Raw genomic sequence first — 230,686 nt, 5'->3', positions numbered from 1 at the left:
TCACATCCACCACATCCTGAACATTTTTCACCGTATAATAATTGAAGAAATTTTCAATTTTCGGGTCGATTTCCAGATTAATCAGTTCGGCATAATACATGAAAAGAAAATCAGCATTCACCGAGTATTGATTAAGGATTTTATTCACCGTATATTCATGACTTCCCGTGATTTTAATATCATCGATAAAAATGCAGAGTTTACCTCTTAAAAAATCTTTATCCAGATAATAGGTATCATTAGCAATCAGACTTTTACGATCTTCAAAACTTAAAGTTCCGTAATCCGTCGTGTACGTGTGATTTCTGTTGATTTTTGAAATAATGCTCGATTTTTTTCCTTTCTGAAAAAGATAGAAATCGAGATGTTTTTTGAAATAAAAACACAGGAAATTGGAAGCGGTCGGGATTGCCATGTACGGACTTGGCAACACCACAATTTCTTTGTCTGTCTCTAATATTTCATGATGATTCGCAATGAAACCATCAAAAAGTTCTTTTGCAAACTTTTCTGCATAAAACTTATCGCCATATTTGAAATAGCTGTATTCTGCAGGCGAGAAAGTAAACTGATCTGCAGAATCTATTTTATGTAAACTATAACGTTTGTTCATAATTATATTTTGTGTTTGAGTAGGTGTGCACTGAATCCGAAATCTTTTGCGCCTTTGTAGTCGGCAATCGGATTATCACCGATATGCAAAATCTTTTCCAATTCCAAATCCTTGTTTTTCACCAAGTTTCTTACTTCCTGAAAGATCATCGGATTGGGTTTTGAGCAGTTGATTTCATCCGAATAAATATGGAAATCAATATACTGATCAAGATTTTCATTCATCAGAAATTTGCGCATCGTGATTCCTTTGATGAAACCTGTGTTGCTGAGAATATTAATTGTTTTTCCCTGATTTTTAATTTCATCAAAAAACTGATGAATATTTTCAAAAATCACAACAGGTTTATATTCTAAGAATAAGTCTTCACTTTTCTGATAAAATTCCTTTAAAATTTCTTTGTTTATTTGTTTTAAATCAACGTTCAACGAAGCTAAGATCAATAAATAAATCTCAAAAGTATCAACGTTACCGCCAATTACTTCATTAATCGAATTACAAAGATCATCATAATATTTTACCGTTTTCGCAACTTCATCTATCGGTTTTTTCACGTCAAAAAATGAAGAAAAAAGCTCAACTCTTTTTGCTTTGAATTCGGGATGAGATTTGATGAGAGTAAGCCAAAGATCAAAAGAAAAATGATCATGGTTCTGAATGTCGATATCTGTTTTCAAAATAATTTAAGTTAATAGATTTAGCTTTTATTGAAAAAGATTTTGTTTAAATGTTACACTGTTTTTAGTCATCGTTTTGTGTTTTAAATTCAATTAAATTCAAAGATAAAATTTTTCATTCAATCTTGATTTTTTTTAAGATTTTTTAAGATTTTTATTAAAGACGATTAAGACCTTATTTTTACTTTTGAAAATATTTTTTTAAAAATTCTTTGCCTTTTAATTTTTTTTTCTAATTTCGCAACCGATTAACAATCAACAATGTCAACAAAAATGATAAATATTATAACTTTAAGCAATCCTATCAGAGCTGTGTACTTTGGTAGCACTGAATATTTATCTGAATAACGATCGTCCTTATAAAAACAAAAATATAACGAAGGCCTATCTGTTCAGATAGGTCTTTTTTTGCTACCCTATTTCAGCTTTTACATTCGAAAAACTTCTGTTGTTCGGTGATAAAGTTTTGAAAATTTTCTTTTAAACTCAAGGTTTTATTAGAACTAAATCTTTGCGTCAAAAAATTCAAAAAAAACATCAATCAACATTATTTTAGAAGTTTAAAAAATCAAAAATTTAAATTTAACAAAATGAAATACAATACACGAAATATAGGGATTATAGCACACGTCGACGCCGGCAAAACGACATTAACTGAAAGATTACTTTATTATACCGGAATGATCCACAAAATAGGAAACGTAGATGAAGGAAATACTACAATGGATAAAGACATTCAGGAGAAAAACCGAGGAATTACCATTTCATCGGCTGCAATTTCTACTCAATGGAAAAAAGATCAGAATGTTTTCAATATCAACATTATTGACACTCCGGGTCACATTGATTTTGCGGTAGAAGTTGAGCGTTCTTTAAGAGTTTTGGACAGCGTTGTTGCGGTTTTCTGCGCTTCTTCGGGAGTTCAGCCACAAACGGAAAACGTCTGGTTCCAAGCGGAAAAACATGGAATTTCCAAGATTTGTTTCATTAATAAAATGGACAGAATCGGAGCTGATTTTTTTGCTGTTTTAAATGAAATAAAAACTAAATTGAATGCAGTTCCTTTGGCTTTACAAATTCCAATCGGTGCAGAAGACCAATTTGAAGGCGTCATCGATTTAATAAAACAAAAAGCGTTGTATTGGATCGATGAAAACGGAGAAACCATTATTGAGAAGGAAATTCCTGAAAATCATAAAGCGGAAGCTGATGAATTCAGACTCAAATTAATGGAAATTTTAGCCGAATTTGATGAAAATTTCTTTGAAAATTTCATAGATTCTGAAACGATAATTTCTGAAGAAATGATTTTTGAAGCGATCCAAAGAGCGTGTCAATCCAGAGCGATTGTTCCTGTTTTATGCGGTTCTGCCTTCAAAAATAAAGGAGTTCAGCCTTTGCTTGATGCGATCGTAAGTTATCTTCCTGCTCCGAATCAATTACCTTCTATCAAAGGAAAAGATGCGAAAACGGAAGAAACAATCGAGCTTGAAAGAAATGAAGAAGAAACTTTTTCAGGATTGGTTTTCAAAGTCGTGATTGATAAACACATGGGCAAATTGGCGATGCTGAAAATTTATTCAGGAAGTATAAAATCGGGTGATACAGTTCAGAATGTGAGAACGGATGAACATTTCAGGATTTCAAGGATTTTGCAGATGCAGTCGGACAAAACCACAACGATTGAAGAAGGAAAAGCAGGTGACATCGTGGCTTTAACCGGAATAAAAGATGCGAAAACCGGAGATTCTTTATCAGGTCTTGAAAAACCTATCTTGCTTGAATCCATTACGATTCCCACTCCAGTAATTCGGGTTTCGATTGAACCTAAAACAAATGCTGATGAGAAATCTTTCGGCTTGGTTTTATCGAAAATTCAGGAAGAAGATCCGTCGTTGGTTGTTGAAAGAGACAAACAAACGGGAGAAACTTTGTTGAGCGGTTTGGGTGAATTACATCTTGAGGTTACTTTAGAAAAGATACGGTTGAATCACGGCATTGAAATTAACCAAGGAAAACCTAAAGTTTCGTACAAGGAAATTTTAACTGAGACCAAAAAACACAGGGAAAAATTGGTTAAACAAACTGGTGGAAGCGGACAATTTGCAGACATTACATTTGAAATCGGACCTAGAGATGATAATGAAACCGGTTTGGAATTTATTAATCAGATAAAAGGCGGTGTTATTCCGAGTGAATATATTCCGTCGATTGAAAAAGGGTTCAGAGAAGCGATGGAACATGGTACTTTAAGCGGAAACCCTTTGGAAAGCATGAAAATTACGCTTCTGGACGGGTCGACTCACTCTGAAGATTCCAAAGCTCTTGATTTTGAGCTTGCTGCCAGAGATGGCTTCAAAGGGGTTGCAAAAAGTTGCAAGCCTAAACTTTTAGAACCCATTATGCAGGTTGAAATTCAAAGTATTGAAGAATATACCGGAGTCGTGACCGCCGACATCAATAAACGAAGAGGAATGATCACTTCGATTGACGAAAAATCAGGAAGAAAAATTTTCACTGCAGAAGTTCCTTTGGCTTCTACTTTTGGATATATTTCTGATCTGAGAACGTTGACGAGCGGTAGAGCTTCGATCAGCATGAAGTTGTCGCACTATGCTTTGGTGCCCGATTTCATTGCGAATACATTAGTAACCTAAAAAACGAGGGCTGTAAATTTATTTTGCAGTCCTTGTTTGGTTTATAATGTTATCTTTTCTCTCTCGGATTTTGCAGAGTGCGCAGATATTTTTTGTTTCCCACAGATTGCTCGGATTTTAACAGATGTTTGCGTGGTAATTTTAAACTTTTATCATTCAGCTTCCAACATCCAGCAAAATTATTTGCCACGAATTTCACTAATTTTCACGAATATTTTTGCAATACTCTTCTAAGTTTACTTAATCCAACACCAAACCCAAATAAACTCTCAAATACTCCCACTCTACAATAAGCCTACTTCTCAGGCATTACTTTATACGTCGGGTCTTCCTGAATGTTTACCTCGATTACAGCTTCAGCGTTTTTTAGCATTTTGATTGAATCTTCGCTTAAGTGTTTCAAATGTAATTTCTTTCCCTGTTCTGCATATTTTTTTGAAAGCTTATTCACTGCATCAATTGCGCTCATATCGACTATTCGGCTTTCTTTGAAATCGATAACGACTTGTTCGGGATCGTTTGTGGGTTCAAATTTATCTGTAAAAGTAGTGACAGAACCGAAAAATAGAGGTCCGAAAATTTCGTAGTACTTAATTCCATTTTCGTCAATATACTTTCTGGCACGAATTCTTTTTGCGTTATCCCATGCAAAAACCAGGGCTGAAATAATGACACCAACCAAAACTGCCAAAGCTAAATTATGAAGAATAATGGTAATTAAGGCAACCGTCATTCCGACAAAAATATCTGATTTAGGCATTTTATTGACAATACGAATCGAAACCCATTGAAAAGTACTGATCGCAACCATCATCATTACTCCAACCAAAGCCGCCATCGGAATTTTTTCGATAAACGGAGCTCCGACTAAAATGATAATTAGAATAGTAATTGATGCAATAATTCCGGAAAGTCTGGCTCTTGAGCCGGCATTTAAGTTCACCAAAGTCTGTGCAACCATTGCACAACCACCCATTCCGCCGAAAAAACCGTTGGTAATATTGGCTAAACCCTGAGCAACTGATTCCTTATTTGCACTTCCTTTTGAATTGGTGATTTCGTCGACCATTGATAAGGTTAATAATGATTCTATTAAACCAACTCCTGCCATAATTAAGGCATAAGGAAAAATAATTTGTAAAGTTTTTAATGAAAATGGAATGCTTGGAATATGAAAATTGGGTAAGCTACCACTAATGTGAGCGATGTCTGCAACGGTTTTCGTATTGATTCCAAAACCTAAAACGACTCCGAAAACAACTAAAATAGCAACTAAAGAAGCCGGAATAACTTTGGTTATTTTTGGAAAAAAATAGACAATCGCAATCGTTAATACAACCAATCCCGACATTATAAATAAGGAAGAACCCTGAAGCCAGCTTACCGCTCCGTTTGTATCGATAATTTTAAATTGTTCGACCTGCGCCATAAAAATAATAACCGCCAAACCGTTTAAAAAGCCATACATAACTGGCTGCGGAATTAATCTTACAAATTTTCCCAGCTTGAAAATTCCAACCAACATTTGGAAAATACCCGCAAGAATGACTGTTGCGAAGAGATATTCTATTCCGTGAGTTTTAATTAAAGCAATCAGAACGACAATGGTTGCTCCTGCTCCACCAGAAACCATTCCTGGTCGTCCGCCTAAGATTGCGGTGACCAATCCCATCATGAAGGCGGCGTACAAACCTGTCAATGGAGAAAGACCAGCTAAAATTGCAAATGAAAGCGACTCTGGGATCATCGTCATTGCGACGGTAAGACCGGCAAGAAGTTCATTTTTATAATTAATTTTCTTCGAAAAGTCGAATAAAGACAATACACCCATTTTTAATATTATAATATTGACAAGAAAAATAGAAATTACTTATTAAAATAAAATAAAGTACATTTATAAACCATCATTCATTTTTCAGAGAGTATAATTTAATCCTAAATTTTCTATTCGACAAAAATACTGCTTACGATTTACTTATCAATTCATGAAGTACAATTTTCATCAAAGAATGAATTGTATGTCATTGGAAATCTACAAGAAAGACAATATATGGATTACTATTTTCTTTCATTCAGGGCATTTTAACAGACTCTTTTCAAAATAAATTAAATATTATTAATATTAATAAAAAACTTTAATAGTGATTTATTGATTATTTTTTCTTAATTTTGAAACACAAACAAGGCAAATATTAATGCATATTTGAATTTTGAGTAAAAATATTATGTTAAATAATTGATTATTACGCTAAAGTAGTATTTTAATATTGTAAATCTTGGATAAGTATGTATTAAATCACTATTTTGAGTATTAATACAACTTTAAAAACATTATTTGAGACAATAACTAAATATACAGACTTGTTTCACCCACCAATCACAAAAACACAAATTGCTGAAAATCATATTTTTACAGTTAATAAATAATTTAACATTGTAAAGTAGTGAGACAGCCTGAACTTTGAGCATTTTCAAAACAAAAAAGAAATAATTCCCAAATATTTCTTATCCGGCTCTGCAAACTATCTATTACTCTTTAAATACGATTAATTTAAAAATAAGTTATTATTAGTAAATGTTATATAAAAATATACATATAGGAAAGTACATTAAGGAAATGGTAGATCACAAAAATATACCGATCGAAAGAATCTGCAATTTTCTTGGTAAAGATGAAGAGTTTGTTGAAAATGTATATGAAAGTCAGTCTATAGGAACTGACATTTTACTGCGATGGAGCAAACTGCTCGAATATGATTTTTTCAGATTATACAGTTCGCATCTCATTTTATATGCTCCACCGGCTGCAGCAAATAAAAGCACCACCCCCAAGAGTGATACCACCCCACAATTCAGAAAAAACATCTACACCCAGGAAATCAAAGATTTTATCCTGAACAGAATTGAATCCGGAGAAATGACTCAGGCTGAAGTGATCAAAGAATATTCGTTCCCAAAAAGCACTCTGCATCGCTGGATTCAAAAGAAAAGATAACCACCAAAACATTATATTTTATGAGACCTAATTACAACAGAATTTATCAGGATCTCCTGAAAATGAATCATCCCGAAAAGCTGGAATGCCCGAAAGTGCGCGAACAGCTACAGAAACTTGATTCTACAGAAGAGGTTTTAAAGCTGAACGAACGTCTTTTCAAGCAATGTAAAGAGACAGCAAAAACTAATCAGCAACTTAAAACTTATGACAAGAAAACCATGCTGAAACTTCTGAATTATCAGAAAAAACACAATCTTTCTACAAGTTTTATGTCTAGAAAATACAACATTAGCCGCACGACATTTTCTAAATGGAAAAAAATTCTTGAAAAAGAATTGGCTAATTAAAATAAAAAAACACTGCATTTTTGCAGTGTTTTTTTTGATTAATTCCGGCGGAGAACGTCTTTTATACCGTCAAGACCTTCACTGAACTGAGCCAATAAAGCAATCACTTGCGTCATTCTGTCGTTATCACCGAGACCTTTTATCATTTTATTTTTGGCAAAAGTTTTTTTAATTTCTTCCCATCTTTGCTTTTCATCTTCGGAAATCAGATTCATCAATTCTTTTAGTTTCAGCATATTCGATTCGGCTCCGGTTGTTAAAGTCTGAGACTCATTCTGATAATGATTTAAAACAATCTGAGTCACTTCTTCATCTTTTAAAATGGGCTGTATCTGCGTGATCAGCTTATTCATATTTCGGTATGATCCCTGCAGTTTGAAAGACGGTTCATTTCTGTATTCATCAGACATTGCAGCGGAAGCGATGTACTGTTTATTCACTTTTAAAACAACATCTCTCACCTTCAACGTGTTTTCTAAAACCTTTCTGAAATCTGAAATTTCATTTGAACTGAAGTTTCCTACTAAATCTACATTCGGCGAATTGGATTGAATACTGTCGTAAAGATTGTAAAGATTCTCCATACCGAACTGAGTCAGGCGAGTAAGATAATCGTTAGACATTAAAGCGTTTTCAATTAAACTTAAATCAAACAATTCAGTTTTACTGCCCGAAATTTCTCCCAAATTATACGTATCGGAACGGTTTGCCAACATATCCGGAATTTTGAATTTTTCACCGCTTTCCGTATATGGATTTCCGGCCATCACCAAACAGAAACGTTTTGACCTTAAATCATAAGTTTTGCTTTCACCATTATAAATTCCTTCAATTTTTCGTTGTCCGTCGGCTAAAGAAATGAATTTCTGCAAAAACTCAGGATTACAATGCTGAATATCATCAAGATACAACATGACATTATCCCCCATTTCCAAAGCCAAATTCAGTTTTTCGAGCTCCTGTTTTGCTCCTGCATTTTTGGCTTCATTCGGATCTGTAGAGACAATATCGTGACCGATTGACGGACCGTTTATTTTCATAAACACCAATCCCATGCGGTCTGCCATGTATTCCATCAAGGTAGTTTTTCCATAACCCGGAGGTGAAACGAGAAGTAACATTCCCATTCTGTCGGTACGCTTGTCGGTACCGACGGTTCCTAATTGTTTTGCCAAATTTGCTCCGATTAAAGGAAAATACACCTCGTTGATTAACCTGTTTCTTACAAACGAACTTAAAACCTGAGATTTGAAAGTATCGATTTTCAGGGCTTTCTTCTTGTCATTGACCCATTTTGCTTTTAATTCCTGAAGCTGTTTGTATTTTGGAACCACCACTTCATTGAAATTGGATAAACGGAAACTGAATTCATAATAATTCAAAGCATAATCTACATCTTTTTCTAATGATTTTAAACCCTTTAAAACAGTTTCATAAGCGATATGAAGAATATTTTTAGCATCAAAATTCTGCGTTACGAAAAATACGGCTGTTTCTTTTTTAACATCATCTTCAAATTTTGATTCTGAATTAAATAAAAATGCATTCAAAGCACTTTCCGCAATGGAAAAACAAGCTGCAGGATATTGTTTTAAAGCATTCAGCTGGTCTACAAACTCTAAATCTTTTCCTTTTTCCTTTAAATCTTTTAAAAATGATTCATACAGTAAACCTGCTTTTTCAGAAACCAGAAACGCTGATTTATTTTCTCTTTTAAGATAAATGGCAACATTCAAATAATTTACGTCAGCAAAAAGATGATTGTTTTGAGCAAACAATTTTATTTCACCCGATAATTCTTCATTGAGAAACTGAAAACCTTTATCTGTTGTAAATGATTTTGAAATTAAATTCGCTGCTTCAAACTGCTTTTGATAATATTCTTTTTTTTCTTGATTCAGAAAATACCAAAACAACTGCGCCAAAGCTCTTTCGGATGACGTAAACTGCATCAATCCCAACTCATTGTGCATCTGCTGAAGTTTCGAAACAATCGTCAACGCATCCTCGTCATGAATTCCTTTCACCAGACCTTCTCCAAAATGCTCAGTCATAAACTGCTGAATTGCATTTCGGTTTTGCTCTTCGGTATTGATATTTTTATTTTGCGAAAAAACATTCCAAGCCAAATATTCAAACCTTTTTACATGTTGATTTTCGGAAACATATTCCTGATTCCAGACTTCTTTGTACTCTGAAATGGCTTCAAAATTTAACGGCTCATAAAATCCAGTTCCTGTTAAATGATAATAATACCGGGCATTTCTCATCACCAAAGTCAGGTCTAATTTTTGACGGTTGACCGCAAATTTATAATCACCCAAAGCAATCACACTGTCTCCGTCTGCATAGATTTCCTTTTTATCTTTAAGCTTTCTGACCGATTCCTGCTGCGAAGTTTTCAGCAAAGTCTGAATTTCTTCCGCTTTTGCAGAATCCTCCATTTCCATCAACTGTCTCGAAATATCTCGAACTTTTTCTACCATTAAATCGGTTGCAAAATATCCGTTGATTTCGTTTTCTGAATCAAAAGATTCAGATTTTGTCTGAATAGATTTTAAAATTCGTTGTGCAGAATCGTATAAACTTTGAGTACGCTTATTTCTGGATTCCGTTAACTGAACTCTTTTATTTTGAAAATGACCATAAACTTCTTCTCGCTTTTCGCCAATATTCTGGATAAACTCATCAAAATCAACGAACTTGGTTTCCATTTCTTCCAGTTGAATGGAAAGTTTAGTCAAATATTCATCACATTTTTCTGGAGTTTGAGAAAGCTCCAGAAAATTGATAACAGACTGATCAAACAAGGTCATCTGCGCCTGAAAATCAGCAGACAATTCTTTACCGGAAATCTCTCTTTTCCTTTTTGATAATTCTAAACGCTCCTGATTTAATCTCGCAAAAATCACCGAGATATTTTCAATAATCTGCGTAGATTGCGAAGTGTCTTCAATTTTTAAATTATTGACAATATCTACTAAAAGCTCGAGCTGTGAAGACAAATTGGTAATTTCTTCTTCAATGGTTTTAGCATCAATCGCTTTCTGCAAATTGATGATATTTTCAGAAATCTGCTGTGCTCTGTTTTGATAAGGAAGCAGCGCATCATCCTGAAGCAGAAAGTTTACACAGGCATTCGAAAGTTCTTCAGATCTTTCAGCCAATGATTTTTCCAAAGAATCGAGAACGACTACATCTACATATTTTAAACCCCTTGCTCCGGTAATTTCACCACGCAAAGCCCTGATTTGGGAGAGCATGTCGATATATTCCGTTAATTGAGAATAGTTGATTCTTTTGGTATCCTCTAAAATTTTCTCACAGGCTGTTTTGATTTTTTCAACGGCTTCCCCTGTATTTTTCTTCTGTTCAACAACTTTTTCATATTCATTGATTGCTGAATGAGCAATATTTCGGATTTCTTTTAAAGGCTGATCGAGATTTTCAACCTCATCATCTCCAAGAAAATAATATGCATCTAAAATGGTCGTGGAAAGTTTAACGACATCATCGTACAGTCCGCTGTAAGAATCTTTTTTATTTAAAAGCGTAATCAGTTCCTGACTCTCCGCCATGACTCTCACAATATCTTTATTCCCGATTTTGTAAAGAAGCGTGTCTGATTTTTCCGTATTCGGAAGCAACTCTTTAGAATAGGGAGTCTGCCAGACTTGGGTTAAATGATGCTTCGTCGTTTCTACACTTTCTCTTAAATAGACCAATTTTCCGTTATTTAAAACGGAATATCCGCTACAACGAATCGGTGTTTCAATCGTTTGGGTAATAATATTATACGAAATCAGCTGATAATTATTTGTTTTATCATCGTAGAAAACATACATGAAATTTTCACCATTCGGCTCCTGAATCGTTTTCAGATAATGTAGTCGGTTGACGTCCTGAGAAATCACTTTTAAACCTCCCGTCTGCAAAGCATAACCGTTTGAGAACAAGACGCCTTGATTTTCCGGAAGCAATACTGCTGAATGTTTTAAAGTATCAACTCTTGAAACCGCTTTCTCTTTGTGATTGTAAATAAAATATCTTTCGGTTTCCTGATAAGGTTTGATTTTAAATAAAACCAAATTATCAAGGTCACAAAAATGAATTTCCGCATCATCGAGATTCTGATCTTTATGAATGACATCTTCAGAATAAATTCCTTTTCCGGTGTCGGTATTGTCTTCGATTTTTATCGTGATGTCGCCACCGATCGATTCTACAAAAACTTTATCAGCCAAAGAAACGTGAGGAAATTTTCCGCTTCGCTGCATATCTCTGGTTGCTTTTGTCCATGCAAAACCATGTTGCGGCGGATACGTTACTTCCGAAGCACTTCTCGAATCAACATAAGTCAGCCGATTGTCTTTAATCAGCCATTTGAATGCTTTAATATCCGATGGACTTTCAGACAACTGGAAAACCATGTACAAATAGTTTTCGGTAAAATGAAAGCGTGCAAAAAAGGTGTTTCTGTAATATTTATACAGGTTTTTGAATTCCTCAATAAAAATTCCATCTCCGATTAAGGAAGAATCCTGTGGTTCAAAACGGTCGCTATTGATTTTATAGATTGAAAAAACATCAGTGATATTAATCTCTGTCTGCAAACCCAAATGCGCATTAGATCCAAAAATCAAAATATCTTTCAGTGAAAAAATATCTTTAGCAACGCAGTTGTGCTCCGTAGAGATTCTTTCGTTGGCGATGAGTGAAAAATCTACTCCGCCGAAAATCTCTTTACGGTTTTCATTCAGCTTCTGAAGCCTTTGAATGAGGTCGTTTTTCTGCTCATTCAGACGGTTCTGTATGATTTCGTATGTCCCTGAATTTAATTGTTCTGACATATTTTTTTGTTTGATGTTATTCTTTGAGATGATTTATTTTTAACGCAAAGTTCGCAAAGATTTTTTTTAAAATATTGTGTGTAATTTTTCGTTCGCAAAGGCGTTTGACACGTCGAATCTTCGATTTCACTCAGCAAAGGCTTTGATTAAGTTGTTGAAAATAAGTTTTGGCTAAAGCCAAATGAATTAATCTTTTTTGTGAACGGGCTAAAGCCCGTTCCTATTGAATTTACTGTAAATCTAAATTACGTTTAGATTAAAAAACTCTCAAAGCATCATTGAAAATCACACAATGAGAGTTTTACAATATAATTTAATAAAATTTGATTTCTTATTCTATTTTAATAGGATTTTATATTCTTTAAAAGGCTGTTCCTTCGGGACTTCGTACAACTTTCAATTATCTGATTGGCTTTTGGTCGATGCCTAAATTTCTTGCCATATCCATTGCTCTATCGAGAAGACCTCTTTCCTGCTGATTGGCAACTCCGTTTAATTTGAAAATAAGACTTGCTATGCTCATGTTTTTGATATCTTCGGAAGAAACGTTGTATTTTTCAACCATATTCATTACTTTTTCAATAATGTTTTCGCCGTTACCTAAAAGATTTTCTTTGACCAATGTTGCGTTTTCACTGTGACTGATAAATTTATCTAAACCTTTTCCGGCAGAAACCTGACGAATCACATTATCAAAGAATGTGTTATCTCCACCAACAATATCAATTTTTGCAGATTTGAATGCTTCCGCTAAAACTCCGGCCTGAGCCTGTGCAATATCTTTCTGAATTGAGATTTGAGCCAACTCCACTTCTTTCTCTTTTGCTAAAGTCAATCTGAACTCTTCGTGATCTTTTCCAGCATCGTTTAGTTTTTTCATCGCTTCTGCTTTTTCGGTAATTCCCGCCGCTTCTGCCAAAGCTTTCTCTTTGATGACTTCTGCCTGAGCAATTCCTTCTTTCTTTACTGCATCTGCTTTTTTCTCGATAACAACCGCTTCCACAATTCCCTGTCTTTCTGCTGCGTCAGCTTTTGCATGAAGAACCTGAGCTTCGGATAAGCCAACCGTTGCTTCTTCTTTTGCTTTTGCGTCAGCAATAATTTTTCTTGCTTCAGCTTCTTTTTCAGCAGCATCTCTTTTCGCCTGAGCTTCGATAACATATTTCTGAGCATCTTTTTCAGCAGCTAATTTTCTTGCTTCTGCAGCTTTGGTTTCCTGAATCAATTTTTTTTCAGCTTCCTGAGTTGCCAAAGTGATTTCCACCTGCTTTGTTCTGTCGGCAGTTTTGAAAGCTTCCAAGTCTTTAATCACTTGTTGCTCCTCAACCACTGTTTTTTCCATGGTCAAACGCTCACGGATCGCATCCTGAATATTTTTCTTTTCTAATTCTATTGCTTTTTCTTTTTCAATCTGAGCCAGAGAAACTATTCTTTCTCTTTCGGTCGCTTCCAACATTTTGTCTTTCTGCACTCTTTCCGTTTCCACCAAATCGGCACGTTCTTTATTTTTAGCAGCAATAACAACCTGTCTTTGCTTATTTTCTTCTGCAATCTGAAGTTTTTCTTCGGTTGCAATTCGAACAGTTTCGTATTTCAAACGTTCTTCTTCATCAACTTTCAGAATTTCAGCATTTTCACGAGCTCTGATATTAGCAACTTCTCTTTTTTGAGATTCTTCTTTTTCGGCCAACTGTTTTTCCAGTTCTAAAATCGCTTCACGGGCTTCAACATTCTGCTTTGTGATTGTTTTTTCTTCATCTCTGCGAACCTGATTGGCTTTAATATTTTGAGTCGCCGTTAATTCAGTAATTTTTTTAATCCCTTCAGAATCAAGGATATTATCTTTATCTAAATTCTCGATTTTCGTCTGCTCTAAATAATCGATCGCACAGTCATCCAAAACATATCCGTTCAAATCTGTTCCGATGATATCTAAAATTTCCTGACGGAATTCGCTTCTCGCTTCGTACAGTTCTATAAATTCAAATTTTTTACCGACTGTTTTCAATGCTTCCGAAAATTTAGCCTCAAATAATTCTCTCAGAGTATTGATATCCGAAGCTCTCTGACAACCAATCGTCTGGCCAACATTCACAATATCATCCACCGATTTATTAACCCTGATAAAAAAAGCTACCTGAATGTCGGCTCTCATATTATCTTTACAAATCAATCCCGCTCTACCTTCTCTGGCAATTTCAAGTTTTTTAACGGAGATATCCATTGATTCCATTCTGTGAATAACCGGAATCACAATTCCCGCATTGAAGAACACTTTCGTACCTCCATAACCTGTTCTCAAAACAACAATTCCCTGAACGGTTTTTTTATACATTGATAAAATCCAGAAAATTAACCCTATGGTTGCCACCACAATGACAACGATTCCTACAATTAAAGGTGTATTCATATTTTTATAGTTTATTTATTTTTAATTTTAATTTTTTAACGCAGAGGCCGCAAAGTTTTTTTTATTATTACTCTGCATATTTTCGTTTGCAAAGGCGTTTGAATGCGTCAAATCTTCGATTTCACTCAGAAAAAGGACTACTTTCTTACAACTTGCTTTGTCATTCTGTAGAAATCCAAATAATAACTTTCGATATGCTGAGATTCCTGCGGAATGACAAACACTCTGTTACAGAATAATAGTAGAAATCTTATTTGTGATTTTATTTTTAAAATTTAATTTCCTTTGCTACATAATAATATTTTCTTCCAGCCGCTTCGTCAACGATATATACTGTTGTTCCGTGTTCGATTCTTTCGCCGCCTTTACTTTTTACCATTAAAGTCATTGGATCGCTTCCGATAAAAACTTCGAGAATTCCTATTTTACTTCCATGAATTGTTGATTTCATTCTGCCCTGTCTTCCTAAAAAGTCATGCGAAACCTCACCTTTATGATTGATTTCTCTGAAAAAGGGATTAAGTGGTTTTAAAATCCATTTCGTTAACAGCATACTTATTACAAACATCGGAATAACCAAGAGTGCTGAAACCCAGATTTCAAAAGAAGCAAAAACTTCGAGATAAATTGAACCCAACCAGGTAAGAAAAAGTGATATGGTGAGAAAATATGTAATCGGAACAATATCGAGGTTCAGGAATTTCAAGAACTGAATCCATGCAGAAGGATCATCAGGAATATGAACATGACCATCAGGCGCGCTTGTGTCAATATCTAAATCAGCATCAAGTCCGATATCAATATCCAAACCTGTAACAATCGTAAAAAGCCAATAAATAACCGCCAAAATAAGCAGCACACTTAAAACGGTGTTGACCGGCGAAAAAGCTGTTGTTAAAAATTCCTGAAGGGTCATACGTGATGTGTTTTTAAAGTTTTAATTATTAGTAATGAATATCCATTTTAGATTAAATATCTATTACAAATCAATCTAAATAATAAATTTTTATAGCTAATCATTTTCGATTGTACACAAATATAATAAAATTATTTATAATTGCAAATATTATTAGCAATTTAATTAAAATTTATCTTACATTTGCAAAAAAGATTAGAACCCATGAGTTTTTTTGGAGCTAATATTAAAACAATAAGACAGGCAAAAGGTTTAAGCCAACAAGCTTTCGCAGATTTATTTGAGTTGAACAGAGGAGTTATCGGAGCCTATGAAGAAGGGCGTTCCGAACCTAAAATATCAACACTACTCACTGTAGTTCATTACTTTAATCTTGATTTAGATAAATTCTTAACCGTTCCTTTAACTGTTGATGATTTAAACAAGCCTGAAAACTTTGAAAAATTTCAATTGTCTTTTAACACAGAATTACCTTATCAGGAAAATAATATTGAAAACAACACTAAATATAATTCACTGCAAAAAGCATTAGCAAATATCGATTTAATCTATGAATTCACCGAAAACACATTGCTTTTATCGAATTACAACATTGGCGACTATCTATTTTTGGTGAAAGCGAATATTAGAGAAGAAAATTCTGAGACCTTACTCATCAAAGAAAATGGAAATTTAAAGTATTTTTCGGCAATTCAGGAAGAATTTAGTTCAGAAAAAGAGATTTATAAAATAGCAGGATATCTCTCATTTGACCAAAAAAATATCCTCTCCAATATTTTGGAAAGGATTGAAGTTCTTGAGCGAAGAGTTAAATAAATACAAAACTATCTACTTTCTTTTTTCGAAGTATTTCTAATCAGAAAAAAGATTGAGAATAAGAAAGTAATAAGATAAACAATCCCTAATCCTACATTTTCAAAAGTCATTGTTTTGAAATCAAATTGCTTCCACAGAGCAATTCCTACAATAATAGCGATAATGGCAAAGAAGAAGGTGCCACTTTTTTTATTTTCCATAATGTTATTATTTTATTTTTTTATCTCACAAACTTATGACTAAAAAAACACAAAACATCATTTCTTTTTATAAAAAAATCCTTTCCAAATTTTAGAAAGGATAAGATTAATAAAAGGTAAAAAACGAGAAAAGAGCGGGGTATGTCATACCGGAATCGAACCGGATAGCTTTGCCGGAATAACCGACTTCGCTATTCCTCCCCTATGTGGACGAAGGAACTTTTCTCTACGACACTTATATTTTAAAACAAGGCAACAACCAAAAAGCGTAATGTCGTGCTCTAACCATCTGAGCTACTCTTCCTATATAATTTTGTGTTTTGAAAATGTGGAAGAGGCGGGATTCGAACCCGCGACCCCGTCGTGATGAGCGAAGTAACACTATTCTACGGCACTTGTTTTTATTTAAAAATAAAAAAAGAGGTAAAGGGCAAGAAAACTACATAAACCGTTTTCAGGTTTATTTTGGAGTTGAACCAAGATCATAAGATTTACCGAAGTAAGTTTTCTCTACGACACTCTTTATTTTCACCAAGGTAAATTTCGTACAGACACTTATGGCTTACATCCTACCGTTAGACGACTGTTCTCACAGGCGGGACTTGAACCTGCATCTTAAGCGTGACGAAGTATTTCTGTACTACGACACTTGATATTATAATTTATTAAAAAAGGCGAAAGGCGAAAAGACAGACATGCACCCATTCCTTACTATTATTCGGGAAATTGCACTTTTGTATAGATTTTGAGGTCTAAATTTTAATCGAAGTAAGACTTTTCTACGGCACTCTTTATATTTAAATCAAGGTAAAAATTATAGAATCTTCCGTGCATTTGCTCTACCTTCTGAGCTACTTCTCCTTTTCGAGAGAAAAGGCAGGACTCGAACCTGCGACCCAATGTTTACTCAATCTCGAAGTATGATTCTAAAACGACACTTGATTTTTATTTTTATAGTTTCAATGTTATGATATTTAAAATCGAGCAAAAATTTAAAAGAGGCTTTTTCAATTTGGACTCGAAGGAACTCTTTCTTACGGCATCGATTATTTTTTAAAGTAAGGTAAAAAATTCAAATAGATACTTACTGACAGAGTGATACCATTACACCATTTCGAATTTCGGAAACAGGATTTGAACCTGTATTGCTGTCCCTTAAACGAAGAAATTCTATTTTACGACACTCACTTTTTTAAATTTTTATGGTTATTATTTTTTGATGGAGCAAAATTATTGCATTAGTGCGCATTCTTTTTACGCAGTTAATATTTTATTTTTTAATTTGTTCGTTTTGCCTTGAAGCAAAAGAATCAAAAATTCAAGACTTCTAAATTGATTTTACTCCTATTCTTTTTGTCATTGCGAGGAATGAAATGACGAAGCAATCTCTTTAATCACAAAGATTCCACGCTCCACTTCGTTCCGCTCTGAATGACAAACTAACTGTTAATTAAAACATTGCACTTTCCTAGCCCCGATTGCAACGACATCCTTTTTCTGAATTGGCTTTGAAAAAAAGCGTTGGCGAAAAAGATATAGTGAAAAGCGGGAAATAGCTCCTAAATTATTTAAGCTTGAAAATCATTCATCATTCATCATTCATCATTTATAATTAAAGCAGTGCCTTTTACAGCACTACTTTTTTAATCATTTCTACCGCTGATTTTCGGTCTTCCAAAGCATTCAGTACATCGAAAATCTTGTCGGACCAACCCGCGATAAGGTATACATCATTTTTTCTGACATCCAACGGCTGTTTTCCGTAACCTGCCAAATCAAAAATATACAATTTTGCATTTGGGTTGAAACTTTTGTATTGATTCCATGAGTTTTCAAAAGAATTTCTACCTCCGTTGCTATCCCAAAGCTGAGCATCGGTGAACAACATTACTTTATCCACTTTTTCACGTCTGTTTAGCAAATCTTCGATCACCAAATAACCGTTTGTGGAGTAACCAACCTCACCTTCTCGCTTGTAGAAGGCATCTACATTTCTCAGAATACCGTTTTTAGGCATCGGAACTCTTTTCCAAGTGTCACCAAACATACCTGAAATCACGTTTTTGCATTGTGACTGCAACATCATCGACATCAACAAACCAATATCGTACAACAAGACTTTAGATTTCGGAGAAACAGGCTGTTGCATCGAACCGGAAACGTCTGCTGCGATCACCACCGAAGTATCGAAACCAAAACCTTTGATATTTTTTGCACTTACCATCACCGCATCTTCCAATGCTTCCAAGATTGATGACAAGTAAGGTGAATCGATCGTTTTCAATTCTCTATACCCCGCCAAAAATCTGAATGGCAATTGTTTAGAGTTTCTCACCGCTTTTTCATCCGACAAATAATTGCACACTTTGTACATCGCATCTGATGAAACGTTGGCTTCTAAGATATTTCGTAAGTTTCTCAAAGTTGCCATATAACCCAGTTTATTGCTGAAAATCAGTTCTTCCCATTTGTTTTTGAAAGCTAACTTTTTTTCTGCTTCATCAGCAAATTTTGTCTGACCCAACACTGAAAGTTCAACTTCCCAAGTGTATGGAGTTTCCAACGAGTCGTTCACGATTTTGTTGAAAATAGCCTGTTGATTTTCGTCTTTTGCTTTTGGGTGAACTAAGAATAAAGCGTCTTTCAAAGTAACCTCAGCTTTTCTGTTGTATTTTGCGAATTGGTATTCATCAAATTTATTGAAGGATTTTACCAAACCTTTCTGGATTTGTTTTGAAAGTTTGTTTAGTTTTTTCAGATCAGTTCTTTCGTTTGCCAATTGGTAATACGCCAACAATTCTGTGATTTCATCCGCTCTTTGGATCACTCCGTCAACGGTTCTACTTACCAAGTCTGTACCCGAAGTTTGTTTTGCCAATTCGGTTGTCAAAACCAATGGAACTGAACGTAAGTACATATCTTTTCTTGCATAAACCGCCAATTTTGCAACGAATTCAGGATCGTTTTTCTGAATCAGAGACTGGATTCTCCCCAATCTGTCATTACCTTTTTCATAGGTTGTGTTTGATAATCCTGTTGTAACAACAGCACTGTATAGTTCTTCTGCAGGCGTCATTGTGTACGCTTTTGCACCTTCGTAGTTGGTCACTACTCTATTTTCTTTTCTTAAAAAATTAAATTTCATGGTTACTGTTTTTATTGTTAAACATTTGGAAGATTATCACTTCCTCTCTGATTTCTTATGCAAAGTAAGGATGGTATTGCGCAGTGTTTTTGCGTAGTAAATATTTTTGTGAAAAAGTTTTAATTTTTTTGATTAATTAATCGCTGAATAGTTTTCAAACATCACAATACCATAAAGTTTGTCATTCCGTAGGAATCTCGGTTTCATTATTAAAAGTATTGTTGAGATTCCTACGGAATGACAAAGATGCTGTTGAGTATGTAATGAATAAAATCTATCTATCATTCATTTTACATAAAGGAATTGCTAATTTGAAGTTTTTGGAAATCCGTTGTCTAGCTTTGTTTTATTAAAATTTTAAACAATGATTAAAGGATTATATGAAACTCATATACAAGTAAGCAACTTAGAAAATGCAATAGAATTTTATACAAAAGTATTAGGATTGGAATTGGCTCACAGAGATGAAACCCGCCCCATTGCTTTTTTGTGGATCGGAAAAAATAAAGAATCGATGTTGGGATTGTGGGAACAGAAGGAAAATTTACAAACCAGACATTTAGCTTTTACTGCAGATAAAGAAGATATTCTGAATTATTCTGTTGAGTTTCTGAAAAATAAAAATTTAAAGCCTTATAATTTTCTGAAAGACGGAATTGATGAGCCAATGGTTTTTGCGTGGATGCCGGCTTTAGCAATTTATTTTAATGATCCTGATGGAAATCAACTGGAATTTATTTCTATTTTGGAAGGTGACGGAAATCCGGAATTGGGTGTGGTTTCTTATGAGGAATGGCTGGAGAAAAAATAATTTTTATTTTCCCACAGATTCCTCAGATTTCCACAGATCAGATACAAATTCATTTCATTAAAATCGGCGTAATCTGCAAAATCGGCGAGATAAAAAAAAATTTAAGTCTTCTTATAAAAAAACAAGACAGGCTTTGCTTTTACAAAACCCGTCTCTATCATAAAAAGTTATTAGTTTCTATTTTGCAAAAATCTCTTTCAGCTGAGAAACGATGTTGCTGTTTCCGGAAACGGTGATATCTCCAATTTTGTCGGCGATTTTCTCCATATATTCCATTTCTTTCAGTTTCCACAGGACTTCGTTTTCTTCCATCAGTTTTGCGGTGTTCAGCAAACTTCTTGTGGAAGCAGTTTCTTCACGACGCATGATACTGTTGGCCTGAGCTTTTTTTTCGGCGATCAGAACCTGATTCATGATTTCTTTCATTTCTCCGGTTAGGATCACATCACGGATTCCGGCGTCAGAAGCTTTCAGACCAAGATCTTCGGCTTTGTTACCCAAATTTTCAAGGATTTCTTTTCCTACAGAATCCTTTTTCACCAGCAATTCATCCAGCGTCAAAGCTCCAACGAACTCACGCAAAGCCAATTGCATCAGAATATATAATTGCTTATCATATTCTTTATTTTCCATCAACGCTTTTTCGATGTTTTCCACCTGAAAACGTACGTAAAAATTGATACGAAGCATCGCTTTATCTTTCGTTAAAAGTTCCTGACCTGCAATTTCCATTTGTTGCATACGGGTATCGATGGCTTTTACCTCAACGGAAATTTCATTGTTCCAGAAGTAATAAGTTCCGGCTTCTAAGACTTTGGTTAATTTTCCGTCAATCAACAATAATCCTTTATATTGATTCGTCACAACAAACTTTCTTGTGAAATTTTTCAATTTCGTATTTTCAAGAATTGTCTTAGAGATTTTCTCTGTGATCTCAACTTTTGTTAAGTCAACTTTTTGAAACTCTCTGTTCAAAACACCTTTCCAGAAAGCATATTGACCAACATTCAAAACTTCTTTGAAGATTCCGTTTTCCTGTACCAAAACGATTTCGCCATCTTTCACCTCAACAACTTCCAACATTGAATTCAAACCTTCATTTTTTAATAAAAGATTCAAGTTTTCAGTTGTTGTGAACTGGTTTTTCATTTCATGAACTTCCACAGATTTATTCCCGAAAATCCAATGATTACCTTCTTTTAAGATCTCAATTAAGTTTCGGTTTTTGAAAACCAAACCAACCTGATATGCTTTAATTTGTACATTTTTAAACATCATATTTTATTTTAAGTGTTATTAATTTTAATTAAAAAAGAAAAATTCGAGATTCTCTCTTCCAAAAATGGCGGAAGGAAAGCTTTTCATAAAATTCCATTCATTTCAGAATAGTATTCTTAAACTTATTTTCTAATGAATCAGATCTTGGGCGTGTCCTTTGCCATCGCTGAAAGCAACAACTCGGGTCGCTACGTTCACTTCTACTCCTCGTTCATCGCCTTTCTACTCCTCGTTCATCGCCTTTCGGCTCTTCACTGCGGGGTATCCGTTACCATCGCTCACGCGGAAAATCGTCCTCCTTAGAAAATTCAGTCCAATTATCGACTATACATCAACTGAATTTCATTTCAAGAAAAATTCTTTTCTTACAAGCTTTTTCAAAATGTTGATTCAACAACTGAAAAAAACTCAAATTTTCCCATGGTGAATATTTTTAACGAGATATTCAAACTCTAATAAAAAATAGATTTTTAGTCTACTTTCAACCTACAGTGACAGTGTAGTGCTCTAACCAACTGAGCTACCTCATCCGAAGTGAGGGAGGGAGTCGAACCCTCGCATCCAAAAAAAAAGCCATTACTCTAACCTAACTGAGTTATATTCCCCGAAGGAAATAGAAGGATTCGAACCTTCGACCCATAGCGCATGGTAGAAGTTTTTTGGCAAACTTCTGAAACCTTCAAATCAAGTTGAACAGAAAAAATTAATGTTTCTCAACAAATTCTTCTGCAATGGTGCTATACAGAAACACTCAACAAGACTTGCCTGATATTTTGACTAAAATCTGTTTTCAAATTTTAGTATTGTTTTATTTTGATGATGCAAAGTAAAGGGTGTATTGCGCAGTGTTTTTGCGTAGAAAATTTTAATATGTTTTTTTTATAATTTTCTTTTGTCTTAAAACAAAAGAAACAAAAAATTCAAGACTTGGAAAATTTCTATAAAAATTAAAATTTAATCCTAAAATCCCCAAAACTTGCGCGAATTGAATATTATTTCTTCGGTTCAAAATTGATGTCGCGCTTCAAACAGTGGGAATTTTTTAACGGATTAAATTTTAATTTTCTTAACGCTCCATTTTCCTATGTCAATAAAAAAGCTCCTTATAAAAGGAAGCCATTTCTACATTGCTAAATTTTTACATTACTATGGTTGTAAACACCAATACAAAATCTTTGCAATATTTTTCGCATCATCCACACCTCTGTCATGAGTGCCTTCAAGCTTGAAATTCAGTTCGCCTAAAGCTCTTGCCATTCCGACACTTTTCCTGACGGTCGGATGTAATTCTCCGAATAATGTTTTCACATTGATATGATCATCACTCAAAGGATAATCGACATTGAATCTTCTTGCCTGATTCTGAAGCATATTCAGATCATAGTTTCCATAGCTTGCCCAAGTCAAGTCTTCGGAATCGTATTCTGCTCGTAGAATATCTAATGCATCTTCCAACAAAATGCCTTCTTCATCAAGCATTTTCTGAGTAATGGAAGTCAGTTCCGTACAAAACGGACTTACTTTTGAGTATTGAGGTTTCACTAAGATTCCTTCATTTTGTGAAATCTTACCGGTTTTTGCATCCATGATACAAACACCGATTTCTATGATTTCACTTTCCTGACCTCTCGGTGGTCGATCATCCCAACACGTGGCTTCGAGGTCTATAATTAATATATTGTCTGTTGTTTTCATAGTTTTTGGTTTAAAGGATGGAAGCAGGAAGTTAGAGGATGGAAGTTTTCTACCGCACGAAAATACTTCCAGCTTATTAATTTCTTGGAGCAAACGGTGGCGTCCATTTTTTTGTTTTCATCAATTCCTTGACTTCTTCGTAAGAAATCGGATAAAAATTATGACAATCGACTCCTACGTCAATGCTTAAAGCATTTTTATCATCAGATAAAGTTCCGTGGGAATGACCGTAGAGTTGCCAAACTCCGTGATGAGACGCATTCCAGGTACGCATCGCGTAATGAAAAAGAATAATTTTCTGTTTGCCTTGAGTTGCTTCTTCATCTTCTATGGAAAGTTCGTGATAATCTTTAATCCATTCGAATCTATCCGAAACCCTAAGTGCAGAATATTCGTGATTGCCTTTTATCAAATGGATTTTACCATTCAATCGATCTAAAATATCCTTTGTAACATCCGGTTTTCCTAAACTCACATCGCCTAAATGGTAGACAATATCATTCTCTCCGATTTTCTCATTCCATCTTTTGATGAGTTCTTCGTTCATGTGTTCCAAAGACTCAAAAGGTCTTTCGGAAAATTTTATAATGTTTTCATGACCAAAATGATGGTCTGCTGTGAAAAATATATTAGGTTTCATTTTTTGATTTTGTTTTTAACCACAAAAGTTTTACATCATGTTTGTCATTCTGAAAGAATCTAAGCTCGTATTTTTTTTCATCATTATTTCTACAAGCTTTGCTTAGATCCCTACGGGAAGACAAAGTGAACGTTTAATAAATAAACTTTTTGCGATCTTTGTTGTTCAATTAAACTTATAAAAAAGTTTCGATAATAAATTACCGAAACTATACTTTTAGAGTCATCAACTCTTCTTTTACAACGTCAATGACTAAAGAATTCAACTTTTTGTTGATCCTTTTCTGTTCTTCTTTTTCTATGGTTGTGAAAACTTTCGGGAAATCTTTTTCAAAATCTTCCAAAATATCCTGAGAGAAAAGACCAATGGCTTTTCCAATCATTTTGGGCTCAAATTCACCAATCTTGCTCACAACGTTGTTCAACCTGTTTGCAGTTGCATACTTTTGGATTTCTTCCCAAATATTTTTGGCATTTTCACTGAAACGAACTTCTTTTTTAGCAGGTCTGTCTTTTCTAACCATTTTAGATTTCTCAGTCCACTTTTCATTTTTATTTTTCAAAATGATTCTTGAACCGTTTCCAAAATATTTGGTTTTCAAAGTTTTAACGATCGTTCCCTCACACATATTATTTTCAATTTCCGGTAATCCCAACCAAGCCGGAATTTTAGAATCGAAAACATTCGGGAATTTCAAAGCCTCTTCCAAAGTCCCTTGAAATAAGATTTTTGCATAGAAAAATCCGGTTTCCTTGAAAATTTGATTGACCAAATCTGTATCTAAATAAGTAGTGCCGTTCAACTTGATGTCGAATCCATAAAATTCGTTCTGAGGTGCATATTCAACACCTTTTTGAACTTTTATTGCATCTTTTACGGGCTCTACTTCTTTATGTTTGTAACCTCCACCGAATAATTCACCATAGATCACTACAGTTTCCAAATCCGAATGGATCGTTTTCACTTTTTCGAACAAATCAATTACGTTTTTTCTATAACGTTCCAACATTTGATGAGCGTTATAGAATTTTTCATCCTTCTCGATGAAAGCGGTTCTTTTTGCGATTTTAATCTTCTTTCCATCGGTAAAGAAAGAGAAATTAGCACCGTGAACCTTTTCCTGCACGATGAAAACCTCATCCCCAAAACCCTGCAACCTGATCTGATCGATCACGCGGGTTTGGTAAGCATTTTCTATAGAGTTATATGTTTTGAAAATCATTTTTTTTAGTTTTTAATTTATTGAAACCACAAAAGAGACAAAAGATTTAACACTTTAGAACACTGAAGTTTTTAAGCGTAACGCGTTGAAAATATCAAGTACACCTAAGAGAAAATCTAAGATTTTCATTTGTAGTTTAAATTGTTTCTAATTCGTTATTCTTCATCTGAGTAACGTGTCTTTGGGCGTGAAGTGAAAGAAAATAAATGTATTCATATACATTGATTTTTCTCAATTCATTCACTGTCATGGTTGTTTTGCAGAGGAGACCTTCTCCGTTTTTCATCAAGTCTAAATAGTTTAAACATTGATGATATTGCTGAGAAATTAAACTTCTGATTTCATTTAAATTTAATTCTCCTTTCGGCTCCATATGTTTTGGTCTCATCCATTCAAAAGCACCATACTCGCCTACTTTATCAAACTTTTCTTTATTGAAACTGTAATTTTTTATTTCAAGATTTAAATCAAGATTTTGATAATTACGCATTGCTTTTTTTGAACCTTTTTCAATAAGAATCAACAAATAAAAGTTAGTAAGATAAATGTGTTCTAAAATCTGTTGAATCGTCCAACCTCCGTTTGAAGGCTGATAATTCAATGTTACTTTATCCTTTTCAAACCATCTGTCAACCTCATCAAAACTGAGTTTCAAATGCGTTTTTATATCCTGAATTAATCTAAAAATATCCATTATAATTTTTTTAATTGGAAAAGTAAATATTCAATGCTTTGATAATACTTTTCACGTTGGTGTTTGGATAAAATCCGGAACTGTTGATGCAGTTTATTTCAACGATTTTCCAGTCTTCATCTGTTAAACAAATATCCATTACAAAGGCCTCCTCAAGGTTGAAAATCCGGATCATTTCATTAGCGAAACTCAACCCACCTTCTGAAACTTTTTCTTCGAAAGGCGCATTATCATTAAATTTATAATATCCTGCATCGATAATCTGTCCGCCAACAATCCAAAGTCTTGCTTCTTTAATCGTACGTTTTGCTTCCGAAATCTGAACCAGAGAATCTTCTGTAATTCTGTTGGATTTATTTGCCTGTGATTCAAAAACGAAGTCTTTCCATTCTGTTTCGTTAAAAACTTTTCCTGTAAAAATTTTCGCTTCATTGTAAGGTTTAATGAATTTGAGCTCATCTTTATTCCAACTCAATTCTTCTGAAATTTTGTGAACGGAAACTTTATGATTCAAAAGATTTTCACCGTAATATTTAGAATACACTTCATACAGGTGATTTCCTCCGTAAAAAGAACCGGGAAACCAGTTGGTATTTTGTTTTGCCAATCTTGCAATCGTCACTGAACCATATACGAAAACATCTTTTCTGTCTGTTTCGAAGTCTATTTTTTCTGCAGCTGGAGGAATATTAATTACATGATAATCAATACTTAACTCTTCCAAAGCATCAAAAATTTTGTAATGATCGGGATCTAAATACACATTAGCCTGAACTAAAAAATACATGGTTATTAGTTTTTAAAGGTTCTTTTATTTACTTTTTACAATACTTGATAATTCCAATTTTGCATCTTCAGGAAATCCTGAAAGACCAGGAATATCGTTATATTCTAAAATCACTTTTTCTCCGTTTTCTGTTTCCAGAACATCAATCGCAAGGATATCTGCTTTGATATTTTCCTGTAATAGTTTCACTTTCTCTATCCATTCCTTTTCCGGTTCGATAATTTGATATTCTTGAGTTGATGAATTTGCTTTCCAATATTTTCCTCTTCTTTTCATCGCCCAAACTTTGTCATTTATAGCCAAATAACGAATGTCATATTTATAATTAATAAATTTCTCTGTCGTCACATAATCCTGATGGATAAATAGTAAGTCTTTTAATTCTTCCCACTGTTCTTCGGTTGAAACCAGGCTTTTTCCATATCCTCCGTGATGATTTCCAACTTTAACCACAAAAGGAAACTGCATTTCCAGATTTTTCAATTGGGTTGTATTTGTTGCGGCATTAAAATCAATAACAGGTAATCCAAGTTTTTTCAATCGATTTAACATTGATAATCTTTCATAACCCATTAATAATGTTGAAGCTGAATTCACACAAGGAACTCCGGAATATTCAATTAATTCCAAAATATTTCTGTGTTTTGCTTCGGGATTTACTGCTCCTAATCTCCAAAAAATCACATCCGGTTTGCAGACTCCATCTATATCAATGACATACAATTCAGCATCTTTTACAATAAATTCTGAGGTCTGAACTTTCTTCTGAACTACATTAAATCCTGCAAAATAATTGCTCCAGTACGTTTCTCCGTTTATGATTAAAATTGTTTTCATTTTTTATTTTTTTAAGATTACACCATCATATCAGCACAATTGGAACTTGCAAATGCGTAAGGTTTTGCTTTAAACACATATCCCATTCCCAGAATATATCCCATTGCATCTTTTAAAGCGACATTAGATTTAAAATCCGGATCGGTGTTAATGTCTGCATGTACCTCCATTTCCACATCATAAGTTTCCAGAATAGAGCAAATTGCATAGGCGATTTCTACAGATTTGTTGACCTCGTTCAACATTCGTTCTTTGATACTGATATTCTGTATTTCTCTTTCTTTTCTGATAAAGGTAAACGCTCCTTTTCCCTCACGAATAAAGACAACTGCCGTAGCATAATTAATGGCGTCACCGTAAACGTGGGAGTCTGAACCCACACACACTTTCAGTCGGTGTCCATTTGCCTGTTCGCGGATGATGGCTTCTTCTACCAGCTGTGTGATAGAGTGTTGGAAAATTTTTCCGGTCATGTTCTGCCATGTTTGTTGTTGCGTTTCCATTTTTTCTACATGTTTGTTTAAATACTTATTTGTTAATAATGTCAATTATGAATAGTCAATTCGCTTTGCTTGTCAATTTTTTTAAATTCACTTGTGAAACAAAATTCACGATTGACTATTCACCGTTTTGCGCTCCGAACTGGACTCGAACCAATACCATCAGTTTTGGAGACTGAGATGCTGCCATTACACTATCGAAGCAATTTTTGTTGATTCATCAGGACTCGAACCTGAACAACAAGAGTCAAAGTCTTGTGTGCTGACCAATTACACTATGAATCAATTTTATGGAACAGACAGGAATCGAACCTGTACCTTTAGTTTTTCAGACTAACGTGCAGACCTTCTACACCACTCTTCCATGTTATCAATAATGAGCAATTGGTAATTAGTAATAATTAAAATCACGTTTAAAATTTACATTCGCTTTAATTACTCATTGCACATTACCCCATTATTTATGTTTTGTACGGAAAGAGGGATTCGAACCCCCAAAACCTTGAGCCTAAATCAAGTGTGTCTACCATTTCCACCATTCCCGCAAGTTTTTATAAATGATAATTGATCAACTATCATTTATAAAATTAGGTCTGAGAAAAGCTTATCTATATTTATAAACTATGCCTGTTATATTTGTAAAGATCTTCTGCGCTCGACAAACTTTTCTCTTTTCCATTTAACCTAGTACTCTATAAGGGAATCGAACCCTTGTTTTCTGCTCGAAAGGCAGGCGTCCTGAACCGTTAGACGAATAGAGCGTTTTTCTTATGAATTGTCAATAGTCAATTTACTTCGTAGTCAATCTTTAAATTCACTTGCGCAGCAAAATTCACCATTCACTTATTCACTTTCTTTGACCATCTGACTAGGAATCGAACCTAAACAACAAGAGTACATTTCCTGCATGCTGCCATTACATTATCAGCGGTGTTGGTGGAAGTAGTAGGATTCGAACCTACTCAGCAATGAAGCAACAGATTTACAGTCTGCCCCGACTCTCCAACTTCGGCGTACTTCCCTTTTTTATGGATAATAAGTAATTGGTAATGAGTAATTTTTCCAATTAACTTTTAACTCTAAATTTTGTGAAGAAAAACAAAGCCTGTCATTATTTTTTTAGTTTGATATAAGAACTTCTACGCTCGACAAACTTTTACTTTTTCTTCGGAACTAATCTCATTTTAGTTATTTGAGATGGTTATGGGATTCAAACCCACTCAGTTTTCACAACGGTTTTGCAGACCGCCCCGACTCTTCCACTTCGGCGAACCATCGTTTTTATGTGTAATCAGCAATTAGTAATCAGTAATTTTTAAACTAACTTCTAATTTCTAACCTCTAACTTCTATTAAAATAAAGCCTGTCTTAATTTTTTGTTTGATATAAGAACTTCTGCGCTTGGACAAACTTTATTTTACCTAAAAATTTATATTATGTTTAAAACTCCCCCTCATCCATCTTCAATCTTCCAGCCTCAAGTGAGTTAAGAAAAAGCCTGTCTATATTGTGTTTTTGGCGTAAAGATCTTCTGCTCTCGGCAAACCTTTTCTTTCTCTTTGAAACAGTTAACATTTAGTTTTTTTGCGATTCCGGAAAGACTCGAACTTTCAACTTCTGGTTTAACAGACCAGCGCTCTACCATTGAGCTACAGAATCATTTTTTTTTGTAATTTCGGAAGGGCTCGAACCTTCAACCTTCGGCTTATGAAACCGATACTCTAACCTATTGAGCTACGAAATCTTTTATGTGAACTGCCAATTATCAATTCCCTTTGCTATCAATTTTCAAATTCACTTACGAAGTGAAATTCACTATTGACCATTCACATTATTGCACTCCATAAGAGAATCGAACCCTTATTTGCTGCTCGAAAGGCAGCCGTCCTAACCATTAGACGAATGGAGCAAAATTGTCTGGAAAATAGGATTCGAACCTATGACCTCCCGCGTCCAAGGCGGGTAAACAACCACCGTTATCTTTCCAGTTTTGCAGATTCACTTCAAAATTCTTCTCCGAGAGACAGTCGGATCGGAAATTTTTCCGTGAACCTTTGCGGTCTATGCGAGAATCGAACTCGCAGTGCCTGAGCGACAGTCAGGCAGGTTGCCATTACCTCAATAGACCTTTTTTGCGGAGAGCAAAGGAATTGAACCTTCACTACTGTCGTAGAACTCATTAGCAGTAAGCCGCAACAAACCAATATTTGCCTACTCTCCTTTTCGTGACCTCGACAGGAATCGAACCTGTAACCCTGGGTTTAGAAAACCCATGCTCTATCCAATTGAGCTACGAGATCTTTGTAACCCCAGAAAGATTTGAACTTTCAACCCCCGGTTTAAAAGACCGGTGCTCTAACCATTTGAGCTATGAGATTGTTTCTGTGAATAGTCAATTGTCAATTCGCTTTGCTTGTCAATTTTTAAAATTCACTTGCGAAGCAAAATTCACTATTCACCCATTCACACTTTTGGGTATCTCCGGGGATCGAACCCTGTTCTCCGGTTCCACAGACCGGCACTTTACCAAATAAGCTAAAGAAACCATAAAAAAAGCGCCTCTTTTCGGGAGGCGCTTTATATATTTTGACGTGTCGCTACATTAGCTGACCCATTTATATAAGCACCTTTCATCCACAAATTCACTATCAAGAATACATGCAAGTCCCATCGGCTCTTGTCCGTGTTGTCTTGAATACTGATTAGATATGTTATTAAATTGTTTCATTATATTTTTCTTGTTTTAAAAAAGTTTTTTTGAAATGATTAAAACATGTTGCTTTTAATTTTCGGTTGCAAAGTAAGTATGAAATTTTTTAACTCACAAATTTATTTTTTAATCAACTATTTGAAAATCAATTAATTATATTTGATTTTTAGAGTAGAGAATTTCTGTCCGTAATATTTTACAGATATCTTAATTACCTAAATGACTGTCTCTCATCGGGTTATTGATCACGTTTTATTTTCTTATTAATTGTTCATTGTTGATTAAATAATTTTCACTTTTATGGTTATTTTTTTTCATTCTAAATAATTTCTGCCCTAAAAACACAAAAAACGCCCCGATCATCGAGGCGTTTCTGCAGTATTTTGATTAAATTTTTACGAGTTTACAGTAAATAATTTTCAAAGCAAGCACATTTCGCCTCATCCAATATCATCCATTCATATCCAAACGATCCCTTTACTACAGGACGATCGCATAGATTTAAACTGATATGTGCTCTTTGTATTGTCATAATTTTATTGGTGCAAAGATAAATGTTTTTCTTAATAGTTGTTAATTTTGTCATTGCGAGAAGTAAAGCTAGGAAGCAATCTTGAGCATAAAATGGGTTTATTTAATTTAGATTGCTTCACCTTCGGTTCGCAATGACAGAAGCGTATTTTTTTACTTCTAATTCCTAAACATTCTATTCCGTCCTGTTTTATACCTCGAAATATCTTTCAAAATCACCTCATCATCGGGATTGAAATGTTTCAATTCGTTAACAATCTCCGAACGGGTGGCAACTTTTTCTGCGATGATTTCGTAGGCGATATTTCTTGTTGTATTTTGAAGTTTCGGATCTTTTTTAAACTCATATTTTATCGCTTCAAGGTAGGTAACCTTTTTATCCGAAGGTGTTTTCTTGTACAATTCCTGAATTTGCTGATCGAGTTTTTTAACATCAAAAATATTGGCAAAATAATTATTCAGACAATTGAATGCATCGCGATCTTCTTCCCAGCCTTTTAATAAAATTTTCTGTGCTTCGTCCGGCATTTCCATTTTTTTACGATAAATCAAAGAACCTTTTACCATCTGATTATTGTCTACATAATCGTCTACAACCATTTGATAATAAGTATTTGCATTTTTTATGTCATTGATTTGTCTGTACAGATCTCCTACTTTTTCTTTTTGTTCGAGCTCTTTATACAAATCAATTGCTTTTCTGTATTGTTTTGCTTTTTCATAACAGTTTGCCGCTTCAGACTTATTTTTCAATTTCTTAAGATAAATCACAGCGGCTTCATTATAAAAACCTCCTTCTTCCAGAGTTTTTGCACCACGATAATTATCACGAAGAAGATTCATATATACTTTTGCTGCCTTTTTATAATCATTTTCATCGAGATATTTTTGGGCAAGATCTTCGTATTTATTTCTGATCCTATCGAAAAGTGAGGTCTCAACATAAGAACTTCCGCCACCGCCTTTTCTTCCAAGCGGATTACCGGTTTTCTCTTTGTCTTCCAAACGAAGAAGCACTATAAAAATGATGAAAGCAACGATAGCAAAAATCGCCAAAGTACCTAAAACACTCCAAAAACTCTGATGAAACAGTTGCGCAAAAATCCCAATAATCTTGATAATTACCAGAATAAAAAACGCCGCCATAAATTTGTCTGTAAATTTCTGCCTATTCATCTTTATCTGTTTTTAAAATGGTTTTGTCTTCACTAAAAAGACGGTAAAGAAGCAGTACGACACAAATAATAAGAATCCATACAAACCAATTGTAGCCGAACATTTCAATCAAAGGATAGAAAATATACGCCAACATGGCAACAAGTACAATGACGAGAAAAATTTTAATCCCACTTGGAACATTATTCCCTCCGATATTCAAAGATTTTCTTTTTACGATGAAATTATACAGTCCGACAACGCCCGTCATGAAAATGATTAACCAAATAATTTCCGAAAAAGAGATGTTATGTTTTGAGTAAGGCTTTTCCTTTTCAAGTGTTTCTACTTTTTTTGCTTTATTCGGATCAATTGGCGGTTCGATATATTCTTTTGTTCCGTAAAGACGTCCCAGTGAATCTTCAATCAACACTTGCTTCTTTTTCAGGATCGTTTTGACAATTCCCTGATCGGCTGATTTTCCTGAACTTACTTTTTTAAGAGAATCTGTAATTATTTTCTTGTATTTTTCTTCGCTTTGAGCTAAATATTTTACAATTTTTTTGTTGTACACTGTTTTTAGAGAATCTTTTGCAAAATCAACCTTTTTATTAATATTTAAAATTTCTTTCTGAACTTCATGCAAAGGTCTTCCTCCTTTTTTCAGATAATCTTTATAATTTTCTCCCTTAGAACTCATCATAAATGTAGATGCTACAATATGCTCATCAAAAAGCTCTCTCCTTTTTTTTCCATACATCGAATCGATCTTTATATCAATATCTGTAACACCTGATTGATAACCCATAACAGGAGCTATTTCATTTTTATCTATTTCGGAAACCTTTTCTGATGAAGCTATTGGAGCATTTTGTACAGGTTCTTCTTTATTAAAAAACATGAATAATCTCACCAATCCGATAGCAATTAAAAACACCCAAAATACCCAACGGTATTTTTGAGAATAGGCAGAACTTGTGCCATCTTCAGAATCTCCACCGAATAATTTTCCCAACCAGGTATTTTCAAATTTAAATTTTCCGAAACCATCACCTCTTGAAGTTCCCATCACATCAAGTGGAACTCCAAGATCTACTGCTCTGTCAGGATATTTTTCAATATAACTTAAGTATTTTTCAATCTCTTTTTTGTTTCCAGCCATCACCTTTTTCATATCGAAAGGAAGATTTTTCATCCATTCTTCTTCAGTTTGTGGCTTTTGAAGTGCTTCCAAAACTTTTTCATCATCCATTTCCACCGTGTAACTCTCAATTTTCTGAGGGATTTTTACACCGTTAGATGGCTTTCGGATTTTATCCTGAGATTGTTTTGGATTTTGAATTAATGAGATCCAGTCGATTTCTTCATTTAATTTTACCAATCCGAACTCAGGATGCATGATCAGAAACTCAGCATCAACATTTTGCCAGTCTTCAGGATTGATTTTTGGATAAAAAATGGTGTTTTCAGGAATAAAAAATTGATGATCAATGCATTGAAAATAAGAATTTCTCCCGACTTCATTGGGAGCATTATTTTGAAAAATTAAAAAGCACCCATACAAAACATTGGGTTCATGAGAAGGAATCGGAAAAGATCGAACCTGACCTAAATCTATCCCTAAAACTTCCATCTCGTAAAGCCACGTCAAAGGTGAAGAACCTTTTATTAAAAGTCCTTTTTTAGGAAAATTATTTTTCGGAAAAGGTTTTATTCTAAGCTCCATATTCCCAAATTTGATCGATAAACCTTTTTAAACATTCAGCATACATATCTTCCATTTTTTTCATTTTTAATAATGTACCTTGCGGCAGATAATATTCTGAACCTCCGAATTCCGTCTGCGTTGCCAATGCTAAAAAACCATATTCTGTTGATGGAATATAAAATTCCGGGATATTTTTGTTGCTGCTTTTGAAAGTCAACATTCCCCGAGAATCTGTGATAATTTCGCTTCCATCGGAAAATGTGAATCTGTTTTTATTCTGATTGGCAAAAATCTTTATCTGATGCTTATTTCTGTATAACGTTAATGAATTATCGTATAGCTTGTTTAATTCATTGTTCGAGATCACCAGATTTTTTTCTGAATTGATTCCTATATTGCTGAAATTGTTTAAAATCTTAATGCCATTATTCTCGAGCTTATGGAGTTCAGCTTCAACTTTTGGTGTATTTTTATCTATATTACCATCACCATCAAAAGCCTTTTCTAAAGAAATATTACCATCAATATTTATTCTATAATTATGAGAAATGTATTTGTGATGCAAATAAAATTCCTTGTCAAAATATATTAATTTATAATGATATGAAATCTCGTATCCTGCTAAGTACAGTTCAGAATATTCCTTTGTATTCAAATTCAACTTCGAGATCACTCTTTTATCTGGATGATACTGACACAGAATAAATTGCTGTTGTCTGTTTTTCGCCAAAGCAAACTGACCTTTTGGCTTTACAGAAATATCTTCAAATAAAACTTCGCAGCCACGATGGATTTTATAATGATCATAATAATTTTTATTGTAATAATTATCAGACAGATATGTTCTCAATAATTGTTTTTTATTGCTTAAAATATAAAACTCTCCTTCATATAAAAAAGTCGCTATTTTATTAACTGGGGTTGGAAATAGAATCGGATAATTCATTGGAACGTCCGTCTTTTTCCAGTTTTTTGATGAATTATTTTCTCCTTTTTGTCTTCTTTGCGGCGGATTTGCCCATAATTCATGTAACGGAAGCACAATTTTCTGAATATGTTTTCTTGTTCCTTTATGATGCTTATAAAAATTCAGTTCGCCATCCGAAGAAGTTGTCACCAAAAATTTCAGTCGGTCTCTGTTTTCATGAATAACTTTTTGAAGATTTGGATTGACCAAATTTTCCTGATGAGTTATAAAAAAAACTTCAAGATCCTTTTCTGTATATTCTTCATTAAAAAACTTTTCGAGCGCATAAGAAACTTCCAGAACCGGACTCACCTGATTCAGATTTTCAACGACCTCATCTACTTTATCCAAAGAAATCTGAATATTCGTTTGTCCCAACGCAAAAACTTTACATTCAGTGTGCGCTTTTGGATGTTTTATAACCGCAATCGCCGATGCAAACGCCAAAACTTTCGGAGTTCCCCAATTTTTCAGGGAAGTATCAATGAGAATAATTCTTTCAAAAATATTTTCTTCAGGCGGAATTTCCCGTTGAATATATAATGCTTCGTTATTCGCAACACGATTCATGAAAACCTCATCTTCATTGGCAAATTCCGACAAAAGCATTCTGTTGAAATCGCCTTTGTTGGTCATATCAGAAATTCCTCCGATCGGCTGTTCACCAGGAGAAAGGTGACGCATCGGGATTTTCAGACCGCTCCAGATTCTTTTAATTAAACTTCCTATGTGGAAAGTTTTCGGTTCTTCAATTAATTCCTGAATAAAATCTTTATCGGTTTCTACGGTGGTTTCTTCTTTTACAACTTCATCTTCCAGTTCGGGAATATCAATGAAGCCTTTCATTGCGTTAATGATAGATTCTCTCGTTGGGAATTTATGTTGAAGTAAAGCTAAAGTTTTAATATCCCTGCTAATAGCAACCGGAGTTAAATCTTTTTTATTTGCAGCTTCAGCAATTATATGAGGCTTTGTATCAAATATTTTTAAAATTAACCCTGAATTTATCGCGGAAACCTTATTATGACAATCTCCAAAAATAGTCCGCAGAAGGATAATTTTATTCTGTCCTTTTTTAAATGAACTTCCCAGCTGACTTAAATTTTCTAAAAATTTAATCGTATGCTCAATATCCAAAGCTATTTCCGGTGATGCATTTTTTTGTCTATTCAAATAAAAAAAAACTCCATCAAGGTTTAAATATCCATCCTGAATTGCATACAAAACAAGAAGTAATGAACCAAAAGGCGGAAATCCCTGATCTTTCAATTCTTTTAAAATTTCCATCACATAAGGTCTGTAAGCAATCGCCCCTACATTCGGAATTGAAATAAGGTTATTTTCATTATATCTGGAAACATCAGGAATATCTTCATCAGTTGTCCACTCCCAGAAATAATTTATATATGATTGGAAATAAGCAATTACATCCATTCTTGTGATTTTTCAGTGAGACGAAATGAGCTTACAGACAATTTCCGGAAATCATCTTTATTAAGATTTAAAACACTTCCGTTTTCGTTCCATAAAAGCCATTGATCCTGCCCTGCATTATATTTTCTTTGTAATAAAGAACTTAAATTTTTAAACTCGAAATCAAAACCTGTAGGTAAAAGATGCCCGCCTTTCGTCCAATACGTTTTTCCCGGAAAACTCAATAAAGGATTTCCTATAAATAATGCTTTATCATTAATGACAATCCAATTCAGTTTTTCCAGTTTGAATTTTGGTAAAGCAATAATTGTGTCTCTAATTTCAGTTATTGAACTTAATAAAGCTGCTGCAGGCTGCTCTTCTTCACTTGGTTTTAAATGAACTTCAATCTTTTCATCAATTCCAAAAAAATTATGGTTCGATGGAGGAAAAGTTAATCGCAGTGCTTTATCAATCGGTGTCCAAAGCAAAGCCGTTCTCACTTTTTTACTTGGAACCAAAGCATCTTTTCGAAATAAAAGTCCCTCTCTTAATTCATACAGCAAAAAATTGGGTAACTGTTGAATTTCCGAAGAAACAGCTTGTTCATCAGTAAAACCTTTCAGCCAGATTATCTCCTCTTCCAAAGCGATCTGAACATTTTTCCAGTCACGAATCGAACCTAAAAAATCTTCGTCAACTCGAGGGATTTCTGCCCAAAAGTCTTTTATACCGTTTGAAGAATCTTTTGCCATAGACTTTCGATTTCTTGTTGAATGTACTGTTTTTGTTCAGGGTTTCTGATCCAGTCGCAACGCGTTTGAAGGTATCTTAATTTATCTTTGATTACATTTTGCTCTTCAAAACTCAAGGCTTCATTATCCCATTTTTCAACCAGAATTTTTATGTCTTTCATTACTTCTTCCGGATTCGGAGTTTTGTTTTGCAACGCTTGTGGATGCGATTTCGGATTGTCGTCTTTTTCAATCGTTCTGTTGATAATTCCTTCTAAAATTTCGATCTGTTCTTCTGTATCCCAAATATGTTTCAATACCCATAAATCTGAAAGAATCGCTTCGTTTCTACCGCAAATTAAAGCACTTGCAGCGATAAGATTTTGAAGTTTAACGGCTCGACGGTCGGAAATAGCAATTCCGGTGTTTCGAAGATTGATAATGGTGTTTAAATATATTTCATAAATCGGTTTTAAGTCAATTGTTTTACACAAATTCTGAAGTTCTCTGATTTCGTTTGAAAGGATTTCGGGAGTTTCTGTTTCGATATTATTTTCCAACTTTCTTCCGGCTAAAAGCACCTGTTGAAGAAGATCGGGATGCACATAATCAACATTAATTCTAATCAGAAAACGGTCGAACAGCGCGTTTAACGCTTCGTCTTCGGGAAGAACGTTACTCGCTCCCACGAACATCAACGCAGGAAGATTTTTTGTTTCTTTTCCTCTTTTGAAAATCTTTTCATTTAAAGCCATCAAAAAGGAATTCAAAATTGCTGAATTGGCATTGAAAATCTCATCCAGAAAAACCATTGACGCTTCCGGCATCATTCCTTCAGTGTTGGTCAACAATTCACCTTCTTTCAGTTTTCTGATATCGAAAGGTCCAAAAATTTCGTTCGGTTCTGTGAAACGTGTCAACAAATATTCGAAATTTTTTCCGTCTTTTACGGTTTTTGCCAACGTTCTTACGATGGCAGATTTTGCGGTTCCCGGAGGTCCGTACAAAAAGGCGTTTTCTCTTGCTAAAAGGCAGATTCCCAATAAATCTACCACATCATTTTTTCCGACAAAAGTGTCTTTAACGTAGGTAAGAACCGTGTTTAATTTTTCTATATGTTGAGTCATTAATTATTGTTTTTTACTTGTGGCTTCTTATTTTTTAACGGCTAACTGTTTTTTAAGGTCGCAAAGGCGTTTGACTTTGTCAAATCTTCGATTTCACTCAGCTAAGAAATAAAAAAACTTAATTGCTTATTATTTTTAGTTCTTTCCAAAAAATTTCTTTATACATTCCAAATTCTGCAATCAGCAGTTGGTTGATGTATGGAATTTCTGCAAGCTTGTAGGCTTTGTTTTCCACAATTCTTTCAAGATATAATTTTCGGTAGGTTTTGTCTTTCAGCTCTTCTTCCCAATTGATATTTTCCAAATCCAGATCAAAACCAATTCCTGAATAATGAAACTGTCTTAAAATATTTTCAAGCATTTTTATCAAAGTATCTTCGGGATCTGCATTTTGCAAAACAGAAATAATCTGCGGTAAAAATCTTAATGATAAATCAGCAGACAATATCGTAGAAACATCCCTTTTTCCTTTAAATGATAGAATTAATTTGTTTAAATCTTTCGCCGTATTTTCTCTTATCAAATATAATTGCGCACTATGATACAGAACTTTTGCCGCCCAAACCGCCGTTTTGTGGTCACAGTTGATCTGATCGGATAAAAATTCCAAACGTTCCTTCTCGAATTCGGATTCAAAATAATCGGCAGCATCCTGTTCTTCCTTTTGTGAGATTTCCTGAATGTCTGTGAAAATCGTAATGCACTCTTCCTTTCTAAGCAAAAATAAAGTATCTAAAAGTGGGGAGTTGGTTTTCATCATCTAACAAAAATAAAATTATTTTCTTTATGTATTTATGAATTTAAATGTGATTTCTCAAAATATTCTGAAGAAAAAACATTTTTTCTAAGACTAATAGTAAATGACCAGACCTATTGTTCATAGCCCTGATCGAAGTATTTGTCTGAGCTCATTTTCTAGAATTGGCGGCGGCTTTGCCGCCGCCAATTCTAGAAAATAGCGAGTACGGAGAGCAGGAAACAGCTCCTAAAAACAAAGAAAATAAGGTATAATCATTTGGTTGATTCTATCTCGACAAACTGAATGCAGATTCTAATGTTTCTTTCTGTGACGGTCAAAATTTTTATCTTTGCTAAAATTTAAATCAAAAATATGAGTGTACACATCAGTGCCAAAAAAGGAGAGATCGCAAAAGTCGTTTTGCAGCCCGGAGATCCGCTTCGTGCAAAATATATCGCTGAAAACTTTCTTGAAAATGCAAGATTAGTGAGCCAGACCAGAGGTATTTTTTACTACACCGGAACTTACAAAGGCAAAGAAATCTCTGTGGGAGCAAGCGGAATGGGATTTCCAAGCATCGGAATTTATTCTTTTGAACTGTACACAGAGTATGAAGTTGATACAATCATCAGAATCGGAACCTGCGGCGGATATTCCAGCGATGTAAAACTTTTTGACATTCTGAATGTGGAAAATGCAGCCAGCGAAAGTACCTATGCAAAATATGCTTGGGGATTTGAAGAAGAAATATTTTCGCATCAGGGAAATATTTTTGACATTATTAATGAAACAGCGAAAGAATTATCTTTAAATGTTAAGGCAACCAACATTCACAGCAGCGATATTTTTTATAGAAAAGATCCTGCAATTCCTGCAATTGCTACGAAATACAATTGTCCGGCTGTAGAAATGGAAGCGTTCGGATTATTTGCCAATGCAAAACATTTAGGTAAAAATGCAGCGACTATTCTTACCGTTTCTGATATCATTCCGACCAAAGAATTTATATCGGCAGACGAAAGAGAAAAAGCGTTGAAGCCAATGATTGAACTGGCTTTGGAAGCTGCTTTGAAAGCGATTTAATAAGAATCCATTTATATAATTAAAAAGAGCTTTACTTGATCAGTAGAGCTCTTTTTATATCCTGAAAAAATTTCTTGCGACTTCTGTAGTTTCATCTGCAACCTCAGAAATACTTATTTTTTTGAGATGGGCAATGGTCTGGGCAACATAAGGCAAAAATTTCGGTTCGTTTCGGCGGTTTTGCATTCTCGGCATATTTTTCGGAAGCATAAAAGGAGCATCTGTTTCAATCATCATTCTTTCTAGCGGAGCATATTTGATGACTTCTTCCAAATGTTTAAATCTGTTGGTGTCGCTTATTGCTCCGGTGAATCCTAAGTAAAATCCCTTATCTAAATAAATTTTTGCTTCATCTAAAGTTCCGGTAAAACAATGAACCACTGCTTTCGGAAGTTTGGATAAATATTCGTCGGTGATTTCGTTAAATCTTTTGAAAGCTGATCTTTCGTGAAGAAAAAGTGGTTTACTAATTTCGATTGCTAATTCCAGTTGGGCACGATAACATTTTTCCTGAATGAGTCTTGGTGAAAAATCTCTGTCAAAATCCAATCCACATTCTCCAACGGAAATTACGTGTTCTTGTTTCAATAATTTTCTTAATTCATTAATGCTTTCGTTATTAAAAGATTTTGCATCGTGTGGATGAATTCCTGCCGTTGAGAAGAGAACATCGTGATAATGTTCTGCGATTTCCGCTGATTCTTTGCTTCCACTAATGTTTGTCCCGGTAATAATCATCCAGTGTACCCCGTTAGCAAGAGCAGAATTGATAATTTCATCGTGTTCGTTATAAAATTGTTTATTGGTTAAGTTGATACCAATATCGATAAATGTGTTCATTTTTTGTTTGTTTTATGTATTAAAAAATATCTTGTTACACTCGCTCTTTTTATTGAATCTTTAAAAGATTTTTCAGAATAAAAACTTTTGTATTCTGAATGTGTTTTGCCATAGATTTCCTTTGTGATTTTAGCCCAAATTAATTTCCGCCTTTTCTTTCTTTGCTTAAAAAATTTAAAGTTTTCACTAAGCTGATTTTCGATTTCAGATTTTTCAGTTCTCCTCCATTTTTTATTTCCATGTTTTTTTAAATAAGGTCCGATTTTACCGTATTCGAAGCTTCTGAAAGTTCCTTTGTTGTAAATGTTTTTCATGTTAGCAAATATTTAAGATGATTAGCTGAAATTTGGGTTCAAAATTACCAACATGGTACGCAATCTTTTTACGTAGTAAATTACTCATTAATAAAACCCTCCAAAAAACCAATCAAGTTTTTTCCGCCATGACTCCAACGAATCCCATGACCTTCTTTTTCTCGGACTTCAAAAACTAACTCGTGTTTATAGTGAAAGAAAATATTCCACCATGTTTTGTTTTCGAGAATGTCATTAATTTTTTCCATAACAGCATGCTGTTTCTGCTGATTATTTCCTTTTACTTCACCCCAAAACTGATCGTCTAATCTTCCGACATGCTTTTCCCAGGCTCTTTGGGCAATAGTTATCTCGTTGTTAAAAGGTTTTTCACAAGCTTCAATCAGTAAACTTTTCAATGGTGGAATCCCATTTTCATCACGCAGACTTGCCGAAGTTAATCGTTGCCCTAAAATATTCAGCCAATGTTCAAAAGGAATTTCTTCCAATTGTTTTGCTTTCACCTCATCCGAATTTTTAGATTCTAAAATATTAATAAATAAATTGAAACTTTCATCACGATTAATTTTAATCTCTTCATTAAAAAAAGGCAAATCCAAATCTAAAGTCTGCGCTTTAAACTTTTTAATATTTTCATTTAAACTTTTTAAATGTTCCTCAGCTAAAATCGCCTGATATTTTTCTCGCCATTGTTCTGAAAATAATGGAAGGAATTTTTGAAATAATTTCATGATTTTTATTTTAAAACACTAATGACACCAATCTCTCTCATGATTTTTTTATTTAATGAAATTACTATTCTAAAAAAATATAATCATATCTTATTTGTATTATTGGTGAAATCATTTGTGCCGTTTGTGTTTAAATTTATAAGATTAACAGAAAGATTTTCTTCCTTAATTAAATACCCGACAAGATTAAACCAATTCTTGCAATGATTTAAAATCCATGCATCGGAAGAAACTACAATTTCTGTATTTTCTGCTAAAAATTTATCGGGATTGAATTGAAGTTCTACTTCCCAACTCAGATTCTTTTCCCCAGCAAAACCTAAAATAATTTGTTTAATTCTACCGCTGTTGGAAACTGGCTTATCAAAAACCCAGATCAGTTTTTCTACCTGAGATTTATGAAAAAATATGGCAATCAATTCAATTGCTTTTTGAGTCTGATTGACTCTTTTATATGTTCCATGCACACCTGAAAGATCCCGAAAACAACCGTCTGATCCTTTAAAAATATAAGCTTCGGAAAGCAAACTTTCCAGTAAAATCAAAACATTAAAGCCATCAAGATAAATAGTTCTATCTATCAAATCTAAAATTTTAAGTTCTTTAGATTTTCTGTTCTGCATTTGAATTTCCGAAGCGGAAGCGCCACGTAAAGCCTGAATTTGTCGGTTTTTCAAACGATAATGATTTCCTACCAATTCTGAAGAAGCTTTTTCCGCATAATTTCGACTCAGTAAATACTGAATATCCTGAAGAGCATATTTCAATTTCTCAATCTGTTTCTCAGATTCGAATAAAGTATCGTCACCTGTATTTTTGCCGCGATTCCTGTTGTTCATACTCAAAAATAATATTTTCCATTTTATCTGATAGAATTTATTTTTAATATCATTTTGAGCAATCGATTAACCTAATCTATCGTTTACCCATCCTTTTCGGGAAGATTCTTAACGTAAAAATTATGAAAAGTAAATTAGCTTATCATAAATAATAAGATAACACCACTTATCTGAAACACCTTTAAAACAAATATTTACGCATTATAATTATCATAAAAAATTACGAATTTTAAAATAAAGTATCATTTATATTATAAAATTATTACATTTAGCAACGAACAAATATTAAATCAAAAAAATGTTTATAGGATACGATGTTGGAAGTTCTTCTCTAAAAGCTTCGATTGTTGATGAGCAGGGTAAAGTAATTGCTCACGCCAAATATCCGGAAACAGAAATGCCGATCGATTCACCAAAAATCGGTTGGGCAGAACAAGATCCGGAAGCTTGGTGGCAAAATCTGAGAATTCTGACTCAAAAGATTATTGCAGAAAGCCACATCGACAAAAATCAAATCAAAGGAATCGGTATTTCTTACCAGATGCACGGTTTGGTTTTGGTAGGGAAAGATAAAGAAGTTTTGCGCCCATCGATTATCTGGTGCGACAGTCGTGCTGTAGAAACCGGAGATAATGCTTTTAACGATTTGGGCGAAGAAGTTTGTATGAATAAACTTCTTAATTCCCCAGGAAATTTTACCGCTTCAAAGTTGAAATGGGTAAAGGAAAATGAACCTGAAGTTTACGAAAAGGTTTGGAAATTTATGCTTCCCGGAGATTTTATCGCTTTAAAATTAAGCGGAGAAGCAACAACGACTGTTACAGGATTATCTGAAGGAGTGCTTTGGGATTTTCAAAAACATCAGCCTTCAAAAACTCTTTTGAATCATTGGGGAATTGACGAATCTTTGGTTTCAAAGGTTGTTGATAATTTCAGTGTGCAATGCGTTGTTTCAAAACAGGGTGCGGAAGAAAGCGGATTGCCAAAAGGAATTCCTATTTTATACAGAGCGGGAGACCAACCGAATAATGCACTATCTTTAAACGTAATGAATCCGGGAGAAATCGCTGCAACAGGAGGAACTTCAGGAGTTGTTTATGGGGTGACCAATAATATTCATTCGAAAGAATCGGTGAGAGTCAACAATTTTGCGCACATCAATCACACAAAAGAACAACCCAGAATCGGAAAAATGCTTTGCTTAAACGGTGCAGGAATTCAATACAGCTGGCTGCGTCATCAGGTGGATCAGAAGAGACATTCTTATCAGGAACTGAATGATTTGGCTTCACAAGTTCCAATCGGATCGGATGGTATTATCGTTTTACCATTCGGAAATGGTGCTGAAAGAGTTTTAAGGAATAAAGACATTGGTTCTTCAACCTATAATGTGAATTTCAACCGTCATAAAAGTGTTCATTTGTTCAGAGCTGGTTTGGAAGGTATCGCCTATTCTTTCGTTTACGGAACTGAAATTTTAATGAACGACGGATTGCAAAAAGGAATCATCAAAGCCGGAGGAGACAATTTATTCCGTTCATCATTGTTTGCGCAATCGATTGCAACGCTACTGGACACCGAAATTAGAATTTTCGATACAACAGGTTCTACCGGAGCAGCAAGAGCAGCGGCAATTGGTGCGGGAGCATTTGATACATTGACCGATATTTTAACGGAAAAAGATATTACCACAACGTACATTCCTGATTTTAAAAACATGGATCAGTATAGAGAAAGCTATGGAAAATGGAAAAATAAATTGGAGCAAGTAATCTATAGCTATTAGCGAATGGCAATTGGCTTTTAGCTTTAGATTCAATTATTAGTGATTCATTTTAACGATCACAAATCGCAGCCCGACTTGAACGGAGCTCTTTTTCTGAAAAAAAGGATGGTGAATGCGCTGGTTTTTTAAGAAAAAAGCGGGAGTGGAAGGCGGAAAAGCTGCCATAAAAAATAAAATTGCTTTCGGCGTAGTCAAAAGCTGCCTAAATAAAACACAAGGATAAATTCAAAAAAAATCAAGAAAAATTAAAATATATCAATATGTCAGTTACATTAGGAAACAAAGAATATTTCAAAGGAATTGAAAAAATAAAGTTTGAAGGAAGAGAATCAGATAATCCTTTAGCATTCAAATTTTATGATGAAAACAGAGTGGTTCGTGGAAAAACAATGAAAGAATATTTCAAGTTTGCAACGGCTTACTGGCACACCTTCTGCGCAACAGGTGGCGATCCATTCGGAGTTGGAACACAGCAATTTGATTGGCTAACTGCTTCCGATGCAAAACAAAGAGCAACTGAAAAAATGGATGCTGCTTTCGAATTTTTCACAAAATTAGGCGTTCCTTATTACTGTTTCCATGACTATGATTTGATTGATGAAGCAGATAATTTCACAGAATCAACGAAAAGACTGGAATTCATCACCGATTATGCTAAAGAAAAGCAGGCGGCTTCTGGTGTAAAATTATTGTGGGGAACTTCAAACTGCTTCTCAAATGCAAGATTTATGAATGGGGCGGCAACGAATCCTTCTTTTGATGTTTTGGCATATGCAGGAGGTCAGGTAAAAAATGCTTTGGATGCGACGATTAAATTAGGTGGAGAAAATTATGTATTCTGGGGTGGCCGTGAAGGTTATATGTCTTTATTAAATACCGACATGAAACGTGAGCAGGAGCACATGGCAAAATTCTTACACCTAGCAAAAGATTACGCGCGTTCTCAAGGCTTCAAGGGAACTTTCTTCATCGAGCCAAAACCAATGGAGCCTACAAAACATCAGTATGATTTTGATGCTGCAACTTGTTTAAATTTCCTTCGTCAGTATGATCTTCTAAACGATTTTAAATTAAATCTTGAAGTCAACCACGCTACTTTAGCACAACACACTTTCGAGCACGAACTTCAGGTTGCGGCTGATAACAACGTCTTAGGAAGTATTGACGCCAACAGAGGAGATTACCAAAACGGTTGGGATACCGACCAATTCCCGGTTGATCTGTATGAAATGACTCAGGCGATGCTGGTTATTATTCAGGCTGGAGGTTTCCAAGGTGGAGGTGTGAATTTCGATGCCAAAATCAGAAGAAATTCAACCGATCTGGAAGATATTTTCATTGCTCACATCAGCGGAATGGACAATTTTGCAAGAGCATTTTTAGCTGCAGATGCTATTTTAGAAAAATCTAAATATACAGAAATCAGAGCCAACAGATATTCTTCATTCGATTCCGGAAAAGGAAAAGATTTCGAGGACGGAAAACTTTCTTTAACCGATTTGGCATCTCACGCAAACGGGCTTGGAGAAGTAGGTAGAGAAAGCGGTAAGCAGGAATATCTTGAAAGCTTAATCAATCAGTATTTATAATATTGGTTAATCGCAAAGGCGCAAGTTTTTTTACTTTGAAAATATTTAAAGCGCAAGAAAATCATAGATTTTCAGCAAGGAAATATCTTAAATTTTATCGAAGATAAAACCTTTGCGCCCTAAAGCATAAAGCTTGTAAAATTTCTTTGCGCCTTTGCGTAAAACCCAAAATAACAACAAGTAAAAACTAAATCAAACTATGCAAATAATAGATTCCGGTCCGCAGTATTCTTCGAATACAAAAGCCAAAATCAACATGATGTATGTGACCGTACTGACTTTGGTTGCCACTTTGGGCGGACTTTTGTTTGGATATGACACCGCAGTAATTTCGGGAGCAGAAAAATCGATTCAGGAATATTTAATTATTCCTTTAGGATTGAGCTCTTTAGCACATGGAGCAACGATTTCCAGTGCTTTGATCGGCTGTATCATCGGTGGCGCAATATCCGGATTTATCTCAACAAAACTGGGAAGAAAAAAATCGCTGATGCTTTCTGCATTCTTATTTTTCATTAGTGCTTTAGGAGCAGCGTATCCAGAATTTTTATTTTTCAAACACGGCGAACACTCAATGGGTGTTTTGCTGGCATTTAATTTTTATAGGATCATTGGTGGGATCGGTGTAGGACTTGCTTCTGCGGTCTGCCCGATGTACATTGGCGAGATTGCACCTGCCGAAATACGTGGTAAACTGGTTTCTCTTAATCAGTTTGCCATAATTTTCGGGATGCTCGTGGTGTATTTTGTAAACTGGGGAATCGCAAGCGGACAAACGGTAGAATGGATCAATGAAATCGGGTGGAGATATATGTTTTTATCTTTAACCATTCCTTCTGCTTTATTTGGAATTTTGCTGTTCTTGGTTCCTGAAACTCCACGTTATTTAACTTTAATCAATAAAGATGAAGAAGCCCTTAAAATTTTAAGTAAAATCAATGGAGAAGCTCGTGGAAAAGAAATTTTTAACGAAATTAAAAGCACTGTTGCCGAACATAAAAGTGAGATTTTCGCTTTCGGAAAAACGGTGATCGTTATCGGAATTTTACTTTCTGTTTTCCAGCAATTCGTGGGAATTAACGTAGCATTATATTATGCCCCAAGAATTTTTGAAAGTATGGGCGTTCATAAAGATGCTTCGATGCTACAGACCGTCGTGATGGGATTGGTGAATGTAATTTTTACGGTCATCGCTATTTTCACGGTCGATAAATGGGGAAGAAAACCTTTATTAATTGTAGGTTCTGTAGGGATGGCGATCGGAATGTTTGCGATTGCCATTTTCTCATATCTTGAAATTATAAGCTTTGCAACTCTAGTTTTCATCATCATCTACACGGCATCTTTTATGATGTCTTGGGGACCGATTTGTTGGGTTTTGATCTCTGAAATTTTCCCTAACAAAATCAGAGGAAGTGCGATTGCTGTTGCTGTTGCCGCACAATGGGCAGCAAATTATTTTATTTCATCAACCTATCCTTTTATGATGGAATTCAGCGGAGCATTCACGTACGGTTTTTATGGTGTCATGAGTGTTCTTTCACTAATTTTCGTTTGGAAATGGGTTCCTGAAACCAAAGGTAAATCTCTCGAAGAAATCGAGAAGGTTTGGGAAAAATAAATATACTCTAGTCTTATAATTAATTTGTTCAGGGCATCGATTTTTCGGTGCCCTTTTATTTTAATAATGAGATGGGCAGAAAAAATTATTTCAAAAAATTCCGAATTAATTTGTTGTAGGAATATCTGTTTAAATACCGACCTTTGCTCAGAATTTAAGAAGATAGAAACGAAAATTAATGGAACATCAATTTGAATTACCGGTAACATATAAGGGTCAAGAATACCTTTTCAACGGAAGACTTGCTACTTTTACCTACGGCTACAGATTTTATGTAGATATCAATGGTCATGAAATCATTTTCGAACGGGACGATGAAGGTGAATTACGGGCGATCCTTCCGGATTTCTCTTCAGATTCTGTTGTAGAAAAAGGACTTATTGAGGCTGTTTTTAATGTGTTTAAGGATCTTCAGGTTTTATAATTTTTCTAGATCAGAAAAACTCAGGTCCTGTATTTTTGGCAAAGCTTTGATTGGTTTTAATTTAGTGTTTCTTATATTTTTTTTGTTTGGGCTAAAATCTCTATCATATTCAATTTTAGTTCCTTTTATTAAATCTATTTCTGTTTCGGAGGTGGTCTCTTTTCCATCCCATAATACCCGTGATATTTTAACCAGCTCAAAATTATTTTGCTTCAGTCTGAATTCATAACTGCTTTTTCTATCATTAATATCAGTAAGCATTTTTAAGACACCCTCTTCAATAAAAAAATCCGGAATCGTATTACCATTGTGCTCCCCTTTTTTATCAACCGGATATTGACTCTCAATGATTTTTGTAGAAGAAACCACACGTTTAAGTTTCTTATCCGGTTGGGACAAAAATATCTGTAATCTCAACGGTCTGGTTTCGTCCTCCAGATCCATTTCCAGCACAATTCTATCATCGATTTTATCGTTATTGAGATCGCCTTCTTCTTTTTGTACCTGAAACGTAAAATTGTCTTTACTGACCGTTTTTTGAGAATATAAATAAGATCCTGTAAAGAGGAGTAATAAGATAAGGTAGAGTGTTAATTTTTTCATATTGCATATTGTTATTTGATAAACTTTGTTATTAGAATACTTTAAAATTTGTTGCCATGATCCGTAAATTTTAATTCGTTAATATTTTGTTCTGATTTTTAAAATCTCAAAGATAGAACCTCTTCAAATAGATTTTACAGTTTTATACGAAAATCTAAAAATTTTCAGTAATTCTACGAATTCACCTCACAATTCTACAGTTTTATCAAAAGCCTATCGGCTTTTATTGATAAATTCATAAAAAATTCATAAAAAATAGTTTTAAAGTTTCCGGTTTGCTGAATTTGATTAAATTTACAAGCATTCTGCAAAGGATTATCAAAGGGAATTTTAACGTTATTCCAGAATACCTATGACAAAAAAAAACGCCACCATTTATGATATTTCGAAGAAGCTGAACGTAAGTGTGGCTACTGTTTCAAGAGCGCTGAACAATCACCCGAGAATCAGCCAGGCAACCAAAGAACTTGTAGTGAAAACCGCCAAGGAAATGAACTACAAACAGAATAATCTTGCTAAAGCCCTTAAAAGCGGTGAAACAAAAAACGTAGGAATCATCGTACCATTTATAAATACCAATTTCTTTTCGTCCGTTATTCGGGGAATTGAAGAAGAACTTTCTCCATTTGGGTACCATGTGATCATCTGTCAGAGCCATGAAGATGTGAATATTGAAAAAAAACATTTGAATACTTTACTAAATGCTCAGGTGGATGGAATTTTCATGTCAGTTTCGAGAACAACTGTAGATACAGAACATATTGAGCATATTCTGAATACTTCAAGAACGCCTATTATATTTTTTGACCGTAAAAAAGATATTCCGGGAATCAGTACCGTAACAATCGACGATTACCGCGGTGGCTATGAAGCTACGGAACATCTGATTTCTGAAGGCTACAAAAACATCTGTCATTTTGCAGGAGATCTTAATCTTGAGATCTATCAGAACCGTCTGAATGGTTACAAACAGGCACTTATTGACCATAACTTAGCTGTAAAAGAAGAAAATATTATTTCTACAGGAAGCTCCATCGATGCAGGAATTGAAGCCATCAAAACATTATGGAAAAGAAAATCGATTCCTGATGCTATATTTTCTGCGAGTGATTTTGCAGCACTCGGCGCTTGTCAGGAATTGAAGAAACGCAAAATAAAAATTCCGCAGGAAGTGGCTGTTATAGGTTTTTCAAATGAGCCCTTCACCCAGTTTATGGAGCTTCCGATGAGCTCGATGGATCAGACTCCGCTTATCATGGGTAATAAAGCAGGGCAGGTTTTTATTGATCATATTAAAGATAATTCTACCGGAGTTTCGGTTGAAAAGAAGGTAGTTCTTTCGCCAAAAATTCATATCAGGAAATCTTCGAAGAGAAATTAGTACTGTTTCATATCTGCTATGCGACGACAGAATGAGCGAGCGGAACAGAGTTACCGTGACAGCAACTTTCATCTAAAAATCTTAAATTTCATTTATAGAGGAGTGGTGAAAATCTGGAGAATTTTTGACTGGCGGTTTTGCGCATCTAGGGAAGCGCACCACAGAATTACATCCATGACCAACCTTTAAATTCTGAAAAGCTACTCGGGATATTATTACTAAAAAGTGTTCAACTAACAATCCGTCATCATTCTTCACTGCGAAGCAGCTCGCTTTCTGCGTTCAGACGCTTTAAAATAACGGTGCGTAAATGCGTTTCATTTTGATCACCCCAAATTCCTAACTGCAAAATTACCGGAATAACGCTTTTACCCAATTCAGTAAGGCTATACTCCACTTTGGGAGGCACTACAGGGTATATTTTCTTGGTAATCAATTCATGATCTTCAAGTTCTTTTAACTGAATATTTAAAACCCGCCGTGTAGCATCGGGAATTTTGCGCTGCAGTTCACTCGGTCGCTGATGTCCCTGATCAATAAACCAGAGCAGACGTATTTTCCATTTACCGTAAAGAACTTCACCGATCAGGTCAAGTCCGCAATTTAAGCTGGGTATTATTTTTCGCTCGTACATAATAAAGCAAATGTAAACCTATGTTCCGATTTGTACAATAGGGGAATAATTTATCCCTATCTGAATCGTAAATCCGTACTTGTACAAACTGTTTTTATGGCCCAATTTTGTCCTATAAATAATTTTAAAAAATGGAACAGTTTAATTTCAACAATGAGTTATCCGGCAAAATTGCCCTGGTAACAGGAGGTACAAAAGGAGCAGGTAAAGCTATTGCAGAAAGACTTCTGCAGGCAGGTGCCACAGTAATCATCACCGCCAGAAATGCGCCTGAAGAAGAAAACAAAGGTCTGCATTTTATCGCAGCTGATTTAAGCACAGCAGATGGATCACAGAAAGTAATCAGCGAAGTGTTGTCCAAATACGGCAGACTGGATATCCTGATCAATAACCTGGGTTCTTCTGCAACTCCTGCCGGTGGGTTTAATGCTTTATCAGATGAAGACTGGGAATCAACACTAAGAGCTAATTTACTTGCGCCCGTGCGGTTAGACAGGGGATTTCTACCTCAAATGATTGAAAGAAAAAGTGGCGTGATCATCCACATTGCTTCTATTCAGGGTAAACTTCCTTTGTATGATTCTACTTTGCCATACGCCGCTTCCAAAGCAGCCTTGAGAAATTATAGCAAGAGTCTTTCAAACGAAGTAACTCCAAAAGGCATTCGGGTATTGACGGTTTCACCGGGATGGATCAATACTTCGGCATCAGAAGCCTGGTTGGGCGAAATTGCAAGAAATGCCAACAGTACCCTAGAAGAAGCGCAACAAGGCGTAATGGATGCGCTGGGCGGAATCCCTTTCGGCAGACCTTCCGAACCAAAAGAGGTCGCTGAATTTGTAGGATTTCTTGTGTCACCAAGAGCAAACTATTTAACCGGAACCGAATACGTGATCGACGGCGGGACCGTACCAACTATTTAATAACCTTAAAAATATAATACGATGAACTTACCTAAAGTAATAGAAGAATTAGTAAAGACCCAAAACGAATTTGACAGTTCAGCTTATGCCAACTGTTTCGCTGAAGATGCGCAAGTGTTTGATGAAGGCAAAACCCATATCGGAAAAGCAGAAATCGAAAAGTGGATCGATAAATCCAACAGAGACTATAAAGCAACGATGGAGCCGGTAGCTTACGATGAAAAAGAAGATATTTTGTCGGCAAAAATAGCAGGAACATTTCCGGGCAGTCCGCTTGTATTAAAATTCCACTTTACAATTGCTGACGGAAAAATCCAGAGCTTAAAAGTAACAGAATAATGCTCATACCTCAAAAACCAATTTTTTTTGATGTGGGACTGAAGTTGAAATATCAGTCCCTTTTTTTGAATTGATCATGTTTTATAATGATATATCAAATTGAAATTTCACCATATTGTCCAAACCGTGGCATATCCTGATGTACCGGATTTGCAATACGTGACAACACAAAATATGAATACTATATCAGCTGCTATTATCTTCCATTAATTATAAAACATATTGCAAAAAAGCAGGGATTACAAATCCGCGCTATAGGATTCTACCGGAGTTTCGGTTGAAAAAAGATAGTTCTTTCACCAAATTCATATCAGGAAATCCTCGAAGAGGAAATCATCACTCTATAACAACAGAAATCACAGGACATCGATATGTTATTTCTTTGATGGAATTTAATTCTGGGAAATTATTGTAACACTTATTGTGACCGATTTTTTCTACCTTTTTTTGTTTTACAACATGATAATCAAGAGCAATATATCCTATGTATAGATTTTTAAAGCTTTCATCAATGAAAATATGATGATGACTAAGATTGATCTCAAGATATTTGCTGTTTTCAGTAAAGCCAACTTCCATTTCGGGGATTAACAGCCTTTTATCTTTACAGCTAACTGACAAACAAGTATATAAAATTGGAATAATACGGGTATCCATCTTATCGGTTTTAACATTATAAAGCGTATTATTTCCACCTGTAAAATAATACCTTATTTTCTTAATTTTCTTGCCTTCATAATAATTGCCTACTTCAGGAATTTCTACAATTTTACTGGAGTTTGGTAAGCTGAATAATTTCATCAATCCTCCTTTCGCATCAATCCCAATAACGGTCTCATTTTTCTTACCTGAAACTACAACCTCCTCAATCTGCTTTCCTGATGAAAAATGCAATTCGTTTTCCTTAATTTTCAGTTCTTCAGAATATAAATCGTATACAGCATCTTTATCAAGATCAACAATCCTTATCTTGGAGATCTCCTTAATTTCACCAAAAGGCAATTCTACCAAACCATTATTAGAAATAAACATGTAATTCTTTTTAGCAGTAATCTCTATCTGATAATTTTCAATAAAAGATGCGTCTCTTTTCAGCTTAAATATTTGGGCATTACCCCAACTAAACATCATAAGAAATGTCAGTATATAAAAAAGGTTTTTCAATTTTCTGGTTTTTAATTTTTAAAAATAAGAATATATCATGAAAATAAATAACCCTATCTGCAGTAAAGGTTACATACAATACTCCTCATAACACAAAACCGATGTCGCGGATTTGCAATCCGTGACAATACAAAATATGCTGTCAGCTGCTATTATAATTATAAAAACATACTGCAAAAAAGCACGGATTTGCAATCCGTGACTTTTCAATTATAAAATTTTGTACTTTTAAATAAAAACACAGATGTCTACAAAATATAAAGCTTTAGATATCGATCAAGCTTACTTTATTACCATTACAACTGTAGGATGGGTTGATATATTTACAAGATTATCGCAAAAAATGGTCATTATAGATTCTTTGAAATACTGTCAAACCCACAAAGGCCTTTCTATTTTTGCCTACTGTTTAATGTCAAACCATCTTCATTTATTTTGTCGTGCAGACGGTACATACACAATATCTGAAATCATGAGAGATTTTAAAAAATTTACTTCGAAAAAAATAATCGAAACCATACAGTCTGAACCTGAAAGTAGAAAAGAATGGATGCTACAATATTTTCAAAAATCTTGTGAGCATTTATCCAGAGAGCAAAAGTTTAAAGTTTGGCAAGATCGCTATCATGCTGAAGAAGTTTTTTCAAATAAATGGATTAAGGAAAAGATAAATTATATTCATCAAAATCCTGTAAAACAGAAAATAGTGGCAGAGCCCGAGCATTACTATTTCAGCAGTGCCAGAAATTATGCAGAGTTAGATAATGCTTTAGATGTTTTTGTGGTTTTTATGGGGTGATTTGTTGTGTGTTGTTGTCACGGATTGCAAATCCGCGACATCGAGGTTTTTGTTTTTTATTGTGAATTTAAAATTTGTTATTATTTTTTATTTCATTAGTTTTAGAAAAATTATAGTTTGGATTGACGCTCTGCGTGATGATCAATTTTAGCTAAAAGCATTATAATAACTTTGCGAAAATGAATGAAATCAATATTGAATTTAATTCTACATACATAAGTTCAAATTTAATAGATGAACTAGATTATATAATTGGAGAATATGCTAAACCCAATGCCACATTTATATATTCTTTAAATACATTTATTGAAGCTTTTGTTTTAAATACAAATTTTTATCTAACAGATAAAGAATTTAAACACATGAACTTATTATCAAAATCCATTTTCCCGAATGGTCGTCCAATTTTAGAGTTATTGATTAAAAATAAAAAAGTTAGTATTATTTCAGGTATAGGGAATAATATTGGACAAGTGACCGGTATAATAAAAACAGATTTTGATAATCCTATTTCTTACCAAGAGAAAATTGATAAGTTCATTAGCGAAGGCTTAGATACAGAAGTTGCACGTGAAAAATATCTCAAAATTTCAAGTCTTGATAATGATAACATTAATTTAAAATATTTATCAATAGGCAAGGTTGAAGACGGATTAATAGCTCTTGAATCTTCTGACACTCCAGAACAATTTTACAAGAGCTTCTTAGCAGCAACATCTAATTCAAATTTATAAGCATCACTTCCATTCTATTCATATGATTTTCAAATTACAAATTTAAAAGGCAAAGGAATTTCAAAAGAAATTATAGGCAGAATTTCAAATGCGTTTAACAATAAACAAGAAGAATTATATAACTACTTTGGTCTATCGAATCAAAAAATACCACCATTAGTAAATATATTATTGAGTCAATGCAAATCTATATGTGATATACCTTCAAAACTCCTACAGTTAGATAAAGATTTTACAGAACTAAGGAATTCTATTATTAATTACGAAATGAGACTTAATCAATCAAAAACAATTAAAGAACAAATTGAAGCTGTAGATGAATACAATAGGTTTTGGGACGTATTTAATAAGAAATATAGTACAACTAGTAGATTATTGTTTAATTTTTGGGAAGTTTCCGATAATACTGAAATGGAAAAAGCTGTAGATAAAGCAATTGACAATAATGATATAACAAATATTGTAGAAGATTTAAACTTAGGAAAATTAATAGGTAAATCATCAAAAAAACTAATCGACTATTATAAAGAGAAAAAAATTCTAAAAAGATTCAGTGGTGTAACAGATATATGGAACTTGTATAATTCATCTCCGAATATCAAGGATAATATTAAAAATTTTGAAAAACTATTTGCTGTAAAGCTTGATACAAATGATTTAAAATCAATTCAACAAACATTAAAATAAATATCGTCAGGTATCATCAGCTAGGTGAAATACCAGATGTTGCGTATCTGCAATCCTTGACTTCCATCATACTATCCTAGCACGGATTACAAATCCGCGCTATCGAAATTTAAAAAACTTCAAACAAACCAAAAAGAAAATGCTCCTCACCGAAGTAAGAAGCATTTTCAACCCTAATATTTAATATAATTAACCACTACAAAGAGACACCTCGTCTCCATGGAATGAAATCATTCTGATTCAAAACGTCTGCTTTGGTTTTCACTTCGCCGCTGGCTACGTTGATGATGAGTTCCAGAAGTTCGTCTGCCGCTTCGGGAATTGTTTTTTCTCCGCTGATTACGGTACCTGCATTGAAATCAATAATGTCTGACATTTTTTCTGCCAAAACCGTGTTGGAAGAAATCTTCACAACTGGCGAAATAGGATTTCCCATCGGAGTTCCAAGACCGGTAGTGAAAAGTACAACTGTTGCACCTGAACCGACTAAAGCCGTTGTACATTCGGCATCATTTCCGGGAGTACACAAAAGATTAAGACCCGGTTTTGTAGCATATTCTGTAAAATCAAGAACTTCTACAATCGGTGCTGCACCGCCTTTCTTAGCTGCTCCTGCAGATTTCATGGCATCGGTAATTAAACCGTCTTTGATATTTCCGGGAGACGGATTCATATCAAATCCTGAACCTGCTGCAACCACAGAGGCTTCAAAATCTTTCATCAGTTTCAGGAATTTCACACCGTCTTCATCGTTGATGCAACGGTTCACCAACTCCTGCTCTACTCCACACAATTCAGGAAACTCGGCTAACATGGTTGTTCCACCTACTGCTGCCATAATATCAGAAACTTCCCCCAAAACTGGGTTGGCAGAAATTCCTGAGAAACCGTCTGAGCCGCCACATTCCAAACCGATGTTCAGTTTGGTGATCGATGCCGGTTTTCTCTCTATTTCGTTGGCTTTTTTAATGCCTTCGTATGAATCTTTAATAACGCCGGTCAGCATTTCATCGATGGTACCTGATTTTTGCTGTTCGTAAACGACAATTGGTTTTTTGTTATTTGGAGCCAATGCGTGCAATGAATCCATGAAAATCTGTACCTGAAGATTCTGACACCCTAAGCTGAGAACCGTAGCTCCCGCAACATTCGGGTTGTTGACGTATCCTGCGAACAGTCTTCCCAACGCTTCAGCATCCTGACGGATTCCGCCACAACCACCTTGGTGCGTGATGAATCTTACGTCGATATTTTTAAATACTCTTGTATCCGGTTCTTCCTCTTCCACCGCAACATCAGCAGTTGCACCGCCATTCAGTAACGAACGCAGTAACAATTGGTGTTTGCTGGCTTTATCGTGAAGCAGTTCTTTTTCAAAAATATCCTTCAGCGTTTCGATATTCTTGTTTTCGCAGAATACCAACGGGAAAAACAGCCAGACATTTTCTGTTCCTACTTGTCCATCTTCACGATGGTAGCCCATAAAAGTACGGTCTTTCCACTTGTCTACATTGGGTGGATTCCAGCCCAAGGTTTCGGTTTTCCCGACAACTTTTGCACTTTGGTGTTTTACGTTTTCGGTGGTAATTACTTCGCCTTGCTTGATGGATTGGTTGGCTTTTCCAACGATCACGCCATACATTAAAATATGGTCGCCATCCTCAAAATCTACGGCAGCGAATTTATGTTTTGCTTTAATATCTTTAAGAATCGTATAATCTGTACCGTCAAGATGCACCGATTCTCCGGCAGGCAAATCCATCAACGCTACAATGACGTTGTCTTTCGGATTTACTTTCAGTACTTTCTTTTGCATGATTTTTTTAAGAATAAAATTGAATAAAATTTTTGTAGGCAGTTTCCATGTCATTGTGGTCGATTTCGTACAATGCTTTTGCTACTGCAGCTTTCAGGCCTTCTATCTGTGTAAGGTCGGTATCCCAGAACAGTTTTTCGCTTAACGCCAGTTCTGAAACGACTTCATAATCTTCGTTTTTCCAGATGTCTTTGAATCTGTTTACGATGGCTTCTTCGTCATTCAGAGGAAGAGATTTTTCGCCAAAACTTCCCTGATAGAATCTGATTAAACTTGCCAGAGAGAACGTTAAGTTCAGTGGCAGTTTGTTATTTCTTTCAACATAAGTCAATAAGCTCGGAACGACTCTTACTTTAAATTTAGAAACAAAATATAAAGCGATGCTCGCCAAATGGTGTTTGATGAAAGGATTTCTGAATCTGTCAAACACTTCTTCCGCAAATTCCTTCAGTTCAGTTTCATCTAAACCTAAAGTCTGATTGACTTCATTAAATATAGATTCGCTTAAAAAAGTTCCGATAAACTGGTCATCGATGGCTTCTTTTACGATTTCTTTTCCTGCTAAAATGGCCGGAGCCAACATCAATGTATGTCCGCCATTCAGGATTCTAACTTTTCTCAAACGGTATGGCTGAATATCATCCACCACCAAGATCTGTTCGTTGATTTGATCGAAAGGGACTCTCTGCTTTAAATCTTCACCTCCCTGAATCACCCATAAAAGGAATGTTTCAGAAATCACCATCATCGGATCTTCATAATCCAACTGATCTTCATACGTCGCAGCGTCATCTTTCGGATAGCCAGGAACGATTCTGTCGACCAAAGTATTGTGGAAGTGATTGTTTTGTTCAATCCATTGCACAAAATCTTCTTCTAAATTCCAAAGTTTTGCATATTTTAAAATAATACCTTTTAAAACAAAAGCATTATCTTCAATCAGTTCACAAGGAATAATTCTTAACCCTTTATCTGCTGCTCCGTTGAAATGCTTGTATCTTTCATGAAGTAAAACCGCAACTTTCGCTGGGAAATTTTTGTGCGGACCTTCGTAGGTATTTTCAGTTTCGTCGTAAGCAATTCCCGTTTCGGTTGTATTTGAAAAAACAAATTCAAGCTCTTCTTCTTTTGCCAATTCAAGGAAACTGTTGTAATCTGCGTAAGGATTAATCGACTTCTGAATTGCCGAAATCACGCATTTCTCATCGATGATTTCTCCTTTTTTGATTCCTCTTGAAAATAAAGTGTACAAATTCCCCTGTTCCTCAAGCTTGTGAACCGAACCGTTCGGTGTAGGCTGAATGTTTACAATTCCTGCGTTGAAATCTGTTTCTTTATTTAATTGATCGATCACATAATCTGTAAATCCGCGCATGAAGTTTCCTCCTCCGAACTGTACGATTTTGATTGGTAATTTTGTATCTATTCCGCTGTTTTGACGGTTTAATTGTTGTTTTGTCTGATTTTCCATTTTTCTGATTTGAATTAAATTGTGTTTTTAATTCTGTTAAATCTTGGACTTTTTTTAGCACAAAGTCCGCAAAGATTTTTTTAAAGCTTGATGTATATTTTTAAGTTCGCAAAGGCGTTTCACTCAGCTAAGAACTCAAAGTTTTATATTTGAACCATTAAGATTTATTAAGAGGTTAAGGTTAATTAAGAGAAATAAATTTCTTAAGCTCGTACTTCAAATTCTTAATCATTCTTAACTGCTTAATTCTCCTTAATGGTTTAATTTTTATTTACTGATCACTTTATATTTAGGAACCAACATTTTCATTACTGTCCATGCGATCAGGTAAGCGACAGCACAGATAGAGAAAATAATCATGTACCCTTTATCGATTCCGTCTACAACTACAGCTCCTGATTTTTCCAATTGTTCGAAGAATCCGTCCGGTAATCTTTCATTGATGTATTGAGGATATTTTTCCAACAAAGGAACTCCGTCAACTGTTGACCAAGCTTTGTGAGCATGATCGAATAAAACTCCTGAAGATTTATTAATGATAAACGATCCGATTCCTCCTGCCATTCCGCCAATTCCGGTGATGGTTGCGATGGCTTTTTTCGGGAACATATCGCCTACGGTTGAGAATATATTTGCCGACCAAGCTTGGTGTGCTGCCCCTGCAATTCCGATGATTAAAACCGGAATCCAATAAGTTGCTGAACCTAAAGGTTGTGCCAATAAAGCCAGTAATGGAAAAAATGCGAAAATCAACATAGCTTTCATTCTTCCTGAATACGCGTTCATTCCTTTCTTTTCTACAAAATATTTTGGAAGCCAGCCTCCAATAATCGAAAGTAGAGTTATCATGTACAATACGAATAACGGCAATGCGCTTTGTGTGGAATCCATTCCGTAAACGGAGCTTAAATAAGCCGGAGTCCAGAATAAAAAGAACCACCAAACACCGTCGGTCATGAATTTTCCAAAAGCAAATGCCCAAGTCTGTCTGTAACTGAAACATTCTTTGAACGTGAATTTTCTTTCCTCCGTCTGAACAGCATTTTCTTCGACAACCGCATCCTCCTGATCCTGATTAATATAAGTCAGCTCATGTTCGTTTACTTTATGATGCTCGTGGGGTTTTTTGTAATAGAAAACCCAAAGTCCCATCCAAACAAATCCTAACGCACCGATGATAATGAACGCCCATTCCCAACCCATTGATTTTGCAATGAATGGAATTGTAATTGGTGCTGCCAAAGCTCCAACCGTAGCTCCTGCATTCCAGATACTTGTGGATAAAGCTCTGTCTTTTTTAGGAAAATATTCAGCGGTGGTTTTAATCGCTGCCGGGAAATTTCCAGCCTCCCCAATTGCCAACACAAAACGTGCAAAAATGAATAATGTTACACTCGTACTGATAATTGCCCCCGTATTAGAAACTGTTCCAATTAATTCTTTAGAACCGTGGAAACCTGCAAACCAGTCTCCGGTAAGGATTCCAGCGGTTGCAATTCCGCAAAATGCATGTAAAACAGCACCTACAGACCAAACTCCGATTGCCCAAAGGAAACCTTTTTTGGTATCCATCCAGTCTACGAATTTTCCTGCGAAAAGCATTCCTACTGCATAGAAAATGGAAAATAATGCGGTAATATTTCCGTAATCATTATTGTTCCAGTGAAATTCCGGAGCAATAAAATCTTTCCACGTTAATGATAAAACCTGACGATCCAAATAATTGATGGTCGTGGCAATGAACAGTAACGAACATATCGTCCATCTGAATGTACTTGGTTTAAGAGACTTAACCGAACTCATACTTGTTTAGAATTTAGTTATTTGTTTAAAAATATTTTTAACGCAAAGTTTGCAAAGATTTTTTGACTACTAACTGTTTTTAAGTTCGCAAAGGCGTTTCACTCAGCTAAGCTCTCAAAGTCTTTTTATTTGCGTTATAACTTCTTCATTATTATTTTAAAGCTTGGATAATTTCCAGAACTTTCTTCGTTTCATTTTCAATGGTTGTGTAATCTTTGGCAGCCATTAGATCTTTACTTACCAATTTGCTTCCCATTCCAACTGCAGAAACTCCTGCTTTGAACCAGCTTTCGATGCTTTCTTTCGTTGTATCTACTCCGCCAGTTGGCATAAATTTCAGATTTGGGAAAACATCTTTAATCGCACTCATAAATCCTGCACCCAAAGCATTTCCAGGGAATAATTTGATAAACGTTACTCCTGCAGCTTCAGCGGTGATAATTTCAGTCGGAGTCATGCAACCCGGACTGTACAATACATCTTTTGGAATTAAAAATTCTGCAACTTCCGCCACAAAACCCGGACTGATAAAAAAATCTGCGCCTACCTTGTAGTATTCTTCAGCCTGTTGTAGATTCTTAATGGTTCCGATTCCTAAAAGCATTTCCGGCATTTCCGCATTACGGATTTCTACCATTTTTGTAAAATTGCTCAACGCAGATTCCCCACGGCTTGTATATTCTACTGCACGGATTCCTGCTTTGTAAAGCGATTTTAATATTTCTAAAGTTACCGTTTCATCAGCATTGTAGTACAAAGGCAAAATCCCATGATTGATGATGGCATTGGTAACGATTTGAATTTTTGTCATTTTGTTTTAATTATTTATTGAAAATAATCTTTGATGTGATAAAGTCTATCCTTTAGTGTGCTGTTTCTTTAAAGACTCTTGTTTTTAACGCAAAGTCCGCAAAGTTTTTTTGACTACTAACTGTTTTTAAGTTCGCAAAGGCGTTTCACTCAGCCAAGCACACAAACGTTTTTAGTTTATTTAAGTTATTAAAAGCCATTAGCCAGAAGCCAACTACCTTTTTATTCTTCCTCCCGAATTTCCAGCCATTACTTCGAGGATGTCTTCTGCGCTGCAATAGTTGATGTCACCTAAGATGGTATGTTTGATGGCACAAGCGGCGTTGGCAAAATTCAATGCTTTTTCGTCGTCGAAGTTTTTTAAACCATAAATTAAACCTGCGGCAAAAGCATCCCCTGTTCCGATTCTGTCGACAACTTGGTCTATTTCTAAAAATTTAGTTTCAAAATAATTTCCGTTGACTAAAGCTCTTCCCTGAGTTTGTTGAGAACTCGCTGTAACCCCAATTCTTATTTTGTCGAAAATTTTGTGGATTGATGGACATTGCTTTTTTAACTCTTCACATGCTTCCAAAAATCCATTTTTATCTGATGAAAACTTTGTTCTTAAGATTTCATTGATTTCATTTACACCACCGATGAAAATGGTTGATAAAGAAACCAATTCTTTCAAAACCTCATTTCCGTTTTTCCCATATTTCCAAAGATTGGAACGATAAGCCGGATCGGTGGTCACTTCAATTCCCATTTCACGGGCTGTTAACAAACCTTCTTTCAAAGTTTCGTAAGCTGATTTTGAAATTCCTGGGCTGATTCCTGTCCAGTGAAAATAATCACAACTTTCCAGAGCTTTTTTCCAGTCGATTTTCTCTGATTCGATGTTGGCAAAAGAACCGTTCAGTCTGTTGTAAGCAATTCTGCTCGCACGAACCGACGATCCTACTTCTAAAAAGTACAACCCAAGAGGATGCTCATTTTTAGAAATAAAATTGGTGTCAATTCCGAAACTTTTTACAAAAGAAAGCGCCGATTCTCCAACAAAATCATCTGAAACACTACTTACGTGCTTTACTTCGCAGCCCATTGTTGCCAATGATGATGCTACATTGAGCTCAGTTCCGCCGAAGAAAAATTCCATTCCGTGGCTTTGCTTCATGGTTCTGTTTCCGGGAGGCGAAAGTCTCATGATGATTTCACCAAAAGTAAGTATTTTACCCATAAGTTTTTACTAACCTTAATTTTTTGAATATCTGCCGATGTTTTAACGCAAAGTGCGCAAAGATTTTTTAGACTACTAACTGCCTTTAAGTTCGCAAAGGCGTTTCACTCAGCTAAGAGCGCAAGACTTTTTTAGTAATAGAAATTACAGATATTTTTTTATTTAAACCATTAAGATTTTATTAAGGAGTTTAGAAAAATTAAGTTGAGCTTCGCTTTAAACGTTTTGCTAAATTAAAATCTTTGATTTTACCTTATCTAAAACTTAACTTCTTAATTCTCCTTAATGGTTCAAAAATATTTTGAATCTCTCGCAGATTTAGCTGATGACGCAGATCATTTTAAATCTGCAAAATTTACTCAATCTGCGAGAGATTAATTTTATTTAAATTTAAAAATCGAAATAATTTTTAGCATTATGGTAACAGATATCGGAAATTGTTTTTCCAATCAGTTCCATATCGTCCGGTAATTCACCGTTTTTCATTTCTTCTCCGAATAAGTTACAAAGCACTCTTCTGAAATATTCGTGTCTCGGGAAAGATAGGAAACTTCTGGAATCTGTTAACATCCCAACGAAACAGCTGATTAATCCCATGTTTGAAAGGGCATTCATTTGCTTGATCATCCCATCTTTCTGGTCTAAAAACCACCATCCTGAACCGAACTGTACTTTTCCTTTGATACTTCCATCATTAAAATTCCCAATCATGGTTGCGAAAATTTCATTGTCGGCAGGATTTAAGTTGTATAAAATGGTTTTTGTTAATTTGTCTTTTCCGTCTAAAGCGTTTAATAATTTAGACAAAGTTTCAGCCTGAACAAAGTCACCGATAGAATCCCAACCCGTATCCGGACCCAAAATTCTGTGCATTCTTTCGTTGTTATTTCTCAACGCCCCCAAGTGGAATTGCTGAACCCAACCAAATTTGTGGTAAGCTTCTCCTAAGAATAAAAGAATGGCTGTTTTAAATTGATTTACCTGCTTCTCAGCAATAACTTTTCCAGCTAATTTATCAGCAAAAATTGTTGAAACTTCTGCTTCGGTAGCTTCTTCGAAAGAAATATTGTTTAGTCCGTGATCGCACAATCTGCATCCGTTTTCATGGAAATATTCGATTCTTTTCAGCAAAGCATCGCATAAAGTCTGGTAAGAATTGATTTCAATTCCTGCCGATTCGCCCAATTTAGCAATATAATCTGCGAAGTTGTGGTTCTCAATTAAAATCGCTTTATCAGGACGAAATGCTGTGCTTACTTTTACTTTCCAGTCGCTTTTTGCCAAATCCTGATGATAATTTAGAATATCGGTAGGATCTTCCGTCGTGCATAGAGATTCTACATTCATCATTTCCAATAAACCTCTTGTCGATTTTCCCGGAGTCTGAAGCTGTGCGCTGATGTTGTCGTAAATTTCTGAAGCGTTGTTTTCATTTAACAATTCATCAATTCCGAAATATCTTTTCAGTTCTAAATGCGTCCAGTGATACAACGGATTTCTCAACGTATACGGAACTGTTTTAGCCCAAGCCTCAAATTTTTCTTTATCTGAAGCATCGCCAGTAATGAATTTTTCGTTCACGCCCATTGTACGCATGGCTCTCCATTTGTAGTGGTCACCAGCAATCCAAACCTTTGAAATATTTTCAAAAACTGTGTTTTCTGCAATATCTTTAGGAATCAAATGATTATGATAATCAATGATCGGCTGCTTTTCTGCGTAGTTGAAGTATAATTCTTCAGCGTATTTATTCTGTAATAAAAAGTTATCTGTAATAAAAGATTTCATTTTTGTAAATTCTTGCGTTACTCGTTTGAAGGCTTGCCGATGGTTGCTAAAATCCCGCCATCAACGTAAATAATCTGTCCGTTGATGAACTTACTTGCGTCTGAAGCTAAGAAAATAGCCGTTCCTGCAAGATCTTCAGGATTACCCCATCTCCCTTCCGGAGTTCTGCTGATGATAAAATCGTTGAACGGATTTCCGTCCACTCTTATTGGTTCTGTTTGAGACGTTGCAAAATATCCGGGACCGATTCCGTTCACCTGAATATTGTGTTTCGCCCATTCTGTCGCTAAATTCTTGGTAAGCATTTTCAATCCGCCTTTTGCAGAAGCGTACGCTACTACATTATCACGACCCAGCTCACTCATCATTGAGCAAATATTGATGATTTTCCCAGCTTTTCTTTTGATCATGTGCTTTCCAATTAATTTGGACATGATGAAAGGCCCGGTAAGATCTACATCGATTACTTTTCTAAAGTCTTCCACTTCCATGTCGACAGCCGGAATACGCTTGATGATTCCTGCATTGTTGACAAGGATGTCTATTTTCCCATGAGTAGCTTCCATTAAGGCTACCTTCTGAGCGGCTTCCAGTTCGTCGGTTACGTCAAAAATATAGCCAGTTGCTTTGTATCCTTTAGAATGATAATATTCCAGCGCTTCGTCTAATTTTGACGGTGTTGTACTTGTGATTGCCAGTTCAGCACCTGCAGCGGCAAGACCTTCTGCCATTGCCATTCCTAATCCGTGAGTTCCGCCTGTAACAACGGCCACTTTACCGGATAAATCGAATAAATTCATGTAGAAAAAATTACTTTAGTTCGTTAGTTTTAACAGCGTCCATATCGCCATAATCCATATTTTCTCCTGCCATTCCCCAGATAAATGTGTAGTTGGAAGTTCCAACCCCTGAGTGAATCGACCATTCCGGAGACAATACCGCTTCATTGTTTTTCATAAAAATATGACGGGTTTCGTTCGGTTGTCCCAAAAAATGACTTACCGCCTGACCTTCTTCCAGATCAAAATAGAAATAAGCCTCCATTCTTCTGGTGTGCGTATGAGAAGGCATCGTGTTCCAAACACTTCCTTCGTGCAATTCGGTCATACCCATTTGCAGCTGGCAAGTTTCTAATACGCTATTTACAATTAGTTTATTGATTGTTCTTCTATTTGCGTATTTTGTTTCGCCCAATTCTACAATTTCAGCTTCGTTCTTGGTAATTTTCTTTGTAGGATAAGAATGATGAGCCGGTGCAGAATTGAAATAAAATAAAGTCTGACCTTCATTTCCGTTTTCAAAAACAACATCTTTTGCTCCTTTTCCGATATATAAAGCTTCCTTATTTCCCAGTTCGAAAACTTCACCATCAACGGTCACCTTTCCGGCTGCCCCTACATTGATGATTCCCAATTCTCTTCTGTCTAAGAAATTTTCAGCTTTTAGATCATCTGTCGGTTCCAGCTTTAATGCACTTTTTACAGGCATTACACCACCAACAATCATTCTATCATACATAGAGTACACTACATTGATCTGATCTTCATTAAATAAACCATCCATCAAAAACTCCCTTCTCAAGTCTTCAGTTGTATATTTTTTTACATCTTCCGGATGATGGGCGTATCGAAATTCTGATTTTGTCATACTTTAGATTTTAAACTTAAATTATGGTTTTAAAAAACCTGTTAAACATTGCGTAATCGATTGCATAAAATTACACTAAAATTTTACAGAAATACTTGTGGTCTAATATAGAAATTATATTTAACCTGTTAACAAAAATTTAATTTAAATTTACAAAACATTGATTTATAGATTAATAAAATTAAAAATATTTTTATAACTTATACTTTACAAGTAGAAATTGCAGCATATTTTCACCTGAATTTGATGCAAAGCATCCATTAAAATAAAATCATGCCAATAATTTGACTCTGACTACCCCAAATATCATTTATACAATAATATATAATATAAAATGAAAATAGTTCGACATTTTAGTTATTTTTTTATCATTTATAAAATACACAAGTTTTAAGCTACAAAAAAGATGATAAAAATCACACTTTTAATACAAATTTAGTTTTTGGTTATAGTTTTTGGGAATTTTTTCGAATAAAAAAAATGAAAATTAAACAAAAAACATAGATTTTCGAAACTTAAACATCATAATTTATAATCTTTTTTAGCTTCTATTTAAAGCATTAAACAATAAAAGTAAAATACTGATAATCAATAATCTAATTTAAAATAACCATGTAATATTTTGCTATTCTTAACAAATTAAACAATCAAATTAATAAAAAAATAACATTTTTTTCTTTGCGTAATCAAAAATAATATTAGTTTAGAAGCCAAGATATTTTATTGTAAAAAATTACGCAATCGATTGCACTCTAAACAGCGTAGAAAGTTTAAAATATTTGCTGAAAAACAGAATTACTTAAAAATCCACAAAAACTAAAGAGAAACAACACATTTCTCAACCCAAAATTAAACTATATAAGGATACGTAAATGGATAAAAAAGTACAATCAATAAAGTGGTTATATTTAACTGCTTTCCTTATTCCTGTACTCGCTATGGCTCAGGAAAAAGAGAAAGAAACCAAAATCGACGAGGTGGTTTTGGTAGGGTACAATAAAGTATCGAAAAAAGATGTTACCAATGCCGTTTCATCTGTAAAAGGAGAAGCCTTAAAAGATATGCCGGTAAACTCGGCCGCTGAAGCGATCCAAGGAAGACTTGCCGGAGTTCAGGTTCAGGCTAGTGAAGGAAAACCCGGCGGAGATGTAGATATTACCATCCGTGGCGGAACATCCATTACCGGAAGTAACGCTCCATTATATATCGTTGACGGCATCCAAATGGATAACGCCATGACTATTCTTTCCCCAAAAGAAATTGAATCTATCGAAGTGTTAAAAGATGCATCTTCTACTTCTATCTATGGTTCGCGAGGTGCAAACGGGGTTGTTCTAATTACTACTAAAAGTGGTCGTAAAAAAGCAATTACCACCATTAATTACAATGGTTTTACCGGAGTAAGAAAAATCATGAATACACTTGATGTATTAGATCCTTACGAGTTTGTACTGTATCAATATGAATTATACAAAAAGAATGGCGTTATAGGTGATGCTGATGATATTGCTTTTAATACCAGATATGGTAGTACCTATAAGGAATTAGAAAAATACAAATCGGTTCAGAGGAGAGATTGGCAGGATGAATTATTTGGCAATGAAGCATTTAACTTCACTCATAATCTTAGCGTAAACGGAGGGTCTGAAAAGTCTGCATTCTCTTTTACTTTAAATCATGTGGATGAAGATGGTATTATGCTTGGTTCTGGCTTCAAAAGAAGCATGGCCAACTTTAAGTATGACTATGACATCAGTAAAAAACTTAAATTCGGAATCAACGCAAGATACGGAAGATCTTTAACGAACGGTGTGGGAACTTCCAGCAGCGGCTCTCAGAGTAATAACAGATTGAGAAACTCTGTAAGATACCAACCTTTTGAAGGAGGTTCTACGGTTCCTGTTGATGATTTTGATCCAAGCTACGCCACCAACACCAACTTGGTAAATCCCCTTCTTTTAAATGATAACGAGGTAAGAGATCACAGAATCAATGACTTATTATTGAATGCTTATCTTAACTATAACATTACGAAAGATTTGACGTTCAGAAGTGTTGTAGGTTATGTACAAAGAGATATTTCTACGAATCAGTTTTGGGGTACCGTTACTGCACAGGCAAGAGCAAATGCCGATATGCCGATTGTACAGCTTGACCGATCTCAGACAAGAAGAATTACCAATACCAATACATTAAATTATACCAAGAAATTTGGTCAGCATAAACTGGATGTTCTATTAGGTCAGGAAATTATACAAACCGATGGAGAATCGAGTACCAATTATGTAAAATGGTTTCCAAAATCGATCCTTCCTAATGAGGCATTTGCCAATATTGCAGCGGCAACGCCACCTCCGGGATTGATTCAGGATGCAGCAAGAACTGCTGTAATTGCTCCAGACCGTTTAGCATCATTCTTTGGCCGTGTCAATTACATTTTCGCCAATAAATACATCTTTACCGCATCAGTAAGAGCTGATGGATCGAATGTTTTCATGAAAGGAAATCAATGGGGATACTTCCCTGCTGCGTCATTGGCATGGAAAGTTAAAGAAGAAAAATTCCTGAAAGATGTTGACTGGTTAAATGAATTAAAACTTCGTGTAGGCTATGGTCTATCGGGGAATAATAGAATTACCTCTTATCTTTGGGCAAACTTCTACAATATCAACGCAAACAACGGGTATGTATTCGGAACTTCCGTTACGCCAGGGGCTGCAGTTTCTACTACGCAAACCAATCCTAATGTGAAATGGGAAGCTACAGTTTCTAAAAACGCAGGTATTGATTTTGAATTTTTCAAAGGAAGACTTTATGGTAGCGTAGACGGATATATTACAGATACCAAAGATCTATTGGTATTGGCAAAAGTGCCATTTCCGGGATATGCAAACCAGTTCCAAAACTCAGGAAAAACCAGAAATAAAGGTCTTGAATTTACCGTGGGAGGATCTGTTATAGATAAGGAAAATTTTGGCTGGAAAATAGATGCCAACATTTCTACCAATAAAAATACCATTTTAAGTTTAGGTAGTGGTACAGCTGCAGGCCAGGATTATTACTTAGTTCAGTCAGGAGGAATCGGAGGTTTCGACTTTATTGCTAAAGTAGGAAGCTCAGTAGGAACTTATTACGGATATGTAACTGAAGGAAGATATGAAATTTCTGACTTCGATTACAACGCATCAACCAAGGTTTATACATTAAAAGCAGGAGTTCCGAGCAGCAGCGCAATTGCTTTGGGAGCAAAAGCTGTACAACCGGGAGATCTTAAATTAAGAGATTTGAATGGAGACGGACAGATTACCGACGCAGACAGACAGGAATTAGGAAGCGCACTTCCAAAATTCTACGGAGGTTTCAACCAGACATTTAGATATAAAAATTTCGATATGAGTTTATTCTTTAATTTCTCAGTAGGAAATAAAGTGTACAACGCCAACAAAATCGAAAATACCACTCAATATCTTTATAGAGATAACAATATGGATGCTGCTGTTGCAGACCGATGGAGATGGTTTGATAACGACGGTGTGAAAGTTACAGACCCGACTCAATTAGCCGCTTTAAATGCTAACACAACGATGTGGACTCCGCCAACAGGACAATACATTCTTCACTCTTACGGAATTGAAGACGGATCATTCTTAAGATTAAACAACGTAACTTTAGGATACACCTTACCAAAAGGATCTTTAGAAATGATTGGTGTGAAAAATTTCAGATTATATGCAACGGTAAACAATTTATTCGTAATTACCGGGTACTCAGGCTATGACCCTGAAGCAAGTACAAGAAGAAATCCTCTGACTCCGGGTGTAGATTACGCAGCATACCCGAGAAGCCGTTTCTTTGTAACAGGTGTAGATATCACTTTCTAAAAAATTTAAAAATGAAAAAAAGCAAATCAATATTTATTTTATCTTGTCTTGCGGGAACACTTTTCTTTACGAATTCCTGCAGTGATTTCCTTAATCCTGAAAATCTTTCAAGTATTTCTGAAGCGCAGCAATTTGACAGTACTGCAGATACATTTTCAGCTTTAGTGGGAGTTTATTCCCAGCTTGGAGGTGATGATGGTTACGGGCAAAGATTATCATTAATTATTCCTCAGTCAGGTGACGATTTCAGAACATCCGGAAGCTACAATTGTAATGACAGAAGAGGAGTTGCCACTTTCGGAGCATGTACTACAAATACAGAACTTAATAATCCTTTCGGAAAATTATATACAGGAATAGAACGTGCCAATTTAGTGATTAAGAACATCCCATTATCACCTGTTTACCAGACAGGTTCTGTAGATGATAAAAAATTAATGGACAGATATTTGGGTGAAGCATTGACTCTTAGAGCTCAGTATTATTATGAACTGATCAGAAACTGGGGCGACGTTCCTTTTTATCTTGTTCCTGCATCTGATGTAGCTGAACAAAACCAGCCAAAAACAGATCGTGATGTTATTTATGATCAGCTTATAGAAGATTTGGCGAAGGCTTCAACGCTAGTACCATGGAGATCTGAAGGCGGAACAACAAGCAACAGAATTTCTAAAGGCTTTGTAAAAGGACTAAGAGCAAGAATTTCTTTGGCAAGAGCAGGATGGTCTTTAAGAAGAAGCCCACAACAGATGATGCAGGGTTCTAATCCTCAAAAATATTATCAGATCGCTTATGACGAGTGCAAAGATATTATGAATCATACAGGAGAACATGCATTGAATCCTAGTTATGAAAGCGTATTCAGAGCACTTCACACCAATTCTCAGGACGCTACCAACGAAGTTATTTTTGCTGTCGGAGCTTTCGGAGGAGGTACAAGAACAGACTCTAAAATCGGATATTACAACGGTCTTAAACATCATGATAACTCAAGCTGGAAAGGTGGCGGCGGAATCAATGCATTACCAACTTACTTCTACGAGTTTACAAAATATGACTTAAGAAGAGACATGAATGTAGGAATCTTCACTGTGAATGCTTCAAATCAGGCTGAATTGGTAGCTGCAAACTCATTCACAGATTCTAAATACAGAAAATCATGGACAAACATTACAGGTCCTTCTCAGACATTGGCGGTTGACTGGCCTTTACTAAGACTTTCTGATGTCATGCTGATGTTCGCTGAAGCTGATAATGAAATCCACGGTGCTCCTTCTGCTGATGCAATTAATGCAGTAAAAGCGGTAAGAAACAGAGCGTATGCAGGAAATCTGGGACAGGTAGGAACAATTCCTACAGATAAAGTTGGCTTCTTTAATTATATCGTTAAAGAAAGAATGCTGGAATTAGGTTCTGAGGGAATCAGAAAATACGACTTAATCAGATGGAACTTGTTAGCAACTAAAATTGCCGAAACAAAACAGAAATTGACTGATTTTATCAACGGAGTTGGTGCTTATGCAAATGTTCCTTTGGATATTTACTATAAAACTTCCGCATTCGATCCTACAAAAACTGCTCAGCAAAATATTACCACTATTGACGTATTTACAAATACCGGAGTAGCAAAAGCTGATGTATTCTATGTACCAAGCCAATCTACCACAATACCTGCAGGATATAAGAAAATTGCTTGGAGATCAGGAGTTTTGCCAACGTATGTAAATGATCCTTCTGCCGGTTATGCACAATATTTCCAGGCAAATAAGAGAGAACTTCTGCCAATTTATTTCGAATTTATACAGAATAATCCTGCTCTTACACAAGATTATGGTTATTAGTAAAAATATACATTCATATTAATTAATTTTCAGTACAGACTTACTCCTTCCAGGGAGAAGGTCTGTACTTTTCTTCAAAGAAAAATTCAGAGATATGCAGATTCCAGGTTTAAAAAATAAAATCACATTCTTATCTATTTTCTCCGCAGTCATTATCAGTCTTCTTTCTTTCAAGATGAAAGATGAAAAAACCATCATCGTTTCGAAAGACGGAAAAGGCAATTTCGCGACGGTTCAACAGGCAATTGAGGCGGTTGAAGAAGGAACATCGGTAAGAACAAAAATTATTGTAAAACCGGGAACATACAGAGAAAAAATCACTGTTTCAGATACAAAAAACCCGATCATACTAATTGGAGAAAATCCTGAAAACACCATTCTTGTTTACGGAGATCATGCTTCAAAACAAAATGCAGAAGGTAAAAACATAGGAACTACAGGTTCATCGAGTTTTTTTATCTTTTCTAATGATTTTTCGGCAAAGAATATTACGTTTCAAAACGATGCAGGTCCGGTCGGACAAGCCGTTGCCGTTTTAACAACAGGTGACAGAATTGCTTTTGAAAACTGCAGATTCTTAGGATTTCAGGATACACTTTATACAAAAGGTGCACAAGATGCTTTAGATAAAACTAAAATTTCAAGAAATTATTTTAAAGACTGCTACATTGAAGGAACTACCGACTATATTTTCGGAGCCGGAACTGCTGTTTTTGAAAACTGCATCATTTATTCTAAAAAAAATGCTTCTTACGTTACTGCAGCTTCTACAATTGAAGGAAACGAATTCGGTTATGTATTTATTAACTGTAATGTAACAGGAGATGCTGAACCAAATTCTGTATATTTGGGACGGCCTTGGAGACCATTTGCAAAAACGGTTTACGTCAACTGTGCAATCGATTCCACAATAAAAAAAGAAGGATGGCACAACTGGGCAAAACCCGATGCTGAGAAGACTACTTTCTACGCAGAATACAGTTCTAAAGGAGCCGGAGCTGATGTTTCAAAAAGAGCTTCATGGTCACATCAGCTGACAAAGGAGCAAAGTAAAAAATATACTTCAAAAAATATTCTTTCCGGAAAAGATAACTGGAATTTCAAAAAAGCTTTAAAATAAGCCAAATCAAAGAATTATGAAAACAGCTTTTATTATAGCTTCAATATTTGCAATTTTCACCTTACAAAACTGTACGGCTCAGTCTGCTGTTTCAGGTAAAAAAGAAACCGTGATTTTAGGAAAAACAATCAGCTTTCCCGGAGCAGAAGGTTTTGGCAGATTTACAACCGGAGGAAGAGGCGGAAAAGTTTTATTCGTAACCAAATTAACAGATGATGGCTCTGAAGGTACTTTAAGATATGCTGTAGAACAAAAAGGCGCAAGATATATTGTTTTTAAAACAGCCGGAACGATTTATCTGGAATCTCCTTTAAGAATAAAAGAAGGCAACGTTACGATTGCCGGACAAACCGCTCCCGGAGACGGAATCACGGTTGCAAACTATGAAACTTTCGTTGCAGCAGACAATGTGATTATCCGTTTTATGAGATTCAGAATGGGAGATCAGAAAAAATTTGAAGGTGATGCTTTAGGGGCAAGATTTATGAAAGGTTTAATGGTAGATCATTGTTCGATGAGCTGGTCTACCGATGAGACGGTTTCTATTTACGTCAATGAAAACACGACGCTTCAATGGTGTGTGATTACAGAAAGCTTAAGAAATTCTGCCCACCAGAAAGGCGCTCACGGATATGGTGGAATCGCAGGGGGAAAATTCGCATCTTTTCATCATAATATTTATGCAAATCACGATAGCCGTAATCCAAGATTGGGAGAGTATGCAGGAAGTAAATTTGCCTTAACCGATTTAACGGATTTCAGAAATAATGTCATTTACAATTGGGGACACAACAATGTTTATGGTGGAGAAGGAATGAACGTCAACATTGTTAACAACTACTACAAACCTGGGCCTGCAACTTTAACCAAGAAAAGAATCGTTGCTATCGATAAAAATACAAAACCTGAAGCTGAAGTATACAACATTTGGGGAAAATATTATATCAGCGGAAATATTTCTGAAGGCAATCCTGAAGTAACCGCAGACAATTGGGAAAAAGGAGTTTTCAACCAGATGAATAAAGCCTATAATCTTACGGATGCAGATAAAAATTCAATTAAAATCAATCAGCCACACGATATTCAGAACAATGTAAAAACAGATTCTCCGAAAGATGCTTATGAAAAAATACTGCAGATCGGTGGCTCGAGTTTCGTGAGAGATGCAGTCGATTTGAGAGTTTTAAAAGATGTAAAAAACGGAATATTCACTTATGAAGGTTCGCTGGGAAGCAAAAATGGAATCATCGATTCTCAAAAAGATGTCGGTGGATTTCCGGATTTAAAACCCGGAAAAGCACTTCCAGATTCAGATAATGACGGAATGCCCGATGAATGGGAAACCAAGCATCATCTTGATCCTAAAAAAGCAAACGCCAACGGAAGAGATTTAGACAAAAACTACGATAATATCGAGGTTTACACTCACAGTATTGTGCAGGACATTATCAAAAAACAATAATAGTATTTTTACTAAAATTAAATTAAAACAGAAAAATAACTTTAAAATATATAAAATGAATTTCATTAACCATAAAATTAAAGTATTGGCATTTGCTGCTTTAGGATCAGGAATATTTCTGGCTTGTGCCCAGACTAAAACTGTAGCAGCAACAAAGCTGGCAAAACAAACTTCGCAGGCAGGAAAAGTAGTTCCAACCAACTTAAAATGGTCTGAAAGAATGATGCTTTCCGAAATGCAGAGATTCCCTGAAGCATGGATGCTGGATTTCAGCAAAAGCCCGAAATGGACGTATCCTTCTGCAATCGTTTTAGACGGCGCAGAACAGCTTTACATGAAAACCGGTAAAAAAGAATATTACGATTACATCAGCGGTTTTGGTGAAACTTTAATCAAAGAAGATGGGACAATTCTTACCTATGATTTAGATAAGTACAATATCGATATGCTGAACAGCGGAAATGTTCTTCTTTATCTTTATGAAAAAGAGAAAAAAGACAAATACCTGAAAGCACTTCAGACTTTACGTTTACAAATCGACGGACAGCCAAGAACCAATGAAGGATCTTTCTGGCACAAAAAAATCTACCCTTATCAGGTTTGGTTAGACGGATTGTATATGGGAATGCCTTTCTACACACATTACACAAAAGATTTTGTAAAAGGTGCAGATGCAACAAAAGCGTATGATGACATCGTTTTCCAGTTTGATTCGGTTCAGAAAAATCTTTTAGATAAAAAAACAGGTCTATTGTATCACGCTTGGGACGAAAGCAAAGAACAGGCTTGGGCAAATAAAGAAACAGGACTTTCACCGAATTTTTGGGGAAGAGCAATGGGTTGGTACGGAATGGCGATGGTAGACGTTCTTGATTATTTACCTGAAAATCATCCGGGAAGAGCGAGAATTATTTCTTACATCAAGTCGTATTCAGACGCTGTTATTAAATATCAGGATAAAAAATCAGGACTTTGGTACCAGGTTTTAGATAAACCTTTGGCAAACGGAAACTATGAAGAAGCGACAGCTTCAGCGATGTTTGTATACACGATGATTAAGTCTGTTAATAAAGGTTATCTTCCAAAATCATACAAAACAGCAGCTAAAAAAGGCTACGACGGAATCATCAAAAACCTGATTACGGTTGATGAAAATGGTGTTGTGAATCTAAATAAATGTTGTGCTGTTGCCGGTTTGGGAGGAAAACCTTACAGAGACGGCTCTTACGAATATTACGTAAACGAGCAGATCCGTTCAAATGACGGAAAAGGAACAGGACCGTTTATCTTGGCAAGTTTAGAATTTGAAAAATAAATTTGAAACATTAAGAGAATTAAAGGGGTAAGATTTTTAAGATTAAAATCATAGATTTTATTAAGCATGCAGCTTAAAGCGAAGCTCAACTTAAATTTCCTAAACTTCTTAATTAAATCTTAATGGTTCAAAATTAAACATTTAGCCTTTGCTGAGTGAAACGCCTTTGCGAACGGAAAATATTCAGTAAGCCATTAAAAAATCTTTGCGCTCTTAGCGTTAAAACGAAATGAATCTGATTTTATGACGACAAACAAAATTTTAAATATACTCTCCATCACCGCATTTTCTATTGCTTCAACTTATCTGAATGCACAGGAAAAACCATACGTTTCCGAAGTTTGGTCTGCCGATCAGGGAAAAAATTATAAGAACCCGATTTTATACGCAGATTATTCAGATCCAGATGCAATCCGTGTTGGAGAAGATTATTACATGACCGCTTCAAGTTTCAACGAAGCTCCGGGATTACCGATTCTTCACTCAAAAGATATGGTCAACTGGAAATTGGTAAACTACGCCATTCAGGATGTTTTACCTAAAGAACATTTTTCAGTTCCAAGACGTGGAGATGCAGTCTGGGCACCAAGTATCCGTTTCCACAAAGGAGAATTCTACATTTATTGGGGAGATCCCGATTACGGAATTTATATGGTAAAAACTAAAGATCCGCTTGGAAAATGGGACGAACCGGTTTTGGTGATGGAAGGAAAAGGTTTGATTGATTCTTGTCCTTTTTGGGACGAAGACGGACAGGCCTATTTAGTTCACGGTTGGGCAGGAAGCCGTGCCGGAGTAAAAAGTTTGCTCTCCATCAATAAAATGAATCCTGAAGGTACAAAAGTTTTGGATAAAGGCGTTCATATTTTTGATGGTCATGATGCTCATCCAACGGTTGAAGGTCCAAAAATGTACAAAAGAAACGGCTATTACTACGTTTTTGCTCCTGCAGGTGGTGTTGCAACTGGATGGCAATTGGTTTTAAGGTCAAAAAATATTTACGGTCCTTACGAAGAGAAAATAGTTCTTGAACAAGGTAAAACAAAAATAAACGGTCCGCATCAGGGAGCTTGGGTAGATACGCCTTCAGGAGAAGGTTGGTTCTATCATTTTCAGGATGTGGATGCAGGAGGAAGAATCGTGCATTTGCAGCCGATGAAATGGGAAAAAGACTGGCCTTTAATGGGGATCGATAACGATAAAAACGGAATCGGTGAGCCGGTTTTAACATATAAAAAACCAAACGTTGGGAAAACCTATCCTATGATAACTCCAGCAGAAACGGATGAGTTTGATGGCGAAAAATTAGGGTTACAATGGCAATGGAGCGCTAATGAGAACATTGTTTGGTCATCGAAGCTTCCCGGACAGAAATTCCTGAGATTATTCTCCATGAAAATGGGTGAAAACGATAAAAATCTTTGGAATGTTCCGAATCTTCTGACTCAAAAATTTCCCGCTCCGAACTTTGTCGCTTCCACGAAAGTTAAATTAACTCCCGAAGATGCCAAAGAAGGAAAAACTGCCGGACTTTTGGTCATGGGAATGGATCACGCATCGCTTGTCATCACGAATAAAACCGATGGATATTATGTTCAGTTGAGAAAAGCCGAAAAGGCTGAAAAAGGTGGTGAAGAAAAGATTTTATTTGAAACTAAATTAAAATCAAATGAAGCTTATCTTAAAGTAAACGTAAATGAACCCAACGGAATCTGCACATTCAGTTACAGCGAAAACGGAAAAAACTTCATCAACGTTGGCGAACCGTTTCAGGCAAAACCCGGAAAATGGATTGGTGCTAAAGTCGGTTTATATTCTGTAAGTACACAGAAAGCCAATCGCGGTGGCTACGCAGATTTTGAATATTTTAGAGTAACAAAAAATTAAAATATTCCCACAGACAGCACAGATTTTCGGAGATGATTGCACTTAATTTTAAAAAAAATCGGTGAAATCTGTGGGAGGTTAAAAACAAAAAAATTAAGGATATCATTATGAAGAAGTCATTTAAAATCGTAGGTCTTGTTGCGGCAATGTTGTTTTCTGGAGAGTTCTACGCTCAAAATACAGATATTTACAAAGGAATTGAATTTACTATGCCGAAAGTCGTAGAAACTTCTTTCGCAGCCAATACAGTTTCCATCAAAGATTTCGGCGGAGTTGCAGACGGAAAAACCAAAAACACAGAAGCCTTCAAAAAAGCAATCGATGCCTTAGTAAAAAAAGGTGGTGGTAAATTGGTTGTTCCGAGAGGAATGTGGCTGACTGGACCAATTGAATTAAAAAGCAACATCAATCTTCACGTAGAAGAAGGTTCGATGATTGTTTTCAGCAAAGACAAAAGTGATTATCCTTTGGTAGACGTAAGTTTTGAAGGATTAAATACAATTCGTTGTCAGTCTCCGATTTCTGCTAGAAATGCTAAAAACATCGCCATCACAGGAAAAGGGGTAATCGACGGAAGCGGTGATGCTTGGAGAGCCGTAAAAAAAGGAAAATTATCTGAAACTGAATGGAAAAAATTCGTCGCTTCAGGAGGAATTGTTTCTAAAGACGGAAAAACTTGGTATCCTTCAGAAAGCTATAAAAAAGGATTTGAAAGCAGCTCAAGTTTCAATGTTCCTGACAAAATCAGCAAATCAGAACTGGAATCTGTGAAAGATTTCCTTCGTCCGGTAATGGTAAGCATCGTGGGTTGCGACCAGGTTTTATTGGATGGCCCTACTTTCCAGAATTCTCCGGCCTGGAATCTTCATCCTTTGATGACTTCTAATTTAATTTTAAGAAATCTTACGGTTAGAAATCCTTGGTATTCTCAAAACGGTGACGGTGTAGATTTGGAATCTTGTAAAAATGTTCTGATTTATGACAATACTTTTGACGTTGGAGACGATGCCATTTGCATTAAATCAGGAAAAAATGAAGACGGAAGAAAAAGAGGAATGCCTACTGAAAATGTTATCATTAAAAATAACGTTGTTTATCACGGTCACGGAGGTTTCGTAATCGGAAGCGAAATGTCGGGTGGAGCGAGAAATATGCACGTTTCAGACTGTACTTTTATCGGAACTGATATCGGACTTCGTTTCAAAACGACTCGTGGAAGAGGTGGTGTTGTTGAAAATATTTACATCAAAAATATTGATATGATTAACATTCCTACGCAGACGATTGGTTTCAATATGTTCTACGAAGGAGCTTCTCCGGTTTTGGAAGACGGACAAAAAGCAGAGGGGAATAAAGCTCCGGAAAAAGTGTATCCTGTAACAGAAGAAACGCCGGTTTTCAGAAATATTTATTTTAAAAATATTACCGCAACCAATTCTGATGAAGCCATTACGCTTTTCGGTTTGGCAGAAATGAATCTGAAGAATATTGTGATTGAAGATTCTCAGTTTGACACCAAAAAAGGCTTAACCATTGTAGACGCAGACGGAATTCAGTTGAAGAATGTAAAATTAAAATACACTGAAGGAACAGGAACAACCATCTTGAACAGTAAAAATATAGATCTTTCTACCTTGAAACTAGAATCAGATCAAAAACCAACCATCAAAGTTTTGGGAGCGAAAACCACAGCCGTAAAACTTCCGAAAGATGTAAAAGGCGAGCAATTGAGCATTTCGAAAGAGATTGCGAAAAATGCAGTGAAGTAATTTGAGATTTGAAGTTTGAGATACGGGTTTCGTGATTTGGGATTGGATCTCAGAAGAAATCTGAAGTTTGCGAATCAAAGTCCCAAAGGGACGATTTTCTAAAGGATAGGATGCAATCCTCTCAAGATTAAAAATATTAGATTTGAAATTTTGAAGAGAATTCAGCACACAGGAAAAATTTTAATTTTTCAACTATGTGTTCTAAATATTCTCAAACATATAAACTTAAAAGTTACTAATGTGTCCAAAAACTTTTGTGACTTTTGTGGTTAAACTAAAAATTTGAGGTTAATCAAACACCAAATATTATTTTAAAAATGAGTTTTTACAAACTATATTTTCTTTTTGTTTTTTTTGTAGGAGCAAAAGCATTCGGTCAGACAAAGCCGAATGCTACTCCTTACACAAACGAAGCAACATACGAAAAACTTAAAAAGAAACATCCGTTCATCACGCCTTTAAACAGACCGGTTCCGCCCAACATCGGGATCGATAAAGATGTAGAATATGCCAACATCAACGGACTTTCCCTGAAAGCCGACATCTACTACCCTCTTGACAAATCCAAAAAACATCCCGCAGTCGCAATGGTTCACGGTGGTGGCTGGATTTCAGGAAGCAAGGAAAATGAAAAATACATGGCTCAGGAATTGGCTTCAAAAGGTTATGTGGCGATTGCTGTCGGCTACCGTTTAAGTGAAGTCGCAAAATATCCTGCAGCGATTGATGATGTGGATAATGCTATTGAGTTTTTAAAGAAAAACAGAAAAAAATATGCTGTTGATACCAAGAAAATTGGAATCTTGGGCGAATCAGCAGGTGCACAGATTGCAACTTTGGTAGGTGTGAAATCAAAAGGAAAAATAAAAGCGATCGTGAATGTTGACGGAATTGTTTCGTTCATCCATCCCGAAGCTGAGGAAAGTACGTATGCTTCTTTTTGGTTGGGTGGCGACAGAAATGTTAATCTAAAAAACTGGACTGAAGCTTCTCCCTTAGAATTTGTTGACAAAAAAACACCTCCTGCCCTATTCATCAATTCTTCGCAACCACGTTTTCATGCAGGAAGAGATGACATGATGAGAAAACTGAAAAGCTATGGAACGTTCACAGAATTTCACGAGATCAAAGATACACCTCATTCATTCTGGTCTGCTGAACCTTGGTTCACAGAAACTTTGAATCTGACAGTAGATTTTTTGGATAAAACGTTGAAGTAATGTGAGATTGAGGCAAAGGTTTAGGTTAGTTGCACCATTTAACTGGCTTAGGAGTTTGGAACGTTAAGAAAATTTAAATTAAATCCGTTAAAAAATTTTCACTGTTTGAGTGACGGCAAAAAATATTCTTAACATTTCTAATTGTACTCTCCGCCCGAAACCTAGCGAAGTGGTTCGACGAAAGTATAGAGTCAATTTGGAAATTTTAGGATTTATTTTAAATTTTTAGTGGAAAAATCCAGCCTTGAACTTTTGGTTCTTTTGTTTTAAGACAAAAGAACATTAAAATCAAATTATTTTTTTATGAAAAAACTATTTTTAATACTTCTCATTTCTGCTACCAATTTTATATTGGCGCAAAACCCATACATCACTGTTACCGTTGCAAAAGACGGAAGCGCGCAATTCACCTCCATTCAAAAAGCCATTACTTCCATCAGAGATTTGGGACCGGGCGAAGCTTTAATTAAAATAAAAACCGGAACGTACAACGAAAAAATAGTTATTCCATCCTCAAAACATAAAATCACTTTACAAGGGGAAAACAAGGAAAACACCATCATTACCAACGATGATTATTCCGGTAAGACGGATGCTTTGAATGAAAAAATGACCACATTCAATTCCTACACACTTTTGGTGATGTCAGATGATGTTAAAATTTCAAATCTGACCATAAAAAATGCTTCATGCAATCAGGGACAGGCTGTTGCGCTTCATGTGGAAGGTGATCGTTTTATCGTCAAAAATTCCAATATTTTGGGTTGTCAGGATACGGTTTACACAGGCGGAAATCAAAGCAGACAATTCTACGAAAACTGTTATATAGAAGGAACAACCGACTTCCTTTTTGGTTCGGCAACCGTTGTGTTTAAAAACTGCACGATTAAAAGTTTAGCCAATTCTTATATCACTGCTGCATCCACAGACGAAAGTAAAGAATTCGGATATGTATTTTTCGATTGTAAATTGATCGCCAAAGAAGGCATCAACAAAGTATTTTTGGGAAGACCTTGGCGACCATATGCAAAAACAGTTTTTATCAATACCGAAATGGGAAATCACATCGTTCCCGAAGGCTGGAATCCGTGGAAAGGCGATAAAATGTTTCCTAATAAAGACAAAACCGCTTATTATGCAGAGTTCGGAAGTAAAGGGGAAGGTGGAAAAACTGAAAACCGTGTAGCCTGGTCACATCAGCTCACAAAAAAAGAAGCAAAAAAATATACCATTAAAAATATTTTAGGCGACTGGAAACCGGAGATGAGTAATAAGTAATTGGTAATGAGTAATTAAGACCATAAAAAATGACATAGGAAAATGGAGCGTTAAGAAAATTAAATTTTCATCCGTTAAAAAATTCCCACTGTTCGAAGCGCGAGACAGATTTTGAACTAAAGCAGAAATTATGATTCGCGCAAGTTTTGGGAATTTTAGGATTAAAATTTAATTTTTAGCGGAAGTTTCCAAGTCTTGAGCTTTTGGTTCTTTTGTTTCAAGACAAAAGAACATATTAATAAAAATTATTTAAAATGAAAAAAATACTTTTAATTCTAAGCATCATAATTTCAACATTATCGATAGCACAAAAAAAACCAACCTTATTCCTGATTGGTGACTCCACAATGTCGAATAAAGACAATCCTGACAGAAATCCTGAACACGGTTGGGGACAGGTATTAGGACAGTTTATGACCACCGGAATTGAAATTCAGAACCACGCTATGAACGGCAGAAGTTCAAAGAGTTTCAGAACAGAAGGAAGATGGGACAAAGTAGAAAAACAATTGAAAAAAGGAGATTTTGTTATCATTCAGTTTGGGCATAACGATCAGAAATTAAAAGATTCTACCAAATTTACCAATCCACATACGCAGTACAGAGCCAATCTGGAAAGATACGTGAATGAAACAAGAGCAAAAGGCGCAACACCGATTTTGATGACTTCCATCACAAGAAGAAACTTCAACGAAAACGGTGTTTTAATTGATACGCACACAGATTATCCATTAGTGGTAAGAATGGTTGCAGACGACATGAAAGTTGCTTTTGTTGATATGCAGTTACTGACCGAACAAATGGAAATTGCAGCTGGTCCGGAAAAATCGAAACTGTTGCATCTTCACTTTAAAGCCGGCGAAAACCCATATTATGATAAGGACAAAGCTGATGATACCCATTTATCAAAATTAGGAGCAGAAACAGTTGCAAAACTGGCAACAAAATCTTTGAAAAATCTGAAGACAGGTCTAGAGAAATATATTAAATAGTCTCCTACGGATTATAAAGATTTTTACAGATGAGCATAAAAAAATCGACGAAATTTGTTAAATCTGCAAGAAAAAATCAACAGTTTCTTTGTCATTCAGAACGAAGCGAAAGCGAAGTGAAGAATCTATAAACGTGTAAAAGATTTCTCCTCCGTCGAAATGACAAAAAACACGCAAAATAATTTAGTTTAAAATTCAAAAAACATAAAAATGAATTTCAAAAAAGAACCATTTTTCGACGGCAATTCCGAGTGGGAAGATTTAGGAGACGGTGTTTCCAGACAGTTTGTCGGATACAATTCTCAGGTAATGATGGTCATTGTAAAATTTGAAAAAGATGCTATCGGAACATTACACCAACATTTTCATTCACAAATTACATATGTAGCGGAAGGAAAATTTGAAGTAACCGTTGATAGAGAGGTTAAAATTTTACAACAAGGCGACGGATTTTTTGCCCAGCCAAATATTTTTCATGGTGTAAAATGTTTAGAAGCAGGAAAATTGATTGATGCTTTTACACCGTTTAGGGAAGATTTTTTGAAAGATTAAAATTTACAAAATCAAACCTCACAGGTTTTAAAAACCTGTGAGGTTTATAATTTAGCGACCAATGAAAAAAGTATTTTTTTCACTCATCATTTTCATTTTCAGTCAATTTTCCGCACAGGAAAAGCTTATGTTCTGGCCAAAGGGTGAAATGCCCAATTCAAAAATATTAGCTTCAAAAACCAAGAAAAAGAAAATCCTTGCAGAACTGAAGGAACCCGAACTTTTCGCATTTCTTCCTCCCATAAAAGAAAGAAATCAGATGTCAGTTATTATCATTCCAGGTGGCGGATATTCAAAACTGACTTACGATGAAGGCGCTTTTCAGATTGCCAAATGGATGAATACTCAGGGAATTTCTGCATTCGTTTTAAACTATAGATTGCCGACTTCTACCGATTTAATTCAAAGAGAAATTGCTCCGTTGCAGGATATTCAGGCTGCAATTAAATACATTAGAAAAAATGCTGAACAATGGAAGATTTCTTCAAATCTTTTGGGTGTTGTCGGAACTTCAGCGGGTGGACATTTAGCAACAAGCGTCAGCAATATTACGAAAGATTATACAGAATTAAAAGGCGATTGGGAAAGCATTTCTACGATTCCAGATTTCGCTGTTTTGTTTTGTCCGGTGATTGATTTTGGCGAATATGCTCACAAAGGAAGCCGCGAAAGTTTGCTTGGAGAAAATGCTTCCACAGAAAAAATCACGGAATATTCGATGCAAAACCTGGTGACTGAAAAAACACCGCCCACGATTTTGTTTCATAATCAGGATGATACTGCCGTTCCACCGATGAACAGCATTCTGTATTATAAAGCCATGACGAAAAATAAAGTGAAAGGTTCATTATTCATTTTTCCGAAAGGCGGACACCGTTTTTTTGTTACTGATAAAGATACGCTGAGCGAAAACTGGAAAAAGCTGTGTGCAGACTGGCTTGAAACGATTAGTAATAAGTAATCGGTAATGAGTAATTTTAAATGCTTTAAGTATGTCACACTGGGCTTGTCGAAGTATTTTGCACCTCAAGAACAGTATTTTATCTAAAAAGATTGCGCCATTGCGATTAACAAAAAAACAACAGCAACCAAATTGTTAAATCAATGAAAAATTTCATCCTAATTTTATCTATATTTCTTGGAATTCAAATTTCTGCCCAGCAAAAAATAACCGTCTGGCCGAAAGGTGAAATGCCCAATTCTAAAGGTTTAAAACTAAACACCATTGAAGAAAAAGAAGGCCGAATTACTCAGATTCAGGAAGCGGAACTGTTTGCGTTTCTTCCGGCAAAAGAAGAACGAAAACCGATGGCAATCATTGTGATTCCCGGCGGGGGTTACAGACATCTGACCTATGATTTGGGTGGATATTCTTATGCAAAATGGCTCAATACTTTAGGAATTTCAGCTTTTGTCCTGAATTATCGTTTGCCTACTTCTCCGGATTTAAAACAAAGAGAAATCGGCCCATTACAGGATATTCAGGCTGCCATAAAATTAATCAGAAAAAATGCTTCTCAATATGGGATTTCGCCCGACCAGATCGGGGTTTTGGGAACTTCTGCAGGCGGACATCTAGCCACAATGGCAAGTAATATTTCCACCGATTATACCGAATTAAAAAGCGATTGGCAAACAATTTCCACAGTGCCAAATTTTGCAATTTTAGTTTCCCCGGTCATTGACTTGGGTGAATTTGCGCATAAAGGAAGCCGGGATAATCTATTGGGAGAAAATGCTTCTGCAGAAAAAATCAAAGAATATTCCATGCAGAATCGGGTGACAGAAAAAACGCCGCCTACAATTTTATTCCATGCTCAAAACGATAATTCCGTTCCAGTCATCAACAGTATTTTGTATTATGAATCGATGATTAAAAATAAAGTAAAAGGTGCTCTGTTTATTTTTCCAAAAGGAGAACACAGTATCGGAATTTCCAACAAAACTGAACTGACAGATAACTGGAAAAAGATTTGTGCAGACTGGCTTAAAACTATTAGCAATAAGTAATTGGTAATGAATAATATCAAAATACCAAGCAAAGATTTTTTATTTAAATCTAAAAAATATATTTACCGTAAAAGAATCAATAAAAATTTCTAATAAAAATAGAAAATTCAAAAGTTTACAAAATGTAAAATTTTACTAATCGTTTTGCCAACGTTTGAACTACTAAAAACATTAAAAAATCTTCCGATGCTTTTGTGGTTAAAAAAAACTCAAAAAAAATAAAAAATGCTAAAGAACATTCAATATAAAATCTTTTTACTGGCCTATGGAACGGTTATTTCTGTTTCATCGTATGCTCAGCAAAATTTAAAGTTAACCTACAATAAACCTGCGGAAAACTGGAATGAAGCTTTACCCATCGGAAACGGAAGATTGGGAGCCATGGTTTTTGGGGGTGTGATTCAGGAACATCTTCAGCTGAATGAAGAAACCATCTGGGCAGGAGAACCGGGAAATAATGTTCCGAAAAACACATTCGACAGCATCCAGAAAATACGAAAATTATTGAATGACGGTCAGTTCGAAGAAGCCCAAAATCTATCCAACAGAACCTATCCCAGAGCTGCTCCAAAAGATCTCAACTACGGAATGCCGTATCAGACAATGGGCGATTTGTTTTTAGATTTTAAAGGGCACGAAAATTTTAAAAATTACAGGAGAACTTTAGATATTGAAAAAGCGATAAGCACAGTTTCTTACGAGGTAAATGGTGTGACTTACAAGCGTGAAATTTTCTCATCTTTTGTCAATAATGTGATTATGATCAAGTTGACTTCTAGCAAAAAAGGAAGTTTAAATTTTTCTATTAATGCTTCTACTCCACACAAAGTTCATTCGATTTTTACAGATAAAAACCAGTTGATTATTAACGGGACAAGTGGCTCTGTGGATAACAAGATCGGGAAAATTAGATTTAAAACTGTTGCCGTTCCAGTTTTAAAAGGTGGAAAATTAATCTCAACAAAAGACAAACTCAATATTTCCGGGGCTGATGAAGTGGTTCTGTATGTTTCGATTGCTACCAATTTCAAAAAATACAATGATCTTTCGGGAAATCAGGATACAAGAGTTGCGGAACATTTAAATAAAGTCTTAAACAAAAAATATAATGATGAGCTAAAAAGCCATGTTGAAAATTACCAGAAATATTTCAACCGTGTCAGTTTAAATTTAGGAACGACAGATCAGGCGCAAAAAACAACCGATCTACGAATCAAAGAATTCGGAAACTCAAGCGATCCAGATTTGGTGGCTTTGTATTTCCAGTTTGGTCGTTATCTTTTGATTTCCTCTTCACAACAGGGAACTCAGCCTGCAAATCTTCAGGGAATCTGGAATTATCAGCTGAATCCGTCTTGGGACAGCAAATACACGGTCAATATTAACACAGAAATGAACTATTGGCCTGCAGAAAATACCAACCTCAGCGAAATGCACGAGCCTTTGTTTGATATGATTCAGGATTTATCGGTAACAGGACAGGAATCTGCCAAAGAAATGTATCACGCAAGAGGCTGGAATATGCATCACAACACCGATTTGTGGAGAATTACCGGAATTGTTGACGGCGGCTTTTATGGAATGTGGCCGATGGGTGGAGCCTGGTTGACGCAACATGTTTGGAACCATTATTTATACACCGGAGACAAGGAATTTTTAAAGAAAAATTATCAGGTTTTAAAAGGTTGCGCACTATTTTACTTAGATGTTCTCCAGCCTGATTCTTCGGGGAATTACTTGGTGGTTTCGCCATCGATGTCACCGGAAAATACATATCAAAAAAGTGTTGGAATTACTTCAGGAACCACAATGGATAACCAGTTGGTTTTTGATGTGTTCAATAATTTTATTAATGCTTCCAAAATTTTAAATGAAGATAAAAACCTTTCTGATGATGTGAAAACAGCTTTGTCTAAACTTCCGCCGATGCAGATCGGACAATACGCTCAGTTGCAGGAATGGCTGAAAGATATGGACAAGACTAACGATAAGCACAGACATATTTCACATTTGTACGGACTGTTTCCTTCAGGACAGATTTCGCCGTTCAGAAATCCTGATTTAACGGAAGCTGCAAAAAATTCAATGACTTATCGTGGTGACAAATCAACAGGTTGGTCGATGGGATGGAAAGTGAATTGGTGGGCAAGATTACTTGACGGGAACCGTGCTTTTAAATTAATTTCAGATCAATTATCACCTGCTCCTACCGATAATAAAGGGGAATCCGGCGGAACGTATCCTAATCTTCTGGATGCACATCCGCCTTTCCAGATCGACGGAAATTTTGGCTGTACTTCCGGAATTGCAGAGATGCTTTTGCAAAGTTATGACGGTTATCTTTATCTTTTGCCTGCACTTCCCGATGCTTTACCAACCGGATCTGTAAAAGGTTTGAAAGCCAGAGGTGGTTTTGAAATCGATATGGACTGGAAAAATTCCAAGCTGACAAAACTGACCGTAAAATCTGCTTTGGGAGGAAATGCGAGGATCAGAGTGGCAAAAAATTTAAATTTAAAATCTAAAACAAATTTTGTTTTAGCAAAGGGAGCAAATACTAACGAATATTATCTGGTTGATCAAATCAAAACTCCTTTGAAATCAAGCAAAGCAGAACTGAAAGGTTATCCGGTTCCGGAAACTCAGGTTTTTGATTTTGAAACGAAAAAAGGTGGAGTTTACACTTTTGAGGTAAAGTAGTTTTTAAATAATCTCAAATAATTATTTTTGTTCTTTTAAATTCATCATTAATGACAAAAAAAATCTTTTCATTCACATTCCTACTAATAACATTTTGCTTTATTACAGCACAGACATCTACAGATTTAGAATCTACCAACCAGGTGACAAACACCGTTACCCAGACAGGAATCAGTCTGGGTTCTGTGATTGCCGTGGTAACCTCTTGGGATAGAAATAAATCTTTACTTTGGGCAATAATTCATGGAATTTTCGGCTGGCTCTACGTCATTTATTTTGCTGTGACCGATTTTTCAAAAAAATAACAAAAAAGAGTTTGACGTGAAATAATATTTCCCACAGATTCTTTTAGATTGGGCTAAACGTCGGAAGTGGCTGAAATAAACTTTTGCCACAAATGCACGAATATTAGAGATGACTGAGCATAAAAATCTGTGTAAATCTGTTCCATCTGTGGGAGACAAAAAAATCCTGATGCTAATAATATCAGGATTACTTTTCACTTAAACCTCATAGGTTTTAAAAACCTATGAGGTTTAATATTTTATTGTGGCAATTTATTTTTCTTCAGCCACTTCGGGAAATCACTTTCTATCAATTTTGTTCCCGCTTCATTGTACCAGCTGTAGCCCATTCTACGCTCTTCGGAAACTTCTTCATAATTGAATTTCACACTTCCGTCACGATCACCAAAAATTGGTTTATTGGTCGGAATATCATAAAACCTCGCCCAAACTGACGAACCTTCTTTTTTACTCAAAGTACGGATGGCTTTTCCGCTTTCTCGTGAAACGGCATAAGTATAACCTTTAATTCTGCTTTCATCAAACCACTTTACAGCAGCTCTTATTGATTTTTCAATTTCAGGCGTTAAATTTTGCTTCATTAAGAACAAAATAATGTGCACCGATTCTCCGGTTGCTAAGGAAACAGGTTCGAAAGCTCTCGCTTTTTCAGGCTTTAAAGTCTTTTCATCGTATTGATCTGCCCAGATTGAGAGTTTACCATTTTGGACAACCTGAGTTTTAAGAATACATTGAAGACCTTTCTGAACGGCTATTTTTGATTTTTCCTTCAATTTTAAATCAACCACATCAAACCCTTCTTTTCCTTCCGCAATATTGTACAGAATATTTAATGCATTAATCATCGCATTATCGTTATATGTTACTTGCTTTCTGTAAATCGCCGAGTTCGGAAAATATTGTGGGAAACCACCGTTTTCATACTGCATTGACAGCAAATATTCGATTCCTTTTTCTGCTGATTTTAAATATGCAGGATTTTTAGTCGTTTGATAGGCTTTAATTAAGCCATTGATTTCCTTTGAAGTTGCACTATTATCAATCGTAGCAAAATCATTATCTGTGGCTTTTATTATTTTTAAAAGCTTAGGATCTATTTTTTTCGTGTAATCCACGTTTTGCTTATCGCTTGTACGTTTCCCCCAACCTCCGTTCGGAAGCTGGTAAACCAGCATTTTTTCGGCCAAAGTATCTTTTACCTGCGCCGAAATTCCTGAAAATATCAGACAAAATACGGCAATTGAAAGTTTTGATTTAATCATTTTAAAACTTATTTAACGATAATGAGTAAAGGATTGGCAACAATTTTTGCCTGTTTCTCTAAGATGTTCTCCCAATCTTTCTGAGTTTGAATCTGTCCACTTTTCTGCCATGCAAAACCTGCATAATAGGTCAGTTTTTTCTGAGGTTTCGTAACAACCAGCAAATTACTTTGGTCGGGAGTTTCAGATTTATGGGCAACAGATTTCTGCACAATTTTTGGATCGATTACAATTCCTTCTCCTACAAATGCATCATCAATTTTTTCCCAATGCAGATAATATCCGCCTTTATCATTCAGCTTGGTTTCGCCTTCATTTTTATGTAAAGTAATTCCGACCGTATAATTGGGAACTGGCTTTTCAGCTTCAAAAGTCGATTCAAATTTAGAAAAATTCGAACCCAAATCAAGAGAAATTCTTTTGGTTTCTTTCACTCCAAATTCACTCCACGGTGCGTACGTCAGTTCAAAAACAGTTCTTAACGGACCTTCAGCAATCGTTTTAGAGCTTGTAAAATTTTTAGAAACCTGCAGTTTTTCGTCTTTCCAGATTCCGATCCCCCCTGTTCCGCGGCTGTCTCCAACGTGATAAGGATCGTAACCTTCGCCTCTCGTGTCTTTGTGATAATACATCGGATCAGTCAAATACCCTTTGTACCATTCATTAATGACCGATTTTTCGGTTCTTTTAAACCAAATATCGACACCACTCGAAAGTGTACTACCTTTCACTCCGGCTAAAGCTTCAGCCTGACCCTTCGGACCATAAACTCTGAACGCAATTTTATCATTTTCCCAAGTATAATCATCTACTCTTTCCGGAACAAGCCTTGAATATGTTGTTGATTTACTTTCAGGAATTGGTGTATTTGAATCAGCAATGATAGTGTAAGAATTGGTCTTTTTTGCATCTACTTTTGCCTGAAAAAGAAGTTCATCATTTTTTCCGTCGCCGTTATTATCGACCCACTGAATGACAAGGTTATTATTTTGAGCATCTTTAATTCTTAAATCTTCCGCTTTATTTTTTCCCAAAAACGATTTCATCTGCGCATTTGAAAGAGAAATAATCTCATTTCTTGCAAAATCCTGAGTATTTTTCACCTGAATTGAAGTCTGTGCATTCAAAAAACTCGCACTAATGCAAACGATTGCACAACTTAATCCGGCTATTGACATTTTATTTATAAACATGAGATGTTATTTTCTCAAAAGTAAAAATATTCTTCTTATAATTTCATTTTTAAACCTTAAATCTTTCTTAAAAGAAAAATAACGAATCAACTCGGAGAAATTATTTAATTTTATCTAAAATTATTCCTATGAAAGAGAGCTCTGTATTCTATGAAAAACAAAGATTCAGACAATGGTGGCTTTGGCTGATTATCGTGATCGTGATCGGATTTATCATCTACAATTACATTGAAAACAGACAATACTTTTCTATGGGAGAAATCATTGGTTCTTTTGCGGTTTCTATACTTATATTCATCTTATTTTTCATTATTAAACTCGAAACTAAGATTGACGAACTGGGAATCAGAGTGCGACTTTTTCCATTTCATTTACAGTTTAAATATTTTCCATGGAAAACTATTCAGAAAGCATATGTGAGAGAATATTCTCCGATCGGCGAATATGGAGGTTGGGGATTAAGAATGGGATTATTTGGAAAAGGGAAAGCGTATAATATTTCAGGAAATTTTGGATTGCAGATTGTTTTTAAAGATGGTAAGAAGCTGTTGATTGGAACGCAGAAATCTGAAGAGATTAGTTTTTTTTTAGAGAAAATCAATAATATCCAAAGATGATGAATTTTGTAAATATAAATGATGATTTTTACTATTATATTACAAACTAAAATTTAACAGTATAATAGTGCTGTTTTTAAATTCCCAACTCTTTCCAGAATCATTTTCTACCTTTGTTGTATGAAGATCCTTGTTGTAGAAGACGAAAAAGAACTTTTAAAATCAATTCATGATTCTCTGATTCAGGAACAGTTTCTTATCGAAACTGCAGAAAACTATCAGTCAGCCAGCGAAAAAATTGCGGTGTATTCGTACGACTGTATTTTACTGGATATCATGCTCCCCGGCGGAAACGGTCTGCAACTTCTCCAACAATTAAAAGACATGGGAAAATCGGAAAATGTTATCATTATTTCCGCAAAAGATTCTCTGGATGATAAACTGACAGGATTGGAACTCGGAGCCGACGATTACTTAACGAAACCCTTTCATAATGCCGAGCTCAACGCCAGAATAAAAGCGGTTTTACGAAGAAAAAATCAGGATGGTAAAAACAGTATTGAACTGGCCAATACTGAACTGGACTTAACCGAAAGAATCTTTTTCGTCGATGGAGAAAAAATCACGCTGAACCGGAAAGAGTTTGACATTCTTCATTTTTTTCTCCTCAACAAAAAAAGACTGGTCACAAAAACCGCTTTGGCAGAACACGTTTGGGGCGACCACATTGATCAGGCAGATAATTTTGATTTCATCTATTATCAGATCAAAAACTTAAGAAAAAAACTTCAGCAATCCAACGCTGACATAGAAATAGAGGCGGTCTACGGAATCGGCTATAAATTAATTGAAAAATGAAGCTGCTCAACAAATCTATCCTTCATCTGATGGGCTACCTTCTACTGATCGTCAGTTTTTGGTCAGTCATTTTTTATTTTAATATGCTCGATGAAATCAAGGATAGTGTAGATGAAGAACTGGAAAATTACAAACGTCAGATTGTTTTTAAGGCTGAAAAAGATCCATCGATTCTCCAACAGAAGACTTTTGATGAAGGATTTTTCTCTGTGAATCCCATCAGCAAAAAAGAAGCACTCAATTTTAAAGATACGTACGAAGACACTGAAATTTATGCGCAGGATGCCGACGACGAAGCTCCTGAGCTTGAACCGGTAAGAATTCTTACTACCGTTTTTGAGCAGAACGGAAATTTTTATGAATTGAAAATTTTCAATAACATGGTCGAGGAAGATGACCTCGTTAAAGAACTTCTTTGGGATGCAGCAGGATTGTACGTTCTTCTGATTTTCAGTATTTTGATTCTAAACAATTTGGTATTACAGAGACTTTGGAAACCATTTTACGAACTTCTGCACGAATTGAAAAATTACCGTTTGGGAATCAGCAAAACTTTCCCCAGAGTAGAAACCAAAACCAAAGAATTCAGCGATTTACAGGATGCGGTAACAACTCTTCTGCAATACAGCGAGAAAAGCTACGAACAACAAAAGGAGTTTATTGGAAATGCTTCCCATGAACTTCAGACACCTTTAGCAATTGCTATCAATAAACTGGAATTATTAATTGAAAAAGAAGATTTCACAGAAAATCAAGCCGAAAAAATTGCAGAAATTATGGAGATTATTGAACGGTTGGTTCGTCTTAATAAATCTCTTCTCCTTCTCACTAAAATTGAAAATAAACAGTTTTTTGACAACCAGGAAGTTAAAGTGAATGATATTGTCCGAAAAAACATAGACGATTTACAAGATATTGCAGATTTTAAACAAGTTGAAATTCATTTCAACGAAAATAATGAGCTTTCAGTAAATGCCGATGCTGCATTAATGAATATTGTGATCTCCAATCTGTTGCGAAATGCGATTTTTCATAATATAAAATCCGGAAAAGTGGAGATTATCGTTGATTCAAAAAAATTGAGCGTTCTCAATACTGGAGCTGAAAAATCTTTAAATCAAGAGAAAATTTTCACGCGATTTCAAAAATCTGAAGAACATCAATCAGGAAGCGGTTTAGGATTGGCGATTGTAAAAGCGATTGCAGAATTATATGATTTTTCGGTTTGGTATGATTTTAAAAACGGAATGCACAAATTTTCAGTGAATTTTTAATGATCATTAATTATTTTTTAATTTGAAAACCTTTAAAGATAGCGCTCCTCCGAAGCGAAACTTTTTTAATAATGTCTTTCTACACAGATATTATTCTTTTGGAGCAACTTGTTTAAGATTTTTCTCGCAGATTTTGCAAATTACGCAGATAAAATTTTTTTAATCTGTAACTCAGTTTTGAGTTTATCAAAAACTTACTTTTTACTTTTACTTTTTACTTTTACTTTTTACTTTTACTTTTTACTTTAAAGAAAATTCCCGTTTCTTTCCAGATTTCTTCCCAAAATTTTCCCGATTCGTACTGTTGATTTGCAGTATGAAAACAACGAAACGAATCTTATTAGCAGGAATTATTACCTTTTTAGGAAATTTTTCAGCAGTGGCTCAAACTCAGTCAAACCCTGTAAAAGTTTCTCATGCTGAACCCATTTTTCAGGATTTGGTGAGAGATCTCGGAGCCAGAAAAGGTGAAAAAGAATTCAATTTGGGAGCCGATTTTTCAGGCGGAAAAAATTACAGAGAAAACGGATTTTTAGCAGAATACGAATTCGCTCCTATCAATAGATTAGGTCTTGAGGTAGAAACAGATTTTTCGTTTTTCAGTCCAAAAAAAGGTTCTTCTAAAGAGCAAATCCCTGGAAACCGTTTGGATGGAATCAGATTTTCGGCACAATACACATTTTTAGTTTCAGAAAAGGCTAAAACTTCGATGGCAATTGGCTATACACAAGTAGTAGAATTCAATGATTTTAAAAATTACGGAAAAGGAAAATTCATTACAGGTTTGGTGTACAGTCCGTTTTTTGTGGCAGCAAAAAAGTGGGGTTCAAATATTCATACATTGGTTTATACCTATCCAAAAATTCAGAACGAATTGGGCGAAAGCGGAACTCCTGTAGATTGGGAAATCAATAGCTCAGTGATGTATTCTTTACCCAATTCAGATCATTTTATCGGAATGGAAGTTAACAAGGAAATCAGTCACGGGAAAATGTTAGTCACGCTTCGTCCACAAGTTAAAATTAAACTGGATTCTCATTTTGCGGTAGGCATCGTTACCGGAATTCCTGTTTCACAGCAGGATGAAAGCATTTCTTTTTTTTTCAGACTTGTTTATGAACCTTAATATTTATTGAGTTTTTTTTCTCTCGCTGATTTTGCTGATGACGCTGATTTTTTAATTATTGATCTGCACAATCTATTTAATCTGCGGGAGTTGAATCTTTACATTCAATCGAATTATCGCAAATCCTTCTTAATCACCAAATATTTCAAATCCGTTGTTCCCGCATTACTGATGCCATGTTCAGAATTCGGCGGACAATACAGACTCGTATTCGAACCTACTACTTTCGTTTTCCCATCAAGATAAAAGGTCGCTTTTCCTTCCAGAATGTAAAAAAATTCTTCTTCCGGATGACGATGAGGAGCGTGCGTTGATTTTCCCGGCTCGACAATGCTCATTTTTAAGGTATTTTCTTCAGTAAAATTTTTATCGCCAAACCAATATTGATAGCCAACATTAGTCTTTTTTGCTTTTGTTAAATCAAATTCGTTGACACAGTTTTCGATGGTATAATTAATTGGTTCTTTGCTTTTCTGTGCATTTATCGTTTGTTGAAACAAAATGCACATTGATATTGCTGTTATATATTTTAGTATTTCCATAGTATGTAATGATATGAAAAAAATTGGTTAAACGCAATGACGCAAGATTTTTCTTTATCATTTCAAACTTTAAGGCGCAATGATTTTATCAGAGATAAAATTTAAACTCGCAAAGGTTTTGCAGATAAAACGGATTCTAAAATCTGCTAAATCTGTTTAATCAGCGAGAAACAAATTCTTAAGAAATTTATTTTTCTTAATTAAACTTCAAAACTTACTTAATCTTAATGGTCTTAAAATTTTAAAAATTTATTTTAAAGTTTGTTCCCAAATGTTTCCAGAATTGTGTCGGAAATTAGCTGTATAAATATTTACATTATGAAAAATTTAATATTAACAATCAGCATTTTAGGTTTAAGTTTCAACCAGATTTCAGCACAGAATATTCATCAGAGTGAAGTTCCGTCAGTGATTTTAAATCACTTTCAAAAAACCTTCTCGAAAGCTTCAGATATCGAATGGGAAATCAAAGGAAATCTTTATGAAGTGGAATTTGAAACCGGGTTTTTAGGCGATGATCATAAAGTTTTGTATTCTAAAGATGGAAAACTGGTAAGACATGAAGAAGAAATCTCAAAAAATAATCTTCCAAAAACGGTTTTATCCTCTATTAAAAAATCATTTAACGGTTACAGAACCGATGACATCAAAAAAATTACAGAAGCCGGAAAAGTAATCTATCAAATTGAGCTAAAAAATTATTCTCAGGAATGGAAAGTCATTTTTGACGCACAGGGAAGAATTTTACAGAAAAAGGAAGATTAAGATGTTTTTCACTTGAGATTGAAGAACTTTGTATATTTGCTAGTGTATAATTTTTTACTCAGATTTTTTCATGAAGCTTTTTCAATTCTTAAATAAAAACAAGGAAACAAAGTTTCAGTGTCTTTGCTGCGGTCAGATTTATGACGAAATACCACTAACTTTTGGCAGTGAATTTCCTTCATACTATTTTACAATTCCTGAGAATGAAATAAGCGAACGTGTAGAATATGAAAAAAGTCTATGTATAATCGATGATCATTTTTTCCATCGGGTTAGGCTCGCAATTCCTGTTTTAGATTATTCAGAAGATTTGAATTTTGATATCTGGGTTACAATTAGTAAAGAAAATTTCATTAAAAGAAATGAAAATTGGAATGATGAAGAAAGAATACATTTAGAACCATATTTTGGGTATCTACAAAACGAAATTTTCGGGTATCAAAACACTTTAAATTTACATACGGTTTCTATAGAAAATAAACCCGGAATTATTCCAAATGTTCAAGTTATTGATGACAGTCATCAGCTTTACAGCGATCAAAAGAATGGAATTAGTTTAGAAAAAGCAAAAAGTATTGTTCAGAATATTTTGAAAATTCATCATAATTAAACTTTATAATTATCTTTTCTGATTGTCTGCAATATGCTATTTTTAAATGCTGTTTGACAAATAACGGATATCAATTTATCTTTTTCTATAATCTAATTTCCTTCTTTACGCTAAACCATTTTGTGATTATCACTTTTATTTCTAAATTGCATTTTCTCACGAGAAAGAGAGTGATCATCACAAAATACACTTATGAATCAGATTATTCCGTTTGACTTACAAATACAGCACAACCCTTATTTCAACTATACTTTTTGCCTTAATCAGCTTCCGTTTTTGCAGAGCATTTCTTTTAAAGAGGTGACCGAAGATTTTGAAAATCTGAATCTTCAGATTACTTCTTCAGTAGATTTGTTCGAAAAATATGATGTTTACATTGATAAAATCAGACAGAATTCGCTATATAAAATATCCCTTTTCAGTTTTGTTTTTAATCATTCTTTGCTTAAAAATTTAACCGAGAAAGATTTAGATCAGATAAAAATCCAGGTTTTTAAGGACGGAGAATCGATTTATGAGAAAAGTTTCAGCATCGACGTTTTGCCAATAGATTATTTTGGCGGATTGCAGTCTCATCCGCAACTTTTGGCTTCATATGTTCTTTCAAACAACACTTCTTTGTACAAAATCAAAGCGGATGCGATTGATATTTTAGCCAGAAATAAACTGACGGCATCGTTTGAAGGCTATCAGCAAAAAAGCAAGGAAAGAGTTTTGCAGATGGTTTCCGCAATTTACAAATCCATTCAAAACCTGGAATTGATCTACAGCGCAATGCCTCCAAGTTTTGAAAAATACGGACAGAAAATCAGGCTTGTGGATACTGTTTTAGAAACAAAATTCGGAAACTGTATTGATATTTCTCTGCTTTTTGCGGCGTGTTTGGAAGCGATTGATTTAAATCCAATTATTGTGGTTACTGAAGGTCATGCTTTTGTGGGAGTCTGGCTCGATGATCAACGGTTTGACGGAATGATTAATTTTGACCAAGCCGCCATTTCCAAAAGAATTGCTTCAGGAATTAAGGAAATTGCTCTTATTGAATCGACAAGTCTTTGCAAAGGAAACCAAATTTCATTCAAAGATGCGATGAATTCTGCAGAAACTCAGTTGATGGATTCTTCACGTTTTCTTCTTTCATTAGACATCAAAAATGCAAGATCAGCGGGAATTTCTCCTCTCCCACTTCTGAAAAATGACACTATTAAAAATCAGGATTTTGATTCTATAAAAAATTTTACAGAACTGGATCAGGATTTCGATTTGGGAACACAATACGACGATCTCGAACTGACTGATTTTTCAAATTTAACCAAGCAAAAAGTCTGGGAAAGAAAACTATTGGATTTATCACTCAGAAACAATTTGCTCAATCTGCGGTTTACCAAAAGTATGTTGCAGCTGGTTGATATTAAAACAAATGTTCTTGAAGATCATTTAGCCGACGGAAAATCTTTTACAATTCTTCCCGACAATAATCAGGCGATTCTCAGAAAATATAATCTGTACGGCGAACCATTACATTCATCGCAACCGCTTTTCAAGTTGGCGGAAGATGAGTTTAAATACAACCGATTGTTGACGTATTATCATCAGGATGATTTGGATAACATTCTTACCAACCTTTATCGAAGCGCAAAATTAGCCGAAGAAGAAAACGGAAAAAGCACATTGTATTTGGGAATCGGACTTTTAAGATGGTTTGAGCCAAAAAATAAAGATGTTCCTAGACTCGCTCCCATTTTATTGGTTCCGGTTGAACTTTCGAGAAAATCTGTCAATTCTAAATTCACACTTCGAAGTCGTGAAGAAGAAACGATGATCAACATTACACTGCTTGAATATTTAAAACAGGAATTCAAACTCAATATCAACAGTCTTGAAAATCTTCCGATGGATGAATCCGGAGTGGATGTTCCGAAAGTTTTGGCAATTATCCGAAATGCAGTGCTTAATCTCGAAGGTTGGGACGTTCTGGAACAGTTGGTTTTGGGAATTTTCTCGTTTAATAAACTGATTCTTTGGCAAGATATTTCGAAATACTCAGAAGAAATTCAGAAATCTTCAATTGTAAAAAGTCTCATTGACGGACGATTAACCGGAACTTTAGAAAGTGTACAAAATGACGCTCAAAGTTTAGAAAATATCTCGGCTTCAGAATTGGTTTTGCCGATTTCAACCGATAATTCTCAGCTAAATGCCGTAAAAAATGCCAATCTCAACAAAAGTTTTATCCTTCACGGACCTCCCGGAACGGGAAAATCTCAGACGATTACCAACATCATCGCCGATGCTTTGTCTAATGATAAGAAAGTACTTTTCGTAGCCGCTAAAAAAGCCGCTTTAGATGTGGTTCACAACCGTTTGGAAAACATTGGTTTGGGAGCATTTTGTCTTGAACTGCATTCCAATAAATCGAAGAAATCGGATGTTCTAAAACAGTTTGAAAGAACTTTGGAAGTTCCGAAATATAAAATCAATGCCGATTATCACGAAGAAGCAAAACGCCTCGACGAACGAAGAAGAGAGCTCGGAAAATATGTGAATGAACTGCACCAGAAATTCCCGATCGGTTGGAGTTTGTTTGATACGATTGCTTTTTTGGAAACCAATCATGTAAAAGCAGATGAACGTTTTCACATCAATTTTCCTTTGGAAAGTGCCGATGCTTTCAACTGGAATCAGTGGAAAGACTGGTTGATTCCATTTGCCTCGATTGTAAAAAAAATCGGGCAGCCTTCCCTTCACGCTTTACGACCTATAAAAACGTCAACGCATCAGTTTGAAAATAAAAATCTGATCCTTTCAGCAATTTCTCAGTTTAATGAAAAGAAAAATTTAGCTGAACAGGTGAAAAATCAGTATCAGTTAAATTATGTTTCCAATTCAAACAGCATTGAAATTCTTGAATATTTAAACGAAAATCCTGTAAAATCGACTTTAATTGATTTGGTTTTTAACGAAGGTCAGTTGAATTTGTTTAAAAACTGGATGAGTCAGCAAACACAATTTCAAGAAATTGAAAATCAAATTACGGCGAGTTTCAATTCTTCCATTTTAACTCTAGATTTTGCTTCATTAAAATTAATCTGGAATCAGGCGAAACACACGTGGTTTATACCGAAATGGTTTAAACAGAGAAAAGTGAAGCAACAACTGAACGGTTATGCGAAATCGGGAATTGAATCTGATGTGCAGATTGACGGACTTTTTGAAAAGCTTGAAAATTATCATCAGCTTAAAAATCAGTTAAACAATCTTCATTACAACTCACTTTCATCAGTAACAAACCTTTATTTTAATGGGAATTCGTTTGATATTTCTGCAATTGAAAAGGATTTAAAAACTATTGAAAACACTAAAGATTTAGCTCAGAAAATTTCGATTCAAAATTTCCCGGATTGGCTGAAAGATTTTTCATTAAAACAGAATAATAATCAGCAGATTTCTGTAACTGTTGAAACATTGAAAGATTTTGACAATGCAGAAAATAACCTTTTGGAATTTGTGCATGAAGTTCCAAACAACGCAGATTTACAAACCGTTGTACAGAATATTCATAAGCTGGAAGACTGGATTAATTTTAACAGTTTAAAAGAAAAAGCTCAGGATTTAAACTTACACTGGTTCATCGATTTCCGTGAAAAAGGCTGGCTCGATACCGAATCTATCGAATTGGAATTTGAAAAAATCATCCATCTCAACTTATTTATCAAAACGATTTACGGTTCAACAACGTTAAACGGTTTTGATGCCAATATTTACGAATCTCAGATTCAGCAGTATAAAAATTTGCACAAAGAATTTACCGAACTGGCAAAAAATCAGCTGACGATGAAGCTCAGCGACCGCATTCCGAATTTTTCTCAGGAAGCCGTTCAAAGCTCAGAAATCGGGATTTTGCAGAAAGCGATTCGAAATAAAGGTCGAGGTTTATCCATCAGAAAATTATTTGACCAAATTCCAACTTTGATTCCGAGATTGAAACCATGTATGTTGATGAGTCCGATTTCGGTGGCGCAGTATTTTGATGTGAACGAAGAGCATTTTGATTTGGTAATTTTCGATGAAGCATCGCAGTTACCGACTTCTGAAGCAGTGAGTGCTTTGGCGAGAGCAAAACAGGCGATTATTGTGGGCGATCCGAAACAGATGCCACCGACAAGTTTTTTTGCATCGCAAAAAGTGGATGAAGAAAATTTTGAACTGGAAGATTTAGAAAGTATTCTGGATGACTGTCTTGCCCTTTCAATTCCGTCAAATTATTTGCTGAGACATTACCGAAGCAAGCATGAAAGTTTAATTTCTTTTTCGAACGCTCATTTTTACGATAATAAATTACTAACATTCCCTTCTCCAGACGATTTGAACAGGAAGGTAACCTTTGATTTTATTGACGGATTTTATGACAAAGGAAAGACGAGAACCAACAAAAATGAAGCGGAAGCAATTATTAAATACATCAAAAATCATCTTGAAAGAAAAGACAAAAAGTCGATTGGTGTGGTGACTTTCAGCCAGACCCAACAAAGTTTGATTGAAGATTTATTACAGAAATTATTTCAGGATAATCCGCATTTGGAAGAGTTTATGATTAATTCTGAAGAACCTATTTTCATTAAAAATCTTGAAAATGTACAGGGTGACGAACGCGACATTATTCTGTTTTCAATTGGTTACGGACCCGATGAAGACGGAAAAGTTTCTATGAATTTCGGTCCGCTCAACCGTGACGGAGGTTGGAGAAGATTAAACGTAGCTGTAACAAGAGCCCGATACGAAATGAAAGTTTTTTCTTCGTTAAAAGGTGATCAAATTGACATGAACAGAACGAGTTCGGAAGGTGTTTTGGGATTAAAAAACTTTTTGAATTTCTCTGAAAAAGGTTTGGTTTATCAAAGTGCAAATTCCAATATGAATCAGCAGAAACTGATGATTAATTCGATTGCGAAAACACTGGAAGAAAACGGTTTAAAAATTAAAACCAACATCGGAAGTTCGGAATATAAAATTGACATTGGAATTATTAATCCTGAAAATGAAAGTGAATATTTGTTGGCAATTTTGATTGATAGTGAAAATTATTTCAACATCGATACAACCAATGATCGAGAACTGCTTGTTCCGAATGTTTTGAAAGGTTTGGGCTGGAATGTTTTCAGAATCTGGACGCTGGATTGGATTAAAAATAAAGAAAAAATTATCATAGAAATACAGTCTGAAATTGAAAAAATAAAAACTCTGGTAAAAGAAAAAGCTGAAGAAATTAAGGAAATTTACACGCAGGAAAAATCTTTTTTGAGTGAAGTTTCGGAGGTAGAAAAACCGACGAAAATAATTCCTTACGTTGCCGCAGAATTAACACCTGAAATAAATGCCAATTCGGAAACGATTTATTCTTTCGAAAATAAACAGGTTCTTTTAAATCAGATTAAAACAATCATTGATACGGAATCTCCGATCAGCCAGAACGCTTTGTTCAGGAAGATTCTCAAGCTTTGGAACACGTCGAGAGCCGGCGGAAAACTAAATACGTATCTTTTGGAAACATTGAATTCCATCCCGAATATTCAAACCATAGAAAGTTATCAGAAATTTTACTGGAGCGAAAATTCACAGCCTCAAAATCTCGATTTTTATCGTGATAATTCTGAAGAAAAAAGGCTAATCGATGAGATTGCGCCTGAAGAAATTTCGGTAGCGATTATGGAAATCATGCATTTGAGCTTGAGTTTGAATAAAGAGGAATTAATCCGTACGGTTTGCAAAACATTTGGGTTTACGAAAGTGGGTTCGCAGATTGAGGCGGTAGTGAAATTTTGTGTGGAGGAATTGGTTGGGAAAGGTTTGTTGAAGGAAGTCGATGAAAGGATTGTTTTAGCATAATTATTAAACTACATTGAATATCTGTTTATTTATTTTAATTGGTTTTTAACCACAAAGAGCACTAATGATCACACAAGGAACACAAATAGTTGTGTACTTTGTAAATCCCTTAGTGTACTTAGTGGTTAAAAATATTAAGGATTACAGAAGACCGCATTTAATTATAGCATATTGCAGGCAATTAGAAAATATATCTTAAAATGTTGAAAAATAAACAAAAAACCAATAAATTTCAGAGAATCGGTTTTCTTCTGTTAATATTTGGTCTTATCCTATATCTTAACCGAAATACTCTTATCTACAGAAATATAATTGACTATGTAGATACTAAGCATATAAATGCTAAAATAATTGATAAGAAGGAACGCGGAAGAGGTTCTCATATGTTTGAGTTTTATTCTTATTATTACGAATTTAATTTGAATGGTAAAACGTATCAGAACCCGAGCTATAATAAAAAATATAAAATTGGGGATAGCATAAAAGTTATTTATTCGAATCAATTTCCTTTCATGAATAAACCTGTTCTTGAATAATTTTTCATTAAATTTTGACAGAAGAATACCATGAAAAACTTAATTACATTAATTTTACTTTTCCTCTCAATTTATATTTTTTCGCAGAGCAAAGCTCAGCAGGAAAATTTGATAGATCTCACAGAATCAAAATGTCTTAACAAAAAAGATATATCAACTGCTGAAATGCGAAACTGTACCATAAAAGCAAAGGAATCCTGGGATCAAGAGCTCAACAAATATTATAATCTTTTAAAAAGTAAACTACCAAAATCAGCTTTTGAAAGTCTGAAAGAATCCCAGAAACAATGGATGATGTACAGAGATAAAGAATTTGCTTTCATTTCTAAGTTTTATTTTGAATTGAAAGAAGGAACGATGTGGAATATTGTTGCAGAAAACCAGAAAAAAGATATTGTAAAGAACAGGGCGCTTGAATTAAAGATGTATTATGAAAATTTAGATTATTAACATGAAAAAAATAAAGCAGAAGACTTTTTTTATTCTATGTAAATTAGCTTTGGTAATCTTTATCATCGTATTACAATCTTGCGATAAAAACCTCGGCAAAAAGATTCTGCAACTATATTAAATGAGATCAGATCAAAAAAGATTAATAAAGAAAATATTACCGAAACTCAGATCAATCCTCAGCAAAAAAGTATGGAAATTGAGGTTTTTGATGTAAATAAAATGCGCTTTAACGGAAAACTCGGCAGATTTTTTTCACTTCAAGAATTCGAAACTGTTTCGGAAAAGCAGACAGCACAAAGATTATCCTGTCGATGAAGGGGTTTTGCTGACGAATGAAGAGCAAAGAAAATTTGGAATGACCGTAGATTTTACGGATATTAATCATAGTGATATGGATAATGATGCAAATACAGAGGAAAGGAATTATATAACTGAGAAAATTTTGTCATATTTGAAAAAATAAGCTGTATAATGAATAGTAAAATATTTTTATCGGTTCTCATTTTAATAATTTTTACAGCGTGTAAATCAGCATATATCAATTCTTCAAAAAATATTATGCATGGTGGAGCAAGTAAGTCGGTTAATCTTTACGCTTTTGTAGGAAAGAAAATATCGATTACCGAATTTGATCCTAATGAAAATAATGATTTAAACAAAACTTTTCGATATGAAGTAGATGAAGAAACAGGAGATTCAGTAAAAGTAATTTCAAAACGCGATATCATGGACGGAGCTTTCAAATGCAAATATCAAGTTTTAAGAAAAATGTTTAACTATCTTGACAGTGACACTATAGAATTTATTGCCTATGATCATTATGGAACTCCGGGATTTGCAGAAAAAGATTCCGTTATTCTCTATTTATCAAAAAGTAAAGATGGAAGTCATTATTTTCATCAGAAATATCAGTACGATCAAGTGTACAGAAACAGAAAAGGAAATTATTACAGTTATCCGAAATTCAGCGGAAACGAAAGTCCTGAAACAATTAAAGGCATGACAGGTTTTGATAAAACCTTCAGCGATGAGAAGTATGATGTTTCACAACTGAATCCTGATGTTATAAAAATGTATTATCCACCAAAATTTTATAAGATTGAAAATAATTTTGCGATTCCAATTAAGGCAATTTATTTAAACAGACTTACCAATTATAGATTATCTACAACATTTAAAGATCTTTAAACAAAATGCCAGACGAGAACGAGAGAGCAAAACGCAGACAGATTCAAAAAGAATTACAGGAAAAAGCTCAGATAGAGTTTGAAAAAAGTCTTCCGGTTTCCCGTGAGATTTTTCAGAAATTGTTTGATTTTCTGGATGAAAAACTTGAAGAGCATGGCTGTGATGACAGCCTGAAACTGACGAAGCAATTTTTAGAAACTAATCATATAGAAAACATCGAAGAAGTCGAAAACTGGTTAAAGGAAAACGGTGGATTCTGCGATTGTGAAGTGCTTTACAATGTAGAAGAAAAATTCGAGTAATAATTGTAGAAATTATTAATCTTACTCAATGAAACCTAAAGATAAAAACTCAATCAATGAATCGGAGTTAAATCTTAAATTTTAAAATCATGAAAATAAAATATTTTACCCTCATTTTATTCCTTATATTCAAATTACTTTATAGCCAAAATTGTCCTGAAAAAATAAACATTTTACCAATGTATGGCGGAGTTAAAAAGTGCAAGGAACAAATAGAAAGCGATAAAGAATTCTTAGCTGAGATGGATCAACTATTTCCTAACCGACAAAAAGCGATGGAAGACAGAGTGAAATCTGGTTGGAAATACTTTTATGAAAATGATTTAGATACAGCAATGAAACGTTTTAATCAGGCTTGGCTATTAAGTCCTCAATCCTACGAAATCTATTGGGGGTTTGGAAACATAACGGCTATGAAAGGAAATCCCAAAAAAGCTGTAAAATATTTTGACACTGCCAAAAAATTGAACCCATCAAATTCAGATTTTTACGTTTCAAGTGCTTTGGCTTATTCACAAATATTTTTAACTGAGAAAAGTTCTAATTTTCTAAAAATTGCGATAAGAGATTTAGAAACAGGTTTGAAGTTAAATCCTAAAAACGGAAAACTTTATTCGATGCTTTCAACATCATATTTTTATCTAAACAACATTAAGGAAGCAAAAAAGTATTTGAAAGAAGCTGAAAAGCTGGAACCTTCTTCAATCAATCCAGAGTTCAAAAAAATTTTAGAGAATAAATGATTTAAATAGTGGGAAGGATAAATGATGATTAATAATGCGGTCTGTAATAAAATGAAAAATATTTTAAGTATTATCTTATTGCTATTGAGCATCACCCAACTTTCTGCCCAAGTTCCCGATCTAGAAAAAGCAAAACGAAAATATTTCAAAGCAAATGTAATCAGCTACAAAACAACGGCTTATTATCCCAATCCAGAAACGAACGCAATATCTGTTTTCAACATATTTTACACGATTTACAAGCCTCAAAACAGAGATTTTGAATTTTACAGCAAAAATGAAACTTCAGAAGAATTTTACAAGAACAATTCGTATTACGAGGTAAATCATTCTGAAAAAACCATTTACGAATACGAAACTACAGACCATCAAAAAGTAGCGATTTCTTCATCACGACTCAGGCAGTTTGGTCCTACAACACTCTTGAAAAAGAAATGGAGCTATATTGACGATACCCAAATCGATGGGAAAATTCACAGTCATTACTCAAATATAGAAAGCATAAGTCATCACGAAGGCAAAGAAATGAAAATTGAGTTTCATATTTATATTTCGGAAAATTTTACGATTTCAAAATTCGAGAGGAAAAGTTTTGTTGACGGGACATTGGGACATACAGTTACTTATTTGTTTACCAATTATATTTTCTCAGATAAAACCACCAATTTCAAAGTTATTCTGCCGAAAGATTATGCTTTAAAGTATTACGAAAGGCAAGATTCATTGCAGCCATTGAGAAAAAACACTATTGCTTTATCATTCAACGCAGTTGATATGTATGGAAAAAATTTTTCTTTTCAGCCTAAAAATGAAAAGAAAAAACTTCTGCTTTTTTCATCTACCCGTTGCGGATACTCAAAAATAATTTCTGATTACATTCTGAGTTCAGGTTTTAAATTAAATCCACAAATTGAACTCATCCATATTTTCGGATCTGATTCTAAGACAGATGTAATAAAATATTATGTAAACAGAGATGCAAAATTCCCTGTCATTGCAGATAAAAAAGACCTTGAGAAAGAATTTGGCATTAACGGTTATCCTATCCTTTATTTAATTGATGAAAATGGGACGATTGCAGAAGCTTTAGACGGTTCATCTCAGATGTTACCGTTTTTGAAAAGTTTAACTGGCAAATAAAAAACTGAAATCATATTTAGATTTTCACTAAATTGGGATACATATTTTTAAACCATGAAATTATATCTCATTCTTCTTTTTATTTTCAGTTTTTCTTTGTTTTCAGCACAAAATAAGGAAGGAATTAATGAAACACAAATCACTTCAGACTCTGTTTCATTAAAAGATAAAGCCCTTTTAGAACAAAATATGAAAGATTTGGAAAGTGTAAAATCAAATTCCAAAATAAAACCGGAAACAGAAAAGTCTGTAGCGAAAGAAATTAATATCGTTCAGGGAATCGACAGAATATTGAATTATAAAGTGAATCGTGTTTGGCGTGAAGATTTGTATTGCTTGGTTTGTAGAAAAAACTATAGTTCAAGAGAAATTGCTTAATATCGGTAATAAATAAAATTTAGACTCAGTAAGTTTTAAGAATGAAATATGTATTCATGCTTCTTTTATTAACTCTTTTGGTAAATTGCTCACAGAAGAAAACACAGAATTTAAGTTTCAATAATTTCGACATCGAAGTTGCAGGCGAATGGAAAAAACTAAAATTACAAGGAGTTGATAGTGATGTTGGAGGGTTTATAACTGAAAATAATGATACTGTGAGTTTCGATTATGGACCTTACTCAAATTCTTTAGAAGAAGATATTGTCATTTTTGAAAGAAAATTTATAAAAGAAATAATAAAAGAACATCCAGAAACCGATACTTCAAAGATGATAATTGTTTCAGATGTGAGTAAAGTAACTCAAGAAGATTTTAAAATCAACAAAAAACATTATGAAAAAATATCAGGTTATAATGCTAAAATTGTAAGCCCAAAACGATCAGGCGAAGGAATTACTGGAGTATACTTTGATAGTTTAGGAGCATCATCTTTAGGAAAAATTAAATTTACTCTCTATGGTCAAAATCTGAATTTCAAAAATCAAAAAGAATTACTGAATGCAATCAGAACGATTAAATTAAAAAAATAATCAATTTATTTTCACTATTTCTCCTTTCTTAAAATCAATTCTAAAATGATCTGAAGCATCTCCTGAAGAAAGCTTTTCTAAAATTTTGAAGAAAGTTTTAAGCTGATTTAAAAATTGATCTTGTGTTTTCAAATTTTCAAAATTCTGTTCTAAAACTTTATATTGAGCAAGTCGTTTTTTCGGAATATCTTTTTTTGCCAGTTCATCCGCAGACTGAAATTGGTAAAGATTTAAAAGTGCATCTTCAAAATTCCATTTTGCAAAATTTCTTTTTGTTTTTTCTGAAAAATCCTTATTTTTCGAACTTAATTCAAGCAAATCTTTACCTGAAAGTTGAGAAGCTTTTTCAATAAAATCTTTTGGCCAGTCGGATGAAATAAATCGAAGCCTCACCAATTCTTTCAGATGAAATAACGTGAAATCCTGATAGTTTTTTGTTTTTAAAATGTCATGATTCCAAATATTATTTAAATTTTCAGCTTTTAAATGTTCAAACTCACGTTCATACAACGGAAACAACTCCGTAAACCTCGGAACTTTTTTAATGGAAACCGTTTCCACCTCAAACTCATCCTGGGAATTCACGGTCAGAATTTTATATCCAGGAATATATGCTGCTAAAGAAGGAACCTGAATATTGATCAACATTTTGTCATTTTGAAACTTTTTGATTCCAGTATCGTTGATGTGCATATGACCTGCAAAATGCAATTTCAAGCCTGCTTTTGCAAACAACTCTGCAACCTCATCTTTTGGAACTCTGTCCATTTGCCATTTGTCTTTTCCTAAAAGTTTTTTGATTTCAGAATTGGCATTATCATTAAAATCCAGAATCGGATAATGGGTAAAAGCAATCAAGGTTTTATTGTGTTTCTTAGCTTCACTCACTACTTTTTCAACCCATGAAAAAAGATGTTTTTTGTTCGTTAAAACATTATTATAACCAATAGAAGCACCGTTAAAATTATTTTCATCTTTCGGATTTCCATTGTTATTTTTTGGAATATACGTATTTCCATCAATTGCCATGAGCCAAATTCCTTCGGCTGGTTCGACCACGTAAGAAAAATCAGGAACAGAATAACCAGGACTCACTTCATACATCCTGTTGGAAAATTCCGAATCTTTTAAAGCATTTTTAAAATTAAATTCTTCATAAGAATATGTACTGAAAGGAGTTTGCCAAAACAAATCTTTTTTGGATGGATTAAAACCAAAATCTTTCATGCTGTTTAAAATTTCGAGATAACCCGACATCGCAATATCTTTGGTAACTACAGCTTTTTGATCTTTATTTTTAATAAATTTTTCGTCACTGATAATTAAAAGTTCTCCACCATTTTCATCCATAAAATCAGATTTCCCACCCTGTTTCAAAAACGGATTCACCGGATCATGATTCCCTGTCGTGGTGAAAAACCTCATCTGATATTTTTTCTGATATTCATCTAAAATTTTCCTTAAACCTCGCAAATTATAGGCTTGTCCGTCATCCGTATAATCTCCGGGAAGTGCAACAATCTTGATATTTCTTTTGGCAATATCATCCAAAGCAGCGAGAAAAGCGAAATAATTTTCATTAAAAATTCTTGTCGAATGCAATTGAGAATCCATTGTTCGGAGAATGGTTTTCTTACCTGTTTTCGGGTTTTCAATTCCTTTAAAATCTGAATCTGAAAATTCCCCATACAAATCCTGAAAATGTACGTCTGCAAGAAAAGCAATTTTCACGGGTTTCTGTTGACTTTTTAGATGAAATGAAAATAGTAAAAGAATGAAAAACAGAATAGAAAATGGTCGGCTCAAAACTGAAATTTTAATTTTGAAAGGTAGATTTTTAGTTTAAACTAAATGTGGATTGTATTTTAAGTTTGATTTAATTTTTTCTTTAAAGATTGAGTTTTTTAACGCAAAGTTCGCTAAGGTTTTTCACAATTATAATAAATATTTTTTGTTCGCTAAGGCGTTTCACTCAGCAAAGACAACAAAAAAGCACCTTCAACAGGAAGTGCTTTAAAAATATTTTTATTTTTTTTAATAAATCTGCGTTATCTGCAAAATCTGCGTGAGCAAAAAGATTTATTTCAAATACGTTTCATACAAATCCGTTCGTCTGTCTTTTAAAATCTGTACCGAACCATTGTAATGAAGGTCTTTTAGTAAATTTAAATCAACATCCACAATCAACGTCATTTCTGTGTTCGGAGTCGCTTCTCCCTTTACTGCATTCGACGGAAAAGCAAAATCTGAGGGCGTGAAAACTGCAGCCTGTCCGAACTGAATATCCATATTATTTACACCCGGTAAATTCCCGACACAGCCTGCAATGGCAACATAACATTCATTTTCAATTGCTCTTGCTGCAGCACAGTGACGAACTCTCATATATGCGTTTTGGGTATCCGTCAGATAAGGTACAAACAAAATTTTCATCCCCTGATCGGCAAGAATTCTCGGCAATTCAGGAAATTCAACATCGTAGCAAATTACCAAACCTATTTTGCCGCAGTCGGTATCGAAAACCCGGATTTCGTTTCCGCCTTTCATCCCGTAATATTTTCTCTCATTCGGTGTGATGTGAATTTTTCGGTATTCATCAATTCTTCCGTCACGATGCAGAAGATAACTTACATTGTACAAATCATTATTTTCAAAAATCGGCATGCTTCCAGAGATGATATTGACATTATAGCTGATCGCCAGTTCGGAAATTTTAGTTTTAATTTCTTCGGTAATTTTTGCCAGCTCAATCATACTGTCGCGCTCTGAAAGATTGTTGAACGGAGCCAATAGTGGTGTGTTGAACAATTCAGGGAACAGCACAAAATCGGATTTGTAATCTCCCATCACATTCACAAAAAACTCTACCTGCTCGTAAAAAGCATGAATATCTTTAAATTGCCTCATCTGCCACTGTACCAAACCTAAACGGATGACGCTGTCCTGCATCGTGTTTGGTTTTTTGCTGTAATAAATATTATTCCATTGCATCAAAACGGCATTTTCTCTTGATGCTTCATCTTCCGGAAGGTATTTTTTGAGAACTTTTATAGGCAAAAAATTATTAGAAAGCTGAAACGAAAGTACGGGATCATACATTTCTTTATCCCTTACTTTTCGAATATATTCTCTTGCCGACATTTCATGGCTGTATTTATGATAATGCGGAATTCTTCCTCCTAATATAATTGATTTAAGATTCAATAATTCACAAAGTTCTTTTCGTGCATCATATAATCTCCTCCCCAAACGTAATTCTCGATATTCGGGATCAACAAAAACTTCGATTCCGTATAATACATTTCCTGTGGAAATATGCGTATTGAAAGTGTAATTCCCCGTAATATCGCTATACGTATGATCATCCCCGAATTCTTCATAATTAACTATAATGGAAAGTGCAACTGCAGCAATTTTTCCGTCTACGGTGATACAGATCTGTCCGGCTTCAAAAATTTTATTCAGTTTGGCGATGCTTTTTTTTGACCAAACGTATTCTGACATTTGAGGATACGCTCGGCGCATGGTTTCTACCAATTCATCGTAATCATCTACTTTCAGGGTACGTGTTTCTATCTGCATAGTCTATATTTTTACTAAAGTTACACATTAATTCAACAAAGATTTTGCCGATTTTACTGAAATAACATTATTTATTGTTCTCAATAAGTTTTGGCTAATGCCTACAGAAATATTTATATTTTATGGCGGACTAAAGTCCGCTCCTCTTGATAATTTTTCCAAACCACGAAAAAATCATTTCCAAAAGATTACACAGATTAGCACAGATTTTATGCTTAAAAATTCGTGAATTCGTGGCATTAATTATTTCCATGCTATAATCAGTCAATTATTTTTGACATTAAATATTCACCATAATCTGTGAAAATCCGTGCCATCTGTGGGGGAGAACAAAAAAAGCAGCCCTTCCCAGAAACTGCTTTAAAAATCAAATCTAATACGTAAAATAATGTTTTTATTTAAACCTTAAAGCTTTTAAAATTTTGTGAAAAATCTCATTGTTTTCATACACTCCCGTAAAATTTTCCGAGCCGGAGCCGTATGAAAAAACAGGAATCAAGGTCGCTGAATGGTCATCAGTCGTAAAATCACCTTCAATGGTACTCGTTTTCATATCTCCATGCGGAATGCTGAAACCACCCGTTTCGTGGTCTGCAGTAATCACAACTAAAGTTCCAGGATTATGGTCTGCAAACTGAATGGCTTTTGTAATCGCTCTGTCGAAATCAATTCCTTCTGTCACGATAGTTCCCACATTATTACTGTGGCCGCCACTGTCGATTTGTGCTGCTTCAATCATCATAAAAAACGGTTTCTTTTTATTTTTCAGGAAAGTCAATCCATTTTCTACAACATTAGACAACAAGTTGCCTCTTCCTTTTAAAACTTGCGGAACACCATTATCAGACATAAAATAAGCCAATTTATCAGCTTTATTTCCCCCAATCTCTTCCGGCTGATTAGCTATTGAAAACTGATGTTTGGGTGAAATTTTAGATTTTCCTCCTGATGCAAAAAAGGTGAGTTTGCTCGTCAGTAAATCTTCTGCAATTTCTTTTTCCATTCCACGGTCTTTTTGATGGGCATAAAATGCAGATGGTGTTGCGCCTACAATTTCGTCGGTTGTAATAACTCCTGTGTTGAAGCCTTTTTCAGAAAGAATTTCTGTTAAGTTTGGTATTTTCTTTCCTTCGGCATCAACTCCGATGAATCTGTTTTTGGTTTTCTTTCCGGTTGCAAAAGCAGTTGCTCCGGCTGCAGAATCGGTTGTAAAATTATCTGCGGCAGTTGTTTTTATCAAACCAATATTTTTTAACTGTGTTAAAGTTAACTGACCTTTATTTGTCAAAACTGATGAAGAAATCTGCGAAAGTCCGTTTCCGTCGCCGATTAACAGAATAACATTTTTTACAGGAACATTTTTCTTCAGATAAGAAAATTTAGGCTGATATACTTCAGAGAAAACGGCATTGGTAAATGTTCTATGCTTTAAATTTTCAACATATTCCACACATTCTTTCGGGTGATCCGTATTAATAAAATCGACTCCATTGTGTGCAAAAAATTCCCACGATGTTTTTCCGTCGGGAATTGCCCAGAATCTGAAAGGCTTTCCGAATGATTTCGCTTTTTTAATCACTTCGGTCACTTTAGGCAAATCGTCTTCCGTTAAACCGCCTTTTCCATTCCAGACTGAATATTGTTTGAAATTTAAACTTAATAAAGCCACTTTTTCCAATTGAGCTGCCGTTAAATCGTCCAGTTTCTGATAATCAAATAAAATAAAATCAGGATAAGAATTATACTCTTCCGGGTGTGGCTGATTTCCCGAAATCACAAATTTCACTTTCTTCTGAGCCGTAATTTGAGGATATTTCTGAATGATCTTTACAATCTGAGCTAAAGTTGTTTTCGCATCAGTTTTAATGTCAATCAGGATCTGTAAAGATTCCTGCTTTATCATATTCATAGACAAAGCTTTATCAATCGGATTCAGGTATAAACTTTCAAACGTTCTTTCTTTGGTAATATCTTTCTGATTATGGGCAACAAACAATTCGCTGTTTTCAAGAAAAACATCCGCTTCAATCGAATGTGCACCAGAACCTAAAGCGTACCAAAACGGAACTTTCTGTTCGTAATCGTTGTGAGAATGAATTTTAGCTGTTTGTGCAAAAGTTGTCGCAGCAAAAAACAAGATAATAAATCCTGTGATTTTTTTAAAATTTAAATGCATAAGATTCTTTTAAAATTCAAGTTATTTAATCTTGATTCCACTCTTTTTTAAAGCTTCAACCAATTTGTGATAGATTGTATTATTAGGATAAACTCCTGAAAAAAGTTCCTGACCTTTTCCCATCGCAAAAACAGGAACCAAAGCTGCAGTATGCTGATTGTCGATAAAATTGACCTGAACTTTATTTCCAATTTCTTTTTCTTTTCCTGTCACTGCATCTTTTTCTGAGTATTTCCCGATGCTTGCGCCACCTGTTTCGTGATCGGCTGTAACAACCAATAACGTATTTGGATTTTTCTTGATGTAATTGATGACCACGCCGATGGTTTTATCAAAATCCAGCACTTCTTTAGTCATAATTTGAGGATCTTTCGCATGACCGCCCCAATCGATGAACGAACCTTCGACCATCAGGAAAAACGGTTTATTGTTTCTAGCAAAATAATCTAAAGCGGCCTGTGTCGCTTCAGGTAAAAAATCACCTCTTCCCTGAACTTTATTAGGCAACTCATCCTGAGCCAATAAATACAGATTTTTCTTCCCCGAAATTGGTTTTGATAATGAAACTGTATCTATTCTGTATTTTTTATTTAATTCTGATAAAAGGTTTTTTCCGTCTTTTCTTTTGTTGAAAAATTTCAAACCTCCGCCTGCAGCAAAATCAACATCAGATTTTAAGAATTCTAAAGCAATATCTTCATGCAAATCACGATCTTTCACATGAGCATAATAAGAAGCGGGTGTTGCATGGGTAATTGAAGTAAGACTTACCAAACCCGTCTGATAATCATTCTTCTGAAGCTGTTCTAAAATCGTTGGGATTGCTATAGAATCTTTATCTACTCCAATGGCTCTTTTGTAGGTTTTTTTCCCGGTCGACAAAGCTGTCGCTCCGGCTGCAGAATCTGTAATCAGATTGCTTGTAGAAGAGGTTTCAGAAAGCCCGACAATTTTAAATTGAGTAAAATTCGGCTCTGAATTTCCAAAATAAAAAGCAGAGGTAACTTGCGAGACTCCCATTCCATCTCCGATCATAAAAATGACATTAAGAGGTTTCTGTTTTTTTTGAGCTGATAACAATGCTGTAAAAAGAAGCAAAGAAAAAGTCGCAATAGCCCTGAAATTGACGTTTTTGTAACAATAATTCATAATCGTTAGATTTTTAATAATACTTATAAAACAAAACAAGGGCACAAAATTAGAGATAATATGGTATCAAAATGTAGCTAATAAAATCAATAAAACCAATGTTAACAGAAAAACCATTGATTCTAAAAAGATTAAAAAAATTTGTTCACACAAAGTTTTCCTAAATTTAATTTTTGACAATAAAATTCACGTTTTATTAATTTTAAAAACAGTTTACTTAATGTTAATTTAACAGTTTTCAGCGTTCCACCGAATTAATTTTGCACCAAAATAATAAGGAATGAAACGTATTTATCTCGTGCCAACTGTTTTGATGGGCTGTGTCAGTTTAACATTTGCACAAAAAAAAGAATCCGACACCATCAAGGATGAAAACAGATTAAAAGACATCGAAGAAGTTGTCATGATCGGTTACGGTTCTCAAAAGAAATCTGACGTAACCGGAGCTGTAGGATCGCTAAAAAGCGAAGATTTCAATAAAGGTATGGTTGCAAACGTTGGCCAGTTGCTTCAGGGAAAAATTGCCGGAGTAAATGTAGCGAATGTAAGTGGTGAACCGGGAGCTAACCAGAATATCATCATCCGAGGAGTCGGAAGTTTACGCTCAGGAACTACTCCACTTTACGTGATCGACGGTTTTGTAATCGATAACAGTAATACAGGAACAGCTAATAACCCAATGAATTTCATCAATCCTGATGATATCGAATCAACAGACGTACTGAAAGATGCTTCTGCAGCCGCAATCTATGGTGCAAGAGGAGCAAATGGTGTAATTATTATCACTACTAAAAAAGGAAAAAAAGGAAGAACTCAGATGAATCTTTCTTCTAACCTGACGATTTCAAATCTTGCCAATAAAATGAATGTTTTCGGTGCTGATGAATTCAGAAGACAGGTAACCGCAGCCGGAGGAAAACTTGACGATATGGGCGGAAATACCGATTGGCAGGACGAACTAACAAGAACAGCCGTTTCTAAAAACGTAAACTTTTCTGCATCAGGAGCCACTGAAAACTCAAATTATTATACTGCTTTAGGATACGAAGATCAGGAAGGGATTCTTTACAACAGCAATTTGAAAAGATATTCCGGGCGTATAAATGTTTCGCAAAAAGCTTTTGATGGAAGATTAAAAATTGACTTCAACCTAAACGGAACAAGAACCGAAAACAACAGACCTAATGCAACTGATATAGTCAGCAATATGCTAACATGGAATCCTACATATCCTGCATACACAGACGGTGCACCAACTGCTATTTTTAACAATGGTAGTTTCAACCCAATAATTCGTCGTGATATTTACAAAGATTTTACAACAAACAACAGAATTCTAGCCAACATTTCTCCTTCCGTAGAAATCATTAAAGGATTGACATATAAATTGAATTTAGGCATCGATTATTCTACAGCTGAAAGAGTGATCCAAAATATGCCGAATGCCATTCCCTTGGAAATCGGAAGTTTAAATCTAAGTACCTATTCAAACAACAATACTCTTGTAGAGAATACATTAACTTATAATTTTAAAATCAACAGCCATGATTTTAATGTAATGGCGGGACACTCTTATCAGAGATTAATGCTGACTTCAAGAGGATGGTCTTATCAAAGCTTCCCCATCAACGGAATCGAACCACAGTACCAAATTCCGGCTGCGGGAGCAACAAACCAGACAACATCGATTATTGCCAATAAAAATGAATTACAATCATGGTTTGGAAGAGTAAATTATGACTTTCAGGATAAATATCTTTTAACCGCAACATTAAGAGCCGATGGATCTTCTAAATTCGGAGCAAACAACAAATACGGATTTTTTCCTTCAGTTGCTGCAGGATGGAATATCAGTAAAGAAAATTTCCTTTCAGAAGTAGAGCAAATCAACAATTTGAAATTAAGAGCAAGCTGGGGTAAAACCGGAAATCAGGAAATCCCGGGTAAGGTAACAAAGAAAAGCTACCGAGCCGATGCGAGCGGAACTGCACAGGCAACCTACCCGCTGAATGATAGTGGAAATTATCCTATCGGAATATATCTTGTAAGAGCAGACAATCCGGATTTACAATGGGAAGTGACCAAGCAAACCAATATCGGATTAGACTTTGGAATTTTAAATAATAAATTAACGGGTACTATCGATTTCTTCAAAAAAGTATCTGATAACATTATCTCGGAGATATATCCTGTAGATCCCATTGCACCAGATCGTACAACATGGAAAAACATCCCGAACATGCAGATCAACAATACCGGCTGGGAAATTTCATTAAACTACAACAGCGATTCGAATAAAGCATTTACATACAGCATTGGAGGAAATACTTCTTTCATTAAAAACAAAGTGAAAAATTCTCCATACCAGGTAATTACCACAGGAGAAGCGCAAGGTCCGGGAACAACCAACGCAGTGATCAATGGCTATATTAATAACGAGCCCATCGGAACTTTCTTCGTAAAAGAATTTTTAGGATTGGATGAAAAAGGCACCAATATCTTCAGAGATCTTGACGGAGATGGAACGATTACAGACAATGACAGAATTGCAGCAGGAAGCGCATTGCCGGATTTCACCTACAATCTGTACCTGAAAGCAGCTTACAAAAATTTTGATTTAGGCTTAAATTTTAATGGGGTTGCAGGAAATATGATTTACAACAACACGGCTTCAACCTTGTTTTCGAGAGGCAGACTGGGATTATCACACAATACGACAGATGCTGCTACACAGTTTCCTAACGAAAGTGTAAACAACACCAATGTAATTTCTACAAGATACCTTGAAAAAGGAGATTTCTTTAGACTAAACAATGCTACTCTAGGATATAATTTAAATCCGAGAATATTGGGAATCGGCGATCATATTAGAAATATCAGATTTTCTGTAACAGCTCAGAATTTATTTGTAATTACAAAATATTCAGGTTTTGATCCTGAAATAAATACCGGTCTTTCTCAGGGAGGAATTCAGTCTTTCGGGATCGATTACGCTACCTATCCCAAAGCGAAAAGTTTTGTATTCGGTGTAAACGTAGCATTTTAATTAACCATTTAAAAAGAAAAAAATGAAAAATAAATTTTTAATCTCAATTCTTAGTTTAAGTGCTCTTGCTCTTGTAGGATGTACCGATCTTGAAGAACAGGTGATCGACGAGTCTCTTGAGGCGCAAACCACAACACCTGTTGAATCTTTTGTTGCTCCGGCTTACGGACCACTTCCGGATGCATTTACCCATACCAAAAACTATGGACTTCAGCTTATAAGCTCTGATCAGGCTATTCTTCCGCCAAGAGGAAGCGGAAACGACTGGTATGACGGTGGAAAATATATTGAACTTCATCAGCATACAACAACCACGACCAATGTTGTCGTACAACAAACATGGGACGCCATGAGACTGATGCTGTCGAGAACCGTAACTGCCATCGAAAAACTACAGTCTCCTGCTTCAACAGACCCTAATGCAGCAAAAGCCGTATCTGAAATGCGCGCATTGAGAGCTTATTACAATATGCTAATGCTTGACTATTGGGGAATTGCATTCAAAAAAGATTCTACAACCCAAAATTCTCAGATTTTAAGAAAACAGGAGGCTGTATCTTATATTGAAAGTGAATTTCTTGCCGTTGTAAATGAGCTTGATAATTCAAAAGGCCCGGGACGAATTTCTCAGGCTGCAGTAAACGGATTTTTAGCACAGCTTTACCTGAATGCCGCAGTTTACAGAGATCCTTACGGAACTCCTGTTTTTGCCGCTGGAGATATGGATAAAGTCATTGAATATACCAACAAAGTGATTAATTCAGGATTATACACTCTTTCCTCTGAATATTTTGCCATATTTGATGACAATAATCATTCAAACAAAGAATTAATTTTTGCCATTGATCAAAGACAGGACCTTAATACTTCTCACAACAGATTGGGATACTGGTCGCTTTCAGGAAGTCAGTATCCTTTGGCAGCTTTTCCTAAAGCAAACGGAACAGACGGCCCTGCCATAACCCCGGATTTTTATCAAACTTGGGTTCAGGCTTACGGAAGTACAGATCCTGCACAAGTTGATGCCAGGTTTTATAAAGAAAATTTAGTAGTTCCTAATAATTTAAAAGATTTAACAGGAATTACTCCAGCAAATGATTCCAATCATTATTTCCTAGTTAACGGTGCAACATACGAAATCAACAGAGGAATTCAGAGAGGAATTCAGTGGGGACTTAGAAATGCATCAAACGGACAGCCATTTCAAACTGTAAACGGACAATACAAAATATATCCGATCATCGAGCAGAGAAATGGTTTCGTAAATTATGTAAACCACACATTGGAAATCGATCTTGAAAACCCGAACAATAAAGATTATACAGATGGCTACAGAGTATCAAAATACCAGTTTTCAAGAACTTCAGATACCGGAAGAAACAGAGGGAACGCAGACATTGTACTTCTCCGTTTAGCTGATATTTATCTGATGAGAGCTGAAGCTCAGCTGAGAAAAGGAAATTCAGGAGCGGCTTTAGCCGATGTAAATTTGGTAAGAGCTTCAAGAACAGCAAGACCTTCAGTAACACCTCCTGCTCTAACTACCATTAATCTTGAATTGCTTTACCGAGAAAGAGGATTTGAATTTTACTGGGAATATTCAAGGCGAACAGATATGATCAGATTCGGGCATTATGAAGATCTTTATACTTCAAAAACAAATGCAGATCCGAGAAAAAGATTGTTCCCGATCCCACAATCGGCAATCGACGGAGCAGCTGCAGAACCTGGATATTTGGTTCAAAACGCTGGTTATTAATTCTTTTCAACTATATTTTCAATCAGAAAAACCGTTCTCATAATTCGAGAGCGGTTTTTATTTTTTAAAATTTTATTCTATTTTAAAAAGAAAAACACCAGCTTAAAGCCAGTGTTTCAAAGGGACGAAAAAAATATTCTATTTATTGTTTTTGAATTTTATATAATCTCCCCGCATCGGTAACTGCGTAAAGCGCACCATCAGTTCCTTGGGTAATATCTCTGAAGCGCTGCATTTCGCTTGCAAGCAAACGCTCTTCACCCACCACTTTATTATCTTTAATAACCAGTCTTACAATATGTTGTCCGCTGAGAGCTCCGATGAAAAGACAGTTTTGCCATTCCGGAATATTATTACCTCTATAAAACGTCATTCCACTTGGTGAGATTACAGGATCCCAGTAATAAACTGGCTGTTCCATACCGCTTTGCTGCTGAATGCCACCGCCGATAACTGCCCCGCTGTATTCAATACCATAAGTAATTGTTGGCCAACCGTAATTTTTTGCAGGCTGCACTCTGTTGATTTCATCACCACCACGTGGGCCATGCTCACTTTGCCACAGTTCACCCGTCGTCGGATGAATGGCAATTCCTTGCGGATTTCTGTGACCGATGCTGTACAATTCCGGCAAAGCTCCACTTTGGCTAAATGTCGGATTTCCCGGCGCAGGTGCTCCGTCTTTTGTTATTCTTAGAATCTTGCCTATAGCTGCAGTAACCGATTGCGCAAAAGGTCTTGTTGAAAGGTCTGATCGTTCACCCACACTTACCATTAGATTTCCTGTGGAATCAAATAAGATTCTCCCTCCATAATGCAAATTTCCCGCAGAAGAAGATGGGTTTGCACGGTAAATAACCGCTGCATTTTCAATAGTGGTTTCTGAAGTAGAAAGCTTTCCTTTTGCAACAGAAGTTTGCGTTCCGCCAGCTACATTTTCAGAAAAAACCCAATAAATCATTCTGTTTGAAGAGAATTGAGGATCGATGCAAATTCCCAACAATCCGCCCTGTCCTGTTGAATTTACGGCAGGTATTCCGGTGATTGCATTTCCTACCGCTCCGCTATTGGTCACTATTCTCATAGTGCCGCCTTTTTGAGTGATAAGCAGTCTTCCGTCAGGCAAACTGGTGATTCCCCAAGGTGAAGCTAATGATGAGGTTAAAACCGTGCTTGTGAAAGGTGTTTGGGTTTTCACGCCATTCACTCTGGTTTGTCCGGCAAAAGCAGAGGAATAGGTTGTGTTGGCTTGTCCCGTTTCTACTGGCGGATAGATAGCTTCATTTCCGGGTTCTTCGATTGGTTGTTCAATGTCATCAGAACAATTTGCTAAAAACATCGCAGATGCCAATAGCAGGTAATGTACTTTAAATTTCATATTTTAAGATTTGGTGATCTGATTTTCGAAAATCATAATTTTCAGTTTGCAAAGCATCAAAGTTTGCGCCAATAATCAGATATTATTCAAAATAATTCACTTTTTAACATTTAAATTAAAGTCATTATCAGAATTTATTCAGTCTGAAATATTTACAAAAAAACCTTCCATCATTCTGAAAGGTTGATTTATTTAATATTAAAACTATAATTAGTTTAAAATCTCATTCATTTGCGTTAAAACAACCGGTTTTCCATCGGTAATTAAAATCGTATGCTCGTGCTGAGCCATGTAGCCGCCTTTATTGCCAACCATCGTCCAGCCATCTTTCAGCTCAACCGCAATGGTGGAATCTGTAGAAATAAATGTTTCTATGGCTACAACCGAATTTTTTTTAAACCTTCTGGTATCAAAACGGTTTCTGTAGTTCATTAATTCATCCGGCTCCTCATGAAGACTTCTCCCGACACCATGACCGCCAAGATTTTTAATGACTTTATAACCTTTTTTCTTTGCTTCGGTTTCCATTAGAAAACCGATGTCTGCAATTCTTACTCCGCCTTTTATATTATTAATGGCTTTATTTAAAATAAATTTTGAAGCATCAACTAATTTCTGATGCTGATTAATATCTTTTCCAATCACAAAAGATCCACCATTATCTGCCCAAAAACCGTTGAGCTCTGCAGAAACATCAATATTAATTAAATCAACATCTTTTAAAATTCTTTCGGAGTTAGGAATACCGTGGCAGAATTCATTGTCCACGCTAATGCAGGTCCAACCCGGAAATCCGTAAGTAAGGTGAGGTGCGGATTTAGCACCAAAATCTGAAAGTATTTTAGCACCGTATTCATCAAGATCTTTAGTCGTCATACCAACTTCAGCATAATTTATCATTTCTTTTAAAGTATAGGCTACTGCCTCACTTACTTTCTGCATTCCGATCAGTTCGGCTTCGTTTGTTATTGACATGATAGAGTTTTTTATCAGTGTAAAGGTATAAAAAAAGAAATTTTAATTCTGAAAATCCATTAAAACAAGAAACTTATTAATGGAAATTAATGGAAGATTAGATAAAAAAAATTGGAAGTATAAATACTTCCAACTTAAAGAATATATAAACATTGTGTTTTTGGAGTTTCACAATTCATAAGAACTATGAAATACAGATTGTTATCAAACGAATATGCATCTTTTTCAAGTTGTATTTCCATTTGAGAGTACAATATTAACAATGTTATTCTTTAAACAGAAAAAAATGAATTATTACATCGACTCGGATAATGTCTTACATGGTCTCACTTAATTTAAAATACTGAAAATCAGAATATTTTAATTGTAAAACACAAAATCAAAATGTATTAATAATATATAAAACAATATCAGTTTCGGGAGAGATATTGAGCTTTTTACGAATTCTATACTTTTTATTTTTCACAGAGCTCACGGTAGAATTTGTAGCTACAGCTATTTCTTTGGTGCTCAAATTCAGTTTTAGCAAAGCACATATTTCAAGTTCAGAAGAAACGAGATTTGGTGCCACTCGCAAAATATTTTCAAAAAAATCAGGGAATTCAGATTTAAAATAAGTGATAAACAGTGAGTTTTTACTCATGGCAAGTTCATACAGTTCTCCTGAAAAGCTAATTTTATCTGTCTTCTTTAATAAATTATCTAATCTTTCTTTTTCAATATAATATTCTCTAACCTTTACTTTATCCCTCGAGATAAAATAGATCCCCACAAATGTACAGCAGACAACTTCGATGACTTTATATACTCTTACATAAAGCTGTTTTACAGGTGAAAGATGAAGCCAGTAATCAGAGAATAAAGAATAATCCGAAAGTATATTAATAAGAAAAAAAAGCACGTATGACAGAATAAGAAAAATTATCCTGATTTTATCTATAGAAAAATCAAAAATAAATGCGACTGCAATGGCCAGCGAAATGTATGATAAATAATTCATACATCCTTTACCTGCCGTACCATCACAAAAAAAGACTACCAACCCGAGTAAAAAGAAAAAACCAGTCAGTAATTTTTTATTGAAACGAATGCTATCGGGCCACAATAAAGTGCTAAACATAAGTACAGCCATTCCTCCAAAAACACTTGCACTTATATACTGGTCAAGAAAAAGTGCGTTTATCAATACATTACAAAGCAAGAGAAAAACCAGAACTATCGTATACACATCAAACATGAAGCTTTTCCCATATTCGATTTCATTTTTTGCAAACTGTCTTTTTCTTGTTAGAAGAGATACAATATATTTCAGCATTGCATTTTTTTTAAGTTACAATTTAATGATTATTGTGCAAATTATTCTTTTTACAAGAAAATAATAAATTGAGCTATAACAATATACGAAAAAAGTCACCAGATTGGTGACTTTGCTGTTGATGTGGTCCCACCTGGGCTCGAACCAGGGACCACCTGATTATGAGGGACTACCCTCCGCATCATGAGATAGAAATGCGATTGAAAATCAACACTTTACTATTTTTATATTTTTATTTTAATTTGAGGTTACCCCCATAATGTTACCGTTAATGTTACCCGCATTTTTTCCGTTTCTAAAGAGATTATCGGACAATGCGAAGATCCAGTTAATGTCAATTCCGTACACTTTTGAAATCGTTTCAATGTGTGCTGCAGTAAAGTGAAAACCTCGACCTCTTTTCTGTTGATTTTTCACACTTGAAAATAACTGTTTCGTTATTCCGGTATGTTCGTGGAAATCCTGAATGTGAGGAATCACACCTTGATCTTTCAAAATTCTTGGCAGCTTCAATATTTGTTCGTCTGAGGTGTACATTCTTATTTTTTTTCTTTGCCAAATAATTTATCTATCTGTTTTTTAGTGAAGGACTGAGTAACCCCCAAAACACTGGCATTATTTGTGTGATATATAGTCGCCACAGGAACTCCGAAAGTTTTTTTAAACTTTATCAAAAGTAAATCATTGGGCAGTTGAAGAACTTTATCTTCTTCCGGCAATTCATCCAAACCTTTGATCAAAGTTATATACAGATAATCTAACGCACCATCCTTATCTTCAAATGAAAATCTTTTTATATTGATTATTGAAGAGAATTTCAGATCTCTGTATGAGAATTTTATTAAGTTATCGGAGCATTTCTCTACTTCGCCCATAAAAGAACCCATTGGAGCAACTTTTCCAACTGTTTCACATTTATCCTGAAGGTGGCTAACATCTTTAATTTGACAGATTGACAACGGAGATATTGTTACTGCTAAGAATACTAAAAGTTTTTTCATCTATCTTATTTTAAAGTTTGTAAATATGATTTAAGATTGTTTTCATAATTAAGATTTTCTATCCTCAAATTATATAGCTGGTATGAAACAACTGAGAGCGCTATAAAAATTAAGAAAAGCAATACAATTACAAGGTTCATTTGTGTTTTATTCATTATCTATTTCTTCTTTTAGATTTTCCCGAGATTCTATGCTCTACAACATTATATAAAAACGCAACCTCTCTTAGGTTTAAAACAAAGTCTTCATGCTTCCCATCATCATTGTTTAGAGAGTGACAAGTTATTTCTCCAGTTTCAACATTATGATCTATTATTTCTTTAAGCATAATCCCCTTAGTTCCGTGAGCTATTACGAAATCATAATCTTTGAAATGAAGCTTATACTGCCAGAGATGTCTTTGAACTTCTCTACAAATAACAATGTCACCTTTATTATAATCCGGTTCCATACTATCTCCATCAACTTCAAAGGCTAAATATTTTCCCTTGTATTCTTTATCAGCTTCAATTAATACAGTTGGAAGATCCGCTAAATACTCTTCTGCATAATATGCGTCAGCATAACCGGCTCTTGCTTTTGTAGTAACAATTTTCACTTCTAAAGTTGTAGCATAATTTTTTGGCTTTAATTCACTTACTATATCACTATTTATATCACTTTCGTATTTTTTAATAATATATTCATATATAACTTTTAAGGTATTAATCTGAGGTCTTTGTGTCACACCGTCGATTATTTTTTGTACACCAGTTATTGCAAGCTCGACATTAGTACCTATTTCATAAGCTGTTAAATCGTGTTTTTTTATCAATTCTAACACTTTTTTCAGCATAACATCCCTTTCGTTCATAAATTTTTTATGTTGGTTTTCAATTAGTTATATATTTTTTATATAATTTGTGATATGTAATAGTTGTATATTGTATCACTTGTGTTATATTTGCTATATCAAAATGATAACACAACAAAACATTTCAAAATGAAAGAAGCAAATATAACAAATCCTAAACGAATCAGTATTACGGTTTACCGTAAAATTCAAGAGGATTATGATTTGAGAGCTGCAATGGCATCTGATCTTGGAATGAGAGAAAACGCACTATATCTGGCGGCATATCGAAAATCAAAATCATTAGAAAACTATTTCTACATCGAATCTTTTAAGAAGCATACCGGATGGACAGATGATCAAATTTTCGAAGTTGACAAACAGGAAATTATAGATGCGATATGAGTCAATTAACACCAAAGGACGTAAGAGAAATTCAAGCGTACCTCAAAACAATACAGACATATTCTGCCTTAGTTGAAGCGAAATTGTCAGCTTGTACGGGCGGCGTGGGAACCGCCCAACGCAAGCAATCTAAATCACAAACAGACAAGGAAGCTGCTGCAAGAGCAAGATTCCACAAATAAAAAAAGCCACCTGCGGGAACAGATGGCCGATGTCAAACTTTAAAAAGTCAACAATAATGGTTACAAACTTACAAAAATTAATTTCTAAAACGAATTTTTTCTCTGAAAAGAATTTCAGAAAAGCAGTCCAAATCGCAAACGAATTAGAGTTCATGGATTTTGGAATAGATGAAGAAAACAAAGAAAACAATTGGTTCGGGCTCTTCCTAGATGAAAACAACGCTTACTGGACAATACAGATGAATCGCAGAGGTACTTATGGTCTATATGTAGAAGATGAGAAAATATGTGCTGTTGGAAAAGAACTGGAAGCAAAAATTGATTCTTTCAGAGAAGATGAATTGGGAGCTGAAGAACGAAGTGTTTTATCACACAGGGAGTATTTAGCTGAACAGAATGAATTGTGGAGAAATTTCGGACCTGGTAAAAATTAAAGTTATGGATTATCAAGTAGGACAAACAGTTTATGATGTTGGAATCAACTTCAAAACGAAAAAAGCAACCGTAAGAGAGCAAAAGATCCTTTACGTAGGAGATCAGGTTTTATTTGTTACTGGAATTGATTGTGTTTGGGGTGAGAAAAATGAAATAACCCTGAGATATTCAATGAAGGATGCATTTAAACCTGAGAGAATCTTCGAATCCACTACCCATACGGTTTGGACAGACGACCGAGAAAGAGCCTATCAATATGCCCATCAAATGAATGAAATCCAGAAAATGAAATTATCAATTTCTAAAGCCTGTTAATTATGAAAACCTTATACAAATCATTAGCATCCTTCCAACAAGAAGTACCTGTAATCCATAAAGACACACAGGGATATGGATACTCTTACGCAGACCTTCCAGCAATTTTTGAAATTATAAATCCTCTTCTAAGAAAACATAATTTAGGATTTACTCAGCCAATTAAAGGTAAAGAAATTCATACTACAATATTTCATACAGAAACCGGAGAATCCTTAGAGAGCACAATTGACATTCCGGAAGGTGTTCAGTTAAAGGGTATGAATGATTACCAAGTTTTAGGTTCAGCAATCACTTATTTAAGAAGATACGCTCTTTCGTCAATTCTTGGACTTGTAACAGACAAAGACACCGATGGAAATGGTGTTGAGAAAAAAGGCACTCAGCAAAATAAACCTCAACAAAATCCTCCACAGCAAAATCAAAAACCAGCGAAAACAGAGATCACCACCGAGAAACTAAAAAAAGATATTGATGCTTTTTCCAATGTAGATGAATTTGTTGATTTCAGAACGAAATATTCTTTAACAGCTGAACAAAAAACAATTGTTACCCAAAAATTCAATGAGTTATTTCCTAATCACCAAAAATAGAACACATGAGCTTATCAAAACAAAACATCGAACCTGATTTTTCAGCAATACCTCAGCAAGAATCTAATCCAAGATATGAATTGATTGGCAAGTTGATGAGACGAGAACTTAGACTCTCCTACTCTAAATTAAAGCATTTAGACAGTCCAATCAACTTTATTGATGCAATACTAAATCCGAAGCAAAAAAACACAGGAATGACTCTTGGAAGCATCGTTGACTGTCTACTCCTTACCGAAGATAAATTTCATCAGCAATTCACAATAGTTGCTAATGCACCTACAACAGACAAGCAGGTCGAATTTGTAAATCTTGTATTAGACAAAATGAAGATGGAAACATTTTCCGAAGATCTATTTACAGAAAAATTTACGGAAGCAATTTCAGAAGGATTTAGCAGAGTAAAAACGGAAGGTTTAGAAAAATACATAATTGCATTAATACAAGGAAAAGAAGTTATCTCACAAGATGATTACGAGAAAGCAAAAAAGATTGTAGACAACTTAAAAGATTCTGATGAAGTCTGCGACGAACTAATGTTGGTAGAAGATTTTCAGAAGAAACTTGAATTTAATTATAAAGGCTGGAACTTCATCTGTTTTCTTGATACCTACCATCAAAATGGATTTCATGATCTAAAATTTGCTTCAGATTGTTCTCCAGAAAAATTTGAAAGAGACATTGTAAAATTTGGGTATGACATTCAAATTGGAATTTATGCTATTGGTTTTGAAATTCTATACGGAAACTTCAATCCGGAAGTCAAGCATATTGTCTATGATGCGATCGGAAATTATGCAGTGTTAAACATCGACGCAGGTTATGTGAACTACTGTAAACGTAAAGTAGATTTCCTTATCGCTTGTCTTGAAAAAATGATTAAAGACAAGGCCTTTAATAAATCATACAATTTCTTCAGAAGCCAAAACACCATCTACAAACCAAAATGGGCGCCTGGTTTCGATTTAACCGCTGTAGATGTAGAATAATGAAAGCAATTGAAATCGAAACTGTAATACGAGAGGGAAAATTCAAACAGAATATTGATTTCATAAAACAAGCTGTTCAACAATTCGAAGGCAAAGAAATCACCCTCATCTTCAAGCGGAAATACAAGCAACGCTCGAAACAAGAGAACGCATTTTACTGGAGTGTATGGGTTCCCATTCTCCAGAGAGCAATCAAAGAAGCTTGGGGCGAATTGAAATCACCAAACGAAATTCATGAGATCATAAAGCTTAATTGCAACTATGAAGAAAAGATCAACGAAAACACCGGAGAGTTTATCAGAATTCCTAAAACTTCCACAAGGCTTAATACTTATGAGTGGGAGTTTGAATTTAAACAGAAAATCAGACAATTCGCTCAAGATTTCCTCAACGTAGATCTTCCAGAACCTAATGAACAGTTAAAAATTGAAATGTGAAAATAGGTGATGAAATGATTTTAAACAAAGACAATAAGTACAAAGCTGAAGTTTGGGGAAAGAAAGGAGACAAAGTAAAAATTATATCAATCAGCGGTATAGCTGTTATTTATGAAAACATAAAAGGGAATCGATTTCCCTGTAACATTAAAGACTTACAATAATGGAAAAACCAAGACATCAAATTTATTTGGAAGCTATTGAAAAATGGGGCATTAGAGCCCAATACGAAATGGCACAAGAAGAAGCTACAGAATTAGCACTAGCTGTGAGAAAACATATCAGAAATAATGATAGTGAGAGCTTCAAAAATCTCACAGAAGAAATTGCAGATATGAAGATCATGATTGAACAAATGGAAATGATAAATCCTACTTTGGGATTAGCTGTTGAAGAAGTTATGACAAAAAAAATCAAAAGACTTGAGAAGCGAGTAACTATTAATGATTTTGAAGCACAATAATGGAAAATGTAATTAATATCAACGCAGATAAGCTGGAAAAATTAGCTGATTTTGCAAACCAAGATGAGAAGCAAATTGAAATCAAAGCTGCTTCATTAAAAGATCACTTCCTAACCTACTCATACGAGTTGTTAGTAGGAGCAATGAAAGGTGATGAACTTTCCAGAAAAGGAGTTCACATCGTTCACGATGATATGCTCGAAGCATTTAAAATGCTCGATGTATTTCTTGCTCACGTCGACGGGCATTTTCATTGGTCAAATAATCAAACTCCACTTGCTGAACTTGAAGAACATGAATCTTTAGAAAACTATTTTGTCTCAGCATTTAAAATTACAGGATCTGACGAAAACAAATCCGTAATTCTTACCGGAGGTAAAACTGTCAGCTATGGTGCAATTGGATTCAGTACGCCTAAAATCAAGCTTGACAATAGTAATTATCTGTATGTAGAAGAATTGAATCATAGGCTAAGAATTGTAATTGAGCAAGTTGAAGCTTATATGAATGGAAAGACAGCTCCGCAGTATGAGCAGACTTCTTTGGAGTTCCCGGAGGATGATAATGAAGATGATTTTGAAAACGCAAAATTATAATGACAATTTATTATAGAGTGATAGAAGTATGGTGCAAATATCCTTTTCAAGATACAATAGATTACAGGTACGTAGAATTCTCTTACACCAAAAAGAAATTTAAATCTATCGATTTGAAAATGGATTCCAATACATCGATTAAAGAAAAAGAAGAATTCTTGAAAGATAGACTTGGTTTAAAAAAAGTTACAGTAATAAAAATTAAATAATGTCAATAAGCATAGATCACATTTAATACATACTGAACATGCAATTGGTCATGTACATTTTACACTGCAAACTAATAAAGTTAAATTTTTGGTCACAGATGCATTAAAAACACACTTTCCTGATTTTACTAAGGAAAATGGAAATATACCTACAACTTTAGCTTTTGCAGCTAAATGGCTAATTGATAAATCTCTTAAATGCATTACTGAAGTGCTTTTTGAAATGAGAGAAGATATGATTAGAAACAAAAAAGTGACTGTGCCGTTATTTTTCACATTAGGTGAAAATAACTCAATAAAAGAACCATCTGTTTTTTACTGGGGAGACAGGCAAAATATCTAAATGATCTGATAGAAGTAGTGGCTAAAAGCGGTTAATAAGCTAACCCCTTCTCCTTCTTAGTGAACTATCTTCTCCGCGGATTGTTGGTATAAGCGTCAACAGCATCTCTCACTTCAACTACATCAGTAGAGATACCAATTACACCTTTCTCTCTAAATTTTTGCGCCATCTGATTTATATCTATTTGTTCGTTGTGGGTTATATCGAAATAATGTAATTCATTATTACCTCCGAAGTATTCAAGAACAATACGATCACCACTACCGATTCAAAAAACAAAAAGAAAACTATCAATGGGATTATCGATGGCGGTGAATCTTCCATTAATGAATTGGTTGCTGTTACAATTATTAAAAATGCTTTAAACGGAGACAATAAATCAATCAATACACTTCTTGAACGTACTGAAGGTAAAGTTGCTCAAAATGTAAATCTTGGAGGTCAGGAAGAATTAAATCCTGTTGCATTCACTATTTTGAAAAAGAAAGATGGATAATGAATTCGGATTACTTGAACATCAGGCAGAATTTATTGAAAGTGATTATATTCATACTGGTATCGTTGGTGGTTTTCGTTCTGGAAAATCAGAAGGAGGAGTTATCAAAACAGCATTAAAGAAATTAGCTTATCCAGGTATTGATGTAGCTTATTATTTACCTACGTACGGACTTGTCAAAGACATTGCATATCCAAAGTTCGAAAAATTTCTTACAAAACTTGGTGTAAAATATTCACTCAACAAAACGGACCACGAGTTCCTGACAGGTTACGGAAAGATTATTATGCGCTCAATGGATAATCCAGATACGATCATCGGTTATGAAGTTGGATATTCGTTGATTGATGAAGCTGACGTTCTTCCACAAAAACACATGGAAGACGTTTTGACAAAAGTTGTCGCTCGTTTATCTATTCCCCTACCCGATGGTAAACCTAATAGTCTTGACTTTGTTTCTACACCGGAAGGTTTTAAATTCCTCTATGATTTCTTTGTTAAGAAACCTCATCCAAATAAAAAACTCATTAAGGCCAGAACCGAAAACAATCCATTCATTTCCGAAAGCTACATTTCGACCATTGAAGCTCTCTACACCCCGGAACAGCTCCTCGCTTATCTGAATGGTGAGTTTGTTAATCTTACTACCGGGAACGTTTATACGAAATACGACAGGATTAAAAACCGAACAAACCGCAAAATTCAGCCTGGTGATGTACTGCATGTTGGAATGGACTTCAATATTACGAAGATGAATGCTGTGATTCATGTTGAAGATTCCGAACATAAATATGCAGTAGATGAAATCTGCAACGCTATCGTAATGGTACTTTTTACCAAAAAGGATTTCGAAACGGTCAGCAGATTTTAGGTGATGGATCTACACCGCCGGTTGATCCATCGCTTTTACTTGATATTCCTTTCGATACTGATTTTCAAAATAAAGTTTCAGGAGGTGTACAAATGGTAGTTGCTGGCGGTTCGCCTACATTTTCCAATGGAGCAGCAATTTTTAATGGTGCACAATCGATTAAGACGGCAACACCGTTAAGTATAGCCACTGATAAGGTAACCATATCTTTTAGAATAAAAAGTACGCAAACCGCCACAGGAATAATCGTTGAGCAGTCAAGCGATAGTTACGTAAATGGTGGTTTTATGGTTGTGAACGGTAGTAATTTCGATATTTTCGACAGCGAAAGTCAACAAAACAACGAAAAATATATAAGCTTAGATTTATCATCTTTTACATACTGTGCTATAACTATTGACAGAAGTATATCCGAATCCATAAAACTCTATGTAAATGGTGTAAAAGTGACATTGGTAGATTATAGTAGTGCGGATTTAAACGGTAATTTTTTAGATGAAATTATATTCATTGGCCAACGTAACGGCAGCACATTACCTTTCGTAGGCGAACTGAAAAACTTTAAGCTCTATAACCGTGTATTATCCCAACAGGAAATTCAAAACTTAATGGTTTGATCTACCAAGCACGATCAATTGTTTCCGACATTGAGTCATACTCATGCTGATCATAAATAGCTCTAAGTGAATTTTTAAATTTCACTTTTAATTGTAAACGCTTTTTAGAATCTGAGGTTTTAGAAATTGAATTTTCAAGATTAGATAAATGAGAAATATCAAGATTATACTTTTTAGCATCCTCTAAATATATTTTTATTTCTGAATCAAGATTAGATTCAGAGTAAGGATTGAAAAAGTTTAGAAAAGATTTTAAAGAGAATTTCATGGGTTTGGTATTTCTTGTAAAAATATAAAAAATTAATATATGATATTAGAATTTTTAAAAGAAGATTACAGTGCTATCACGATGAAATTAATCGTCGTAGGTATTCTTTGGTGCGCTGTACTTCTTGCCATGATAATTGATTTCTATTTTGGAATCAGGAAAGCACGGCAGATCGGAGAAGTAAGAAGTTCTGAAGGTTATAAGAGATCAGTTTCAAAATTTAATCAGTATTTCGGAATGCTTCTTTATGCTTTCATCTTTGATGCAATCGTCCCGATATCCTACTTTTTTGAATTTCCAATTTCAGCAATTCCGGTTGTATCATTACTGGCAACTGTAGCACTTGTTTTCACAGAAGCTAAATCTGTTCATGAAAAAGCCGATGAAAAACAACGTAGAAAAGTTAATGCATCCTTAGTTTCCGTATTAGAATTATTAGAAAAAAAGGATGATATGCTTAAAGATTTATTGTCTAATTACAAAAAAGAACAAGATGAGAATAATAGCTCTGATAATAATGGTAATCCTCTTAATGGGATGCAAGAGTAAGAAAGTTTTAAAAACATCCATTTCAGAAACTGAGAAAACAAAAATTCTTTCTGAAAAAATTGAGAATAATAATATTGAAAAAGAGATCCAAAAACAGGAAACAAAAAAGGCTGAAGTTTCTGAGCAAAAAAAAGAAACAGCAACCGATATTGAAGTTAAAGGCAAGGCTCAAGATGGTAAACCACTTGAAATCTACAACATTGAAAACGGCGATACTTTACAAACTATTAAAGTTTCCGGGAATGCAGATGTTCACGTTCGAGCGAAAGCCTCAAAATCGGATCAGGTAAAAAAAGAAAACACTTCAGAATCATTACTTGATCAATTTAAAGAATTCTCTGATAAACTTGTGAAAGAAAATAATGTTCAGCAACGAGTGCGAGAAGCAAAAGAGAAATCAAAACAATCGGTGACAAGAACCGGAACTTTTTGGAGTTTTGGACTCATAGGAGGATTGGGAGCATTCGCTCTACTACTTATAGTAATATTTATATACTTTAAAAATTACAGAAAAAAATGACAGCTTTAGAATTATCAAAAAAATACAAAACTATGCTCGATAAGCATAGAATCAATACACCACTCAGACTTGCACATTTCTTCACTCAATTAGATCACGAATCGAATCTTATTGCAAAAAGAGAAAGTTTGTACTACACCTCAATAGCAAATGCGAGAAGATCATTTAAAACTCCTTTTCGTGGAAAAACGGATGCGTTTGTAAATTCTTATTTAAAAAACTCTGTTAAGATGGCAAATTATGTTTATGCTAATCGGATGGGCAATGGAAATGAAGCAAGTGGTGATGGATTTAAAAATCGTGGCGGTGGCTTTATGCAACATACAGGAGCGGAAGAAATGAAAATTTTAAAGGCTAGAACCGGAATCGATTTTGTGTCAAATCCTGATTTGCTTAAAGAAGAGCCTAATGCCATGATTGCAGCTATTGATTACTGGAATCGTAGAGGGTTAAGTAACTTGGCAGATGTTGACGACTTAGACGGAATCAGTGACCTTATAAACATTGGAAAACATACTGAAGCTTATGGCGATGCTAACGGCTTTAAAGATCGTGTCCTAAAACTTAAAAAATATAAAGAAATTTTTAAACAATAAAAAAATGAAAACAGTTAAAGCAAAATTCAAGTGTGAAGCAGTTACAAACTTTGAAACTGCAAAAGAAGTTAAATTAAGTGCCGTATATGGTACATCTGAAGAAAACAAAGACTTCTCAAAATATACCCCTTCAGGGCATTTATCAATTAGAATTGATAATGAAACGGAAGCATCAACTTATTTTGAACCCGGAAGTGAATATTATTTAGAATTTTCAAAAGTGGAAATTAAATAATGTGAAGTATATAGAAAAATTCCCACATAAATATGTGGGGATTTTTCTATAATTTATTTAAATGTTTATCTGTCGTATAATAAGCTTTTCTATCTCCTTTGGGAAAATCCACAACAACGACAACTTTGTCTCCAAGTGTTTGTATCTCACTTACTACTCCTTCTCCATAACCACTGTATATAACACTATCACCAACCTTGTAGTTATACAACATCTTACTTTCATATTTGCCAATCCTCCTGAGTATATCATCAGTAATATCACCAGCAGTTTTTGAATTATTTTCAATCGGAACCTTATTACTCTGTTTTCTAATTAGATCTAATAGTTCTTCTAAAATATCACGATCGCTTCTTTGTGGTTTGATATAATCACCTTTTCTTTTTTTCAGAATTTCTTGAACTTTTCCTTCAAAAATGGGAAAAAAATAATCAAAGGATTCTCTTAAAAGATTTTCTTCAATTTTCATATCTCCCATTGAAGAATTGATCGACTGTGCTAGTTTGTAAAAATCATTACTATTAAAATCGGTCATTTGGAATCGTGATAATGGTCCAGTTACATCAGATTTCTTTAAATCGAATAGGATTGAACAAACCTTACTTTTATCTAATCTATTTGATAGAGCACCTGCCTCAAACATAATCCAGGGTTTTTCTGTATTGTCAGGTGTTAGACATATAAGTCCTACAAGACATTCTTGTAATTTTTGATTGATTTCACTTTCCCATCTGGTTCCTTTTTCAATATCTGATGGTGTGTAATATGGTTTTGCTGATTGAAGTATTCTTGGTATGAAATTTTTCAATTCGCTTGCGATTTTCATACTGGTCTCTCCAGACCAACTAATAAATATATTCATGGTTTTGATTTTTCCACGAATATAGAAATATTTTTATATATTTGAAATGCCAGGTTTTTAAACCTAGAATTCTTTAACAACATTCTTACTAGTGGAATGTTGTTTTTTTTGGTATATAAGTTGATATAAAATTTTTACTCAAATATAAATTACATTATTTCGTAGACCTTCCAAACATCAATCCGGAAGGTCTTTTTTATTACGTCATGTTTTGACGCTTTATAATTGTATTTTTGCATTATGGAAAAGTATCAAAATTGGACATTGAATATAAAACACTTAACAGAATTTCTAATGTCTTATGTTTCAGCAATGGAGAAAGGAGACAAGGTTGAAATGGACAGACCGGTACAGGAAATTGAAGCGATTTTTGATCAATTATATAGTACTACTTCGGAGGAAAACAAAAAAGAAGAAATTATAAATCTTATTTTGTTAGGCATTCATGAAAAGACTTTAACACATCATGAGGTTGCCACATACACTAGAGAGTTGGTTATTTACGGCTTCAGATAATTAATTTTCATCTTTTCCATAAATAGAATGAAATAATTCCGCTCTCTTACAGATTAAATGGGTAAAATATGACTTCTGCTGTGTTTTAGGATCTGTAAAAATTTCGCTTTCCATTTTAATATTAAGAATCCAAGTATCCCACTTTTTCATTTTAGCATAAAAAGGACTAAATAAGCATTTTACTTCGAAATGCTGCTTTTTTTCATCGCCCTCAAACTCCACAATAATTGTTTTGTCAGCGGGTTTTACATCTTCCCGAATAATAGCTTTAAGTTTCATTTGGCTCCTATCTTATTTCGGTAAAGTAATTAATCTGGAATTGGCACCTTGATAGATTTTAATTTTCTTCTCGGCCTCCATACGCAGCAAAAAAGCAATGGTTTCTTCAATACTCATGTTTAAAATATGATCGAAATCTCTGAAAAAATTTCCGTTATGTCCACCAGTTCTTTTATATTTTTCCCTGACAATTTCAAGAACTCTCTCCTCCAATTCTTCAATATTTTCCATTTTGCAAATATATGCTTAATGAATTTTTAAATTAATATCGAGAGTTAAATATAAAAAAGCAATGGGTTTATTTTCGGATTTTTTTCAAGCAATTTAAAAAAATATTAAATTTTTTTATCCTACATACATATTTAAATATTTACTTTATCTTTAAAACATTAAACTTTTATACAATGAAACAAAAAATTAGGCGCCTGAAAGATATTCTCTTTCTTTCTTTTCTTTTTTCTCTTACTCTATCAAGCTGTAGGCAAGATGAAATAAATCAAACTGAAGCTGAAAAAAATAGTACTACCTCAAGCTTTGGTATTTTCGAATCAAAAAACAACAAAAATGCTAAAAATGCTTCAACAACATCAGATGCATATGCTTTTAGGTTGTTGTATTTTACATATTATATAGATCATCCTGAAGAAGCTGTAGATTTTAAAGACCTTACACTTCCTTACATTGATTTTAGTTATTCTTCTCAGGTATTTTATGATGAAGACGGCACAAGGAAAACACTTTTTCCAATAATTGTAGACAATCAAGTAAGAAATGTAGTAGTTGCGTCTGTTACTAATGAAAACGATATGGTTTCATGGTACATTCCTGAATACGATAAAGATGTTGAGACTGCTATATTAAGTTTTTCAGACAGAAGAGGGACTAGTGAAAATCCTCATGAAATCGAGGAAGTCATTATAAATGTACCTCCGAAAAAAAACCACTATTTAGCACCATTCGAACCAACAATACCTGGTATGCCACTTCCTCCTATTGGTGGCTGTACAACATATAATAACTGCGGAGGCGGAGGAGGAGGCGGAGGAGGAATCTCAACACCCCCTGTTAGTACATCACAACCACCACCACCACCTAAGACTCCAGTAGATATTAAAAAGTTTCTGAGCTGTCTTAATATTAATCAACCTGCAAACTTAAAAGTTTATGCTCAGACAATGGCAAGTTCACCTCCGGGGCATGCTTTCATATCAATTACTCAAGGTAGTAATGTTATGGTTTTTGGATTTTATCCTCAATCTGGGTTTCCTTCAAATATTAATGGTCCAAGTACTTTTGCGGACGATAGTGGACATGCTTACACTCACTCATGGAATATAGGAACAATCTCACCTACACAATTACAGCTAATAATTGCACAAGCACACCTTTATTCTACATACAATTATGATTTAGGGTTTAGTAATTGTGCCGATTTCGCTCTTAGTGCAATAAGTCTTGCTGGAGTAAATACAAATAATAATGGAATTGACACTCCAGATACTGTTTCCAGTCTCATTGGAGGTTTACCACAGCCAGGAACAGCTCCTACATCTAACAGAACATGTAACTAATGTATCTATGAAAACTTTGAAGACTATTTCTCTTATTTCTTTCCTTTTCATCTGCGGTCTGCAAGAAGTGGGATATCCAATTTTTATCTACTTATTCCTTTTAATGGCCAACTTTTTTTTAAATTTTAATTATGCAGATATGGATTTTTGGATTGGAGGATTATTAGCCTTTTCATTACCAGGAACTTTAATAATTTATTTTTTTCTCAAAAATAAGAGAGATAGATTTCTATTAATATTTTGTTTTATTGCCTTAGTAACAGTTGCATTGTTTTTAACAGGGGCTAATAATTATGCCAATTATGAAAGAATGTCATTTTGGTTTGTAGCTCCATCTACGATTTTTATAATTTCTTCAATTATATTAATTATTAATAATTTCAAGAAAAAACCATTGCAGAAAAAAAATTAATTTTATAAAACTAAAATAAATAAAAATAGGCTTCTCAACAGAAGCCTATTTTTATTTATGGTTTCACTTTCTTTTTCGTGTATTAATTTCTGAAAAAATTTCGCCTAAATCCTATTAATTCTTTTAATATAGTAGTAGTTTTTACGTCTAATATATAGGTGAATGATCATAGAGTTTTTGAAAATCAGAACCCGGACTCCCATTCGGGTTTTTTATACAACTCTTAAAGTTTTTAGATCTTCGTTCTTTCTGCTCTTCCTTCCGGTTGCATATATTCCAGTTGTTTCCGGAGTTTTATGATTAGCCATTCTCTGAGCAGCTCCAGCAATCGGAATAATCGGTACTTGAACCTGTTCCTCAACTTTGTCCAGAAACAAATGTTTAAGGCTATAAAAATCTTCGGTCACAATAATTACATTGCCTTCATCATCTTTAATTTCCTTAGACTTCTTCACATATTTACTCCACCGTCTTGTTATTTGCTTCGGATTGATCGAATTTATTCCTGGACAAAGTTTATTTGAAAATAAAAAATCATCCTCAGTTTTACATAGTTGAAGAATTTCTCTCCAATAATGTACTGCATCAGGAATAATAATTTTTTTCTCCCAGACGTATTGCTTACCTTTTTTTATTAGTACCTGGTATTCCTGATTCTCTAAGTCCACATGCTTTTTTTGAACTCGAAAAAGTTCTGCAGTACGTCCGCCGGAATAAAAGAAGATCTTTCCATATCTGAAAAAATTGTAATGCTTATCCCTCAGGTAATAAAAAACATGCTTTAATTTTTCATCAGTAATAACCTTTCGAATATTTTTCACAATAACCTTTCGTGAAATATCCCGCACAGGATTGTATTCACAACAACCAAATTCAATCAATTCCGAGAATAATCCCATCAAATAAGATCTTGATTTATTATAAACAGAATCGGTCAGGTTTTGTGATTCAAGAATATTTTTAATGTGCCAGGTTCTTACCTCATTGATTAGTAAATTTTCAAATCCTAGTTTATCTTTGATTTTCTTTACATGCTTTACGCACCGATCAACCTCATACGCATGACTTTTAGAATAGCCTGATTTTAATTTTTCTAATGATTCTTCGAGAGCTTCAACAAATGGCATATAAGGATGTAAGATCCCTGCTCTATTTGTCATGTACGATTTTGTTATTGGATTGAATTTCTTTTCATCCAACATCTTTTCCATTTCTTCCTTGAAGATTTTTGCAGTGAGCTTTAGTTCTGGGAGATCGTTTCCGGAAAACTTTTTTCGGTATTGAAAACCTTTAGGATATTTATCTATATATGCCGGATCGTGAAAACGGCATTCGATAAACCAATTTTTTTCAAACTTGGATTTTGTAAAAGTGTGATAATTTTTTGGGGAAATAAAAACTTCGGTTCTTGAACAACCGTTGACTAAATTGATAAGTAATTTTCTCATGATGGTAGATTTAATGTTGACTGTCATGTTGACTTTCAAACATTTTCTACCTTTGTTGAAGCTTTTTAAAAATCTCGGAAACCTAATGTGGGAAAGGCTTCCGAGATAGTGGTCCCACCTGGGCTCGAACCAGGGACCACCTGATTATGAGTCAGGTGCTCTAACCAACTGAGCTATAGGACCTCAAAATTTGGTTAAATTTTGTGTTTGCAAAAATAGTAAAATTTATTTCTCTGCAAAATTTTTTATTTCTTTTCTTGACAAAGTTCTACAAGCACTCCATTGGTTGATTTGGGGTGAAGGAATACAACTAATTTATTATCAGCACCTTCTTTGGGTTCTTCAGAAATAAACTGAAACCCTTCTTTTTTTAATCTTTTTATTTCTTCCAGTATATTTTCAACGCCAAAAGCCAAATGATGAATGCCTTCTCCTTTTTTATCGATAAATTTTGAGATCGGGCTCTCTTCCTTACTTGCCTCCAAAAGTTCAATCTTACTTTCACCAGCCGCATAAAAAGAGGTTACCACACCCTCTCTTTCTACAGTTTCGTTTTTATAAGATTCTTTTCCTAAAAGTTTTGTAAAAAGATCATCAGAAACCCCTAAAGATTTTACAGCAATACCGATATGTTCTAATTTCATAAATTTTAATAATATTTTTTTTAAAACTCAATTACAAATGAGCAATTCAAACAAAAATAGTAAATTTGCAGAACTTATGGAAAGTAACAGACAAAGAAAAGTAGCACAGATTATACAGGAAGATTTCGCAGAACTTTTCCGCAAACAGGCATCCGAAAGTAAGCAGAGTATTCTTGTTTCGGTTTCAGATGTAAAAGTAACTCCAGATCTTGGGATTGCCAAAATATATTTGAGCATTTTCCCACAGGAACATCGCTCTTCAATCATGAAAGAAATTGAAGAAAACAAGGCTCAATACAGAAACTTCATTGGTCAGAAAATGGCAAAACAGGTTCGTATCATACCGCAACTGAGCTTTTATCTCGATACGACTTTAGATGATGTTGAAAGAATCGAAAAAGAACTGAGAGGCGAAGGAGAAAACCCTGTTTTATAAAAAAAATTGAAAAACATTGCATTTTATATCGCATCACGCTACCTTTTATCTAAAAAAGGAAGCACTGCCGTTACATTTATAACATGGCTTGCCGCAGTAGCAATGAGCGTGGCCGTAGCTGCAATGTTCGTTATTATTTCAGTTTTTTCGGGATTGGAAGATTTTAATAAAACCCTGATCTCAAATTTACATGCAGATCTTACCATTAAAAGCACTTCCGGAAAAACTATTAAAGATTTTAATAAGGTAAAAGCAATATTAAAACAAAACAAAGACATTTCACATTTTTCCAGGCTTATTGAGGAGAAAGTATATCTTAATTATAATGGGAAAGGTGACATTGCCTATCTCCGTGGAGTTGACTCCGCTTATATAAAAGTAAATCCGATAAATAAAACGATTTTTTTCGGACGCTATCCTTCTTTTGAATATTCCAATGAAGTGATTATGGAACATTCTCTTTTGAATAGATTAGGCGTTCCCATAGAATCTGACCGTGATTTTGCGACTATCTTTATGCCGAAACCCGGAACGGGAATTATCAACAGGGAGGAAGACATTTATAATAAGAAAGAAATAATCGTTACCGGAATATTTCCCGGAAATGAGCAGCTCAATAATTATATTATTGCTCCGGTAGAACTTACAGAAGAATTATTAAATCTTCCTAAAAACTCAGCTTATCAGGTTGTAATTCAGCTAAAAAATCCTGACAATACAGATAATGTAAAGCAAACACTTCTAAAAAGTTTAGGCAAAAACGTTGAAATTAAAACAAAAGAAGAAGAAAATGCAGCCTTCTGGAAGATGATCAATACAGAGAAGCTTTTCATTTACCTCATTTTTGCACTGGTAATTTTCATTACTACCTTTAATCTTGCTGGAGCCATTATTATTTTACAGCTAGATAAAAAAGAGCAGGCAAAATCTCTTATTTCATTAGGCTTCCCATTGAGCCACTTAAGAATAACCTATTTCTACACCGGTATTCTTATCGTTTTACTTGGGATTGTTTCTGGTTTACTGTTAGGTACGGCATTATGCTTCTTCCAGCAATACACAGAATTATTCAAGGCTGTGGAAGATTTGCCTTTCCCTGTAAAAATTGTTGGGAAAAATTATTTTATCGTTGCAGCAATCGCTTCGGTCTTTGGTATAAGCATTTCCTGGTTTTTTTCGAAAATCAGCAAAGATTACATTACTAAAAATTAATACTTTATATTTTTAATTATTCGTAAATTTGGCGTCCAATTTAGAAAAAATGAGACGAATTTTACATTCATTTTTGCTAACACTGATCACGATCAGTGCTTTAGCTCAAGCTCCGGCTGGTTATTACAGTACCGCAACAGGTACAGGCGCCACACTTAAAACACAGCTAACAAACATTATTACAACAGGACATAATCCTGGTTCTTATTCCGGTTTGTGGACAGCATATCAAAATACCGACAGAGATTATTATTATGAAAATGATGGAACTGTGTTAGATATTTATTCTGAAGATCCAACAACAGCAGACCCTTACAATTTCTCTTATCCTGGAGGACAATGCAGTGGTACAAATGGGCCTGAAGGTTACTGTTATAACAGAGAACACATAGTTCCCCAAAGCTTATTCAACAGCGCACTTCCAATGTATTCGGACGTACACTTCATTCGCGCAACCGATGCAAAAGTTAACGGCGAAAGAGGAAATTTTCCATTTGGAAAAGTAGGAACATCTGTTGATTTTACATCCTTGAACGGATCAAAGAAAGGAACCTCGATCTCTCCTGGATATTCAGGAACAGTTTTCGAACCTATTGATGAATTCAAAGGAGATGTAGCAAGAATGATTTTTTACTTCGTCACAAGATACGAAACCCAACTATCTAGTTTTAATAATGGAAATATGTTAGGAAACTCTCCTTACCCGGGTTTACAAACATGGGAGCTTAACCAGCTTATTGCATGGCACAATTTAGATCCTGTTTCACCGGCAGAGATCGGAAGAAACAATGCATCTTATGCTTATCAGGGAAACAGAAACCCTTATATTGACAACCCCAATTATGTAAATTTAGTTTGGGGAAATCAGACTCCCGACAATCAGCCACCTACAGCTCCAACGAATCTGATTGCAAACAATCCTACGTCAAGCACAGTGGCACTAAGCTGGACTGCTTCTACAGACAACATTGGCGTTACAGGATACGATGTTTATGCTAACGGAGTTTTAAAAACTACCGTTTCAGGAACTTCTACAACAGTTCAGGGATTAAACCCCTCTACTGCTTATAATTTCCATGTCATTGCAAAAGATGCTGCAGGAAATTTATCTCCTCAAAGTAACACAGCTACAGAAACTACACTTGCAGGAACCGGCGGTGGCGGAACTTGTGGAACAGAAGATTTCTCAAACATCCCGGCATCTGCTTCAAGCTATGCAACAAGAACATGGACAAACAATAATATTACCTGGACAGCAACAGATGCCAGAACAGACCAAACATTAAACGGAAAAGCAATAACGCTAAGAAACGGAACATTAAGCAGCAGTACAATTTCAGGCGGAATTTCAAGTTTGACCGTGAAAACACAAGTTAAATTCGGTGATCCTTCAACTGCAAACGTATTGGTAAATGATGTAGTGGTAGGAACAATTGCTTACAACACAATAGCAACTACAACTACAATAAACTTAATTAATATTCCTGGAGATGTTGTCATAAAAATAACCAACACTTCTACGAGCGGAGACAGATTTGCGATCGATGATTTAAGCTGGACTTGTGCAACATCATTATCAACTGTTGAAAATGCTAAAGACAGAGGATTTAGCGTTTATCCGAACCCGGTGAAAAACCACGAATTATTTGTAAAAGGTGAAAACCTGAACAAAGTTTCAAAAGCTGAAATCTATGATCTTTCGGGAAAACTGATTAAAAACATTACAAATCCGTTCAAAAATTCAAACAAAATTAATCTTCACGGGTTGGTAAAAGGAGTTTACATCCTAAAAACAGACAACAATTCTACAAAATTCATTGTAGATTAAGACCATAAATATTTTCAATACTAAAGACCGGTTTTTATCGGTCTTTTTTTTATTTTTGAGGTATGGATTCCAACAGCAAATTAGGCCTTATCGGTAAAAACATCTCCTACTCTTTTTCAAAAAAATATTTTGAAGACAAATTCAATAAAAAAAAACTGACTGACTTTTCATATGAAATTTTTGATCTTCAGGAAATCAATGAGGTTGAAAATGTTTTTTCAGAACCCGATGTTTTAGGCTTTAATGTAACGATTCCTTACAAAGAAAAAATCATTGACTATCTGGATGAACTGAGTGATGAAGCACAAAAAATCGGAGCAGTAAACTGTGTTTTGATCGAAAACGGAAAGAAAACAGGCTACAATACCGACGCTTTTGGTTTTGAAAAAACTTTAATTGCCCACAAAAAGCCGCATCACGAGTCTGCACTGGTTCTAGGCAACGGCGGTGCAGCAAAAGCAGTTCAGTATATTTTAGATAAAAACAATATTCCTTATCAAACCATTTCAAGAAAATCTGAGCTGAATTTTGAAAATTTAGATCAAAAAACGGTTTCAGAAAACAAACTGATTATTCAATGTACCCCGGTAGGAACTTTTCCGAATATTGAAGATTGCTTAAAATTTCCTTTTGAAGCACTTACCAATCAACATCTGGTCATCGATCTGATCTACAATCCGGAATGCAGCAAATTTATTTTAAATTCATCCCGAAACGGAGCAAAAACTGTGAATGGTTATTATATGTTGGAACAACAGGCAGAAAAAGCCTGGGAAATTTGGTCGTTTAAAAAAAAATAACATAAATTAGTAACTTAATTGGCTTATATTAGCTCGTTTAAGAAATTTAACGCCATTATTCATAAAAGATTTGCTATGACAACAGAAAATAATCTTTCTGAAAACGAAGAAAACAAACCTTCAGCAGAACATCAAGAAACAGTAGTAGAAAGCATTGGGAACAATGAAGAAAATCATCACGATGAAGATCATGATGCTCCTCAGCATGACTCTATTGATCATCTTTCGCTTGCAGATGCCCTGAAGGAAATGGAGAAAATCATTAATTCTAATAATGCAGGAGAAAGGTTCCGAGAATTCAATGCATTGAAGGAAAAAGCAAATCATATAATCCACGATGAAGTGGAAGATAAAAAGCATGAATACGTTGATGCAGGAAATGCTCCTGAAAATTTCAGCTACGAACATCCTTCGCAATCAAAACTTTCAGGACTGATTCATATTTTCAGAGAAAAGCATGATAATTTCCAGAAAAATCAGGAAGAAGAGCAGAAAAAAAATCTTGAGCAGCGCCAAAGTATTATTGAAAGACTTAAAAATCTTTACACCAATTCTGAGCCCGGAGTTAATCTTTTCAAATCGATCAGAGAAATCAAGGAAGAATGGTCTAATGCAGGTCAGGTTGCAAAATCTGAATTTAAAATTTTAAATAATAATTATTTCCACCATCTGAATCAGTTTTATCAGATGCTGGATATGAATAAAGAATTTCTGGAGCAGGAATACAGTCACAACTTAGAAAAAAGACAGCACATTATTGCAAGAGCAAAAGAGCTGGAAAATGAGCCGGTTGTACAGAAAGCCTTAAACGAACTTCAATATCTGCACAAACTGTGGAAAGAAGAAGCTGAACCTGTTGCAGAAGAATTCCGTGAAAAAACATGGGAAGAATTTAAAGAAATTTCCAACAAAATTCACGAAAGAAAAACCGAACTTTCGGCAGCAATCGAAACAGAACAGAACGAAAATCTTGAGAAGAAAAACGAAATTATCGCTGAAATCAAGAAACTTTCTGAGCCAAAAGACAATCCGAATCATAATTACTGGCAAAATTCTATCAAAAGAGTTGAGGAACTGCGTACAGAGTTTTTGAAGACCGGAAGTGTTCCGAGAAAATTATCCAACAACAACTGGAATGATTTCAAAACGATCCTAAGAGGATTCAATACCACAAAAAATAATTACTACAAATCTCTGAAAGGTTCTCAACAGCAGAATCTTGAAGAGAAAATGAAGCTGATTCAGACTGCAAAAGACAATATGCATTCTGAAGACTGGGATATTGCCGTTGCTCTATTCAAAAAACTTCAGGAAGACTGGAAAAAAATCGGTCATGTTCCGAAAAGTATGACGAATAAAATCTGGGACGAATTCCGTGATGCGTGCAATACTTTCTTCAACAATTACAGAGAGAAAAGCAGTGCTTCTACCGACAACTGGAAAGAAAACTACAAGCTTAAAAAGGATATTCTTGAAGAATTAAAAGCCATCACAGATGAAGATGGAAGCATCGAAAAAATTGAAGCATTAAAAACTTCATGGAACAACATCGGAAAAGTTCCGAGAGATAAAATGACGATCAACTCTGAGTTTAACCGAACTTTAAGAGAAAAACTAAAGCTTAACAAAATCAACGAGCTTGAGCTGAAAGAAGAAGGCTTATCTGAAAACCAGCTGACCGATAAGGCAAGAAAGATCAAGAGCCAGATTTCAGATCTTGAAGCAGAAATTGTGAAGCTTGAAAACAATCTTTCATTCTTTAAAAATCCTTCAAGAGAAAATCCTCTTCTTATGGAAACTTATAATACGATTGATGACAAAAGAGCTCACCTTGAGACTTTAAAACAAAATCTTCACAGTATTATTTCAGGAGATTAAATAACAATTAAAGTAAATATAGAGCGAAGCAAAGAAATTTGTATTCGCTTTTTTTATCTTATGCAGGACGAATTTTATATCAGAAGATGTATTGAGCTCGCTCAGAAAGCCATCGGAAATACCTACCCAAATCCGCTTGTAGGAAGTGTGATTGTTCATAACGGAAAAATCATCGGTGAAGGTTACCATCAAAAAGCTGGTGAAAACCACGCTGAAATAAACGCCATTAATTCTGTGGAAGATAAAAGCCTGATTCCTGAATCTACTATTTATGTTTCTCTGGAACCTTGTGCTCATTACGGAAAAACTCCTCCTTGCGCTTTGAAAATTGTACAATTAGGGTTTAAAAAAGTCGTTATCGGCGCAATGGATTCTCATGATAAAGTAAACGGAAAAGGAAAAAAAATCATTCAGGATGCACGAATTGAAGTGGTTTCAGGAGTTTTAGAAGAAGAATGCATTGATTTAAATAAAAGATTTTTCACCTATCACGAAAAGAAGAGACCTTTTATTATTTTAAAATGGGCAGAATCCGGCGACCGTTTTGTCGATAAAAATTTTAAGCCTACACAGATCAGCAATTCATTAACCAAGCAATTCGTTCATCAGTTAAGAAGTAATGAACATTCGATTTTGATCGGAACGATGACTGCCTTGAGAGATAACCCGAGTCTTACTACCAGAGAAATTTTCGGCAGAAATCCTATCCGGATTTTAATTGACATGGATTTGAAAGTTCCAAATGATTTTAATATTTACAACAACGAAGCTGATACTTTGGTCTTCAACTCGGTAAAAGAAGGCGAAGAAGGAAATATTAAGTTCATTAAAGCTTCAAGAGAAAATTTTCTTGAAAATATGTTGAAAAAGCTGTATGAATTTCAGATTCAATCCATTATTGTGGAAGGCGGAAGTTTTGTACTTCAACAGTTTATTGACGCTGATCTTTGGGATGAAACCATTATTATTAAAAATAAAAATCTGATTCTCGAAAACGGAACAAAAGCTCCGAATTTTGAAAATAAACCTGTTGGAATAAAAGATTTCAGAGATAATATCATTGAATTTTATAAAAATTCAAAATAAGAAGCCGATAAAAATGCTGTACGAATACCGAACGATTGAAAAACCTGTAGAAAATACCTTACTCAAAGAAAAAGGAAGCAAATTTATTGGTTTCGCATTTCCTGTAAACAATGAAACTGAGCTTAAAAATGCTTTAGAAAAAATCAGAGCAGAGCATCCGAAGGCAACGCACCATTGTTATGCTTTCAGAATGGGTTTAAATGGAGAAAATTATCGTGCAAATGACGACGGAGAACCTTCAGGAAGTGCAGGTTTACCGATTTATAATCAGCTTTTGGCTCATGAGCTTACGAATGTCTTGGTTATCAGTGTTCGTTATTATGGCGGAACAAAATTGGGCGTTTCCGGTTTGGTAAAAGCTTATAAAGAATCTGCAAAAATCACTTTAGAGGAAGCCAATATTATTACAAAAGAGCTGGAAACTGAGATTGAAGTTCAGTTTCAGTTCAACCAACAGAATTTAATTTTCACTTTGCTGTCAAAGTTTGATGCTAAAGTTCTGAATTTTGATTCTCAACAAACCGCAGTAATTTTAGCGAGGGTAAAAAACAGACAAAAAGATGATCTTATAGAATCTTTGGGTAAGATTCAGCATGTCGTTTGCGAAATAAAAGAGTTATAAATTTTTACAATTCGGTTATTTTCTTATTTGCTGAATTGTACAGTATTACTTTTACATGATCTTTCCCATATCTTTTTTTAATCTCTTCCCCTATCTTTAAATAAACTTCCATTTCGGGAATTGGAGCAGAATTCAATTCTTTCATCGCCCAATTATGAAGATTAACAGATGGTTTATGATTATAAATAGTTATGCTTCCAAATTCTGGCTTTACAAGGTCTTTCCGCAGAAAATATATATACATTTGCTCGCCTTTTCCTGAATACAGATTAAATGACAAATATTGATACCATCTGCCAAAAAAACTGAAAATCGGCATTACAAACCAAAGTATTAACCAGTAAAAATTATGGATGAGTATATTTTTAGTATCAGTGATTTGTATAGGTTTGTTGTAAAGTATTATTAAAACAAAGATCAAAGCAAAGTTCCAGAACCAGATTACAGAATTAAAGTTCAATCCGAACGGTCCTAAAATAATCAGAACAGCTAAGTGAATCGCTATCAAATAAAAACTGATTTTCTTTTTATTCTTTGAAAAGAGAAGTAATCCTGCAAATAAAACTTCAAAAAACGGAATGATAAGGCCGATGAAAAAAAGCTTATACTTTAAAACAGTATCAAGTGAAATTCCTAATAAATCAATTAAAATTGTATTCACCCACACATCGTTAAGGAAAACTCTGTTCATCTTATGAAGCCCACTGAACAAATACATTGAAACTAAAAACAGATGAATAAGAATAATGATATTTTTCGGTTTCCTGTAATTAATAAGTATCACTCCAAAAATACACAAGTACATATATTCCCAGGGTTGCCATCGTACGACATCTAATAAACAACTTAAAACTTCGCTGAATAAGAATAAAAGTATGATTAATCGTTTTTCTTGTTTAAAAAAAATTAGCGACAAAAAAACAAGTGATGAGCAGAATAATACAGAATGTACAAAACCAGGAATATTCTCTAAGAAATCAAAAGTCGGAATCACGGGATATAATCGATCTGCAGTCCATTTATTATAAGTCCACAACTTCATAATCGTCCAAAAAAATGCAGTAACCTTCAACAACAAGTTAACCTGATCAATTTCCGATTTTATTTCCCATTTGTTATATTTCATATTTAAAATGATTCAATCAAAAATATTAAATTCAAATAAATCTGTTTTAAATATATAAAAAAAGCATCTCAGAAAAATTATCTGAGATGCAATATATTTCTTTTGATTTTAAAGATAAAACCTAATCTCTTCTACCTCCCATCAACAAAGATGCGAAATAAAGTAATTGAGCCAGTGAACCAAGTGCCGCAACCAGATAAGTTCTTGCTGCCCATTTTAAACTATCCTGAACACCGACATATTCTTCAGAAGTAACTGTTCCCGTATCTTTCAGCCATTTCATCGCGCGGTTACTTGCATCATATTCTACAGGAAGGGTTATGAATGCAAAAAGAGTTGTTAAAGCAAACATAATCACTCCGATTAAAAGGATCAGTTTATTTCCACTCATTGCCATCACAACAATACCTCCCATCAGAACAAACTGCATGAGATTTGAACTGATACTTACTACCGGAACCAGTTTTGATCTCAACTGCAACATTGAATATCCTACCGCATGCTGAACTGCGTGACCACACTCGTGCGCCGCAACGGCCGCAGCAGCTGCATTTCGCTGCATATAAACTCCCTCGGAAAGATTTACCGTTTTGTCTGCAGGATTATAATGGTCAGTTAGCTGTCCCGGAACAGAAATCACCTGTACATCATGAATATTATTGTCTCTCAGCATTTTTTCTGCCACTTCTTTCCCTGACATTCCGTTTCTGAGATGAACATTAGAGTAGTATTCGAATTTAGATTTTAATCTTGAGGAAACCCACCAGCTTATAAGCATCGATATTCCTATAATAAGATAATAAACCGTCATTTTATTTTAAGATTTTATTATATAACAATATATTATGTGAGTAAAAATTGTGCCAAAGTTTACGCTTTATTAATTATATTTGTGATTCTATTTTATCCAGAAAACTATGTCTAGAGTTTCCATTTTTGAAGTAAAAACCCCTAAAGATTTAAAGCAGTTTGTAAAGTTCCCGATGGAGCTCTATAAAAACAATCCTTACTACGTTCCATCTTTTATCAAAGACGAAATCAATGTTTGGAATCCTAAAGAAAATCCTGCATTAAATTATTCAGAAGCCAAGCAGTTTTTAGCTAAAAAAGATGGTAAAATAGTTGGTAGAATTGCAGCAATCATTAATCGCAAGGAAGAGAAAGAATTAGGAATAAGAAAAGTACGATTTGGCTGGATCGATTTTATAGATGACAAAGAAGTTTCTGAAGCACTAATCAGCACGGTTAGTGATTTCGCAAGACAACATCAAATTGATAATATCGAAGGACCAATGGGTTTTACCAATTTAGACAAAGCAGGAATGTTAACTTTCGGTTTTGATAAAATTGCTACAATGATTGGCATTTACAATCATCCGTACTATCCGCAGCATCTTGAAAATTTAGGATTGGTAAAAGAGAAAGAATGGGTAGAATTTGAAATGAATTTCCCTAAGGTTTTGCCTCCAAGAGTAGAAAAATTTAGCAAACTGATTGCCGAAAAATACAAATTAAGAGTTTTAAAATTCAACAACAAAGAAGAGATTCTACCTTACGTGGAGCCGATGTTTAAGCTGCTTGACGAAACTTATAAAACACTTTCCACCTACACTCCGATTTCGAAAGAGCAGATTCAGACCTATCGAGATAAGTTTTTCCCGTTGATTGCTAAAAACTACGTAATCTGTGTGGTGGATGAAAATGATGAACTCATTTCTTTTGCCATCACCATGCCCTCTTATTCTAAAGCCTTACAGAAATCCAAAGGTAAGCTTTTGCCTTTCGGATGGTGGCATTTCATGCAGGCTGAAAGAAAAAATGACCGTGCCAATTTTTATTTAATCGGAATTCATCCGGAATATCAGAGACGAGGCGTGACTGCGATAATTTTTAAAGAAATCTACGAACGTTTTACCAGCATGGGAATTGAGTTTGCCGAAACCAATCCGGAGCTTGAGGAAAACAAAAGCGTACAGGTACTTTGGCAAGATTATAATCCGGTAAATCATAAAAGAAGGAGAACGTATTCTTTAAAATTCTAATATGAAACTACATCTCATCATTTTTGCATTTCTAATTGCAGGTTTTGTAGCTTACAACCTATTTTTCGCTGTTGCTGATGATCGAATGAATACTTTGATCAACATTGTCTATGCGAGCATACTTTTCGGTTATATTTCCTTTATGGCGTTTACATTGCTAAAAAAAATGAAAAAATAACGCTATTTTTACTAATTCTAAATTACCCGTTTTTCCTATTTTAAAGCGACTTTTAAGTTGATTAATTTCATGCTTTATTGTTTATTGTCTAAATTTGCAACTTGAGATAATAATGTAAAAATGAATTTACCTGAAAGTTATATTCCAATCCTCATCCAGGCGGGCGTTGCAGTAGGTTTTGTTGCTATTTCTTTGCTTGGAGCACATTTTTTAGGTCCGAAACAGAAAAAAGGAAATTCTGTGAAAAACCAAAGCTGGGAATGTGGTGTTGCTGTTGAAGGAAACGCCAGAACGCCATTCTCGATCAAGTATTTCTTAACTGCGGTACTTTTTGTACTATTCGATATCGAAATCGTATTTTTTTATCCGTACGCTGTAAACTTCAGAGAATTTGGTCTTGAAGGATTCTTTGCGGTACTTACTTTTGTTGCCATTTTCTTCCTTGCATTTTTCTATGTCTGGAAACGTGGCGCATTAGACTGGGATAAATAAATTCAATTATAATTTTAAATAAGAAATTTAGATTAATACAATTAAATTAAAGTTAACATTAACAGTGATTTAGAATCTAAATTAAAATCTTAAAATCAAAAAAATGTCAGATCAAAAACCAATAATAAGAACAGATGCACCGGCTCCGGAAGGATTTGAAGGAGAAGGATTTTTCGCAACGAAATTGAGCAGTGTAATCGGGATGGCAAGAAAATTTTCACTTTGGCCTCTACCATTTGCTACTTCTTGTTGCGGTATCGAGTTCATGGCTACCCTAAACCCAACCTATGATGCATCAAGATTTGGTATGGAAAGAAACTCTTTCTCACCAAGACAGGCCGATATGTTGATGGTTTGCGGAACTATTTCTAAAAAATTAGGCCCTGTTTTAAAAGAAGTTTACACCCAGATGGCAGAACCAAAATGGGTTGTTGCTGTTGGAGCTTGTGCTTCGAGCGGTGGTATTTTTGATACATACTCGGTTTTACAGGGAATTGATAAAATTATTCCGGTAGACGTTTACGTTCCGGGATGTCCTCCAAGACCGGAACAGATCATTGAAGGTGTAATGCAGGTTCAGGCTTTGGCAGAAAGCGAAAGCATCAGAAGAAGAGATATGCCGGAATATCAGAAACTTTTAGATTCTTACAACATTAGCAATTAATAGGACGGAAATGACAAACGAATTTGTATTAGAAGCAATCACAAGAGAATTTCCGGAATCTGTAATTTCAAGCTCAGAACCTTATGGAATGCTGACTGTTGAAATTAAAAAAGATGACATCAAAAAGGTAATTCATTACCTGAAAGATTCATCATTGGAAATTAATTTCCTTACTGATGTTTGTGGAATCCATTACCCAGAATTTCCGGAGAAAGAAATCGGCGTTGTTTATCACTTGCATAATATGATGACGAATTTCAGAATCCGTTTGAAAATATTCATGTCGAGAGAAAATATTGAAGTAGATTCTTTGACTGAATTGTATGCAGGAGCCAACTGGATGGAAAGAGAAACTTTTGATTTCTACGGAATTAAATTTAAAGGTCATCCTGATTTAAGACCCATCCTGAATATGGAAGATCTAGGTTATCATCCGATGTTGAAAGAATATCGTTTGGAAGACGGAACCAGAACCGATAAGAACGACAGTATGTTCGGAAGATAGGACAAATTTGAAATTGATTATTTGAAATTTGAAATCATTCAAATCTCAAATTTCGAATCTCAAACCTCAAATGAATTTATTATGAAAGACAACTCATTATCTAATATACTTAACCAATACGACAGTAAAGAACAGATTGACGGGCAGTTGTACACCCTGAATCTGGGACCTACTCACCCTGCTACCCACGGAATTTTCCAGAACGTTCTTACCATGGACGGAGAGAGAATTCTTCATGCAGAACAAACGGTTGGTTATATCCACAGAGCTTTTGAAAAAATTTCCGAGAGAAGAAATTTCGCTCAGATTACAACACTTACTGACCGTATGAACTATTGTTCAGCTCCGATTAACAACATCGGATGGCATATGACGGTAGAAAAGCTGATCGGCGTAAAAGTTCCGAAGCGTGTTGATTACATGCGTGTTATTTTGATGGAATTGGCAAGAATCGGAGACCATTTGATCTGTAACGGGGTAACCGGAATGGATTCAGGAGCAATTACGGGTCTTACTTATATGTTCATCGAAAGAGAGCGTATTTATGATATGTATGAGCAGATTTGTGGAGCTAGAATGACAACAAATATGGGAAGAATCGGAGGTTTCGAAAGAGATTTCACACCGAAATTCCATGAATTATTAAAGGATTTTCTTAAAACTTTCCCGCCAAGATTCCAGGAATTCTGTAATCTATTGGAGAGAAACAGAATATTTATGGACAGAACCATCGGAGCAGGAGCAATTTCAGCAGAAAGAGCTTTAAGCTACGGGTTTACAGGTCCGAATTTACGTGCAGCAGGTGTAGATTATGATGTGAGAGTTGCAGAACCTTATTCTTCTTACGAAGATTTCGATTTCATTATTCCGGTAGGAACTGCAGGAGATACATACGACCGTTTCATGGTTCGTCAGCAGGAAATCTGGGAATCACTTAAAATTATCAATCAAGCATACGACAATCTTCCAGAAGGACCGTTCCACGCGGATGTTCCTGACTTCTATCTTCCTGAAAAAGCAGATGTTTATCAGAAAATGGAAGCATTGATTTACCATTTCAAAATCGTAATGGGAGAAACAGATGTACCTAAAGGTGAAGTTTACCACGCAGTAGAAGGAGGAAACGGAGAATTAGGTTTCTACCTGGTGAGTGACGGTGGAAGAAGCCCTTACAGACTGCACTTCAGAAGACCATGTTTTATCTACTACCAGGCTTATCCTGAGATGATTACAGGCTCTGTAATTTCAGATGCGATCGTTACGATGTGTAGCATGAATATTATTGCGGGAGAATTAGACGCATAAGCAAGTAAAAGGTAAAAAGAAACAAGTATAAAGTAAATTGTATTTTGAAAATTTCAAAACACAAATTTCAAATCAGATAAAAATGAGCGAAACAATAGCTTTTAAACCGGAAAGTTTAGCACAGGTACACAAAATCATGGCTAGATATCCTGAAGGAAGACAAAAATCTGCTCTTCTTCCTGTTCTGCATATTGCACAGAAAGAATTCGGAGGTTGGTTAGACGTTCCAGTGATGGATTATGTTGCGGAATTATTAAGTATTAAGCCAATTGAAGTATATGAAGTGGCAACTTTCTATACTATGTTCAATATGAAGCCGGTTGGTAAATATGTTTTGGAAGTTTGCAGAACTGGACCTTGCATGGTTTGCGGAAGCGAAAAAATCCTTGACCACATCAGAACCAAACTGAACATTAAAGACGGACAAACTACGGAAGACGGAATGTTTACACTAAAGCCTGCTGAATGTCTTGGTGCTTGTGGATATGCTCCGATGATGCAGTTAGGAAAATTCTTTCATGAAAATTTAACGATAGAAAAAGTTGATGAAATCCTTGATCTTTGCAGAGAAGGACAGGTTGATTTGGGCTAATAAAGATTTAAAATCTGGATTTTAAATTAATTTAAATTTTAACAATTAAATGCAAGAAGCCAAAAGCCAATTGCAATAAGCATACTAAAATGAGTAAAAAACTTTTACTTAAAGACGCACACGTAGAAGGAATACGCTACTTTGAAACTTACCGCAAACAAGGAGGTTACGGAGCAGCTGAAAAAGCTTTGAAAATGACGCCGGACGAAATTTTGGAAGAAGTAAAAACTTCCGGTCTTCGTGGTCGTGGTGGCGCAGGTTTCCCTACAGGAATGAAATGGAGTTTCTTGGCAAAACCGGAAGGCGTACCAAGACACTTGGTGGTAAATGCCGATGAATCTGAACCGGGAACTTTCAAAGACAGATATTTGATGGAGTTTCTTCCTCATTTATTGATCGAAGGAATGCTTATTTCATCTTACTGTTTAGGTTCAAACGTTTCTTATATCTACATCCGTGGAGAATATTCTTGGATTCCTGATATTTTGGAAGAAGCAATTGAAGAAGCTAAAGCAGCCGGATTTTTAGGTAAAAATATTTTAGGAACTGGTTTCGATTGCGAAATTTACGTTCAAAGAGGTGGTGGAGCCTATATTTGTGGTGAAGAAACTGCATTGCTTGAATCTCTTGAAGGTAAAAGAGGAAATCCGAGATTAAAACCGCCATTCCCGGCTGTAAAAGGACTTTGGGAAAGGCCAACCGTTGTAAATAATGTTGAATCTATTGCAGCAATTGTTCCAATCATTGATATTACAGGAGCTGAATACGCTAAAATCGGAGTTGGGAGATCTACAGGTACAAAACTAATTTCTGCTTGTGGAAACATCAACAAACCGGGAGTTTATGAAATCGACATGACAATCACTGTTGAAGAATTCATTTACTCTGAAGAATATTGTGGTGGTATTCCAAACGGGAAAAAGCTGAAAGCTTGTATTCCGGGTGGTAGCTCAGTTCCGATCGTTCCCGCTAATTTATTATTGAAAACCGTAAACGGAGAACCAAGATATATGAATTATGAATCATTAGCTGACGGTGGATTTGCTACCGGAACAATGATGGGTTCAGGAGGTTTTATCGTTTTAGATGAAGACCAATGTGTCGTAGAACATACCATGACTTTAGCAAGATTTTATAATCACGAAAGTTGCGGACAATGTACTCCTTGCCGTGAAGGAACAGGGTGGATGTACAAGATTTTAAAGAAAATCGAGAAGGGAGAAGGAAAAATGGAAGATATCGATCTACTTTGGGACATCCAGAGAAAAATCGAAGGAAATACGATTTGTCCCTTGGGCGATGCAGCGGCTTGGCCTGTTGCAGCGGCTATTCGTCACTTCAGAGACGAATTTGAATGGCATATTAAAAACCCAGAGTTATCTCAGACACAGAACTATGGATTGGCAAATTATGCAGATCCAATTCCTGCACCGACTGTATAATGTAGTAGGATTAAGAAGACAGATTTAAGTTGAAAAATAAGTTTTTATTACTGTTTTTATTAACGGTAACAATGAGTGTAAAAGCTCAGGTTGACCCTTTCAAAAAAGGTTCGGTGATGGTGTTCTGGGGTTGGAATAATGCAAGATATTCAAACTCTGATATTCACTTTAAGGGTGATGGATATGATTTCCAGTTGGATAATGTTGTTGCACATGACAGACAGACAAAATTCGAATGGGGAACATATTTCAATCCGGGAAGTATTACCATTCCACAGGTAAATTATAGAATTACCTATTTCCCGAAAGATAATTTCGGAATTACTTTAGGAATGGATCACATGAAATATGTGATGGATCAGGATCAGGTTGTAGATTTCAAAGGATACATTAATGATCCGAAATATGCAGGAATGGTCAATAATGGTAAAGTAGATCTTAACAGTGGCGAATTTTTAACATTTGAACACACTGATGGTCTTAATTATATTAACATTGGAGCTCAGAAATATCATAATGTTTACAACAAGAAAAACATTGATGTTTTCCTGAGTTACGGAGCAGGATTGGGAGCTTTATTGCCAAAATCCAATGTTCAACTGATGGGAAATGAAAGAAGCGACAGATTCCATCTTGCAGGTTTTGGTCTGGATGCAAGAGCTGCAATAAGTGTGGTTGCCTTAAGACATATTGTACTTCAGGCGGAAGGAAAATTGGGATACATTAATATGCCCGACATCAAAACGACACTGAACAACAAACCAGACAAAGCTTCACAGGATTTTGTGTATGCACAGTTCAATTTCGGGATTGGATATACATTTAATACAAAAAAGTATAATTAAAATAGAGCTTAAAAGCTTTTAACAGCATAAGCGAAAAGCATAGAATATGAGCGAAGAGGTTAAAAAATTCAAAATAACTATAGACGGACAGACTACTGAAGTTTTGCCTGGAACTTCTATTTTGGAAGCTGCTAGACAAATCGGTGGAAAATCTGTTCCTCCTGCAATGTGTTACTACAGCAAGCTGGAAACCAGCGGTGGAAGATGCAGAACATGCTTAGTGGAAGTTTCTAAAGGATCAGAAGCAGATCCCCGTCCTATGCCGAAATTGGTAGCGAGCTGCAGAACCAATGTAATGGATGGGATGGAAGTGAAAAACCTTTCTTCTGAAAAAGCTCAGGAAGGCAGAAAGGCGGTTACCGAATTTTTATTGGTAAACCACCCTTTAGATTGCCCGGTTTGTGATCAAGCTGGAGAATGTCATCTTCAGGATTTAGGTTACGAGCATGGAAATCTTGAAACCAGAACTGAATTCGAAAGAAATACCTATGATGCAGACGATTTAGGTCCGAACATCAAATTAAATATGAACCGTTGTATTCTTTGTGCAAGATGTGTATTGGCTGCAAACCAATTGACAGGCGAAAGAGAACACGGAATTTTGTTCAGAGGAGATCACGCTGAAATTTCCACTTATTTAAACAAAGCTTTAGACAATGACTTCATCGGAAACGTAATCGACGTTTGTCCTGTAGGAGCATTAACTGACAGAACAGCACGTTTTGCAAGCAGAGTTTGGTTTACGAAACCAATGAATGCTACTTGTAAGTGTGATAAATGTTCAGGGAAAGCTACGGTTTACATGAAGGGAGACGAAATCGTAAGAGTAACTGCAAGAAAAGATCAGTGGGGAGAAGTTGAAGAATTTATTTGTGATACTTGCCGTTTCGAAAGAAAGAACTTAAGCGACTGGAACATTGAAGGACCAAGACATATCGACAGACATTCGGTAATTTCTTTGAATCATTATGAAAAGCCAAAAGACGAGCTAAGAGTTTTAGACAATCCGATGGCTAAAGAAATCAGCGAAAAAGACGAAAAATAAAAGAGTTGGATGCTTGAAGCTGGATGATAGAAGTTTTTAATTATCATAAATCACGACCCACGTTCAATTTCAACCTTTGAAGCTTTAAATAGATAAGAATTTGATAATGAGATGAAGAGTTAGTGCAGAGAATTGCTAAACTTCCAGCACCCAGCTCCCATCTTCAAACATTTAAATAATAAAATGGATTTAATTACATTTAAATTAATACTTGTACTTGCGCTTTTTCTGTTATCGTTAACGATAGCGGCCTACTCTACCTGGGCTGAAAGAAAAGTGGCTGCAATCATGCAGGATAGAATCGGGCCAAACAGATCAGGACCTTTCGGTTTATTACAGCCTCTTGCAGATGGTGGTAAATTTTTCTTTAAGGAAGATTTTACACCGGCTAATGCAGAAAAGTTTCTTTTCGTATTGGGACCTGCATTGGTGATGTTTATTTCATTGATTACCGGAGCGGTTATTCCTTGGGGAAAAACGTTGAACTTTGGTGGAATTTCTTATGATCTACAGGTTGCCAATATCGACGTTGGTGTACTTTTCATCATCGGAATGGCATCAATCGGAGTGTACGGAATCATGATCGGAGGCTGGGCTTCCAACAACAAGTATTCATTATTAGGTGCAATCAGAGCTTCTTCGCAGATGATTTCTTACGAATTGGCGATGGGTCTTGCACTTCTTTCTATCATCATGATGACAGGAAGTTTAGATTTAAAAGTAATTACCGAAAATCAAACAGAAGGAAAACTTTGGGGAATTATCCCAATCGGTTCCGGTATGAATTGGAATATTTTCTACCAACCATTGGCATTCTTAATTTTCTTCGTTGCTGCTTTGGCAGAAACCAACCGTCATCCTTTCGATTTACCGGAGTGTGAATCTGAATTGGTAACCGGTTATTCTACAGAATATTCATCAATGAAATTAGGTTTATACATGTTCGGAGAATATGTGAATATGTTTATTTCTAATGCTTTCATGGTGGTACTTTTCTTCGGAGGTTACAACTATCCGGGAATTGAATGGGTAACTCAGAACTGGGGAGAAAATACTGCAGGTATTTTGAGTATCGTAGCATTTTTAACGAAAACGGTAATCGGAATTTTGATCTTTATGTGGATCAGATGGACGTTACCAAGATTCAGATACGACCAGTTGATGCACTTAGGATGGAAAACATTAATTCCTATGGCATTGGTTAACCTGATGATTACAGGAGCTGTGATTTTAGCATTCGGTAATTAATTTGAGAACGAAATAATTTGAGAATTTGAAAATGGAATTTTCCATTTCAGATTTCAAACAAGATATAAATTTGAAAATGAGCTGATGTGAAAGCAGCGTTGGGATAAACTTCCATCATCAAGCTTCCATCTTCCAACATTTAATAATAATAGAAAATGAAACTTACAAACAGATCCAAAGTTGTTTCAAATAAAGAGATGACCCTTGCGGAGAAAATCTACCTTCCGGCGATTTTCAAAGGGATGGGGATTACTTTTAAGCATGCGGTAAGAACGGTTGTAAAACGTGCTCCGAATGTTTATTCTTATCCTGAAGTACAAAAACCAAGAGCCGATATCTGGAGAGGTCAGCACGTTTTGAAAAGAGACGAAGAAGGCAGAGAAAGATGTACCGCTTGCGGATTGTGTGCCGTAGCTTGTCCAGCTGAAGCCATCACCATGACGGCTGCAGAAAGAACTAAGGAAGAGAAAAACCTTTACAGAGAAGAAAAATATGCATCAGTATATGAAATTAATATGTTGAGATGTATTTTCTGCGGTATGTGCGAAGAGGCTTGTCCAAAATCTGCAATTTATCTTACAGACAGATTGGTAGACGTAGAAACCAACAGAGGTTCTTTCGTTTATGGAAAAGATAAATTGGTTGAAAAAATAAATGAAAGGATTGATATCACCGAAAGACAATCCGAGAAACAAAAAAATGCGGTAAAATAATGGATCAGTTTTTATTTTTCTTGGTGGCGTTTTTAGCAGTGGCAAGTGCAGTGTACTTTGTATTTGCAAAAAATCCTTTATATGCTATTTTGTCATTAATTGTTACAATGTTTTCGATTGCGGGAATGTATATTCTTCTGAATGCACAATTCCTTGCCATTATCCAGATTATTGTTTACGCAGGTGCTATCATGGTACTTTTCCTTTATATCTTAATGATGCTTAACCTTAATAAGGAAGACGAAAGTAAGAAGAACAATACTTTAAAGTTTGTTGGAGTTTTTACAGCAGGTCTTCTTTTAATTGGTGTTTTAGGCGTTTTCAGAGGAGTACAGGAAAATCATGTGGTAGTTGAAAACGTAGATAAAGGTGTAGGTCTTACAAAAAATCTGGGAAGACTTTTATTTAATGAATATGTTTTGCCGTTTGAGCTTGCTTCCATCCTGATTTTGGCAGGTATTGTAGGTGCGGTACTAATCGGTAAAAAAGATTTATAAAATTATGGGAGAAGTAAATACATTTATGCAAAGCATCCCTCTGGAATATTTCATTACTCTTTGTTCAGTTTTGTTCTGTCTTGGAGTTTTGGGAGTATTGCTCAGAAAAAATGCGATTGTAATTTTAGGTTGTGTAGAGCTTATGCTTAATTCTGTAAACCTTTTATTGGCTGCATTTGCGGCATACAACGGGAACAGCGACGGACAGCTTTTGGTATTCTTCATCATGGTAGTTGCAGCAGCCGAAGTAGCGGTTGGTTTGGCAATTATTGCGATGTTATATAGAAACACCCGTTCTGTAGATGTAGGTATATTTAATAAATTAAAAGGATAAGAATGGAGAATTTAATATATGTAATAGTACTTTTACCACTTATAGGCTTTCTTATCAACGGACTTTTCGGGAAAAATCTTCCTAAGATTGTAGTCGGAAGTTTGGCAACAGCTGCAGTTTTTGCGTCTTTTTGTATTGCGGTAAGCTTATTTTTAAAATTTGATTCAGAAAGTCCGGCGGTTGTCGTGAAAGCTTTCGAATGGTTCAGAGTAAACGGAGTTCAGATCAACTTCGGTTTCCAGATTGATCAGCTGTCATTAATGATGGTGATGATTATCACAGGAATCGGATCTTTAATTCACTTATACTCTATAGGATACATGAGCCACGACAAAGGTTTCTATAAGTTTTTTACTTATTTAAATCTTTTCATCTTCTCGATGTTACTTTTGGTAATGGGAAGCAACTATATGATCTTATTCATCGGTTGGGAAGGTGTAGGTCTTTGTTCTTATCTATTGATCGGATTCTGGTACACCAACGAAGAATATGGGAAAGCTGCAAGAAAAGCTTTCATCATGAATAGAATCGGTGACCTTGGTTTATTGATCGGTATTTTCATGATTGCGTCTCAGACCAACTCTGTAGACTATATTTCAGTAGCACAAAATGCTGCAAAATTTGAATTAGACGGAAACATCATCATTTTTATCACAGCAAGTTTATTTATCGGTGCTGTTGGTAAATCTGCTCAGGTTCCATTATATACTTGGTTACCGGATGCGATGGCAGGTCCAACTCCTGTTTCAGCATTGATTCACGCAGCAACGATGGTTACTGCAGGTATTTATTTGGTGGTAAGATCAAACTTCTTATTCACTTTAGCTCCAACTGTTCAGGGCGGAATTTTATTAATCGGATTCTTAACCGCTGCTTTGGCTGGTTTTTACGCACTGCGTCAGAACGATATCAAAAAAGTATTGGCATATTCTACAGTTTCACAGCTTGGTTTTATGTTTATCGCTTTAGGTTTAGGAGCTTATTCTACAGCAATGTTCCACGTAATGACACACGCTTTCTTCAAGGCATTGTTATTCTTGGGAGCAGGTTCTGTAATCCACGCCATGAGCAACGAGCAGGATATGCGTTTTATGGGCGGACTTAAAAAAGTAATCCCAATTACACACATCACTTTCCTGATCGGAACATTGGCTATTTCAGGTTTCCCTTTATTATCGGGGATGATTTCTAAAGACGAAATTTTGGTTGCAGCGTTTGCTAAAAACCCTATTTACTGGGTAATGTTATTTATTTTGGCAGCAACAACCGCAGCATATATGTTCAGACTGTATTATCTTACTTTCCACGGAGAGTTCAGAGGTACAGAAGAGCAAAAACACCATTTACACGAAAGTCCGATAAACATGACATTACCGTTAATTGTTTTGGCGATACTTTCAGTAATCGGAGGTTTTATTAATTTACCACACTTTATCGGTCACGGTCATTATGCTAAATTAATGGAATGGCTGAAACCGGTATTGACACCTGAAAGCTTTAAGCAAATGGAAATGACTCTTTCAGGAGTTGATTTCAATACAGAAATGATTCTTTTGGGAGCAACCATCTTAATGTTCTTTACGGTTTGGTTCATTGTGAAAAACATGTATGTGAACAAGAAGAAAATGGCTCTTGCCGAGGAAGAATATACAGGCTGGGAAAAACTTTCTGCTAAAAAGTTATATGTTGATGAGCTTTACAATGCATTAATTGTAAAAACTTTCGAAGGACTTGGACGTGGCGGAAAAATGTTTGACAAAGGCGTTTTAGACCGTTTTGTGGACTACATAGGTGAAGGTGCTGAAGACAGCGGAAGATCTATGAAACGTGTTCAGAACGGAAATGTTGAGAACTATGTTCTTATCATGACTTTGGCTGTGGGAATTATACTGATTGTTAACTTTATATTACAATAATGTCTTATTTACTATTAACATTATTACTTTTACCTCTTGTAGGTTCGGGATTAATCTTTGCATGGAAGAACGCTTCCAGCAAATATTTGGCGCTGGGAATTGCTTTGATTCAGATGTTGCTTACGTTTTACGCTCTTTCGGATTTTGATTTTAATCCGACTGTAGACAGTACGCTTCAGTATGAAATCACTTACCCTTGGTCACAGTTTATCAAAAGTACGCTTCATTTCGGGATCGACGGGATGAGCATGCTTCTTTTATTGCTGACCAATATTCTTTCGCCGCTAATTATTTTATCATCATTTAACGAAAACGTTAGCTACAAAAATTCTTTCTATGGTCTAATCCTGTTGATGCAGTTTGGTCTTGTAGGAGTTTTTACCTCACTAGATGGCTTACTTTTCTATATTTTCTGGGAAGTAACGCTTATTCCAATCTGGTTTATTGCGGCTCTTTGGGGACAGGAAAACAAAAGAATGGAGTTCACGACAAAATTCTTCGTGTATACATTCGTAGGATCTTTGTTTATGTTGGCTGGTTTAATCTATGTTTACACACACTCAGCTTCATTCGCTCTTACCGATCTGTATAATGCAGATTTGGGTGAAACACAGCAGATTGTTGTATTCTGGTTCATTTTCTTTGCATTTGCAGTGAAACTTCCGGTTTTCCCTTTCCATACTTGGCAACCCGACACTTATACCTACTCTCCTACTCAGGGATCGATGCTTTTATCAGGTATTATGCTTAAAATGGCGATCTACGGAGTGATCAGATACTTATTACCCATTACACCAAGTGCTATTTTGGGAATTTCAGGACAGATTGTAATCATCCTTGCGATTATCGGGATTGTACATGGTGCTTTAATTGCGATTATCCAGACCGATATGAAGAGAATCATTGCATATTCTTCTTTCTCACACGTTGGATTGATGGTGGCAGGTATTTTCTCTTCAGCAGTGCTTACTTTAAGAGGAACTTTAACGATTGAAGGAGCTGAAGGAGCTTTAGTTCAAACTTTCGCTCACGGTATCAACGTTGCAGGTTTGTTCTATTGTGCAGACATTTTATACAAAAGATTTAAGTCAAGAGATATCAGACAAATGGGAGGTTTAGCAAAAGTGGCTCCTAAGTTTGCAGTATTGTTTTTATTAATCATTTTAGGATCAATGGGAGTTCCGTTGACGAATGGTTTCATTGGTGAATTTATCCTTATTAAATCTATTTTTGATTTTAATGTATTGGCTTCAGTTATTGCAGGTTTAACCATTATTCTTTGTGCGGTTTATCTATTAAGATTTTATGGTAAAGCCATGTTTGGTGAAGGTAATGCAGCCGTTTTGAGCACGGCTAAAGATTTATCGGCAGTAGAATTTTCGGTATTGGCAAGTATTGCAGTTTTTGTAATTCTTTTGGGTATTTTCCCTCAGCCGATTATCGATATGGTGGGAAGTTCATTGGAGTTTGTGTATTCATCAATGATTAATTAAAAGTATAAAGATTAAGAATTAAGAGAGATGAATTAAAGGATCAAGGTAAAAGTGAAAAGAGCCAAGTATAAAATCTTGAATATTAAACTTTGAATCTTGAATACTGAATTTCGTGTCTCAAATCTCAAAAATAAATTATGAGTGTTTTAATTATTGTTTTCCTGACGGCAGTTGCTGCATTATTCTCGGGAGTTTTTGAAAAAGGAAAATTCGCAAGATACATTGGGATTTTTGGGCTGATCGTTGCATTGTATGTAAGCTTTTTACCTGAAGCATCTTTCTTCGAAAAATACAGATTAATGTATGAATACGGAGCAAACACCGCTTTGTTTACGAAAATTTCTATTGTAACGACTTTACTTTTGTTCTTCCTGGGAGGTTTTGCATTCAGCAATCACAGAAACCATCAGTCAGAATTGTATGCATTGATGCTTTTTGCATTGTGTGGCGGTTTTGTATTGTTCGGATACCAAAATTTGGTAACACTATTCATCGGTGTTGAAATCCTTTCTATTCCATTGTATGTAATGGCGGGAGCTAACAAAACAGATTTAAGATCAAACGAAGCTTCATTAAAATATTTCCTAATGGGAGCATTTGCAACAGGTTTCTTATTGTTGGGCATTGCATTCATCTACGGAAGCACAGGAACATTTGATTTATACAGAATTCACGATTTCAGCACCGTAAATCCTACAAACGGAATGTTTATTCTTGGAGTTGTGTTGATGCTTTGTGCAATGGCATTTAAAGTAGCTTTAGCTCCGTTCCACATGTGGAGTCCGGATGTTTACCAAGGTTCACCTTCATTGATCACCGCTTTTATGGCGAGTGTGGTAAAAATCTCAGGATTCTTCGCATTGTTCAGATTAATGACGATCGGATTCTCCGGAGTTACACAAGAGTGGATCAATATTTTAGGCGTATTCTTAATCATTACCTTATTATTGGCAAACGCAATGGGACTTGCCCAGACGAATGCTAAAAGAATGTTGGCGTACTCATCAGTTTCTCACGCAGGATATATCGGATTGGTATTCTTCGGAATGAATGCACTATCTACTTATACATTGGCATTTTATTTATTTGCTTATTCACTTTCAACAGTGGGTGTATTTATGTGCTTAATCTGGGTTGAAAAACTAAAGAGAGAAACTTCTTACGGAGCCTTCAAAGGTTTGGCTAAATCTGAACCGTTACTGGCAGTGGTTGCAACAATCTCTTTATTATCAATGGCAGGAATTCCTTTAACGGCCGGATTTATGGGTAAATTCTCATTATTTGCTCAGGCGTTAACGAAAGACAACAATACATTCTTAGTAATCGTAGCCGTTTTAGGTTCAGCAATTTCTATTGCTTATTATTTAAGACTGATTATTGCCATGTTCTTCTTTAAAGAAACAACCTTCAAAACAACAGAGCGTGTATCGATCACTTATAATATCGTTGCGGTATTTATCATTGCTTCGATTATTGCACTGGGAATCTTCCCTGACCTGTTTGCAAAGCAATTCGGATTGTAATCTGAATTATAATATAAAAATTAAAACCTTCCAGATTTTGGAAGGTTTTTTTTGTTAAAATTCAAAATAACCATCAATTGTCGTAAAACTACGACAAAATATTTGCAGAAAACTTCTTAGCTTTATACAGATGAAAAACACATACACAAATGATGCCCAATTTCATAAAACACAAAGTGCGGCCACAGGACAGCCTGGCTTCTTTAGCTTCCAGAATGCGGATGACTGAAGATGAACTTAAAGAATTTCACAACCATAATTGCGGAAAGATGGATAAACTATGGTTTACCAATCTCAGAGGCGTTGAATTCGTTTTGATTCCCACCCTTTTTATTTCTAAAGAAGAACAGGAAATCCGCAAAAGCAAAATGTTACCGTCGAAAGAATATTCTCAAGGTTTTCATGCTTCAAAATATCTTGTTTCAGAAAAATTTGAGGAACCTCATAAAAAAGATTCGGACTTTAATTATTCTGCTAATCTCAACATTCAAAACAGCAAACACGGTTTTGCAGCAGAGACTTCATTAGCAGATTTCAGAAAAAACGGAATCGCTTCGGATGACAAAGTTTCTTCGCTTTCTTTAGCCTGCATGAATAGCATCTACCCTATTCCGTACAATATTTCGCAAAAAGGGAAATTAGGATCTTTATTGGATCATAAAAATTTAATAGAAAAATTCAGAAATAAAAGAGCTGATCTTGAAGATTTTTTTATTGGAGATATTTCCAAAAGTTATATCGATTGGTTTGTTGAAAAGTTAACGGATGAAAATTATTTTTTCAGGCAGATACAGTCCAGTCTATTGTATCAAACCTTATTTCCAAACCTGGAATGGTTTCATAAAAAAACAGGCTGGAAGGAAGCATTTTATATTTACAAGAATTCATTTCCTGTAGAATTCAATTTTCAGACTGAACTTACATTTGATGATCCTGATCTTGTTGAAACTAAAATAACCGGAACAAATTCAGAAAACTGCAGTCTCAGAGAACTGTTAAAAGGAATCCGAATTGAAGATGAAAATGCCAAAGATTACATCGATGCTGAAATTCAGATTCAATATTTCACCCATAAAATAACAAAACAATTATATGAAATAAAATCCTCTGTTGAAATCCGGCATCAAAACGAAGTATTTCAAAAGCACCATTTACACATAACACAAAATTAAGATGAAAACCTACCAAACACAACCAAACGACAGTTTCGCCTCTATTGCGAAAAAATTTAATGTTAAGGATGAAAATTTTCTCCGGACTTTCCATAATTTAAATTGTTCGGAAAGTGAAGTTGTTTACAACGAATTACCTTCAGGAACTTCTATTTTAATTCCTGAAGACCCACAGTTTCTATCTAAAAATTCGGAATCGGATCTTGAACAGGATTGCATGAATAATCATGATTTTGAAGAAGAAGAAGCGCAATCTAATCATGAATATCAGGAAAACAATGAAAAAGAAATTGACAATTCAGCCAACGAAAAGTCTGAAGAAGTTAAAGAATCAGAAAATTCTTCAAGCGAACACGACGGAAAATATTTCGTCATTCAGAAAGGAATGGTACAATGCAATCAGGGTTTTAAATTTCCGAAATTGAAAGTAACCAGCCATCAAAAGCATTATTGGAACGATGCAGACGGACAAACCGATTATCTTGCCGTAACTGAAGATGATCTCCAACTCGACCCACCTACACAACCTTTCGGGCTATGCAAACTCAAACCAAGTTCCGGCGGATATCTTCCTTGTACCTACGCTCCTTCCGGAAAATGGACAAAAACTTATGATAAAGTAAAAGTAATGGGCAAATGTTGTGTCACCGAACTATCTGAACTCATGTGTTGCACAGGCGGAAAAATTACCATTTTCAAACATGGTCAACAGTCAGAATTGGGAAAAAGAAATGTCGACAATGCTGATTCTAAGGAACAGCAGGTGTATAATACGGTGGTAGATTTTGAGGAGTTTAAGGAAGAAATAAACGGAGAAGATCCTTTTGAAGTTGAATAATTAAAAACACAGCGTTATGAAAACCATAAAAGGAAGCACCAATCCCAAAGCAGAAGAAAAAACCTTCTATGAACTATCCGATTTTGTCTATCATTTCGAAAATCCTTTGTTCGGAAAAAAAGAGAATGAAAAACATATCTGGACTTTATATAAGCAGGTAAACAACAACTGGAAACAGGTGTCAGGAAACATAAAATATGGCGAGAAAGTTCCCTATACATTTGGTGAAAAAGCGGTAGGCATTTCATTTAAAATAGAAGTTCATACAGAAAGTAAGAATATTCTGAATAAGATTGAGAAAAAACTGACAGCAAGCTTAGTTGTTGTGCCAAGAACAAAACATGAACCCGTTATCGGAAGAGTCATTTTACTCAACCGTGATAATGCCGATGTAAACAAAGCCACATTCAATGAAAGCTTGAGCGCAGAAGCCCGGACTTCAAATCTGGTAGGAAAAGAAATAACTTTCTATCTTTGGGAGGAAGGAGCGACAGAAGAAAAAAAATATCAGAAACCCAAAACCGCAAAAGTTGACAAAAATGGTATTGCCAAAATAAAATTCAGTCTGTCTGAGTATGCAACACCCCAAACTTGGATGAGTTTTTTCTCAGGTAATCACAACACCACTAAAAAGTTTTTTGTAAGCGCATCCTATTTATCAAAGGAGACAACAAATAAAACCCCGGTTTCTGTAACTGAATCACAGCAGCAACAGCCGCAGCAACAAACTGAAAAGAAAGAGGAATCTACTGGATTTATTGAAAAAGCTACCAATATTATTGCTGAAGGGATTGGGAAAATCGGAGATTATGTAGAAGAAAAAACGAGGACTGCGACGAGTGTTGGAGGAAATGCTACTAGGCAACCAGGAACTTGTATTTGCCAAGAACAATATAAAGATTTAATTTGGGGCGGAAAAGTTAGTTGTGAGTTTAGAAAGAAGGTAGTACAGATTTGTGCAGAACTTTGGGGGGAAAGTAGAAAAATAGAAATGGCTAATGGATTAATGGCGGTAATGAAAGTTGAGACATGGGGAAGTTTTAAAGCACATCATAGAGAAGGTTTTCAATCAGCTAATGATAGCCCCAAAGATTTAACAATAAGTAGTTTTCATAAAGATAGCGGTTCTAAATCTTCTCGTGCAGTTGGGTTAATTCAATTTACTCAAGATGCATTAGAAGGAATGAACGAATTTCCTAAATCTACTCCAGCAACAAAAGGAACTCAACCAAGATATGATGCTTTAAACAGGCTGAAATTAGGCTATGCCCAAATGGGAGAAATTAGACAGCTTGATAAAGTGAAAAAATATTTTGAACCTGCTAAAAATAAAATCAAAACTCCAGAAGATATTTATCTGCATGTTTTTGCTCCCAAAGGAGTTGGACAAAAAGATGATTTTTTATTGTATGAAAAAGACACAATCGAGTATAAAAATAACAAAAGCGTTGACAAAGACAACAATGGCATTCAGCGAAAAGAAATTTTAGCAAGATTCTATAAGAGCAAAATGGATGGAATAAATAATAAAACTTCTAAATTTACATGTAGGATTGATGATAAAAAAATTGATACTATAAATGCTACAGATATTGTTACTTATCATATATATGCTGATGGAAAAATAGAAAAGCATATTCCAAAAGAAATAAAATCAGGTTACGAGCAAAAATATAAATATGTCTTCCACGATAAAGAAAATAAAGAACATGAAATATGCGTTGTTGACTATATTTTTGCAAATAAAAGAAATAATGGTATAACTATCTCGTCAATACCGAGAGGATATACCGAAACATATTCATATCCAAGAGGTGGAAACGCACAAACCGCATATGTTTATTCAAATGGTGATATCTGTGTTGAAGGTACAAGGTATGGATTCAAAAAATATCCCAAGGGAACAGGAAAAGTTGAACTAGTAAGAATGAAAGATAGTCTTAGTTATAATAATGGTAATGTTAAAATTTATTATTCATTTAAAAATTCTCAAAGAAGGCACTGTAATCCAGAAAGTTACGCTGGTTTTATAGGCGCATTGGCAACATTAGGTAGAACAGATGTTCTCTGTACAGGTATGTGTTTTGAAGATGCTACCAGTTATCCTAGTGTGACACATCCTAATGGAGATAGTGCAGATACTGCATATTATTCAACTTTAGCATTAGAACAAAAAAAAGTAAATGCTTTTAAACATTTTAATTTTAAAAATATTTATCGTGGACAAACAAGATGGTATCCTAATTTAATTGGAACTAAATATTCGAGAGGACATGAAGATCATTTACATGCAGGTGATTTTGATTCTAGTATCGTAAAAACTATAAAAGAATAAGAAAATTATGAAAAATTTAATATTTTGTCTATCTATTTTAATATGCCTTTCGTGCAAAAAAAATAATTTAAAACAGGTCACTAATGAGCCCATAGTTAACTTAAATGAAAATGAAAATGAAGAAAAGAAAAATACAGAAGTATTATTAAAACTCCCAATAGGAGAGAAAAAACTTATTGAATATGATTTTCCTAAAAAATGGAATAATCTGGAAGAAATTGATGATAATAATCCTGATTTTTCAATTGAGAAAATATCAAAAAAAGGTTATGATTCTATATTTTATTTTATTGAAAAAAACACAGATGATTTTTTTAATTCTTTAAACTATAATAAAAAAGAGGTTATTTATGCTTCTAAAAAAGAGGTTGAAATTTTATTAAAACTTTATGATAGTTCAGTGGTACTAGATTCGGTTTATTATGCTGGAACTATATCAAAAACACCCAACTATATTGTTAAACTATATAAAAATGGGGATAAATACAAATCAATCTTAGGAAGTGGAAATGGAAAATCTTCTTTTAATTATTTATGTTTGGCAACATTTAATAATGAAGACGTTCTTATTGATTCTAAAATCATTTATTACAATAATTATGATGATATTCAAAGCTATAAAAGATTCTTTTATATTGATGAAAATTTAAAATTATATCTAAAAGATTTTGCTGTAAATGAATTGAATACTGAAATTCTTAGTAAAACAAATATCGAAATAACAGAAAAAGGGTTCTTTAATAAAAAATAACAAGAATGAAAGCATATAAAATTATTTTTGTAAGCTGTTTGATTCTTGTGTTTTCTTGCAAAAATCATGACACAGTTCCAAAAGAAAAGACAAGATTTCAAGTTTCCAAATACAAAGAAATTCCTTCTAAATATATTGGTAAGTTCTCGGTTCAGACTGAAACTGAAGCCACTACTACAGGAATGGCATCTATATCATACTACTTTACAATCAAAAAAAATGAGGCTTTTCTAAAAACTAATACTTACCACGAACCAATTCGCTGTAATGGAAAATACAAAATTATTGATAAAGCTGATTACATTGAACTTTATTATGATGGAGAAGAATCAAACTGTAAATCTAAATACCCAGATTTTGAGATAAAAAAAGATAATGAGAGTTATTTTATTAAAGGTGTTGGAAATGAAGCAACATCAATTGATTGGCAGGAACTTACAAAAAAATAAATCTGAAATTTTGCATAATAATAAGTTCATTATTAATTATTACAGGATGTAAGAAAAACTATCAAATTGATGAGAAAAAAGAAAAACAATTATTTCAGTTTACAGAAATTGGAAGTAAAGAAATGGTTACAACAAAATTTCCTCATCAATGGAAGATAGACCCTTATCAAAGCTCTGTTGCTATAAGTGAATCTGATATGATTAATGAGTCTATTTTAAATAAGTTAGACTATTTTGATAATGTTAAAGGAAAATTAGTGAAAAATAGAAATTATATTTCTTTTATAACAGAAAAAGGGATTCGACTGGATTCTACTTTTGTTGTAGATTCTATTTCCAATAAAAATCAATCATTTGTTTACCTTAAAACATTTAAAACTATTGAAGAACCTAACTACGATTTTCCTCCAACGGTACATCAAATAGATATTTTGGTTTTCGCAAATTCTAGATTTTCACAAAGATTAAATATTTATACCAAGAAAAGCTATCCGTTTGCAATTGATTTAAAACTTGGCTACTTTAATAAAAATGGAAATCTTTTTACAAAAGAATTCAAAACAGATGAAGAAAATACAATATTCACAAAAGAAGAACATTTTAAATTATCAAGTGATGGAATAATAACAAAGCAGAACTCAATAATAATTAAAGAAAATAAAGGTAGTCTTGTTAAGCAAAATATATTAAAAGAACCTATCCTTGTTGGTGCTTATAAAATTTATGCTCCTGCAATCAGTAATTCCAATGGAGAGGAAGTTTCTTTAGGATATTTTATTACGGTAAAATCTCCTGCAAAAGCAATTTTAAGCATTGATGTAAAATATTCTGAAGATTATGGCTGTGAAGGCGAATATGAATTAATAAATAATGAAAATATTATACATGCTCAAGGAAAGTGTGACCAAGATGATTTAGACGATTTTTATCTTAAATATGAAGATGGAAAATATTTCATTAAAAGTAAACGTTTTTTAAATCAAGATTGGCAGGAACTCATAAAAGAGTAAATTATGAAAAATCTAAAATTTTGTCTATTAATTTTAATTTGCATTTTTTGTAAAAAAAATGATTTAAAACAAATTAATGAGCCCATCGTGAGCTTAAATGAAAATAATGAAGTAAATAAAAACACAGAAGTATTATTAAAACTACCAATATCAACAATAATTATTGATAGTCTAATAAAAGACTTTAACAATGATAAAATTGACGATAAAATTTTGATTAAAGCAAATAGAAATGAAAGTAACGTTTTTGGAGATAAATATTTTAAAAATATTGATGAATACAGAAGAACACTATGTATATTAGTTAGTAAAAAGAAAGATAATTATAACCAAATTAATAATAAAAAATTTATACCATGTCTAAGATGTAACGAGCCTATGGATGCTTATTCTGACTTTCAATTAGAAAATTCAAAAGCATTTTCAGTCAAGATCTCAAGAAAAGCTGATGAAATTATTTACAAAGTGTCATTTTCTTGGAATAAAGACAATTTTTTTCTTACTAAAATTGAATCATCAAATTTTTATGATAATAAAATAAAAAGCTATAAAATCAGTGATAAAATTGATATAAAACAGTTTGATTACGAAAAAATTCCAGATTACATAAATAATATACGTACAATTCAAGACCCAGATGGTTTTACAAATCTTCGCAAAGATAAAAGCACATCATCCGAAATTCTTCAAAAAATAAAATCTGGTGAACATATTGAGATTTTAGATAACTCTGAAGATTGGTTTTTGGTAAAAACAAAAGAAGAGAAAGAGGGATACGTACATAGAAGTAGGATTAAAAACTGAGTTTAATAAGATCTACAAAACTTAATCGAATATAAGCTGATCATGATCAAAATTTCAATTTCAATAATCTGCATATTTACTATTAATATCTCATGTCAGAAAAAAAATGAGGTAAGCAATACTTCAAAATCCACTATTGATACATTGTATGAACCTCCGAAATCATTATACTTTGATAATGATAACATAAAAGATGAAGTGAAAGTTCAGGCGAAAAAAACTGATGATCTCTCAAGTTTTATACTTTCTTTACAACTATCATCTTTAAATAAAATAATTGAAATACCAGTATTCAACAATAGTATTTTATATAATAATATTGAAGCAGATTATTTCTTAAGCGATCCTATAAATAAAAATAAAATAATAGAATTAAGAATAGATTATGCAAATCAAGAAACAGTTCCCAACAATTCTGGTGAGAAAAAAAATTTAATTGAGAAAATTAAATTCAGATTTAATCCTAAAAATAGAAAAATACAAGTTATTGGATATGATCTCAGCTATTCGAAGGACAATAGGAACAAATATATTAAGTCGTTTAATTTTATCACAGGGAAATACTATTCTTCAGGTTATTTTAATAATGAAAAAAAGGATACATCAGGATGGGCATCAGAACTTCAGAACATTTATACAGAAAACTGGAATCGAGATTTACTAGACAAAATAATGTTGTATGGAAATGAAGTCGAATAGACAATTATTTTTCAATAATTATTGCTGTATATAAAAATGAAACAAATTTTAATCTTATTAATTTTATTAAGTGTTTTTCCTGTAAAAAAAATACTAATCTTACTTTACAGAATATCAATTCTTCAAAAGAGCAATCTTTATAAATTTTATATACGACGATGACAATAACATTAAAAACTCGGAAAAAATTTACACTCGCAAAATTTCGGAAAAATTAAATTCGAAAGTATATCTTGCTAATGAAAAAGCAAAATAAGGATATTCAAAAAATTCCCTCGAGAGTTTTTGAGAGAACAAAATAATTTTCACCTACCTACTCCCCAACCCACCCCAAATAAATAGCAACCGGCATCATCGCCATAATAAACGGAACAGCATATGCGAAAGCCGTTCCTGAAAATACAATTGTAGAATTATATTTCGTATGATTTATTCCTAAAGACTGAAAGGCACTCTTGAAACCATGAAGCAGATGCCAAAACAATAAAAAACATCCGAATACATATAAAACAACCTGAACCGGATTCTGAAATTTCTCAACCATCATTTTATAAAGCGGAAGTTCTTCACCATGAATAAATTGGTTGGTACGGTTTGGAATCCAGAAATTTGAAGTATGAATCATCAGAAACAAAAGCAGCAATATGCCCAATAATGCCATGCTTCGGCTGTACCAAGTGCTGTTTTTGGATGTTCCATTTACTGCATAACGTACAGGACGCGCTTTCTTATTCTGCCACCAGATCATCAATCCCTGTACAATATGAATAAGAAAACCAAAGATCAGAAACACCTCAATCGTCCTGATAACAGGATTGGTACCCATAAAATGGGCACCAATATTAAACGTTTTTCCTCCGTCATCAAAAAAGATCAAAGCATTTACACCGCAGTGTACAATCAGAAAACTGATCAGAAACAGACCAGTCGCTGCCATTACCACCTTTCTGCCGATAGAACTCGTCATAAAACGTCTGAAACCTTTCATAATAATCAATATTTATCTTTGGTTCTTTGGGTCTGCAATCCAATCCTGGTATCTGATATTACTTTCAAAAACTGCTTTTTCCGGAACTAAAGTATCTTTTTCCAGAACTGCACCGAAATAAGGAGCCTCTTTTTCAATCGTAATCTCAGAAGGACGATTCATTACAGACAGATAATTTTCAATCCAATGATTCATTGGCATTCTTTCAGGACCTGCAATTTCTGCAATTCCAAGATTCGGTTTTTCTTCTACCGTTTTTGCTAAAAATGCAGCCACTTCTGAGCTTGCAATCGGCTGAACAAAAGCATCAGTTACAAACATTCCGTTTTCTTTTACGCTTGAAGCGGCAACACCGCCGGCAAATTCAAAAAACTGCGTCGCATGAACGATTGAATACGGAATTGATGATGAACCGATAAGCTCTTCCTGTACTTGTTTTGCTCTGAAATATCCGCTTGCGCTCAATTTTTGAGTTCCTACAACCGATAAAGCGATGTGATGTTTTACGTTCGCTTTTTTCTCGGCTTCCAAAAGGTTTGAAGTAGAGGTTTTGAAAAAATTCATCACATCATCATCTGCAAAAGACGGAGAATTAGAAACATCCACTACAACATCTGCATTTTCAAGTGCGTTATCCAGACCTTCGCCTGTTAATGTATTGACTCCTGTATTGGGTGATGCAACGATTACCTCATGTTTGTCTTTCAAAAGATTGGTAAGTTGTGATCCGATAAGACCCGTACCTCCGATAATTACTATTTTCATTGTTTTAATTTTTTTTAAATTAATAAAACAAAGATCAGTAACTTGAGGCTGAAAAATCTTAAACTGGTTTAAGAACGAAAATTTTCGTTTAAAATAGACAGCTCTTCAGTTGAAATTCCGATGTAGGAAGCAAAAACATCATCCGGAAAGCGTTTCACAAGATCAGGATAATGCGTACAGAAATAATAATGAAAATCTTTCTTGCTCGTTACGGCATACGTTTTTTGCTTCTGTAATGCTGCACCATAAGCTCTCATGTGAATTTTATTAAAATAAATAGCCATAAAAGGAAAATCGAGCAACATCTCGTTGAATTTTTCTTTTTTTATAACTAAAACTTCTGTTTCTTCCAAAGCGGCAATGGTAAAGTGAGCTGCAGGAGCGCCTAAGAAAGCGTTATATTCTGTCACCCACCAGTTTTCGATCGCAAAATGAATTGTATTTTTACTTCCTGAATGGTCTGTAAAATAAATCTGAAGGCAACCTTTCAAAACAAAATAAAATTCATCCACCATATTTCCTTCTTTGATCAAAATATAATCTTTTGGAAAGCTCCGTTTTTCAAAATAAGTAAGCACTTTTTCAACCTCTTTTTCAAATGCAGGAACAAGTTTTACAATATGATGATACAACTGATTGGGCATAATTAATAGTTTCGTACAAGTTACGTTTTCTTGCATATAATAAAAATAAAGATGATAAAAAACATTTAGAATCATTCAAAATAATCAAATTTAAACTTTCTAACAAAATCTTTTTTAGCTACTTTTACTTCATAATATATAAACAATTTATGAGAAAAATATTACTTACAGGAATAGTGACTCTAGGCGGATTTCTTACTGCTCATGCACAATGTAAAACAGTAACTACTCTTGCGGAAAATTTTGATACGTGGAAAGATATCGACAAATGCTGGACTGCCCAATCAGGAAAAGCGATGCTTTACTCTAAAGATAAAAAAGTGACTTTTTATTCGATGACGAGCCCACGCGAAAACATGGTTTTGGTAACTCCGAAAATCAAAGCAGGAAATTATACATTAACTCTTGATATATCTGATAACGGAGGTGAAACAACAATAGAAGTTTTGTCATTAAACAACGCAGCTGACACAAAAGCTTCTGTTGTTGTAGCGAAAGCTACGAAAATTACAGGCGACAAAAAAACAATCAATGTTTCTTTGAAAAAAGATGCGCATTTAGGCTTAAAAGTGATGCTGAATGGTATACACCAAGCTGTTTATATCGATAATCTATCTTTAAAACCTAAAAAATAATTCTGCTTTTAAATATTTTTTGAAACGTAATAAAAAATAATACCGTTGCAATCAAGCATCGGTTTTATTTTGAACATTAATATTTCACAAATATTACCGTTCTCTTTTCGATTAAAAAATCCTTTTTTCATACCTTTACCTCCACAATTTTTTTCAGGTTTTGTCGGAACTCGATACAAATAACAGCCCGTTTCAGGTTTTCATTTCATTCAAAAAGTATTTGGATGTGCTTGAGCATATCCGCTACAATGATCGTCTGGAATACCGGGCAAATTATGCAGAATCACTTATCGAGAGAACAAAAAACTTCAAAGAATTAAGAGAAGGTTTTCAGGATCTTTCGCTACTCGAAAAACATGAAGACCTCATCAGACTCTTATTGGCAGACCTTTTCCCGACAGGTTTAACCCGAAACGAAATTAAAGCAGCCAGTATTCCGCTTGCCAATATTACCTTTAATTATACTGAAAGGTTCAGAAATATTCTTAGCGACGCAGGAACCGATTTCGAAATCAAGTTCAGGGAAATTGATGACGATGAGTTTTATATTTTTTGTTGCTGTTTAATTTTGCAGGTGCATTTCAGCACAGATTTACGGGCAACCCTTCCACTTTACTATGACATTCCGAATAAGGATGGAATTATAAAACATTATAAAATCACGGTAAATTCAGATTTCACCGATGTTTATCCGGATAAAGACACCAAAATTCCCGATGAAGATACTGTAAATATGCTGCTTGAGAATATCGACGATATCAGATTGTGGAAAAAACATTTCCCACCCCAGTCCTGGATCTTGAGCGGGTTTGCTATTATTTCGCTTGTCGATTGTACTTCTGAAGTTGCATTATCTGATCTTAAATCTACACTCATTAAAGTTGATCTGGAACATCCTGCTCCGGACGAAAATTTAAAAGAAATTTTCAAATCTTATTTCGATGTTCCGGATCTGAATTTCGGCTTAATGCTTTTCAATAAAAAAGATAAAAAGCTTGAGCGGCTTCCGATCTACGAAAATGTTTTTACCAGTCATATTCTTGACTTCTGGCTTAATACTTTCGATGAAGAAATCCGAAAAACTGCTTTTGAAAACATAAACTACAATTCCAGGCCGATCGTGATTTCCGATATTGATAAAATGGACGAAGAGGTGAAAAATATGCCGTCTTTTGAAATTTTAAAAAATACAGGAATACGAAGTTTTATGGTCATTCCGATTATGAAAGATGGAGAATTGATGGCAATCATGGAATTTACCTCACCAATTGCCAATTCTTTAAATGGCCTGAAACTAAAGAAAATGGAATTTTTCACAGATATGATTCTTTTTTCACTCAACCGTTTCAGCTTTGAGAGAAACAATCAGATCGAAGCAATTATTCAGCGAGAATATACTTCCATCCACGATTCTGTAGTCTGGAAATTCAGAAATGAAGCAGAGAAGTATTTCAACGCCTTTTTATCTAAGAAAATTTATACTTTAAAGCAGATTTCATTTAAAAATCTTACTCCGTTATTTGGTTTTTCAGACATCCGTGCTTCTTCGGAAAAACGTTTTAACCTGATGAAAGTTGACCTCAATCATCAGTTGGAATGTCTTTATGAGATCTTTACTTTAATCAATTCAGATTCCGAAAAATATCTTTTGGCATTAGAAATTTTTGAAAATGAACTGAATAACGAAATAAAAGCCGATACTGAACAACGATTTCAGCGCCTTCTTCGTGACGAAATTCACCCTTACCTTCAGGGAAAACTGGAAACCAGCGCAACCGAAGAAGTAAAGAACAAGATCAAAACGTATATTTCGCAGATCACTTTACAGAATCAGCTTTTTTACAATCAGCGCAGAAATTTAGATGAATCGATCACATTGGTCAACAGAAAACTGGCGGATGTTTTGGATAAAAGTCAGGTTCAGGCGCAGGAAATTTTCCCGCATTATTATGAGCGTTTCAAATCTGACGGTGTAGAGCACAATTTATATATTGGTCAGAATATTTCTCCCGATGCAGATTACTCTCAGAAAGATGTGCATCAGCTAAGATTCTGGCAATTGGAAACGGTCTGCAATATGGAAATTGAGTTTCAGAAGTTTAAACAGAATCTTCCGATTCCTTTAGATATTGCCTCACTGATTTTTGTGTATAACGAAAAAGTAGACATCCGTTTCCGTATGGATGAAAAGCGTTTCGACATTGATGGCGCTCACAATTCTTACTATGAAATCATCAAAAAACGCATCGATAAAGCACACATCAAAAATTCTCAGGAAAGAATTACATCTCCCGGAAAAATCGCGATCGTTTATTTCGGTCTGGAAAATCAGAAAGAATATCTTCAATACATCAATACTCTTCAGAAAAGAGGACTTTTAAAGAACGATGTAGAGTTTCTCAAAGTAGAAGATTTACAGGGAATTTCAGGTTTATTGGCGATAAGAGTTTCTTTGGCTTAAATAATAATTCTGTTTTAAAACAAAACAGTCATCCTTAGAAAATACAACTTACCATTGCTCCATAAGAGCAAAATGTGTGTAGAAAATAAGATCGTATTATTGCGGTGCGCTCCGTAGGAGCGCTATGAAAAAACATTTCAAAAATTACAAAGTCAAAAACGCATACGCAAAAGACAGTACAGAAATCACAATTCCCGCCATAAAAATCTGATACGTCACCGAAAGAAGCTTATATTTTCTGTCTAAAACCTTACCCAAAAAGTACAAATCTTTCGTCAGAGAATCGTAAATATAATCACGATCCTTAATCAGGTCTTTCATCGAATTATTAAAATCATCAAAAAGCATTTGCTGAAAATTTCCGAAAAACAGAAGATTTACCTTTCGGTCTGCAATATCCTGTTTTGTAAAATTGGTTTTCGTCACATTCGGTTTTGTCGAAAGAATCGCAAAAATAATTGTTAAAACACTTGAAATCAAAAGAAAAAATGTCGGAATAATCAAATGCGTATTTTTCGGAGCATCCAGCTTTGGAACCAAAACCGAAAGACAAACCGAAATAATAATCGCATTTACCGAAAGTAAAATATTCGCTTTACTGTCTGCAATATCACTCAATCTTGTGTGATTATTCAACGTGACTCTGAACAGAGTATCAACACTTCTATCCGATTTCTGATCCTTTTTATCTGGATCTTTCTTTGGCTTTTCTTCTTTATCCAATTTTTTTTCCAACTTTTTTACATTCTTCATTTTCAAAGGCTCCCAATATTCTTTAGCGTAATCAGTGAAATATTTGTGTTTATTTTTCAGAAAATCCACATTCATTTCGTTCCACTCGTCATTTGAAAAGCACATTCCGCCCGTCAGTTCCCATTCTTTACGCAAGGCTTCCGCCGAATCATTGTAAAATGGACTTGCAAAGTGACTGAAATCAGCGTCCTTCATGATTTCCTCCAGTAAACCTTGAGGTTGGTGATATTTTTCGGTAGAAAGAATCAGCTTTGAAACCTCATCAATATATTCGTCTGAAAAGTTATCTTTCTTCAAAAATTCTCTCATGATAACCGCACTGCGCTTCTCATGACCTTCTGCATTGCAGTCGGTAAAGCCAACATCATGAAACCATAATGCCAATAACACTTTTTCTTTGTCTGTTTCAGAGATACTGGTATGCTTTATGATTTCATCTGCTTTCTGAACAGCGTATGTGGTATGAATAAAATTATGATAAAAGTAAACAGAAGATAGTTTATCTTTGAATAAGTTTTCAACATAATTTTTAGCTTTGTCTAAGATGCTCATCACAGAATTTTTCTTAATGTAAATGTATGAATTTATCCTTTAAATCTTATTTAAAAAAAATAGCTCCGGCAGGAAAAACACTTCTCCTTTCGGGACTTCTTTTATCTTGTGCTACCTACAACGTAAAAAAAGGTAAAAACTTACATGAGCTGCAGCAATCTGAAATAAAAGCGGATAACGATTTTCAGATCTTTCTGGTTGGAGATGCCGGAAATGCGGAAGAAATTCAGGCTCAGCACACTTTGAATTTTCTTAAAAATAAGATTGATTCTGCCAACAGCAATTCGATGCTGATCTTTTTGGGTGACAACATCTACCCTCTCGGAATGCCAAAAGAAAGCGACAGTGGCTATCCTCTAGCCAAAGAAAAAATGGAAAACCAGCTTTCAATTACCAAAAATTTTAAAGGCAAAACATTGGTTATTCCAGGAAATCATGATTGGTATCACGGCTTGGATGGCCTAAAAGCTCAGGAAGAATTTGTAAAATCTTATCTGAACGATAAAAAATCTTTTTTGCCTAAAAATTCCTGCCCGATTGATGATATTAATTTAACAAAAGACATTAAGCTCATCGTTATTGATTCTGAATGGGCTTTAATTAACTGGGATAAGCAACCCGGAATCAACAAAGGCTGCGATATCAAAACCAGAGACGACCTTTACACCGAATTCAAAGATTTAATTACTAAAAACCAGGACAAAAGAATTATTGTTGCGCTTCATCATCCCGTAATCAGCTCGGGTGTTCATGCCGGTTTTAATACTGCAAAATCACATCTTTCAGCTTTTAACGGTAAAGTTCCAGTTCCCGGAGTCGCTACTGTTCTTACAACTTTAAGAAGTTCTTCCGGAGCAAGCATGGAAGACATCAGCAACAGACATTATTCAGATTTTGCCAACAGAATCAAGAGTATTGTTCAGGATAAAGAAAATGTAATTTTCGTTTCCGGGCACGATCATAATTTGCAATATCATGCAGACCGAAATATCAGACAAATCATTAGCGGAGCCGGCTCAAAAACCGACCCTTCCACGATTGTCGAGAAAACCGATTTCTCTTACGGCGGCAGCGGATTTGCTGTTTTAAATTTAAGAAAAGACCTCAGTTCAGACGTTGAATATTTTTCAACCAAAGATAATAAGCTAGAAAAACTGACACAGATTTCTGTTATTTCTAAACCAAAAATATTTGAAAATAATTTTCCAAGCTCACTTCCGGCAACATATACTTCTACCGTTTACGCCGAGAAGATGACTCAAAAAGGGAAAATCTACCGCTGGCTTTGGGGAGAAAATTACAGAAAATATTACTCACTTCCGATAAATGCACAAACTAAAGATCTTTCTGACATGAATCCCGGTTATTCACCGGTACGAGAAGGTGGCGGAAATCAGTCGAACAGTTTACGTTTAAGAACCAATGACGGACAGGAATTTGTAATGCGCGGAATCAAGAAAAGTGCAGTCCGTTTCCTCAATGCACAGGCTTTTAAGAAAAATGATTTCGGAAACGAATTGAATAATACTTTCCCTGAACGATTTCTCCTCGATTTTTATACAACCAATCATCCTTTTACAGGTTTTGCAGTCAATAATATGATTGATAAGTTAGGAATTTTCCACAGCAATCCCGAATTATATTATATTCCAAAACAAAAATCTTTAGGGAAATACAACGAAAATTACGGTGACGAATTATACATGATCGAAGAACGTTTTTCTTCTGATCCCAAAACCTTGCAATCGCTTGACAATGCTACAGATATTGTTTCAACTTCAGATGTTCTGAAAAATATGCGAAAAGACAGCAAATATTCTGTGGATCAGGATTTGTACATCAGAGCCAGGATTTTTGATATGCTGATCGGAGATTGGGATCGCCACGAAGACCAATGGAAATGGGCTGAATATAAAGTCGGTAACAAAGTTATTTACAAACCGATTCCGAGAGACAGAGATCAGGCTTTCAGCAATTATGACGGTGCTGCTTTTTTCTTTATCATGAATATTCCGATGATTCGTCACATGAAATCTTTTAAAGATGAAATTAAAAATGTACGTTGGGTAAACATGGAGCCTTATCCTTTAGATTTAATTTTCCTGAAAGGCTCTACGAAACAAAATTGGAGCAATCAGGCAAAATTTATTCAAAAAAATCTTACGGATACCGATATCGACAATGCCTTTAAAAATCTTCCGAAAGAAGTTCAGGACGAAACAATTGCCGATATTCAGAGAAAATTAAAGCTGAGAAAAGAGAAAATCGATGCAAATGCAGTTGAATATTATCACATTCTTCAGGAAAAAGTTCCATTGGTGGGTACTTTAGACAAAGATAAATTTGTTATCGTTAAAAATGAAAACTCCGTTGATGTAAAGCAATACAAAATCAATAAGGATAAAACTGAAGAGCTGGTCTTTGAGAAAAATTATGACGGCAAAAAAACAAAAGAACTTTGGATCTATGGTTTGGATGATGATGATATTTACGAAGTTTCGGGTGATGGAAAATCAAAGACCAACATTCGATTAATTGGTGGTTATAATCACGATGTTTATCAAGTTTCCAATGGAAGAAACGTTAAAATTTATGATTTTAAATCTCAGAAAAATACGTACGAAACCAAAGGAGCTTCAAAAAGAATTTCTGATGATTATAATGTGAATACCTATAACTGGAAACATCCGAAATATAATTTCTTTGCAGGGTATCCGAATGCGAATTTCAACCCTGATGACGGAGTAATTTTAGGGATTGTAGCAAACTATACCGTCAACAATTTCATTCGTGACCGCTTTACACAGAAACACAGCTTAAGCGCCAATTTATACACTGCAACTGGTGGGTTTAATCTTGGCTATAAAGGAGTTTTCAAAAAAGCAATTTTCGGTTGGGATGCAGGGATTGATGCTCTTTACACGACTCCACATTTTGCTCGGACATTTTTTGGTTTAGGAAACGAAAGCTTAAACGATGCGGATGAAGACAACAGAGACTACAATCGTGTGAGAATTTCACAGATTAAATTTGCACCTTCCATTTCAAAAACAAGCTGGCTTAATCTGAAACATCAGTTTCAGTTAACTTTTGAAAATGCTAAAGTTCAGAGAAATGATGATCGTTTTATAGCCATTTCTCCCGATGTAAGACCTGAAGTTTTCAATAATCAACAGTTTGGAGGAGCAAATTACACGTTTAGCTTTAAAAATTTAGATAATAATGCTTTTCCTACGTTAGGCTTGGAATTAATTTTAAATGCAGGCTGGAAAACCAATTTACAGGATTTCGACAGAAATTTCGCAACATTCCAGGGAACGATGAATCTTTTTAAAAGAATTGATAAGCAGGGAAGATTTGTTTTTGCCAACTCAACGAATGCAATGATCATCAACAATAATAATTTTGAATTCTACCAAGCTGCAGCCATTGGCGGAAACAACGGAATGCGCGCTTATAGAAATGAAAGGTTTGCCGGAAAATCGTATTTGGTAAACAATGCAGAAGTCCGTTGGGATTTTGGTAGGGTGAAAAACAATATTGTTCCGACCAATATGGGAATTTTAGTAGGTTACGATTTGGGAAGAGTATGGATAGACAAAGAACAGTCTGACAAATGGCATCAAGGTGTTGGTGCGGGATTTTGGTTAAATCTTTTGGAATCTTTCTCTGCAAGACTAGATTATTTCATCGGTTCGGATGGCGGAAGAATTTCCGGCGGTGTGGGAATGAATTTTTAGAGAAGTATAAAGAAAAGAATATCACAAAATAAAAAAAGAAAACCCAAATGGTTTTCTTTTTTTATTTCTAATAAGATAATACTACTTGTCCGTCAGAATTATATTGATATGTCCATTCATTATATCCGTTTCCTGGCAAAATCTGAGGATCATTTGGTAAATATTGAGTTGTATAAGATATCTTCCTGTAATTATTTTCTGACAAACTTTTCACGAAAAAATTTTCATTTAATAATGAAAGCTTTTTATACGGATTTTTAGCTGTATCAAAATTCAAATAATCCGTTTTAGTCAACTTAGTCTCAACATTTCCTGAGAGCTCTAGTTTTTCACTTTTAATCAGGTTTTTATTAGAATCAAAGAAATAGGTATCATAAGTATCCCAAGAGTACCATTTTGTATGAACCGATATTTTATTTGCTTCGTATGAATAGTTTTTAACTTGATAAATCTCGTTATAATTATTATAAATTTCAGATTTAATCAATTTATTATTTTGCAATGTATGAACAATTTTCTTTACTCCATCATGCATTTCTGAATGTTCGACAACAACCTGATTAGGCAAGTAAGAGACATTTGTATATATATCGTTGGAAAAAAAATAAATATTAGAACCTCCCGAATTTACTTTATTTAATCTTCCGGTCATTCTTTTCAAAAGCCCATTTTCATAGAGAAATTTATAATTCCAATCTTGGTTTACATTTGTTATAACAGGAAGTTCGGCATAATAAACCCAAATCTTATCCGGTTGTAATTCCGAAGAATTATTTTGGAAAGTTGCTTCTTGTAAAATATCATCAGTTCCACTACATGAAATAACAGCGAAAGCAAGTAGAATATATAATAGTTTTTTCATAATTATTTTTAACAACTGCGAAAATAATCTATTATCAACTACAATCCAAAACGATAAACATTCCCACCTTCATTTTTATCCTTTTCATCGGCGATCAGCAGAGTTTTGTCATCCAAAAAAACAACTGCCTCTTTTTGTGAATTATGATCCAGAGAGATTTTCTGAATTTTAGCTGAATTAAAATCATTTGTTGTGAATCCTGAAAGAACATGAATATTCTTGTGCGTTAGAAGTACAATCTGATCTTTAGAATTAATTGCAGCTGAAGTAATGGCAGCATCATTAAAGCCACCTTGCAGTTTTAATTTACCTATTAATTTTGCTTCGAAATCACCTTCTTTATTTGGAATCTGGAAAACCAAAAAAGTTCCGTCAAATCCTTTGCTTCTGTTTTTTGTAAATAGATAAAAACTTCCGTCTCTTTCTACAAAAGCTTCACAATCGTACAGCAAGTTTGATTTTTTCGGTGGAAATTCGTTTTGTCCTTCGTAATGAAACTTCGTTGTCTGAACGACCTTTGTTGACGTTTGAGAACCGTTTTTCAAATCTAATTTTATAATGGAAAGATTCTGTCTGTCATTTTCATTATTTCCGAAATCTCCGATGTAGATATCTCCGTTTTTATCTTTTGTAATGTCTTCCCAGTCGTTGTTTTCTGTATTTTCTACCAAAACATCTGCAATAAGGTTTCCTTTTAAATCTAAACCATAGACTACATTTTTATTTCCTGCATCTTCAATTGCCCAAATAGTTTTTTGGTCTTGGGAAAGTGCAATTCCCGAAACTTCTTTTAGCTTTTTGGGAAGAGAAAACTCTGTCTTCAAGGCATCACTTTTTATTGCAGAATCCTGTGCTTTAGGATTGCAGCTTAGTAAAAACAGGGCGAAAATATAGTTGAATTTCATAACTTCCTTTTTATTTAATATTCAAATTTAAACATTAAGTTATTTCAGTGGATAAGATTTTTTAAGTTTCAGATAAATCTGATGTAAGATGACTGATAATGAATATATTTTGATTTTTCTTAAACTTCTCAATCCTTACATAAATCTTAATGGCTTAAATATTTTTTAATTTCAATTAAATTTTTACTTCTTCAATTTTTTAAACTGAAAAAAAGAAAATCTTACGCTTTTCTCCAGGTTATTGATGGTTTGCTGATGGTAGAGTAAGAATCCTGCTGATAAACCCATTAAACTTCCGATTACAGTATCGATCAGTCTTGCCTGCATTAATTCGGTAACATCATGATGAATATGACTTCCTGTTTCTACCAGTAAAATTGTTAAGGGTGTAAGAAAAACAACTGCAAACCCATAATTTCTCACGATCATCAGTTCAACAACATATTGTAAAATCATAATAATAAAAATCATCACAATTTTTTCTGGATCAAAATAAAGAATAACAGAAGCCAAACCGAGACCTACGAAAGTTCCGATAATTCGATGGAGATTTCTTTGCCGTACATGCTCAAAATTTCTCCCTTGAATGATAGCAATTGTTGAAATGGAAATCCAATAGGTATTTTTAAATTCTAACAGATGTCCGATGATCAAAGTTAAGATCATAAAAACAGCGATTATCCCACTTTCTACGAACTTTGTATATCGTCTTTTCCTGAATGTTCTTCTGGGAAGATTGATGACCGCAGATTTCTCGACAAAAACAGAATAAACAAATGCAAATGAACAGGAAAGAATGGCGCCCATCGCAAAAAGACCGATCCTTGTAGGAATCAATTCGATATTAAACTGAAAATTACTCGCCATTGCCGCAACCATAATGAAAAAGAAATTTCCGGGAGGTGGAATTTTGTAATAATTTGTTATAAAATGTGAGAGAAAAGCCACAATTCCTAAGGCAAAGGCGGCAGAATAGATATTAAATCCCAAACATAAACTCACCGCAAATGAGAAAATCATTCCAAAGGAACAAACCGCAAGATGAATCATTCTTTGACTGATCGGAGCCTGCGTGAAATAAAGAATCGTTAATGCTCCCAAACTTGAGAAGCTTCCAAAGTCAGGTTTTTCTATAAGCCAACCCAAAAGCAATGGCGTCCCGATGCACAAAGCCGCCAGTAAAGGAAAATGCCATTTCCTTTCTGTCTTTTTGATTTCAATGATGTACTGAAATCTGTTTTGCACAGGATGATTTACTTTCATTAATTTTTATCTTGAAGCTTTGCTTTTTCCCAAAACACATCCATTTCCTCTAAAGTCATATCGGCTAATTTTAAATCTGCTTCAGCTGCAAGCTGTTCCATTTTCTGGAATCTTGAAATGAACTTTAAATTCGTTCTTTCTAATGCTGAATCAGGATTTAACCCTGAAATTCGGGCATAATTGATTAGTGAGAAAAACACATCGCCTAACTCCTGTTCTTTTTTGTCTAAATCGGTCTCCGCATGAAACTCCTGAATTTCTTCGTCTACTTTTTTCCACGCATCTTCAGCGTCGTGAAATTCAAAACCAATTCCTTTTACCTTGTCCTGAATTCGGTATGCTTTTACCAAACTCGGTAAACCTTTAGGAACACCTCCCAAAATAGATTTGTTGCCTTCTTTTAGTTTCAATTTTTCCCAGTTCTGCTTTACTTCTTCATCATCTTTCACTTCAACATCTCCATAAATATGAGGATGACGGAAAATCAGTTTTTCATTCAAAGAATTAATGACATCAGCAATATCAAAACTGCCTTTTTCGGAACCAATTTTAGCATAGAAAACCAAATGAAGCAAAACATCTCCCAATTCTTTTTTAATTTCCGTTAAATCTTCCTGTAAAAGCGCATCTGAAAGCTCGTAGGTTTCTTCTAACGTTAAATGACGTAACGTTTGAAGAGTCTGCTTCTGATCCCATGGACATTTTTCACGAAGATCATCCATAATATCTAAAAGTCTTCCGAAAGCTTCGAGTTTTTCCTGTTTGGTATTCATTTAATTGAGGTTGAGATTAGGGTTTAGGTTAAGAAGTACAAATTTACGGCAAATCTTCTGTATTGTTATTTTGTCTTGAAACAAAAAACCTCATCATTTCTGACAAGGTTTTTATATAATATTCAGGATATATTATCCCATTTTTCTGTGTGTGCTTTTTGTAGCAGCTTTTGCTCCTGTACTTGCTTTTACTTTTGGAGCTGCAGGTTTTTCAGCTTTTGGAGCTTTTTTTGGAGATTCTTTTTCAATGCTTACCTCTTCTGTAGCTTCTCCGTCAACAGTTTCAGGTTCTGCTTTTACAAAACTTTCAGGAGTGATGTAGCCTGCTTTGTGAAGAATGTTATACCATTGAGCTAATTTTTTGATGTCAGAATTATATACTCTTTCAGTATCATAATTTGGAAGAGATGCACCCATAAATTCTTTCAACTCATCTTCTGAAGATTTGTGAGAAAGCGCTTCTTTATAATCGTGGTTTTTAGCAATGTTTTCGAATACTTCAAACAAAGGAACTTCTTTATCAAAAGTAAACATGGCGATATTATCCAAAAGACTTACCTGGCTTGAATTCCCGATGCTCACCTTCTTTTTAGTAGTTACGTCCTCGATAATGAATCCGTTTTTCAATTGCGAAACCAACTTGTAAAGACCCGGCTTACCAGAAATCGAAATTATTTTTTCTAACAGCATAATTTTATTTTTTTAATTTTAGTAAAAGCTATAACGCCCTTTATAATAATATATTTCTTAGTTTAAATTATTTTGGAAATCTCATTTTATAACCTATTGAAACATCTCCCTGAGTGATTTTTGTGAGTTTTCCTTTCACCAGCTTTTTCTTCAGCGCACTCAAATGATCGGTAAAAAGTGTTCCTTCAATATGATCATACTCATGCTGAATTACGCGGGCTCTAATATCGGAAAAAGTTTCTGTATGCTTTAAAAAATTTTCGTCGTAATATTCAATAAGAATTGTACTCTTCCTTTTCACATCTTCTCTTACATCAGGAATTGAGAGACATCCTTCATTAAATTTCCATTCTTCACCAGATTCTTCAAGAATTTTTGCATTGATAAAAACTTTTTTAAAGTCCTTCAGTTCTTCAGCAATATCCTCATAATCCTCATCCTCCGCCAAAGGCGTCACATCTACGATAAACAATCTGATATCCAGACCAATCTGTGGTGCAGCCAAACCAATACCGTTTGCGCTGTACATGGTTTCAAACATATTATCGATCAGTTCCTGCAGATCCGGATAATTTTTGTCTATATCTTTTCCCGTTTTTCTTAAAACAGGATCTCCAAAAGCTCTAATTGGTAAAATCATCTTGTTCTTTGTTCTAAAAAATTCTGCAATATGATGGTTGCACTTACTTTATCTATTAATCCTTTCTGTTGTCTTTGTTTTTTACTTTTTCCGCTTTGGGAAATAAAAAACGAAGCCATTTTTGAGGTAAATCTCTCATCAAAACGATGAACTTCAACCTGCGGAAATTCTTTTTTAAAGTTTTCTATAAAACCTAAAATATCGGTTTCCACTTCCGAAATATTACCTTTTAAATCCGTAGGAAGACCTACAACAACTGCATCTACCTTATTTAAACTGAAATATTTTTTCAAAAAATCAATCAGAAAGCGGGTTTCCACAGTATCAAGACCGCTTGCAATAATCTGCATATCATCGGTTGCAGCGATACCACAACGCGCCTTTCCATAGTCTATTGCAATGATCTGTCCCATAAGTCTGCAAATTTAAGAAATTTTAGCCATTATATTCCTAACACAGTTTTTTTTATAAATCATAGTTTTTTACATTAATTTTTTTATAATTTTATATTACCTAAACCAAAGACTATGAAGCAATTGATTCTCGTAAGACATGCAAAAAGTGACTGGCCAGAAGAAACCAGCGACTTTGAAAGACCATTAGCAGATACCGGCTTACAGGATGCTTTAAAAATGTCTAAATTTCTTAAAAACCATAATATTGCGATTGATTATCTTGTTTCGAGCCCCGCTGTAAGGGCTTTGAATACCTGTAAAATTTTCAATCAGACCTATCATCTGAAATTTGGGACAGACGAAAAACTGTACAATCCTTCTGAAAATAATTTTCAGTCGGTTATTTATGATTTAAATGACGAACTGAATTCTGTTGCATTCTTTTCTCACAACAACGGAATCTCCAACTTTGCCAATTCAATTTCTGAGGATATTTTCCATTTCCCTACTTGCGGTGTTGCCGGTTTTCAGATTGAATGTGATTCTTGGTCGCAGTTTGACGGAGCCGACAAAAAGCTGCTTTTCTTTTACGAACCTGCGAAAATAAAAGTTTGACGTTAAGATTCCACTCCTCTGGAGGGGTGGCGAAAATTCGTAAGAATTTTTGACGGGGTGGTTAAATATTTTTAAATTTTAAGTTTGGCTAAAGCCAATTCGCATCACAAAGAAAAGACGGGCTAAAACCCGTCCCTATTGATAAATATTATTTGTTGAAATTTATTTTCTTCTCAAATCCAAATCATCAAAATCGAAGCTGAAATCGGTAATATCTGAAATCGCTTTCATTTTTGCAGATTCTGCTTTTCCGTTTTCATCATAGCTAAAAATCAGATACGCATCGGCATCGTAACTTCTATCATCCCATTTAATAATAAACGTATTATTTGAAAAAGGAAGCAGCTCACCTTTCAGTCTTGGAGAGTTTTTGCAAGAAATTCTGTACGTATTTCCTTGTTGAATCACTTCAACATCTCCGAACCACTGATCATTGTATTTTCCGACAAACTGTTCTGGTTTTGGCTGCAGGCTTTTTTCTTTTTTAAATGCTTCAGATTTCGCAAAAGCTTCTTTTTTCTGCTTGTTGTAATCCGCTTCAACTTTCTGCATTCTGTCACCATAAGTTTTTAGCCAGTTTCTGTCGGCAACTCCTAAATAAGAATCTTTTACTGTATTTGTTATTGTACTGAAAGCTGCTCCGGACTGTTGATTCGTTAAAACTACAATCCCTAATTTCATATCAGGAATTAAGGTAAACTGAGTTACCGTTCCAATCAATCCACCAGTGTGCTGAATCTGCTTATGACCTTTCACATCACTTAAAAACCAACCCAAACCGTACCCGTAAAAACTTGTGTCATAAGGATTTTTCATTGCCACACCGTCCGGAATCTGTAAACTCCAAAGCTGCTGAATATTTTTATCCGAAACCAATTTCTTTCCGTCTTTTGTTGTAAAATTATTCAGAAGACATTCTGCCCAAGTCGTCATGTCTTTAATGTTACTCATAATTCCGCCTGCTGCATTTCCTGTTTCGTTCCAGTCGTGGGGAACGGCAATTGCTTTTCCGTCAACTGGCGCGTGTGCATCGATTTTATTCGAAATAGCTCTTGTCCTGTTGTAACTTCCGAAACTTGAGATCATTCCGACCGGTTTCATAATTCTTTGCTCAATAAAATCTGCCCAGCTTAATCCTGAAATTCTGGTAATCACTTCTCCTGCAACAATAAACATGATGTTGTTATAATCCAAAGTCGTTCTGAACGGATTTTCAGGTTTTAAATATCTTACATTATGAACAATATCTTTTACCGTTAAATTTCCACCTTCAGGAAAAAACATCAAATCTCCTTGTCCGAGTCCTAATCCCGCTCTGTGGGTTACCAAATCTTTGATGGTCACATTTTGAGAAACATAAGGATCATACATTTGAAATTCAGGGATATATTTTGAAACTTTATCATCCCAGTTTAATTTACCTTCATCCGCCAAAATCGCTAAAGCAGTACAGGTAAATCCTTTTGAGTTGGAAGCAATACCTACCAAAGTGGTGTCATCCATAGGTTGTTTCGTTGTCAAAGAACGCACCCCAAAACCTTTAGAATAAATTATTTTTCCGTCTTTAATAACACCAACCGAGATTCCGGGAACGTCGAAAGTTTTTAAGGTATTTTGAATTAATTCATCCAGTTTTTTTTCTTCAACCTGCGCATTCGCAATCCCTATTGTTAAAAGAAAAAGGAAAAAAGAAAGTTTCTTTTTCATATGTAAATATTTATTTTAAAAATTTTTTCAAATTTAATCAATTCAGTATTATTAAGTAAATTTGCGACTTGTTTAAACCGCAAAAGAAACAAAAGATTTTAGTGTACTATAAGATTTTCAAAAGTTCACAAAAAACAGCATCAATGATTTTGTAAACTTTTGAAATAGCATTCAATTATTTCCTTGGTTTCTTTTGTGGTAAAAAAATTAAAAATGACTAAAATACTCCTTCTCTCCGATTCTCATTCTTATATGGATGACAGAATTTTAGATTATGCAAAACAAGCCGATGAAATTTGGCATTGCGGAGATTTTGGAAGTTTTGAAATCATTGAGCAACTTGAAAAAATCAAACCTTTAAAAGGAGTTTGGGGAAATATTGACAATGCAAAAATCCGTTCAGAATTTCCTGAAGTGAATCGTTTTTTTTGTGAAAAGGTAGAAGTTTTAATGATTCATATCGGTGGTTATCCGGGAAAATATACGCCTTTAGCCAAGAAAGAAATTTCTGAAAAAGCTCCGAAATTATTTATTTCAGGGCATTCTCATATTTTGAAAGCGATGTATGATGATAAAAACAAATTGCTTCATCTCAATCCCGGAGCTTGCGGAAAACAGGGATGGCATAAAATGAGAACGATGATGCAGTTTGTGATTGATGGTGAGGAAATAAAAGATTTGGCAGTCATTGAATTAGGGACAAAAGTTTAATTTTGAAACACAAATGCCACCAATATTTTTTCGCAAATAACACTAAAAAATTTGTGAAAAACTTGTGCTGAAAATTTGTGTAGATTAGTGTTTAAGATGTATGAAAATCGGCGATAAAGTTTCGGTAGTTGATGAAGATTTGAGTGGAGTTATCACTTCAGTCAATGTAAATATTGTCGTTTTCAAAGATGAATACGGATTCACTTATCAATATCCGAAAGAAAAACTGGTTCCGAAAAACGCTGAAATTTATGAAAATATTAAAATCGTAAAAAAAGCAGAACCGAAAAAAGTGATTTCTAAAAAGCATGACAAAAATCCGCTTGTTTTAGATTTACATTTCGAAAATCTGGTGAAAAACCCACATGATTACGATAGCTTTGAAAGATTATTCATTCAGAAGGAAAAACTCATTCAGACTATTAATTTTTGTAGAAAAAATCATTTGAAAAAACTTGAAATTGTTCACGGAATCGGTGACGGAACTCTGCAGCGAATGGTTTTTGATGTTCTCGAAAGCCAGACAGGTTTGGATTTTTACAATAAGGAAATACTTCATCATCAATCGGGTGCGGTAATGGTAGAATTTCACTAAATTTGCAACAATTGTAATATGAACGTACTAAATTTACTTTTTACCAAAGACGGACTGATTTACCAAATCACCAAAAACAAAAGTGTTTTGGAGGAAAAGTCTTATTTCGTAGACGAAGAATCGCCGAAGAATTTTATTTCAGGAAAACTTGAAGATGTTCTTCTAAAACAAAGGTATGACGAAGTTTCTGTAATTTCTGCACTGAATCATTTCACCTTGATGCCGGAAGGTTTTGAAGATCATGATTCCGGATATGACCTGATTGCTTTCAATGCGCCAGTTGACAAGGATAACGAAGAACTGATGCTTTCTGTGAATAAGAAATTCAAAGTTCAGTTTTACTATACTTTTCCAAAAGAATTTTATCAGAAAATAAAAGATTTGTCGATTCCGGTAAGATTTAATTTTTCGGGAGAGAAGTTTTTGAACTCGATCAACAATAAAAACAATAAAGAAATTCACATCAATCTGTATCATAATCAATGTGAGTTTTTTGCAATATCCAATAAAAAAATCATCTTATATAACAATCTGGATGTAAATTCGGAGGTGGACTTTCTTTATTTCGTGATGTTTACGCTGAGCAAAATCGGTTTTGGAATTAACGAAACCAACTTTTACGTTTACGGAGAAACGACAGAAAATGAAACCTTTATCTCTGAACTTCAGAAATTTGTAAAGAATCTTAAAGTAGTATATGATAACGTTCCGAATAAGAATTTTATCCTTAATTAACTCGAAAGAATAACAACACAAAGCTCACAAAGCTTTTTTTGAATATATTTTTTAAGTTCACTAAGCCATTTAGAGCGCAGAGACAGACATAAATCTTATTTAGCTTAATAAAATCTTAATGAAAATAGAAAGAATTAATGCTTGAAATTCTTAATGTTTAGAAATTTTCCATCACCAAACATCTAACACCCAACATCTATGTACAGAATAATTTCCGGTAAATGGAAAGCAAAAAAAATAGCCGCTCCCAAAAATTTTGATGTAAGACCGACAACGGACTTTGCAAAAGAAGCACTTTTCAGTATTTTAGAAAATACTTACGATATGCAGTCGATTTCCGTTCTTGATCTTTTTGCGGGAATCGGTTCCATCACTTTAGAATTTGCGTCAAGAGGTTGCCAAGATATAACTTCGGTTGAAATGAATCCGAAACACACGTCTTTTATCAATTCTACCGCTTCAGATTTAGACATGAGTTTACAGATAAGTACCCAACGTGGCGACGTTTATGACTGGCTGAAGAAATTCAGAAATAATAAATCGTATGAGATCGTTTTTGCTGATGCTCCTTTTGAAACCGAAGAAAAAAAATATCAAGAACTGATTTCTTTGGTTTTAAATAATAAATATCTAAAACCAAACGGAGTTCTGATTGTAGAACACCAAAGCAGATTAAAACTGGATCACCCTAATTTTAAATATACCAGAAAATATGGAAATGTGAGCTTCAGTTTTTATGAACCCAATCAGGAAGCTGAGATTGAAGTTGAAACTGAAAACAAAGATACTACAGAATAAAAAAAAGACTCAATTGAGTCTTTTTTCGTTTTTATAAAACCTTATGCTCTAGATCTATTGATTTACCAAAGAATTTCTTGGAAATTTTCTCAAAGTTTTTAGTAATATCCGAAAGATAAAATTTGTAGGTCGGTTTCGGATTATTGTCATTCAGAAGGTGATATTTATCTAAAATAATCGTTAAATGATTTGCAACAATATTCGGTGAATCGATGACACGAACGCGGTTTCCGTAATATTGCTTTATTTCATCAATCAAAAGCGGATAATGGGTACAGCCCAGAATTAGCGTTTCAATATTCTTTAATTTAGCATTGCTCAGATAATTGTAAATGATAGAATGCGTGATCGGATGATTCTTGAAGCCTTCTTCAATCGCAGGAACCAAAAGCGGAGTCGCTAACTCATCAACTTTGATAAATTTATTGTGCTTACGAATGCTTTTCTTATAAAGTCCTGAATTTACAGTCGCCTTTGTAGCAATTACTCCTACATTATTGTGAATTTCGTACGCTACTTTTTCAGCAACAGGATTGATAACGTCAATCACCGGAACTTTTCCGGCAACCGATTCCATTACTTCCTGCAAAGCGTTTGCTGTAGCGGTATTACAGGCAATGACAATCGCTTTACAGTTTTGTTCTAAAAGGAAATTAGAAATTTTCGTAGAATATCCTATAATCGCTTCTTTCGATTTTTCCCCGTAAGGAAGGTGTTTTGTATCTCCAAAATAAATAAGGTCTTCATTCGGAAGAAGTCTTTTTATTTCTTTGGCAACCGTTAAACCTCCTACTCCACTATCGAAAATCCCGATAGGCTGCTTCGGCGAAAGATGCGAATAATCTTGTTTTTTAGTTTTCAAAAGCTTTGAAATTTAATACAAAAATACTTAAAGATTTTAAATTTGAGATTCGAGATTCGAGATTTTTAAACCTGGAACAAATCGGAGGCTATTCCGTCTGCCATAAACCAATGTTTTTCAGGAATTTTAAGATGATTATTTTCGATTTTAAGAATTCCTTCTTCCATTTTATTTTGAATTTCTTTGTTAAAGCGTTCCAGAATATTTTCTGAAAATTTTTGGTTTAAACTATCTAAGTCTACGCCCCAAACCGTTCTCAAACCAATCATAATCATTTCGTTAAATTGGTCTTGTTGGGAAAGTATTTCCGTTTCCTTTGCTAAAATATTTGAATTCAGTTTCTTAATATATTGCTGATTATTGGCAACATTCCAGCTTCTGACATCAGTTCCGTTGTAAGAATGTGCGGAAGGACCAATTCCCAGATATTCCTGGTATTTCCAGTACGAAGAATTGTGTCTCGAATAAAATCCTGGCTTTGCAAAATTGGAAACTTCGTAATGTTCAAAACCGTGGTCTTTCAGAAAATCGATCATATAATAAAACTCACGATTCTGTTCTTCTTCTTTTGGATTTAAAACCTTTCCTTTTGCAACCCAGTTTTCCAAAGCGGTTTTAGGTTCTACCGTTAAAGCATAAGAAGAAATATGCGGAATTTCAAGGGCAACGGTTTTATTTAAATTTTCTTTCCAGATCTCCAGATTGGAAGTTGGTGAACCGTAGATTAAATCGATGCTTAAATTTTCAAAGCCAAAATCCTGTGCTCTTTTAATCGAGCCTTCTGCTTCGGAAGCATTATGCGCACGATTCATCAGCTTTAAATCTTCATCAAAAAAGCTCTGCGTTCCGATTGATAAACGATTGACAGGAGAATCTGATAATCCTTTCAGAAAATTTTTATCTAAATCATCAGGATTTGCTTCTAATGTAATTTCGATGTCATTCTTAAAATTAAAATATCTTAGAACCTCATCAATTAAAGATTTAATTTCATCCGCAGAAAGCACAGAAGGAGTTCCACCACCGAAATAAAGTGATTGCAAGGTTTTATTCTGAAGCTCATCTTTTCTAAGAAAAATTTCCTTTTTCATGGCATCCAGCATTTCATCTTTAAAATTCAAAGAGGTAGAAAAATGAAAATTGCAGTAGCTGCATTTCTGTTTGCAAAAAGGAATGTGAATGTAAATCATAAAAAAAGCCCTGAAAAATTTCAGAGCTCAAATTTATTTAAATTAAATTGATTAATATCTAAATCCTCTATGATTAATAAAGTTATCGAAGTTATAACCAAGACCGATCATGAAGCTGTTTCCTCCATACTCCTGAATGTCAGACATTCCAAGGTTGTAAGTAGCACCCACCATAAATTTGTTGAATCTTACTTTTACGATCGGAGAGATACTCAACTGCTGATTATCAAATCTGTTCTGAACTCCTCTGTAGCTTACCCCGAAAGAGAAAGCGTTGATGTCGTTTGAGAACGTAGCCATAAGGTTTAAGTCCATCATTCTTGTTGAGTTTGTATTCAAATTGATTAAAGCTGAAGGTGTGATTGCAATGTTGTCTGCAATTTTCCAGTCGTATCCTAAGTTTAAGAAGAATTTGATTGGAGACGGTTCGTAGTTGTTTACGATAGATTCGTCATTGCTTAAAGCGATATCGTTCACAGAAACTCCCCCGAACAAACCTCTGTACGTCGCCGCTAAACCGAAGTTTGCATATGCCATAAAGATGTTGCTTTCGTTACCCTGAAGCAAAGGATCGTATCCGTCTTCTGTATTAATTTTAGAGTAATCAAAATTCATATTGTAGAAGTTCACACTTGTACCGAAAGAAAACTGATCCTGTCTTTCACCTTCGCTGCTAAGTGGAATAAAATAAGATGCTCCCGCTGTAATCCCTCCTGCTGAAATAGGACCGTTACTATCTCTGAAAACGGAGATACCCGCTCCCACTCTGTCAAAAATATTCGCGTTGATCCCCACAGATTGTACGTTTGGAGACTCGCTGAATTTTGAAAATTGTTGTTGATAGTTTAAGTTAAGCTGTACATAGTCCGTTTTACCGTATTGAGCAGGGTTGAACAGGAACTCACCATCCAAAAGATATTGTTGATAATATGGTAGTGATTCTTGTGCTTTGTATGCATTCGACAAAAGAGCTAAACATACGATAGCATATAGTTTTCTCATAACAAATCTTGATTTCAATTCAACAAATATAAAAAAATTCTCAATATATTTTTAGTTTTCTAAATAATTTCTCCATTTTTTTACAGCATCCGCCATATCTTTCGGCATTGGGCTCTCAAAATACAATTCCTTTTTAGTGGTTGGATGTATAAATCCTAAAGTATGAGCATGTAAAGCATGTCGTGGTAAAACCTCAAAAACATTTTTAATAAAACTCTTATACTTTGGCAGATTAACTCCTCTCAGAGCAACATTCCCTTCATATCTTTCATCATTAAATAAGGTATGACCGATATGTTTAAAATGCGCTCTGATCTGATGCGTTCTTCCGGTCTCAAGCTTACACTCTACCCAAGTCATGTATTTAAACCTTTCTAATACTTTATAATGAGTTACCGCATGTTTTCCCTGACTTCCGTCCGCATACGTGTACATCTGCATTCTGTTTTTCGGATGTCTTCCGATATGACCGGTAATCGTCCCTTCATCGTCCTGTACATTCCCCCAAACAAAAGCCCAGTACAAACGTCTCGTTTTCCGATCGAAGAACTGTTTTGCAAGAAAACTCAGAGCATATTCTGTTTTTGCAATGACTAAAAGCCCGGAAGTATCTTTATCAATTCTGTGAACCAAACCTACTCTGTCAAGATCAGATTTCTCACCGTTTTTCTGAAAATGAAACGCTAATGCATTGACCAAAGTTCCGTCCCAGTTTCCGAAACCGGGATGCACCACCATTCCGGGATCTTTATCTACAACGACAAGATCATCATCTTCGTATACTATATTAATAGGAATATCTTGTGGAATGATAACATTTTCCCTCGGCGGATGAGCCAATAAAACAGAAATCTGATCACCCGGTTTTACCTTGTAATTTTGTTTTACAGGATTTCCGTTGACGACAACATTTCCTGCACGGCAGGTTTGTGAAATTTTATTTCTCGAAGAATTCTGCCTGAAGATCATTAAAAACTTATCAATTCTTAATGGTTCCTGCTTAGGATCAACCGTAATATTAAAATGTTCATAAAGACCTTTATTTTCCTCATCAATATCAATTGAGTTATTGATGTCTAAAAATTCTTCGTCTAAAAAATCCTCATTATCTTCTGTCATTGCTATTTCTTTATATAAAAGGCTTCAACATTTAAAGTTGAAGCCATGTTTTTATATTAAATTAAAAAATTAATTATATAATTACCTTTTTAGCTTTAGGCTTATCTGTTGCGGGAGTTGTTGTTGCAGCAGGTTTCGTCTTATCATTGGTAGTCGCCGGTTTTGCTGAACCTGTACTTTGTTTTGCAGCATCAGTTTTAGGAACCTCTTTTTTCGGAGGACTTACCGGAGCAGGTGTCGGCTCATTCATTGGAGGATCCGGGAAATTCGGCACTTCTTCATATCTGATTGGAGGAAGTGTTGTATCAACCTTCATTCTGTAAGTAGAATTTAAAATCTCAATTTTCCCACGCAGTTCTGCAGGTGTTTTCTTACTCGCCCAAAGATCAATCTGCATTCCCTGATCTCGTGTATCTCCTGCTGCAGGATCCTGGTAATAGATGATATCCGAATCATCATTGCCGCCATCTTCATGATCTACAAGACCAACTTCGAATAAATTTCTTGCAATTAAAGCTTTAGCTTCTTTTACCGTTAATCCTACCACATTCGGAACAGAAATATTTCTCAAAGGACCAGAACCTACAACAACATCCACCACAGAGAATCTTGGGATTTTTGTTCCCGGTTTAATAGAGTTTCCTTTAAATAAAATTCTTAAAACAGCATCTTTCTGAATGCTTGATTCAAAAATGGTGTCTCCCACCTTCAAACCTACCTGATCCAATCTTTGGAAAGCCAGACCCGAATATTTATTGATAACATCCGGCACAGCAACAGGAGCCCAGCTTTTAGGATTTACCATCAGCTGAATCGCTCTTCCGTCTTTCACACGTGAGCCTTGTGAAGGATATACTTTCAAAACCTGAAGCGGTCTGTATTTAGGATTGTAAGCAGCACTGTCTACTTCATAATCAAGCCCTGCATCTTCTAATATTTTTACTGCGTCGTGCACAGATTTATTCACAACATTAGGAACAGGAATTTCCTGCCCATGATTGGTATGATACTCAAGCCAGCGGAAAGTAAGCCATACTAATCCTACAAAAATTCCGATCGCTACTAATAAATTGAGTAAAACTTTCCAATTGAAAAGTGATTTAAGCATACTTAAAAATACTTTAATTATAACGACAAAGATAATTAATAATTTTATATTGAAGTTTTTATTTGGCAGAATTCATTTTTGCTTTCAAAAAATCCAAAATTCACTTATTTCAATATATAAATTGTTTAAATTTGCCTTAATTGATAATTTGATATGAGCAAAAAACACATTGCCGTAGTTATGGGAGGCTATTCTGACGAATACAAAGTTTCTCTAAAAAGCGGTCAGTTAATATACGATTCCTTAGACCGTGATCTGTACCATGTCTACAAGGTGGTTATCTTAAAAGACGAATGGTATTTTCTGGATGAAAACGAGAATAAAAAACCGATCAACAAAGGCGATTTTTCGGTTACACTAGACAATAACGAAAAATTAAAATTTGATGCTTGTTTCAACATTATTCACGGAACACCGGGTGAAAATGGGATTTTTCAGGCTTATTGGGATGCCATCGGACAGAAATATACCGGTTGTGATTTTTATCAAAGTGCATTAACATTCAATAAAAAAGATACTTTAGCGGTACTTTCGAAATACGGAATTCCTTCTGCAAAAAGTGTTTATTTAAGAAAAGGTGAAAATATTAATGTTGATGAAATTATCGACAATCTAGGACTTCCAGTTTTTGTTAAACCCAATCAGTCTGGTTCTTCACTAGGAATTTCTAAGGTTAAAGAAAAATCGGAGCTGATTGCTGCAACCGAAATTGCCTTTAAAGAAGATGATGAGATTTTAATTGAAAGTTTCCTGAACGGAATGGAAGTTTCTGTCGGAGTTATTGATTTTAAAGGTGAAACAATTGTTTTGGGAATTACTGAAATTGTTCCTAAAAACGAATTTTTCGATTATGAAGCGAAATATGAAGGAGCTTCTGAAGAAATTACTCCTGCAAGAATTGATGACGAAACAAGAATCAGAGTGGAAGAAATTGCAAAAAGAGCGTACAATTCTCTTGGAATGAGCGGTTTCTCAAGAAGTGAATTTATTCTAATGGATGGAATTCCTTATATGCTGGAAATGAATACCAATCCAGGATTTTCTCCTGCAAGTATTCTTCCGCAGCAGGCAAAAATATACGGAATTTCAATCAAAGATCTTTGTGGAAACGAAGTTGAAAAAGCTTTGAATAAATAGGAAGATGGATGTTGGAAGTTTTTTTACTTTACTTCAACATTTATTTTAATTTAAATAAACTTTAGTTTCAAAAGGCAGCGTTTTCTTTAGAAGAACTTTAAACTCTGAACCTTAAACTTAAAAACCTTTCACGCATGAAAATTGCTGTTTTCCCGGGATCTTTTGACCCGATCACTTTAGGACATTACGATATTATAGAAAGAGCGGCTGCACTTTTTGATAAATTAATCATCGCCATCGGCCAAAATTCACAGAAAAAATACATGTTCCCGTTAGAAAAAAGAATGGAATTCCTGCAAAATTCAGTTGCAGAATTCCCCAATGTGGAAGTCGATTTTTTCGAAGGTTTAACCGTGGATTACTGTTTTGAGAAAAATGCCCAGTTCATCATCCGCGGACTTAGAAATCCTGCCGATTTTGAATTCGAAAAGGCAATTGCGCATACCAACAGAACTTTAGCCCATAAAAAAATTGAAACCGTTTTCCTTCTTACTTCTTCCGGGAAATCTTTCATCAGCAGCAGCATCGTAAGGGAAATCATCAATCACGGCGGAGAATACGAGCTTCTCGTTCCGGAATCGGTAAGAGTAGAAAAATAAGTAATAAGTAATTTGTAATGAGTAATTTTGCAAAAACACATTATGGATTACAATCAAATTTTCAGAGACAGAACTAAAAGATTTGCTGTAGAAATCATCAAATCTTTATCAGATATCCCATACTCAGATGCTGTATCAATAATCAGAAAACAAATTATAAGATCGGCAACATCTGTATCATCAAATTATAGAGCTGTTTGCAGAGCAAGATCGGATAAGGAGAAGTTTGCTAAAATCTGCATCGTAGTTGAAGAAATAGACGAGACTCAACATTGGCTGGAAATCATTGAAGAACTTCAATATGTTGAGCAAAATAAATTAGAACCATTAAAATCAGAATGTGAAGAATTGGTAAAAGTAATGACTACTTATAAATATAAATTATCTAAAATCTAATAAGTGGATTACTCATTACCAATTACTCATCATCGATAATAAATGCACGAACAGATCAATTTTGCCATAGAAATTTTGGGTACGATATCGTTTTCGATGTCGGGAAGTTTTGCGGCAATGCAGAAAAGATTAGATCCTTTCGGTGTTTTAATTATCGCTTTCGTAACTTCAGTTGGCGGCGGTACGGTGAGAGATCTTCTTCTTGATATTCCTGTTTTCTGGATGCACGATCTTCTGATGTGCGGCTTGATTTTGGCAACCAGTATTTTTTCGATGGTCTTTAAATCAATCGAGAAAAATTTTAAGGTTACTTTATTTATTTTTGACAGTTTCGGTTTGGGATTGTTTACGATTATCGGAGTTCAGAAAGGTTTAAATTCAGATATTCATCCCTTAATTTGTATTGCATTGGGAACGATAACCGGATGTTTTGGTGGTATAATCCGTGATATTTTGCTCAACAGAATTCCACTGATTTTCAGAAAAGAAATTTATGCTAGTGCATGTATTATTGGCGGTTCAACATTTTTATTACTGACTACTTTCACCAATCTTTCTTATACAATTATTCAGATTTTTACGATCCTCCTCATTGTTTCTATCAGAACATTGGCTGTAAAATATCATTGGCAGATGCCAAAATTTTATGGTTATGAAAACAATTCTGAGATGTAACCTCTATGAAAAAAATAATCCTCCTATTCGCTTTATTCATAGTATTTTCTTGCAACCGTGAAAGCAAGTTCGATTTGGAAAAAGACCTCTATCAATTTTCAGAAAAAATGGAAAATGGAGATACCTTGGAGGTTTATGTTAATCTTTCAGCATGTATTTGCTGCATCTGAGAGATCTAATTTCGTAAAAGAAAATGACACCTTATATTTAGAAACCTATTCCGAGATAAGTTCATTTGAAAAGCAGCAACAAATTTTACCCAAAATCGTTTATCCTTTTAAACCCAAAAATTCTCTTTCTTTTGAAAATTATTTTAAATATTTAAAAAACGAAAATAGAGCTAAACGGGAATACAGTTCATCCTTGGTAACAGTTTATTATCCTAATAAAAATCAAAGACAATATTTCAATGATGACAATTTAGGTGATAAGTTCACGAAATTGGATAAACTCTCTTTAATTAGAAAAAAACTTTATCCCAATGATAAGTTCTTTGAAACGCCAGAACCTTCACCTCCGTCCAGAAAATAAAAAATGCACTAAAATCAATTAGTGCATTTTTTATTATTTTTCTATTATTAAAACTTCCCTCTGTTTCTCATATTCGGGTTATGCATATGCTTTTGCATCGTCGGCATTTTCAGCTGATCTTTCAGCATTTTGATTTGGTCGGCCATCATTCCGGCAGAATCCAGTCTTTTTGCTTCTTCAAGAAGTCTTTGTCCTTCCTGTTTTTTTCCTTTAGAAATTGCTCCTGCCGCAAGATTTAAAGTTGCCATTGCGCGGTCATGCTTCATATTCAAACCATATTCCAAAGCTTTTTTCATTAAAGGCTCAACCTTCGTCGGATGATCCTGTGCTAAAACCAAGCCCTGTAAATAATGGTAATATCCGTATTGGTTCTTATGAAGCTCTGTTTTATAATTTTTAATATTATTCAAAAATTTCGAAGCTTTTATCATATCCTGCTTTCTCAATTGCCAGAAAGCCAAAAGGATATTTTCATTCTTAAAAAATAAGAAAATTGGTAATGCTGATAAAAGGAAAACTACGATTCCCCATCCCATACTTCTGGTAAAGAATATCATGTAAAGACCTCCAAGAATCAGAAGTGCTGCAACGATGATTTTTATGTATTTGTTCATTATTAAATTTTAGAAGTGCAAAGATAAGAAATTTGGTTGTTAGTTATTAGTATGTTGACGGTTTCTCATTAAAATTCCACAAATTAAAAACGATCAACCAACAACTACTATCCTTCAATTCTTTCATACGTTTGAAAACAGAAATCATATTGATTTTTCTCGTCTTTTTCATGGCAGATTTCCTCTGTCATTTTCCAGATTTTGTGATCTATTTTAGGAAAATAAGTATCGGCTTCAAGGTTTGCTTTTACTAAAGTTACTTCAAGTCGGTCTGTAATCTCCATAGTTTGCTCATATATATTTCCGCCTCCGATAATAAAAATATTTTCGTCTATTTTTTTGGCAAATTTCACAGCTTCTTTAACGCTTCCTACAATTAAAATTCCTTCCTCAAACCAGTCTTTTTTTCTTGAAACAACAATATTGGTACGGTTGGGTAATGGTTTTCCAATGCTTTCATATGTTTTTCTTCCCATGATGATCGGATGCCCCGAAGTAAGATCTTTAAAATGTTTCAAATCTTTCGGAAGATGCCACAGAAGCTGATTATCAGAACCAATTTCGTTTTTTTCTCCCATTGCCACCACAATTGTTGTCATTCAATAAATTTTCTGCAAAATTAGCACTTAATTTGTATATTTGAGTAACACAAAAACATTAAAAAATTTTAAACGATGAAATCGTAACTACACATTTTCAAATACACATACTTGAAGATTTGCGATTGCATAAAACCATTAAAAACAATAAAAACTCACATATGAAAAACAAAGGCTGTATGAGCGCCGGAACGATCGGAATTGCTCTTATAATTATCGTAGGAATACTATTTTTCTGGGGGAAAAGCGGATATAATAAATTTGTAGATCAGGAACAGACGGTAGATGCAAAATGGTCTAACGTACAAACCGTTTATCAGAAAAGAGCCAACCTCATTCCGAATCTGGAAAGAACTGTAAAATCATATTCAAAATTCGAGCAGGAAACTTTGACTAAAGTTATTGAAGCCCGTTCAAAAGCCACTTCTATCAACATCAACCCTACTAATCTTACCGAAGAAGACATGGCTAAATTCCAGGCTGCCCAAGGAGAATTAACGGGGGCTTTAAGTAGATTGATGGCGGTTGCAGAAGCTTATCCGAATTTGAAGGCAGATCAGCAGTACATCAATTTCCAGAGAGAATATATTGCTATTGAAAACAGCATCAGAACCGAAACGGTGTATTACAACAATGCAGCGAGAGACTACAATGTTTCGATCAAGCAATTCCCGAACAATATCTTGGCAAACTTTACCAATTTTAAGGAAAAACCTTTGTTTAAAGCACAGGCAGGAGCTGAAAACGCACCAAGCGTATTTACAGAATAATGAGCCGCTTTCTTACAGATCAGCAAATAGCTTCCCTTGTGGAAGCTATTCAGTCGGCAGAGCAACATTCTACCGGAGAAATCCGTGTACATATTGATTCTACTACAGATTCACAGTCTGCAGAAACTGCTTTTGAAGTTTTTAAAGAGCTGTGCAAAGACAAAACTGCAGAAAAAAATGCGGTTCTTTTTCATGTTAATTTTGAGAAAAAATACCTTACCATCATTGGCGATACCGGAATTCATGAGAAAGTGCATCAGTCGTACTGGGATCATCTGCACGATTATATCACTTCGGAATTTGCAAAAGGGCATTATTACCAAGCTTTGAAAAGCGGGATTCTCGAAACAGGTCTTGAATTAAAAAAATATTTTCCGATAACCGGAGAAAACCACAACGAATTACCCAATGAGATTACATTCTCTTAAAATATTTTTCACATTTCTATTAGTTTGCTGTTATGGTTTTTTATCAGCGCAATACACTATTCCCGAAAAACCAGCAGTTCTTTATCCTGTTTACGATGAAGCCAACCTTTTGACTCAGCAGGAAAAAGATGAACTGAACAAAAAGCTCATCAAATTTGCAGATTCTACTTCAACGGAAATTGAGGTAATCATTATTCCTTCCACAAAAGGCGAAGATGTAAATTTTCTGGCAACCATGTTTGGTGAAAAATGGGGAATCGGACAAAAAGATGTTGACAACGGAGTCGTTTTCCTGATTGCAAAAGATGACAGAACCATGTCAATTCAGCAAGGAAGGGCGGTTGAACAATATTTGACGGCTTCAGTTGCAGGACAGATTTTAGATTATATCGTTACACCGAATTTCAGGCAAGGAAGATGGTACGAAGGCATCAATGGTGGAACGAATGCTATTATGGAGGCTGTTCAGGGAAAGTTCAAACCTTTGGAAAACCATGAAAATGAAGGGGATTCAGGAGCTTTAAAATTAATTATCATTGCTTTTGTTATTTTTATTATTCTTGCGATTATTTTTGGCAATAGAGGTGGCGGTGATGATGATGGCGATATTATTTTAAGTCGTAGAGGAAGAAGAAATTATCCCGGTGGATTTTTCCCGTTCCCTTTTCCCGGAAGTTTTGGCGGTGGATTTGGCGGTGGAAGCTCTAGAGGCGGTGGAGGATTTGGAGGATTTGGAGGATTCGGCGGTGGAGGAAGCTTTGGTGGCGGTGGAGCGTCTGGTGGATGGTAGAAAAATTAAAATGAAATTTTCAGTAACATCTATTCTTTTAAGCTTCACAACTTTATTACTTTCCATTAAAGTTAATCTGACAATTCTAAAAGATTATTGGTCGACAGACGGAAAAACTCAGGCGTTGTATGGACTTTTAGACTTAAAATATTCATACAAATATTACTTTTTAATTATCTCATTCATTTCATTATCATTTTTAATATTAGCTTTTAAAAACAAAGAATTAAATACATTTAAATATTCTGCGACTTGTATTTTAATGATTGGAATAATTTCAATATTTGTAAGTTTTTGGAAATGGTTTATTTAAAGTTTTAAAATATGAAATCTTCATTGAAAATATCATTAGGATTACTTTTAATTATACCTATTTTATCTTGCACAAAAAGAAATAAGCAAGAAAATATTTCTGAAATTAATAATTCTATAGTTTTTAAAGAAAACAGAAATATTGAAAATGCACAATTAGAATTAAAGAATGCTCTTTTAGAAAATGAGATCCTTACTGATAAAGTTATTTCAGATTCTCAAACTGCTGTTAAAATTGCTGAAGATATTCTTTTTAAAATTTACGGAGAAGAAAATATAGTTAAACAAAGACCATACAATATAAATTATGTTGAAGATTACTATATAATTAATGGAACAATGCCCGCTGAAGTAGCAATCGGAGGAACATTCCTGATAATAATAAGTTCAAAAGACGGAAAAATAATTAAACTCACTCACGGAGAATAAATTTTAATTAAACTAAAAATCCCGCTTTTCTCTGATTAAAATTTCATTAAACCTGCCATAACCCTTTATATTTCACACAATTTTCATTATATTTACTGAAAACGGGTTTATGAAAAAAACGCTGGTGGTTTTTGCCCATCCCTATCTTGAGCATTCCAATTCAAATGTAGAGATCATCAATTTCTACGTTCGTCATCAGCATTTTACCCTTCGCGATTTGTATGAAGAATATCCCGATTTTCATATTGCGGCATTTCGGGAGCGAAAAAGACTTCAGCAATACGATCGTTTTATTTTTCAGTTTCCCATCATCTGGTTCGGAATTCCACCTTTACTAAAACTATGGATTGATGAAGTTTTTGACCGAAACTGGGTAAAAGAAGGCGAAAATAATCCTCTCGAAAACAAAGAAGTTTTTATCGTTGTGACAACCGGTGGAAAAGAAAGGTCTTTTTCAAAAAACGGAACATACAAATACACGATTGAAGAAATTATCAGCGGATTGATTGTTTCTCTGAATGTTTTTAAAGCCAATATCAAAGACATTACAATCGTTTACGAAGCCAATAAACTATCAAAAAAAGAAATCATTTTACAGAAAAAGAAATTTGTCGAAATCCTGAATCAATAGCATGGAAACTACTTTAGCAATGAACACCTTATTATTTTTGGGCGTAGCCATTATTATGGTTCCGTTAGCAAGAAAATTGGGTCTAAGTTCAGTAATCGGCTATATTTTAGGTGGAATTATCATCGGACCGTACGTTTTAAAACTTACCGGAAAAGATGTAAACGACATTATGCACGCCAGTGAATTTGGAGTCATCATGCTTCTTTTTTTGGTCGGATTAGAATTAGAACCCAGGAAATTCTGGGAAATGCGGAAGAAGATTGTCGGGCTCGGTTTGACGCAAATGGTTCTTACTATTTCCATTCTATTTCTTATTTTTATTTGGGCAGGCTGGAAAGTCGACAAATCAATTGCCATTGCCATGTGTTTTGCATTATCGTCGACTGCTATTGTTTTGCAGACCTTACAGGAAAAAAACAATCTGAAAACTTTAGCCGGAGAAGCATCATTTTCTACGCTTTTATTTCAAGATATTGCTGTGATTCCGATTTTGGCAATCTTACCGATCATTGCGAATTATAAGGCTAGACATCACGATAATGAAGTTCAGGTTTTAATACAGACTCTTCCTGAATGGCTACAGTTTGCCACCGTAATTTTCGGAGTTGTTGTTTTAATTTTACTCGGAAGATATGTTTTCGTTCCATTTTTAAGATACGTTTCAAAAGCAGGAATGACAGAGTTACTAACTGCCTCTTCCCTATTTTTAGTGATCGGTGTTTCAGAACTAATGGTTGCCATTGGATTGTCTCCGGCTTTGGGAGCATTTTTAGCGGGTGTGATGTTGGCAAACAGTGAATTTCGTCATGAGCTTGAAGCACAGATCGATCCTTTCAAAGGACTTTTGCTTGCCGTATTTTTCGTGAGCGTCGGTTCCACGATGAATTTTAATGTTATTGCTCAGGATCCTGTATTCATTTTCAGTACCGTTTTTGTGGTTTTGGCAGTGAAATTTTTTGTCCTTTTTGCCATCGGAAAATTCTTTAAAATAGACACGCCACAAAGTTTATTTTATGCTTTTGCCCTTTCTCAAGTAGGAGAATTTTCTTTCGTTTTAATTAATTATGCATCAGATTTATATCTTTTCAGCGCTGAAATGAACGCACAAATGATGGCGGTTACCGCAATTACCATGTGTATCACTCCTATTCTTTTAATTATCAATGATAAACTGATTACTCCAAAATTTATTAAAGAAATTCCTGAAGAAGAATCTGCCTTCAGTATTCTTGACGGTAATATTTCTCAGAAAAAAATCATTATCGTGGGTTTTGGGCATTTCGGAAGTACAGTTGGAAGACTTTTAAAAGCCAATAAAATTACCGCAACGGTTCTCGACAGAGATTCAGACCGTGTGAAATTATTGAGAAGCTATGGTTTTAAAGTATATTATGGAGACGCTACAAGAATTCCCATCTTAAGAGCTGCAGGAATTGAAGATGCCGAAATTCTGGTTTTATGTCTTGATGATCCCGATGACAATAAATTTATTGCAGAATTGGTTCGTGAACATTATCCGAAAGTGAAAATATTTGTTCGTGCTAAAAACAGAATCGATGCTTATGCTTATCTGGACAACGGAATTGATAATATTTACCGTGAAACTTTAGGAACCGCTGTTGATATGGCAGTGGATGTTCTCCACGAAACCGGAATGCGGAAATATGCTGCCCGCAGACTTGGACAGAGATTTATGGCAATCGACAAAGCTTCCATCAGAAAACTGGCAAAATCAAAAGACGACGAAGAAATTCATCTTTTTACCACAAGAGAAATCCTCCAGCGAGAGGAGGATTTATTGGCTTATGATAATCTTAATTTAGAAAATAAAGATTGGGAAACTCAATCGACCGACGAAGAAGAGGATCAGGAGTAAAAAATTACTCCACAGTTACGCTTCCGCCGCTGCTTTCTTCTTTGCTTACCGTTGTTACATTTCCTTTTTTAATTCCTTTAACACTTGCTCCTGAAGAAGCATGACCTTCAAATTTAGAAGAGACACCGATTTCTACACTTGATGCACTTGATGCTTCAGCTTTTACATTTTCGGCAATTACCTCTTTAGCAGAAATCTCGCTTGATGAAGATGAATTAAGGGTTGCATTTTTAGTTTTTCCTGAAATGGTAACATCTGAAGCAGACGAAGCCTCGATATTCAGATTTACTGCCCATATTTCTCCTTTGAAACTTGCACTGCTTCCCGCATCAATATCCAGATCATTTGCTTCCAATTTACCTGAAATATGCGCTGCACTTGACACTTCAATATCCGTTTTGTCCTGTGTAAATTTATCTCTTACAATAATTGTTGCGGCAGAATTGGCTTCAATCTTGTTGAAATTTTTAGCATAAATTTTAGCTTTTACATTATTCGTATTCATTACACGAACCCCTGTTTTATAATGAATATGCAGTTCTCCTCCGTCATTATCAACCAAAACTTCATTAATAATATTTTCCGGTGCAGAAATCACGACTTTCTCAATATCCGACTTAATAATTTCAGCTTCAATGGCCTGGGAAACTTCAATTTCATCAAAATCTCCTTTAAATTCTTTTTGTTTTAAAGACCCGTGATCTTTGTTGGTCACATCCGGAAGCCAGGTTGATTTTTCGTTTTTGCTCTCATTTTCTTTGCACGAAGAAAAAATAATTAATCCTGAAAAAAGTAAAATTGTTTGGTATTTCATATGTAAATTTTTGATTTTCTTTTAAGGAACATATGCAATCGCTTCACCTTCATCAGTGTTTCAGTACGAAAATTCATGGCGATTTCATTTTTGATGTTTAAAAGTTTAGTTTTTAATATCTTTATACTTTAATAACAACTAAATTATGAAATCTCTTACAACTGACAAGAAAAACAATTTTTAAAATCAAAAAGAGATTCTAAACTAAATTTAAATACCATAAAATCTGCTTATGAAAAATGTTTCATCAGTATTATTAATTTCTGCTTTGGCATTCAATTATTCCTGTACTACAACAATGAAAACAAACGACATAAAACAGGAAATCCCTGTTCCTGACGCATCACTTTCTTCGAATCCTTTCATGAAGAAAAGCAAACTTCAATATGAAGCTCCGGAGTTTGATAAAATTAAAAACGAACATTTCAAACCTGCTTTTGAATTTGGTTTAAAACAACACGATGCCGAAATTTTAAAAATCGCCAACAATCCTGAAGCTCCGACTTTTGAAAATACCATCGTTGCATTAGAAAAAAGTGGCGAAGTCCTGAAAAGAGCTGTCATTGTATTTTCAAATTTAACAAGTGCAAATACAAACCCTACTTTACAGGCTTTAGACGAAGAATATGCTCCGATTTTTGCCGCACATTCCGATAAAATGTATCTGAATGAAAATCTGTACAAAAGAATTAAATCTATTTCTGAAAACGGATTAGATTCTGAAAGCAAAAGATTAGTACAGTTTTATAAACAAAATTTTGAAATTGCAGGAGCCAATCTTTCAATGGCCGACAAAGAAAAACTGAAGCAGGTCAATCAGGAAATGGCATCTCTTTCTACACAGTATTCCAACAAATTATTGGAAGCAAGAAAGCAGGGCGGTGTTTTCTTCTCTGATGCAAAAGAATTAGACGGACTTTCTGCTGATGAAATTGCCGCCGCTGCAAGTGATGCTAAAAATGCAGGCAAAGAAGGTCAGTATTTATTGGCTTTACAAAATACGACACAGCAACCTCTCTTACAGAATCTTAAAAACAGAGCAACAAGAGAAAAATTATTCAAAGCTTCGTGGACGAGAGCTGAAAAAAGTGATGCTAATGACACAAGAGAAACGATTGAAAAATTAGCCAAATTAAGACTGAAGAAAGCTCAGATTTTAGGCAAAAAAAGTTTCGCAGAATGGAAATTGCAGGATCAGATGGCAAAAAATCCGGAAGCAGCAAAGAAATTGATGGATCAGATTGCAACGCCTGCTGTAGAAACTGCAAGGCGTGAAGCAAAAGATATTCAGGATTTGATTGACCAGCAAAAAGGCGGTTTCAAAGTAGAACCTTGGGATTGGAATTTTTATGCTGAACAGGTAAGAAAAGCTAAATATGATTTAGATGAAAATCAAATCAAGCCTTATTTCGAAATCACAACGGTTCTGGAAAAAGGAGTTTTCTTCGCTGCTGAAAAATTCTATGGATTGACCTTCAAAAAAAGAACTGATCTTCCTGTTTATCATCCTGATGTTGTAACGTATGAAGTTTTCGACCATAATGGAAAATCTATCGCCATTTATTACTTGGATTTCTACACGAGAGATTCTAAAAACGGTGGAGCATGGATGAGTAACTTCGTAGAACAATCTTATTTATTAGGTACAAAGCCAGTTATTGTAAACTGTTATAATTATCAAAAACCTGCCCCGGGAAAACCTTCCTTGATCAGCTATGACGATGTGACAACCATTTTCCATGAATTTGGTCACTCGATCCACGGGATGTTTGCGAGCCAGAAATATCCTTCTCTTTCAGGAACAAATGTACCGAGAGATTTTGTAGAGTTTCCATCTCAAATCAATGAACATTGGGCTTTAGATCCGGTAGTTTTGAAAAATTATGCACTTCATTACGAAACCAAGCAACCCATTCCACAAGCTTTGGTTGATAAAATTAAAAAAGCAGCGACTTTCAATCAGGGTTACATGACCACCGAATTGGTTTCTGCAGCAGCTTTGGATATGGATTGGCATACGGTAACAAATGAAAATCAATTAACTCCGGTTTTAGATTTCGAAAAACAATCGTTGGTAAATCACGGATTTACTTTAGCAACGGTTCCTCCGAGATATCATACTCCTTATTTCGCACACATTTGGGGTGGTGGTTATTCTGCAGGATATTACGCTTATTTATGGTCTGAAACGTTGGATAACGACACCTGGGAATGGATTAAAAATAATGGCGGATTAACTCGAGAAAATGGAGACCGTTTCAGAAAATATATTCTGTCTGTCGGAAATTCAGTTGATTTGAATCAGGCATTCAGAGATTTCACAGGACATGATCCGGATATTAAGCCGTTGTTGAGAAACAGAGGGTTTATTAAATAAATTTTTTAAAGCATTCAATTTTTTGGATGCTTTTTTATTACATAAAAATAAATATATTTGATTATAAAATTTTAACCAAAGAAACTTTATTTATCTATGAAATTTTTAACTCTTTTAAGCCTTTCTTGGCAACATATATTAATTGTTTTATTAATTATTATTCCTGTATACTTTATTCCTACATTTGTGGCATCTAGTAGAAAAAAAGCAAATACAAGTGCTATTTTCATATTAAACTTATTTTTAGGATGGTCATTAATTGGTTGGGTAGTAGCTTTAGTTTGGGCTTTATCAAATAACGAAACTAACCAACAAGTAACTGTTAATTCGCAAAACAACTATACTAATATTGATCAATTGACCAAATTGAAAGAACTTCATGATAAAGGAGTAATTACAGATAAAGAATTCATAGATCAAAAAAATAAATTACTTAGTTAAAAAACTTTTAAGACTTTTGCAATTTTAAAATTATAAATAATGAACTGTCCATGCTGTTCGGGTAAAGCCTACGAAAAATGTTGTAAACCTTATCATACCGGAGAAAAAAATGCACCAACCGCCGAAGCTTTGATGCGCTCTAGATTTTCAGCATTTGCCATTCCGAATGGAGAATATTTAATGGAAACAACTTCACCGGTAAAAAGACAATTTCACAACAAAAAAGATTTACAGGAATGGGGAGAAATCAATGAATGGACGAAACTGGAAATTGTAGACGAACCATCAATGAATAAAGTGGAATTCAAAGCGTATTACACCGATGAAGATGGAGAAAAACAAGTTCATCACGAATTATCTACATTTAAAATGATTCAAAATCGTTGGTACTACGTAAGCGGAGAGTTTTTAGAATAATTGGAATTAGTTAATCGCAAAGGCGCAAAAGAAGTTGAATTCTAAACTTTTTTAAGACGCAAAGATTTTATCAAAGATAAAATTCAGTTCTAGTAATTTGAAAATCTCTGATTTTGAACTCATGTGTTCTAAATATTTTCAAAAATTCAAGTATAAACTAATGTGACTCATGTGTTAAAACCTCCCACAGATTACTCAGATTTTCACAGATTAAAAATCACTTTTAAATCTTTTTTGAACTTCTGTTTTCAATCATTTAAACTATAAAAAGTGTAAAACTTTTGTGACTTTGTGGTTAAAAACAAAAAATGTCCAGCATTTCTGCCAGACATTTTAATATTGTACAGGAACTCTTAGTGACCTTCGTTTCCGTCAATTCCGTGAGCGTGACCGTGAGATAATTCCTCTTCAGTTGCAGGACGGGTATTTAAAACTTCAACCTGGAAATCCAAAACTTTCCCAGCCATTGGATGATTTAAATCTGCTACCACAACTTCCGGTGTAACTTCTACTACAAAAGCCTGGAAATTATTCCCTTGGTTATCTGTCAAAGGTAAGATAGCTCCAACTGGCGGAATTCCGGATTCTCCGAACATATCGATTGGTAATTGTGCAATCGCATCTTCCTGTTTTTCACCATACGCTTCTTCTGGCTGAATAACGAAAGCTGCTGTATCGCCCGCTTTCAAACCGTGAATATTTTGCTCAAACTTAGGAATCATCATTCCCATTCCATATAAAAATGTAAGCGGATTTTCTTCTGTTGTCTCTTCTACAAGAACTTTAGATCCATCTTCTTCGATCGTGTGAAGAATATACTTTACAGCTACAACGTGATTGTTTTCGATTGTCATATTTTTCTTTTTTTCGTGAATTTATCCTCACGATTAACGGCACAAATATAATGTTTTTGAAATAATTGGTTTTAGAAACAAATTAATAAATCATCAAAAATTACCCTATATTATCTCTTTCCGCTTTCTTTTTCTGCCTTAAAACATAAAGGTATAAACTCTCTACTTTCGTTCTTGCCCAATCTGTTTTCCGCAAAAACTTTAGCGAAGAGCTGATGCTCGGATTATCTGTAAAACACTTAATATTAATTTGCTTCCCCAATTCCTCAAAACCATCATAATATTCTACCAGTTCTTCGAGAATAGCATCAAGTCTTTTTCCGTGAAGCGGGTCTTTAGATTGTTGTTCCATGATGTAAAAATAGAGATAAAATTATATTTAGTAACAAACAAGGCCGTTTTACCTTTATGTAAATCGCATTTGACTGCAAACAAGGTTGTTTTGAATTAATGAAAATATTCAATGCTATTCTGTTTTTTCTTTTGATTCTGTTTTATCTTTATTTTTAAGAATATTTTCTGCCATATTTTTAAAATTCTCAGTTTTCATAATCACAAGCTTATTATTCGAATTCCAGATACTGACATATTTTTTAGAAACAACAGTATAAGAATCCCAATTGGTAAGATTATGATAAAGCATCAATGTACAGATATCCGTAGGAGTAATGGTTAACCATTTTTCAATAACATGAGAGTGAACTCCACTTACGGTTTTTCCAACTTTTTCGTCATGGATATTGGTTGGTATCATAGAATTATGAAGTTTTTCAACATTTTTCACTTCATTTTTATTATTAAAAGTAAGCAAATAATCATTTCCGAAAACAACAACATTGTTTACAGATGGTCCGGTTAAAACATAAACCTTTTTAACATTTTTTCGAATGAGAGGAACAATATTAAAACTTGTATTCTGATAAGATTTAAAAATAGTATCTGTTTTAATTCTCGACAAAGCATTCTGTCTGATAGAAAAATATTCTGCTTCAGTTGGTGTAAAATCTCGTTCTTTTAAATCTAAATTTGCGTCCTTTGGATTGTAATTTGTGGGAAAAGCGATTGTTGCAATAACCTTGTTTTCCTTTGAAAAGAAAATACACTTTGGAACCGATTCGTCTATGTAAGAAAAATATCCGCCTACATTTTCCATGTTCTCATAACTAGCCCCGAAAACATCCGTTCCATACCAACTTGCCATTTCACTGCGGTAAAGAGCAATTCCTTCTTCATTGATTTCATTTGAAAGCTTTTCTAAATTTTGTGCCTGAAACGATACTGCTAACAAAACAACAAGTACTGCTAAAATATTTTTCATGATAATTGTTTTTTCAAAAATAGGGAATAAGATTTTCATTGAAAAATTGTACTTTTTTTTTTGCTTTTTTTTTACGTTTGAAGAATATTTTTCTTAAAAATTGAGCACCTAATTAAGTCACATTAATTTTTTCTCTCTAAAGAATAGATTAATTTAGCAAGACCAAATTTCTAAGTAAAATTTATCTAAAATAGAGTTGAGATGAGCAGGAATACCGACTCCAACAGAAAATTACACAAAAAAAAGATCGACAATAAAAAAAGGAAAATTCAGGAAGCCGAACTGAAAAGGAAAAACCGTTTGAAGGAAATGCGTGAAAATAGAAAAGAAAAATCAGACGAGAAGCAAGAAAACGAAGATTAAATACATGAAAATTCTACACACCGCCGATTGGCATTTAGGTAAACGTCTTGACCGTTTTTCCAGACTGGAAGAACAGGTTTTGGTGATGGAAGAAATTGTTCAGATTGCCGATGAACAGAATGTTGATTTAATTTTGATTGCCGGAGATTTGTTTGATAATTTTAATCCGGGTGTGGAAGCCATAGAACTTTTTTATAAAACCTTAAAGCGTTTATCTTTAAATGGAAAACGTCCCGTTATTGCTATCTCGGGAAATCACGATTCTCCAAACCTGATTGATGCACCCGACCCTTTAGCAAGAGAATGCGGCATTATTTTAATTGGTCATCCGAAGGCGACCGTTCAGCCTTTTGAACTCGAACATTTTAAAATTTCAAAATCTGCAGAAGGATTTATCGAAATGGAACTTCAACATCAGAATTTCCCCATCAGAATTCTTCACACGCCTTATGCCAATGAAATTCGTCTGAAAGAATATTTCGGAGAAGACAAAGAAGCTGAACTGAACAATGTTTTAGCTGAACATTGGAAGAAAAATGCAGATTATTTTTGTGATGAAAACGGAGTCAATCTTTTGATGACGCATTTGTATATAAATAAAAAAGGAGCTCCAATATTAGAAGAACCGGAAGGCGAAAAACCCATCAAAATCGGAAATGCAGACTTAGTTTTTTCTGATATTATTCCACCACAGATTCAATATACCGCGTTGGGGCATTTACATGGTTTTCAGAATATCGGAACGGATGAAAAACCTGTGATTTATTCGTCGTCTCCACTTTGCTACAGCTTTAGTGAAGCAGGACAGACGAAATATGTTTCCATTATTGATATCAAACCCAATCAACAAGTTTCGTTTGAAAAAATTGCTTTGCAAAACGGCAAAAAATTAGTCAGAAAAACATTTAATTCTATCGAAAATACAGTGGAATGGCTTAATGAAAATCCAAATACATTGGTCGAACTGGCTTTAGAGAGCGAAACGTTTTTAACCGCTGATGAGAGAAAAAGACTGTATCAATCGCATAGCGGAATTGTTCATCTGATTCCGAAGATAAAAAATCAGGAAACTCACGAAAGCAATCTGAGTGAAATTAATCTCAATCAGGATATACAAACGTTGTTTAAAGATTATTTTAAATCTAAAAACGGTGGTCAGGAAGCAAATGAAGAGCTCATTAATTTGTTTAATGAAATCGCTTCCGAAAAATAATTTATCTAAAATATTTTTAACCCATTAAGAAATTTTAGACTGCAAGATATTTTAAGATTCAGATAAATCTGAATTAAGCAGTTCGCTTAATGAATATCGTTAGATATTTCCTTAACCTAAACTTTACTACTTAATAAATCTTAATGGTTTAAATTTAAATATTCTCTTTATGATTCCAATTCAATTGACTTTAGAAGGTCTATATTCTTATCAGGAAAGGCAAAAAATCGATTTCGAAAATCTTACGGAAGCCGGACTTTTCGGCATTTTCGGTTCGGTCGGTTCCGGAAAATCTTCTATTTTGGAAGCCATTTCTTTTGCATTGTACGGTGAAACTGAACGCTTGAATGCAAGAGATAAGCGCACATACAATATGATGAATCTGAAATCAAACAAATCGTATATCGAGTTTGATTTTTTGAATTATGAAAATAAAAAATTCCGTGCGACGAGAGAATTCAGACGAAATTCTAAGAATTTTGAAGATGTAAAAACACCCACCGTTACGTTTTACGAATGGAAAAATGAAAACTGGATTCCTCTGGAACATTCTAATGCGGAAAAATTAGTGGGATTGAGTTATGCAAATTTTAAGCGAACCATCATTATTCCTCAAGGTCAGTTTAAAGAATTTCTGGAACTCGGCGCAACGGAACGAACCAATATGATGAAGGAAATTTTCAGTCTTCAGCGTTTTGATCTGCAGAATAATGTTTCGGTGTTAAATGCAAAAAACAGATCAGAACTCGATCAGTTGGAAGGTCAGCTAAAAGGTTTTGAAGAAGTGAATGAAGAACAGATTTCGGCTCAGAAAGAACATTTAAAAACGGAGCAGCAAAAGTTTGAAGAAGTACAGAACGTTTTCAGAGAAACAGAAGAAAAATATGTAAAACTGAAAACCTTAAAAGATGATTTTGAGATGTTGCATCAGAAAAAATCTGATTTTGAAAAACTGACTCAACAGAAATCTGAGATTGATATTTTAGAAACAAAGACAGAGCTTTACGATAGCGTTTTTAGGATTTTTACGCCTTTAGTTTCTGAAAAAAATAAACTTGCTAAAGAAATTTATGAACAGCAGAAAAGTAAAGAACAGCAGTTTAAAATTTTACAGGAAACTGAAATTCAGTTTGAAAATACGAAGAATAAGCTTTCAGCAATTCAACCGAAATATGAAGCTTTACATCAGTCTAAAATTCAGGAAAATGATTTGAGTCTGATTCTTCAGATGCTTAAATTTTCGGATGAGATCGAAACTTTAAAAGAACGAACTAAAAAAGGCTCGGAAAAAGTAAAAGAAGTTGAAGCCAACCAAAAGTTAATTCAAAATAAGATTGAAGAACTTTCAAAAAATGCTGAACTTTTAAAGCCTAAAAAATTAGATTCCAATTTACTTTTAAATGTTGGGAATTGGTTTTCAGAAAGGCAAAAATTAACCGAAACATTACAAATTCAAGCAGGAAAAATTGATTCAAAAAAACTTGAAACCCAAAAAATTCTTGATGAATTAAAACCATTTAAAATCAATCCTGAAACTTTTAAAAATGATTTTAAAACTCAGATTGAAACTTTAGAAAATCAAAGAAAAACAATTTCTGAAAAACGAAATCACCTTGAAGTTCAACAGAAACTGGCACATTTTGCCAACGAATTACATGACGGAGAATCCTGCCCGCTTTGTGGCGCTTTGGAACATCCGAATATTGTGCATTTTGATGATGTGAATTCAGAATTAAATGAAATTCAGAAGCAGATTGAGCAGCTTGAAATTCAAAAAGAACATATTCAGAAACAATTATTAGAAATCGAGAAAATTCTAGACCGGAAAAAGATTTTTGAAGAACAGTTGAAATCGGAAGAAGAAAGTTTAAAGCAGATCCAAAATAACATTGATGAGCATTTAAAAGGCTTTATCTGGAAAGAATTTAGTTCAGAAAATCAAAATGATTTCGAGGAAAAAAGACAGCAATCTTTTTCCATTGAAAAACAAATTGATGAGCTAAATCGGCAAATTTCTTTGGAACAAAAAAATCTGGACAAAGAAAGGGAAAATCTCGACAGTTACAATAAGGCGTTGGAAAAATTCAGGCTTGATGAAGCAAAAAAAGAAGAGCAGATCAAAACCAACGAAAGGAATTTAAAGGTTTTAGAATGGAGTAATTACAAGGAAAAAGTGATTGTTGATGTGGAAGAAACTTACATTAAACTTGCACATTCAAATCTTGAAACTGAGCAGAATTATAATCAATTCATCAAAGAAGAAAAAGAAATTTCGCCCAAATTAGCCGAACAAAAAACGATTGTTCATCAATTGGAAAAACGGATTTCAGAACTGGAAAAAGAAATTTCAGAGAATACAAATCAGATTGAAAAAGCTTTGTCTGAACAGCAATTCAGCACTGTGGAAGAAGTCTATCAAATTCTTGCTCAGGAAATCAATGTTCGGGAAATAAGAAATCAGATTCAGCAATTCAGAATTCAGTTTGAAACGTTGAAAAACAGTATTCTTGAACTGGAAAATAAGCTTAAAGATTTTTCATTTAACGATGAAGAATTTTTAACCATTGAAAATCAGTTCAAAACTTTTGAAAATGATTTAAAAACTGCCAACGATTCTGTGGTAAAAATCGCAACAGAAATTGAAAGGCTTGAAAAAGAATTCAGGAAAAAAGAAAATCTTTTAAAGGATTTGGCGCTACTTCAGAAACGTGCAGAAAACCTGAAAATCATGACCAATCTCTTTAAAGGAGCTGGTTTTGTGCAGTATGTTTCCTCTATTTATCTTCGTCAGTTATGTGACCATGCCAATGTTCGTTTTCATCGGATGACGAGAAATCAACTAAGTTTACAGTTTAACGAAAATAACGATTTTGAAATTATCGATTATCTGAATGAAGGCCGAAGCCGAAGTGTAAAAACGCTTTCCGGAGGACAGGCTTTTCAGGTTTCTTTGAGTCTTGCGTTGGCTTTGGCTGAGAGTGTTCAAACCAATGCGCAGTCGGAGAAAAATTTCTTTTTCATCGATGAAGGTTTTGGAACTCAGGATGTGGAATCGGTGAATATTGTGTTTGAAACGCTGATGAATCTTCAGAAAGAAAACCGAATTGTAGGAATTATTTCGCATGTGGAAGAATTGAAAGAGAAAATTCCGGTATCGCTGAATATTACGAAAGATGAGGAAAAGGGAAGTTTGATCGAGATTGTTTGATTTTTGACACAAACTTTTAACACATAAGTCACATTAGATTAGTTTTAATACTTGAAAATATTTTAGAACACATCAGTTGAAAATAAAAGATTTTTAATTTTTGTTTACATTTGAATCATTAAAAATTATCATGCAAAATTTACCCCTTATCTTAAAGCCTTCGAAAGTAAAAAGTATCATTCTTATTCTGGTAAGTATCGGTTTTGTTGCTTTAGGAATTTCATTGTTAGAAAAAAATATGCTGATTGCTGTGCTGAACATTGTTTTCTTCGGAATCTGTCTGCTTATTTTTATTATTAATCTCATTCCCGATTCTTCTTATTTGAAAATCGACGAAAGAGGAATCGAGATGAAAAACCTTTTCAGAACTACTTTTATTCCTTGGCAAGCTGTCAGTAGTTTTAGAACAAAGTATATTTTCGTTAATAAAATGGTGGTTTTTGATATCGACCAAAAGCTTTTGGAAAATTCTACCATGAAATCAAAAACAGGTGCTTTTCCTGATACATACGGAATGTCTGCACAAAAACTTGCAGGCCTTCTGAATGAATATAAAGCTAGATTTGAGACAATCTAAATAAAAACTCCGCTGAAAATATTTTCAGCGGAGTTTTTATTTTATCTTACCTGTGGTGCAACTTTTTCACCAAACAGTTCAATAGACTTCATCATCACATCATTTGCAGGATCTCCAACGTCCATGTGACCGATAAATCTTGTAATTCCGAAAATCTCTTTCATATAATTGATTTTATCAGCAACTTCATTGGCATTCCCGATGAATAACGCACCTTCTTTTGCTCTTCCGCCTTCATACTGCATTTTCGTGTAAGGAGACCAACCTCTGGATTTTCCGATTCTATCCATTTGAGATTTATAATTATTAAAATATCCGTCGACAACATTTTGGTCTTCACTTACAAAAGTATGTGAGTGAATCGCAATCTGCATTTCAGATTCAGGGTGACCTGCATTCAGATATTCCTGTTTGTAAAATTCAATTAAATTTTTAAACTGAATTGGCATTCCGCCAATAATAGCAACGACTAAGGGCATTCCCAGTTTTGCAGCACTTAAAACCGATTGCGGAGTTCCACCAACCGCTCTCCAGATGGAAAGTTTTCCGTTGTTTTTTGCTCTCGGATAAACCGTCTGATTCTGCATTGGGGCACGCAATTTACCTGTCCACGAAACGTTTTCTTGTGAATTTATTTTTAATAATAATTCTAATTTCTCATCGAATAATTCTTCGTAATCATTTAAAGAATACCCATACAAAGGAAAAGATTCGATGAAACTTCCACGACCGACAAAAATTTCTGCCCGACCATCCGAAATCAGATCTAATGTTGAAAAATCTTCATACACTTTTACGGGTTCAGACGAACTTAAAACCGTAACCCCACTTGCCAATTTGATATTTTTGGTTACACTTGCCGCTGCAGCCAAAACCATTTCTGGCGAAGAAACTGCATAATCCGCACGATGATGTTCTCCCATTGCAAAAACATCAATCCCGACCTCATCCATCAATTTTACCTGTTCGATGATTTCACGGATTTTTATTCCTGCATCTTTATATTTTCCGGTATTTTGATCGAAACCCAAGTCGCCAAACATTCCTATTCCTAATTCCATATTTTTGTTTTTTAGATAGGACAAAATTAGACGAATGAAAATTCAAAAGCATTGATGAATGATAAGAACGGAAGGAGCTTATTTTTGATTTCCTAAAAGACCAAAAAGTATCTTATCTCTAATCTCATCGGTAATTTCCGATGTAGATTCTATATTTCTTTTAAACCAGAAATAAGAATTATTTAAAGTATGAAGAATAAATCTTGTCGTAAAAGCAGGAGATCTCAGTTCCCAGTTTTGGGCTTCATAAATTTCAGAAATCAGTTGTTCAACTTCCTGCTGATAATTTTTTCTGAGTTCGACAAACTCGGGTAATCTTTCTTCAAGATGCTTCCATTCGTTGGAATAAATATGCGTTACATCGCGGTTTTTCAAAACAACCGATAAATGTTTTTCAATAAATAAATTAAGCTTTTCCTGAGCAGAAACTTTGGTATTTTTTACTTGCTGAAGCTCCTCAAAAAACTCGTTGGCTACTCCGAAACAAATCCATTCAAGAATTTCTTCTTTAGAACGAATATGTGCGTATAAAGATGCCGCTTTGATATTGAGTTTTGTAGCCAAATCTCTCACCGAGCTGCCCATATAACCTTTCTCTTTGAAAAGTTCTACAGCGACTTCGAGTATTTTGATCTGTTTTTCTTTTAGCTCCATCTGGTAAAAGGCAAAAGTAATTATTTTGATTTTAATAATCTGATTTTCATGAGATGATTTAAAACAAAGTTTAAAATGAATAATTTTAATTTTATTTAAACTGACGGTTATTCCACAAATTTTATTTGAATTTAATGAATTCGGAAATTTTGTCTTTATAAAATTGCACCAAAATTGAATATTCCGGAAATTTTGTCCGCTATTTTTAAAAAATCAACAATTGAACACTTTTTGTGATAATCTCTTCGAATTAAATGATTGAATAGATTGAGGACATCAGAAATTAGAAAATCGGATTTAAAAATTAACATTTATTAGACTCTTATGGTCTGAAATCTGATGTCTAAAATCTAAATTTAAACCAAAGATTAAAGAATCAAAAAAACAAAATATGAACTTAAATCAATATACTGTAAAATCACAAGAAGCCATCCAGGCGGCACAACAAGTGGCAATGGAATTTGGCAATCAACAGATTGAACCTCAACATTTACTTGAAGGAATTTTTCAGGTAGATGAAAATATATCGCCTTTCTTATTAAAAAAATCTGAAGCAGATGCTACTTTGGTAAGAGAGCGCAACCGTGAAAATCTTGAAAAACTTCCTAAAGTACAGGGCGGAAATATTTACCTTTCACAATCTGCAAACAAAGTTTTGCTTGATGCTCCCAACATCGCTAAAAAAATGGGTGATGAATTTGTAACGATCGAACATCTTTGGCTTTCATTATTAGAAACCAGTTCAGAAGTTTCAAAAATGCTGAAAGATATGGGCGTCACGAAAAATCTTTTGGAAGGCGGAATTAAAGAATTAAGAAAAGGATCGAAGGCAACTTCTGCAAGTTCAGAAGAAACGTATCAATCCTTAAATAAATATGCTAAAAACTTTAACGAACTTGCTGCAGAAGGTAAACTTGATCCAGTAATCGGTCGTGATGAAGAAATCAGAAGAGTTTTGCAGATTCTTTCGAGAAGAACAAAAAACAATCCGATTCTGATTGGTGAACCCGGAGTTGGTAAAACTGCGATCGCTGAAGGAATTGCGCACAGAATTATCAGCGGAGATATTCCTGAAAATCTGATGGATAAAACTTTGTATTCATTAGATATGGGAGCCTTGATCGCCGGTGCAAAATATAAAGGAGAATTTGAAGAAAGGTTAAAATCCGTTGTTAATGAGGTCATCAAATCAGACGGACAAATTATTCTTTTCATCGACGAAATCCACACATTGGTTGGAGCTGGAGGCGGTGAAGGTGCGATGGATGCCGCGAATATTCTGAAACCAGCTTTAGCAAGAGGAGAATTAAGAGCCATCGGTGCAACGACTTTGAATGAATATCAAAAATATTTTGAAAAAGATAAAGCGTTAGAAAGACGTTTCCAGAAGGTAATGGTGGAAGAACCGGATACCGAATCAGCAATCTCCATTCTTCGTGGAATTAAAGATAAATATGAAGCTCACCACAAAGTAAGAATCAAAGATGAAGCGATTATTGCGGCGGTGGAAATGTCTCAAAGATATATTTCAGACCGATTTTTACCGGATAAAGCGATTGATTTGATTGACGAAGCTTCAGCTAAATTGAGAATGGAAATCAATTCAAAACCGGAAGAACTTGACGTTCTAGACAGAAAATTAATGCAGATGGAAATTGAATTGGCAGCCATTTCAAGAGAAGGAAATCAGACGAAAATCGATCATTTAAAAGAAGATATTTCGAAAATTTCCGAGCAGAGAAATGAAATCAATGCAAAATGGTTGAAGGAAAAACAAAAATCTGAAGATTTAACTCAGATTAAAAAAGATATAGAATCTCTTAAATTAGAAGCAGAAAGAGCTTCGAGAGCAGGAGATTATGCAAAGGTAGCGGAAATTCAGTACGGAAAAATAAAGGAAAAAGAAGATGCTTTGCAAAAACTGGAATTGGAGATGCAAAACCATCAGAATGAATTAATTAAAGAAGAAGTAACTTCTGAGAACATTTCTGAAGTGATTGCAAAATGGACGGGAATTCCTGTTACAAAACTCCTTCAATCCGAAAGAGAAAAATTATTAAATCTTGAAACCGAACTTCATCACAGAGTTGTAGGTCAAGATGAAGCGATTACAGCCGTTGCAGATGCAATCCGAAGAAACAGAGCGGGATTAAGCGATGATAAAAAACCTATTGGTTCATTCTTATTTTTAGGAACAACCGGTGTCGGAAAAACCGAGCTTGCAAAAGCCTTAGCTGAGTTTCTATTCGATGACGAAAACAATATGACAAGAATTGATATGAGTGAATATCAGGAAAGACACAGCGTGTCTAGGCTTGTTGGTGCGCCTCCGGGATATGTGGGTTATGATGAAGGCGGACAATTGACGGAAGCGGTAAGAAGAAGACCTTATTCTGTAGTGCTTTTAGATGAAATTGAAAAAGCGCATCCGGATGTTTTCAATACGCTGTTGCAGGTTTTGGATGATGGTCGTTTGACGGATAATAAAGGTAGAGTCGTGAATTTTAAGAATTCACTCATCATTATGACTTCGAATTTAGGTTCGCACCTTATTCAGGAAAATTTTGAAAATATTACCGATGAAAATCAGGATGAAATCGTCGACAAAACAAAAGATGAGGTCTTTGATTTATTGAAACAGACATTGCGTCCGGAATTCTTAAATAGAATCGATGAGGTCGTATTGTTCCAGCCTTTAAGAAAAAAAGAAATCGGAAAAATTGTAACCTATCAGTTGAGAGGATTCAATGATATGCTGGCAAAACGAAATATCATTATGACTGCAACTCAAGACGCTGTAGATTATCTGATGAATAAAGGATACGATCCTGCTTTCGGGGCAAGACCGTTGAAGAGAGTTATTCAACAGGAAGTTTTAAATAAATTATCAAGAGAAATTTTAGCAGGAAAAGTAAATGACGGTGACAGAATCACTTTAGATTATTTCGAAGAAACAGGTTTAGTTTTCAGACCTGCAGAACAATAAGTAGTTTTTTTCATATATTATTTTTATGAATAGGTGTTGTAGAATAATCTGCAACACCTATTCTATTTATACAATCCGTAAATACACGGTTTTTTTCATCGGAAAAACACGATGTTGTGATGTAACATTTTTTTCAGAAATTTGCTTCCTAACTGAAACCTATTAGCATGAAAAGTGAATCAAAAGAAAACGGAAGAGAAAAAACTCCACCGATGATAAGTTTGCTACCCACCACTTTGATCCAGAGTTTAGTAGACAACTATCACAACAACCAGCTGAGTTTTATTAATGAAAATCTAAGTATTGAAGATGCAAATTCCATCTGGTTTGATCTTCCCACACTGAAAAGCTTCATTGAAGATATTGAAGAACAAGCCGCCATAATAGATCCTACTGTAACAGATGCAGATCTGGGAATAAGATTTTACTATGCAGCCTACCCTGAGTTTCCGGAAGCGCCGGTACCTTCAGATTATGCTCTAAGACATACTTTAGTAATGATTCCTACAAAAAAAGAAGACGGTCTGAACTACGATTTCAATCCATGTGAAGAAGAAGGAAAATCATTGGCAATAAGGCCTGTTATGGCACTGGCTCAAAATCACGGCAGCTTGGTTCCGCCAGATACATCAACTGTAGAGACTTATTAACATATTTTAGATGACTGACTTTCAAATGTTATTACAGAGTGGTATGAGATTAAGCGAAGGCATTGCTGCGCTGCTATCAATTTTGTACTACAAAAAAATTAAAGCAACCCATTATCGTTACTTTTCGTTTTTTCTCATTATTATTTTTTGTTGCGAAATATTCGGAAAATATGGTGGAGAATATATTTCGTATCCGAAAAATCTGTTTTACAATTATTTTGTAATTCCTTTAGAATTTATATTCCTTTATTGGTTGTATGCATATCAGTCGCTTAAAAAGAAATACTTATTCTGGGGATTTTCGCTGATGTTTGCTTTGGCTTATATTCCAAACGAACTTTATTTTCTAAAGAATAAGCATATTTTTTCATTTAATTACACATTTGGTAGTCTCCTTCTGATGTTTTTAGTAATAATGGAATATTACAAGCAGATTAACTCTGATAATATCCTGAATTTTGCCAAAAACAGAATGTTTTATATCAATCTTGGAGTAACTTTGTTTTATATTGGAACATTACCATTTTGGGCATTTTACTTCCAGTTGCTGGAGCATAGACCTATATGGAATCTTTATTTCAGCTATTTTCTGATGTCTGGAATTGTGATGTACCTGTTATTTGCAAGCTCTTTTATATGGGGAAAACAGAATTATTCTTAACCATTACACTGTTCAATGCTTTTTTTGCAATGTTTATCATTGCTGTAACCATTTATGTTCGAAAATACAAGCAACGAAAAATGGAATATCTGAGTGAAATTCAGCTTAAAAATGAAATTCATCAAAAAGAACTTTTGGCAACACAACTCGAAATTCAGCAAGCAACAATGCAGCAGATCGGGCGTGAACTTCACGACAATATCGGGCAGAAATTAACCTTAGCGAGCCTTTATACACAACAATTACTGTATGAAAATAAGGTTACAGAAGAAAGTGAAAGGATAGATCAGGTTTCGCAAATTATCAATCAATCGTTGCAGGATTTGAGAAGTCTTTCTAAAACATTGACGGATGACAACATCAACCAGAAAGAAATTGTAACTTTAATTCAGGAAGAAGTAGACAATGCCAATATTCTGAAAAAATGCAAGATTCATTTTGAGCATAATTTTGATAATCTTGATCTGGATTTTGTTCACAAAAATGTTTTGCTGCGAATCACACAGGAATTTATTCAGAACAGCATTAAGCATTCGCAATGCGAAAACATTCTGATTACACTCAATACTTCTGAGGAAAACCTTTGGGAACTCAAAATAAAAGACGACGGAATTGGGTTTAATATAGATAACACCCTGTCAAATGGCATCGGTCTTACCAATATGAAAAACAGAGCCGCCATCATCGGAGCAGAATTTAGCCTGAAAAGTTTTGAAAATAAAGGAACTTCTATTGAAATCAAGTTAAAGAAACCACTATGAAAAAGACCATTTTAATTGTTGACGACCATATACTTATTGCCAAAGCGCTTCAGGGAATCATTGATAACTTCACAGGTTTTGAGGTCATTGATGTTGCGGAAAACGGTAAAGACCTCATCGAAAAATTTGAAAGTGGCGGCAAAATTCCCGATATAATTCTTCTCGACATCAGTATGCCGGTAATGGATGGTTTCGAAACGGCTTTATGGTTGAAAAATAATTATCCCGAAATCAAAGTAATGGCTCTCAGTATGCAGGGTGACGACAACAGTGTCATCAAAATGATTAAAAACGGAGCAAAGGGTTATCTTCTGAAAAACACCCATCCAAAAGATCTGGAAACGGCTCTTTCAAAGCTAAGCAGTGATGGTTTTTTTTATCCGGAATGGGCTTCTAAAATTATTTTTTCGAACATCAATAGTGATAAGACAAACGAAAAAGCAATAAAAATTTCAGAAAGAGAAAAAGAATTTCTTACCTATACTGTTACCGAACTCAGCTACAAAGAAATTGCAGAGAAAATGTGCTGCAGCCCGAGAACAGTTGAAAGCTACAGAGATCAGCTTTGTGAAAAGTTTGAACTGAAAACAAGGGTCGGTTTAGCTGTTTTTGCCATAAAAAATGGTTTTGCAGAATCTTAGATAACGTTTTTTTCAATCCTGAATATAAATTTCATATTTATAAGCATAAAAAAAGAAGCTTTTCAGCTTCTTTTTTATTTAGAAAATAATAGTCTTATTTAATACTTATCAATTCCACATCAAAAATAATAGTAGAACCCGGAGGAATTGCAGCACCTGCTCCACGGTCTCCGTAAGCAAGATCTGAAGGAATATAGAATCTGTATTTAGAACCTTTGCTCATCAGCTGAATACCTTCTGTCCAACCCTTTATTACGCTACCAAGATTAATATCCATTGGGTTACCCCCGTTTTTATCGGTAGAATCGAAGACAGTTCCGTCCAAAAGTTTTCCGGTATATTTCACCTGTACTACATCTGTTGCTTTAGGTTTTGTTTTGCCGTCACCTTCCTGTAAAACTTCATACTGCAAACCTATAGCGGTAGTTTTTACTTTAGGATTTGTTTTGTTTTTTGTAAGAAAATCCAGCCCTTTTTTCTTATTTCCGTCTGCCTGTGCTAAAGCTTCAGATTGTTTTTTCTCATTTTGCTTCTGCATAAATTCCTGCATGAAAGTATTCATTTCTTCAGCCGGCATCAGTTTCTTTGTTCCTGCCATCTCTTCTTTAATAGCCTGAGCCAAAAGATCTGCATCTACTTTGAAACCTTCCTGTTTCATATTCTGAGCGATATTCAGACCGATATAATACGAAGCTTTTTGGTCATCAGTATATTTGCTGTCGCTCTTCCCTTCATTTTTCTGAGCGCAAGAAACGCTAAATATTGCCATGCAGAATAATGCAATAGTCTGTTTTTTCATTTGATAATTTTATAATTTATTATTAACGAATTTAATTATTGCTGCAAATCTATCATTAATTGCAGAAACTTTCCCGTTGTTAAAAAAAATTCTATTAAATTTCATCAAAAATTAAACTGATTATCATTAATAATTACTTTAAAAATTGGTTTTAAATCTAAATTTTGTCCGAAATAACCTATAATCTCTACTATTTTTTTTCTAATCTAAAGCTTCTTTAAATAATTTTTAAAACTGCAGTTCTGTCAAAACAGGAAAATGGTCTGAAGGATACAGCAGATTTTCTCTTCTGTCGTTGATGTGTCTGTGAGATTTTATTTTAAAACCTTTCACAAAAATATAGTCGATTCTTTCTTTTGGAACTTCGGTTACGTTGAAACCGGTGAACGTTGCAACAGGGCCGTAATGCTTAGTTTCTGATTTATAAAATGTGTCATCCAAATTTTTTGAAAGAATCTGTACTGGTTCTGTATCTTCCGTTAAATTGAAATCACCTGTTAAAGTCATTGGTAAGTTTTTCGGGTTCAATTCTTTCGCTTTTTCAAGAATTAAATCGGATGATTTTACTCTCGCCACATTTCCGATGTGGTCAAAATGAATATTCATCGCTAAAAATTCCTTCTTCGATTTTTTATCTTTAAAAATTGCCCACGAACAGATTCTGTTCAAAGCAGCATCCCAACCTTTTGATG

The 230,686-nt window shown here is 34.6% G+C and carries 217 protein-coding genes and 18 tRNA genes (2 of these 235 cut by a window edge); 132 read left to right on the top strand and 103 right to left on the bottom strand.

The genetic code is table 11. The features are described from left to right. Both BA768_RS01750 and BA768_RS01745 read right to left on the bottom strand, forming a co-directional pair. A protein-coding gene (locus BA768_RS01750) for a phosphoribosyltransferase family protein (RefSeq protein WP_065719466.1) crosses the window boundary here: on the bottom strand, nucleotides 1-613 show its 5' portion. It extends 212 nt beyond the left edge of the window; 613 of the gene's 825 nt are visible here — the first part of the coding sequence; it begins with the start codon at nucleotides 611-613; its stop codon lies beyond the left edge, outside the window. A 2-nt stretch (nucleotides 614-615) separates the two neighbouring features. Further along, nucleotides 616-1,290, bottom strand: coding sequence for an HAD family hydrolase (locus BA768_RS01745; protein WP_065719465.1), 675 nt, complete (start codon nucleotides 1,288-1,290; stop codon nucleotides 616-618). A 590-nt stretch (nucleotides 1,291-1,880) separates the two neighbouring features. Here BA768_RS01745 and fusA point away from each other — a divergent pair. After that, the gene (fusA, locus tag BA768_RS01740; protein WP_065719464.1) at nucleotides 1,881-3,947 is read left to right on the top strand and encodes an elongation factor G; all 2,067 of its coding nucleotides are present in this window, start codon (nucleotides 1,881-1,883) and stop codon (nucleotides 3,945-3,947) included. A 295-nt stretch (nucleotides 3,948-4,242) separates the two neighbouring features. Here the strand turns inward: fusA and BA768_RS01735 are convergent, their stop codons facing one another. Further along, complete coding sequence (locus BA768_RS01735) at nucleotides 4,243-5,778, bottom strand: SulP family inorganic anion transporter (protein ID WP_065719463.1); 1,536 nt, start codon at nucleotides 5,776-5,778, stop codon at nucleotides 4,243-4,245. Between the two features lie 786 nt (nucleotides 5,779-6,564). Between BA768_RS01735 and BA768_RS01730 the strand changes: the two genes are divergently transcribed. Then, entirely contained in the window at nucleotides 6,565-6,942 is a 378-nt protein-coding gene (locus tag BA768_RS01730; protein WP_317039924.1) for a transposase, read from the top strand. A gap of 20 nt (nucleotides 6,943-6,962) precedes the next feature. Next, entirely contained in the window at nucleotides 6,963-7,292 is a 330-nt protein-coding gene (locus BA768_RS01725; RefSeq protein WP_034673953.1) for a hypothetical protein, read from the top strand. A 38-nt stretch (nucleotides 7,293-7,330) separates the two neighbouring features. On the opposite strand, the gene BA768_RS01720 is transcribed toward BA768_RS01725, so the two are convergent. The 3 genes from BA768_RS01720 to BA768_RS01710 form a co-directional block, all read right to left on the bottom strand. Further along, entirely contained in the window at nucleotides 7,331-12,142 is a 4,812-nt protein-coding gene (locus tag BA768_RS01720; RefSeq protein ID WP_065719461.1) for a DNA repair ATPase, read from the bottom strand. Between the two features lie 400 nt (nucleotides 12,143-12,542). Continuing rightward, entirely contained in the window at nucleotides 12,543-14,552 is a 2,010-nt protein-coding gene (locus tag BA768_RS01715) for a flotillin family protein (protein ID WP_065719460.1), read from the bottom strand. 268 nt (nucleotides 14,553-14,820) lie between these two features. Further along, the gene (locus BA768_RS01710) at nucleotides 14,821-15,468 is read right to left on the bottom strand and encodes a hypothetical protein (protein WP_065719459.1); all 648 of its coding nucleotides are present in this window, start codon (nucleotides 15,466-15,468) and stop codon (nucleotides 14,821-14,823) included. A 204-nt stretch (nucleotides 15,469-15,672) separates the two neighbouring features. Here BA768_RS01710 and BA768_RS01705 point away from each other — a divergent pair, with 204 nt between their 5' ends. After that, nucleotides 15,673-16,284 (top strand): helix-turn-helix domain-containing protein, encoded by a 612-nt coding sequence (locus tag BA768_RS01705; protein WP_065719458.1) that lies wholly within the window; start codon nucleotides 15,673-15,675, stop codon nucleotides 16,282-16,284. Between the two features lie 8 nt (nucleotides 16,285-16,292). On the opposite strand, the gene BA768_RS01700 is transcribed toward BA768_RS01705, so the two are convergent. Both BA768_RS01700 and BA768_RS01695 read right to left on the bottom strand, forming a co-directional pair. Further along, a complete protein-coding gene (locus tag BA768_RS01700; protein ID WP_065719457.1) occupies nucleotides 16,293-16,484 on the bottom strand; it encodes a hypothetical protein in 192 nt (63 codons plus the stop codon). A 1,627-nt stretch (nucleotides 16,485-18,111) separates the two neighbouring features. Continuing rightward, nucleotides 18,112-19,629, bottom strand: a complete 1,518-nt coding sequence (locus tag BA768_RS01695) for a TROVE domain-containing protein (protein ID WP_065719456.1) — start codon at nucleotides 19,627-19,629, stop codon at nucleotides 18,112-18,114. A gap of 364 nt (nucleotides 19,630-19,993) precedes the next feature. Between BA768_RS01695 and BA768_RS01690 the strand changes: the two genes are divergently transcribed. Next, a complete protein-coding gene (locus BA768_RS01690) occupies nucleotides 19,994-20,440 on the top strand; it encodes a VOC family protein (RefSeq protein ID WP_065719455.1) in 447 nt (148 codons plus the stop codon). Between the two features lie 177 nt (nucleotides 20,441-20,617). Here BA768_RS01690 and BA768_RS01685 read toward each other — a convergent pair whose 3' ends face one another. The 31 genes from BA768_RS01685 to BA768_RS01560 all read right to left on the bottom strand — a co-directional run bounded on the left by BA768_RS01685 (nucleotide 20,618) and on the right by BA768_RS01560 (nucleotide 39,198). Beyond that, the gene (locus tag BA768_RS01685; protein WP_228388259.1) at nucleotides 20,618-21,718 is read right to left on the bottom strand and encodes a slipin family protein; all 1,101 of its coding nucleotides are present in this window, start codon (nucleotides 21,716-21,718) and stop codon (nucleotides 20,618-20,620) included. A gap of 453 nt (nucleotides 21,719-22,171) precedes the next feature. Next, nucleotides 22,172-22,248 (bottom strand) — tRNA-Asp (locus tag BA768_RS21225). Between the two features lie 616 nt (nucleotides 22,249-22,864). Then, nucleotides 22,865-23,413 (bottom strand): 3'-5' exonuclease, encoded by a 549-nt coding sequence (locus tag BA768_RS01680; RefSeq protein ID WP_065719453.1) that lies wholly within the window; start codon nucleotides 23,411-23,413, stop codon nucleotides 22,865-22,867. 76 nt (nucleotides 23,414-23,489) lie between these two features. Beyond that, on the bottom strand, nucleotides 23,490-24,053 hold the full coding sequence (locus BA768_RS01675; RefSeq protein WP_065719452.1) for a metallophosphoesterase family protein: 564 nt from the start codon (nucleotides 24,051-24,053) through the stop codon (nucleotides 23,490-23,492). Nucleotides 24,054-24,261: 208 nt separating this feature from the next. After that, on the bottom strand, nucleotides 24,262-25,275 hold the full coding sequence (locus BA768_RS01670) for an RNA ligase, Rnl2 family (RefSeq protein ID WP_065719451.1): 1,014 nt from the start codon (nucleotides 25,273-25,275) through the stop codon (nucleotides 24,262-24,264). A gap of 136 nt (nucleotides 25,276-25,411) precedes the next feature. Further along, nucleotides 25,412-25,969: a DinB family protein gene (locus BA768_RS01665; RefSeq protein ID WP_065719450.1), complete on the bottom strand. Its 558-nt coding sequence runs from the start codon at nucleotides 25,967-25,969 to the stop codon at nucleotides 25,412-25,414. A gap of 10 nt (nucleotides 25,970-25,979) precedes the next feature. Then, nucleotides 25,980-26,756 carry an ATP-grasp domain-containing protein gene (locus BA768_RS01660; protein ID WP_065719449.1) on the bottom strand — a complete coding sequence of 259 codons (777 nt, stop codon included), beginning with the start codon at nucleotides 26,754-26,756 and terminating at the stop codon, nucleotides 25,980-25,982. A 24-nt stretch (nucleotides 26,757-26,780) separates the two neighbouring features. Next, nucleotides 26,781-27,593: a RimK family alpha-L-glutamate ligase gene (locus BA768_RS01655; protein ID WP_065719448.1), complete on the bottom strand. Its 813-nt coding sequence runs from the start codon at nucleotides 27,591-27,593 to the stop codon at nucleotides 26,781-26,783. 17 nt (nucleotides 27,594-27,610) lie between these two features. Then, the gene (locus tag BA768_RS01650) at nucleotides 27,611-28,096 is read right to left on the bottom strand and encodes a ribonuclease H-like YkuK family protein (protein WP_065719447.1); all 486 of its coding nucleotides are present in this window, start codon (nucleotides 28,094-28,096) and stop codon (nucleotides 27,611-27,613) included. 130 nt (nucleotides 28,097-28,226) lie between these two features. After that, nucleotides 28,227-28,297: transfer RNA gene (locus tag BA768_RS01645), tRNA-Trp, on the bottom strand. Nucleotides 28,298-28,305: 8 nt separating this feature from the next. Further along, nucleotides 28,306-28,378 (bottom strand) — tRNA-Gln (locus tag BA768_RS01640). Nucleotides 28,379-28,384: 6 nt separating this feature from the next. Then, nucleotides 28,385-28,457, bottom strand: a tRNA-Phe gene (locus BA768_RS01635). Between the two features lie 107 nt (nucleotides 28,458-28,564). Further along, nucleotides 28,565-28,638 (bottom strand) — tRNA-Leu (locus BA768_RS01630). Nucleotides 28,639-28,781: 143 nt separating this feature from the next. Continuing rightward, nucleotides 28,782-28,854: transfer RNA gene (locus BA768_RS01625), tRNA-Glu, on the bottom strand. Between the two features lie 173 nt (nucleotides 28,855-29,027). Beyond that, a tRNA-Tyr gene (locus BA768_RS01620) sits at nucleotides 29,028-29,114 on the bottom strand. Nucleotides 29,115-29,288: 174 nt separating this feature from the next. Beyond that, nucleotides 29,289-29,370, bottom strand: a tRNA-Cys gene (locus BA768_RS21220). Between the two features lie 310 nt (nucleotides 29,371-29,680). Next, a tRNA-Asn gene (locus BA768_RS01615) sits at nucleotides 29,681-29,752 on the bottom strand. An 11-nt stretch (nucleotides 29,753-29,763) separates the two neighbouring features. Further along, nucleotides 29,764-29,837 (bottom strand) — tRNA-Met (locus tag BA768_RS01610). 93 nt (nucleotides 29,838-29,930) lie between these two features. Beyond that, a tRNA-Glu gene (locus BA768_RS01605) sits at nucleotides 29,931-30,002 on the bottom strand. Nucleotides 30,003-30,009: 7 nt separating this feature from the next. Then, a tRNA-Pro gene (locus tag BA768_RS21215) sits at nucleotides 30,010-30,081 on the bottom strand. Between the two features lie 69 nt (nucleotides 30,082-30,150). Further along, nucleotides 30,151-30,221: transfer RNA gene (locus BA768_RS21210), tRNA-Asp, on the bottom strand. A gap of 7 nt (nucleotides 30,222-30,228) precedes the next feature. Continuing rightward, nucleotides 30,229-30,313: transfer RNA gene (locus tag BA768_RS21205), tRNA-Ser, on the bottom strand. Between the two features lie 6 nt (nucleotides 30,314-30,319). After that, nucleotides 30,320-30,393: transfer RNA gene (locus BA768_RS01600), tRNA-Arg, on the bottom strand. 4 nt (nucleotides 30,394-30,397) lie between these two features. Beyond that, a tRNA-Lys gene (locus tag BA768_RS01595) sits at nucleotides 30,398-30,471 on the bottom strand. A 94-nt stretch (nucleotides 30,472-30,565) separates the two neighbouring features. After that, a tRNA-His gene (locus BA768_RS01590) sits at nucleotides 30,566-30,633 on the bottom strand. Nucleotides 30,634-31,493: 860 nt separating this feature from the next. Continuing rightward, nucleotides 31,494-32,510 (bottom strand): tetratricopeptide repeat protein, encoded by a 1,017-nt coding sequence (locus BA768_RS01585; protein WP_065719446.1) that lies wholly within the window; start codon nucleotides 32,508-32,510, stop codon nucleotides 31,494-31,496. Further along, nucleotides 32,503-34,215 (bottom strand): hypothetical protein, encoded by a 1,713-nt coding sequence (locus tag BA768_RS01580; RefSeq protein ID WP_065719445.1) that lies wholly within the window; start codon nucleotides 34,213-34,215, stop codon nucleotides 32,503-32,505. The genes BA768_RS01585 and BA768_RS01580 overlap by 8 nt, the downstream gene beginning before the upstream one ends. Further along, nucleotides 34,205-36,598, bottom strand: coding sequence for a hypothetical protein (locus BA768_RS01575; RefSeq protein WP_065719444.1), 2,394 nt, complete (start codon nucleotides 36,596-36,598; stop codon nucleotides 34,205-34,207). Before BA768_RS01575 ends, BA768_RS01580 begins: the two co-directional genes overlap by 11 nt. After that, on the bottom strand, nucleotides 36,589-37,332 hold the full coding sequence (locus BA768_RS01570) for a hypothetical protein (RefSeq protein WP_065719443.1): 744 nt from the start codon (nucleotides 37,330-37,332) through the stop codon (nucleotides 36,589-36,591). The genes BA768_RS01575 and BA768_RS01570 overlap by 10 nt, the downstream gene beginning before the upstream one ends. Then, nucleotides 37,305-38,438 (bottom strand): AAA family ATPase, encoded by a 1,134-nt coding sequence (locus BA768_RS01565; protein WP_065719442.1) that lies wholly within the window; start codon nucleotides 38,436-38,438, stop codon nucleotides 37,305-37,307. Before BA768_RS01565 ends, BA768_RS01570 begins: the two co-directional genes overlap by 28 nt. Before the next feature lie 118 nt (nucleotides 38,439-38,556). Continuing rightward, complete coding sequence (locus BA768_RS01560; protein ID WP_228388257.1) at nucleotides 38,557-39,198, bottom strand: hypothetical protein; 642 nt, start codon at nucleotides 39,196-39,198, stop codon at nucleotides 38,557-38,559. A 351-nt stretch (nucleotides 39,199-39,549) separates the two neighbouring features. On the opposite strand from BA768_RS01560, the gene deoD reads away from it, so the two are divergent. Then, complete coding sequence (gene deoD / locus BA768_RS01555) at nucleotides 39,550-40,260, top strand: purine-nucleoside phosphorylase (protein WP_065719441.1); 711 nt, start codon at nucleotides 39,550-39,552, stop codon at nucleotides 40,258-40,260. 54 nt (nucleotides 40,261-40,314) lie between these two features. Here the strand turns inward: deoD and BA768_RS01550 are convergent, their stop codons facing one another. From BA768_RS01550 to BA768_RS01535, 4 genes are all read right to left on the bottom strand, one after another. Next, nucleotides 40,315-41,100: a TatD family hydrolase gene (locus BA768_RS01550; RefSeq protein ID WP_065719440.1), complete on the bottom strand. Its 786-nt coding sequence runs from the start codon at nucleotides 41,098-41,100 to the stop codon at nucleotides 40,315-40,317. Further along, nucleotides 41,097-41,414 (bottom strand): hypothetical protein, encoded by a 318-nt coding sequence (locus BA768_RS01545; RefSeq protein WP_065719439.1) that lies wholly within the window; start codon nucleotides 41,412-41,414, stop codon nucleotides 41,097-41,099. Before BA768_RS01545 ends, BA768_RS01550 begins: the two co-directional genes overlap by 4 nt. Before the next feature lie 80 nt (nucleotides 41,415-41,494). Then, entirely contained in the window at nucleotides 41,495-42,145 is a 651-nt protein-coding gene (locus BA768_RS01540) for a hypothetical protein (protein ID WP_065719438.1), read from the bottom strand. An 83-nt stretch (nucleotides 42,146-42,228) separates the two neighbouring features. Then, nucleotides 42,229-42,984, bottom strand: coding sequence for a DUF434 domain-containing protein (locus BA768_RS01535; RefSeq protein WP_065719437.1), 756 nt, complete (start codon nucleotides 42,982-42,984; stop codon nucleotides 42,229-42,231). 298 nt (nucleotides 42,985-43,282) lie between these two features. Between BA768_RS01535 and BA768_RS01530 the strand changes: the two genes are divergently transcribed. The 4 genes from BA768_RS01530 to BA768_RS01515 all read left to right on the top strand — a co-directional run bounded on the left by BA768_RS01530 (nucleotide 43,283) and on the right by BA768_RS01515 (nucleotide 48,404). Continuing rightward, a complete protein-coding gene (locus BA768_RS01530) occupies nucleotides 43,283-44,770 on the top strand; it encodes a xylulokinase (protein WP_065719436.1) in 1,488 nt (495 codons plus the stop codon). Nucleotides 44,771-45,030: 260 nt separating this feature from the next. Further along, nucleotides 45,031-46,359 (top strand): xylose isomerase, encoded by a 1,329-nt coding sequence (gene xylA, locus BA768_RS01525; RefSeq protein ID WP_065719435.1) that lies wholly within the window; start codon nucleotides 45,031-45,033, stop codon nucleotides 46,357-46,359. 199 nt (nucleotides 46,360-46,558) lie between these two features. After that, nucleotides 46,559-47,980: a D-xylose transporter XylE gene (xylE, locus tag BA768_RS01520; RefSeq protein WP_083206560.1), complete on the top strand. Its 1,422-nt coding sequence runs from the start codon at nucleotides 46,559-46,561 to the stop codon at nucleotides 47,978-47,980. Nucleotides 47,981-48,158: 178 nt separating this feature from the next. Beyond that, complete coding sequence (locus BA768_RS01515; RefSeq protein ID WP_065719434.1) at nucleotides 48,159-48,404, top strand: hypothetical protein; 246 nt, start codon at nucleotides 48,159-48,161, stop codon at nucleotides 48,402-48,404. Here BA768_RS01515 and BA768_RS01510 read toward each other — a convergent pair. Next, nucleotides 48,399-49,007 carry a hypothetical protein gene (locus BA768_RS01510; protein WP_065719433.1) on the bottom strand — a complete coding sequence of 203 codons (609 nt, stop codon included), beginning with the start codon at nucleotides 49,005-49,007 and terminating at the stop codon, nucleotides 48,399-48,401. The genes BA768_RS01515 and BA768_RS01510 overlap by 6 nt on opposite strands. Nucleotides 49,008-49,359: 352 nt before the next feature. Here BA768_RS01510 and BA768_RS01505 point away from each other — a divergent pair, with 352 nt between their 5' ends. Further along, a complete protein-coding gene (locus BA768_RS01505) occupies nucleotides 49,360-50,388 on the top strand; it encodes a LacI family DNA-binding transcriptional regulator (RefSeq protein WP_065719432.1) in 1,029 nt (342 codons plus the stop codon). A gap of 247 nt (nucleotides 50,389-50,635) precedes the next feature. Here the strand turns inward: BA768_RS01505 and BA768_RS01500 are convergent, their stop codons facing one another. Then, the gene (locus tag BA768_RS01500) at nucleotides 50,636-51,022 is read right to left on the bottom strand and encodes a winged helix-turn-helix transcriptional regulator (RefSeq protein WP_065719431.1); all 387 of its coding nucleotides are present in this window, start codon (nucleotides 51,020-51,022) and stop codon (nucleotides 50,636-50,638) included. A 131-nt stretch (nucleotides 51,023-51,153) separates the two neighbouring features. Between BA768_RS01500 and BA768_RS01495 the strand changes: the two genes are divergently transcribed. Continuing rightward, complete coding sequence (locus BA768_RS01495; RefSeq protein WP_065719430.1) at nucleotides 51,154-51,945, top strand: SDR family oxidoreductase; 792 nt, start codon at nucleotides 51,154-51,156, stop codon at nucleotides 51,943-51,945. Between the two features lie 21 nt (nucleotides 51,946-51,966). After that, nucleotides 51,967-52,284: a nuclear transport factor 2 family protein gene (locus BA768_RS01490; RefSeq protein ID WP_065719429.1), complete on the top strand. Its 318-nt coding sequence runs from the start codon at nucleotides 51,967-51,969 to the stop codon at nucleotides 52,282-52,284. 336 nt (nucleotides 52,285-52,620) lie between these two features. Here the strand turns inward: BA768_RS01490 and BA768_RS01485 are convergent, their stop codons facing one another. Next, nucleotides 52,621-53,448 (bottom strand): hypothetical protein, encoded by an 828-nt coding sequence (locus BA768_RS01485; RefSeq protein ID WP_123947047.1) that lies wholly within the window; start codon nucleotides 53,446-53,448, stop codon nucleotides 52,621-52,623. A gap of 244 nt (nucleotides 53,449-53,692) precedes the next feature. On the opposite strand from BA768_RS01485, the gene BA768_RS01480 reads away from it, so the two are divergent. From BA768_RS01480 to BA768_RS01470, 3 genes are all read left to right on the top strand, one after another. Further along, nucleotides 53,693-54,247 (top strand): REP-associated tyrosine transposase, encoded by a 555-nt coding sequence (locus BA768_RS01480; protein WP_065719428.1) that lies wholly within the window; start codon nucleotides 53,693-53,695, stop codon nucleotides 54,245-54,247. Between the two features lie 179 nt (nucleotides 54,248-54,426). Then, complete coding sequence (locus BA768_RS01475) at nucleotides 54,427-54,981, top strand: hypothetical protein (protein ID WP_065719427.1); 555 nt, start codon at nucleotides 54,427-54,429, stop codon at nucleotides 54,979-54,981. Nucleotides 54,982-55,248: 267 nt separating this feature from the next. Next, complete coding sequence (locus BA768_RS01470) at nucleotides 55,249-55,668, top strand: hypothetical protein (RefSeq protein WP_065719426.1); 420 nt, start codon at nucleotides 55,249-55,251, stop codon at nucleotides 55,666-55,668. 196 nt (nucleotides 55,669-55,864) lie between these two features. Here BA768_RS01470 and BA768_RS01465 read toward each other — a convergent pair whose 3' ends face one another. The 8 genes from BA768_RS01465 to kduI form a co-directional block, all read right to left on the bottom strand. Then, nucleotides 55,865-57,484: a UxaA family hydrolase gene (locus BA768_RS01465; RefSeq protein ID WP_065719573.1), complete on the bottom strand. Its 1,620-nt coding sequence runs from the start codon at nucleotides 57,482-57,484 to the stop codon at nucleotides 55,865-55,867. A 7-nt stretch (nucleotides 57,485-57,491) separates the two neighbouring features. Further along, nucleotides 57,492-58,955, bottom strand: coding sequence for a tagaturonate reductase (locus tag BA768_RS01460; protein ID WP_065719425.1), 1,464 nt, complete (start codon nucleotides 58,953-58,955; stop codon nucleotides 57,492-57,494). Between the two features lie 267 nt (nucleotides 58,956-59,222). Next, on the bottom strand, nucleotides 59,223-60,758 hold the full coding sequence (locus BA768_RS01455; protein WP_065719424.1) for an MFS transporter: 1,536 nt from the start codon (nucleotides 60,756-60,758) through the stop codon (nucleotides 59,223-59,225). A gap of 151 nt (nucleotides 60,759-60,909) precedes the next feature. Further along, the gene (locus BA768_RS01450; protein ID WP_065719423.1) at nucleotides 60,910-61,569 is read right to left on the bottom strand and encodes a bifunctional 4-hydroxy-2-oxoglutarate aldolase/2-dehydro-3-deoxy-phosphogluconate aldolase; all 660 of its coding nucleotides are present in this window, start codon (nucleotides 61,567-61,569) and stop codon (nucleotides 60,910-60,912) included. 213 nt (nucleotides 61,570-61,782) lie between these two features. Continuing rightward, complete coding sequence (locus BA768_RS01445; RefSeq protein ID WP_065719422.1) at nucleotides 61,783-62,787, bottom strand: sugar kinase; 1,005 nt, start codon at nucleotides 62,785-62,787, stop codon at nucleotides 61,783-61,785. Between the two features lie 390 nt (nucleotides 62,788-63,177). Beyond that, the gene (gene uxaC, locus BA768_RS01440) at nucleotides 63,178-64,575 is read right to left on the bottom strand and encodes a glucuronate isomerase (protein WP_065719421.1); all 1,398 of its coding nucleotides are present in this window, start codon (nucleotides 64,573-64,575) and stop codon (nucleotides 63,178-63,180) included. 17 nt (nucleotides 64,576-64,592) lie between these two features. Then, nucleotides 64,593-65,375 (bottom strand): gluconate 5-dehydrogenase, encoded by a 783-nt coding sequence (locus BA768_RS01435; protein ID WP_034673865.1) that lies wholly within the window; start codon nucleotides 65,373-65,375, stop codon nucleotides 64,593-64,595. 10 nt (nucleotides 65,376-65,385) lie between these two features. Continuing rightward, nucleotides 65,386-66,222 (bottom strand): 5-dehydro-4-deoxy-D-glucuronate isomerase, encoded by an 837-nt coding sequence (kduI, locus tag BA768_RS01430; protein WP_034673864.1) that lies wholly within the window; start codon nucleotides 66,220-66,222, stop codon nucleotides 65,386-65,388. 872 nt (nucleotides 66,223-67,094) lie between these two features. Between kduI and BA768_RS01425 the strand changes: the two genes are divergently transcribed. The 15 genes from BA768_RS01425 to BA768_RS01355 all read left to right on the top strand — a co-directional run bounded on the left by BA768_RS01425 (nucleotide 67,095) and on the right by BA768_RS01355 (nucleotide 88,554). Beyond that, nucleotides 67,095-70,103, top strand: a complete 3,009-nt coding sequence (locus BA768_RS01425; protein ID WP_034673862.1) for a SusC/RagA family TonB-linked outer membrane protein — start codon at nucleotides 67,095-67,097, stop codon at nucleotides 70,101-70,103. Between the two features lie 11 nt (nucleotides 70,104-70,114). After that, complete coding sequence (locus BA768_RS01420; protein ID WP_065719420.1) at nucleotides 70,115-71,944, top strand: RagB/SusD family nutrient uptake outer membrane protein; 1,830 nt, start codon at nucleotides 70,115-70,117, stop codon at nucleotides 71,942-71,944. Between the two features lie 94 nt (nucleotides 71,945-72,038). Continuing rightward, the gene (locus BA768_RS01415) at nucleotides 72,039-73,064 is read left to right on the top strand and encodes a pectinesterase family protein (RefSeq protein WP_065719419.1); all 1,026 of its coding nucleotides are present in this window, start codon (nucleotides 72,039-72,041) and stop codon (nucleotides 73,062-73,064) included. 16 nt (nucleotides 73,065-73,080) lie between these two features. Continuing rightward, on the top strand, nucleotides 73,081-74,526 hold the full coding sequence (locus tag BA768_RS01410; RefSeq protein ID WP_228388254.1) for a pectate lyase: 1,446 nt from the start codon (nucleotides 73,081-73,083) through the stop codon (nucleotides 74,524-74,526). 55 nt (nucleotides 74,527-74,581) lie between these two features. After that, nucleotides 74,582-75,841, top strand: coding sequence for a glycoside hydrolase family 105 protein (locus BA768_RS01405; RefSeq protein WP_065719418.1), 1,260 nt, complete (start codon nucleotides 74,582-74,584; stop codon nucleotides 75,839-75,841). 243 nt (nucleotides 75,842-76,084) lie between these two features. After that, on the top strand, nucleotides 76,085-77,728 hold the full coding sequence (locus BA768_RS01400; protein ID WP_065719417.1) for a glycoside hydrolase 43 family protein: 1,644 nt from the start codon (nucleotides 76,085-76,087) through the stop codon (nucleotides 77,726-77,728). Nucleotides 77,729-77,835: 107 nt separating this feature from the next. After that, the gene (locus tag BA768_RS01395; RefSeq protein WP_065719416.1) at nucleotides 77,836-79,497 is read left to right on the top strand and encodes a glycoside hydrolase family 28 protein; all 1,662 of its coding nucleotides are present in this window, start codon (nucleotides 77,836-77,838) and stop codon (nucleotides 79,495-79,497) included. 317 nt (nucleotides 79,498-79,814) lie between these two features. Then, nucleotides 79,815-80,717, top strand: a complete 903-nt coding sequence (locus BA768_RS01390; protein ID WP_083206558.1) for an alpha/beta hydrolase — start codon at nucleotides 79,815-79,817, stop codon at nucleotides 80,715-80,717. 303 nt (nucleotides 80,718-81,020) lie between these two features. Continuing rightward, on the top strand, nucleotides 81,021-81,995 hold the full coding sequence (locus BA768_RS01385; RefSeq protein WP_065719414.1) for a pectinesterase family protein: 975 nt from the start codon (nucleotides 81,021-81,023) through the stop codon (nucleotides 81,993-81,995). A gap of 254 nt (nucleotides 81,996-82,249) precedes the next feature. Then, nucleotides 82,250-82,987, top strand: a complete 738-nt coding sequence (locus BA768_RS01380) for a rhamnogalacturonan acetylesterase (protein WP_065719413.1) — start codon at nucleotides 82,250-82,252, stop codon at nucleotides 82,985-82,987. Between the two features lie 210 nt (nucleotides 82,988-83,197). Beyond that, complete coding sequence (locus BA768_RS01375; protein ID WP_034673844.1) at nucleotides 83,198-83,539, top strand: cupin domain-containing protein; 342 nt, start codon at nucleotides 83,198-83,200, stop codon at nucleotides 83,537-83,539. A gap of 61 nt (nucleotides 83,540-83,600) precedes the next feature. After that, the gene (locus BA768_RS01370; protein WP_065719412.1) at nucleotides 83,601-84,500 is read left to right on the top strand and encodes an alpha/beta hydrolase; all 900 of its coding nucleotides are present in this window, start codon (nucleotides 83,601-83,603) and stop codon (nucleotides 84,498-84,500) included. Between the two features lie 143 nt (nucleotides 84,501-84,643). Beyond that, complete coding sequence (locus BA768_RS01365; protein ID WP_065719411.1) at nucleotides 84,644-85,549, top strand: alpha/beta hydrolase; 906 nt, start codon at nucleotides 84,644-84,646, stop codon at nucleotides 85,547-85,549. A 225-nt stretch (nucleotides 85,550-85,774) separates the two neighbouring features. Further along, the gene (locus BA768_RS01360) at nucleotides 85,775-88,249 is read left to right on the top strand and encodes a glycosyl hydrolase family 95 catalytic domain-containing protein (RefSeq protein WP_065719410.1); all 2,475 of its coding nucleotides are present in this window, start codon (nucleotides 85,775-85,777) and stop codon (nucleotides 88,247-88,249) included. A gap of 50 nt (nucleotides 88,250-88,299) precedes the next feature. Beyond that, nucleotides 88,300-88,554 carry a hypothetical protein gene (locus tag BA768_RS01355; RefSeq protein ID WP_065719409.1) on the top strand — a complete coding sequence of 85 codons (255 nt, stop codon included), beginning with the start codon at nucleotides 88,300-88,302 and terminating at the stop codon, nucleotides 88,552-88,554. A gap of 239 nt (nucleotides 88,555-88,793) precedes the next feature. Here the strand turns inward: BA768_RS01355 and pelA are convergent, their stop codons facing one another. Further along, nucleotides 88,794-89,816: a pectate lyase gene (pelA, locus tag BA768_RS01350; protein WP_228388253.1), complete on the bottom strand. Its 1,023-nt coding sequence runs from the start codon at nucleotides 89,814-89,816 to the stop codon at nucleotides 88,794-88,796. Nucleotides 89,817-89,824: 8 nt separating this feature from the next. Beyond that, entirely contained in the window at nucleotides 89,825-91,009 is a 1,185-nt protein-coding gene (locus tag BA768_RS01345; RefSeq protein ID WP_065719408.1) for a DUF4861 family protein, read from the bottom strand. A 128-nt stretch (nucleotides 91,010-91,137) separates the two neighbouring features. Here BA768_RS01345 and BA768_RS01340 point away from each other — a divergent pair, with 128 nt between their 5' ends. The 4 genes from BA768_RS01340 to BA768_RS01325 all read left to right on the top strand — a co-directional run bounded on the left by BA768_RS01340 (nucleotide 91,138) and on the right by BA768_RS01325 (nucleotide 94,824). Then, the gene (locus BA768_RS01340; RefSeq protein ID WP_065719407.1) at nucleotides 91,138-91,626 is read left to right on the top strand and encodes a hypothetical protein; all 489 of its coding nucleotides are present in this window, start codon (nucleotides 91,138-91,140) and stop codon (nucleotides 91,624-91,626) included. Between the two features lie 120 nt (nucleotides 91,627-91,746). Beyond that, complete coding sequence (locus BA768_RS01335) at nucleotides 91,747-92,424, top strand: response regulator transcription factor (RefSeq protein WP_034673830.1); 678 nt, start codon at nucleotides 91,747-91,749, stop codon at nucleotides 92,422-92,424. Then, nucleotides 92,421-93,698 carry a sensor histidine kinase gene (locus BA768_RS01330; RefSeq protein ID WP_065719406.1) on the top strand — a complete coding sequence of 426 codons (1,278 nt, stop codon included), beginning with the start codon at nucleotides 92,421-92,423 and terminating at the stop codon, nucleotides 93,696-93,698. The genes BA768_RS01335 and BA768_RS01330 overlap by 4 nt, the downstream gene beginning before the upstream one ends. Nucleotides 93,699-94,014: 316 nt before the next feature. Then, nucleotides 94,015-94,824, top strand: coding sequence for an HAEPLYID family protein (locus tag BA768_RS01325; RefSeq protein ID WP_065719405.1), 810 nt, complete (start codon nucleotides 94,015-94,017; stop codon nucleotides 94,822-94,824). Between the two features lie 113 nt (nucleotides 94,825-94,937). On the opposite strand, the gene BA768_RS01320 is transcribed toward BA768_RS01325, so the two are convergent. Continuing rightward, the gene (locus BA768_RS01320; RefSeq protein ID WP_228376705.1) at nucleotides 94,938-95,333 is read right to left on the bottom strand and encodes a cupin domain-containing protein; all 396 of its coding nucleotides are present in this window, start codon (nucleotides 95,331-95,333) and stop codon (nucleotides 94,938-94,940) included. 351 nt (nucleotides 95,334-95,684) lie between these two features. On the opposite strand from BA768_RS01320, the gene BA768_RS01315 reads away from it, so the two are divergent. The 11 genes from BA768_RS01315 (at nucleotide 95,685) to BA768_RS01265 (ending at nucleotide 107,960) form a co-directional block, all read left to right on the top strand. Further along, nucleotides 95,685-96,131: a PepSY-like domain-containing protein gene (locus tag BA768_RS01315; protein WP_065719404.1), complete on the top strand. Its 447-nt coding sequence runs from the start codon at nucleotides 95,685-95,687 to the stop codon at nucleotides 96,129-96,131. Nucleotides 96,132-96,201: 70 nt separating this feature from the next. Next, nucleotides 96,202-96,741 (top strand): DUF2199 domain-containing protein, encoded by a 540-nt coding sequence (locus BA768_RS01310; protein WP_065719403.1) that lies wholly within the window; start codon nucleotides 96,202-96,204, stop codon nucleotides 96,739-96,741. Nucleotides 96,742-96,933: 192 nt separating this feature from the next. Beyond that, complete coding sequence (locus BA768_RS01305) at nucleotides 96,934-102,627, top strand: DUF3320 domain-containing protein (RefSeq protein ID WP_065719402.1); 5,694 nt, start codon at nucleotides 96,934-96,936, stop codon at nucleotides 102,625-102,627. 200 nt (nucleotides 102,628-102,827) lie between these two features. After that, nucleotides 102,828-103,163, top strand: coding sequence for a hypothetical protein (locus tag BA768_RS01300; RefSeq protein ID WP_065719401.1), 336 nt, complete (start codon nucleotides 102,828-102,830; stop codon nucleotides 103,161-103,163). A gap of 30 nt (nucleotides 103,164-103,193) precedes the next feature. Continuing rightward, on the top strand, nucleotides 103,194-103,613 hold the full coding sequence (locus tag BA768_RS01295) for a lysozyme inhibitor LprI family protein (protein WP_065719400.1): 420 nt from the start codon (nucleotides 103,194-103,196) through the stop codon (nucleotides 103,611-103,613). Between the two features lie 474 nt (nucleotides 103,614-104,087). Further along, entirely contained in the window at nucleotides 104,088-104,804 is a 717-nt protein-coding gene (locus BA768_RS01290; RefSeq protein ID WP_034673814.1) for a hypothetical protein, read from the top strand. A 5-nt stretch (nucleotides 104,805-104,809) separates the two neighbouring features. Further along, nucleotides 104,810-105,106: a DUF2695 domain-containing protein gene (locus BA768_RS01285; RefSeq protein WP_034673813.1), complete on the top strand. Its 297-nt coding sequence runs from the start codon at nucleotides 104,810-104,812 to the stop codon at nucleotides 105,104-105,106. An 89-nt stretch (nucleotides 105,107-105,195) separates the two neighbouring features. Then, a complete protein-coding gene (locus BA768_RS01280; RefSeq protein ID WP_065719399.1) occupies nucleotides 105,196-105,849 on the top strand; it encodes a tetratricopeptide repeat protein in 654 nt (217 codons plus the stop codon). Between the two features lie 51 nt (nucleotides 105,850-105,900). Further along, entirely contained in the window at nucleotides 105,901-106,989 is a 1,089-nt protein-coding gene (locus BA768_RS01275) for a TlpA family protein disulfide reductase (protein ID WP_123947045.1), read from the top strand. A gap of 54 nt (nucleotides 106,990-107,043) precedes the next feature. Continuing rightward, nucleotides 107,044-107,367, top strand: a complete 324-nt coding sequence (locus BA768_RS01270; protein WP_065719397.1) for a hypothetical protein — start codon at nucleotides 107,044-107,046, stop codon at nucleotides 107,365-107,367. 56 nt (nucleotides 107,368-107,423) lie between these two features. Next, nucleotides 107,424-107,960: a hypothetical protein gene (locus BA768_RS01265; RefSeq protein WP_123947044.1), complete on the top strand. Its 537-nt coding sequence runs from the start codon at nucleotides 107,424-107,426 to the stop codon at nucleotides 107,958-107,960. On the opposite strand, the gene BA768_RS01260 is transcribed toward BA768_RS01265, so the two are convergent. The 4 genes from BA768_RS01260 to BA768_RS01245 form a co-directional block, all read right to left on the bottom strand. Further along, nucleotides 107,961-109,691 (bottom strand): metallophosphoesterase family protein, encoded by a 1,731-nt coding sequence (locus BA768_RS01260; protein ID WP_228388251.1) that lies wholly within the window; start codon nucleotides 109,689-109,691, stop codon nucleotides 107,961-107,963. Between the two features lie 348 nt (nucleotides 109,692-110,039). Further along, nucleotides 110,040-111,542: a carbon-nitrogen hydrolase family protein gene (locus BA768_RS01255; RefSeq protein WP_065719394.1), complete on the bottom strand. Its 1,503-nt coding sequence runs from the start codon at nucleotides 111,540-111,542 to the stop codon at nucleotides 110,040-110,042. Nucleotides 111,543-111,936: 394 nt separating this feature from the next. After that, on the bottom strand, nucleotides 111,937-113,718 hold the full coding sequence (locus BA768_RS01250) for an alkaline phosphatase (protein WP_083206556.1): 1,782 nt from the start codon (nucleotides 113,716-113,718) through the stop codon (nucleotides 111,937-111,939). A 21-nt stretch (nucleotides 113,719-113,739) separates the two neighbouring features. Beyond that, complete coding sequence (locus tag BA768_RS01245) at nucleotides 113,740-114,867, bottom strand: alkaline phosphatase (RefSeq protein ID WP_065719393.1); 1,128 nt, start codon at nucleotides 114,865-114,867, stop codon at nucleotides 113,740-113,742. 280 nt (nucleotides 114,868-115,147) lie between these two features. Here BA768_RS01245 and BA768_RS01240 point away from each other — a divergent pair, with 280 nt between their 5' ends. Together BA768_RS01240 and BA768_RS01235 are read left to right on the top strand one after the other, a co-directional pair. Then, nucleotides 115,148-117,913 (top strand): SusC/RagA family TonB-linked outer membrane protein, encoded by a 2,766-nt coding sequence (locus tag BA768_RS01240; protein ID WP_065719392.1) that lies wholly within the window; start codon nucleotides 115,148-115,150, stop codon nucleotides 117,911-117,913. A gap of 22 nt (nucleotides 117,914-117,935) precedes the next feature. Further along, nucleotides 117,936-119,672, top strand: coding sequence for a RagB/SusD family nutrient uptake outer membrane protein (locus tag BA768_RS01235; protein WP_065719391.1), 1,737 nt, complete (start codon nucleotides 117,936-117,938; stop codon nucleotides 119,670-119,672). Nucleotides 119,673-119,814: 142 nt separating this feature from the next. Here the strand turns inward: BA768_RS01235 and BA768_RS01230 are convergent, their stop codons facing one another. The 6 genes from BA768_RS01230 to BA768_RS01205 form a co-directional block, all read right to left on the bottom strand. Then, the gene (locus BA768_RS01230; RefSeq protein WP_065719390.1) at nucleotides 119,815-121,050 is read right to left on the bottom strand and encodes a PQQ-dependent sugar dehydrogenase; all 1,236 of its coding nucleotides are present in this window, start codon (nucleotides 121,048-121,050) and stop codon (nucleotides 119,815-119,817) included. Between the two features lie 210 nt (nucleotides 121,051-121,260). Beyond that, on the bottom strand, nucleotides 121,261-122,025 hold the full coding sequence (gene map / locus BA768_RS01225; RefSeq protein ID WP_065719389.1) for a type I methionyl aminopeptidase: 765 nt from the start codon (nucleotides 122,023-122,025) through the stop codon (nucleotides 121,261-121,263). Between the two features lie 379 nt (nucleotides 122,026-122,404). After that, nucleotides 122,405-123,340 (bottom strand): helix-turn-helix transcriptional regulator, encoded by a 936-nt coding sequence (locus tag BA768_RS01220; protein WP_051882590.1) that lies wholly within the window; start codon nucleotides 123,338-123,340, stop codon nucleotides 122,405-122,407. 237 nt (nucleotides 123,341-123,577) lie between these two features. Next, nucleotides 123,578-123,877, bottom strand: coding sequence for a hypothetical protein (locus tag BA768_RS01215; RefSeq protein ID WP_065719388.1), 300 nt, complete (start codon nucleotides 123,875-123,877; stop codon nucleotides 123,578-123,580). A gap of 2 nt (nucleotides 123,878-123,879) precedes the next feature. Next, entirely contained in the window at nucleotides 123,880-124,341 is a 462-nt protein-coding gene (locus BA768_RS01210; RefSeq protein WP_065719387.1) for a hypothetical protein, read from the bottom strand. Nucleotides 124,342-124,495: 154 nt separating this feature from the next. Continuing rightward, nucleotides 124,496-125,194, bottom strand: a complete 699-nt coding sequence (locus tag BA768_RS01205; RefSeq protein ID WP_065719386.1) for a helix-turn-helix transcriptional regulator — start codon at nucleotides 125,192-125,194, stop codon at nucleotides 124,496-124,498. Between the two features lie 129 nt (nucleotides 125,195-125,323). Here BA768_RS01205 and BA768_RS01200 point away from each other — a divergent pair, with 129 nt between their 5' ends. The 13 genes from BA768_RS01200 (at nucleotide 125,324) to BA768_RS01140 (ending at nucleotide 132,124) form a co-directional block, all read left to right on the top strand. Further along, on the top strand, nucleotides 125,324-125,578 hold the full coding sequence (locus tag BA768_RS01200) for a hypothetical protein (RefSeq protein ID WP_065719385.1): 255 nt from the start codon (nucleotides 125,324-125,326) through the stop codon (nucleotides 125,576-125,578). Between the two features lie 238 nt (nucleotides 125,579-125,816). Next, a complete protein-coding gene (locus BA768_RS01190) occupies nucleotides 125,817-126,194 on the top strand; it encodes a hypothetical protein (protein ID WP_065719383.1) in 378 nt (125 codons plus the stop codon). A 4-nt stretch (nucleotides 126,195-126,198) separates the two neighbouring features. After that, the gene (locus BA768_RS01185) at nucleotides 126,199-126,510 is read left to right on the top strand and encodes a hypothetical protein (protein ID WP_123947043.1); all 312 of its coding nucleotides are present in this window, start codon (nucleotides 126,199-126,201) and stop codon (nucleotides 126,508-126,510) included. A 2-nt stretch (nucleotides 126,511-126,512) separates the two neighbouring features. Further along, nucleotides 126,513-127,103 (top strand): ERF family protein, encoded by a 591-nt coding sequence (locus BA768_RS01180; protein ID WP_065719381.1) that lies wholly within the window; start codon nucleotides 126,513-126,515, stop codon nucleotides 127,101-127,103. A 5-nt stretch (nucleotides 127,104-127,108) separates the two neighbouring features. Further along, on the top strand, nucleotides 127,109-128,092 hold the full coding sequence (locus tag BA768_RS01175) for a PD-(D/E)XK nuclease-like domain-containing protein (RefSeq protein ID WP_065719380.1): 984 nt from the start codon (nucleotides 127,109-127,111) through the stop codon (nucleotides 128,090-128,092). Then, complete coding sequence (locus tag BA768_RS01170) at nucleotides 128,092-128,529, top strand: hypothetical protein (protein WP_065719379.1); 438 nt, start codon at nucleotides 128,092-128,094, stop codon at nucleotides 128,527-128,529. Before BA768_RS01175 ends, BA768_RS01170 begins: the two co-directional genes overlap by 1 nt. Beyond that, a complete protein-coding gene (locus BA768_RS21200) occupies nucleotides 128,526-128,693 on the top strand; it encodes a hypothetical protein (RefSeq protein WP_165601764.1) in 168 nt (55 codons plus the stop codon). The genes BA768_RS01170 and BA768_RS21200 overlap by 4 nt, the downstream gene beginning before the upstream one ends. Then, nucleotides 128,693-128,992 (top strand): hypothetical protein, encoded by a 300-nt coding sequence (locus BA768_RS01165; protein WP_065719378.1) that lies wholly within the window; start codon nucleotides 128,693-128,695, stop codon nucleotides 128,990-128,992. The genes BA768_RS21200 and BA768_RS01165 overlap by 1 nt, the downstream gene beginning before the upstream one ends. Next, nucleotides 128,992-129,588 carry a hypothetical protein gene (locus BA768_RS01160; RefSeq protein WP_065719377.1) on the top strand — a complete coding sequence of 199 codons (597 nt, stop codon included), beginning with the start codon at nucleotides 128,992-128,994 and terminating at the stop codon, nucleotides 129,586-129,588. Before BA768_RS01165 ends, BA768_RS01160 begins: the two co-directional genes overlap by 1 nt. A 297-nt stretch (nucleotides 129,589-129,885) precedes the next feature. After that, entirely contained in the window at nucleotides 129,886-130,140 is a 255-nt protein-coding gene (locus BA768_RS01150; RefSeq protein WP_065719375.1) for a hypothetical protein, read from the top strand. Between the two features lie 331 nt (nucleotides 130,141-130,471). Further along, entirely contained in the window at nucleotides 130,472-130,636 is a 165-nt protein-coding gene (locus BA768_RS21195; protein ID WP_165601763.1) for a hypothetical protein, read from the top strand. After that, nucleotides 130,629-131,507: a terminase large subunit domain-containing protein gene (locus BA768_RS01145; RefSeq protein ID WP_065719374.1), complete on the top strand. Its 879-nt coding sequence runs from the start codon at nucleotides 130,629-130,631 to the stop codon at nucleotides 131,505-131,507. The genes BA768_RS21195 and BA768_RS01145 overlap by 8 nt, the downstream gene beginning before the upstream one ends. 92 nt (nucleotides 131,508-131,599) lie before the next feature. Then, entirely contained in the window at nucleotides 131,600-132,124 is a 525-nt protein-coding gene (locus tag BA768_RS01140) for a LamG domain-containing protein (RefSeq protein WP_065719373.1), read from the top strand. Between the two features lies 1 nt (nucleotide 132,125). Here the strand turns inward: BA768_RS01140 and BA768_RS01135 are convergent, their stop codons facing one another. Beyond that, on the bottom strand, nucleotides 132,126-132,392 hold the full coding sequence (locus tag BA768_RS01135; protein WP_065719372.1) for a hypothetical protein: 267 nt from the start codon (nucleotides 132,390-132,392) through the stop codon (nucleotides 132,126-132,128). A 39-nt stretch (nucleotides 132,393-132,431) separates the two neighbouring features. On the opposite strand from BA768_RS01135, the gene BA768_RS01130 reads away from it, so the two are divergent. From BA768_RS01130 to BA768_RS01115, 4 genes are read left to right on the top strand one after another with little or no spacing between them, the layout of a single operon-like run. After that, complete coding sequence (locus BA768_RS01130) at nucleotides 132,432-132,941, top strand: phage holin family protein (protein WP_065719371.1); 510 nt, start codon at nucleotides 132,432-132,434, stop codon at nucleotides 132,939-132,941. Beyond that, nucleotides 132,886-133,461 (top strand): hypothetical protein, encoded by a 576-nt coding sequence (locus BA768_RS01125; RefSeq protein ID WP_165601762.1) that lies wholly within the window; start codon nucleotides 132,886-132,888, stop codon nucleotides 133,459-133,461. The genes BA768_RS01130 and BA768_RS01125 overlap by 56 nt, the downstream gene beginning before the upstream one ends. Continuing rightward, nucleotides 133,458-134,057, top strand: a complete 600-nt coding sequence (locus tag BA768_RS01120) for a glycoside hydrolase family 19 protein (protein ID WP_065719369.1) — start codon at nucleotides 133,458-133,460, stop codon at nucleotides 134,055-134,057. The genes BA768_RS01125 and BA768_RS01120 overlap by 4 nt, the downstream gene beginning before the upstream one ends. Nucleotides 134,058-134,061: 4 nt before the next feature. Then, nucleotides 134,062-134,292: a hypothetical protein gene (locus tag BA768_RS01115; RefSeq protein WP_065719368.1), complete on the top strand. Its 231-nt coding sequence runs from the start codon at nucleotides 134,062-134,064 to the stop codon at nucleotides 134,290-134,292. 46 nt (nucleotides 134,293-134,338) lie between these two features. Here BA768_RS01115 and BA768_RS01110 read toward each other — a convergent pair whose 3' ends face one another. Beyond that, on the bottom strand, nucleotides 134,339-135,154 hold the full coding sequence (locus BA768_RS01110) for a toll/interleukin-1 receptor domain-containing protein (protein WP_065719367.1): 816 nt from the start codon (nucleotides 135,152-135,154) through the stop codon (nucleotides 134,339-134,341). 240 nt (nucleotides 135,155-135,394) lie between these two features. On the opposite strand from BA768_RS01110, the gene BA768_RS01105 reads away from it, so the two are divergent. Then, nucleotides 135,395-135,670, top strand: coding sequence for a hypothetical protein (locus BA768_RS01105; RefSeq protein WP_065719366.1), 276 nt, complete (start codon nucleotides 135,395-135,397; stop codon nucleotides 135,668-135,670). Here BA768_RS01105 and BA768_RS01100 read toward each other — a convergent pair whose 3' ends face one another. Further along, nucleotides 135,671-135,949, bottom strand: a complete 279-nt coding sequence (locus BA768_RS01100; protein ID WP_065719365.1) for a hypothetical protein — start codon at nucleotides 135,947-135,949, stop codon at nucleotides 135,671-135,673. It abuts the gene before it with no gap. 12 nt (nucleotides 135,950-135,961) lie between these two features. After that, complete coding sequence (locus BA768_RS01095; protein WP_065719364.1) at nucleotides 135,962-136,180, bottom strand: hypothetical protein; 219 nt, start codon at nucleotides 136,178-136,180, stop codon at nucleotides 135,962-135,964. Nucleotides 136,181-136,353: 173 nt separating this feature from the next. On the opposite strand from BA768_RS01095, the gene BA768_RS21190 reads away from it, so the two are divergent. Then, nucleotides 136,354-137,520: a hypothetical protein gene (locus BA768_RS21190; protein ID WP_065719363.1), complete on the top strand. Its 1,167-nt coding sequence runs from the start codon at nucleotides 136,354-136,356 to the stop codon at nucleotides 137,518-137,520. Between the two features lie 7 nt (nucleotides 137,521-137,527). Next, nucleotides 137,528-137,932, top strand: a complete 405-nt coding sequence (locus BA768_RS01085; protein ID WP_065719362.1) for a hypothetical protein — start codon at nucleotides 137,528-137,530, stop codon at nucleotides 137,930-137,932. Between the two features lie 212 nt (nucleotides 137,933-138,144). Here BA768_RS01085 and xerC read toward each other — a convergent pair whose 3' ends face one another. The 3 genes from xerC to mce form a co-directional block, all read right to left on the bottom strand. Then, on the bottom strand, nucleotides 138,145-139,380 hold the full coding sequence (gene xerC / locus BA768_RS01080; RefSeq protein ID WP_065719361.1) for a tyrosine recombinase XerC: 1,236 nt from the start codon (nucleotides 139,378-139,380) through the stop codon (nucleotides 138,145-138,147). 109 nt (nucleotides 139,381-139,489) lie between these two features. Next, a tRNA-Ile gene (locus BA768_RS01075) sits at nucleotides 139,490-139,563 on the bottom strand. Between the two features lie 62 nt (nucleotides 139,564-139,625). Further along, nucleotides 139,626-140,024 carry a methylmalonyl-CoA epimerase gene (mce, locus tag BA768_RS01070; protein WP_034673759.1) on the bottom strand — a complete coding sequence of 133 codons (399 nt, stop codon included), beginning with the start codon at nucleotides 140,022-140,024 and terminating at the stop codon, nucleotides 139,626-139,628. A gap of 76 nt (nucleotides 140,025-140,100) precedes the next feature. On the opposite strand from mce, the gene rbfA reads away from it, so the two are divergent. The 7 genes from rbfA to BA768_RS01035 all read left to right on the top strand — a co-directional run bounded on the left by rbfA (nucleotide 140,101) and on the right by BA768_RS01035 (nucleotide 147,886). Further along, nucleotides 140,101-140,460 (top strand): 30S ribosome-binding factor RbfA, encoded by a 360-nt coding sequence (gene rbfA / locus BA768_RS01065; RefSeq protein WP_034677031.1) that lies wholly within the window; start codon nucleotides 140,101-140,103, stop codon nucleotides 140,458-140,460. A gap of 6 nt (nucleotides 140,461-140,466) precedes the next feature. Beyond that, nucleotides 140,467-141,672 (top strand): ABC transporter permease, encoded by a 1,206-nt coding sequence (locus BA768_RS01060; protein ID WP_065719360.1) that lies wholly within the window; start codon nucleotides 140,467-140,469, stop codon nucleotides 141,670-141,672. Between the two features lie 49 nt (nucleotides 141,673-141,721). Next, on the top strand, nucleotides 141,722-143,500 hold the full coding sequence (locus BA768_RS01055; protein WP_065719359.1) for an endonuclease: 1,779 nt from the start codon (nucleotides 141,722-141,724) through the stop codon (nucleotides 143,498-143,500). A gap of 62 nt (nucleotides 143,501-143,562) precedes the next feature. Beyond that, nucleotides 143,563-144,300: a shikimate dehydrogenase family protein gene (locus BA768_RS01050; protein ID WP_065719358.1), complete on the top strand. Its 738-nt coding sequence runs from the start codon at nucleotides 143,563-143,565 to the stop codon at nucleotides 144,298-144,300. Between the two features lie 75 nt (nucleotides 144,301-144,375). Next, nucleotides 144,376-146,178, top strand: a complete 1,803-nt coding sequence (locus BA768_RS01045) for a DUF349 domain-containing protein (protein WP_083206554.1) — start codon at nucleotides 144,376-144,378, stop codon at nucleotides 146,176-146,178. Between the two features lie 60 nt (nucleotides 146,179-146,238). Beyond that, nucleotides 146,239-147,264, top strand: coding sequence for a bifunctional diaminohydroxyphosphoribosylaminopyrimidine deaminase/5-amino-6-(5-phosphoribosylamino)uracil reductase RibD (ribD, locus tag BA768_RS01040; protein ID WP_065719357.1), 1,026 nt, complete (start codon nucleotides 146,239-146,241; stop codon nucleotides 147,262-147,264). A 13-nt stretch (nucleotides 147,265-147,277) separates the two neighbouring features. Next, nucleotides 147,278-147,886 carry an IMPACT family protein gene (locus tag BA768_RS01035; RefSeq protein ID WP_065719568.1) on the top strand — a complete coding sequence of 203 codons (609 nt, stop codon included), beginning with the start codon at nucleotides 147,278-147,280 and terminating at the stop codon, nucleotides 147,884-147,886. A 4-nt stretch (nucleotides 147,887-147,890) separates the two neighbouring features. Here BA768_RS01035 and BA768_RS01030 read toward each other — a convergent pair whose 3' ends face one another. After that, nucleotides 147,891-149,012: a hypothetical protein gene (locus BA768_RS01030; protein ID WP_065719356.1), complete on the bottom strand. Its 1,122-nt coding sequence runs from the start codon at nucleotides 149,010-149,012 to the stop codon at nucleotides 147,891-147,893. A 121-nt stretch (nucleotides 149,013-149,133) separates the two neighbouring features. Further along, the gene (locus BA768_RS01025) at nucleotides 149,134-149,823 is read right to left on the bottom strand and encodes a zinc metallopeptidase (RefSeq protein ID WP_065719355.1); all 690 of its coding nucleotides are present in this window, start codon (nucleotides 149,821-149,823) and stop codon (nucleotides 149,134-149,136) included. 106 nt (nucleotides 149,824-149,929) lie between these two features. On the opposite strand from BA768_RS01025, the gene BA768_RS01020 reads away from it, so the two are divergent. From BA768_RS01020 to BA768_RS00905, 25 genes are all read left to right on the top strand, one after another. After that, a complete protein-coding gene (locus tag BA768_RS01020) occupies nucleotides 149,930-151,054 on the top strand; it encodes a GNAT family N-acetyltransferase (RefSeq protein WP_065719354.1) in 1,125 nt (374 codons plus the stop codon). A 1-nt stretch (nucleotide 151,055) separates the two neighbouring features. Next, complete coding sequence (locus tag BA768_RS21185; protein ID WP_165601761.1) at nucleotides 151,056-151,232, top strand: hypothetical protein; 177 nt, start codon at nucleotides 151,056-151,058, stop codon at nucleotides 151,230-151,232. Nucleotides 151,233-151,352: 120 nt separating this feature from the next. Beyond that, nucleotides 151,353-151,724 (top strand): NADH-quinone oxidoreductase subunit A, encoded by a 372-nt coding sequence (locus BA768_RS01015; RefSeq protein ID WP_034673742.1) that lies wholly within the window; start codon nucleotides 151,353-151,355, stop codon nucleotides 151,722-151,724. 103 nt (nucleotides 151,725-151,827) lie between these two features. Then, nucleotides 151,828-152,388, top strand: a complete 561-nt coding sequence (locus tag BA768_RS01010; protein WP_007844976.1) for an NADH-quinone oxidoreductase subunit B — start codon at nucleotides 151,828-151,830, stop codon at nucleotides 152,386-152,388. Between the two features lie 10 nt (nucleotides 152,389-152,398). Beyond that, nucleotides 152,399-152,893, top strand: a complete 495-nt coding sequence (locus tag BA768_RS01005) for an NADH-quinone oxidoreductase subunit C (RefSeq protein WP_034673740.1) — start codon at nucleotides 152,399-152,401, stop codon at nucleotides 152,891-152,893. A gap of 81 nt (nucleotides 152,894-152,974) precedes the next feature. Next, entirely contained in the window at nucleotides 152,975-154,198 is a 1,224-nt protein-coding gene (locus tag BA768_RS01000) for an NADH-quinone oxidoreductase subunit D (protein WP_034677028.1), read from the top strand. Nucleotides 154,199-154,280: 82 nt separating this feature from the next. Beyond that, a complete protein-coding gene (gene nuoE / locus BA768_RS00995) occupies nucleotides 154,281-154,790 on the top strand; it encodes a complex I 24 kDa subunit family protein (RefSeq protein ID WP_034677026.1) in 510 nt (169 codons plus the stop codon). An 89-nt stretch (nucleotides 154,791-154,879) separates the two neighbouring features. Continuing rightward, complete coding sequence (nuoF, locus tag BA768_RS00990; protein WP_065719353.1) at nucleotides 154,880-156,232, top strand: NADH-quinone oxidoreductase subunit NuoF; 1,353 nt, start codon at nucleotides 154,880-154,882, stop codon at nucleotides 156,230-156,232. Nucleotides 156,233-156,303: 71 nt separating this feature from the next. Next, nucleotides 156,304-157,077: a hypothetical protein gene (locus BA768_RS00985; protein WP_228388250.1), complete on the top strand. Its 774-nt coding sequence runs from the start codon at nucleotides 156,304-156,306 to the stop codon at nucleotides 157,075-157,077. Between the two features lie 46 nt (nucleotides 157,078-157,123). After that, nucleotides 157,124-158,122, top strand: coding sequence for a 2Fe-2S iron-sulfur cluster-binding protein (locus BA768_RS00980; protein WP_034673734.1), 999 nt, complete (start codon nucleotides 157,124-157,126; stop codon nucleotides 158,120-158,122). Nucleotides 158,123-158,305: 183 nt separating this feature from the next. Continuing rightward, on the top strand, nucleotides 158,306-159,370 hold the full coding sequence (gene nuoH / locus BA768_RS00975) for an NADH-quinone oxidoreductase subunit NuoH (protein ID WP_034673732.1): 1,065 nt from the start codon (nucleotides 158,306-158,308) through the stop codon (nucleotides 159,368-159,370). A 155-nt stretch (nucleotides 159,371-159,525) separates the two neighbouring features. Beyond that, nucleotides 159,526-160,083 (top strand): NuoI/complex I 23 kDa subunit family protein, encoded by a 558-nt coding sequence (locus BA768_RS00970; RefSeq protein ID WP_034673730.1) that lies wholly within the window; start codon nucleotides 159,526-159,528, stop codon nucleotides 160,081-160,083. Beyond that, nucleotides 160,083-160,580: an NADH-quinone oxidoreductase subunit J gene (locus BA768_RS00965; RefSeq protein ID WP_034673728.1), complete on the top strand. Its 498-nt coding sequence runs from the start codon at nucleotides 160,083-160,085 to the stop codon at nucleotides 160,578-160,580. Before BA768_RS00970 ends, BA768_RS00965 begins: the two co-directional genes overlap by 1 nt. 4 nt (nucleotides 160,581-160,584) lie before the next feature. Further along, a complete protein-coding gene (nuoK, locus tag BA768_RS00960; RefSeq protein WP_047482656.1) occupies nucleotides 160,585-160,914 on the top strand; it encodes an NADH-quinone oxidoreductase subunit NuoK in 330 nt (109 codons plus the stop codon). A gap of 2 nt (nucleotides 160,915-160,916) precedes the next feature. After that, the gene (gene nuoL / locus BA768_RS00955) at nucleotides 160,917-162,830 is read left to right on the top strand and encodes an NADH-quinone oxidoreductase subunit L (RefSeq protein ID WP_065719352.1); all 1,914 of its coding nucleotides are present in this window, start codon (nucleotides 160,917-160,919) and stop codon (nucleotides 162,828-162,830) included. Further along, nucleotides 162,830-164,323: a NuoM family protein gene (locus BA768_RS00950; RefSeq protein ID WP_065719351.1), complete on the top strand. Its 1,494-nt coding sequence runs from the start codon at nucleotides 162,830-162,832 to the stop codon at nucleotides 164,321-164,323. Before nuoL ends, BA768_RS00950 begins: the two co-directional genes overlap by 1 nt. A gap of 137 nt (nucleotides 164,324-164,460) precedes the next feature. Next, entirely contained in the window at nucleotides 164,461-165,846 is a 1,386-nt protein-coding gene (locus BA768_RS00945; protein WP_065719350.1) for an NADH-quinone oxidoreductase subunit N, read from the top strand. A gap of 149 nt (nucleotides 165,847-165,995) precedes the next feature. Beyond that, nucleotides 165,996-167,018 carry a hypothetical protein gene (locus BA768_RS00940; RefSeq protein ID WP_123947042.1) on the top strand — a complete coding sequence of 341 codons (1,023 nt, stop codon included), beginning with the start codon at nucleotides 165,996-165,998 and terminating at the stop codon, nucleotides 167,016-167,018. 1 nt (nucleotide 167,019) lies between these two features. Then, nucleotides 167,020-167,856, top strand: a complete 837-nt coding sequence (locus tag BA768_RS00935; protein WP_065719348.1) for a DUF4280 domain-containing protein — start codon at nucleotides 167,020-167,022, stop codon at nucleotides 167,854-167,856. Nucleotides 167,857-167,872: 16 nt separating this feature from the next. Continuing rightward, nucleotides 167,873-170,191 (top strand): hypothetical protein, encoded by a 2,319-nt coding sequence (locus BA768_RS00930; protein ID WP_065719347.1) that lies wholly within the window; start codon nucleotides 167,873-167,875, stop codon nucleotides 170,189-170,191. A gap of 7 nt (nucleotides 170,192-170,198) precedes the next feature. Beyond that, nucleotides 170,199-170,942, top strand: coding sequence for a hypothetical protein (locus tag BA768_RS00925; RefSeq protein ID WP_065719346.1), 744 nt, complete (start codon nucleotides 170,199-170,201; stop codon nucleotides 170,940-170,942). 5 nt (nucleotides 170,943-170,947) lie between these two features. Continuing rightward, the gene (locus BA768_RS00920) at nucleotides 170,948-171,391 is read left to right on the top strand and encodes a hypothetical protein (protein ID WP_065719345.1); all 444 of its coding nucleotides are present in this window, start codon (nucleotides 170,948-170,950) and stop codon (nucleotides 171,389-171,391) included. Then, nucleotides 171,367-172,401 (top strand): hypothetical protein, encoded by a 1,035-nt coding sequence (locus BA768_RS00915; protein ID WP_065719344.1) that lies wholly within the window; start codon nucleotides 171,367-171,369, stop codon nucleotides 172,399-172,401. The genes BA768_RS00920 and BA768_RS00915 overlap by 25 nt, the downstream gene beginning before the upstream one ends. 3 nt (nucleotides 172,402-172,404) lie before the next feature. Beyond that, nucleotides 172,405-173,205 (top strand): SH3 domain-containing protein, encoded by an 801-nt coding sequence (locus tag BA768_RS00910; protein WP_065719343.1) that lies wholly within the window; start codon nucleotides 172,405-172,407, stop codon nucleotides 173,203-173,205. A gap of 42 nt (nucleotides 173,206-173,247) precedes the next feature. Next, on the top strand, nucleotides 173,248-173,904 hold the full coding sequence (locus BA768_RS00905; protein WP_065719342.1) for a hypothetical protein: 657 nt from the start codon (nucleotides 173,248-173,250) through the stop codon (nucleotides 173,902-173,904). A gap of 313 nt (nucleotides 173,905-174,217) precedes the next feature. On the opposite strand, the gene BA768_RS00900 is transcribed toward BA768_RS00905, so the two are convergent. The 3 genes from BA768_RS00900 to BA768_RS00890 all read right to left on the bottom strand — a co-directional run bounded on the left by BA768_RS00900 (nucleotide 174,218) and on the right by BA768_RS00890 (nucleotide 176,337). Continuing rightward, complete coding sequence (locus BA768_RS00900; protein WP_065719341.1) at nucleotides 174,218-174,892, bottom strand: succinate dehydrogenase cytochrome b subunit; 675 nt, start codon at nucleotides 174,890-174,892, stop codon at nucleotides 174,218-174,220. Nucleotides 174,893-174,904: 12 nt separating this feature from the next. Then, nucleotides 174,905-175,657 (bottom strand): SDR family oxidoreductase, encoded by a 753-nt coding sequence (locus BA768_RS00895; RefSeq protein WP_065719340.1) that lies wholly within the window; start codon nucleotides 175,655-175,657, stop codon nucleotides 174,905-174,907. A 68-nt stretch (nucleotides 175,658-175,725) separates the two neighbouring features. Beyond that, nucleotides 175,726-176,337, bottom strand: coding sequence for a Crp/Fnr family transcriptional regulator (locus BA768_RS00890; protein WP_165601760.1), 612 nt, complete (start codon nucleotides 176,335-176,337; stop codon nucleotides 175,726-175,728). Between the two features lie 113 nt (nucleotides 176,338-176,450). On the opposite strand from BA768_RS00890, the gene BA768_RS00885 reads away from it, so the two are divergent. Together BA768_RS00885 and BA768_RS00880 are read left to right on the top strand one after the other, a co-directional pair. Beyond that, nucleotides 176,451-176,936, top strand: coding sequence for a hypothetical protein (locus BA768_RS00885; RefSeq protein WP_065719338.1), 486 nt, complete (start codon nucleotides 176,451-176,453; stop codon nucleotides 176,934-176,936). 160 nt (nucleotides 176,937-177,096) lie between these two features. Continuing rightward, nucleotides 177,097-179,397 carry a GAF domain-containing protein gene (locus BA768_RS00880; RefSeq protein ID WP_065719337.1) on the top strand — a complete coding sequence of 767 codons (2,301 nt, stop codon included), beginning with the start codon at nucleotides 177,097-177,099 and terminating at the stop codon, nucleotides 179,395-179,397. A gap of 144 nt (nucleotides 179,398-179,541) precedes the next feature. Here the strand turns inward: BA768_RS00880 and BA768_RS00875 are convergent, their stop codons facing one another. Continuing rightward, the gene (locus tag BA768_RS00875) at nucleotides 179,542-180,702 is read right to left on the bottom strand and encodes a Pycsar system effector family protein (protein WP_065719336.1); all 1,161 of its coding nucleotides are present in this window, start codon (nucleotides 180,700-180,702) and stop codon (nucleotides 179,542-179,544) included. A gap of 26 nt (nucleotides 180,703-180,728) precedes the next feature. Between BA768_RS00875 and BA768_RS00870 the strand changes: the two genes are divergently transcribed. Then, nucleotides 180,729-184,442 (top strand): metallophosphoesterase, encoded by a 3,714-nt coding sequence (locus BA768_RS00870; protein WP_065719335.1) that lies wholly within the window; start codon nucleotides 180,729-180,731, stop codon nucleotides 184,440-184,442. A gap of 67 nt (nucleotides 184,443-184,509) precedes the next feature. Here the strand turns inward: BA768_RS00870 and BA768_RS00865 are convergent, their stop codons facing one another. From BA768_RS00865 to ruvX, 7 genes are all read right to left on the bottom strand, one after another. After that, nucleotides 184,510-185,304: a hypothetical protein gene (locus BA768_RS00865; RefSeq protein WP_065719334.1), complete on the bottom strand. Its 795-nt coding sequence runs from the start codon at nucleotides 185,302-185,304 to the stop codon at nucleotides 184,510-184,512. 38 nt (nucleotides 185,305-185,342) lie between these two features. Continuing rightward, the gene (locus BA768_RS00860) at nucleotides 185,343-186,209 is read right to left on the bottom strand and encodes a hypothetical protein (RefSeq protein WP_065719333.1); all 867 of its coding nucleotides are present in this window, start codon (nucleotides 186,207-186,209) and stop codon (nucleotides 185,343-185,345) included. Nucleotides 186,210-186,392: 183 nt separating this feature from the next. Further along, the gene (locus BA768_RS00855; protein ID WP_065719332.1) at nucleotides 186,393-187,472 is read right to left on the bottom strand and encodes an FUSC family protein; all 1,080 of its coding nucleotides are present in this window, start codon (nucleotides 187,470-187,472) and stop codon (nucleotides 186,393-186,395) included. Then, nucleotides 187,472-188,245, bottom strand: a complete 774-nt coding sequence (gene mazG, locus BA768_RS00850) for a nucleoside triphosphate pyrophosphohydrolase (protein WP_065719331.1) — start codon at nucleotides 188,243-188,245, stop codon at nucleotides 187,472-187,474. The genes BA768_RS00855 and mazG overlap by 1 nt, the downstream gene beginning before the upstream one ends. A gap of 132 nt (nucleotides 188,246-188,377) precedes the next feature. Further along, nucleotides 188,378-188,935, bottom strand: coding sequence for a DUF5606 domain-containing protein (locus BA768_RS00845; protein ID WP_065719330.1), 558 nt, complete (start codon nucleotides 188,933-188,935; stop codon nucleotides 188,378-188,380). 67 nt (nucleotides 188,936-189,002) lie between these two features. Next, the gene (def, locus tag BA768_RS00840) at nucleotides 189,003-189,575 is read right to left on the bottom strand and encodes a peptide deformylase (RefSeq protein ID WP_065719329.1); all 573 of its coding nucleotides are present in this window, start codon (nucleotides 189,573-189,575) and stop codon (nucleotides 189,003-189,005) included. Next, the gene (gene ruvX / locus BA768_RS00835; RefSeq protein ID WP_065719328.1) at nucleotides 189,572-189,988 is read right to left on the bottom strand and encodes a Holliday junction resolvase RuvX; all 417 of its coding nucleotides are present in this window, start codon (nucleotides 189,986-189,988) and stop codon (nucleotides 189,572-189,574) included. Before ruvX ends, def begins: the two co-directional genes overlap by 4 nt. 114 nt (nucleotides 189,989-190,102) lie before the next feature. Between ruvX and BA768_RS00830 the strand changes: the two genes are divergently transcribed. Further along, the gene (locus tag BA768_RS00830) at nucleotides 190,103-190,585 is read left to right on the top strand and encodes a SixA phosphatase family protein (protein WP_065719327.1); all 483 of its coding nucleotides are present in this window, start codon (nucleotides 190,103-190,105) and stop codon (nucleotides 190,583-190,585) included. 162 nt (nucleotides 190,586-190,747) lie between these two features. Here BA768_RS00830 and BA768_RS00825 read toward each other — a convergent pair whose 3' ends face one another. Next, nucleotides 190,748-192,292, bottom strand: coding sequence for a serine hydrolase (locus tag BA768_RS00825; protein ID WP_065719326.1), 1,545 nt, complete (start codon nucleotides 192,290-192,292; stop codon nucleotides 190,748-190,750). 213 nt (nucleotides 192,293-192,505) lie between these two features. Here BA768_RS00825 and BA768_RS00820 point away from each other — a divergent pair, with 213 nt between their 5' ends. The 4 genes from BA768_RS00820 (at nucleotide 192,506) to BA768_RS00805 (ending at nucleotide 195,131) form a co-directional block, all read left to right on the top strand. Continuing rightward, nucleotides 192,506-193,003, top strand: a complete 498-nt coding sequence (locus BA768_RS00820; protein ID WP_034678317.1) for a metallophosphoesterase family protein — start codon at nucleotides 192,506-192,508, stop codon at nucleotides 193,001-193,003. A 100-nt stretch (nucleotides 193,004-193,103) separates the two neighbouring features. Next, on the top strand, nucleotides 193,104-193,598 hold the full coding sequence (locus BA768_RS00815; protein WP_034678202.1) for a Smr/MutS family protein: 495 nt from the start codon (nucleotides 193,104-193,106) through the stop codon (nucleotides 193,596-193,598). An 18-nt stretch (nucleotides 193,599-193,616) separates the two neighbouring features. Next, entirely contained in the window at nucleotides 193,617-194,333 is a 717-nt protein-coding gene (locus BA768_RS00810) for a DUF3822 family protein (protein ID WP_065719325.1), read from the top strand. A gap of 198 nt (nucleotides 194,334-194,531) precedes the next feature. Continuing rightward, nucleotides 194,532-195,131 (top strand): RsmD family RNA methyltransferase, encoded by a 600-nt coding sequence (locus BA768_RS00805; RefSeq protein ID WP_034678199.1) that lies wholly within the window; start codon nucleotides 194,532-194,534, stop codon nucleotides 195,129-195,131. Between the two features lie 31 nt (nucleotides 195,132-195,162). Here BA768_RS00805 and murI read toward each other — a convergent pair whose 3' ends face one another. The 5 genes from murI to BA768_RS00780 all read right to left on the bottom strand — a co-directional run bounded on the left by murI (nucleotide 195,163) and on the right by BA768_RS00780 (nucleotide 200,412). Continuing rightward, complete coding sequence (gene murI, locus BA768_RS00800) at nucleotides 195,163-195,993, bottom strand: glutamate racemase (RefSeq protein WP_034678198.1); 831 nt, start codon at nucleotides 195,991-195,993, stop codon at nucleotides 195,163-195,165. Between the two features lie 65 nt (nucleotides 195,994-196,058). After that, complete coding sequence (gene hemW, locus BA768_RS00795; RefSeq protein WP_083206551.1) at nucleotides 196,059-197,183, bottom strand: radical SAM family heme chaperone HemW; 1,125 nt, start codon at nucleotides 197,181-197,183, stop codon at nucleotides 196,059-196,061. A 51-nt stretch (nucleotides 197,184-197,234) separates the two neighbouring features. Next, on the bottom strand, nucleotides 197,235-198,185 hold the full coding sequence (locus BA768_RS00790) for a PorP/SprF family type IX secretion system membrane protein (RefSeq protein WP_034678196.1): 951 nt from the start codon (nucleotides 198,183-198,185) through the stop codon (nucleotides 197,235-197,237). 51 nt (nucleotides 198,186-198,236) lie between these two features. After that, the gene (locus tag BA768_RS00785; protein WP_034678195.1) at nucleotides 198,237-199,304 is read right to left on the bottom strand and encodes an RluA family pseudouridine synthase; all 1,068 of its coding nucleotides are present in this window, start codon (nucleotides 199,302-199,304) and stop codon (nucleotides 198,237-198,239) included. A gap of 73 nt (nucleotides 199,305-199,377) precedes the next feature. Further along, nucleotides 199,378-200,412 carry a PASTA domain-containing protein gene (locus tag BA768_RS00780; protein WP_065719324.1) on the bottom strand — a complete coding sequence of 345 codons (1,035 nt, stop codon included), beginning with the start codon at nucleotides 200,410-200,412 and terminating at the stop codon, nucleotides 199,378-199,380. A 153-nt stretch (nucleotides 200,413-200,565) separates the two neighbouring features. Here BA768_RS00780 and BA768_RS00775 point away from each other — a divergent pair, with 153 nt between their 5' ends. From BA768_RS00775 to BA768_RS00755, 5 genes are all read left to right on the top strand, one after another. Then, nucleotides 200,566-201,549 (top strand): D-alanine--D-alanine ligase, encoded by a 984-nt coding sequence (locus BA768_RS00775; protein ID WP_065719323.1) that lies wholly within the window; start codon nucleotides 200,566-200,568, stop codon nucleotides 201,547-201,549. Nucleotides 201,550-201,683: 134 nt separating this feature from the next. Continuing rightward, entirely contained in the window at nucleotides 201,684-202,148 is a 465-nt protein-coding gene (gene coaD, locus BA768_RS00770) for a pantetheine-phosphate adenylyltransferase (protein ID WP_034678190.1), read from the top strand. A 42-nt stretch (nucleotides 202,149-202,190) separates the two neighbouring features. Continuing rightward, nucleotides 202,191-202,544, top strand: a complete 354-nt coding sequence (locus BA768_RS00765; protein WP_051882927.1) for a four helix bundle protein — start codon at nucleotides 202,191-202,193, stop codon at nucleotides 202,542-202,544. A gap of 42 nt (nucleotides 202,545-202,586) precedes the next feature. Continuing rightward, on the top strand, nucleotides 202,587-203,219 hold the full coding sequence (locus tag BA768_RS00760; RefSeq protein ID WP_065719322.1) for a trimeric intracellular cation channel family protein: 633 nt from the start codon (nucleotides 202,587-202,589) through the stop codon (nucleotides 203,217-203,219). A gap of 114 nt (nucleotides 203,220-203,333) precedes the next feature. Beyond that, nucleotides 203,334-203,750 carry a hypothetical protein gene (locus tag BA768_RS00755; protein WP_123947041.1) on the top strand — a complete coding sequence of 139 codons (417 nt, stop codon included), beginning with the start codon at nucleotides 203,334-203,336 and terminating at the stop codon, nucleotides 203,748-203,750. Nucleotides 203,751-203,797: 47 nt separating this feature from the next. On the opposite strand, the gene BA768_RS00750 is transcribed toward BA768_RS00755, so the two are convergent. Next, the gene (locus tag BA768_RS00750) at nucleotides 203,798-204,364 is read right to left on the bottom strand and encodes a hypothetical protein (protein ID WP_065719320.1); all 567 of its coding nucleotides are present in this window, start codon (nucleotides 204,362-204,364) and stop codon (nucleotides 203,798-203,800) included. 107 nt (nucleotides 204,365-204,471) lie between these two features. Further along, nucleotides 204,472-204,963 (bottom strand): dihydrofolate reductase, encoded by a 492-nt coding sequence (locus BA768_RS00745; protein WP_065719319.1) that lies wholly within the window; start codon nucleotides 204,961-204,963, stop codon nucleotides 204,472-204,474. A 161-nt stretch (nucleotides 204,964-205,124) separates the two neighbouring features. Here BA768_RS00745 and BA768_RS00740 point away from each other — a divergent pair, with 161 nt between their 5' ends. The 7 genes from BA768_RS00740 to BA768_RS00710 all read left to right on the top strand — a co-directional run bounded on the left by BA768_RS00740 (nucleotide 205,125) and on the right by BA768_RS00710 (nucleotide 210,199). Continuing rightward, nucleotides 205,125-205,733: a LemA family protein gene (locus tag BA768_RS00740; RefSeq protein ID WP_034678184.1), complete on the top strand. Its 609-nt coding sequence runs from the start codon at nucleotides 205,125-205,127 to the stop codon at nucleotides 205,731-205,733. Further along, nucleotides 205,733-206,161, top strand: a complete 429-nt coding sequence (locus tag BA768_RS00735; protein ID WP_177225350.1) for a TPM domain-containing protein — start codon at nucleotides 205,733-205,735, stop codon at nucleotides 206,159-206,161. Before BA768_RS00740 ends, BA768_RS00735 begins: the two co-directional genes overlap by 1 nt. Then, nucleotides 206,142-206,951 (top strand): TPM domain-containing protein, encoded by an 810-nt coding sequence (locus BA768_RS00730; RefSeq protein WP_065719318.1) that lies wholly within the window; start codon nucleotides 206,142-206,144, stop codon nucleotides 206,949-206,951. The genes BA768_RS00735 and BA768_RS00730 overlap by 20 nt, the downstream gene beginning before the upstream one ends. Before the next feature lie 10 nt (nucleotides 206,952-206,961). Then, nucleotides 206,962-207,264, top strand: coding sequence for a hypothetical protein (locus tag BA768_RS21180; RefSeq protein WP_165571787.1), 303 nt, complete (start codon nucleotides 206,962-206,964; stop codon nucleotides 207,262-207,264). An 11-nt stretch (nucleotides 207,265-207,275) separates the two neighbouring features. Continuing rightward, nucleotides 207,276-207,692 (top strand): NTF2 fold immunity protein, encoded by a 417-nt coding sequence (locus tag BA768_RS00720; RefSeq protein WP_065719316.1) that lies wholly within the window; start codon nucleotides 207,276-207,278, stop codon nucleotides 207,690-207,692. A 109-nt stretch (nucleotides 207,693-207,801) separates the two neighbouring features. Then, complete coding sequence (locus BA768_RS00715) at nucleotides 207,802-208,323, top strand: NAD(P)H-dependent oxidoreductase (protein WP_034678178.1); 522 nt, start codon at nucleotides 207,802-207,804, stop codon at nucleotides 208,321-208,323. A 1-nt stretch (nucleotide 208,324) separates the two neighbouring features. After that, the gene (locus BA768_RS00710; RefSeq protein WP_065719315.1) at nucleotides 208,325-210,199 is read left to right on the top strand and encodes a monovalent cation:proton antiporter-2 (CPA2) family protein; all 1,875 of its coding nucleotides are present in this window, start codon (nucleotides 208,325-208,327) and stop codon (nucleotides 210,197-210,199) included. A 4-nt stretch (nucleotides 210,200-210,203) separates the two neighbouring features. Here the strand turns inward: BA768_RS00710 and BA768_RS00705 are convergent, their stop codons facing one another. Then, complete coding sequence (locus BA768_RS00705; RefSeq protein WP_065719314.1) at nucleotides 210,204-211,013, bottom strand: head GIN domain-containing protein; 810 nt, start codon at nucleotides 211,011-211,013, stop codon at nucleotides 210,204-210,206. Nucleotides 211,014-211,245: 232 nt separating this feature from the next. Between BA768_RS00705 and BA768_RS00700 the strand changes: the two genes are divergently transcribed. From BA768_RS00700 to BA768_RS00690, 3 genes are all read left to right on the top strand, one after another. Then, a complete protein-coding gene (locus BA768_RS00700; RefSeq protein ID WP_065719313.1) occupies nucleotides 211,246-213,390 on the top strand; it encodes a M3 family metallopeptidase in 2,145 nt (714 codons plus the stop codon). 96 nt (nucleotides 213,391-213,486) lie between these two features. Then, nucleotides 213,487-213,831: a superinfection immunity protein gene (locus BA768_RS00695; protein ID WP_065719312.1), complete on the top strand. Its 345-nt coding sequence runs from the start codon at nucleotides 213,487-213,489 to the stop codon at nucleotides 213,829-213,831. Between the two features lie 39 nt (nucleotides 213,832-213,870). After that, complete coding sequence (locus BA768_RS00690) at nucleotides 213,871-214,248, top strand: YchJ family protein (RefSeq protein ID WP_065719311.1); 378 nt, start codon at nucleotides 213,871-213,873, stop codon at nucleotides 214,246-214,248. Between the two features lie 353 nt (nucleotides 214,249-214,601). Here BA768_RS00690 and BA768_RS00685 read toward each other — a convergent pair whose 3' ends face one another. The 3 genes from BA768_RS00685 to BA768_RS00675 all read right to left on the bottom strand — a co-directional run bounded on the left by BA768_RS00685 (nucleotide 214,602) and on the right by BA768_RS00675 (nucleotide 216,420). After that, nucleotides 214,602-215,102, bottom strand: a complete 501-nt coding sequence (locus BA768_RS00685; RefSeq protein ID WP_034678173.1) for a peptidylprolyl isomerase — start codon at nucleotides 215,100-215,102, stop codon at nucleotides 214,602-214,604. A gap of 100 nt (nucleotides 215,103-215,202) precedes the next feature. Beyond that, nucleotides 215,203-215,454 carry a VF530 family DNA-binding protein gene (locus BA768_RS00680; RefSeq protein ID WP_034678172.1) on the bottom strand — a complete coding sequence of 84 codons (252 nt, stop codon included), beginning with the start codon at nucleotides 215,452-215,454 and terminating at the stop codon, nucleotides 215,203-215,205. 114 nt (nucleotides 215,455-215,568) lie between these two features. Then, nucleotides 215,569-216,420 (bottom strand): hypothetical protein, encoded by an 852-nt coding sequence (locus BA768_RS00675; RefSeq protein WP_065719566.1) that lies wholly within the window; start codon nucleotides 216,418-216,420, stop codon nucleotides 215,569-215,571. Between the two features lie 201 nt (nucleotides 216,421-216,621). Here BA768_RS00675 and BA768_RS21175 point away from each other — a divergent pair, with 201 nt between their 5' ends. The 4 genes from BA768_RS21175 to BA768_RS00660 all read left to right on the top strand — a co-directional run bounded on the left by BA768_RS21175 (nucleotide 216,622) and on the right by BA768_RS00660 (nucleotide 221,781). After that, nucleotides 216,622-216,783 carry a hypothetical protein gene (locus BA768_RS21175; RefSeq protein ID WP_165571786.1) on the top strand — a complete coding sequence of 54 codons (162 nt, stop codon included), beginning with the start codon at nucleotides 216,622-216,624 and terminating at the stop codon, nucleotides 216,781-216,783. Between the two features lie 4 nt (nucleotides 216,784-216,787). Further along, nucleotides 216,788-217,996: an exonuclease SbcCD subunit D gene (locus BA768_RS00670; protein ID WP_065719310.1), complete on the top strand. Its 1,209-nt coding sequence runs from the start codon at nucleotides 216,788-216,790 to the stop codon at nucleotides 217,994-217,996. Between the two features lie 169 nt (nucleotides 217,997-218,165). Further along, nucleotides 218,166-221,204 (top strand): AAA family ATPase, encoded by a 3,039-nt coding sequence (locus tag BA768_RS00665; RefSeq protein WP_065719309.1) that lies wholly within the window; start codon nucleotides 218,166-218,168, stop codon nucleotides 221,202-221,204. A gap of 130 nt (nucleotides 221,205-221,334) precedes the next feature. Continuing rightward, the gene (locus tag BA768_RS00660) at nucleotides 221,335-221,781 is read left to right on the top strand and encodes a PH domain-containing protein (RefSeq protein ID WP_065719308.1); all 447 of its coding nucleotides are present in this window, start codon (nucleotides 221,335-221,337) and stop codon (nucleotides 221,779-221,781) included. 41 nt (nucleotides 221,782-221,822) lie between these two features. Here BA768_RS00660 and BA768_RS00655 read toward each other — a convergent pair whose 3' ends face one another. Together BA768_RS00655 and BA768_RS00650 are read right to left on the bottom strand one after the other, a co-directional pair. Continuing rightward, nucleotides 221,823-222,842 (bottom strand): LLM class flavin-dependent oxidoreductase, encoded by a 1,020-nt coding sequence (locus tag BA768_RS00655; protein WP_034678165.1) that lies wholly within the window; start codon nucleotides 222,840-222,842, stop codon nucleotides 221,823-221,825. Between the two features lie 78 nt (nucleotides 222,843-222,920). Continuing rightward, the gene (locus BA768_RS00650) at nucleotides 222,921-223,496 is read right to left on the bottom strand and encodes a TetR/AcrR family transcriptional regulator (RefSeq protein ID WP_065719307.1); all 576 of its coding nucleotides are present in this window, start codon (nucleotides 223,494-223,496) and stop codon (nucleotides 222,921-222,923) included. Nucleotides 223,497-223,887: 391 nt separating this feature from the next. On the opposite strand from BA768_RS00650, the gene clpB reads away from it, so the two are divergent. The 5 genes from clpB (at nucleotide 223,888) to BA768_RS00625 (ending at nucleotide 229,195) form a co-directional block, all read left to right on the top strand. Further along, a complete protein-coding gene (gene clpB / locus BA768_RS00645; RefSeq protein WP_065719306.1) occupies nucleotides 223,888-226,482 on the top strand; it encodes an ATP-dependent chaperone ClpB in 2,595 nt (864 codons plus the stop codon). A gap of 167 nt (nucleotides 226,483-226,649) precedes the next feature. Then, the gene (locus BA768_RS00640) at nucleotides 226,650-227,132 is read left to right on the top strand and encodes a hypothetical protein (RefSeq protein ID WP_065719305.1); all 483 of its coding nucleotides are present in this window, start codon (nucleotides 226,650-226,652) and stop codon (nucleotides 227,130-227,132) included. 10 nt (nucleotides 227,133-227,142) lie between these two features. Further along, nucleotides 227,143-227,793 (top strand): hypothetical protein, encoded by a 651-nt coding sequence (locus BA768_RS00635; protein WP_034678160.1) that lies wholly within the window; start codon nucleotides 227,143-227,145, stop codon nucleotides 227,791-227,793. Then, nucleotides 227,769-228,554, top strand: a complete 786-nt coding sequence (locus BA768_RS00630; RefSeq protein ID WP_065719304.1) for a sensor histidine kinase — start codon at nucleotides 227,769-227,771, stop codon at nucleotides 228,552-228,554. Before BA768_RS00635 ends, BA768_RS00630 begins: the two co-directional genes overlap by 25 nt. After that, nucleotides 228,551-229,195 (top strand): response regulator transcription factor, encoded by a 645-nt coding sequence (locus BA768_RS00625; RefSeq protein WP_034678158.1) that lies wholly within the window; start codon nucleotides 228,551-228,553, stop codon nucleotides 229,193-229,195. Before BA768_RS00630 ends, BA768_RS00625 begins: the two co-directional genes overlap by 4 nt. Before the next feature lie 94 nt (nucleotides 229,196-229,289). Here BA768_RS00625 and BA768_RS00620 read toward each other — a convergent pair whose 3' ends face one another. After that, nucleotides 229,290-229,994 (bottom strand): FKBP-type peptidyl-prolyl cis-trans isomerase, encoded by a 705-nt coding sequence (locus tag BA768_RS00620; RefSeq protein ID WP_065719303.1) that lies wholly within the window; start codon nucleotides 229,992-229,994, stop codon nucleotides 229,290-229,292. A 228-nt stretch (nucleotides 229,995-230,222) separates the two neighbouring features. Then, nucleotides 230,223-230,686 carry the 3' portion of an endonuclease/exonuclease/phosphatase family protein gene (locus tag BA768_RS00615; RefSeq protein WP_065719302.1) on the bottom strand. It continues 364 nt past the right edge of the window, so only the last 464 of its 828 coding nucleotides appear in the window; its start codon lies off the right edge, out of view — the gene reads right to left on this strand; the stop codon is at nucleotides 230,223-230,225.

The organism is Chryseobacterium sp. CBo1, from assembly GCF_001693475.1.
GTDB lineage: Bacteria > Bacteroidota > Bacteroidia > Flavobacteriales > Weeksellaceae > Chryseobacterium > Chryseobacterium formosense.
Note: the sequence above shows the minus strand (reverse complement) of the source record. Positions and strands in the feature narration are given on the sequence as shown.

Coding starts and splice junctions, on each gene's coding strand:
- BA768_RS01710 (WP_065719459.1), bottom strand. CDS start 15,468: ATGACCCTTCAGGAATTTTTAACAACAGCTTTTTCGCCGGTCAACACC.
- BA768_RS00970 (WP_034673730.1), top strand. CDS start 159,526: ATGAAACTTACAAACAGATCCAAAGTTGTTTCAAATAAAGAGATGACC.
- BA768_RS01135 (WP_065719372.1), bottom strand. CDS start 132,392: ATGAAATTCTCTTTAAAATCTTTTCTAAACTTTTTCAATCCTTACTCT.
- nuoE (WP_034677026.1), top strand. CDS start 154,281: ATGAGCGAAACAATAGCTTTTAAACCGGAAAGTTTAGCACAGGTACAC.
- BA768_RS00740 (WP_034678184.1), top strand. CDS start 205,125: ATGAAAAACAAAGGCTGTATGAGCGCCGGAACGATCGGAATTGCTCTT.
- BA768_RS01145 (WP_065719374.1), top strand. CDS start 130,629: ATGGATAATGAATTCGGATTACTTGAACATCAGGCAGAATTTATTGAA.
- BA768_RS01395 (WP_065719416.1), top strand. CDS start 77,836: ATGAAGAAGTCATTTAAAATCGTAGGTCTTGTTGCGGCAATGTTGTTT.
- BA768_RS01715 (WP_065719460.1), bottom strand. CDS start 14,552: ATGAATACACCTTTAATTGTAGGAATCGTTGTCATTGTGGTGGCAACC.
- BA768_RS01245 (WP_065719393.1), bottom strand. CDS start 114,867: ATGAATTATTGTTACAAAAACGTCAATTTCAGGGCTATTGCGACTTTT.
- BA768_RS00690 (WP_065719311.1), top strand. CDS start 213,871: ATGAACTGTCCATGCTGTTCGGGTAAAGCCTACGAAAAATGTTGTAAA.
- BA768_RS00675 (WP_065719566.1), bottom strand. CDS start 216,420: ATGAAAAATATTTTAGCAGTACTTGTTGTTTTGTTAGCAGTATCGTTT.
- BA768_RS01265 (WP_123947044.1), top strand. CDS start 107,424: ATGCTTCTTTTATTAACTCTTTTGGTAAATTGCTCACAGAAGAAAACA.
- BA768_RS00705 (WP_065719314.1), bottom strand. CDS start 211,013: ATGAAATACCAAACAATTTTACTTTTTTCAGGATTAATTATTTTTTCT.
- BA768_RS01215 (WP_065719388.1), bottom strand. CDS start 123,877: ATGTACACCTCAGACGAACAAATATTGAAGCTGCCAAGAATTTTGAAA.
- BA768_RS01385 (WP_065719414.1), top strand. CDS start 81,021: ATGAAAAAACTATTTTTAATACTTCTCATTTCTGCTACCAATTTTATA.
- BA768_RS01650 (WP_065719447.1), bottom strand. CDS start 28,096: ATGGAAACGCAACAACAAACATGGCAGAACATGACCGGAAAAATTTTC.
- BA768_RS01000 (WP_034677028.1), top strand. CDS start 152,975: ATGAAAGACAACTCATTATCTAATATACTTAACCAATACGACAGTAAA.
- BA768_RS00715 (WP_034678178.1), top strand. CDS start 207,802: ATGAAAAAAACGCTGGTGGTTTTTGCCCATCCCTATCTTGAGCATTCC.
- BA768_RS01170 (WP_065719379.1), top strand. CDS start 128,092: ATGAAAGCAATTGAAATCGAAACTGTAATACGAGAGGGAAAATTCAAA.
- BA768_RS01345 (WP_065719408.1), bottom strand. CDS start 91,009: ATGTTTATAAATAAAATGTCAATAGCCGGATTAAGTTGTGCAATCGTT.
- BA768_RS01425 (WP_034673862.1), top strand. CDS start 67,095: ATGGATAAAAAAGTACAATCAATAAAGTGGTTATATTTAACTGCTTTC.
- BA768_RS01165 (WP_065719378.1), top strand. CDS start 128,693: ATGGAAAAACCAAGACATCAAATTTATTTGGAAGCTATTGAAAAATGG.
- nuoL (WP_065719352.1), top strand. CDS start 160,917: ATGGAGAATTTAATATATGTAATAGTACTTTTACCACTTATAGGCTTT.
- BA768_RS00670 (WP_065719310.1), top strand. CDS start 216,788: ATGAAAATTCTACACACCGCCGATTGGCATTTAGGTAAACGTCTTGAC.
- BA768_RS01670 (WP_065719451.1), bottom strand. CDS start 25,275: ATGATTTTCAAAACATATAACTCTATAGAAAATGCTTACCAAACCCGC.
- BA768_RS01035 (WP_065719568.1), top strand. CDS start 147,278: ATGCTGTACGAATACCGAACGATTGAAAAACCTGTAGAAAATACCTTA.
- BA768_RS01700 (WP_065719457.1), bottom strand. CDS start 16,484: ATGGAAAATAAAAAAAGTGGCACCTTCTTCTTTGCCATTATCGCTATT.
- BA768_RS01675 (WP_065719452.1), bottom strand. CDS start 24,053: ATGAAACCTAATATATTTTTCACAGCAGACCATCATTTTGGTCATGAA.
- BA768_RS01695 (WP_065719456.1), bottom strand. CDS start 19,629: ATGAAATTTAATTTTTTAAGAAAAGAAAATAGAGTAGTGACCAACTAC.
- BA768_RS00765 (WP_051882927.1), top strand. CDS start 202,191: ATGGATTACAATCAAATTTTCAGAGACAGAACTAAAAGATTTGCTGTA.
- BA768_RS00830 (WP_065719327.1), top strand. CDS start 190,103: ATGAAGCAATTGATTCTCGTAAGACATGCAAAAAGTGACTGGCCAGAA.
- BA768_RS00895 (WP_065719340.1), bottom strand. CDS start 175,657: ATGAAAATAGTAATTATCGGAGGTACGGGTCTTATCGGATCACAACTT.
- nuoH (WP_034673732.1), top strand. CDS start 158,306: ATGGATTTAATTACATTTAAATTAATACTTGTACTTGCGCTTTTTCTG.
- BA768_RS00875 (WP_065719336.1), bottom strand. CDS start 180,702: ATGAGCATCTTAGACAAAGCTAAAAATTATGTTGAAAACTTATTCAAA.
- BA768_RS01505 (WP_065719432.1), top strand. CDS start 49,360: ATGACAAAAAAAAACGCCACCATTTATGATATTTCGAAGAAGCTGAAC.
- BA768_RS01125 (WP_165601762.1), top strand. CDS start 132,886: ATGAGAATAATAGCTCTGATAATAATGGTAATCCTCTTAATGGGATGC.
- BA768_RS01460 (WP_065719425.1), bottom strand. CDS start 58,955: ATGGAAAATCAGACAAAACAACAATTAAACCGTCAAAACAGCGGAATA.
- BA768_RS01120 (WP_065719369.1), top strand. CDS start 133,458: ATGACAGCTTTAGAATTATCAAAAAAATACAAAACTATGCTCGATAAG.
- BA768_RS01580 (WP_065719445.1), bottom strand. CDS start 34,215: ATGGAGCTTAGAATAAAACCTTTTCCGAAAAATAATTTTCCTAAAAAA.
- BA768_RS00665 (WP_065719309.1), top strand. CDS start 218,166: ATGATTCCAATTCAATTGACTTTAGAAGGTCTATATTCTTATCAGGAA.
- deoD (WP_065719441.1), top strand. CDS start 39,550: ATGAGTGTACACATCAGTGCCAAAAAAGGAGAGATCGCAAAAGTCGTT.
- BA768_RS01235 (WP_065719391.1), top strand. CDS start 117,936: ATGAAAAATAAATTTTTAATCTCAATTCTTAGTTTAAGTGCTCTTGCT.
- BA768_RS01200 (WP_065719385.1), top strand. CDS start 125,324: ATGAAAGAAGCAAATATAACAAATCCTAAACGAATCAGTATTACGGTT.
- BA768_RS01705 (WP_065719458.1), top strand. CDS start 15,673: ATGAGTTTTTTTGGAGCTAATATTAAAACAATAAGACAGGCAAAAGGT.
- BA768_RS00845 (WP_065719330.1), bottom strand. CDS start 188,935: ATGCTGTTAGAAAAAATAATTTCGATTTCTGGTAAGCCGGGTCTTTAC.
- BA768_RS01450 (WP_065719423.1), bottom strand. CDS start 61,569: ATGACAAAAATTCAAATCGTTACCAATGCCATCATCAATCATGGGATT.
- BA768_RS01010 (WP_007844976.1), top strand. CDS start 151,828: ATGTCAGATCAAAAACCAATAATAAGAACAGATGCACCGGCTCCGGAA.
- BA768_RS00655 (WP_034678165.1), bottom strand. CDS start 222,842: ATGGAATTAGGAATAGGAATGTTTGGCGACTTGGGTTTCGATCAAAAT.
- BA768_RS01445 (WP_065719422.1), bottom strand. CDS start 62,787: ATGGGTAAAATACTTACTTTTGGTGAAATCATCATGAGACTTTCGCCT.
- BA768_RS00935 (WP_065719348.1), top strand. CDS start 167,020: ATGAAAACCTACCAAACACAACCAAACGACAGTTTCGCCTCTATTGCG.
- BA768_RS01230 (WP_065719390.1), bottom strand. CDS start 121,050: ATGAAATTTAAAGTACATTACCTGCTATTGGCATCTGCGATGTTTTTA.
- BA768_RS00925 (WP_065719346.1), top strand. CDS start 170,199: ATGAAAAATTTAATATTTTGTCTATCTATTTTAATATGCCTTTCGTGC.
- BA768_RS00755 (WP_123947041.1), top strand. CDS start 203,334: ATGGAGATACCTTGGAGGTTTATGTTAATCTTTCAGCATGTATTTGCT.
- BA768_RS01025 (WP_065719355.1), bottom strand. CDS start 149,823: ATGACGGTTTATTATCTTATTATAGGAATATCGATGCTTATAAGCTGG.
- BA768_RS00700 (WP_065719313.1), top strand. CDS start 211,246: ATGAAAAATGTTTCATCAGTATTATTAATTTCTGCTTTGGCATTCAAT.
- BA768_RS01295 (WP_065719400.1), top strand. CDS start 103,194: ATGAAAAACTTAATTACATTAATTTTACTTTTCCTCTCAATTTATATT.
- BA768_RS01530 (WP_065719436.1), top strand. CDS start 43,283: ATGTTTATAGGATACGATGTTGGAAGTTCTTCTCTAAAAGCTTCGATT.
- BA768_RS00900 (WP_065719341.1), bottom strand. CDS start 174,892: ATGAAAGGTTTCAGACGTTTTATGACGAGTTCTATCGGCAGAAAGGTG.
- BA768_RS00635 (WP_034678160.1), top strand. CDS start 227,143: ATGACTGACTTTCAAATGTTATTACAGAGTGGTATGAGATTAAGCGAA.
- BA768_RS01335 (WP_034673830.1), top strand. CDS start 91,747: ATGAAGATCCTTGTTGTAGAAGACGAAAAAGAACTTTTAAAATCAATT.
- BA768_RS01085 (WP_065719362.1), top strand. CDS start 137,528: ATGAAAACTTTGAAGACTATTTCTCTTATTTCTTTCCTTTTCATCTGC.
- BA768_RS21190 (WP_065719363.1), top strand. CDS start 136,354: ATGAAACAAAAAATTAGGCGCCTGAAAGATATTCTCTTTCTTTCTTTT.
- BA768_RS01185 (WP_123947043.1), top strand. CDS start 126,199: ATGGATTATCAAGTAGGACAAACAGTTTATGATGTTGGAATCAACTTC.
- BA768_RS01105 (WP_065719366.1), top strand. CDS start 135,395: ATGGAAAAGTATCAAAATTGGACATTGAATATAAAACACTTAACAGAA.
- mce (WP_034673759.1), bottom strand. CDS start 140,024: ATGAAATTAGAACATATCGGTATTGCTGTAAAATCTTTAGGGGTTTCT.
- BA768_RS01570 (WP_065719443.1), bottom strand. CDS start 37,332: ATGGCAAAAGATTCTTCAAACGGTATAAAAGACTTTTGGGCAGAAATC.
- BA768_RS01655 (WP_065719448.1), bottom strand. CDS start 27,593: ATGAAAACAATTTTAATCATAAACGGAGAAACGTACTGGAGCAATTAT.
- BA768_RS01665 (WP_065719450.1), bottom strand. CDS start 25,969: ATGGATATTTTTAGATTAATTCAGGATATAAAAACGCATTTGAAACTC.
- BA768_RS01030 (WP_065719356.1), bottom strand. CDS start 149,012: ATGAAATATAACAAATGGGAAATAAAATCGGAAATTGATCAGGTTAAC.
- BA768_RS21180 (WP_165571787.1), top strand. CDS start 206,962: ATGAAATTTTCAGTAACATCTATTCTTTTAAGCTTCACAACTTTATTA.
- BA768_RS01205 (WP_065719386.1), bottom strand. CDS start 125,194: ATGAACGAAAGGGATGTTATGCTGAAAAAAGTGTTAGAATTGATAAAA.
- pelA (WP_228388253.1), bottom strand. CDS start 89,816: ATGATTAAATCAAAACTTTCAATTGCCGTATTTTGTCTGATATTTTCA.
- BA768_RS01220 (WP_051882590.1), bottom strand. CDS start 123,340: ATGCTGAAATATATTGTATCTCTTCTAACAAGAAAAAGACAGTTTGCA.
- BA768_RS01510 (WP_065719433.1), bottom strand. CDS start 49,007: ATGAAAAAATTAACACTCTACCTTATCTTATTACTCCTCTTTACAGGA.
- clpB (WP_065719306.1), top strand. CDS start 223,888: ATGAACTTAAATCAATATACTGTAAAATCACAAGAAGCCATCCAGGCG.
- BA768_RS01045 (WP_083206554.1), top strand. CDS start 144,376: ATGACAACAGAAAATAATCTTTCTGAAAACGAAGAAAACAAACCTTCA.
- BA768_RS01320 (WP_228376705.1), bottom strand. CDS start 95,333: ATGTGCATTTTGTTTCAACAAACGATAAATGCACAGAAAAGCAAAGAA.
- BA768_RS01115 (WP_065719368.1), top strand. CDS start 134,062: ATGAAAACAGTTAAAGCAAAATTCAAGTGTGAAGCAGTTACAAACTTT.
- BA768_RS01720 (WP_065719461.1), bottom strand. CDS start 12,142: ATGTCAGAACAATTAAATTCAGGGACATACGAAATCATACAGAACCGT.
- BA768_RS01100 (WP_065719365.1), bottom strand. CDS start 135,949: ATGAAACTTAAAGCTATTATTCGGGAAGATGTAAAACCCGCTGACAAA.
- BA768_RS01175 (WP_065719380.1), top strand. CDS start 127,109: ATGAGCTTATCAAAACAAAACATCGAACCTGATTTTTCAGCAATACCT.
- BA768_RS01470 (WP_065719426.1), top strand. CDS start 55,249: ATGAGACTTAATCAATCAAAAACAATTAAAGAACAAATTGAAGCTGTA.
- coaD (WP_034678190.1), top strand. CDS start 201,684: ATGAAAATTGCTGTTTTCCCGGGATCTTTTGACCCGATCACTTTAGGA.
- BA768_RS01355 (WP_065719409.1), top strand. CDS start 88,300: ATGACAAAAAAAATCTTTTCATTCACATTCCTACTAATAACATTTTGC.
- xylA (WP_065719435.1), top strand. CDS start 45,031: ATGTCAGTTACATTAGGAAACAAAGAATATTTCAAAGGAATTGAAAAA.
- BA768_RS00950 (WP_065719351.1), top strand. CDS start 162,830: ATGTCTTATTTACTATTAACATTATTACTTTTACCTCTTGTAGGTTCG.
- BA768_RS00945 (WP_065719350.1), top strand. CDS start 164,461: ATGAGTGTTTTAATTATTGTTTTCCTGACGGCAGTTGCTGCATTATTC.
- uxaC (WP_065719421.1), bottom strand. CDS start 64,575: ATGAAATCTTTTATTACAGATAACTTTTTATTACAGAATAAATACGCT.
- BA768_RS01390 (WP_083206558.1), top strand. CDS start 79,815: ATGAGTTTTTACAAACTATATTTTCTTTTTGTTTTTTTTGTAGGAGCA.
- BA768_RS00825 (WP_065719326.1), bottom strand. CDS start 192,292: ATGAAAAAGAAACTTTCTTTTTTCCTTTTTCTTTTAACAATAGGGATT.
- BA768_RS00745 (WP_065719319.1), bottom strand. CDS start 204,963: ATGACAACAATTGTGGTGGCAATGGGAGAAAAAAACGAAATTGGTTCT.
- BA768_RS01315 (WP_065719404.1), top strand. CDS start 95,685: ATGAAAAATTTAATATTAACAATCAGCATTTTAGGTTTAAGTTTCAAC.
- BA768_RS01360 (WP_065719410.1), top strand. CDS start 85,775: ATGCTAAAGAACATTCAATATAAAATCTTTTTACTGGCCTATGGAACG.
- BA768_RS01210 (WP_065719387.1), bottom strand. CDS start 124,341: ATGAAAAAACTTTTAGTATTCTTAGCAGTAACAATATCTCCGTTGTCA.
- BA768_RS00620 (WP_065719303.1), bottom strand. CDS start 229,994: ATGAAAAAACAGACTATTGCATTATTCTGCATGGCAATATTTAGCGTT.
- nuoK (WP_047482656.1), top strand. CDS start 160,585: ATGGGAGAAGTAAATACATTTATGCAAAGCATCCCTCTGGAATATTTC.
- BA768_RS01180 (WP_065719381.1), top strand. CDS start 126,513: ATGAAAACCTTATACAAATCATTAGCATCCTTCCAACAAGAAGTACCT.
- BA768_RS01365 (WP_065719411.1), top strand. CDS start 84,644: ATGAAAAATTTCATCCTAATTTTATCTATATTTCTTGGAATTCAAATT.
- BA768_RS01375 (WP_034673844.1), top strand. CDS start 83,198: ATGAATTTCAAAAAAGAACCATTTTTCGACGGCAATTCCGAGTGGGAA.
- BA768_RS00870 (WP_065719335.1), top strand. CDS start 180,729: ATGAATTTATCCTTTAAATCTTATTTAAAAAAAATAGCTCCGGCAGGA.
- BA768_RS01330 (WP_065719406.1), top strand. CDS start 92,421: ATGAAGCTGCTCAACAAATCTATCCTTCATCTGATGGGCTACCTTCTA.
- BA768_RS01290 (WP_034673814.1), top strand. CDS start 104,088: ATGAATAGTAAAATATTTTTATCGGTTCTCATTTTAATAATTTTTACA.
- BA768_RS00695 (WP_065719312.1), top strand. CDS start 213,487: ATGAAATTTTTAACTCTTTTAAGCCTTTCTTGGCAACATATATTAATT.
- map (WP_065719389.1), bottom strand. CDS start 122,025: ATGTCAATAACAAACGAAGCCGAACTGATCGGAATGCAGAAAGTAAGT.
- BA768_RS01270 (WP_065719397.1), top strand. CDS start 107,044: ATGAAATTATATCTCATTCTTCTTTTTATTTTCAGTTTTTCTTTGTTT.
- BA768_RS01435 (WP_034673865.1), bottom strand. CDS start 65,375: ATGAATTTATTCGATTTATCCGGTAAAGTGGCCGTTGTTACAGGCGGA.
- kduI (WP_034673864.1), bottom strand. CDS start 66,222: ATGACAAAATCAGAATTTCGATACGCCCATCATCCGGAAGATGTAAAA.
- BA768_RS01560 (WP_228388257.1), bottom strand. CDS start 39,198: ATGATGAAAACCAACTCCCCACTTTTAGATACTTTATTTTTGCTTAGA.
- BA768_RS01515 (WP_065719434.1), top strand. CDS start 48,159: ATGGAACATCAATTTGAATTACCGGTAACATATAAGGGTCAAGAATAC.
- BA768_RS00640 (WP_065719305.1), top strand. CDS start 226,650: ATGAAAAGTGAATCAAAAGAAAACGGAAGAGAAAAAACTCCACCGATG.
- BA768_RS21185 (WP_165601761.1), top strand. CDS start 151,056: ATGAAACTACATCTCATCATTTTTGCATTTCTAATTGCAGGTTTTGTA.
- BA768_RS21175 (WP_165571786.1), top strand. CDS start 216,622: ATGAGCAGGAATACCGACTCCAACAGAAAATTACACAAAAAAAAGATC.
- BA768_RS01405 (WP_065719418.1), top strand. CDS start 74,582: ATGAATTTCATTAACCATAAAATTAAAGTATTGGCATTTGCTGCTTTA.
- BA768_RS00805 (WP_034678199.1), top strand. CDS start 194,532: ATGTACAGAATAATTTCCGGTAAATGGAAAGCAAAAAAAATAGCCGCT.
- BA768_RS00985 (WP_228388250.1), top strand. CDS start 156,304: ATGAGTGTAAAAGCTCAGGTTGACCCTTTCAAAAAAGGTTCGGTGATG.
- BA768_RS00855 (WP_065719332.1), bottom strand. CDS start 187,472: ATGAAAGTAAATCATCCTGTGCAAAACAGATTTCAGTACATCATTGAA.
- ruvX (WP_065719328.1), bottom strand. CDS start 189,988: ATGGGACAGATCATTGCAATAGACTATGGAAAGGCGCGTTGTGGTATC.
- BA768_RS01680 (WP_065719453.1), bottom strand. CDS start 23,413: ATGAAAACAACAGACAATATATTAATTATAGACCTCGAAGCCACGTGT.
- BA768_RS00660 (WP_065719308.1), top strand. CDS start 221,335: ATGCAAAATTTACCCCTTATCTTAAAGCCTTCGAAAGTAAAAAGTATC.
- BA768_RS00810 (WP_065719325.1), top strand. CDS start 193,617: ATGAACGTACTAAATTTACTTTTTACCAAAGACGGACTGATTTACCAA.
- BA768_RS01370 (WP_065719412.1), top strand. CDS start 83,601: ATGAAAAAAGTATTTTTTTCACTCATCATTTTCATTTTCAGTCAATTT.
- BA768_RS00710 (WP_065719315.1), top strand. CDS start 208,325: ATGGAAACTACTTTAGCAATGAACACCTTATTATTTTTGGGCGTAGCC.
- BA768_RS01410 (WP_228388254.1), top strand. CDS start 73,081: ATGAAAACAGCTTTTATTATAGCTTCAATATTTGCAATTTTCACCTTA.
- BA768_RS00860 (WP_065719333.1), bottom strand. CDS start 186,209: ATGAAATTCAACTATATTTTCGCCCTGTTTTTACTAAGCTGCAATCCT.
- BA768_RS00630 (WP_065719304.1), top strand. CDS start 227,769: ATGGGGAAAACAGAATTATTCTTAACCATTACACTGTTCAATGCTTTT.
- BA768_RS01400 (WP_065719417.1), top strand. CDS start 76,085: ATGACGACAAACAAAATTTTAAATATACTCTCCATCACCGCATTTTCT.
- BA768_RS01480 (WP_065719428.1), top strand. CDS start 53,693: ATGTCTACAAAATATAAAGCTTTAGATATCGATCAAGCTTACTTTATT.
- BA768_RS01300 (WP_065719401.1), top strand. CDS start 102,828: ATGTTGAAAAATAAACAAAAAACCAATAAATTTCAGAGAATCGGTTTT.
- BA768_RS00965 (WP_034673728.1), top strand. CDS start 160,083: ATGGATCAGTTTTTATTTTTCTTGGTGGCGTTTTTAGCAGTGGCAAGT.
- BA768_RS01310 (WP_065719403.1), top strand. CDS start 96,202: ATGAAGCTTTTTCAATTCTTAAATAAAAACAAGGAAACAAAGTTTCAG.
- BA768_RS01575 (WP_065719444.1), bottom strand. CDS start 36,598: ATGGATGTAATTGCTTATTTCCAATCATATATAAATTATTTCTGGGAG.
- BA768_RS00730 (WP_065719318.1), top strand. CDS start 206,142: ATGAGATTACATTCTCTTAAAATATTTTTCACATTTCTATTAGTTTGC.
- BA768_RS01545 (WP_065719439.1), bottom strand. CDS start 41,414: ATGAAAAACATTTACAACAAAGGAACTTTCAGAAGCTTCGAATACGGT.
- hemW (WP_083206551.1), bottom strand. CDS start 197,183: ATGATTTACATTCACATTCCTTTTTGCAAACAGAAATGCAGCTACTGC.
- BA768_RS00980 (WP_034673734.1), top strand. CDS start 157,124: ATGAGCGAAGAGGTTAAAAAATTCAAAATAACTATAGACGGACAGACT.
- BA768_RS00685 (WP_034678173.1), bottom strand. CDS start 215,102: ATGACAATCGAAAACAATCACGTTGTAGCTGTAAAGTATATTCTTCAC.
- BA768_RS01305 (WP_065719402.1), top strand. CDS start 96,934: ATGAATCAGATTATTCCGTTTGACTTACAAATACAGCACAACCCTTAT.
- BA768_RS01140 (WP_065719373.1), top strand. CDS start 131,600: ATGGTAGTTGCTGGCGGTTCGCCTACATTTTCCAATGGAGCAGCAATT.
- BA768_RS00865 (WP_065719334.1), bottom strand. CDS start 185,304: ATGAAAAAACTATTATATATTCTACTTGCTTTCGCTGTTATTTCATGT.
- rbfA (WP_034677031.1), top strand. CDS start 140,101: ATGGAAAGTAACAGACAAAGAAAAGTAGCACAGATTATACAGGAAGAT.
- BA768_RS01685 (WP_228388259.1), bottom strand. CDS start 21,718: ATGATGTTTAAAAATGTACAAATTAAAGCATATCAGGTTGGTTTGGTT.
- BA768_RS00930 (WP_065719347.1), top strand. CDS start 167,873: ATGAAAACCATAAAAGGAAGCACCAATCCCAAAGCAGAAGAAAAAACC.
- BA768_RS01735 (WP_065719463.1), bottom strand. CDS start 5,778: ATGGGTGTATTGTCTTTATTCGACTTTTCGAAGAAAATTAATTATAAA.
- xerC (WP_065719361.1), bottom strand. CDS start 139,380: ATGAGAAAATTACTTATCAATTTAGTCAACGGTTGTTCAAGAACCGAA.
- BA768_RS01285 (WP_034673813.1), top strand. CDS start 104,810: ATGCCAGACGAGAACGAGAGAGCAAAACGCAGACAGATTCAAAAAGAA.
- BA768_RS01455 (WP_065719424.1), bottom strand. CDS start 60,758: ATGAGTTCGGTTAAGTCTCTTAAACCAAGTACATTCAGATGGACGATA.
- BA768_RS01275 (WP_123947045.1), top strand. CDS start 105,901: ATGAAAAATATTTTAAGTATTATCTTATTGCTATTGAGCATCACCCAA.
- BA768_RS00905 (WP_065719342.1), top strand. CDS start 173,248: ATGATCAAAATTTCAATTTCAATAATCTGCATATTTACTATTAATATC.
- BA768_RS01730 (WP_317039924.1), top strand. CDS start 6,565: ATGGTAGATCACAAAAATATACCGATCGAAAGAATCTGCAATTTTCTT.
- BA768_RS01725 (WP_034673953.1), top strand. CDS start 6,963: ATGAGACCTAATTACAACAGAATTTATCAGGATCTCCTGAAAATGAAT.
- BA768_RS00910 (WP_065719343.1), top strand. CDS start 172,405: ATGAAAAATCTAAAATTTTGTCTATTAATTTTAATTTGCATTTTTTGT.
- BA768_RS01130 (WP_065719371.1), top strand. CDS start 132,432: ATGATATTAGAATTTTTAAAAGAAGATTACAGTGCTATCACGATGAAA.
- BA768_RS00720 (WP_065719316.1), top strand. CDS start 207,276: ATGAAATCTTCATTGAAAATATCATTAGGATTACTTTTAATTATACCT.
- BA768_RS01190 (WP_065719383.1), top strand. CDS start 125,817: ATGGTTACAAACTTACAAAAATTAATTTCTAAAACGAATTTTTTCTCT.
- BA768_RS01420 (WP_065719420.1), top strand. CDS start 70,115: ATGAAAAAAAGCAAATCAATATTTATTTTATCTTGTCTTGCGGGAACA.
- BA768_RS01565 (WP_065719442.1), bottom strand. CDS start 38,438: ATGACTCAACATATAGAAAAATTAAACACGGTTCTTACCTACGTTAAA.
- BA768_RS00885 (WP_065719338.1), top strand. CDS start 176,451: ATGAGAAAAATATTACTTACAGGAATAGTGACTCTAGGCGGATTTCTT.
- BA768_RS00625 (WP_034678158.1), top strand. CDS start 228,551: ATGAAAAAGACCATTTTAATTGTTGACGACCATATACTTATTGCCAAA.
- BA768_RS01340 (WP_065719407.1), top strand. CDS start 91,138: ATGAAAGAGAGCTCTGTATTCTATGAAAAACAAAGATTCAGACAATGG.
- nuoF (WP_065719353.1), top strand. CDS start 154,880: ATGAGTAAAAAACTTTTACTTAAAGACGCACACGTAGAAGGAATACGC.
- BA768_RS01475 (WP_065719427.1), top strand. CDS start 54,427: ATGAATGAAATCAATATTGAATTTAATTCTACATACATAAGTTCAAAT.
- BA768_RS00650 (WP_065719307.1), bottom strand. CDS start 223,496: ATGGAGCTAAAAGAAAAACAGATCAAAATACTCGAAGTCGCTGTAGAA.
- BA768_RS01380 (WP_065719413.1), top strand. CDS start 82,250: ATGAAAAAAATACTTTTAATTCTAAGCATCATAATTTCAACATTATCG.
- ribD (WP_065719357.1), top strand. CDS start 146,239: ATGCAGGACGAATTTTATATCAGAAGATGTATTGAGCTCGCTCAGAAA.
- BA768_RS00780 (WP_065719324.1), bottom strand. CDS start 200,412: ATGCTTAAATCACTTTTCAATTGGAAAGTTTTACTCAATTTATTAGTA.
- BA768_RS01095 (WP_065719364.1), bottom strand. CDS start 136,180: ATGGAAAATATTGAAGAATTGGAGGAGAGAGTTCTTGAAATTGTCAGG.
- BA768_RS00940 (WP_123947042.1), top strand. CDS start 165,996: ATGATGCCCAATTTCATAAAACACAAAGTGCGGCCACAGGACAGCCTG.
- BA768_RS01585 (WP_065719446.1), bottom strand. CDS start 32,510: ATGAATAGGCAGAAATTTACAGACAAATTTATGGCGGCGTTTTTTATT.
- BA768_RS00815 (WP_034678202.1), top strand. CDS start 193,104: ATGAAAATCGGCGATAAAGTTTCGGTAGTTGATGAAGATTTGAGTGGA.
- BA768_RS01050 (WP_065719358.1), top strand. CDS start 143,563: ATGGATTCCAACAGCAAATTAGGCCTTATCGGTAAAAACATCTCCTAC.
- BA768_RS01535 (WP_065719437.1), bottom strand. CDS start 42,984: ATGAACAACAGGAATCGCGGCAAAAATACAGGTGACGATACTTTATTC.
- BA768_RS00750 (WP_065719320.1), bottom strand. CDS start 204,364: ATGAACAAATACATAAAAATCATCGTTGCAGCACTTCTGATTCTTGGA.
- BA768_RS01055 (WP_065719359.1), top strand. CDS start 141,722: ATGAGACGAATTTTACATTCATTTTTGCTAACACTGATCACGATCAGT.
- BA768_RS01110 (WP_065719367.1), bottom strand. CDS start 135,154: ATGAATATATTTATTAGTTGGTCTGGAGAGACCAGTATGAAAATCGCA.
- xylE (WP_083206560.1), top strand. CDS start 46,559: ATGCAAATAATAGATTCCGGTCCGCAGTATTCTTCGAATACAAAAGCC.
- BA768_RS00785 (WP_034678195.1), bottom strand. CDS start 199,304: ATGACAGAAGATAATGAGGATTTTTTAGACGAAGAATTTTTAGACATC.
- mazG (WP_065719331.1), bottom strand. CDS start 188,245: ATGAATACCAAACAGGAAAAACTCGAAGCTTTCGGAAGACTTTTAGAT.
- BA768_RS00890 (WP_165601760.1), bottom strand. CDS start 176,337: ATGCAAGAAAACGTAACTTGTACGAAACTATTAATTATGCCCAATCAG.
- BA768_RS00760 (WP_065719322.1), top strand. CDS start 202,587: ATGCACGAACAGATCAATTTTGCCATAGAAATTTTGGGTACGATATCG.
- BA768_RS01660 (WP_065719449.1), bottom strand. CDS start 26,756: ATGTATTTTTTAGTTCAGGCTAATGTGTATTTAGATCCCGATCATTAC.
- BA768_RS01415 (WP_065719419.1), top strand. CDS start 72,039: ATGCAGATTCCAGGTTTAAAAAATAAAATCACATTCTTATCTATTTTC.
- BA768_RS01280 (WP_065719399.1), top strand. CDS start 105,196: ATGAAAATAAAATATTTTACCCTCATTTTATTCCTTATATTCAAATTA.
- BA768_RS01540 (WP_065719438.1), bottom strand. CDS start 42,145: ATGAAATTATTTCAAAAATTCCTTCCATTATTTTCAGAACAATGGCGA.
- BA768_RS01250 (WP_083206556.1), bottom strand. CDS start 113,718: ATGCATTTAAATTTTAAAAAAATCACAGGATTTATTATCTTGTTTTTT.
- BA768_RS01690 (WP_065719455.1), top strand. CDS start 19,994: ATGATTAAAGGATTATATGAAACTCATATACAAGTAAGCAACTTAGAA.
- BA768_RS00820 (WP_034678317.1), top strand. CDS start 192,506: ATGACTAAAATACTCCTTCTCTCCGATTCTCATTCTTATATGGATGAC.
- BA768_RS01465 (WP_065719573.1), bottom strand. CDS start 57,484: ATGCAAAAGAAAGTACTGAAAGTAAATCCGAAAGACAACGTCATTGTA.
- BA768_RS01495 (WP_065719430.1), top strand. CDS start 51,154: ATGGAACAGTTTAATTTCAACAATGAGTTATCCGGCAAAATTGCCCTG.
- fusA (WP_065719464.1), top strand. CDS start 1,881: ATGAAATACAATACACGAAATATAGGGATTATAGCACACGTCGACGCC.
- BA768_RS01325 (WP_065719405.1), top strand. CDS start 94,015: ATGAAAACAACGAAACGAATCTTATTAGCAGGAATTATTACCTTTTTA.
- BA768_RS01550 (WP_065719440.1), bottom strand. CDS start 41,100: ATGAACACATTTATCGATATTGGTATCAACTTAACCAATAAACAATTT.
- BA768_RS00920 (WP_065719345.1), top strand. CDS start 170,948: ATGAAAGCATATAAAATTATTTTTGTAAGCTGTTTGATTCTTGTGTTT.
- BA768_RS01020 (WP_065719354.1), top strand. CDS start 149,930: ATGTCTAGAGTTTCCATTTTTGAAGTAAAAACCCCTAAAGATTTAAAG.
- BA768_RS01490 (WP_065719429.1), top strand. CDS start 51,967: ATGAACTTACCTAAAGTAATAGAAGAATTAGTAAAGACCCAAAACGAA.
- BA768_RS01005 (WP_034673740.1), top strand. CDS start 152,399: ATGACAAACGAATTTGTATTAGAAGCAATCACAAGAGAATTTCCGGAA.
- BA768_RS01240 (WP_065719392.1), top strand. CDS start 115,148: ATGAAACGTATTTATCTCGTGCCAACTGTTTTGATGGGCTGTGTCAGT.
- BA768_RS00735 (WP_177225350.1), top strand. CDS start 205,733: ATGAGCCGCTTTCTTACAGATCAGCAAATAGCTTCCCTTGTGGAAGCT.
- def (WP_065719329.1), bottom strand. CDS start 189,575: ATGATTTTACCAATTAGAGCTTTTGGAGATCCTGTTTTAAGAAAAACG.
- BA768_RS01015 (WP_034673742.1), top strand. CDS start 151,353: ATGAATTTACCTGAAAGTTATATTCCAATCCTCATCCAGGCGGGCGTT.
- BA768_RS00790 (WP_034678196.1), bottom strand. CDS start 198,185: ATGAGAAAACTATATGCTATCGTATGTTTAGCTCTTTTGTCGAATGCA.
- BA768_RS01160 (WP_065719377.1), top strand. CDS start 128,992: ATGGAAAATGTAATTAATATCAACGCAGATAAGCTGGAAAAATTAGCT.
- BA768_RS00775 (WP_065719323.1), top strand. CDS start 200,566: ATGAGCAAAAAACACATTGCCGTAGTTATGGGAGGCTATTCTGACGAA.
- BA768_RS00680 (WP_034678172.1), bottom strand. CDS start 215,454: ATGGAACAACAATCTAAAGACCCGCTTCACGGAAAAAGACTTGATGCT.
- BA768_RS01255 (WP_065719394.1), bottom strand. CDS start 111,542: ATGCAGATAGAAACACGTACCCTGAAAGTAGATGATTACGATGAATTG.
- BA768_RS01500 (WP_065719431.1), bottom strand. CDS start 51,022: ATGTACGAGCGAAAAATAATACCCAGCTTAAATTGCGGACTTGACCTG.